Source organism: Bacteroides sp., assembly GCF_028690125.1.
Classification (GTDB): Bacteria; Bacteroidota; Bacteroidia; order Bacteroidales; family Bacteroidaceae; genus Bacteroides.
Genome location: NZ_JAQVBV010000002.1, coordinates 1 through 230,686 on the forward strand (window position 1 = coordinate 1; position 230,686 = coordinate 230,686).

The following is a 230,686-nucleotide window of genomic DNA, read 5'->3' on the forward strand; positions in this document are numbered from 1 at the left end:
TTTTTCATTCCGGTCCAAAGCCATATAACACAACGCCAACAGGCGGCAAGCATTGGGAACAAGTATATGATCATAGTTCTTCATGTCCTGTTCTAACAAGCGGATCGCTTTCTTGAACTGACCGTCCCGGTATGCTTCTTCTGCTACCAGATATGTATTTTTACCTGAGTCACTGTCCTGAGCCTGAACTACCAAAGCAACAGAGAGCAGACAAAAGAACATTATGCACAACGTTCTCATAAGTTCATCGGAATATGAAAGGTGAAACGGGTATATTGTCCCTCTTCGGATGTAAAGTGTATGCTACCATGATGTTTGTGCTCGATGATGTCCTTTACAATGGACATACCTAGTCCGGTTCCCTGACCGACGGGCTTGGTGGTAAAGAATGCCTCGAAAAGTTTTTGCTGTACTTCCCGACTCATCCCCACTCCGTTATCTTCTATGGTGAGCGTCAAGATGTTATCTTCGTGCGCAAGTTTTATCCGTATGATCGGCTGATAGCCGTCCTCCGGATGTTCCTGTGCTTTTTTCCAAACGGCATAACAGGCATTATTCATTATATTCAGTACTACCCGGCTGAAATCCTGCGGTATCAGCTTCACCGCCGACAGTCCGTCGGCATAGTCTTCATGGATGGAGATGTTGAAGTTTTTGTAGTTGGCACGCATCGCATGATAGCCCAACCATACATATTCCTTCGTAAGACGTGCGGCATCTGTGGGCACGTATTCATCCTCTTTTCCACGTGAATAAAGCAGTATTCCTTGTATGATACTGATGGCACGGTTGCCATGTTCGGCTATTTTATGCAGGTTCTCGGTCAGGTCGCACAGTATATCGCCGATTTCTTCTTTCTCCTCTTGCGGCAATTGGGTACATTCGCTGCCAAGCAGTTGTTTGAGTTCGTTCAGCAGGTTATCTGACAACTTGCTGAAGTTGATTACAAAATTCAATGGGTTCTGTATCTCATGCGCAATGCCCGCACTCAGCATTCCCAGGGACGAAAGCTTCTCTTGTAGGCGTAAGCGTTCCTGCATTTCTTCTATTTGTTTGTTCAATGTTGCCAAATCTTCCATGACTTTATCTGATTTTAAATGATAGGTAACTTGATAATGAATTCCGTATATTCGCCTTGACGTGATTCTACGGAAATGCTCCCGTCGTGTCCGGCTATGATCTCCCGGCTAAGGTACAGGCCTACTCCTGCCGCTTCACCGGTAGTTTTTGTTGTGAAGAACGGATCGAACACCTGATCCAAAATGGATTCTTCAATGCCGATTCCATTGTCTTTCAGACGGACAGTAATTATCTCTCCGTCTGTTTCCATCGCAATGCTGATTTCAGGTGAATAGACCTGCTTACCGTATTTCCGGGTTACGGCATACATACTGTTATTCAGCAGGCTCATCAGGGTTTTGCCCAATTGCTCCTCATTTCCCTGTATCCGGACAGGTATTTCGGGGAAGTGGCCTTGCAGAGATACTTGCATACGCTCGATATCTTCTTTGAAATAGGTTGCAAGCATTTCCAGCGATTTCCGGCACAGCGCGGTAAAGTCTATCTGACTCTTTGCCCGATGGCGGTCTTTCAATATTTCCTCCATTGCTTTCAATATGCGGGCAGTATTTCCTCCATGTTCTTCTATTTTACTCAGGTTGGAAGCAAGCATATCCAAAAGGTCTACAGAGTCTTCAAAGTTTGCTTCATCCATTCCGCTCTTAGAGGCATGAAGGTTCTTCCGAACTTCATCTGCCAGTCCGGCTGACAAATGGGAAAAGTTATTGATATAGTTCAGCGGATTAAGAATACGGTCAATCAGACCTTTTGTCAGTTTTCCGACAGTAGCCATTTTCTCTTGCCTGAGCAAGTCTGCCTGTGCATGACGGAGGTCGCTCAGGGCTTTTTCGAGATTGTCCGACTTCTTTTCTATTTCTTGTTTCTGCTCGATGATTTGCATTGTACGGGAAGCGACGATCTCTTCGAGCCTTTCTTTTTCTTTTACCAGTTTCCTTAATCGCCATTTGATGCACACGAAAACAAAAAAAGACAGGAGAAAGACATATAGTAAAATGCTATACCATTGAAGATAATACGGACGGAGTATAGTAAAACGATATTTCTTTGCTTCACTGCACCTTCCGAAAACATCTTTGGCACGTACCTTGAATGTATAGGAACCGTAAAACAGATTGGCATAAGTTTTCTCCGTTACGTCGCTCCATGTAGACCAGTTATCATCGTATCCTTCCAGACAATATTGATATTCCACATTTCTCAGAGTGGATAGAGCATCTGAAGAGAAACGGAATTTGATTTCCTTCGTCTGGCTGCCGAACCCGGGGGCGGAAAGATTTTGTCCGGTTTCATCCCAGCCTTCTCTCATATAATTGCCGCCAAAGTACAACGAATCACTGCCGGCACTGATTTCACGGATCAATACTTGCGGCGAATGTCTGAATGCCGCATCATCTTCTGCAAAATCGACCCGGATAACACCAAAATCGCCACCAATCCATAGTAATGAGTCCGTTTCCGCATAAATGGTACGTATGGTTTTGTTGTACAATAATGCCAAACATTCATTCAATCTTTCCGGTTTATCATTATTCTGTGATGTGTAAATGCCTGATATAGATTTTCCTTCGGTATTGGTACACCATGATATGGAATCTTTACGGTAAGTGATGTGGTTGTCTATCGGTAAGTATCCTGCCGGAGTGAAGGTGTCACTGTTATTACTTTTTAGAAAAAGGTTGCCGGACAGGTCATGAGCCGTGACCCCGGTCTGATTACTATATGTTAAGGTTACGACCTTCTCCAGATCGGCTATTTTAAGGCTGTTTTTCTTCCCGTTTCGCAACGAGAGTTTGCGGATGCAGTCTGTTTCTGATACATATAACCATCCTGCATTGTCCTGTACCAATGCCTGAGTATAGTTGCAAGTGAGTTGCCGTACCGTTTTTCCGGTTATCTCAAATACTCCTTCGCTAGTTGCAGCGTACAGTTTGCCGTCGTCGGATGGTGACAACTGCCAGCACGCTTGCCTGACGGCGGGTATACGTCTAACAATTCCTTCTTCCGCCCGGTAAAGCCCTTGCAAGGTTCCTATATACAGGTTGCCTCCATATCGTTGCATAGTGATTACCTCACCTTTCAGTCCCTCCAAGGAAGAATAATGGGTGAACTTAGAAGGTATATAAACGGAGAATAGACCGTTGTCGGTTACACCCCAAATCGCACCGTTTTCGCCTACGGCAATCCGGCTGATGCTATTACTGCACAGCCCGTTCGCTTCGGTCAGAGCATAAAGTTTACGACCATTGCCATCCAGAATAATCAGTCCGTCATTCCGGGTAGCCAATGCTTGCCATCCGGATTTCAAACGGACGGAATGATTGACTTCCACCTCTCCAATCCATTTTTCACCGGATAGAACATAGGGCTTTTTCTCCTTATTTTCGGGGGTGACATACGGGACACGCCGGATAAGGTTGTTCTTTATCTCATACATTTCCCCTTCTTGTGTACGGAAGAATATTTTTTTCTTCTCTTCAAACAGTTCCCGCACCTCACCGATCTTAATAGTTGCGGTATCCGAAACGATTGGTTTCAGCACTGTTCTGTGACGTTTGTCTGTTGTGACCTTTGCCACAAAGTTATATCCCCCCGCCCATATGGAGCCTTGGGAATCGGCAAACAGACAGGTGATACGGGAATATCCCGGTGTATAAATGATGTGCCAGGCGGAATTGTCAAAATAGAGCAATCCTTCGAAGTTCGCAAAATAAACGATACCATTCTTGTCAGTTACCACATCGAAATTGCGGTTATGTGCACCATATTCTGATGAGGTATAGTTTCTGAAGAAAGGTACTCCTTCCCTACCGCACATATCCGCTACATAGAACAGCATCAGCATTATACAGACGTTTCTTCTCATATTTCTCAGAATTATTTCAAGGTATAAGTTTCAAAGGGAATCCGGTTTCCCATATAATAAGCCCATTCCTCCGGTGTGAAGTTCCGGGATAGTCTGCCTCGAATGAAGCTCGCCATATATTCGGGAGAAACGGATAATTGATAAAGGTTGCCATTTCCGTCTCCGGCAAACAGGTGGGTTCCATCAAGGCTTAATTCCATTGCCTGTAGCCAGGAAGAGCTTTCAAGAATGGTTACCGCTTCCTGACGTTCCGTTGCCAGATTCCAAAGACGGATGGTACGGTCATAACTGCACGAATACAGTTTGTTTTTCCGGATGCTGATTGCGGAGATAGCTGACCGATGCGCTACGAGCCGCTGGATGATTTTTCCATCCGATCCGGTCAGCAATAATGTGCCGTCATCATATCCGATGGCAAGCTGTCTGTTTTCGGGGCAATATCCGAGTGCGGTTACTGCTGCATGATAAAAGTTTCCCGGTATTTCTTCCCTGTTTCGGGTAGAAGCCAACAGATGAACATCTCCATTTTTACATCCTACGAACAAACCACGGCCGGTTTGTACCATACAGGTAATATCCGGCAGTGCATAATATACCTGATTGTTATTCAGATAAGTAATCTCTCCGGTAGCAGAAAGCAGAAGTAGTTTGCCATCTTGAATAAGCATCCTGACATAACCTCTGCCTTCTGCTGTAAGAATGCTATACTGCCCGTTGGATACTTTCAATATCTTGCCGTTGTATGACAAAGCATACAGGACACCATCTGCATCGGTATAGGCTGCACGAAAGTCATATTGAGAATCAGCAAACAGGACTTTCGCATTATAAGTGCCACGTCTGTCCTTCTTCCATACCAGTATTTCACCATATTTGCTGACTGTATAAAATGTAGCTTCGCTTTTGATTGCAGACGACATAACAATTGAGGTGATCCCCCCTTTATGCTTTTGCCACACAGAAGGTTGTCCCGAAGAGAGTGACAACGCGTTGATTACAGATGACAGAAAAGTATCGCCTCGAAATCTCTCTACAAAATCCCAGGAAGCATATGCCAGCAAAGAGGCTACTTCATAATTTCCTGCTTTATATTGTGTAATGGAGAGTGAACCTAACGAACGTCCCAGTGTAAGATAGGTCAGAGTATCGGCCACTCTTTTTGCATACTCTGCCTGAAGCTGTCGTTCTTCGGCAAGAGCTTTTTGGCGGTCTGCCAGTTGATAGGCTTTCACTGCTTCTTCCTGTGCCTTGACTGCACGTTTCCATTCCTCCTCTACACGTAGTTTCATCCGGTAGTTCTCAGCAGCTTGCAATTCTGCCTCTTTTCTCTGCCGGTCTGATATTTCTTTCTGCTGGTAGGCTATTTCTTCCATCTGTTTGCTCACACTTCTCACCATTACAGCTTTTTCCTCACGCTTTCGTGCTTCTTCCAATTGCACTTCCAGTCCGGCAACTGATTGATAGTGGTCCTTTTTCTGAACTAATGTCACTGTAATCAATACACCGGTCAGGCAAAGAAGTATCCCCGGCAGCATCTTTTTTCGCACGTCACTCATGGCTTTCTGATTCGCTGATATTCTTCACTAAAACCAGTTTGTTCTTGCCTTCCTCATAACTGTACGATACCCGGTCCATCGTTTGAAGTACCAGATAAATACCCAGTCCGCCAATATCGCGGCTATCAAGGCTTTGGGTCACGTCAGGAGCTTCCTTTTCTATAGGGTTAAACGGTCTGCCACCATCGCGTATCTCAATCTTCAGTTCTTTACCGTCATCCGTCACGTCCAGCCCAATATAACCATCCACACCTGCCGGATAAGCGTAACTGGTGATGTTGGCGATAATTTCTTCGCACGCAAGGTGAATGGCATATTCTACAGAAGGATGTGCTGACACCTCTTCTGTGTGCATGATGAAATCAATAATCTCATCTGCCCTGCCGGCAACCGGTCGAAACAACGCACGACTCATATTCTCTTCTTTATTGGTTAATGCACTCCTCTACGGTGTGATAGAACTTGAAGAATTTATCGAATCCGGTCATAGCCATCACGTCACGTATCTCATCCGACACACCAACAAGATCTAAACGTCCACCTTTAGCTTTGGCCATTTTATACGTATAAAGCATGACTCGCAATCCGGCACTGGACACGTATGTACAATGGCTCAAGTCCAATGCAATATTTCTATTCTTCTCAAACAGGGTCATAATTTTCTGCTGTTCATTACTGCTGGTGACAGTGTCAAGCACCGCGCCCACTTCATAAATTTCAATTGGGTCCATATCGTATTATAGTTAGTTGAAAGTGATTAATTGGTTCGTTTGATTACAAGCAAGGTTATATCGTCCGACTGCGGTTGCTCACCGGCGTAGCAATATACGCTATCTATGATACCTCCTGCGAGTTCTTTTACCTCCGAAGTATCGGGCAAGGTTTCCAATATATGTACTAAGCCGGAGGCTTCAAATTGCTTTCCTTCGGCATTGAAAGCTTCGGTCACTCCATCCGTATAGAGCACCAACACGTCCCCGTGCTCCAGTATAAATTGTCCACTCGCATATTGGAAATCATCGAAGACTCCCATTACAAAGTTCGTTTCCATCTCTACGGTTTCCACGTGATTGTTTTGCCGTTTGATATACGGAGGGGTGTGTCCGGCATTTGTGTAGTCTATACTTCCGGTACGACAATCATAAATTCCATAAAAAGCCGTGACGAACATCGCTTCCAAGCTCTCTTTGCAGAGTAACTTGTTTACATAGTTTATACATTCTTCGGAAGATACCCCACGTAAACCGGTTGCCCGAAGTAAGGTCCGGCTCACTGCCATGAATAACGAAGCCGGTACTCCTTTTCCCGAAACATCCGCAATCACGAACCCGAAACGGTTTTCATCAATTTGGAATAGGTCATAAAAGTCGCCGCCCACATCTTTTGCAGGAGTCATGGAGGCATACAAATCCACCAATTCCGAAAGTTCCGGAAACGGTGGAAATAGATTTGGTAATATAGCACGCTGTATCTCCCCGGCAATAACCAAGTCATTCTTGATCGACTCTAACTGTGAGTGTTCTCTTTCCGATTTATGGATAAAGGCTATTTGTTCGATTGCTTTCCTGATGCTGTTGTCCAGATCTTCTAAGTCAATCGGTTTGGTCGCGAAATCGAATGCTCCTTTGTTCATGGCGGAACGAATATTGTCCATATCCCCGTAAGCCGATACCATGATGCACTTGAGTGCGGGATTCTTCAACTCGTTTATTTTGGCAAGCAGAGTAAGTCCGTCCATCTCGGGCATATTGATATCACTCAGGATAATGTCAAAATCAGGGGTTTCCAACATCTTTTGCAAAGCCTCTAGTCCGTTATGCGCAAACGTGAATTCATATTCTCCTTTACGGATTTGTCTCCTGAAATACTGTGTCAGCAAAACCTCCAGATCCAGCTCATCATCCACACTCAAAATTTTGGTAGCCATATTGTTTGTACTATTTATAAAATATTTAATTCACGGTTTTTAAATGGTACAAAACTAAGACACAATAACTTCTATTCCTATTTTTATTTTTTAAACTTAAAGATGGCTTTGCAGGACTATCGAAATACTTTTTAAGCTATTCATATCTCCTTTATTTTAAATATTATAAATTACTACCATTCTCATTTTTATCTACATATTTATAAATGTTTAATTTCAAAAGAAAGAACATATAACCATATGGTTTTTATATATATTCCATCTGAATACATTACAATTAAAACATCATCTATTAATCATTTATCTAAGTAAGTGTTTATAATTAATCTGTATCATGAGTATCTGTCATTCAAGGCGTAACGAAGAATCTCTTCTTTGTTTCAACAACTCGAAAGAAGAGATCTTCTCCCCTTCTTTACTCTCCCGTTATCGGAAAAAAACGATGTTCCGGATGACAGAGGCTCTTGTATGTTAATTAATTAGGATGTATTACTTAGGAAGAAATACTAATGAAGATGAAGCACTATCAAACCAAAGATAGTTTTCAACCAAGGATTTGTGTATTAGGTACTATCTATGTATATTTGAACCTTAAATAGTAATAAAAGACAATGAAAAAGATTTTAAAAGTTTTGACTTGGATGATAGGCTGCCTAATAGGACTGATTGTCATACTATTACTATCTATCTGGATTTACAGCGGAAACACACCGGAAGGTAAAACATTGATAGCCCAAAAGGGGGATATGAAAATCGGCGGAATAAAACAGGGATATTTTATCCGGAGTGAAAATGAACGCAATCCTGTGATTCTGTTTTTGCATGGTGGTCCGGGAAGTCCTGAGCTGCCAATGATTAAGGATACGCAACTTGAACAATATTTCACTGTTTGCTATTGGGATCAACGGGGAGCAGGTATGACTTTCAGTTCGGATACCGATCCTGCGACGATGACTATTGATCAGTTTGTGGAAGATACCCGCCAGATGACTGACTCACTTCGGAAGTGGTATGGTATGGAGAAAATATACCTGATGGGGCATTCGTGGGGTTCATATCTGGGAATAAAAACGATTGAAAAATATCCCGAACTTTATCATGCATATATCGGTATCGGACAGGTATGCAACCAATTGGAGTCGGAGCGACAAGCTTATGATTACATTGTATCCGAGGCCCGCAAAGCAGATGATAAGAAAACCATTGAGGCTTTTGAACTGTACGATAAGTATGCAGATGATTTTCCATCTAATGATTATTTGTTGAAAGTACGCACTAATTCGATGAACAAATATGGAGTGGGAATCAAGCATAAGGATATTTCTATGTTCGATATTGCCATCGATCTGCTTTATTATCGGGGTTATACTTTGGAAGATAAACTAAATTACTTACAAGGAACCATGTTTTCGCTCAACAATATGTTTCATCGAATCATAGAGGATAATCTATTTGAAACTTCAACCCGTTTTGAGATTCCGGTTTATATTCTTCAGGGAAAGTATGATTACCAGGTCTCTTATCAATTGGCTAAAGAATATTCAGATTCGATTGATGCACCCAAAAAGGATTTTTTTACTTTCGAAGAGTCAGCTCATTCGCCCAATCTGGAAGAACCGCAGCGGTTTGTCGAGATAGTTAAATCAATTGCTTATAATCACGATGCCAACTAATGCTATTGTCAGAGGATCGGTAATGTGGAACTTATGGCATGGTTGCCATAAGCTGAGTCCGGGTTGCAAACATTGTTATGTTTTTCGTGGCGATGCCAAACGGGGTATTGATAGTTCCGTAGTTACACAGACAAAGAATTTCGACCTGCCCATACGCAAGAAGCGGAACGGTGATTACAAAATTCCACCGGGAACACTGGTATATACCTGCTTCACTTCTGACTTTTTTGTCGAAGATGCAGACAAATGGCGTGCTGAGGCGTGGGAGATGATGAAACTACGAAGTGATCTTAACTTTTTAATGATTACCAAACGTATCAACCGTTTCGACCAGTGCCTGCCTAACGATTGGGGCGATGGATATGATAATGTAACGATCTGCTGTACGGTTGAGAATCAAGTATGTGCCGATTACCGTTTGCCTATATATAAAGTATCTCCCATTAAACATAAGGTCATTATCTGTGAACCACTTTTAGAGAAAATTGATTTACGGCCTTTTGATATTGGCGGATGGATCGAGCAAGTGGTGGTTGGCGGAGAATCGGGTAATGAAGCCCGTCCATGTGATTTTGACTGGGTGATGGATCTTCACAATGTATGCGTGGATAGTAATATTGCATTTTGGTTTAAGCAAACCGGGGCCAAGTTTGTGAAAGATGACAAGTTATATAGTATCAAACGCCAATTTCAGCATTCACAAGCACGTAAAGCAAATATAAACCTAGAATGGCATAAAAGTAGATAGTGATTAGTACTTATAAAACTCTAACAAAAATAAGCAATAACAACTCATTTATGGCATATTTTACATAATGTCAATACAAAAGCATAAATATCTTTTATTTTGTTATATTTTTACGCACTTTCATATCTTTACGCAGAAAAAACAAGCCTATTAATTAGCTAAAAATTAGTCAAAGTTTCCTTTTCATTAATAAAAGAACAATAGGTTTATCAACTAGCTATTGGATTTCCTCCTCTTTTCTGTATATTTGCGCCCGCATTTTCGTTTTATACAAGAAAGTTATTCAAAAATTAATAAACCGATAAAATCAATGCAGACAATAAATGCAGTAATCACAGGAGTTGGAGGATATGTGCCCGATTACATCTTAACCAATGATGAAATCTCTAAAATGGTAGATACTACTGACGAATGGATCATGGGACGCATTGGTGTAAAAGAGAGACATATTCTGAAGGAAAAAGGTCTTGGCACTTCATATATAGCTCGTAAAGCTGTAAAACAATTGCTACAACGTACCCAATCTCGCCCTGAAGATATTGATTTGGTGATTGTCGCTACTACCACTCCCGATTATCGGTTACCCTCGACCGCTTCCATCTTATGCGATAAACTGGAACTGAGAAATGCTTTTGCTTTTGATATGCAAGCTGTCTGTAGTGGCTTCCTTTACGCTTTAGAAACGGCAGCAAACTTTATCCGCTCAGGAAAATATAAAAAAGTAATCATAGTAGGAGCTGATAAAATGTCGTCGATAGTAGATTATACAGATCGTGCGACTTGTCCGATTTTTGCCGACGGCGGTGCAGCTTTCATGCTTGAACCTACAACAGAAAATTTAGGTGTTATGGACTCTGTCCTGAGAACAGATGGAAAAGGATTGCCTTTTTTGCATATAAAAGCAGGTGGGTCTGTATGCGAGTCGTCTCATTATACATTGGATAATCATATGCACTATATCTATCAGGAAGGACGTACAGTATTCAAGTATGCCGTAGCTAATATGTCGAGTGCTTGTGAAGCGATTATTGAGAGGAACGAATTAAACAAAGATGACATTGACTGGGTGATTCCTCATCAAGCAAATCAACGAATCATCAGTGCGGTAACACAACGCCTGGAGGTTCCATCCGAAAAAGTCATGGTTAATATAGAACGATACGGCAATACGAGTGCAGGCACTCTTCCTCTTTGCATCTGGGATTTTGAAGATAAACTCAAAAAAGGCGATAATCTGATTTTTACAGCATTTGGAGCAGGTTTTGCCTGGGGAGCCATTTATGTAAAATGGGGTTATGATGGTAAAAAGAATGATATCTGATTTTTGACACAAACAAATGGTCTCATTTTTCAGCCCATTCCATAATAATCGGACTTTTCACATTTACCCCCAACAAATGTGCCTTTGCCAGAATATTACGTGCTAATTGTGCTTTATACTTTTCAGGAGCATATCTAAAATAGGCTTCAGCAGCCCGAACATGAGCAGCATCATGAATAGGAAATTCTCTAAGTTCCGGTATACCAAACTCGGAAGTATCAAGTTCTTTACGTTCATTTGTTGTCAATCGGTCGGATGACATCTTCGAAAAATCGTCCATAATCAATACATCTAAATGTTATTATACAGTAATAACAAAAAAGAAGTAGTATGGTTATATGTTTTGAGAAAATTAAAGTAAATATGTAATATACAAAATAGTATATTACAATAGATATATCAACATAGAAGAAATAAACTATAGTTTATTTTTTATCAGTACCAATTTATACAATAAATAAGGATTTATTTACTTTTACTCTTTTAATATCCTGTATTAATTTCCCCGTGCTTTAGATTCGTTTTTTTTCTTACTTAGATTTTTTAAAGGTACAAACCTTTATTTGCAAGTAGAGACAGTAGGCATGAGTATGCAGTTATGATAAAAATCGATAAAAAACAGAAGGAATAGCTCAAATAAGTACTATTATTGCCCAAATACGCACCGAATTCTACAATTGAAGAGCCTACTTTTGTAGGCTGTAATCTAAATAGAAGTAGAATATACAGAAGTATATTTTTGCTATCAAGAGAACAATCATAAAATGACATAAAATGTTATTCAAACTATTGTGTCGAGAAGAATATATGGCCACGGGACAGGCGTTTGGTTGCCCTCTGCCTTTTCTCCCCCAAAGGTATAATTAGCCACTCGCCTCCCGTCCCCGGCCTTTCTAAACAGAAAATGAACTGTTTGACGCCTTCATACACTCCAATCTGAAAGGAGTTATTTTTTCAGTGAAAACAAGTAAAATATGAACTTAATTTTGACATTTAAGAAACACTTGTTACTTCTATTCCCAGGCATATGGTTCTGCGGTATTACATCTTATCCCGAAAAATCAGTTATAAAACTGAAAAAAGTTCCGGAATCCAATAATGATTGTCAGGCAATAAGTACCCTTTATAAAGTTCCTTATGATATGAAGTGGATAAACAACAAACGCTGAGAAAGGTTTCTCCTGCTAAGTCAGTGATGGGATATCCGTATGAACTACACAGTATAATTATGAAAGCAAACAACATTTTCTTGGAAAATAAATAATGGAAACAACAATATATCATCATGAATAAACGACCGTACTACCAAACTTGGATGACTATTGTCTATGACAAGTCTTTAAAAATTGTTGATATCATCAATCCACAACATTGCACGTTCTTACAAATTAATGAAGAGGATTTAATTGGTAAGTATACAAATAATTTAGAGGAAATAACTGATGATTCTAACAAAGACTCTGCAGCCATTATTGTGAAAAATGTACATAAAGCATACTATGAAAATCATAATGTTTATTTTGAATATGCTACAACACATAAAGATGGCACAGTGACATATGCAATTTGTTATGCTGAAAAAGGTCCCGATGAATTATTGTATGTTAATATTATCAGAATAGACGAGGAGAATATATTTGAGGCACGCGAAGGTTTTACCAACTATGTATGTGACGTAACGATGAACAACATCTCGGTAGGAGTTGCGATGCGACATATTGCTGAGAATGGAGAAAAAAAATATATTCTTTTCAATGATGTAGCAAAATTATTTTTTGAAAGTGAAGATGTATTACAATCGCAGTATTGGAACCAGGCAGAGGATGATGCTGCTGACGAGAAAGCGATGCAATTGCAAGAGCCACTCAAACTAGAAAAAGTAATACGGGATGAACAAGGTAATGTGTCTCGTTGGTTAGTGCTGACCAAAAAGAAGATAAGCAGTAGAGCAACAGGACATTACATCATCACTACTATCATTGATATCACAAAACGTCGCCAGAACGAGATTTTGCTTGAACAACAATTTACTTTGCTCGACTCGATGTACAAAAATATACCCATCGGCATTGTCATCTACGATAAGAATGGACGTTTGGTGTCTTTAAACCAAATGTGTATGGACATTTTCGGTATCGATGACAAGAACAGTGTCTTGGGTATTAATATCTTCGAAGAACCGAATACGCCGGATAGAATTAAAGAAAAAGTAAAAAGTGGTGAAGATACACAGTTTGAGGTAGTTTATGATTTTGAACTGGCAGATGATGTTTACTACGCCACATCCTTACGGGAGAAGAAACTCCTATCGTTCAAGGAATCTATCATACGCAACAAAGAGGGCAAAATAGATGGATATTTGCAAATCTGTGAAGATATCACCGAAAAAAAAATAAGAGAGAAATTACTGATAGAAACAGGAATCAAATTTTCTACTATCTTTAATTCAATATCTAGTGGAATAGAGATCTACGACAAAGACGGAGTACTGATTGATTGCAATGATTATGATTTAAAAATATTCGGTATAGAACATAAAGAAGACCTTATTCATAGTAATATTACCCTCGATAATAATCCTAATTTTCCTACCGAAAGTCTGGAGAGACTTAAAAATGGTGAGAATGTTTATCTGAGTATAACCTATGATTTTGATTTGGTAAGAACTACCCAATATTACCCGACCACGCGAAAAGAACGAATATTTCTGGAGATCAAAGCGGCACCAATGTTCACGGATACTCATGAGTTGATCGGATACGTGGTGGAAATGAATGATGTTACACTTGTGAAAGAACAGGAGGCGAAACTTTTCGAATCGCACCGTAATCTCATACTGGCACTAAATGCAGGGCATGTTTCCATTTGGAAATATAATATAAAGGAAAAAAACTTTGTCTCAATACTCGGCAACTCTATAGCTGGTAACGGCCTCTCTTATGAAAAAGTCAATGCTATTTTACACCCGGAAGATCGTCGGATAATGCAGAAGACTTTTGCTGATTTGATCTCAGGAAAACAAGAGAATGGAGGATTTACTCTTCGTTACTATGAGAATGGAGATTATCAGTATTATGAGAGTGAAATGAGTGTACACAAAGATATGTTTGGAAATACAGACTATATCATAGGATCACAACGGGATGTTACTGATAAGTGCTTAAAACAAAAGGAACTGCGACATGCGCATAAGAGTCTGGATATGGTGATGGAAGCAGCCAATATGCTAGCATGGGATTATGACTTGTTCACTAAAAAACATCATATTCTTTATGGAAACCGATTATTGGAAAAACATTCGGGAATAAAAGAGAATAGATCCAATTCACACCCTGAGGATTTTAAAAAATACAATGCTCTATTACAACAGATAATAGTAGGAGAAATAGAACAGGGCTCGGTGGAAATGCGTATAAAAGATGATGGAAATGATTTTTATTATACTTTTGAACACACCATTTCAGGTGTCAAAAATGCCGAAGGTGAAATAGTAGGACTAATCGGGTCGATGTATGATATTACCGAACAGCGTAGAAAAGAAGATGAATTGAGAAGAAGTCGGGAAGATTTAAATCTGGCACTCAAAGCCGGAGACGTTGCGGCCTGGACTTATGATGTCGATAAAAAGATGTTTTACACTCTTCAAGGTAATGCACTTGTAGGAAGCAGTATTACTATGGAAAAAAATCAATCATCAATTCATCCGGACGATTTAGCAATACAGAAGGAAATATTCACATCTTTGATTAATGATGAACAGCAGTATGCGGAAGCTATATTTAGGTATAAAGATATAAATATAGCAGGTGCTTACCGCTATTATGAGAGCCGTATGCTGAGTAAAAAAGAGAATGGAAGAATTGTGGCTATCACAGGCACTCAGAAAGATATAACAAACAGTTATATACATCAGCATGAACTTGAAGAACAACATAAGAAGACAAATCTTATCAACGAAATTTGTAATATTGTTCAGTGGGATTATAATCCGCATACCCATATAATAATTGCATACTCGTCTAATGCTTTATTTCCGAATCAAAATATAAACTTACAAGAAGATTTAGACAAGTTCTTAGAGTATGTGCACCCTGAAGACAAGGCAATGGCTAGAGAGTTCGTTGAAAACGTTAATAGCAAAGAACCTGACACAATCCATTTTGAAATGAGAGTATTTGTCCCTCAGGTAGAAGAATATAGATATTTGGTATATGATGGTATCGCTATAAAAGACAACGAGGAAAATATTATTAAGTATAGTGGAATTCACAGGGATGTAAGCGAGTGGCTGGACATTAATAAAAAACTTGCCGAACAGAACAACACAAATAACTTGATTTTAAATAATATTAATTCTGGTCTGGTATATATAGATGCCAATTATAAGGTAAAATGGTCAAATTTGGATGCTTTTCCCGAAATGGCTTCTAAGCTGGAAATTAATAATTATATCGCAGGTCATTATTGGGATTGTTCCTTGGAGGGAGGATACGAGAAACAGCATGAATGCATGGTTAGAGCGGCTATCAACACTAAAAAGGTTCAATACAAGGAGTTTACATACGGTGAAGAATTAATCATTGATGCCACTTCCATACCGGTTTTTAGCAATAATGGCAAAATAGCAGGTGCTTTGTTCAAAATAAACAATGTTACCGAACGCAAGAAGCTAGACCAAGAACTTAATTATACCAAAGAAGAAACCGAACGTACCAATCAGACTTTGAATGAAATAATAGATCGTATTCCGGGCGCAATTTGCATAAAAGATGTCATTGATGATTTGAGGTATGTCAAAGCCAACATGGCATTTTGTAAAATAGTAAACAAAAGTCAGGAGGAGATTATTGGAAAAACTGACTTTGAAGTTTTCGACAAAGAGATTGCAGAAATTTATCGTCAGCAAGATTTAAAACTAATCAATGGAGAAAAGATAGTCTCATATGAAAGTAAGCCTGTTATTGACGGGGTACAAGAATATTTGCACGTTACAAAATCCATCATCAAACCTACAAATAGTAAAGCATTAATTCTTTGTATAGCTATAAATACCACTAGTATATACAAGATAAATGAAGAATTACTTGCCGCTAAGGAAAAGGCTGAGGAGTCGGATAAACTTAAATCTGCATTCCTGGCAAATATGAGCCATGAAATACGTACTCCACTCAATGCCATTGTAGGTTTTTCAGGACTACTATTAGAAACTGAGGATATGGAGGAACGAGCTGAGTTCATAAAAATTATTAATTCCAATAATGACTTGCTATTGCGTCTGATAAATGATATCTTGGATTTATCGAAGCTAGAATCGAAAATGATAAAATTGAAATATGAAAGTTTTGATATCGTTTTAACATTCAACGAATTATTTGCACTATTCAAGCAGAAAATGGACAATTCGGAAGTTGAACTTTTAGGTGATAACCCATATGGTGAATGCATTGTGACCCTAGATGAGAATCGCCTTATGCAAGTTTTTACAAACTTTATCACGAACGCTCAAAAATATACGCCATCGGGATATATAAAAATGGGATATGTTTATGAAAACGGAGGCATAAAAATTTATGTGGAAGATACGGGCATCGGCATAGCCAAAGACAAATACAATAAAGTATTTAAACGTTTTGAGAAATTGGATAATTTTGCGCAAGGTACCGGATTAGGATTATCCATATGTAAAGCAATTGTAGATATTCAAAAGGGTAACATAGGATTTGAATCGGAAAAAGGAAAAGGTTCTACATTCTGGGCATGGTTTCCCACCACGGCTAAAATAATAGAAAAAGATATGTTGCCAGTTACAGACTTACATACAGCAGTTACACCTGATTGCATCTGTGAAAAAGATATTCAAACAAAAAAGTTGAATATTCTTGTGGCAGAGGATAATGATAGTAATTATATGCTTGTAGAAACAATATTAAAGCACTATAACCTTACACGGGTTTATAATGGGGCAGAGGCTATTGAACTAGCAAAAACAAATATCTATGACGTTATCATTATGGATATGAAGATGCCCGTCATGGGTGGATTGGAGGCAACACAAAAAATACGGGAATTTGATAAAAATATAATAATCATTGCAGTAACAGCAAAAGTTTTTGATGTAGATCGAAATGCGACAATTGCTGCAGGATGTAATTCTTTTATTACAAAGCCATTAAAGCGTAAAGAACTTATAGAAGCAATTAATAATTGTATCATTTTATAACATTTTCATTCGTATGATGATGTTTCAAAATTGATGACTGCTATTATGCCGTTTTATCATTATACGGACCTAACTGATATTTTCCAGATGCTAAATATAGCTAAATAAGTGTTCCATATTAAAGGCTAGATTCTGGAATATGAAGGAAAGTCTTTATTTTTGTACTGATACTTAATAAAAAATGAAAAGTAAAAAACATATTGAGAAACTATGTATACACGAACAACCTGAATGCAAGTTTTTCTCTCCTATTTTCCCTGTAGGTTTTGAAGATATTTACTTATCCAAAGCTAATACCATATTTACCCATAACACAAATGACAATTATATGTTATTCGTAATGTCTGGAAAAGTTGCATTAAGTTACTGCGAATATCATAATAAAATTTTTGAATCGGGTGATATGTTTTTCTTTCCTAAAAATATGGAATTTCGAGGTCTTGTAATGGAACCTGCACATCTGGCTCTTCTAAAATATAATAACATAAAATTTCCTTGTATGGAAGATGGTATACGAAGACTTTTAAAGAAAAAGAAAGAAGGTCACTATGAATGGGATAAAATAAGAATAAAGGATGAACTGAAACGAGCTATTGAGGAGCTAATTCATTACCGTAAATCAGGACTTTCATGCAATCATATTTATCTGATTAAAGCACAAGAAATTTATCTGATATTCAAACACTTTTACACGGATGAAGAGCGGATACCAGTATTTCTTCCATTCATTGGTCAAAATCCTATTTTTGCAGAAGCTGTAATGTCTAATTACACATTAGTAAAAACAGCCGAAGAGCTAGCAAGTCTTTTGGGATATGGTATTAAAACTTTCCGCGAGTTATTCAAAATCAATTTTGGAGAAACTCCTTATAAATGGATGCAGCAACAAATAGCTCATCAAATTAAAGGAAAGTTAATGAAAAAGGAAATTCCTTTGAAACAAATAATGTTTGAACACAAATTTTCTACCACTTCACATTTCACAACTTTCTGTAGAAAGCATTTAGGAGGAACTCCGATGGAGATACGTAACGGAGAAAAAGCAAAGGAAATTTCACTTATACAAAAAAGCAAATAAGTACAAAGGAGAATGAAATCATAAAGTGCCCAGCAAGACTTTTCTTCAAAGTAGGTTTTCGTTTATGTTCTTATTGAACTGGTTTATATTATAAAGCCAAGAGTCAAAAATGATCTTATGATCAAAATGACTACTTCAGGTATCGGTATCGAGAACCTCACTTTTCCTTTCCTGAAAACTATATGGGAGAACTTGATATAGAAAATCTGAAGCCTTTGAATTCCTTAGAAGTATCTTTGCCATCAGTCGGAGTTTTTTATGTACCGGGCGCAAGTACCTTCAAACTTCTGCCAATCTGGAAGATTTCATTAACATAGAAGAAACCAGCGATTCCACTATTAAAAGATGAGGATCTATTGCTATTTTTCCGAATTAAAAAAGCTGTTCCTTTTTTTGTTCCAACTATATGAAATGTTACTGAACATCTAGTGTACAACCCAAGTTATCAAAATATGGTAGATGGAGAATATCCCAAAAAGTAAGTTTTGGAATATCCGGTAAAAGTACATTAAGACTTAACAATAATCCCATTTCAGTCATATGGCCCTATTAAAAAACTTCTGATTCTATTTATTGTACTATCTCAAAAGTTGCATCTATCTTCATTGTAATTAATACAAAAAACATAGAAAAAAAATATCATTTAACAAATTATTATTTGAATGATTATGCCCATTGATTTTCATACTATAGTGGTGGTACATTTCATCCATATCAAATAGAATTATAGAATTTACCTTATTCATTTTCATCTTTTCGTGCACGAGAACAATCAATTTTGTGCACGTAAACGTCAAATATGTCCATTTTTGATGTAATAACGTATAAATTAAGAGTTTCGTCTTGGAAGAAAGCAGAAAAGGTCGTACTTTTGGCACGGTCTACAACTAATACCCTCTGTGGAAACACAGTAATATATCATTAAAAACAGAGAAAAAATAGAACAGAATGGAAGAAGTTTTTAAGTACATTATCGGTTTGGGAGCGGCAGTTATGATGCCGGTCATTTTCACAATTTTAGGAATATGTATTCGTATTAAATTTGCCAAAGCACTTAAAAGCGGTTTGCTGGTTGGAGTAGGTTTCGTTGGTTTATCTGTTGTTACGGCACTGCTGACCAGCAGTCTCGGCCCGGCACTCAGCAAAATGGTTGAAATTTACGGATTGGAATTAGGTATATTCGATATGGGATGGCCTTCTGCTGCGGCAGTAGCTTATAATACATCAGTTGGTGCACTTATTATTCCCGTTTGTCTGGGAGTTAATTTATTGATGCTGCTTACCAAAACAACTCGTACTGTTAATATTGATCTCTGGAACTATTGGCATTTTGCATTTATAGGTGCTATTGTGTACTTTGCTTCCGACAGTATTCTTTGGGGATTCTTTGCCGCTATCATCTGTTATATCATCACACTGGTAATGGCAGATATGACTGCTCCTGCATTTCAGAAGTTTTATGATAAGATGGACGGTATCTCTATCCCACAACCTTTCTGTCAAAGTTTTGTTCCATTCGCTATCGTAATCAACAAGTTGCTTGATATGATTCCGGGATTCGACAAATTGAATATTGACTCGGAAGGTATGAAAAAGAAATTTGGTTTGATGGGTGAACCATTATTTTTGGGTATTGTAATTGGTTGCGGTATTGGAGCTTTAGGTTGCAGTAGTTGGAAAGAAATAGTAGACAGCATTCCAAATATCTTAGGATTAGGTATCAAAATGGGTGCAGTAATGGAGTTGATTCCGCGTATCACCAGTTTATTTATTGAAGGTTTGAAACCTATTTCTGACGCTACGCGTGAATTAATTGCCAAAAAATATAAGAATGGTACGGGATTGAATATTGGTATGAGTCCGGCATTAGTTATCGGACATCCGACTACTTTAGTCGTATCTCTTCTTCTGATTCCTGTTACCATATTTCTTGCAGTGATTCTGCCCGGTAACCGTTTCTTGCCTTTAGCATCTCTGGCAGGTATGTTTTATTTATTCCCAATGATCCTGCCTATCACTAAAGGTAATGTAGTGAAATCATTCATCATCGGACTGATTGCTCTGATTGTTGGTTTGTATTTTGTAACAGAGTTAGCCGGATTCTTCACATTAGCTGCCAAAGATGTATATGCTGCTACCGGAGACCCAACAGTTAATATTCCGGAAGGTTTTGAAGGAGGAGCTTTAGACTTCGCTTCCAGTCTCTTCTGCTGGGGCATTTTCCACCTGACTTACAGTTTTAAAATCATCGGTCCGGCTATTCTCGTAATTATCGCACTCGCAATGGCAATCTATAACCGCATCCGCATGACAAAGAAAGATGCTTTAATAAACAAAAACAACTAAATTATATAATTCATTTAAATTTCGAAATATGAAAAAATTAGCAATTGCAATGATGTTGGGTATCGCAGCAATATCTGTTTCTGCCCAAGTGAATTACAAGATGCAAGTGGCTTGCAATCCGCAAGACGTGAAAACGTATGATACAAACCGCTTGCGTAGTAGCTTCCTGATGGAGAAAGTAATGGTTCCGAATGAAATAAATGTTACTTATTCCATGTATGACCGCTTTATCTTTGGTGGTGCAGTGCCTGCAACAAAAGAATTGGTGTTGGAAACAATTGACCCTTTGAAAGCTAAATATTTCCTCGAACGTCGCGAACTGGGTGTTATCAATGTAGGTGGGGAAGGTATCGTAACAGTAGACGGCAAAGAATATGCTTTGAACTTCAAAGATGCGTTATATGTTGGTAAAGGTAACCAGAAAGTTACTTTCAAGAGTAAAGATGCCAACAAACCTGCAAGATTCTATATCAACTCAGCTCCAGCACATAAAGAATATAAAACTCAGTTGATAACCATTGACGGACGAAAAGGCTCACTGAAAGCCAATTCATTCCCCGCAGGGAAAATGGAGGAAAGTAACGATCGCGTTATTAATCAGTTAATTGTCAATAATGTATTACAGGAAGGTCCTTGTCAATTGCAAATGGGCTTAACAGAACTAAAGCCGGGTAGTGTATGGAATACGATGCCTGCACATACTCATAGCCGCCGTATCGAAGCTTACTTTTATTTCAATGTGCCGGAAGGTAACTCTATCTGTCACTTCATGGGTGAACCCCAAGAAGAACGGATTGTCTGGATGCAAAATGAACAAGCCATCATGTCACCGGAATGGTCAATCCATGCAGCAGCCGGAACGAGCAACTATATGTTTATCTGGGGAATGGCTGGTGAAAACCTTGATTATGGAGATATGGATAAGATCAAATACACAGAAATGAGATAATCCATTGTATATCAAGACACCAAATATTAATTTTCCAAAAAGCTTCATTCTTTTTTCTGTTCAGAAGAGAGAATGAAGTTTTTCGAGTTTATTAGTTTTCTCCCCCAAGAAATACAACTTATATAGATTTGGTAAATAAACTGATGAAATTTCTAGTAAAGACAAAGATATTTTTATATTTTTGACCAAACTATACTTCTAATAAAAAAAACAGATAAAACACCGACCTTTGTAAACGTACTAAAAACTATTTAAATCCATTATCATGAATGCATTTCAAAAACCAAGTGAAAAGATGACAAACTACAGATGGACAATTTGTGCGATGTTATTCTTTGCCACTACAGTCAATTATCTCGACCGCCAAGTTCTTTCACTGACTTGGGACGAATTTATCAAGCCCGAATTTCATTGGGATGAATCACACTATGGCACCATTACCTCTGTATTCTCTATTGTATATGCTATCTGTATGCTTTTTGCAGGTCGGTTTGTCGATTGGCTGGGTACTAAGAAAGGATATCTTTGGGCAATTGGTGTATGGTCGGTGGGAGCCTGCTTACATGCATTGTGTGGTATCATAACCGAACATTATGTGGGCTTACACAGCGCAGCCGAACTGATGGGAGCCACAGGAGATGTCATTGTATCAATCGCCACCATTAGTATGTATTGTTTCCTCGCAGCCCGCTGTATATTAGCTATTGGTGAGGCCGGCAACTTCCCCGCAGCAATTAAAGTGACTGCTGAGTATTTCCCTAAAAAAGACCGTGCTTATGCTACTTCCATATTCAATGCCGGTGCTTCTATCGGTGCATTAGTAGCCCCACTTAGTATCCCTTTATTGGCAAAAATTTGGGGATGGGAAATGGCATTCATCGTTATCGGCGCCCTTGGATTTATTTGGATGGGATTCTGGGTATTTATGTATACAGCTCCTTCCAAAAGCAAACATGTAAACAAAGCTGAGCTTGAATATATCGAACAAGATAATGAGCAAGATGGCATCATTGCCTCAACAGGAGAGAATACTGAAAAGAAAATGGGATTTTGGCAATGCTTTACCTACAGACAAACATGGGCTTTTGTTGTTGGTAAATTCATGACTGACGGCGTATGGTGGTTCTTCCTTTTCTGGACTCCTTCTTATCTAAACACACAATTCGGAATAAAAACCTCCGAAGGGCTGGGAGTCGCTTTGATCTTTACTTTATATGCTATCACGATGTTATCCATTTATGGAGGTAAACTACCAACGATCTTCATTAACCGCACAGGTATGAATCCTTATGCTGCGCGTATGAAGGCGATGCTTATCTTTGCATTCTTCCCGTTGGTGGTATTATTAGCTCAGCCGTTAGGAACTTTTTCTCCCTGGTTCCCGGTTATTCTGATCGGTATTGGCGGTGCTGCTCATCAGTCTTGGTCAGCCAATATTTTCTCCACAGTAGGTGATATGTTCCCTAAATCTGCTATTGCAAGTATTACAGGTATCGGTGGTATGGCTGGTGGAGTCAGTTCTATGATCCTCCAGTATTGTGCCGGAATTCTGTTTGTGTTTGCAGCGGGACAAGTGGAAATGGCTGTAATCAATAAAGCAATGCTTGATAAGGATTATCAGATTACTATTGCAAAACCAAACCAAGCTGTTCTGAATGGAAAATTAGTAGCGAAAGGACATGAAGGAGCAGAAAATATTCCAGCCGGTTGGGCAATCTATAAAGGTGAAGCTATGCCTTTACAAAAAGCAGTAGAGAAGGCAGGACTCAGCCAGATCCCGATGACTATAGAAAAGCTCGAACTGCCTACTGCCGAAAAAGAAGCTGAGATGATGCTTAATAATAAGATTATCACTCAGAAAGACATTACTGTTATTCAGGAGCCAATGACCTTTTTAGGTTTTGTAGGTAAACCTGCAGGATACTTTATTATTTTCTGTATTTGTTCCGTTGCATACCTTCTCGGTTGGATCATGATGAAGATATTAGTTCCGAAATACAAACCAATTGTACTGAAATAACAATCTAATAAATTAATAGATAATAAAAACAGGAGAATGGTTCAGCATAGAACTATCCTCCTGTTTTTTTACCAATTATTCAAAAGTATAAAAAATAAAAAGCCTCTTCTCCCGAAGATAGCTTTTTAGGTTTACTTATTCTGCAAGATCATTCTGTACCCAACAAAAAACGATACATTAAGAAAATGAAGTATAGTAAACGTTAAGAAGAAAAAAAGGGAAGTCTCACGACTTCCACATTTCTTCTAACCTTAAATCTAAATCTCTATGAAAAAAACGTGTTGCAAATATAGGCGTTTGTTCAACAAATAGGTGTTAATGAATTGCATAAAGAGAGAATAAAGACTAACATCTGCAAAAATATTCCAATGGTTTAAGATCGTTCTATTAAATTTAATAAACTTTTATAAAGAGGATTACGTTTCAATAGAGCTGGAACCCCCGTTATCAGCATTTGCTTTCGGGCACGGGTTAAAGCTACATTTAGTTTTCGATCGATCAAAACACCGTCTTCTTCTGTCAGGTTTGACAAAAGCTTCAACTGGTAGGGATAGTTGATACAAAATGAATAGATAATCACATCTCTTTCACTTCCCTGAAAACGTTCTACCGTATCAATTAAAATACGGTTAAGTGCCGGGATGCCTAATGTTTCAATATATTTCTTTATCAATGCAATCTGACTTCGATAAGGAGTTATAATTCCCAGTGTACGAACTTCATCAAAATCATCTTGATGCTGATGATATATCTGAGCAACCAGACCGGTGATAATACGTGCTTCCGAATGATTGACTTTTGCGGATATTCCGGCCTTTTCCGGCAAAGAAGGATAGAAGGCAAGCCGGCAAATATCTTTGGAGTCATCAATTTGATGTGGAAGTCCAACCGGAAGCAGACGTCCTCCATAAAATGTACGATTGGCAAATAGAGCTACTTCAGGATGCATACGTCCCTGGCGACAAAGCATATCGTACGAACGATGTTCTGACGAATTACGCACATTCCGGTAAAGCCGTTCAAACAAGGAATCTTTCAGGTTAGTCAGACCTATTGCCTGTAATGTCTCATCATAAATAGCCGACTGTTCTGTATTCTGTAACACAACGGCAGGTAACTGCTTATGGTCTCCAATTAGAATAAATTTATCAATAGCATTTTTCCCATCTTCGCCTCGGGCACAAAGAATGCCCAACAACTGAGGTTCCAAGATTTGAGTAGATTCATCTATAATTGCCACTTCGAAGTGTTTCAAACGAAAAAGTTCCGGCTTACCAGATATGGAGGCAACTGTGCCGACAAAAACACGGCATTTCCGAATGCGTTCGTACACTTCCGAACGGCGAACACACGAAGATAGTTCGTTTTCAATCAAATGCATACGATAGGCTTCATCGCAAGACAGTTCACTTCCTACGCGAATAAAATCTACTTCGGGACGGATGGAACTGAGTGCTTTACAGATTTCATCCACAGCCCGATTTGTATATGAGAGTAGTAATATCTGAGTCTCTTTCTCTGCATGGAAAGTTTCTACCATCTTTTTTAGTGCACAAGAGGTTTTTCCTGTTCCCGGAGGACCGACTAAAAGAAAGTAATCTCGTGCTGCTTTTGCCTTTAATGCAACACGAGTAAAGTCATTGGTGCACTGAGAAATCAAATAGTCCAAAGATTCGTCAAACTCAGGCAATCGCTGCGACAGCAATAAGTCTCTCCGACTTTGTGTAGCAGACAAGTAAGTGTAAAGTCCTTGATACATAAAACGGAAAGTTGTATCCATCGTATCATGTTCAATGGCATAAAGACTGTCTTCGGGAAGTACGGATGTATTTTGTTGTGTAGCCCGGAGACGAACACAAATTTCATATTCAGTCAGATATTCTATATTTCCTTTGAATACCATTTTATTGGTTACATTGTCTGTATCATCTTTCCTTTCGTAGAGAATAATGGCATCCCCCTGACGAAAATTTGGCAAGAAATCTTCTTTTACCGTAGCAGACTGAGATAGGATTAAATGAGCTTTATGCTTATCCGCCGCATGATTCATTTTAATACGGAGGTCATAAATAATTTCACCTGATTCACATTTTTCCGCTAATGTTGAAAGCCACAAGGAAGCTGCCCCTGTACGCCCCTCATAATCGACATCACCTGATTTGGAAGTATAAAGCTCTTTTGTTATAAAATTATATAACGCATAGAAATAATTCTTTTCTAACGGAGAAAGAGTTTTCAGTTTCGACTGAAAATTATCGATGGAAGGACGCAAATAAGTTTCCCAAAAGCGTCCGGACAGTTTGCGTTCATTCAGGTTGGAAGAGTTTATTTCATTCAACTTTTGAGCAGTATATTCCAAGCTATTCCGTAACTGAATACCGTACTCATGGGCTACAATCCGGTTTCGCAAATCAACCGCTCTACGAACCATTGCCCAAGAAGGACGAGAAGGATAAAGAAGCGGATAACGAGTATAAAGTAAGTAGGCTCTCACTTTCCGATGATCCATTCCCATAGAGTATTGCAACACAGCCTGATATAGCAACATCTGCACTTTATTATTTTCTTTTGGCTCTACCTTGCCACGGATAGCATACTCGTCAGCTTTGCCGGATTTCATTTCAATGAAAGAAGACATATCCCGTTGCATATAGTCAAGGCGTCCTTGTAAACCAAGTGCTTCACAGATATAAGAAGGTTCTAATACAGCATCTATCTTATCCAGTTCATAACCTGCCGCATGGAAAGTATCATTTACGGTTTCTCGTATATGTTCAAAGTGAAGTTTGCAGTCATCAAAGAACTGACGTTCTTTTTCTGGATCACGTAAATCTGAACAGGCAGCCAACTCGATGGGATAACGACGGAAAGCTTTTTGCATACAAACCCGGTAATCAATCTCTTCGTCCTGAGCATGAATCCATTCATCCAAAAAAAGATTAGCTATATTTCCTAACAACAGGGGACGGGCATTCTCAATTGGTTGAAGTCGAGAAAGGAAGTAGTTTGCGGGATGATGACCATATTCGCGGAAGCATTCTGCCAACGCACTAATATCAATCAGATAATCCGGTTCGAGAACGATAAATGAAGGAGTCAGAACCCTTGCTTCATCTATGGCAACGTCTAACAAATTGATTTGTGCATGTTTCCAAAGAAGCTGGCAAGTTTCTGCAAACTCTTCGTTTATCTGAGGAATATTGTAGCGAACTAGAAATAGTTTTTCGGAGACTTCTTCCAGTGGAGTCACATACAAATACTGTTCATCGGCATATTGAAAACAAACACGCATCCGTTGTACCCGTTTACGTGCCGGAGGTGCAACCAGATAGGTAGCATCCACACGTGGTAACAATTGATAAAGTTCCTGAGGCATATCTTCTTCTGAAAGTTTACGGACCAGAAAAGATAATGTTTTTGCATCTCTCAACAACTGCTCACGGGTAGGTTCCAGACAGCGGTTCAATATCTGATTCGAAGTCAGTCGGAAGGTATGCAAACGGTTCTGTTCTGCTACAGTCAGACCGATTTTGGCAGCTACAAAGCTGATACGTGCTGACAAGTCAGTCATCTGCAAACTTTCATTCTGCATTTGCATACGACAGATTCGTTCCAGTAAATCACGCATTTGTTTATATCCTACGGCAAGCTGTTCGTCTTCCGTCTTACAAACAGCCAGAAGTAATTCGTATGACTCTCTTCCTTCCTTTTTATCCATATTGCAAAGGTAGTGGTAAAACAAGAATGCGCCAAAAGAGATAACATAATAAATATTCTCTTTTGACGCATACTATAGATAAAGGTTCTTACAGAATCTGCTTATATTTCCTGTTATGAGGTTACTTTTTTTCTTCCTGTATTTCTTCTTCAGATTCATCTCCTGATTCAACATCGTCTTCTTCCACCTTCTTTTTATCTTTTATCATCAGAATACTCATCTCATACAATAGATAGAGTGGAATAGCTACTACACTCAGCGTGAAAGGGTCACCCGTCGGAGTAATAATGGCAGACGCTATCACAATGATAACAATTGCATGACGGCGATATTTCCGCAGGAATGTTTTATCAACCAATCCCAATAATGAAAGCAACCATGTTACCAGCGGAAGTTCAAAAGCAAGTCCCATACAAAGTACCAACATCATAAAGTTGTCGATATATGAATTAAGAGACAATATATTTTCAACTTGCGCACTTAACTGATAAGTAGAAAGAAAACGAAGTGCCAATGGATAAACCATGAAATACCCCAACAGAACGCCGATGAAAAACATCACCGTTCCTAATGTCAGAGCTTTTAACACTCCTCTCCGCTCTTTGGGATAAAGGGCCGGACTAATAAAACGCCAGATCTCGAAAAAGAGATAAGGCATCGCAGTCACTACCGACATCCAAAAAGCAGTAGACATATGAATGAAAAAAGGAGCCGCCAGATTAATATTGACCATCTTTACTTCAAAATGTTGAGTAAAGAATTCATCATCCAGATTTAAGCTCTGTCCAATATGTCGTAATAGATCATAGAAAACGAAATCATTATGGGTAGGACCAAGTATTACACTATCGAATATATAGGGCATAGCAATAAAATAGCCTATCGCTAAAATGAACCAAAGCCCTATAACCCGACAAAGTACCCAGCGCAATTCTTCCAAATGATCCCAAAAGGTCATTTCCGCCATTGTACCCTTCTTTACTTAGCTGAGTCTACCGGTTTGTCGATTTCGTCTTTTGCTTTGTTCAGTTCGTCTTTTGCATCGTTCACACCGTCCTTAAAGCTTTTTACGCCTTTACCCAAACCACGCATCAATTCGGGGATTTTCTTTCCACCAAAAAGAAGAAGAATAACTAAAGCAATGATAATCCACTCGGAACCGCTAGGCAAAAAGCCTAATAATAATAAGTTTGTCATAGGTGATATTTATTAATTAATTATTGAGGTTTTATTTCTCTTTGTCTGCGCAAAGATAAGTATTTTAATGAATACTAAATGATGGATGATTGATAATTTGTGTTACGAATGGTTGCACAGGCTCATTATCTATCATTCAGTATCCATTTTCGATTGGGTTTAGTCTTGATAATATACTCGTTTTACCCGAGTCGATATACTGGTCAATACTTCATAGGGAATGGTATCCAACTTATCTGATAGCACAGTAATCGGCAGGTCGTCACCAAAAACAATAGCTTGGTCACCCTCCCGACAGTCAATGTCAGTTACATCAATCATACAGACATCCATACAGATATTGCCTACATAAGGAGCCTGTTTCCCATTCACCAGACAATAAGCATTACCACGTCCCAAATGACGGTTTAGTCCGTCCGCATAACCGATAGGCATAGCTGCAATACGCGAAGGACGCGTCAAATGCCCCATACGACTATACCCCACTGTATCTTCTTCAGGCACATCTCTGATCTGCAATATTGTTGTTTTAAGTGTACTAACGTTATGTATAATAGAATTATCTATCGGGCTAACTCCATAAAGTCCAATCCCCAAACGTACCATATCAAATTGTGCGTCCGGAAAACGTTCGATTCCTGCGGTATTACAGATATGACGAAGAATCTTATGAGAAAAAGCAGCCTGTAATTCTTGCGATCCTTTCTCAAACAGTGCAATTTGCTGCCGGGTAAAAGCATCGAATTGTGGTGAATCACTTCCCACAAAATGAGAAAAGACAGAGCGAGGGATAACTGCATTCTGATTCTTCAACCGACGTATCAATAACGGTATTTCTTCAATTTCAAACCCTAAACGATGCATCCCCGTATCGAGTTTCACATGAATTGGGAAGTTAGTGATACCCTCTTTTTCTGCTGCTTTGATAAGTGCATCCAACAAATGAAAGTTATATACTTCCGGCTCTAATTTATGATCAAACATCGTTTTAAATGCAGTAAGCTCCGGATCCATAATAATAATAGAAGAAGTAATCCCTGCTTTCCGAAGTTCGGATCCTTCATCTGCCACAGCTACCGCCAAGTAATCAACATGATGTTCCTGCAATGTTTTTGCTATTTCGTACGAACCCGCCCCATAAGCAGATGCTTTCACCATACAAACCACTTTAGTTTCCGGATGGCGAAACATGGAACGATAATAATTCAGGTTGGCTACCATTGCTCCAAGATTTACTTCAAGAATCGTTTCATGGACTTTCAATTCCAATTCTTCCGATACCAGATCGAAGTTAAAGATGCGGGAACCCTTTACCAGAATTACTTCCGAATAAAGAGCTTTGAAAATATCCGATGCTAACAATGCCTCTGTATTCGGAAAGAAATAGCATTCCGGTGTACCTTCGAAACGTGCAGCACATGAAGATATTTCAGGTCCCACTCCAATCAGTTTATTGATTTCCCGGTTCTGTATTAATTGTGCTACACGACGATAAAGTGTAGCAGTGCTTTGCCCTGTTTCGAGAATATCCGATAAGATAAGTGTTCGCTTCAATCCTTTCTTTTCCGAACGACGTACCAGGAAGTCAAGGGCTATATCCAGCGAAGCCAGATCAGAATTATAACTATCATTGATTAAAACACATCCGTTCTTTCCTTCTTTCACTTCGAGTCGCATAGCTACCGGTTCCAAACGTGCCATACGTTCCGTAATCTGGTCTGCAGGTGTCATCAAATAAAGACAAGCAGCCAGACAATTCAACGCATTTTCGATAGATGCATCGTCAATAAATGGAATACAAAAAGTATTATCCATTTCGAGATAACGATAGGAAATGACTGTATGGTCTTCTTTCTTTATAATCCGACTAATATATAAAGGTCGTTCTATATCTCTACGGCTCCAGGCTATTTCACGTGCTGTCAGCATTGACTTTGCCACACAATTACTAATAAGTTCATTGTCTCCATCGTAAATCACCACATCACAATCTTTGAAAAGAGTCAGCTTTTCCATACACTTTTCCTGCAATGAAAAAAAGTTTTCTTGATGGGCGCCGCCGATATTTGTCAGAATACCTATTGAAGGTTGTATGATCCGTTTTAATGCTCCCATCTCTCCCATTTCCGAAATGCCAGCTTCAAAAACACCTAATTCAGCTTCCTCACTCAGCTGCCACACAGATAAAGGAACTCCAATCTGAGAATTATAACTGCGCGGAGAACGTACAATGCAATGATCAGGACTCAACAATTGATGAAGCCATTCTTTCACAATTGTTTTCCCATTACTGCCAGTAATACCAATTACCGGTATTTTAAAATTCTCTCGATGTATCTCAGCTAATTTTTGAAGAGCTTTCAAAGGATTGGCAACAATCAAATAATTGACTGAAGATGACTGAGCATTATCCAGTATCCATTGCCCATTATCTATTGACTTAAAATCCTCTTCGGTAATCACAAAATTACGCACTCCCCGATCATACAAATCTGGTATATAACGGGCTCCATTATTTCGTTTCGTTGTCAAAGCAAAAAAGAGAGTTTCTTCAGGGAAGCTCAAAGAGCGGCTATCTGTCAGCAGCCAACCAATAGTAGTTTCATATTCTCCCACACGACGGGCACTGATATATTCAGCTATGGATTCAATCGTATACGGCATAGTTCTTTTTCTTTTTGGAAATCTAAGTACGGGTATTTTCCGTTAAGTCGTTCTATTTTTAACACTATTTGTCCTAAAAAGCGTTGATACGCTTCTGAACCTGGATGAAAAGGCTTATGTGCCAAATCTTGGCAGATGTCTTTTACAACTGTTATTATTTGTTTTGTTTCTATGGAAAAAAAGGTGTTCGAGAAGCATTCCCACAAGTAACGAACAGTCAATGAGGATGGATGCAACATATCATCAGCATAGAAACGGTAATCGCGCAATTCATCAAGTACTATTTCGTAGGAAGGAAAGTAGAACACAAACTTTGGAAATTGTTGTTGCAAATGGTGAATAGCCAACAATAAAGTAGCTTTGCTTAACTGGTTAGAATGCAATCCATCACGTATATGTCGGATAGGACTTACCGTAAACAGTATTTTCAAATTCGGATTCCGCGCTGTCATACTAGTAATAAGTGAAGTATATTCACTCACGATTTCATCTACCGAAAGAAGTCGGCGATTAAAATTACTCTCGGGTTGCTTATGGCAGTTTGACACAGCCTGTCCTGTTCCTTTCTGCTCATAAACGTAGGCAGTACCGAAAGTCAGAATAACCCATTCGAGTTCTTGAATAGAATGATGAGCACGTTGCAAACGAACATTTATATTCTGAAGTGTCTCTTCCTGTGTAGATGCAGAAAATGAACCGTGATGCATTGGACTATGCCAATAGTCCTTATATACATATAAATCTCCTTCCCGATATTCCTTTCCCTTTAATATTTCAACCAAAGCAGTTAAAACAGAATAAGGATTATAAAGGATGCCGAAAGGATTTACATCCACTCTGAATTTGCTTTCAGTCAATTGCAACCCCATATTCTCCGCAAAACATGATCCCATTAAGAGTATTTGTCCGGCATGAGTGATAGAAGGCAAACCTGTTGGAACTTCAACCTTCGTTTGAAAATCCATCTTATTTTTCTTTTTTAAATTCTTTATCGCAGGACAAAAGTATAATAAAGATATTATTTTACCTACGTTAGATACAACTAAATAAGAAAATGAACTAATTTGCCAATTAAACCAACAAAACAAACTTCAGGCTGAAAACCTAATTTAAATTAGTCCAGAGCATTGTCCTAAATACACTGACATTATAAGTTTTTGCTTTGAAAAGGCAGTTCAAGTGCTGTATTGATTTACTTGCCCTTTCAGGGTGCATTGTGATATATCAATTGTTCATAGGACGTTGCCCCCAACAGCACTTTCCACCACAGTCAGTGCACACATTCAGCAGGAAGCAGAATCGGTGGGCATAAGAATTTGGCGAAAAGTAGGCACTATCTGTTTTCTTTTCGTATTTTTGCACTAAATTTTCTCGAATCATGAAGAATGAACCTACATATAACTTGCTAAACTCCATCAATACCCCCGATGATCTACGACAATTGAGCGTAGAGCAACTACCGGAAGTATGTGCTGAACTGAGGCAAGACATTATAAAAGAGCTCTCTTGTAATCCGGGACACTTTGCCGCCAGCCTTGGAACTGTAGAACTTACAGTTGCCTTGCACTACATCTACAATACACCTTATGACCGTATTGTATGGGATGTAGGTCATCAGGCATACGGGCATAAGATTCTGACAGGAAGACGGGAAGACTTCTTTACCAACCGAAAACTGGGAGGCATCCGCCCTTTCCCTTCACCGGATGAAAGCGAATATGACACTTTCACTTGTGGACATGCATCGAATTCTATCTCTGCTGCCCTGGGTATGGCTGTTGCGGCATCTAAAAAGGGAGAAAAAGACCGGCATGTTGTAGCAATTATCGGTGACGGCTCTATGAGTGGCGGATTAGCCTTTGAAGGATTAAACAACACTTCTACGACTTCAAACAACTTGCTCATTATCCTGAATGATAATGATATGGCAATCGACCGCAGTGTAGGTGGGATGAAGCAATATCTGTTTAATCTGACTACTTCGAACCGCTATAATCAACTACGTTTCAAAGCTTCACGTATTTTATTCAAGCTTGGAATACTGAATGATGAACGCCGTAAGGCTCTTATCCGGTTTGGTAACAGCCTGAAATCAATGGCTGCCCAACAACAGAACATTTTTGAAGGAATGAATATCCGTTACTTCGGTCCGATTGACGGACACGATGTGACAAACCTCGCAAGAGTATTGCGTGATATTAAAGATCTGCAAGGTCCCAAAATATTACATTTGCACACCGTTAAAGGAAAAGGGTTCGCTCCGGCAGAAAAACATGCTACCGAATGGCACGCTCCTGGTAAGTTTGATCCTGTTACAGGAGAACGTTTTGTTACCAATACGGAAGGAATGCCTCCTCTCTATCAGGATGTATTCGGAAATACGTTGGTAGAACTGGCAGAAGCTAATTCTAAGATTTTCGGCGTAACTCCAGCAATGCCTTCGGGATGTTCGATGAATATACTTATGTCTAAAATGCCCGGACGGGCTTTTGATGTAGGAATTGCCGAAGGTCATGCTGTAACCTTTTCGGGGGGTATGGCAAAAGATGGCTTACAGCCATTCTGCAACATTTACTCATCGTTCATGCAACGGGCATACGATAATATTATTCACGATGTAGCTATCCAGAACCTCCCTGTTGTCTTTTGTCTTGACCGTGCCGGATTGGTTGGAGAAGATGGCCCTACACATCATGGAGCATTTGATATGGCATATTTGCGTCCAATCCCTAATCTGACGATTGCTTCCCCCATGGATGAACATGAGTTGAGGCGGTTGATGTATACAGCACAGCTACCCGATAAAGGACCGTTTGTGATACGTTATCCACGTGGACGAGGATTATTAGTCGATTGGGAATGTCCGTTTGAAGAGATTCCGGTAGGTAAAGGAAGGAAACTGAAAGATGGTGATGATCTTGCCGTAATCAGTATTGGCCCTATTGGTAATAAAGTAGCTACGGCTATTGTCCATGCAGAAGCAGAGTCTGGTAGCAATATCGCTCATTACGATCTGCGATTCCTTAAACCTTTGGATGAAGAGCTACTGCATGAGGTAGGTCGCAAATTTCGCCGGATCATCACAGTAGAAGATGGAGTGATTCAAGGGGGAATGGGAAGTGCTATTCTTGAGTTTATGTCCGATCACGAATATACACCGGCAATCAAACGTATCGGACTCCCTGATAAGTTTGTGCAGCACGGCACTGTGAGCCAACTCTACCAACTTTGCGGAATGGATGAAAACAGTATAACTAAAGAGCTATTGAATCAATGTGCTCTTCTGCCTATTTCAAGCAAAATAAAAGAACTAACGAACTAGAAATGAAGATTATTATCGCAGGGGCCGGTAATGTAGGCACCCACCTGGCTAAATTATTGTCGCGTGAGAAACAGGATATTATCCTAATGGACGATGACGAAGAGAAACTAAGTGCTATTAGTTCCAACTTCGACTTATTGACAGTCACCGCTTCTCCTTCCTCCATCTCCGGTTTAAAAGAAGTCGGAGTGAAAGAAGCTGATCTGTTCATTGCAGTCACTCCCGACGAAAGCCGAAATATGACTGCGTGTATGTTAGCCACCAATCTGGGAGCTAAAAAAACGGTTGCCCGCATCGACAATTATGAATATCTTCTACCTAAAAACAAAGAATTCTTCAAAAAACTGGGCGTTGATTCATTAATCTATCCGGAGATGTTGGCTGCCAAAGAAATCGTATCATCCATGCGTATGAGTTGGGTACGACAATGGTGGGAATTCTGTGGGGGAGCTTTATTGCTAATCGGTACCAAGATGCGCGAGAAAGCCGAGATACTGAATATCCCACTCAACCAATTGGGAGTACCGAATATTCCCTATCATGTTGTAGCGATCAAACGTGGAACAGAAACAATTATCCCACGTGGAGACGATGTAGTAAAGTTGCATGACATCGTATACTTTACTACTACCCGCAAATACATCCCTTATATTCGGAAAATAGCGGGTAAAGAAGATTTTGCCGATGTACGTAACGTTATGATTATGGGAGGAAGCCGGATTGCTGTCCGCACCGCACAATATGTACCGGATTATATGCAGGTCAAAATTATAGATAGCGATATTAGCCGTTGCAACCGTCTGACTGAAATATTGGATGACAAAACAATGATTATCAATGGCGACGGACGAGATATGGACCTGCTCGTTGAAGAAGGATTAAAAAATACGGAGGCGTTTGTTGCCCTTACCGGAAATTCAGAAACAAATATCCTTGCTTGTCTTGCAGCAAAAAGAATGGGAGTTGAAAAGACAGTAGCCGAAGTAGAAAATATTGATTATATCAGTATGGCTGAAAGTCTTGATATCGGTACGGTCATTAATAAAAAAATGATTGCTGCCAGTCATATTTACCAGATGATGTTGGACGCAGATGTATCTAACGTGAAGTGCCTGACTTTTGCTAATGCGGATGTGGCAGAATTTACGGTGCCAGAAGGAGCCAAAATCACTAAACATTTGATTAAAGATCTGGGACTACCCAAAGGTACCACTATCGGTGGTATGATACGCAACGGTGAAGGTATACTAGTAACCGGTGATACATTGATACGCCCCGGGGATCATGTCGTTGTGTTCTGTCTGAGTATGATGATTAAAAAGATTGAAAAGTTCTTTAACTAATAATATACCAATGTGGCAATATACCTTATTGGTACATTATTAATTGTATGCCAATTTAGTATATTAGCTAGCATTGGAGAATTACTTATATGATCAATTCCAAAATGATATTCCGGATTCTGGGCTTTCTACTCTTGATAGAAACAACCATGTTAATGTGTTGTGGAGGAGTTTCCTTATTCTATAACGAAAATGACCTGAGCAGTTTTCTTCTTTCATCAGCCATCACTTGCTGTGTTGGATTGCTGTTACTTGCTATCGGAAAGAACGCCGTGAAATCTCTGAACCGACGTGATGGATATGTTGTTGTCAGCATAGCATGGGTGGCTTTTTCTCTTTTCGGAATGTTGCCTTATTATATAGGAGGATATATTCCTAAAATAACAGATGCTTTCTTCGAGACCATGTCCGGATTCAGTAGCACCGGGGCTACTATTATGGACAATATAGAATCTATGCCTCACGGAATTCTTTTCTGGCGTGCCATGACCCAATGGATTGGCGGTTTGGGTATTGTATTTTTCACTATTGCAGTTCTTCCAATTTTTGGTATGGGAGGTATTCAGGTTTTTGCTGCAGAAGCTAGCGGACCAACTCACGACAAGGTTCACCCACGTATTGGTGTGACTGCTAAATGGATTTGGAGTATTTATGCGGGAATGACAGGTACATTAATTCTATTATTGGTATTTGGAGGCATGGGTATCTTTGATAGTATTTGCCATGCTTTTGCAACTACCGGAACCGGAGGGTTTTCTACCAAACAGGCTAGTATAGAACATTATCAATCACCTTATATAGAATATGTAATCTCTATCTTCATGTTTCTCTCAGGAGTTAATTTCATGTTACTTTTACTGTTGGTGAATGGTAAAATTAAGAAGTTCATTCATGATGCAGAATTGAAATGGTATTTCTTGTCCGTAGTCTTTTTTACTGCATTCATAGCTATCTGGCTTTATGAAACTAGCCCTATCAGCATCGAAGAGGCCATCCGTAAGTCATTATTCCAGGTGATTTCACTTCACACGTCTACAGGATTTGCTACGACAGACTATATGTTATGGCCTTCTATCTTATGGGGATGTCTCATCATTGTCATGGTCATAGGAGCTTGCGCAGGAAGCACTACCGGAGGTATCAAATGCATCCGTATGGTGATATTAGGTAAAATTTCCAGAAATGAGTTTAAGCATATCATACATCCCAATGCAGTACTTCCTGTACGGGTAAATAAACAACTGATCTCTCCTTCTGTACAATCAACTGTACTCGCATTTACCTTCTTATATATAGTGATTATTATTATAAGTACATTGGTCATGATGGGATTGGGAGTAGGATTCCTCGAATCATTAGGTACTGTCATTTCAAGCATTGGCAACATGGGTCCGGGTCTTGGCCTTTTCGGTCCTGCCTATTCATGGAGTGCACTTCCTGATATATCCAAATGGCTACTTGCTTTCCTGATGTTACTTGGACGATTGGAATTATTCACTGTATTATTGCTCTTTAGCTCAGATTTCTGGAAAAGGAACTAACTGTTTCCAGAAAGCTTTCAAATTTTTCAATCAATTGATCATCTTTCTACCAGATAAGAAAATGGTGCTGACTCAGGTCAGCACCATTTTCTGCGTTTTATATTACTTCTACATTTACTAATGATAAGGAGGAATATTTTATATCTTTCTTAGAACGATCTTTCTCACAACCGGTTTATTAATCTCATATATCTTAGAAACCAATACTTCCATTTCTTGTTCGCGTGCATCACGTACTGATTCATAAATCATTTTAGAATACATATCACGGCGTCCTTTCAACCACATATTCTTATCAACATTCTCGTCCATGACTTCAATAGCTTTTCTATTATTAGCGAAAAGTAATCCTTGTTGTTGGAAAAATCCGAACTGGCACCAAGCATATTCACGGAAAGTCTTTTCAAGCTCCCAACGATATTCATTAAGATGCATAATAGCCAAGGCTTGTTGATATTGAGGAGTCTTTGATTCAGCCGCCAAGTTGATACCATTCTCCAAGTCAGCAGCATCCCAGGTTCCTATTTCTTCATCATCAATCAATAATCGATATTGCCCTTTCAACCCAGTTACCTTCAGTGTTTCACTATTCATTTCTTCCATAAAAGGAACAGCTTTTACAACATCTGCCTGACTCTTCTTAGATCCCCATCCACGAGCAATTGTATCCAACGGATAAGGCAGAGACTCTGCTAAATAATCAAAACTGATATCCTTGCCAATCTTTTTTATATTAGAGATTGTACAATTCTCAGATTTAACTACTTGTTGCTTGTTAGCATTAATCTCCATATCAGCTACATTTTTACCACTGAAACCTTGTGCTTTCAAAAACAAGTAGGCCATCACCATGTGTCCATCGTTATCAGGATGAATACGATCATTTCCGCAAAGAGTGAAAGTAGAATCTTTTTGTTGCAACTGCTGGTTCAATGCAACCATTGGCGCATTCAAGTCTGTAAACTCCCAACTATTCTTCGTAGCCGACTCTTCTTGATATTCAACCATTCTTTTAATTGTCTCATTCTTTTTCTTGAAAACAGTATTATCTTTTATTTTCACTGTTTCATCATAAGGAGAAGTACCTAGCATTACAATTCGTGTATCCGGTAATTCTTTAAAGCGTTTCTCCATCTGCTGGAAGTTTTTAATACTTTCCTGATACTTCTGTTCACCGAATTCTTTGGCATTATCTCCATTATACTCATAATATCCGGAATCATTCATTCCAAAAGTCACCATCAATGCAGTAGGATTCTTACTGAAAATATCACCATCCAGACGTTTATTCATATCATAAGCTGTATCTCCTCCGATACCGCCATTGAACACACGGATGTGCATATCCGGAAAACGTGTCATGTAATACAGCCAAATAAACGAATGATAATGACCTCCATCCGTAATACTATTTCCTAAGAAAACGGCTCTCTCCCCTTCTTTAAAGGGCTTTACAGTCTGAGAAAATGCAGAAGACGCCAAACAAACAGACGCTACTGCCATCAATAAAATCTTTTTCATCTATCTTTTTACTTGTGTTTTAAAATATTCATATTCAGCCGGTTCATTTGCATTACCGATATGTATCAGTCCCGGGCGTGATACTCTATCCCAACGAACCAGATCCTGTCCCTGAAAATGTGTGTCCTGCACCGGATTCCACTCTTTTCCATTTTTACTTTGATAAAAGTTAATAAGGCATCCTTTTTCCACTGTAACTTTCAGATAAACATCTTGATCATTGCAAACGGATTCGTACAGTGTAGATTCGACATTGTCTTTAATCCTTTTCAGGAAAAGTTTATTACCTGAAACGCCCCATATGACTAGGTTTTTATCATCTCCATACATTGTTAGCCCTTTCACGCTTTTGTTAGTATTGCCCAACTTTGTTTCAAAAGAGTAATCCGGCGTTTCTGCACGCAAACATAAAACTGTCCCATGAAGATTACCTTCTTTAGGATGACCTGATAACAATAGTTTCCCATTTTTCAAGGTGACTACTGCGTCGGAATAGGGGTAATTCCAATTCCATTCAGGTTTTAGGCTCTTTCCTTTAAAAGTGTCCTCAAAGCCATCCAACTCATGTTGAACAGTACCAGGAAACGGTACAGGCTGTTTAGCTAGTGCTACATTCCCGGTTTTAAAATGTACCCACTGATCATCACCTACAAACATTTCTTGTAGAATTGGCTGCCTTCCCGCATAAAATCCTTCTCCCGCCTGATAAGCATGACATAAATAAAACATCCGCCCGTCAGGAGTTGTCACAGCAGTACCATGACCACAAGATTTATAATGACCGTTTCCACCATGCAGAATAGGATTTCCTTCATATTTCTCATAAGGTCCTTTATAATTCTTGGAACGGGCTACATATACATCGTAATCACTAGACGGTCCACAACAGCCATGGGCAGCATATACTATATAGTAATACTCCCCCTGTTTGAAATGATATTGTCCTTCCATTCCAATGTATTCATCATCGACTAACAGAGTAAATGGTTCACCTTCCAATTTCAATCCATCGGCGGATAATTTACTGCCTACTATTTCGATCGGACGTTTATCCAATCCATATGCTTTCCAACTTATGTACAACTGTCCGTTGTCATCATAGATAAAAGCATCGATAGATTCCGTACCATATTCTATAATGGGACCGTGGTCGGTAAACTCATGCAAAGGAGAATCTGAAGTAGCAACTCCGATATAAGAGATTCCGGTACTTTTCTGGCGAGCAGTGTAATAGCAATAAACCTTATTATTATGATAAAACAACTCCGGTGCCCAGAAAGAATTAACTGTCCAATCGGGCTGTTTTTTAAAGACGTGCCCTACTTGTTTCCAATTAATTAAATCCTTAGAAGTAAACATCGGATAAAAGGGAGCCCACTCCGAAGATGTCCCAGTTGCATAATAAGTATCTTTTATCCTAATAATTGAAGGGTCAGGCATATCTCCCCGAATTACCGGATTATGGAAATAATTCTCTTGGCTAACTGCACTCAGAGAACAAATCAATCCAAAAAGAAAAAAAATTAATTTATTCATTTTTATCTCCATTCTCTTTAGACGGGTCATATACAGCGACTGCAACACGTGAGTCGGCACAGCCATAATATAGATACCACTTTTCTTTATAAAATACCAGTCCTTCAATAAACACTGTACCAGCAGGATACTGACCGCTCTTTTCAAAATCTGATTCAGGAACATAGAACGGTTTATCCAAACGGTCAATCAGTTTAGTCGGATTAGCTGCATCAAACAAAGCTTGCCCTGCACAATAAGAATTGGCAGTATAAAGTGTATCACCTTCTGCACCGGACTTATTTTTTCCATTATACATTAAAAGAATTCCTTTATCAGTGATCACAGCCGGAGGTCCGCATTCGGTTAAATCACTGTCAAATTTACCTTCACGAGTAGTCATCACTTTCAGAAAGTCTCCATTTTCGTCCAACATTGGTTCCCAATTTACCAAGTCAGTAGAAGTCGCCACATTTACAAATTTTTCACCCCAATACATCCAATACTTTCCATCAATCTTTGCAATAACTTGTTTGCCATCTACCAATTTCGTCACGATAGAAGCAGATTTTGAAAATTGATCAAAAAAACGTCCATCATAAGCTTTAGCAAAAGCAGGACCGTATTTCTCCCAATTCTGCAAATCACGGGATGTTGCCACAGCCAGACGTGCTTGCTTACGATTCCATTGTGTGTAAAGCATTACATACAATCCGTCCTCCGTCATTGCGACACGCGGATCTTCACAACCTCCCGGACATTCTAATTCTTTCTGATTATCATCACCCGGGTAAAACACCGGAGCAGACATACGCTTGAAGTTCACTCCATCCTCCGAGAAAGCATATCCCAAGCGGGAAGTACGGCTACCGATACCTACAGCAGAATTATCTTCCGCCCGATAAAGAACAACCACTTTACCATCATAAATTGTAGCTGCCGGATTAAAAGTGTCACTAGCTTCCCACGCCACAGAATCCTGCCGCATCGGACAATAGAAATAGGTAGTAGTATCCGGAGAAATAACTGGATTCACTCCATCGGGACGTTGAAAATCAGCCCACGCCCAATCCGGAAATTCTTGAGAAGTTTGTTTCTTCTCGCCACATGATGAGACAAAAGCTGTCGCCATCAATATACAGGCAATATTCAAAAAGTTTCTTTTCATTATTTATACCATTTAGAATTGAATCTTAATTAAGGAAAAGAAGGAGGAAGAATCTTTGTTCCCCATTTCGTATCCGGTTTACTTGAAGTAGCATAATCAATAGTAGCTCCATTGGAAAGTTCATCCCAATCAATCCAAGTACTATCGTATGGTTTACCATTCAGTTTCATGGAATGTATGTAGATATTCTTTTCCGAACCACCTTTTATCACTATATCTCCTTTTTTCAAATGAACTTTCACCGATGAGAAAATCGGAGTACTTACAGCAAAACCTCCTACCCCCGGAATTTCGGGATATAAGCCGATACAGGCAAATACATACCACGCTCCCATTGTACCCAAGTCATCATTACCCGGCAAGCCATCTATATTACTGGAATATTGTTCGTTCAGCACCCGATTGATAACTTCTTGTGCTTTGTACGGACGACCGATCCAGTTGTACACCCAAGGAATATGAAAACTCGGTTCATTGCCGGAAGCAAACCAGGCGTCATTATATCCGGCGTCCAAACGATTGAAAAATTCATCCAAGCGTTTTTCTGCTTCTGCCTTACCACCAATAATATCTACCAAACCAGCAATATCATAAGGAACCATCCAAAAATAATTCTTGTAAGTGGATTCACGGAAGTCCTCTCCCAAAGATTTCCAGGACCCATCCGGATTACGTGATTGTAACCAACCAGTCTCAGGATTATAGAGGTTCTTCCAAGAACGGGCAAAGTGGAAATAACGCCAACTGGCAAATTCATCACCAACAGCATGTAGAGCAAATTGCCCGATAGCAAAATCTGCAGATGTATATTCTAACTGAATGGAAGCGTTATAATACCCTTTGTCCAAATACTGTTTTAATCCAGGACGAGTCTCTTCATTCTGCGACTTAGATCCCGGCTCTTCGGCTCCTTTTCTCATAATTTTGAAAAGTGGCTTCGGATCATAATTGCGGGCACCAAAGGCATAAGCATTGGCTACCAAAATAGGACTTGGATCGCCTTGCATTACACCTGTCTCAATATTTGCCATCACCCAACGGGGAAAAGATCCACCAGATTGCTCAGCAAACAATTGATGAGAAATGACAATATCAGATGTTACTTCCGGGTCCAACATTGCCAGTAATTGTATTTGCGTACGGTAAGTATCCCAATTACTAAATGAGGTATAATGTTTTGAACGGGATTTATGCACTTTGAAATCTGCTCCCATATATTCACCATTCACATCACTGCATACATTCGGATGAACCAAAGAGCGATATAGATGTGTATAAAATTGTGTAGTACGTTCCAGATTTGTACCTTCCACTTCAATCATGCCCAAATAGTGATTCCATTTAGCCTCAGCCTGTTTTTGTATCTGAGCAAAATCCCATCCGGTATTCTCCGCTTTCAGATTCTCTCGTGCATTCTCTACAGAGACATAAGATACACCGATTTTATATTGAATATTCTTCTTTTTACTTACATCAAATGTGAAATAAACCCCAGAATATTCTCCTTCGGCAAAAGTTACATTTGGCTTCAGTTCATCTCTTTTCCAAATGCCGGATTCGAAAGCATCAGTATCAAATTCTGCAACGAAATACACTTTATAGGGAGTATTAAGTCCACAAAAATTACCTCCTTCAGCATATCCTTCACATTTATTCGGAGCAGTAATGACAATGGCAGCTTGTTCTATCGGAGTAGCTGAAATACCTCCTCCGATGATGACTGTACCAAACTGTTGATCTGCCGGATATTCGTAATGTGCCATTCCGGTTCTTTCTGTTACTGTCAGCTTGGCTTTTATATTTTCTTGTACCGTTGCCTCATAATAACCAGCATGACCTTTTTCCTCCGTTACATTAATCCGATAGTTTAGTATATTATCAGGAGACATCTCCAATTTTCCTTTGACTGGAAAAGTAGGAAAGTTTCCCATATGTTCACATCCAGCACCACTTAATTGGTTAATCACAAATCCGGACTGCTTGGAAAAGTAAGACGGAGTAAACTGTACCATGCCAAAAGGATAAGTCGCTCCCGGATAAAGATATCCGGAAGCTAATCCCACCCCTTTTGTACCAATCAGTGTATTAACCTGATGGGTGTAATCAGTTGCCACAACCTGAGCCTTGGCAACCTTTCCACTCATCAAAATTAACACGAACAAAACCGCACAAAAAAACTTATATTTCATCACTTGATCTTCCTTCGTTATATGAGTTCTTATTCCTTAGATAAAGAAAATGGTGCAGCATACTTAGAAGTACATCTTTCCTTATTCGGTTGGTTGCTCATTTCAAACTTCAATACTCCGCCATCAAATATATCATCATAGCGAATATAATTCTTATCCAAATTTCTGCCATTCAAAGTAGCCGACTGTATATACAGATTCTCTTTGCTATTATTATCCGCTTCAATTACAAATTTATTTCCATTCTCCATCGTAATTGTAGCTTTCTTAAACAACGGGCTACCGATTACATATTCATCCGTACCCGGGCAAACTGCATATATACCCAGTGAGCTTAATATATACCAAGAAGACATACCGCCTTGGTCTTCATCACCCGGGTATCCTTTCTCTGTTGAATTGTACAATCTTTCAACAATCTGACGTACCCAGTATTGAGTTTTCCAAGGTTGTCCAGCATAAGTATACAAATAAGGCATATGTTGAATCGGTTGGTTACCATGAGCATATTGTCCCATATTAGCTAGTTCCATTTCTTTCATTTCATGGATCACACCACCATAAGTTCCCGGTTTGATGACATTAGGAATAGTAAATACTGAGTCTATTTTAGTCGTAAACTTCTCGTCACTTCCAAACAGGTCGATCAATCCTTGTACATCATGGAACACCGACCATGTATAGTGCCATGCATTCCCTTCGCAGAAAGGTCCGCCCCATTCCAACGGATCGAATGGTTCTTGCCACTTACCATCCACACCTTTACCACGCATAAATCCGATAGACTTGTCGAATACATTTTTATAGTTATACATTTGTCTGGAGAAAACATCTTGATAATGTTTATTTCCAACCATTTTAGCCAGCTGATAACCACAGAAATCATCATAAGCATATTCCATTGTCTGTGCACTTGATCCCATAGATTCAGGATAAGGAACGTATCCTAATTGAAAATATTCTTTCCAGAAACCACGACCGTTAGCACCTCCCCAAGGACCTTTATTCATTGCTTCATGTGCATAAGCTTCTAAAGCTTTCTCGGGATCAAAAGAACGAACTCCTTTTGCCCACGCATCAGCCAAAAGTGAGATAGAGTGATTACCCAACATACCTCCTGTTTCACCCGGAGAAGACCAGGAAGGCAACCAGCCACATTGTTCTTGAGCAGCAAGCAGCGCATTCATATAACGTCCCTGCATAGTAGGATGAAGGATATTAGTTAATGGAAATTGTGAACGGAAAGTATCCCAGAATCCATTATCCGTATACATATATCCATCATATATTTTACCATTATATGGGCTATAGTAATAAGGCTCTCCATTCTCTTTGCGTTCATAGAACTTACGAGAGAATAAATTTGCGCGGAACAAACAAGAATAGAATGTCTTCATTTGTTCATCCGTACCGCCTTCCACGACTATTCTATTCAGCAACTCATTCCATGTTTTTTGACCACGGGCTTTTGTTGCTTCCAAATTCTTATCTTTACCCAATTCCTGATTTAAAGTAACCAAAGCCTGTTCAGGGCTGATGTAAGAAGAGGCAGCTTTTGCCTGTACTTTAGATCCTTTTTTAAATTTAATATAAGCTCCATAACCTTTTCCGGCTCCTTCATTTTTTTGCGGAAATATTTCGTCCTTTTGATTTTCCCATACTCCATAATCAACAAAAGGTTGATCAAACTGAACTACAAAATAATTATGAAACGACTTAGAATCATTTACAAAACGTTGGTTATTCACCCAACCCGATATCTGTCTTTTTTCCGGATCAATCTTAATTTCACTCATGTCCGTATAGCCGTCAATCACCAGATAAGCATCACCGGTAGATGGATATGAGAAACGTAAATGTACACCACGGGTTGTAGGAGCCATTTCAGTAGTAACGCCATTATCAAACATCACTTTATAATAATGAGGCTTTGCAATCTCATTATCATGACTGAATTTTGTTGCGCGATTATCTTGATTGACTACCAATTCGCCTACCATCGGCATAAATGAATAAACAGCATAGTCACTCACCCAAGGGCTACATTGATGTGACTGGCTGAAAGCACGTATCTTATCGGAAGCATACAGATACTTAAATCCATCCCCATTTTTACCTGTTTGCGCAGACCACATATGCATACCATAAGGCATACCTGTTGTTGCATAAGTATTTCCGTAGCTCAGACCAAAATTAGAATCAGTACCTTGAAGTGTATTCACATATTGTACCAAGTCTTTTAGTTGAGCATTTGTCACTGTCGAATATAAAAAGAAGATAATTAAATAAACTAGTTTCTTCATGGTTTATTAAATGTATTAATTAAATAAATGTCTATTGCTTATTAATGTCGGTGATCCCTTTCCAGTCATCTGTGCGGAAAGGAGACATCGGGAGATCTGCTCCGTTATACATATTACATATAGGGAAATCAGCCCAAGCATAACGCACCGCAACCGGGAAAGCTACTTCCGGTGAAGATACAACAATTGTATTTCCTTCAATAACGGCATCTGCCCAGTGGAATTTATGATCCAATCCGGCGATTGTAAATCCTTTCGGTTTCTCACCATTTTTCGTTTTCAGTCCATCGTTTACATGGCTAAAGCTAATACGGATTTTATTGCCTTCAATCTTATAGTTTCTGTACATAGGTCCCGAATACGGTATTTTTTCTCCATACGTCTGTGCGCGGGCTGCTAAGGCCAGGCGACGTCCTACTTCCTGTTTGTTCTTCGGATGAATGTCAGCTTCTTCACCTATATCAATGGCTGTAGCCATACCTGTATTCGCTAAATGCAGAGTTCGAGTCTGTGCCTCTCGCAATTCTGCCCAAGTTGATTCAACCGGTTCTTTTTGTTGAGTCGTAAAACTAGCTAACTGTACCATATAGAATGGAAAGTTGTATCCCCAACGGTTTCTCCAATCAGTGATCATCAATGGCATCAACTCACGGTATTGATAAGCTTCTCCTGCATTTGATTCTCCTTGATACCAGATTGCTCCTCTGATAGCATAAGGAATGAGCGGATTAAGCATCGCATTAAACAATAAAGTAGGATAATTCGGATTCCATGACATATCAACAGGCATCGGATCAATCTCTCTCATATCAAGAGATACCTTATATTTCCAGTCGCCTGCCATCTGTATAGCTTCTGAGTCAGAAAGACGAAGCGATATACTTTCCGGACTTCCGTTAATACCACCAGTACCACCAGTATCCAGCACCCGCACTGCAATCACAGCCTTTCCCCCTTTCACCAGGGATTTCGGAATTTTATAACTCCTGCCTGCCATCCATCCTTCTGTATGTCCAACTTGTACTCCATTGAAATAAGTAAAATCATTATCATCAATAGTACCGGCATTCAATGTCAGTTCTTTTCCCGCCCAACTAGCAGGGATATCTATTGTCTTTCTAAACCACACAAGACCATTAAATCCCGGCAATCCATTTTCCTGCATCCAACCGGGGACCTTCATAGTCTTCCATGTGGTATCATCAAAATTGGGAGCTGCCCATATAGCTTCGCCATTGACACATCCTTTATCAATCTTCTCAACATTCACTTTCCAAGCCTCAACATCTGCCTCGTATTTCTTCTTACGTCCTTCTTGTGTCGCCGGTTGCCCTTCCAATGCTTTCAATCTTTTCTGCATACTTGGCATAGTAGCCAACGCCTCATTGCTCGTCCATGTTTCTATAATTGTACCGCCCCAGGAAGTATCGATCAATCCAATCGGTACATTACGGCATTTATTCAGATCACGTCCGAAAAAATATCCGGCTGCTGAAAAATTTGCTACGCTTTTTGAAGAACAAACTTGCCAGCCATTCTCCTCTGCTTCGATTTTATCGACAGGTTGAGGACTCATGGCATTTTTCACCAGTAAAAAACGAATATTAGGATAATTATTGGCATCTTGCTTTTCCTGCTCATAATTATTAACCTTACCCCAACCTTCTACCTGCATTTCCATATTAGATTGTCCCGAACAAACCCATACTTCACCAATCATCACATTAGTGAGTTTTACAGGTTTTCCATCGGAAATCGTCATTGTATAAGGTCCACCGGCCGCTGGCGTTTCTACCTTAGCCTTCCATTTACCTTGAGCATCCGCCTGTACAGTATACTTCTTCTTGTCCCAAGAAGTAGTAATTTCAACCGTTTTATTCGGTTTAGTTTCTCCCCAAACAGGTGCTTGCGTTTGCTGCTGTAACACCATATTATCAGAAAATATGGGTAATAGCTTTACCTGCGCTGATAGCGCAGCACTCCCAAATAAAAATAGTAGAGAGATTGCAAAATTTTTATTCATACTAATGACTTTTATTTATAGTAGACAATAATCCCGATTTATTATATGACGAACAAAGATACAATAACCACTAAATGTAGCTCTTAAAAATTAAAAGAGAATAATGTCTTTGTCAAAAGTATTATTCTCTTTTAATTTTTTAAGAATTCAGTTTTTAAAAGCCCAACTGAACTCCTAAGTTTATAACGCGTTGATTCATATAAGCATCACCTGCCGTATTCGTTTTGATTTCAGGGTCTTGCTGATATTTATCATAACCGGTAAATGTTAGCAAGTTATACGCATTCACATAGAAACGAATATTATCTATGAACTTAGGCAAAGCAGTTTTTGGAAGCTGATAGCCCAAATCAACAGTCTTCAAACGAATGTACCACGCATTGATCAACCAGAAATCCGAATTATAAGCAGAAGCACTGTTAATAGTACCATCCCTCATCGTCAAACGGGGAAACTCAATAGGCTCACCACTTTCATAACGTTCTTGTGTCCAACGCTTTTGATGAAGGGGTTGGAATTGGCTCTTACCGGATTCAATACCGGTTCCGTTGATAGCAAAACTATAATCAAAGGAACCTTGGAACAATACATTGAAGCTAAAGCCTTTCCAGTTTCCTCCAATGCTCCATCCCAATGTTGTTGTAGGCAAGTTCGGCTTACCAATAGCCCGTCTGTCAAAGTCATTAATCGTACCGTCACCATTCAGGTCGGCATACTTCAGGTCACCTGCTTGTACAGCGACATCAGGTTTGGCGGGTGCATCTGCAGCACCAGAATTAATCTTCTGAATATCTTCCGGAGTATAATAACCAATCCAATGATAACCGAAAGGCTGATTTATAGGTCTTCCCGTTTCTCTCAACCATTCATACTTCTGTTGAGCTTCCGCTTTGTAGTCTACCCGGTTTTTAGCATAACCGAATACGAAGTTGGTGTTAAAGTTGAATTTTCCAAAACGGTCCTGATAACCAACTTGTCCGTCGAAACCTTTGTTAGTAGTTTTTGCCACATTTTCGGGAGATAAACCGATACCCATTATATCGGGTATATCATTTCTAGTAACTAACTGATCGTAACGTTTATCTATAAACCAGTCGAAAGTGAACGAGAACTTATCAAATAAGTTCATATCTACACCGACATTAAACTTTCTCGCTTTTTCCCATGTTACATTCAAGTTACCCAGATCACCTTCTTTAATTCCACCGACACTAAAATTATTGCCCTCACCAAAAGTATATGAATCACCAGTCTTATATACCTGACGATACAGATAACGGTCGCCGGCTGCCACGTCGGAACCGACAAGACCATAAGATGCTCTGAACTTTAGCAATTGCACATTTTTCTCTAGCCAGTTTACGTTCTTAAAGAAGTCTTCTTGCGAAATCGCATAACCCACAGCCAAAGCGGGGAAAAATCCGAAATTGTTGTCCTTACCAAAACGGTCGGTTCCGTTGTATGCCATATTTAAGTCTAACAAGTACTTATTCTTATATTTATAGCCCAACTGCATGGTGTAACCTTCGAAATTATTCGGAACAGCAGCAGCTTTTTCATCAGTAGTACTCTGACGGTTGTATAAGAACATAGCGTTTACATCATGTATATCATTGAAAACACGAGCGTATTTCAAAGCAGCTTTGACACTCAAATCTTTGGTTGCTTTTTCCGTATTATTATAAACAAAATACTGTTCATAATCATATACCCCGTTCGGATTGATATTATACAAATCAGATGCCGAATCATAATGGTAAGTCGGATAACGAGTACGCATCACTGCACGGAAGTTCTCATCACTGTTGGAGTAAGCTAACTGGAAATCAGCCACAAGTCCTTTCGTCAAGAAGTCCATCTTCCATGTCGCACCATACAGAATGTTATTATCGTTACGTCGGTTACGTTTATATCCTTCATTTGCCAGGCGCGCATTCAATGTAGGCTTTCTGTCTTGCGTATCATACAAATAAGCAAATGAGCCATTGGGGTTCAGCAACGGAGCCGAATAAGGATGCATCTTGGAGAAATCATACAGTTCACCTGTTACATTCATATTATAGGGCTCATTGATATCCATGAAACGCGAAGTGACATCCAAACGCATATTAAAGTTATCGGTTACATCAAAATCGAGATTCGCACGATAATTGAAACGACGATAGGTATAATTGGGATTAACGCCATCACCGGAATTGCCACCAAAATCCTTTACCAGACCATTCTGAGTGAAGTATCCTGCAGAAACGAAATATCTCAATTTCTTAGAGCCTCCTGAAACATCGACATTGATATTTTCCTGAAACGCCATCTTCTTAAATATCTCATTATACCAGTTCACGTCCGGATGTCCATAAGGATCGGTGCGGTCTCTGAAAGCAATCATATCATCTTCCGTATAGGGAAAATCCGATAAAGTACCGTCATTTCCATGTGCTTCTCTCACTAATTGCAATGATTCGTAAGCATTGAGAAACTTAGGCGTACGAACCGGAGTCTGCATACCACTTTCCAAACGCACATTGATCTGCGGTTTACCCTCTTGACCTCTACGTGTTTTTACTACCAATACACCATTGGCACCTTTGATACCATAAATTGCCGTTGTAGAAGCATCTTTCAAAATTGAAATACTCTCAATTTCATTGACGTTGATCTGAGATAACTGTTCATAACTGTACTCCATATCATCTACCATAATCAACGGTTTATTACCATCGGCGTTCAGAGAACTGACACCGCGAATAAAGAAGTCGGAGGCATCTTTACCCGGCTGACCAGACTGCTGCTGACTAAAGAATCCCGGCAGTTTTCCTGTCAATGCATTCTGCACACTACTGGTCGGCACATTACGAATCTCACGCGCTTGTATACCACTCACCGCACCGGTCAGCGTAATACGTTTCGCTTTACCATAACCAACTACAACTACTTCGTCCAGATTTGTCTGATCGGGATCTAATTCCACTTTCAACGTTTGCTGCCCAGTCACTTTGATACTCTGTTTCTTAAAACCGATATAAGAGATTTCCAGTACTGCACCTTTATTCACATTTATTTGAAAATTACCGTTCATATCGGTAATTGTACCCGTTGTTGAACCTTGTACTTTTACGTTCACCCCCGGCAGCAACTCACCATCGTTAGAAGAGATAACTCCCTTCAAAGCAAACGACTGACCGAACGCCGACATAAAAAGGCTTATACATACTAATATCAATAATAGTCTTTTCATAATATTACCACTTCGGATTTTGAATCATGTTATCATTCTTAACTACCTCTGTATATGGGATCGGATAGAAATAACGTTTCACATCAAATGTTGTACTCAACACATTCACTTCGTTGAAAATCGTACTATTTCCCCTCACCCTAATCTCCAAACCTTTCAATGGTTCCTTAAAGATATCTTCAGCAATTCTCCATCTGCGGATATCCCAGTAACGTTGTTCCTCAAAAGCCATTTCAATACGACGTTCATTCTGAATCACTTCACGCATTTCTTTCTGTGTCATATCTTCTTTTAACCCATACAGAGATTTATCTCCGGGCTCAATCCCCGCACGTGCTCTCAGTGCAATGATAGCATCGTATACATCCTTAGAAGGAGCAGATAAATACTCATTCTCTGCCTCTGCGTAATTTAATAACATCTCCGCATAACGGAACATCACCCACAAATGTATCTTGTTACTATATTCCGACTCTCCGGTAAATTTACCCATAAACTTGCACATATAGTAACTCGTTTTAGAGTACTCGGCAGAGTTGGACGGATTATTGACTCCTCCGGTTGAAATATCAAGTGTATTATTCAGCCAAGATGATCCATGATGCAGCACTGTATAATCCAAACGCGGATCACGATTCTCGTAAGGATTGGCTTGATTAAACTGATACTTACTGCCTTTTCCGGCAAACATACCGTCTTTCATCGGGAAAGCGTCCACCAGATTTTGTGTTGGAAGAGTACGTCCTTTACCCAAGCTATTGGCTGAAAATCCTAAAGGTCCGTTATTGGTTTCAATAGATTTATTCTCACCACCCGGACGATAGAAAATGACTTCCGGATTATTCGACTTATTATAAAAACCTAAGAAAACATCACGAAAATCCTGACCATTATCTTTTGTCAAACCATAAGCTCCGTTACCATCCGGTCCGTATTCGTCGATAAACGCTTTGGCAGCTTTAGCCGCTTCGTTCCAGCGTTCGCTGTCATAGGAAGCATATCCGATCAGTTCGTTACCTTTCTCGATAGGACGCTCATTGAACAAAGGACTTGCTGCATACAACAGTACTCTGGATTTTAAAGCTAGACAGGTTTCACGAGTGGGAGTATGTGCATATTGTTCAAAATCAGGCATCGGATTAGTACGCAAATCATCTTTGATCTCATCCAATTCATCGACAATATATTTCACACATTGTTCAAATGTATTCCTTGGAATCTCCATGTCGTCACCCAATATATGTACTTCATCCCCCATTAAAGGAACACCGCCATAACGTTTCACCAATTCAAAGTAGAAATATGCTCTCAGGAAGCGAGCCTCTGCTTTCATTGTAAAATTCAATGGCTTCTTTTCTCCTTTGGAGTTTACATAGGTTAGCATAAAGGGAACCACATCAATATGGTTAATCATGATATTCGCTTTACGAATTCCGGTATAATACTCTTTCCATCGCATATCCGACTCAACACGAGTACTTGCCGTATATCGTCCCATCGCCAATTTATAAACATCCGGATCGGACACATTAATGGATATAGCATCGTCGGAAGCAGCATCCAAATAATCACTTCCCACACGATTGTGTCCGTTCTGTAATGTAGAGTAAATATTGTTCATAAACTTCACTGCATTCGTACCGAGCGAATCGGTTTTCGAGAACACAAAGTCGATTGATACCAGCTCAACAGGTTCTGGTTCATAACCATCGGTACAAGATACAGCCGCAAACAACAATCCCGCTCCGATCAGTGTTAAATATTTATTTCGTATCATAGACATCATAGTACATTAGAATTTAACATTAATACCTGTGCTGATGCAACGTTGTAATGGATAGTTGGTGAAACTAACTTCCGGATCAACCAATTCATATGCGGACTTTGTAAATAGATTCTGTCCGCTTACAAAAACCTTCACACGTGCTCCACCTAAATAGTTGCGGCAGAATGAATCGGGTAAACTATATCCCAGACTAATATTTTTCAAACGAATATAATTACCGGAGCGCAACCAGAAAGAAGAGCCCCAACCGTTACCTTGATTGTATTTATTGCCACCGGCACTTAATCTCGGGAAGGTTGCTGTTGCTGCGGTTTCAGGAGTCCAGCGGTCCAACATATTTTCATACGCCTGTCCGTAAACTTGTCCTTGAGTCTGGAAACCTTCCAGCAGATTCCAATCACCCATCAATACATCTTTATTGTACACTCCCTGCCAAAACATAGAAAATTCCAGTCCACGCCATTCAAAGCCTAAATCAATGCCAAAGTAAGAAAGCGGTTTATCGCCACCAATCACTACTTTATCGAAATCATTGATTACCTTATCACCATTCTGATCTTTATATTTGATATCACCGGGCTGGATATTTTCAAATCCTTCAATCACAGGGCTCTTTGCTATCTCCTCTTTAGAAGTAAAGAAACCTTCTGACACCAAACCGAAGATCGCTCCCACCGGTTTACCTGTAGCACGCAGATAGTCATAAGGGACTTTTTGTTCGTCTTTATACAATAGCTTACTTTGTTCACAACTCCAGTTGGCAGAAGCATAATAGTTAAAATCGCCAACGCGGTCCTGATAAGTAATCGCCAATTCACCTCCATACCAACGCGATTTACCAATATTTTCATTCGGATAAGTCTGACCAATCAATTCAATACTCTTTCCACGAGCCTGTAACAGATCAAAATATTTATCATTATAGTAGTCGGCCGTTATTCGGAGCTTGTTACTAAATAAAGCAATATCCACACCAACATTCAACTTATTGCCTTTCTCCCAAGTTTGATATGGATTTGCCAACGGACTTTTTTCCGAAAAACTACCCGAACCACTATTTAAATTTGTTCCCAAACGATAATCGTCGCCTCCTGAGGAGAAAGTCTGATAATATGTGTAATATCCGGCATTGTTCATACCATTACCCGTCTTACCGTACACACCGCGTATCTTTAATTGGTTCAGCCATTCAAAATCTTCCATGAAATTCTCTTTGCTGATATCCCATCCCAAACCGAAAGCATAAAAAGTACCCCATCTACTGCCGGGTGCATAACGGTTATAATAGCTCTGGCTAATTGCTGCCTGTGCAAAATATCTGCCTGCATAATTGTAAGAAACATCGCCTATAATGTTGGACGGATATTCGGGAAGGTCCCAGTTAGTAAGGGTATTTCGGGTATCTCCCATTACGCTGGCTGTAAAGCCATGTTCGCCGAACTGCCGTTCATAATCAACGGCAAACTGACCGTACATTTGTCGGTAGGTAGACACAGAACTAAAAGCATTCGTTTGTGTTTTCTTTTCTCCATACCGGGTATAAACATCATTACCGGTTTTATCAATGGTATAATCAAACACCTCCGAAGCCTTGGTTCGTTTAGTCGTCGAACGATTTTGAGAAGTGACACTACCCACCATACGGACAGACAAGCCTTTTACCACTTTATCGAAATCATAACGCAGATTAATTGATCCCAATACATCCCTGGCACCGTCTGTGATATAACCGGAGTTAATGGTTTGTGACAACAAGTTGTTGGTAAACGACTGGGTCCCACCCCATGATCCGTCCGGGTTTTTCACCGGATATGCATTGTTGGGGGTAGAGTAAATTGTGCTTAGGATATCTCCATAACCGTTTCCGGTTCCACCTGGCTGTGTACCTTCTTCTACACGTCCCATCAAGGTCACCTTCGCTGTAAAATCATCGGTAATATTAATGTTCACTTTGGAAGTGATCATATAGCGGTCAAAAGTTAAGTTCGTGTTATGAGCATCTCCGCCGGGATTTTTGAATAATCCGTCTTCACCCAGATAACCTACACTAACGAAATATTGGGCAAACTTGTTACCGCCCGTAGCATTCAGGTTATACGACTGAGTAGTAGAGTTGTTTCTCATTGTTTCGTCATACCAATTCACATCCGGATGTGTATAAGGACTGGAGTGGTCACGATATTTGGTAAAATCATTATAGGAATAAAAGGGATTCTTACCATCATTCAGCAATGCCTCATTCAACAAATAAGCATATTGGAAGGCAGATAACGGATTCGGTGTTTTTACTGAACTTTGCACTCCGAAGCGTCCGGTAAACGATAATTGAAATCCCTCTTTGATAGGGTCTTTAGTTGTAACTACTAACGCACCGCGAGAACTACGCATTCCCAGGAACATGGATGACAAAGCGTCTTTTTGAATAGATACAGACTCGATAGCATCCGGATCAAGAGAATACAATTCTCTTTGTACCCCATCTACCACTACTACCGGAGCATTGTGACGTGATTGAACGGTAAATTCGGTATTGTCACTATACGCTTCTTTACCCAACGTAGGGCTATTAAAATTAAAGATCGTTCCCGACGAACTAGCCTCAATTTGATTCTTACGGGCTCCACGAGTCCGAACAATATTCAATCCGGGCAAGCGTCCTTGCAACGAAGGAATAATGGTAGTACCCATCATCGAATTGACCTGATCGTTATAAACCGTAGCAGCCGATCCTAGAAAACTTGCTCTATCTTTCGTATCATACGGTCCGTTTATCACATCAGGAAATTTTATAAACTCTTCTGCCAACGTCACTTTGAAAATACGTTCCGAATTCCTAAGTTTATTTACTTTGATCTCTTTATACAAAAATCCCGGATGAGTCAGACGAAGCATATCTCCTCTTTTATACTGGAACTCGAAAGTGCCATCGACACCGGTAACGGCTTTAAAATCGGTATTCTTCATCGTGACTACGACATCTGATACCGGATTACCATATTGATCGATTACCTTACCGGTAATATTAGCCGTTCCTCCTGTTTCCTGAGCCACCCCATTCAGATGCCCCAAGCCAAGCAGCATCCACATTACCATCCATGTGAAACAGTACCGACTATTTCTTTTATTTAAAATATTACGCATATAATCTTTTTTTAAGGTTAAATTCTATTCACATTGAAGTTCGAATACGAAAGGCTCTTTGGCTCCTTCTTCCACCTCTTCTCCTTCGTTGTCTCTACTGTCATCGGACTTAGAGATGAACACGGTTCCATCTTCATTGGTGAAAATATACTCGATACGGGAAATGGTTTCACCTTCGGGAATATTAAAAAAACCGCCGGGCCAAAAAGTAACATTATATCTTGATAGTTTCACTTCTCTTTCCATCAGTGTCTTCGCGCTCTTTTCATTAACCTTATATTGGTTCCCTTCTATCGTATAGGCAGTAGCTTCTATATACACATTCCCGGCTTTAGTCAATTCATTGGAATTGACATCACCCTGGAAAGTGAATGTCACAAAATCATCTTGCAAAGCAGACAAAGGTTCAATCTGATTGTAGTGCATAGAACAGAAATCAATGGTAGCGCCCGATCCTTGTAATACTTCAAAACAATCGTCGGCATCTTTCACGTCGTAACGCTCACTATTTCCACCAAGCCCATCACTAGAATGATTGATAAAGAAACTAGGTCTGAACTTCATGTTACTCTTTCCTGAATTACATTTAATCGTAACGGTGAAATTAATCGTTCCATTCACTTTCTCATAGCCATTTGATTTGAATGCCACCCATTCCATATCGTTCAAGACATTACCCCGCACACCATATTTCTTTTTCAATGCTGCCGACCAGGTCATGCCTTTATAATTCGCCGGTTGTTCACTATCCTGCATTACCGTCATCTTGTGATCTATCTCCGGTTCATATTTATCTTCCTTATATGTCACCATTGCATTCTGACGCACGTTCCAACTTCTCGGAGCAAGAAATGCCACTATAAATGTTTCGTTACTCGCGTCTCCATCAATAGAAATTGTTCCACTAAAGGTAAAAGTGGCTACTTCACCGGCTTTTATATAAGCCACCATCTCCCCGTCTTCGTTTTGTTGCCTAACATTCACATCCTTAATCAAAAAAGAACATCCAATTACTATTAAGGAGAGTACCAGCAATGAGAATGCCTTTACTTTATGTTTTTTCAAATAATATTTCATAAGCTTTTCTTTTTAAATCATTCTTCTACTTTTTCAAAAGAATAAATATAAGAGTTGCTCGAGCATCCCGGACTGATAGTAAGGGTAATATGACGTTTTCCTTTTACAATCGGATAAGTGATCTCCGTTCTAGCTTCTCTTGTAGATCCTTCTTCCTGAAAAGTCAAGAAGAAAGGATACGTTATATCATCGGTTTTCCACGTACCATTTTTCTTTACTAAAAATGGTAAGTAGTTCTCAATAGTATATGTATTATCTTTATTCATGGTCAGACGAAACTGGCTGAAATCCATCACTTCCGTGATATCTGTGCCATTGCGCGAAACGGTCTTCAATTGCCATTTTCCATCCAACTGTTTCGGTACTTCCGTATAAGAATCGGGAGTAATTTCGTCTTTAAATGTATTGCAAGCAGTCACAAGCCCCAATAAGACGAAAAGTAAAGCCGTAATTTGTGTTTTTAATCTCATATTTCTTTCTATTTAATAAAAAAACCATTCTTATTCGTAATAAGGATTCTGCAACAAATCGGGCGATTTCACAGTTTCCTTATAAGGTATTGGATAGAAATACATCGCTTTACGGAAGATATGCTGACGAGTATTAATGATTTTTCCGGTTTTACGATCTTCATTCTTCGTGATTTCAAAACCATGCATCATTCTATTATCAGTATCTTCAGCAATCATCCAGCGCCTCACATCAAAGAAACGATGTCCTTCAAATGCTAAATCCAACCGACGTTCCAAGCGAATAGCCTCAGTCATTTCATCCGGTGTCATATTATCTTTAATTCCATACGTTCCATCCTCACCGGGCTTTATACCTGCACATTCACGTATTTTTCTCAATGCAATATAAGGACTGATCTCTTGATCTCCGAGCACGTCCTTATGATCGGGTCCATAGTATTCGTTAGCGGCCTCCGCATAATTCAACAAAATTTCAGTATAACGCATCAGTGGGCGTGCTTGTGAACCACCATAAAGCATTTGATTAGCCATTGAATTAAGATTCAAAAATTTACGTGTATAGTATCCTGTTGGAGTTCCCCGATAAATGGCATCCTGTTGTGTTCCCACATATATCTTGATTTCAGTATCTTGCAAATTACTCTTCATACTACACCCGTCATAAGAAACCGTGAACATGAAACGAGGATCACGATTACGAGAAGGATTTATAGGGTCATAATCACTACTTTCTGCAGTCGGTGTACCGTCCGCCATTGGAAACAGTTCGGCTAAATCGTGATAAATATATCCTCCAACACCATTCCCTCCTGTGCTGGGAGGAGCAAACCATACATTGGTCGCTGTACTAGATCCTTGTTTCCTTTCAAGGATTGTACCACAATAAACGCCCGTTCCTACTTTGCCATAATAGTCGGCAGGTAGCAACTGAGCGTAATAGCCCCATCCCGGATACTCCTTATCACTTTCATCTTTATTACGGATATACAGATCATATTTCTTCATTTTTATTACATCAAGAGCAGCATCTACAGCTGTTTTCCAACGTTCCTTGTCATAGCTGGGGTAACCTAGCAACTCTTTCGGATAATTAGCAGGAGCGAAATCACTACCATTAAAAAGTTTACTGGCAGCATACAAACGTACACGTGAAATCAAAGCTTTACAAGCACCTTGGGTGATACGACCGAACTTGTTTCCGCTTCTTTCAATCGGTAAGGTTTCAGCCGCCTTATTAGCTTCATTCACAATATACTCTACACAATCAGCATAAGAGTCACGTGCCTTCATCGCTTCTTCCACAGTATCATAAGCATCGTCACCAATCAAAGCTACACCTGCATAATGCCTCAACAACATCGCATAATACCAAGCACGCAAAAAACGTGCTTCTGCCTTATACTCAGTCTTGGCAGCTTCAACCATCCGGGATCCGTCTACATATTTAAAAAACACATTGACCCGACGGATATTCCGGTAAGCAATTCTCCAAACATCATCTTCGGAAACAGTAACAGGATTGACCGTTCCCGTAGCAAACATTACATCCGTCGCAAGCCCTGTATTAGCTTTGTAAGCTGCTTCATCACTACTGGTCTGCAATCCTCCGTGATTACTGTAGCGATCGTGTTTGACATCAAAGCCAATATCCACATAAATTTGATTTAGGAAATCTGCTGTATAAGTACTATCCTTAAAAACAGCCTCCCGGTCCAAGTCCGTAGTCTCAGTCTCACCTAGAAAATCATCTGAGCAAGACACTAGTAACCACGTACCTACAATAGACAAGAATAAATAAAATAAGCCTTTCATATACAATAGAAATAGCGGTTAATAAAAATATTGATAAACTCTCAAAACGGTAAAATTCATTATTATTAGTTATTTTTATAATGAAACCAGATTCCGTATATTTAGTATAAAGACGATTATAAAATTATATACCACTAAAAGATTTTATTATTTTTTATGACTATCACCTTTTTCTTATAAAAATCGCTATCAGAAAAATATTCAAGGTACTTATAATCCTTCAAAAAAGAAGGCCACCTCTTCATAGTAGAAAGAGATGACCTTCGAAACAAACTTTACCGAACGAGTAGGTTACTAACCACTATTCTTTTTCATCATATAGACTTTCCCAATTGAAAACACGATAGAAGTAAGGACGATAAAAATCAGCACTACCCGGGAAATTGAAATTATCTCCCGAAGCGTCAGCATCGGTATTGGTAGAGAATACCAATTCACCTTGTCTTGAAAGTTCCGGATGCAGATTGATCATTGACAGGTTTTTATAATACTGGTTACCTATCTTATCTACCGTATAAGGTACATTAAATAATATTTTCTGACCGGTAAATGGACCATAAGGAGTTTCTCCGCAGTAAATATAAACAATACGGCCATATGAAGTCGTTTGAGCTACCATATAATATTTGTCCCCTTTTTTAAATACCCATGGCATATTACATACATAATTATTCTCCATAATTGATGAACGTATTCTCTCTTCACTAGTCGGATATGTTTTTTGCCACACAAAATTTCCACTCAAATCCCGAATATAGTATTCCCATTCCGAAGTCAAATCATGAGTGGTAGTACGTGCAACAATAGGTCTGTTATTGTCTGTCACATATAGATAAGTATGTCCATCCTCATCCTCCCACATAGTAGAACCATAACCTACAGCATCCGTGTTAAAGTTCTCATCCCTCGCCATTTTTTCAAGATAAGTATCTGCGCCCGGTTGTCCTTCTAAACTATAAGTAACCAAGCAAGTACCAGTACGTGTCATTTTACCTTCACGATTATCTATTGCTTTCCACAACATTTGAAGTTTCTTAGTTCCGTTATCATCAAACACAGTCGCATCGGCTGCCTGATAGAAATACTTATCATCTGTCGTATTCTCTTCTGATGTGATATGTGCATATGCATGATAATAACCTTCTCCGTCAGGATTAGTGGTTTGTACATAATCAGCTAACCACTTCAGATTATCGTCTGTTTCACCAATCTTCCTTCCGGCATCAGCAGTCTGAACCATGACACTATTATGTGGAACATTACAATTACCTCTTGCTCTGGTCCCGGCATCTACTACTCCATAATAACTATCATTAAAAGTCCAGAAAACATTTCCATCCGGCAATAATGTAGTTTGTGCACCGGAACCACCATTCCACCCTAATGTACGTGTAAATAACTTATCATACTTCTTATCTTTATAGACAAACACATTTTCGTTGTGTTGGCCTACATTTGGAATCTGTTGCAATTCCCACGACGATTCGATAGTCGGCGGAGTAATAGTCACATCATCATCCGTTTTATCTTCATATGCAGTTTGCACTGCATCATAATCGTTACACGCAGCCAATGCCACTGCAACGAAAGCTGTATATAGAGCACTATATAATGTTTTTCTTCTCATAAGGCTTATTAATTATTATCTGCCACTTAATTATTAGTAATATCCAGCGGTGTCATCACCTCTTTCATTTCATACCAGTCGTTTGACTTATAATTATAACGATAGTTCAACGTAAACTCTTTTTTCATTGGATTGTAATATGAGGGCTTATCATCGATATTCAACACAGTAATACCTCCATCAACATCATACCATTTATCCAATGTCACTTTCTGGCATTTAATCTTTTCTCCGGTCGGCAATCCGTCACTACCGATAACATCTACATCTACTTCTTCCTCCGGATGCACTGTTACAGCCACTCCTTGTTTACGCAGTTCTTTTCTATCTGACGTAATTGTACTTCCGGTCAAAATACGAATACCTTGTTCTGCTATAGGAGCAACTGGCTTAGTACTATTAATTGCGTTGTATTTAGGTTGTCCTTTATCTGTTTCCAATGGTTTCCAAGTATCTTTAGCTACTTTCAAACTGGTTCCATTCATGGTATAATAAGTAGCCTTCTTGGTCGTTGCATATTCATTTTTTACAAATATTCGCAGCAACACATTTCTTCTGGAATCAGAGATCATATAATCTGAAACAGAAGCAACTCTTAACGGAAGGAAATAGTTATCCTCCGGTTCCAGCCCATTCACATCCACCCGGATCGGAAATAATGTATAAGGAGTATCCTCACTCGGAAACAATTTAACTGACCAGCCATCTACAGTATAACGTGACTCCGGTAATTCCTTTGCATATTGATCATAGGACTCTCCGTATCTTTTTTTATTATATTCTTGTAATGCGGTCGCATCTATTTCCAGTTCTACCGCTACCTCTTTCTCAACCGGAGTAGTGCCACCGGCATAAACAGAGACATATCCTACTATATCTTCACCGAAAGAAAACTCTTGTTGAAAGATGTTATCTTCTCCGCTAACAATATAAATTTCCTTTCGGTATTGTTCATCTTGATAAAATTCCTGTTCACAAGCAGTAAAGACACCAACAGTTGCTATGCTTATTGCTCCGAGAATGAATCTATTTAATCTATTTATATGTTTCATAACTTATTTCTTTTTAAATTTTACTTCTCCCAACCCGGATTCTGATCAAGAACAGAAACCTTGCTTATCTCATCTAAATGAATAGGCAATAAAATCATTTTAGATTTAAAATCACGTTGAAGTACAGATGGATGCTGAATTATAGTAGGTTGATAAAAGCCTTCCCACTCCGTTTGATCCACATTCAATCCCATCAGAGGTTCTCTTTCCAATTTATCGACAATACCCAATCGCCGAATGTCATAATAACGTTGTCCCTCCCAGAATAACTCAATCATACGTTCCCGCTGAACAATTTCATTAAACGTTTCGGTTGTTGCCAAATCGTCATCAGTTATCCCCGGCAGACCTGCACGATAACGGACCTGATTAAAATAATATTTAATAGCTTCCTTGTCACGACTGTAGGACTTTCCATCAACTTCATATGCTTGATTTAGATTATTCAAAGCCTCTGCATAAGCAAGTAGTATTTCTGCATAGCGGATAATCGGGAATGCTTTACTTGTAGTACGTGCACTGCTACCAGTCAATGCATCCATCGGATTTACATACTTCCGACAAGTATAACCGGTTACATTATAAAGAATACCATTACTAGCTGCATGAGTTTTACCGGCATTCCCTCCCTTCCAATATTGAATATTCACATTTTTTTTATTATTATCAGTTGTAGAACTCATCGACCACCATGCATTTGAATAACCAATATTTATGTAGAAGCGAGGTTCACGATTAGTATAGGATAAATAAGTACCATTACTGATTTTATAGTTGTCCGACAATATTTTATCGCCTGTTGTCACACAAGCTTTATCATACGGTCGATTAACATATGCATATTCTGCACTGGAATTTTTAATATCACGTCCATCTGCCATATAGTATTGGTCTACTATATGTTGCGGAACACTAATAGCTGAGGTTCCACCGAAATCCAAGGGAAATATATGGCTTATCGAACCGCCAACGCCACTTGAATAACTGATCCAAATAAATTCCGGATTGTTACTAATTGCCGTTTCTCCATTGAACATCTCAGAATAAGAACGATACGGATCTAATTTAAAAGCCCCAAGTCCTACGCCTTCCGGAAACTCCTTTGTTGAAACATTTGCAGGAAATGTAACCTGTCCTTTTTCATCTGCAATCGTATGTAGCTGATATCTTCCTAAATCAATGACTCTCTTAGCAGCAGCGGCAGCAATCGCCCATTTACGTTCATCATACTTTTGAGAGATATAATGTACATTATCTGTACAACGAGTAAAATCTCCAAAAAATCGATGAGCAGCATCTCCACCATTATACAATGGACTGGCAGCTTGCAATCTGACCCGAGCAACGAGGGCTAAAGCAGCACCCTGAGTGGGGATATATGGCTCCATAACAGTGAATTTTAGAGGTAAATTCGCAGCAGCTTCTTCAAACTCCTGACAAATATAATCCACACATTCGTCATACGTATTACGTGTTCTTGCATAGTAATCGGATTCCCCATTATTATTCAAGATTTCATCACCCAACAAAATCATCGGACCGTTTTGCTGCAGAATCAAATAATAAGCATAAGCACGCAAAAAACGACATTTGGAACGAAACTCCATTTTTTCGAAACTATTCATGTCAGGCACGTCTTCGATATGCGGCAAAATAGTACTCACCTTACGAATCACTTTATAACATTTAGGCCAAAGGTTGAAATCCCAACCCCAGCCTCCCAATGAACTGGCAGTAATTTCATTATTTAGAAATTTGGTTCCGGAATATTGCACTGCTCCAAACATAGTGCTCCACTCTCCACAACTTACTCCCTCGTCAGATCCTGTGATTCCCGGTGTATTTCCTGCTTCACACAACTTATCCACTTCCGGAAGTAAAGCGGCCGCCCCATTGAAATAGCGCTCAATATTGAGTTTATTAGCATAGACCGAATCTTCCTGGAAAGTATCCTCGAAATAATCATCTACATTCAAATAATTACAAGAACCGAAGAAACCGGATAGCAACAATATAACCGGTAATATAAAATATTTTTTCATGAATTGTCCTCCATTAAATTTATACATCGTATTAGAAATTCAGGTAAAGTTGAAAAGAGTAACGTGCAGGTAATGGATAAGCCTGCCCGCAAGCATTAGCCTGTTCCGGATCGAACAACTTTACAGAGTCCCATACAGCTAAGTTTTCACACATTAACTGGATATTCATGGATTGAACTCCAAGAACACGCTGTAATGCAGGTACTTTCAGAGCATAACTTAAACTCAATTCCTGCAAACGCAAATAGCGTGCATCTCCCATCCAGAATGTAGAAGGTTTCGTATTATTTTGGCTTTTACCATAGTATAAGCGTGGGAAACGGGCATTTGGATTTTCCGTAGCTGGGTCACCGGAATATTCGGCCGAAATCCAACGATTTGCCTGATTATAAGCAATATCCATTACATTTCCCTTGTCGCCTTGATTAAATGGGATATATCCATCGAATTTACTGCCATCCGATCCACCATACAAGAACTTGTTACGTCCTGTTCCTTTAAGCAATACATTTAATGTCCATTTCTTATAGTGTAATTCAGCACCGATACCATACATTAATTGTGGCACTCCTGAATATGCAAACAAAGGTACTTTATCGTCATCCGTAATTTTACCATCACCGTTTACATCTTTATATTTAATATCACCGGGACGTACCGTACCAAATTGAGCGGGGCTCATATCTACATCCTGTTGGTCTTTAAACAAACCTAAAGCCACAAATCCACGTTGCACATTATTAGCAAAACCATTATTCTCCAAATAAGCATAAGGCTTCTTTGTATCTTCCCAATTCAGGATTTTATTCTTACTCAATGTAAAATTACCACGCAAAATTACATGAAAGTCTTTGCCTATAGGCTGGTAAAATTCCAAATTACCATCACCACCCCAGCTCTTCATACGTCCCACATTACCATAAGGCATCTGAATCAAACCTACATAATCAGGTATCTGTTTACGTTCTTGGAAAATACCATCACGTGTATCTTTAAAATAATCTACTGTCAATGTAATTTTATCACTAAACAAGTGAAGGTCCATACCTACATCAAACTTCTTAGCTTTTTCCCACATCAGGTTGTCACCGCCTACTTGTTGTTCGGTCAAACTGCCTGTTCCTCCCCAAGGATTAGAAGTATCAGTCTTTTCTTCAATAAGAGTCAGATAAGGGAAGCGTCTGCTACCAATACGGTCATTACCTACTACACCATAAGATACACGAAATTTCAAAAAGTTCAACCAGCTTGCATTTTCTTGCATAAAGTGATAAGAAGTTGGTACCCAAGCCAATGCTCCTGCGGGGAAGAATCCGTACTGTTTACCCGGTTTAAAATTCTCGGAACCATTCAGACCGAAGTTCAAATCGATAAAATAAGTATCTTTTAAACCATAGGTAAAACGTCCTGAAAGACTTTGATATCGCTTAGGAATAGCTCCCATACTATTGCTTGCACCAGTTTCCGATGTGTCTTCAAGATAGTAAAATAATAAACCACCTATCCGATGATCACCAAAAGTACGATCATAATTAACACTAGCATCCATATATAACTTTCTCCATACCCATGAAGCACTATTATACTGTGCAGTCTTTGCGTCAGATATTTTTTCAAAACTCAATGTCCCGTTATAGTTACGCTCTTTAGCCGCTTCATACAATGCCGGCATTTTATAACGTGCTTCTCCAAACAAACTTTGAGTATCCCAAGACCCTTGTACCTTAGCTGTAAGTCCCTTGGTGATCATAGATAAGTCCTGTGTAATTCCTAAGGTAACTAAGTTTCTTGTATTTTGTTCTTTGGCATTACCTGTATAATTGAGCAATACATAAGGAGATATTTCATCTTTGGTTCCCACTGCCGGGTAATATCCGTTAGAATAACGCAAAGGATAACTAATCGGAGTAGTCTTTGCCTGCGAACTCCATAACCAGTCTGTAAGGCTGACGCCTCTCGAATATTCACCCATACTTGGACGGTTATTCACAGACAGATATCCGGTTGCACCGATATAAACCTTCGTTGTTTTAGTTAAATCAATATCCAGGTTCAAACGGTAATTATACGTATTATAACCGACCCCTTTATTATACTTACTATCTTTTGACGCATTATAAGCAGAAGATTCTTGCGACATACCTAAACTAGCAAAATAACGGGCTACACTACTTCCTCCCTGAGCGCTGACATAATAGGTCTGTTGAAAAGAATTAGGATTCAATATGACATCTTGCCAATCAATATTCGGATAAACATCAGGGTCTAGTCCATATTTAATAATATCCATTTCCGTCGAATTATAAATAGGTTCCATCCCTGTAGCAACAGCAGCTTCATTTGCCATTCCGGCATATTGAGTAGCATCAATATAATTAGGCAAACGTTTTAAATGAGAAATTGTAATGTTGGCACGGCCATTAATCCTCAATTTAGATTCTAAGCCTCGTTTTGTGGTTACTAAAACTACTCCATTTGCACCACGACTACCATATACTGCTGTAGCGGCTGCATCCTTCAATACCGAAAAACTTTCAACATCAGCAGCATCTATCTGACTTAAACTACCTTCCAGACCATCAATTAACACCAAAGCTCCACTATTGGCACCAAAAGTTCCGATACCACGCACCCAGAATTCGGAAATATTCTTACCGGGTTCACCACTGGATTGTACACCAATCACACCGGCAACGCGCCCTGCTAATGTATTGACTATATTTGTAGCCGGAACTTCCAATTGTGCCGGTTCTATTGTTGTAATGGCACCAGCAACACTCACCTTGCGCTGAGTACCCATACCAACAACAACGACTTCATCAATTTTCTCAGTAGCGGGTTTCAAAGTAACTTTAATATCTTCCTGTTTTTTAGTCAGACGTAGTTCACAATTCTCATATCCTAAAAACGATACGACTATCATATCATAGAGATTAACCCCCAACCGAAACTTACCATCTATGTTAGTAGTTACTCCTACTCCCGGTTTATCTTTCACATATACATTTGCTCCCGGAACAGGTTCGTTAAATTCGTCGAAGACTGTACCCGTCAATATAAAACTCTGTTCCTTCTGTGCATGAAGTTGTATCACAAATGAAAGAAGCAAAGCAAAAATTACAAATATTCGATTCATAATTATATTAAATATAAAGTTATTAAGACAGATTCTTTATTCAATAGCTAACCGACGAATCGCACGATTTTCGGCATCTCCGATATACATCACATCGTCATTGTCAATACATATACCTAATGGTTTTTTAAATTGAGCATCTTCTGCATTACCATTCACATAACCTGATTTTTGTGGCTTTCCTGCCAATGTGGATACGTAACCCGTACTCATGGTAATCTTACGAATACAATGATTCTCTGTATCAGTCAAAATAAGATTCCCTTCCGAATCTACACAAATCTGTCCGGGTTTATTAAACATAGCTTGTCCTATTGGTCCATCCAAATATCCACTTTTACCTTCCTGTCCAGCCCAACAGTTCCATTCTTTAGTACGCAAATCGTATTTATAAATACAATGTTTATCATTAACAGAGAAGTAAAATATATTATCGTCATTAGGATCAAAAACAAGGCCGTAAGAAGAACCATCTTTAGTTCCAACCAAATCTCCATTTGTAAGATTTTCCCCTTTAGCTTTATCTACATCTATCCGAACAAGGTTTCCGCCTAACATTCTTGAGTACATCTTACCATCTGGTCCCATTGAAAAGTTATTTTTGGCTGCCCAAACTCCAAAACCTTCAATATTAGGAAAGTTGGAATCGTCCCATACCACTGCATTAATAAGTGTAGTTGGTGCATAGTTTGATTTTGGATCAAATTGAAGAACTTCATGCGTGTCTCTATTAGCCCAAAACTGATATACTATTCCATCTTTTTTATTATATCCTAAAATCGGAGAATTAAACATTGCATTAATATCTTCCTTCAGACACACTAGCTTATCAGCCTCCTCATTCAGCATGAATGCCGCAAACTTGCCATTATTATCCACTAAAAAGAATACATTTTTATCTTTATCCACACAAATACATCTGTCTATATTTGCTCTAAATTGTGCTTCAGACAGTTGCACAATTCCTTTAGGGTTCTCTGTTGCACTTGTTGCTCCTCCCACTAACGTAGTTACAGTAGTTTGGATATGATAATCAAATGTCTTATTATACTGTCCAGTCTTATCTTCAACTTGCACTTTAATGTCACAGGCCGGTTCTTCTATCGTTGAAGCTCGTTTAGGAGCCAGAACCAGCATTCTATTATTTTTTACAGAAATCACAGCAGCCTCTTTATCGTTGAAAAAGACTTTTACCTTATCCTTACTATTCCCGAAATTAGATCCATTTAAAATAACTTGAGTAGCAAGTTTTCCTTCAGCCGGGTAAAAATCAGTCAACTCTATCGGTTTATTGGGATCATACCCTGAAGTTGATTCATCATCGTCTTTGCAAGACGAAAAACAACAGCCTACTGCCAAGCATACAAGCCATTGCCATTTAAAACATTTTTGTAATAAGTTTCTCATAGAATACCATTTTTAGAGTTTATAGTATGTTAATAACCACATTTTCTGTTTTAGTTATTTTATCTTTATTTGCTATTATTCTATTTGTATATATAGTATGTCGAATAGCTAGACATAAACCACTAAAGAAAATCTATTATTTTTTTATATTCTACAACATAGTTGTTGTCAATCACTTTTAATATCGGCTGAAGGATTGCCCGGACTATCTATTATCCGGAAGTTTCGGGGAATAGACATACAAGAAGCAAGGATAAGAAGTAGTTCACTTCTTGTCCTATTCATTTTTTAGGGTTATCAATCCTCCTATTTTTTCTTTATTTCTTTTGGAAGAGACTTTTCATATTGCTCCCTAAGCACCAAGAGTTCCTTGACTTTTTCGGGATATTTATCCTTTAGATTTTCGGACTCAGCAGGATTTTCTTTCAGGTTGGTGAGATATAATCCTTCGATTACTTTGTTTTTATCGTTTGGAAACACATCTATAGCATTGTTTATCAATTTCCAATCACCGTTACGGACGGCCCACTGGTTATCAAAATCAAAATGAAGCGTTTCGTGAGGCGATTGCAACATACTGCCTTTTATCAAAGGAACCAAACTTTTTCCGTCCAGTTCTAGTCCTTCCGTATCCATCTCACAGATTTCGGCTATCGTGGGGAACCAATCGATATTCATGGCAATCTGATCTCTGACTTCGCCTTGCGGGAAATGCCCGGGCCACGAAACGATGGCGGGAACACGAATTCCTCCTTCAAACAACGAAAACTTACCTCCTCGATAATCTCCGCAATAACCACCTCCACCAAAGGTACGAACTTCGGTGCTATGTCCGTTATCCGACTGAAAGATCAAAATAGTATTTTTATCCAATCCCTGAGAAGCCAGGAATGTACGAAGCTCGCCCAGATAGTCATCGAATGTAGATACAAAAGCAGCATACATCCGGCGTGGATTGGGTAACTTAGAATAGTATTCCAGCCACTTTTCACTGGGTTGCAAGGGGTAATGTGGAATATTGACAGCCCAGTACAGGAAGAAGGGACGCTCTTTATCACGATCTTTAATAAAGCCTTTCGCCTCTTTCAGGGTTTCGGCAGTGAAGAATTTGCCCGGTTCATAGATTTCCTGTTCGTTCCTCCACAGATCGTGCATATTGGGACCACCCCAGTAGTAAAAATGAGAATAACTATCGACACATCCTCCCCGAAATCCCCAGAAGTAGTCGAATCCACGGGAATTGGGAGCATATTCCTTCCATGAACCCAAATGCCACTTTCCGATACAAGCAGTTTGATATCCGTTCTTCCGCATACGTTCGGCAAGTGTTTCTTTATGGAGTGGCAGACCTGTCCATCCGGCATTACCGGTCAATCCGGCTCGTTTAGTATATTGTCCGGTGAGCAAGCTGGCACGGGAAGCAGAACTGACCGGAGCTGCATAAAATTGAGTAAACCGCACGCCATGTGCCGCCAGCGAATCGATGTTTGGTGTGCACAAATCCGGCGCACCAAAGCAATTGGCATCCAGTGTACCGTGATCATCGGTATAAATAATGATCACATTAGGTTTTGTTTGCTTAGCTTCTATCATTCCTGCCAGTAAGCAACCTCCTCCTATAAGAATGAAAGTTTTTTTCTTCATCTGTTTCCCTTGTCCCGTTAATATTCTGCTTTACGTTATCCTTTTTCAGAAAACAGGTTCCTTTTACCTTAAAAAAAACATCAAACCTATCCAAAACGTATTCCATCCATTCCTCCGGTCATCAAACAAAGACTAACAATCTGACCGAAACATGATTCTGGAAATTCAAACACCTATTCTAACCTTTTATCTTAACCTTAATAATCTATTGAACTTTATATTAAAACGAATAAGAATGAAAGTACCACTAAAAGAATGAAAGAAATAATGATATAAAGTTGAATAATAATATTTCTATCATCTGGGCTGTTAGTTCCATGTTCAAATTCTGCACAAAATCCCTCCGGGAATTATCCCCAGAAGGTATTTCATCTCCGACAAGGAGCATAGCGAGTAATATAGTAAAAGACGGGATATTAACTCAAAGAAAGAAGGTAGGGAACTTTAATGGAAGACTTGACGCAGAAGATTAATAGATAAGTTCCTCGTGCCCCTTACTTAAGTTGTTCTTCCTTAAGAGATAAGTTTCTTTTAATTGGAACAAATCTATAAACCAAACTTGCGTTTTTACAAATGAAACTTTCGTTTTTATAAATGCAAATTGCATTTGTACAAACGCAAGTTGCATTTATAGATTTCAATTAATTAAAAGGAAGTTTACTATTAGAGCAAAGGAAGTTTATCTCTAATAGAATGGAACTTAAGTATTAATACTCTGCAAGGAGAGAATGGATAGGGAACAAAGTAGCAAATAAGATTGGTTGTAGACCTTTACGGAATATCGGTGATAGGTGATAGAGGGTGATAGATAAAAAACAACCTATCACCGCATGAAAGTACCATCAACAGCGAGTTTCGGAGTATGCGGTGATAGGTGATAGAGGAAATGCGTTTTTTTATTGTGGGGAGAGTTCAAAAACAAAATCAGATTGTCCCCCGGCTACCATAATCGTTTTCTCTTTGAGAGCAACCTTCTTCTTACCTTGTCTGCACGACGTAGCATGATGGGGGATGGAAAGCGTAGCGGTAGTTCCTGCCGGAATGGTAAGTTGAAGGTTCAATTGGTTATCTTTCAGTTGCCAACTGACAGCAATAGTACCATAAGGAGATTCTTTCGTAGCTTTCGCCCAAGTCAGACCGACGGGTATTTGCGGATCAATGTATACATGACGATATCCGGGGACCGTTTCGTCTTGTCGGATTCCGACTATTGCTTGGTAGAACCAGGTTCCAATGCCATTGTAACAGTTGTGTACCCGGCTGCGCTCCCCACTCCAGTATTCCCACGTAGCGGTAGCTCCATGATCTATCATATACAGATAACCGGGATAATCGCGTTTTTTCATCATCCGGCAAAGAAAATCTACTTCCTTATTCCGGGTAGCCCATTCGGTCAGGATAGGTACTCCCACCAAGCCAACTGCAATATGTCCTTTATGTTTATCTTCGGTGATTGCCATCATGTTTTTCTTTACTTTATCATACAACGTATCGGGCACTACACCTACCAACATCGGATAGCACATATCCAACTGTGAACCTGTGGAGTAGATTCCTTCATCTGCACGATAAAAGGTCTGATGGATCAATCGGTTCAGTTTCTCTTTGCGGGCAGTGAATTCATGTGCTTCTTCTGTCCGTCCCAATGTGGAGGCGATCTTATTCATTGTGCCCAGACACTCGCTGATAAAGCAGTTGTTCACCAGATCGACAGATGATTGCGCGCCGGCATCGACCCCCATCGGCGCCAGCCAATCGCCCAGATACCAATTACGGTATTCGGTATCCGGCCAACGCTTCAATAAACCGTCTACCGTATACCGGTCCACATACTTGAACCATTCTTTCATTTGGGCATAATACTTTTCAATCAGCCGTGGGTCGTTATAATTGATATAGGTACGCCAGGGAGCTTGCACAATAAATCCACACCAATAAGGTCCGCCACCATCGGCGCCCCGATTGGGTCCTACATGAGGCAGACTTCCTCCTTCACGCATGGCGTCTCCCCAGCCCTGAAGCCAATTCACGTAAGTTGGTGCTACATCGTACATGGTTTGCAGACTCATGGTGGACGAGTTTCCGTCGCCACCGTATCCGGCACGTTCGAGATGCGGGCAATCTACCATGTATCCACTAAATGTGAGGCACTTCATCGTGTACTGAATCATATCATGAATAGCATTCAAGTCGGGGTCGGAACATTCGAAAGTAGACGTTTGCCGATAATCTCCATGAATTTGCAGAGACTTCATCGATCCGGTTTCTGGTTTCACCGGAAGATTGGAGATACGTACGTACCGATAAGAATGGTGATTGAATTTATTTCTGAAACTCTCTCCTTTCTTACCACCGGATATATAAATATCACTTTCACCCTGTGAGTCAAATTCTCCTTCTTTGGTCAGATTATCGCTGTACTCCATAGTGATTTCGTGTCCGGGAGGCAATATAGGCATTGTCATTTCAAACCATCCGGTTTGTACTTTTCCCATGTCTACGAGCCAGGTGTTTCCGTTCAGGTTTTTGATAGAAACAGGTTGCAAGACTTGAAAGACTTTGTTTGGCTCACACATTTGAGGTGAGGCAAGATGTTCCGGCACTTCGACTACTTCTACCGGAATCCACTTCATTTTATCGAGAGTTTGAGAGGACAGATCTGTCGGCAGGATACTTCCATCAACCCGTTCGCCCCCGAATTGCAACGCGCACCAGTTACCCGTATCCGAGTAACCACTCTCGCGTCCGCTCCACGAACGATCTGTTTCAGCCAATACTTCCCACTGACCGTTTCTTAGTATATCCAGTTCGGCTTTCACCAACGGTCCGTCATAGGCGGCGCCGAAAGTTGTTTTCTTATACCATCCCTGTCCAAGCCAAATCAGCAGGTCGTTTTCACCCGTTTTGAGGTAAGGGGTAACATCATAAGTGACGATGAGCGAACGTTTGCCTAATTGCGACACGGCAGGGGCAAGGACATTCTCACTTACTTTCTTTCCATTGATGTATACTTCGTGATATCCCAGTGAGTTCACATGAAGGAAGGCTGTCCCTTCCTCTTCCACCTTCACTTTCTTACGGAGTATGGGAGCGCAGACTTTACCTCCTTCCGCAGAGGAGCCGATATAGGAACCGTGAAATTGGTCTTTCGCCAGAAGTCCGACAGAAAAGCGTGCCACGGGACTCCATTCGGAAACTTGTCTTTTCCGGTCCCACACACGTACTCTCCAGTAACACAGGGACCGGGAAGTCAGGGGCGATCCTTGATAGGGTACCATTACCGAAAGGTCAGACTTGAGCTTTCCCGACTTCCACAAGTCGGCTTTATCACGAACGAGCAACAGACTGTCCGTTGCTACCTGAATCTCATAGCAGGCTTGTCCCTGCTTCCATCCATTCCCTTTCAACTTCCAACTGAAGTGAGGGGTGATGTTGTCGATTCCCAAAGGATTGACCAAATTCTCACACTTTAGTTCTTCCAATGAGAAAGAACTGTTTTTATCTTTTCCATACATCACCGCCGATACGGTGCAAAAGTAGTATATCAATGTGATGCCTAACAGATACTTTATGTTTCTCATAAAAAATAGGATAAAAGAAGTAATATCCTCAAAAATAACTTATAAATGAATACTACGCAACATTTAAAACAAGTTCTTTTAGATTTTATCTATTTTCGTTAGTTTCACCCGATGCTTGACAGGTTTATTTATTTTATAAATCCGATTTACTATCGTATTCATATAGTTATTCCATACTTCGCGTATTTCAGGATACATGGCTTTGGTGTACCATTCGTAACTAGCCCTGAGAAATGGATCTTTGGGCAAGTGTTCCCGAAGTTTGTTTGTTGCCTCCTGATTATTGGCAAACAGCAGACCTTCTTTTTTCAGGAAGGTGTATTCAGTCCATAAGTATTCTCTGAAACGCTTCTCCACTTCAAAACGTTCTTCGTTCAGATACATAATCTTCATCGCCTGTTGATATTGTGGAGTGGTCGGATATTCAGCTAAGTTTATTCCGCCGGTCAGTTGTTCAGACGAAATGTCGTCAATGAATTGTTCATCAATGGTCAATCGATAGATTCCTTTCTCCAGATGGGTAACCCGCAAACGTTCCTGATTGAATTCTTCCATAAACGGAACCAGTTGCATGGCGTCGCGTTGCGACCTTTGATTTCCCCAGCCTTGTCGTGGTATCGAATCCAAAGGATAAGGAAGCGCGTTGGCGAGATAGTCAAAGCTCAAACTACCTTCTTCTTGCTTTAGCTTTGAGATCTTGCAATTCTTATGGGTGATTACACTCGACAGCTTCGCATCAATGGCAATTTCCGCCACTTCGTTTCCTGCCTGCCCCTGAGCTTTCAGAAACAGATAAGCCATCACCATCTGACCGTCATTATCGGGATGAATTCTGTCCAACCTACAGAAACTAAATGTAGAATCTTTCTTCTGTTCTTTCAGGCTTATTTCTCTCATCGGTTGGTTGAAATCGACAAAGCCCCAACTATTCTTTTGAGCCGATACACGTTGAGCGTCGATGATCTTCAGAATAGCATTGTTTTTGTTCTGAAAAAGAAGACTGCTAAACTTGGCTGTTTCGTCATACGGCGAACCGCCTATCAGTACTTTCGTCACTTTATCTGCGGCTAATAACCGTTTTTCTATCTCCTTGTAACTAGTCAGCGATTTCTCTATCTGCCGTTCAGACAGCTCCTTTGCATTGTCTTTCCAGTAGATATCATACCCTGTATCATTCATTCCGAAAGTGAGGGTTACATAAGTCGGTTTTCTGTTGAACACGTCATTTTCGAGGCGATCTTTCATGTCCCACGCACTCTCTCCGCCAATCCCGGCATTCATAATGGTGATGGGCTTATTGGGAAAACGGGTCATGTAGTACAACCATACAAACGAATGATAATGTCCGCCATGCGTGATACTGTTCCCTACAAATACCACCCGTTCGCCTTTCCGAAAAGGGGGTATCCCCGATTGTGCCCACAGACTGCCGTAGCAAATACAAGCCAACAACAGAAAGAATACCTTACTGCTTATTTTGTGATTCATCTTAATTTATACACTTTATCACTACACCCGAAGCTTAATCATTCAATCGGGACAATAGTTTTTTAAAATTGAGTAAACGATTTCGATACAAACTCCATAACTTCGGGTAGTTCCATACGCCAGTAGCTCCAGGAATGTCCACCATCTTTCACGCGATATTCATGACCAATCTCATTCTGTTTCAGCAAAATGTGTAACAGACTATTTTCTATCGTCAGAAAGTCATCATCTCCGCAACTGATGTACCAGCGTATCCATTTAATCGTATTTAATTTGTCTTTTGAAGAGTTTAAAAGACTTTGTATATCAAACTGTTTAGAGTATTCTTCGGCTTTATCAGCAGGAATCTTAGACATATCTACCATACCTTTCATCTGCTCTACAGTCCAACGACCCGAAACTGCGCTCAAAGGGGCTGCTGCCGCAAACATTTCCGGATGGTGGAGTGTGTAAAATAAGGCTCCACCGCCTCCCATCGAAAGTCCGGATACGGCACGATAGCGTTTTTCCGGACGCGCTCTGTATGTTTTCTCTATATGGGGAATGAGTTCTTTCATAAAGAAGTCTTCATAATTGTAGCTTCCGTCCGGCAGATTAAAGTATCCTTTATGTACCGTGTCAGCATCGGGCATCACGATGATCATCGGTGTTGCTTTTCCTTCGGCTATTGCCTTATCGGCAATTCGTTGTACTTGTCCGAACTGCACCCAACCCGTATGGTTGTCTCCATGCCCGTGCAAGAGATATAATACCGGATAACTACAATCGTTCTCGTCATAACCGGCCGGTAAGTATACGGAATAATGGCGTTCCATACCTAATATCTTACTTTTCACCGTATGAGTCTCATACACTTTGCTACTTTGAGCAGATGAAGTAGTAGCTAAACTTATAAATGCTAGTGCAAATAATAAAATCTTTTTCATGGTAAGTTTACATTTATGTATTCATTGTCATTCAAACACAACTAAACTAGAAGACGATTAAAATGAATTAAACCACTAAATCAATCTTTTTATTTTTTTTCGAACACGGATAAAAGCCCATAAACATTCCTCCCCTCTTTAATTATTTATCTATAGCAACTTCTTTATTATTTCTCATTTATAGCTAGTTTATTCTCCAAAACCAACGAAAAAAGGTAATATTTGCAAATAAAAACCAGCATTCGGATAAAATATACAACTTTTTTTGTTAGTATCACTTAATATTTGTTTCTTTGTACCAAACAAACAAATAATGCTATATTTTCATGAAAAAGCTAGCTCTAATTTTTACTGCAACCATTTGTTTTCTGAGTTCATGCCAAAAAGATCTCTACGATCCTGAACAGGCAAAGCAAAATCAGAAAATGACAGACCTAGTCATTCCTGCTGATTTTAATTGGGAAATGACTCAAAATGTCACAAGTAATTTAACCTCGCGCGCGAATACCAGAGTTTCTGTATTCACTGACAGTGAATGTACCAATAAAATTGGTGAATATACAGTATATTCTGAAGCCAATGAGGTCCCAATTGTATTCAATGTGCCATCTGCTTTAAAGGAATTGTATGTACAGCCACAAGGACAATCTGCACAGGCCGTTAAGATAGAAAATGGAAGTATCAACCAAGAACTTATCCAAACAACTACAATCAGAGGAGGAAAGAATGACGATACAGAAGATATAGAAGAATACGATACTTTTGAACGTCAATGGTATACAGTTATGTTTGAGGATATGTTCCCTAAATTAGGGGATTATGATTTCAATGACTTTGTTGCCAATTATAAGTATTCTACTAAATGGTCATCCAAGAACAATCCAAAGCTGGAAAGCATCACTATAGACGTTAGAATCAATGCTATTGGTGGAAATTTACCTTACTCACCTTATCTGCGTATTGAAGGCCTTAACTCAGCTAATAACATATCATCCATTACTCCTTCAGAATATGTAGAACGCATTCGTCAAGGTACAGACAATGGAAATGGTGCTGGAAATAAAAGCATTACACTTAAGTTAAAGAACTTGGATTTTACCCCTAAACCTTACGAGTTTATTAATACTCAAACTGATCAATCTATAAAAGATCCGGAAACTATTACTATTACTATCGACTTTAAAAACGGGGGAAATAATGAGAATCAAGTAGGAGCTTTAGATTTTGATTTCTTCTTGGCAAATGACAATGGAATTGAAATCCATAAAAAAGGAAAGAAACCTGTTTTAAAAGGTAATACATATCCAACAAATATTGAAGGTGGTGAAGGAAACGACTTCTATAGCAATGAAAAAAACTATATTTGGGCTATTGAAATTCCCGGAGAAGTTCATCATGCTATCGAAAAAGCAGATTTTTTAAAAGCATATACAGGTTTTGCTAAATGGGCTGAAACGGGAGGTGTTTCAAATCCAGAATGGTATACCGGATCAGTAAATACTGATCTTATCATTGACTTATCTAATAAGTGGAACGAGTAAAAATAAAGAGGCTTTATTATATATTTAAGAAAAAGAGGGCATAATTGACATTATGCTCTCTTTTTTATGTACTTACAAAACTTAACGGTCCACAACACTCTATATACAAAACGATGCACAGTACCGTTATAATAATTATATTATATATCTAGTTTATTCTGTTCCGCTTTCCCATATTGTTTCACTAATACACTTACTCCACCTTTCAGTAATTCAGGTTGGGCTTCCACGCTGATAATTTTTTCCTCACCCGGCATCAAAGTTATATAATTGTCAGACATAATCACTGGAAGTACACGCTCCTGAGTTTCTTTATTGATCAGTCTCACACGATTGGCAAAAGCCACAGTCTTAGAATTGTTTTTCAATGCAATCTTCATCTTTCCATCAGACATAGACTTTTCTACCAACTTACATGACAGTTCAGCTTCCGGCAACGTATTCAACAACCTATAATCAAGATCATCCACTCCATTTCTCCAATAAAAGTTTTCTGATAACAAATCACCCTTCGCATCTGTCAATTCTAATTTTATGAAATGAACTGGTGTCAGCTCATCTATCTTTTTTGACTTATCACCGTATACCTCCAATTCAAACAGTGAATATCCGAATTGCGAAGCACGCTTGATACCTGCCAGTTTCACATAACGCGCAGTAACCGGTTCTAATTCTATTTTCTCCGTACCACCTTTTCCCGCTTTATTCGTATAAACCGTTTTCCACTCTTTCGCATCGTTAGAAACTTGCAAATCATACTCTTTGGCACAAGCAGCTTCCCACTTCAGAACAACATTTTCAATCTTTTCCTCTTTTCCAAGATCAATGTAAATCCACTGAGGATCATTGTATTCACTTTCCCAACGGCTTCCGGCTCCTCCGTCGGCAACCATCGAAGCATTTTTGGAAGTACCTGTCGATGAAGAAGCTACCGCATTCTTTCCAAAAGCCAGATTAGAAGGATTAAAGTTCAATGTAAAGGCTTCTGCAATATTACTGGCAGCTACATCTATCTGTTTCGTCTGTCCGTACGTTGATACTTCTTTCCCATTGAAATCGTAAATTGTAGCCTTGGCAACTGCACCTTTCAGATCTTTAGCAGTAGTATTTACGGCTTTTATACTATTGTTGGAAGCATTCCACTGAATATGCAAATGCTCACAAGCTTTCTTCGCTCCCCAATAAGCTCCCGTAGGATCATAGTAATAATCGTAAGTCTGCCATACAAACGAAGGATAGGCAGGATGACTCATCCAAATTAAAATACCTGCGGCATCATTCCACATTTTGTCATTCCATGCTTCATACATTCCTTTCATTACTTCAATATTCAGCAATTGAGCCTTTTCGCAGAACTCTTCAAGACCGGACGACTCTCCGTATTGAGTATTCACTGAATTCTTATAATTGATCGGATTAGCATTCGAAGCCTCTTTTCCGAAGAAATGTTTGTTCCAGACATTATCATCATCGTTCTTTAACTGCTCATCGGTAGGCAAAGGCCACCATGACTCTTCGGGAATAAATAACTTCACACTTTCGAACGTGGGGAAAGTGGCTGTACCTATCTCTGTACGCATACCGTAACCATGATCAATACCATACGGATATGCCGGTGTATTAAATGCCAGATTACTGCCCGAAGTTTCAAAATGATGTCTTGGAGGTTGATTTCCCCACCAACCACTTCCGGATAGACCGTCCTGATTGGAGCAGGATTTATACATTCGGTCGTTATTATCTTCTTTAGCAACCATTTCCCGCAAATAATTATCTAGTTCCGGTTTCGGACTTGTCTCATTAGCTCCGCACCAGATTGCAATGGAAGGATGATTTCTAAGACGTTTGACTTTATCAAGAGCATTCACCTTAAAGGCTTCCGGCTCCGCAACATCATTATAGGCAACGTATAACCAAAAATCATTCCATACCATGATACCATATCGGTCACAATAATCATAAAAAGCATCGTCCGTCACACATCCTGTCCACAGACGAATCATATTGTAATTCATCTCTTTATGTAGTCTGATCTTCGTCTCATACTCTTTGCCCTGACAACGAAGCAGATATTCGCTCATCCCCCAGTTTCCACCTTTTACAAAGACTTTTTGCCCATTGACAAAGAATGTCATAACAGGATATCCGACGGCATTATCAACCATCTTATACTCATACTTCTTAATACCAAACGAAATTTCTTTTTCATCCGATACTTCACCGTCTACGGAACAAGTCAGTTTGCAAGTATAAAGATTCGGTTCACCGTAACCATTCGGCCACCAAAGTTTCGGGTTATCGATGACTAACTGAGTAAATTCGTCCTTATTAATAGCAACTTTGGAAGTAGTTCCCCCCTCTATCTGAAAATCTTTAGAGAAAGAAATATTTCCCGGCTGAATAACACCCGAAACTACTACTTTCTTTGGAGAAGAAGAGGCGTTTCTCATATCTGTTGAAATAGAAATCTCTGCTTTTTCCAATGTAGGTAGTTCAGAACGTACCCAAGGATCTTCCATTACTACATCTCCGGTAATGGCGAGATACGTGTTACCCGTGATACCGGCCAAGCGTCCCGGAATATATGGAATCCAATCCCAACCTGCACCTGCCAGATAACTGGGACTACAAGCAACTCCATAAGGGTCTGTAGCTTTTCGTGTCTTTTTCTGGTCAGGATCGGTAATCAAAACTGCAATCGCATTTTTACCTGACTTCTTTATCAGATCGGTCACATCAAATTTTGAACGTATCATGTGACCACTTACATCTTTGGTAGATGTCTTTGTTCCGGATATCTTCTCCCCATTAAAATAGAAGTCTGCATAACGGTTGGTATTGTCGAAATGAAGCCATACACGTTTGCCTTTTGAATAAGAAGCCGGAAGTTCAAATTCGGTCCGATACCAGAAAGGACGGTTATAATAGGTCTCGTCTACTTTGTAAATATTATCGGAGTAGTCCGGATCAGGAACAATTCCCGCTTCAACGTAAGCAGTAAATACAGCTCCCGGAACTATACCCTTGACAGATTCGGTCATTTCATAGCCGGGCGTAGAGATCTGCTCACCGGTAGCAGTTCCCAAATCGGCCTGTGGTTTCACCTGCCAGACGATTTGAGGATTTGAACTGTTTAATGACATCGTTGAGGTTTGTGGAATACATCCCGAATGGGTAAAAACAACCACCCCCAACAATAAAAGAAGCTTAAACTTATTTATCATGTTGGTAAAAAATTTAAAATACTACTTATTATGCTAATTGTCCGTAGGTCAGATTCCCCAATTCATATTAGGTTGATCGCCCATATATAGTTCCAGAGTTCCTCCTGTTGCAATATCAGTGAAATCCAGATAACATTTATTATATTCTTTGCCGTTTAGTAGAGCTTTTTGTATATAGATATTATTTGCATTGTTATTGTGGGTGATTACCGTAAAGGTCTTTCCCTGATAATAATCAGGATCGAGACGGAATTCTACTTTACTGAAAACCGGACTTGTTATTTCCATCCGCGTATCACCCGGACAGGAAGGATGAATGCCGGAAGCCGACAAAATATACCAAGCTGACATTTGACCTACATCTTCGTTACCAACAATACCTTCTACTTTATTGGCATAAGCCTTCTCGCAAGTATAACGTGTCCACTTTTGTGTAAGCCAAGGCACATTAAGCCGATTGAAAAGAAAAGGAACAAAATGAACCGGCTCATTCGCATGATTAAAATACTTGTTCCAAAGCATATTGGACGGTGTCTTATTAAAGAAATCAGTCAGATCAGCAATTACCTTGTCTCTTCCTCCCATCAATTCGACCATTCCCTGAACATCATGCGGCACAAACCAACCTTGCTGATAGGCATTTGCCTCGATACAACCATACCATTCTTTAGTACGCGCATCTTCCGGCCATGCCACCCATGTACCGTCTGCATTACGCGGACGGAACCATCCTTTCTCTTTATCAAAGACATTATGATAAGCTTGTCCTTTTTCATGAAAACGTTTGGAATCTTCTTCTTTTCCCAAAGCTTTAGCCAATTGAGAAACACACCAGTCAGTATAAGCATATTCCAAAGTATGTGAGATACTCAATGATTCAGGAGAATAGCCTAACAAATCATTCCCAAATTTACGCGAAGTATTGACTGCATATTGATAAGCTTTTTCTGCGTCATAAGTTCGGATTCCTTTTAAATAAGCGTCAGCCAATACAGACAGTGCAGGATTTCCCAACATACAGCCGGAATATGAATTCAGAAACTCCCAACGCTCATAATATTCACGCCCGCTCTGATCTGCCATCGTTATCAATGAATTCAACTGATCACTTACCAGACGAGGGTTAATAATTGTTTGCAAAGGGAATTGACTGCGGAATACATCCCAACCGCTAAATATGGTACGCTTGGTAAACTTACCGTCACTCGTATATACCTTCTTATCTCCGCCAACATAGCGTCCGTCTACATCCGTATAGATACGGGGGTCTATCATTGTATGATACAGAGCTGTATAGAAAACGGCTTTCTCATCTTCGGTTCCACCGGATATCTTTATGCGGCTAAGTTCTTTATTCCACAAAACATCTGCTTCCCGTCGCACTTGTTCAAAATTTTTAGAAGCTATTTCCTGCTTGAAGTTATTGGCAGCACCTTCCATATCGACAAAAGAAATACCTACTTTCAATTCTACGTTTTCCCCTTCTTTAGTGGGAAATTCAGTAAAGAATCCAAGGTGCTTACCTTCCAATTCTTTTTTATCACGGATCACGGGAGATTCGGATACGCGAGTAAGATAAGGGATGCTTACCACTTCGTCGCGTTTACGTACCCAGTCATCGGGTATATCGGCACTCCAAAAGCCGTAATTGCTGATAGGCTTATCGAACCGAGCATAATAGTAAACAGTATAATCGGCATTTCCTTCGCCGTTTCCCCATCCACCACCGTCAGGCGTACACTTCATCCAACCTTGAATGGTATAATCATCTACTACTTTAATATATTGAGCAATAGATGTCCCCCCTACTCTACGCGCCAAATCAATTTGTATGCGTGATTGTTCGTTAGCAGGAAAAGTAAACCGTAAAATCCCGCAATGAGGAGTTGCACTACTCTCCGCTTTTATTTTATAATCTGTCAGTTCGACAGAATAGTATCCGGCTTTAGCTGTTTCTGTAGCTTTATTATAAGCAGAACGATAGCCTTTAATACTACCATCTTCTTTACCCGCTATTTTCTGTAATTCACCGGTTGTCGGCATCACAAGAAAATTACCCAGATCACCGCCCCAGCCAACTCCACTCATCTGTGTAAAGGCGAATCCTTCAATCGTTTTATGTTCATCACTATATCCTGATCCATTATCACCACCAGTTATTGTGTTGGGACTAACCTGAACCATCCCATAAGGAGTGGTAACACCTGGAAAAGTCTTACCTAATCCATGATAAACACCCGCAGCTCCAACACTAGTACTGGCTCCAATAAATGGATTCACATAGTCAGTAGGAGTAAAATCAGTTGTCACCTTATTTACAGACGAACATGATATCATCCATAGAAAGGAGCAAGCGACCAGAAGATTTGTAGTAATTTTACACATACACACAATTACGATTTTCTATATTTCAAATATTTAATTTATGCTCAAAAAGAAAGTCCTGATACCAAAGCGAGGCATTGAAACACTGATTTCGGATTTCCCGTTGCGTGTACTTATCTTCTTTCTTTCAATACATCTTCCATTCAAATCGACTTCTTCAACACCGGATAATGGCATAGTAAATGTGATTTTCCGAGAAGCATTATCGCCTTCCGCATTAAACAGACGCATCATTATCTTTCCATTTTGTAGGTTAGCAGCACTTAATTGATAACCGGTATCCTGTAAATCAATGAAAGTTTTCGATTCCAAATTTGCGGAAGAATGAAAAGCGGATAACAACGGCTCATTCCAACAGTCACTATTAGCAGAGATCGAGGCTTCATCCCATTTTCCGCGATGAGGAATAATGGCATAGTTGATTTTCATAGGTTGGGTAATCTTATAATCAGGTCCCCAAAGCCCCCCACCGGAATATTGCGCAGTCAATCCTAACGGGTAATCTTCTCCGTAAGAATATGAGGTGGTATGATCTGATAATAACGCCAACGCATAATCTCCTTTCTGCTCTGCCAGATCTACCCAATTAAGAATGATATTGTGCTTGATCTGGTCCCAGGAATTAAAGAAAGTGTTGTCCAACTTGCTTTCACAAACGTCAAACGGAGCATTCTTATAGACACGGGGAGAGTGAAGGTCTACCGGAAATAATACGCTTAGTTTAAACCGGTCATCACAATAAGCCCTGCGATTATCACGCCAGCTCTTTTCTTCGTACTCTCCGATACCTACGTTCTTCTTCCAATGAACGGTAAGATCAAAGTCAATCCGTTTTTGTCCACGAACAAGAGTAATGATCTGCGTAAAAGGATGTGTGGCGATTTCACCCTCTACCTGTAGTTTAGTTTCGTAATCATTATCACTCAATATAGTCATCCGGGCAGGAGCTTCCGTAGAAGAATGGAATTTACCTTCTTCATAAAAATATCCCCTCAATTCACCTAATGAATATTCTCCTTTACCTTTGGCAAACTCTTTATTCCCTTCTTTCTTATCAATCAAACTTTTAATAATTCCTCCCTTCGATAAATCAAAAATGATCTTATACATATCATTTTCAACCACATATTCCTGTCCGTCTACTTTTCTATCTCCTTTATTTCCTGAAAACATTCTTTTACCGGATTTGTTTTTCCGAACACGATAGGTGGAGTAACCGAAGGGAGGAACTTTTGCCATAAATAACAATTTTACTTCATCTCCTTCTCTTTCTAAAGAGTAACCTATTGATTTCTTTTTCCAATTACAAATTTCTAAATCCGAACCTGTATATTCACGAGGTAGTACGATACTTACCATTTCATTTCTGGGGGTACCGAGAGTGTTGTAAACTCGTATATAACCTTCGTCAGAAACAATCTTTTTATCCTGAATCTGCACCTTTTCATAACTCTGCATAGCCGCCGCTGTTATTCCGTCTGCAATTCCATTCGTACAGTCCGTCCAACGCTTAATTGCATCTGCCCATGTTCCCTTTTTGTCCAGCCCATTATAAGGTACAATCCATGAATCGTGGTGTTGAGAGAGCATCAAAGTACGCCATGCTTCATCCAAATCTGCTTGAATATAACTATACTTATTGTCCAAATGAGCCATTACGGATACTTTTTCAGCCATTACAATTTTATTCTCTGATGTACGGACTTCCCGCGCTATTCTTTGCAGCACCTGGCTCCCCCACATCAGATTCACCCGCATATCTTCTTGCGAAAAATGCCAATTGTCATCGGTTTTACCCGTGGAGATATTTTCAATATAGTCTCTCCACCTTACATATATAGAGTTATTTTTTGTATTGTCTCCGCTTCCTAGCCATGGACCATTCTTCCAACCTGCATCCTGATAGCACATACCTACCGGATGCTTGATCCCGGCATCTCTACAATCTTTTAAATAAGAGATCTCGTTACACCAGGCAGTCGTCTGCCAGGTAGAATTCTCTTCCAGTTTCTCACAGGCATATCGAGGAACGGTCAGTATGGAGGTTCCATCTTGGCCAACCCAGTTTACTAGTTCTCCACCATAAGCACTAGTATATCCTCCCCAACAAGTATTCGGACATTTTAATACTGCATACTTAAAGCCAAACTGCTTAAGTATCTGAGGCAAGCAGCTTGTGAAACAAGGTTCTTCCACCGAATAAGTAACAAAATCGACTTCCGGAAAATGCTTGTTTATCTTGTTAATACCATATTGAAACTGTCGTATTATGCTTTCTCCGGATATATTGTAGCAATAGGGTTGCGCATAAGTGGGATTGGTAAACTCCACCTGTTTACTTGTAGCTATATGTTTAAAACGAGCATATGCCTCAGGAGTCCTTACCTGCACCGTATCCCAGGTTTCAGGTTCTATCTCCAAGCCTATTCTCCATTCCGGATGACGGGATAATTGATCGACTATAAATTGCGTCTTCCATTCTACAGGATAATGACCATAAATTCCCCCATGATATCCATCCGCAAAATAAACTTGCTGTGAATGAACATAGGTACAAAACAATCCTGCTAATAATATAATATAAAACTTGTTCATGGTATTTTAATCAGGCTATGTATTTCTGCGTTCCTCTTTATCACGCATAAATTCAGATAATTTTCGCTGAGCAAGTTCTTCATCACCTTCCAAAAGTATCCAATCTAAGAGTGACACCATATTCTGATTCTTAAGAAACTCTTCTCGCAATTCTTCATTCCCATTAATCTCAGATAACATTGCTTGCTTCTCTTCAAGAGAAAGCTCATCTGTGAAATATTTAGTTAGATCCATTCCCATTCTTAATCTTCCTTTTTATCAAAGAACGATTATCACAGGAAATACCCCTAAAAACAACTAATAATTTTCCAAAAAAATTATGCGGCAAGACATATTCTCAGTTTTCCCCTTAACTTTTTCAACGCTATACTCATCTGGCACTCAACCGTATTTACCGAAATACCCAGACGTTCGGAGATTTCCCGATATTTTAATCCTTCCACACGGCTCAACATAAATATATCACGGCATCGTTTCGGCAAACTATTAACTGCCTTACGAACTAAAACTTCGGTTTCATTGCTCTCTGAAATATTGCATACATCGAAACGATCTAAAGATTGCAATTTCAAATTTAGTTCTATTTCAAAAGAAGTTTGTATATGTTCAATGTACCTCTGTTCAAAGGCTTTGTGTTTCAAGTGATCCAGACATCTGTTTCTCACAAGTCTGAAAAGATAAGCATTCATGTTTTCTATAAGATCTATTGAACCTCGTTTCTCCCACATATCAGTAAAGACATCTTGAGTTATATTTTCTGCATCTTCTTCCAAGATCACATATTCTCTTGCAAACCGAACCAGTTTAGAATAATAAGTAATATACATTTCAGAAAATTCCATATTTGTTTTTCATTTAGATTAAGCACTCAATTACCAAAAATCTTATGCTGCAAATATAGAAATGGAAAAAGCATATTTCTTATGCGTGGTAGGCTTTAAAGTAGATGATTTTACATCTTCATATTACTTAAACATTTATTAAACAGATAAATACATAAAATCATTTAAAACAGTTTGGTAAACTAGATAGAATTACTTTTAAGACAGAGAACCTAGCTTTTTGACCTCTTCTTCGAAATGATTTCCTTCAAGAATAGACATTCTCTTCACCTTGCTCTTATAATTATAAATCGTCTGGACAGAATAATGCAGAAACACAGCAATCTGTGCGACGTCTGTAATTCCCAATCTCATCAAAGCAAAAATACGCAATTCAGTGTTCAATCGTTCTTTTTCCGGTTGATATTGTTCTTCCGGTATGAGAAGAGCATTAAATTCCTCAACAAAGTTTGGATACAACTTCAAAAAGGCCTTATCAAAATTAAGATATAGTTCTTCAAGCTCTTTTTCGAAAGGACGGGAAGAAGTTTTATGTAATTCATCAATCTGTCCGGTTTTTATTTTCCGATTGACATTCTTTCTATATTCATCAAGCTTATTTATGTAAACGGCACATTGATTCATAAAGTACCCAATATACTTCTCCTTAATCAAGTTAGCCTCATCCAGATTTCTATTCAAATCGACCAACTCCTCATTCATCGCTTTAAGATTCTTTCTAGCTTTTGAAACTGCCTTCGTCTGTTTATAAGTGAAATATAGAGTGATGGCAAGAGCAACTGCAAACAAACTGACCAATAAAATATAAAAACGAAGATTTTGTTTCTGTTGTTCCAACCGATATAGATAAGTATTCTCTATAATAGGATGAATACGGGCAATCACAGTATTCTTAAAACGGGAATTATAGAAAATAGCATCATCTAAAGCTACTTTTATATAATTGTAAGCTCTATTTATATCTCCTTTATGATAAAGTTTTACCGCCAAACTTAATAATGCCTCATTCTCCTTTACAGCCAATTTTGTATCTGTTATGGCAGCTAAAATCAAATACTTCTCTTCCACATCAAGATTACCAATTAATCGGTTGGCACTTGAAAGCCCCATAGACATCATTGCATATCCATGAGTATCCGGTTTTTCTTTATCATAAATTCTGGTTAATATTGGAATGGCTTCTTTCACATGTCCGCTCTCTTGAAGTTTTATAGCCTTTTCCTTCAAATATTCATCTGATTTTTCATACAGGATACTCATTACTGTATCTCTGTATGCTTCCTTCTTTGCTATATATTCATTTGAAAACCTTTCGTCATCAGTATATTTAATCAGGTTTTCATAATACCGGATACTATTCCAGCAATACATAGCTTTCAAATAATCGGGTAGATTATTACATTGAATTGATTTATAAATATCATTCGCCTGAACAAAAAGTCCGGATAAAGAGTAAACAAAAGCTAACTGAAGCCTGCTTTCCAACCAATGCTCTTTGTCTCCAAGACTCTTAGCTATTTCTAAATTCTCCTGTATGTATTGTTCAGCAGAATCGCAAACAAACGTACCATAATGCTGAATAATTTCGGCATTCAAACGATACATATCTACTAAAGTTCCTTGCTGAGTTTTCTTTAATTTCAAATCTTTTATGACAGCCTTTTTTTTATCGGTATAAATCTGACGATCGGATATTACTTTATCTAAAACAGTCAATAATGAATCATTCTCATTACCAGCATAGAGACGAAAAAAAGGAGTTGTTAATAATATTATAAACCAAAGTGTGCATTTCATACCATATAATCTTAATATTGCAAAAAAATATATTTTCTTTGGGTATTCAATCAAAAAGAGCGTAAATCATTGCTTTTATTACATTCTTTAACTATTACTAAAAATATCTTTATATAATAAGAATATATATTTCCAGCAACCATAAGCTAGGGAAAAGTATATTTCGCCACAAGGTACGTTAAAAAAAACTTTTTTGTAACATGGAGTTTGCAAAAAGTCTGAATATTAATTCTATATTTGCGGTCATTATAAGAGAAAGATGAAACAAAGCTTAAAATATGGATTACTCTTGGTACTAGCTTTGCTAATCCACTCTGTCGCCAACGAGAAAGTGGAAAATATGTGCAAAGCGCCCTTCCCGACTTACAGTCAGGAGGAGTGTTATTTATCCCAAGAGTCACCAGTTGAAAATGCACTTGGACGACTTTTTCATCTCTATTCTATCCAATCATGCGATATGAGCCATGTAGATGTGGTGCACATTCCGGCAGATAAAAGTATTTTATTACCCATTACTTATCTCCGTGAACACCAAAAACAAGTAACCACATCTTTTTCTCATCTATCCTACATTCCAAACTATTTTTATGACCCTATAACTCATTATATATATGGTCTGAGGAAAATTGTCATTTAGCAGACTACTTTTCACTTATTCGAATTTATCGTTCAGTTTATTTCTTATCCGGTGGGAATAAGAAGTTTATTGCTTATCTTTTATATAATATTCAATCTAAACAGCTATTGAAGTTATGAATTTTACATTATTAGTTGTTGTTTTACTGACGGCGATTGCTTTTGTTGGTGTGGTTATAGCCCTTTCACGAGCTATCTCTCCCCGTTCGTATAACATACAAAAGTTCGAAGCCTATGAGTGTGGTATACCGACACGTGGTAAATCATGGATGCAATTCCGTGTAGGCTATTACTTGTTTGCCATCCTGTTCTTAATGTTCGACGTTGAAACAGCTCTCCTGTTTCCATGGGCAGTGGTCATGCACGATTTAGGTCCACAAGGACTTGTCAGTATTCTTTTCTTCTTTATTATTTTGGTTCTGGGACTTGCGTATGCCTGGAGGAAAGGAGCTTTGGAATGGAAATAACAAAAAAACCAAAAATAAAATCAATTCCTTATGAGGAGTTCATTGACAATGAATCATTGGAAAAACTGGTCCAAGAACTCAATGCAGGGGGAACAAACGTTGTTCTCGGAGTTTTGGATGACTTTATCAACTGGGGGCGCAGTAATTCACTTTGGCCGCTTACCTTTGCCACTAGTTGTTGCGGTATCGAATTTATGGCATTGGGTGCTGCTCGTTATGATATGGCCCGGTTCGGGTTTGAAGTAGCACGTGCCAGTCCGCGTCAGGCAGACATGATCATGGTTTGTGGAACAATCACTAACAAAATGGCTCCGGTATTAAAGCGTCTATATGATCAGATGCCCGATCCGAAATATGTGATTGCAGTAGGAGGCTGTGCCGTGAGTGGCGGACCTTTCAAAAAATCCTACCATGTAGTGAATGGAGTAGATAAAATTCTCCCAGTAGATGTATTTATCCCCGGATGCCCACCACGTCCCGAAGCTTTCTATTATGGAATGATGCAGCTACAACGCAAAGTGAAAATAGAGAAATTCTTTGGTGGAACAAACAGAAAAGAGAAGAAACCTGATTACATAAAAAATGAGGAATGAAAAATGGAGAATTTAGAATTAACTGCAGTTTCAAAACTGCACTGTAATTCCTCATTCTACATTCTTAATTTAAAAGATTTATGCAAGAAATACAATTTATAGAACCAGCAGCACTACACGACGAAATGCTGCGCTTGCGCAATGAGAAACAGATGGATTTCCTCGAAAGTCTCACTGGTATGGATTGGGGAACAGCAGACGAAAAAGATACACCGGAAACTCTTCGTGGTCTTGGAGTAGTCTATCATCTCGAATCGACAACAACCGGAGAGCGGATTTCTATCAAAACTGCGACCCTAAACCGGGAAAAACCAGAAATTCCTTCAGTAAGCAATATATGGAAAATAGCCGATTTTTACGAACGTGAAATATTCGACTATTACGGAATTGTCTTCATTGGACATCCTGATATGCGCCGTCTGTATTTGCGTAACGATTGGGTAGGTTACCCGATGCGCAAAGATAATGACCCGGAGAAAGATAATCCACTTCGTATGGACAATGAAGAAACTTATGATACGACGCAGGAAATAGAACTCAAGCCGGACGGAACCATCAAAAACAAGGAAATATTATTGTTTGGAGATGAAGAATACGTTGTCAATATCGGGCCTCAGCATCCTGCGACTCACGGAGTTATGCGTTTTCGCGTTTCTTTGGAGGGCGAGATTATTCGTAAAATCGATGCTAACTGTGGTTATATCCATCGTGGTATTGAAAAGATGAACGAAAGTCTTACCTATCCGCAAACATTGGCATTAACAGATCGTCTGGATTATTTGGGAGCTCATCAGAATCGTCATGCACTCTGTATGTGTATTGAGAAAGCGATGGGCATTGAAGTCAGTGACCGTGTGCAATACATCCGTACCATTATGGATGAATTGCAACGTATCGATTCTCACTTATTATTCTACTCTTGTCTTGCTATGGACTTGGGAGCATTGACTGCTTTCTTCTACGGTTTTCGTGATCGTGAAAAGATTCTCGATATTTTCGAAGAAACCACCGGAGGACGATTGATTCAGAACTATAACACCATCGGTGGTGTGCAAGCAGACCTTCACCCGAACTTTGTAAAACGAGTAAAAGAATTTATCCCTTATTTGAGGGGGATCATCCACGAATATCACGATATCTTCACGGGAAATATCATTGCACAAAGCCGTCTGAAAGGTGTCGGCATATTGAGTCGAGAGGATGCTATTTCATTTGGTTGTACCGGAGGTACAGGACGCGCTTCCGGATGGTCATGCGATGTACGTAAGCGAATACCATATGGAGTATATGATAAGGTCGATTTTAAAGAAATCATTTATACAGAAGGAGATTCATTCGCTCGTTACTTAGTACGTATGGACGAAATCATGGAAAGTCTGAACATTATTGAACAACTGATAGACAATATCCCTGAAGGACCTTATCAAGAAAAGATGAAGCCTATTATCCGTGTTCCTGAAGGTAGCTATTATGCAGCTGTAGAAGGTAGTCGCGGAGAGTTCGGTGTATTCTTGGAAAGCCATGGAGATAAGGTTCCTTACCGTCTGCATTATCGTTCCACGGGATTACCACTCGTTGCAGCTATTGACACGATATGCCGCGGAGCCAAGATTGCCGACCTCATTGCAATCGGTGGAACAATAGATTATGTAGTTCCGGATATTGATAGATGATAATAAACAAAATTCTTAATTTAAGAAATATGTTCGACTTTAGTATTGTAACAAACTGGATACACGAGCTACTCATCTCCGTCATGCCGGAGGGACTGGCTGTTTTTATAGAATGCGTAGTCATTGGCGTATGTATCATTATGATGTATGCCATTCTTGCCATCTTATTGATTTACATGGAACGTAAAGTCTGTGGTTTCTTCCAATGCCGTCTCGGTCCGAACCGAGTTGGTAAATGGGGATCAATCCAGGTACTCTGCGACGTTCTGAAAATGCTAACCAAGGAAATTTTCACCCCGAAAGATGCTGACCGCTTCCTTTATAACCTTGCTCCATTCATGGTTATTATTGCCTCGTTCCTGACTTTTGCTTGTCTTCCTTTTAATAAAGGAGCAGAAATTCTAAACTTCAACGTAGGCGCATTTTTCCTATTGGCAGCCTCTAGTATTGGAGTTGTAGGTATTTTGCTTGCAGGTTGGGGTAGTAATAACAAGTTCTCACTTATCGGAGCCATGCGAAGTGGAGCCCAAATTATCAGTTATGAACTTTCAGTAGGGATGAGTATCATGACAATGGTAGTATTAATGGGAACCATGCAATTCTCTGAGATTGTAGAAAACCAAGCCGATGGTTGGTTTATTTTTAAAGGGCATATTCCTGCCATCATCGCTTTCATCATCTACCTGATTGCAGGAAATGCAGAGTGCAACCGGGGTCCGTTCGACCTTCCCGAAGCAGAAAGTGAATTAACAGCCGGGTATCACACTGAATATTCGGGTATGCATTTCGGTTTCTTTTATTTGGCCGAATATTTGAATCTGTTTATCGTTGCCGGTGTTGCAGCCACTATCTTCCTCGGAGGTTGGATGCCTTTACACATTGCCGGTTTAGATGGATTCAACCAAGTAATGGATTATATCCCCGGTTTTATCTGGTTTTTCGGTAAAGCATTTTTTGTCGTATTCCTGTTAATGTGGATCAAATGGACATTTCCACGCTTGCGTATCGATCAGATTTTGAATCTGGAATGGAAATATCTGGTTCCCATTTCTATGGTAAACCTATTACTAATGGCATGCTGTGTGGCTTTCGGCTTTCATTTTTAAGTAATAAGACACACTTATTTGTCATTCGAAGTAATTAATGTAAAAAGAGAATTATGGAATATAAAGATCAAAAATATACGTACCTAGGAGGTCTGATGCGTGGCATCAGCACCCTAGCGACGGGTATGAAAACCAGTATCAAAGTTTACTTCCGTAAGAAAGTAACCGAACAATACCCCGAAAACAGGAAAGAACGGACAATGTTCGACCGTTTCCGCGGAACGCTCATCATGCCCCACAATGAAAACAACGAGCATCACTGTATTGCCTGCGGATTATGCCAAACAGCGTGTCCGAATGACACTATTCAGGTGGTAAGTGAAATGATTGAGACAGAAGATGGTAAAAAGAAGAAAATCTTAGCAAGATATGAATATGATCTGGGATCATGTATCTTCTGCCAACTGTGTGTGAACGCTTGTCCACACGATGCAATCACGTTTGACCAGAACTTTGAGCATGCAGTATTCGACCGTACGAAGCTCGTTCTGCAACTTAACCATAAAGGTAGTAAAGTAATAGAAAAGAAAAAAGAAGTTTAAATATGGGATCAACACTTGAAACAGTAGTATTCTACTTTTTGGCAGTATTTATTATTGCAATGTCTATCATGACAGTGACCACCCAACGTATCGTACGCTCGGCTACCTACCTGCTTTTCACACTTTTTGGTACAGCAGGTATCTATTTTCTGCTAGGCTATACATTTTTGGGATCTGTTCAGATTATGGTTTATGCCGGTGGTATTGTCGTACTTTATGTATTCTCCATTTTATTGACCAGTGGAGAAGGTGACCGTGCCGAGAAAGTCAAACGAAGCCGATTTCTGGCAGGACTCTTTACAATGATTGCCGGTGCAGCCATTATTCTGTTTATCACTTTGAAGCACAACTTCCTACAAACCGGAAATCTGGCTCCTCAAGAGATAGACATTCATGCCATTGGTTATGCTTTGCTAAGTAGCGACAAATATGGCTATATATTACCTTTCGAAGCTATCAGCGTCTTATTGTTGGCCTGTATTATCGGAGGTATCATGATTGCACGTAAGAGATAAAAAAGTATTAACTATCAAATAGTAAGTTTGAATATGATACACATGGAATATTATCTGGTAGTATCGACTATCATGATGTTTGCAGGAATTTATGGATTCTTTACTCGCCGGAACACACTGGCTATCCTGATTTCTGTCGAGTTAATGCTGAACGCTACGGATATCAACTTCGCCGTGTTCAACCGCTTTCTATTTCCGGATGGAATGGAAGGGTACTTCTTTGCTTTATTCTCTATTGCAATCTCGGCTGCGGAAACTGCTATAGCAATTGCAATCATGATTAATATTTACCGGAACCTCAGAAGCATCCAAGTCCGCAACCTGGATGACTTGAAATGGTAAGGATAGACTCAATTAATAATAATAAAATAAAGTAATTAAAATAATTTGTATGGAACTAACAATTCTAATACTCCTTCTTCCTTTTCTCTCCTTCTTATTATTAGGAATCGGAGGTAAATGGATGTCTCACCGGACAGCGGGCATCATCGGTACGCTGGTATTGGGAGCCGTAACAGTACTATCGTACGTCACAGCTTTTCAATATTTCTCCGCACCACGCTTGGAAGACGGAACGTTTGCCACTTTAATGCCTTACAATTTCACGTGGCTTCCTTTCACTGAGACTTTACACTTTGATCTGGGCATTTTGCTCGATCCTATATCTGTGATGATGCTGATCGTCATCTCAACCGTATCGCTGATGGTACATATCTACTCATTCGGCTATATGAAAGGAGAAACAGGATTCCAACGTTATTACGCTTTCCTGTCATTGTTTACTATGTCAATGTTGGGACTGGTAGTCGCAACAAATATTTTCCAGATGTATCTGTTCTGGGAATTAGTAGGTGTCAGTTCTTACTTACTTATAGGCTTCTATTACACCAAGCCAGCAGCTATCGCAGCATCCAAAAAAGCATTTATCGTAACACGATTTGCCGATTTGGGTTTCCTTATCGGTATTCTGATATACGGTTATTACGGTGGTACGTTCGGATTTACTCCTGACACGGTATCAATAATTAGCGGTGGTGCTTCGATGTTGCCTTTAGCACTAGGATTGATGTTTATCGGAGGCGCCGGAAAAAGTGCCATGTTCCCATTACACATCTGGTTACCGGATGCAATGGAAGGCCCGACCCCAGTGAGCGCATTGATCCATGCAGCAACAATGGTTGTGGCCGGTGTTTATTTGGTAGCGCGAATGTTTCCATTATTCATTGCTTATGCACCTGATACATTACATATGATTGCCTGGGTAGGAGCTTTCACTGCTTTCTATGCGGCAAGTGTGGCTTGTGTACAATCAGATATCAAACGCGTACTCGCCTTTTCTACGATCTCGCAGATTGGCTTTATGATGGTAGCATTAGGTGTTTGTACTTCAATGGACCCCCATCATGGAGGATTAGGATACATGGCTTCTATGTTCCACCTATTTACACACGCTATGTTCAAAGCACTGCTATTCTTAGGTGCGGGCAGCATTATTCATGCTGTACATTCTAATGAGATGTCTGCCATGGGGGGACTTCGTAAATATATGCCAATCACTCACTGGACTTTCCTGATCGCTTGTTTGGCTATTGCAGGTATTCCCCCTTTCTCCGGTTTCTTCTCCAAAGATGAGATTCTGGCAGCCTGTTTCCAATACAGCCCTGCTATGGGGTGGGTGATGACGGTTATTGCAGCAATGACAGCTTTCTATATGTTCCGTTTGTATTATGGCATTTTTTGGGGAAAAGAAAACAAAGAGCTTCATGCTCACCACGTTCCTCATGAAAGTCCGTTAGCCATGACCTTCCCGCTTATGTTCCTGGCGGTTGTGACTTGTGGAGCCGGATTTATTCCTTTCGGACATTTCATCAGTTCAAATGGGAAATCGTACTCAATACACCTTGATCCCTCTGTTGCCATTACCAGTGTAGTAATTGCAATCATTTCCATCGCTATTGCAACCTGGATGTATAAGAATGCAAAGCAACCAGTTGCAGATGCATTGGGAAATCGTTTCAAGACATTGCACAAAGCTGCCTATAACCGTTTCTACATCGATGATATATACCAGTTTATCACCCATAAGATCATTTTCCGCTGCATCTCTACCCCTATCGCATGGTGGGATCGTCATGTAGTAGATGGATTTTTCGATTTTCTGGAATGGGCAACTCATACAACAAGCGACGAAATACGCGGTTTACAGAGTGGTCAAGTACAGCAATATGCCTATGTGTTCTTTTGCGGAGCGCTGGTGTTAATCCTGTTACTGGTTCTCTAATTTATAATTAATAATCTATAATTCATAATTATACAAATGAATTTCTTATCAATCTTCGTACTTATTCCTCTATTGATGTTGGCCGGACTATGGGCTGCAAGAGGGATTAAAGCGATTCGGGGAGTTATGGTCATCGGAGCATCGGCACTTCTGATAGCTTCAGTTGTACTCACCTTCCTGTATCTGGGAGAACGTAATGCCGGAAACACAGAAGAGATGTTATTCCGTGCCGACACAGTCTGGTATGCCCCCCTACACATTGCTTATTCGGTAGGTGTCGATGGTATCTCAGTAGCTATGTTATTATTATCTGCTGTTATTGTATTTACCGGTACATTTGCTTCCTGGCGTTTACAACCTTTGACAAAAGAATATTTCCTTTGGTTCACTCTCTTGTCGATGGGAGTTTTCGGATTTTTCATATCCATTGACTTATTCACCATGTTCATGTTCTACGAGATTGCACTTATCCCTATGTATCTTTTAATTGGGGTATGGGGTTCCGGTCGCAAAGAGTATGCAGCCATGAAACTGACTTTGATGCTAATGGGAGGTTCAGCCTTCTTGTTGATCGGTATTCTCGGTATCTATTTCGGTTCGGGAGCAACTAGTATGAATATACTGGATATTGCGCAACTGCATAACATACCATTTGCTCAACAATGTATCTGGTTCCCTCTGACCTTCCTCGGTTTCGGAGTATTAGGAGCACTTTTTCCGTTCCATACATGGAGCCCCGACGGTCATGCATCTGCACCGACAGCAGTATCTATGTTACATGCCGGAGTTTTGATGAAATTAGGAGGTTACGGATGTTTTCGCATCGCCATATATCTAATGCCGGAAGCCGCCAATGAGCTTTCCTGGATCTTCCTGATATTAACCGGTATTTCTGTTGTATATGGCGCTTTCTCTGCTTGTGTACAAACTGACCTGAAATACATCAACGCTTATTCATCGGTATCGCACTGCGGTCTGGTACTTTTTGCAATTTTAATGCTGAACCAGACAGCAGCAACCGGAGCTGTTCTTCAAATGCTTTCTCACGGTTTGATGACAGCATTGTTCTTCGCCCTCATCGGTATGATTTACGGACGTACCCACACACGTGACGTCCGGGAACTTTCGGGACTGATGAAAGTCATGCCATTCCTTAGTGTATGTTACGTGATCGCAGGTCTTGCCAATTTAGGTTTACCGGGATTAAGCGGATTTATTGCAGAAATGACCATCTTCGTCGGCTCCTTCCAGAATCCGGATGCATTCCATCGCACTTTGACTATTATCGCTTGTTCGTCCATAGTCATCACAGCAGTTTATATCCTCCGCCTGGTTGGTAAGATTTTATATGGTACCTGTACAAACAAACACCATCTTGAACTGACAGATGCAACTTGGGACGAACGTGTTGCTGTTATCTGCTTGATTGTTTGTGTAGCCGGACTAGGTATGGCTCCTTTCTGGGTCAGCCATATGATTGGTGAAAGTGTATTACCTGTTGTTTCTCAACTAGTCCCTTAATTCATAATTCTTAATTAATAAATCAGACAAAATGGATTATTCACAATTTTTACATATGCGAGAAGAGTTGTCACTCATAGCCGTACTGCTGATTTTATTTCTGGCTGACCTCTTCATGAGTCCGGACGCACACAAAAGAGACGGCAAAGCACAGCTAAACACAATGCTTCCTGTTATATTGATGACTATTCATACAGTTATCAACTTTTTCCCAGGCACTGCTGCCGACATTTTTGGTGGTATGTACCATTATGTACCGATGCACACAGTCATCAAATCAATTCTGAATGTCGGTACATTGATTGTATTCCTGATGGCACATGAGTGGATGAAACGCGACGATACTTCTTTCAAACAAGGTGAATTCTATGTACTTATACTTTCCACCTTGTTTGGTATGTACCTCATGATCTCTGCCGGACACTTCCTGATGTTCTTTATCGGATTAGAGACAGCTTCTATCCCCATGGCTGCATTGATCGCTTTCGACAAATATCGCCATAACTCAGCAGAAGCCGGTGCTAAGTACATTCTTACAGCTCTTTTCTCTAGTGCTCTGTTATTATTTGGGTTATCCATGATCTACGGTTCTGCAGGAACTCTCTATTTCGATGATTTGCCTGCTCATATCAACGGAAATCCACTGCAAATAATGGCTTTTGTTTTCTTCTTCACAGGTATGGCATTTAAGCTATCATTAGTTCCATTCCACCTTTGGACAGCCGATGTATATGAAGGAGCACCAAGTACTGTTACTGCTTACCTGAGTGTCGTTTCAAAAGGTTCAGCTGCATTTGTGTTATTGACTATCCTGATTAAAGTATTCGCACCAATGATCAATGATTGGCAAGAAGTGTTATACTGGGTAACTATTGCAACAATAACTATTGCCAATATCTTTGCTATCCGGCAGCAAAACCTGAAACGATTGATGGCTTTCTCCAGTATCTCACAAGCTGGATATATCATGTTAGGCATAATTGGGGGTACAGCACAAGGAATGACTGCTTTGGTTTACTATGTATTAGTTTATGTTGCTGCCAACCTCGGTGTGTTTGCGGTAATTACAATTGTAGCATTACGTAGCCAAAAGTTTACATTAGAAGACTATCAAGGATTATATAAAACAAATCCAAAGATTGCTTTCCTGATGACCATGTCTCTGTTTTCTCTGGCAGGAATTCCTCCATTTGCAGGCTTCTTCTCGAAGTTCTTCATATTTATGGCGGCCTTCGATGCAGGTTTCCATCTGCTGGTATTCATTGCATTAGTTAATACAGTTATATCTTTATATTATTACTTATTAATCGTGAAGGCAATGTACATTTCTCCTTCCGAGAATCCTATTCCAACTTTCCGTAGTGACCGTTGCACCAAATTGGGATTGGCACTTTGCACTTTAGGTATCATCGGTTTAGGTATTGCAAGTATTGTATACCAGTCTATTGATAAATTATCTTTTGGAATATAATAACAAATAATCATCTTATTAAAAGGAAGGGGCTTGGTCAATAAAACCAAGCCCCTTCCTTTTAATAAGATATATATAACTTTATACCATTTCTAAATCTGCTATATAAGGATGAGTAAACCAGAAACGAGATCCTTTACCTAATTCAGAATCTACCCCAATTTGCCCGCCTAATTGCTCTACAATACTTTGGCAGATAGAAAGTCCCAGTCCTGTACCATGTACAAAAGAATCAAGTTTTACAAAACGTTCGAAGACAGCCTTCTGATGTTCTTTATCTATACCTACTCCTGTATCTTGGACATAAAATTCAAGTTCTTCTCCCTTCAACTCATAACCGACACAAATGCTTCCCTTCGAAGTAAATTTGATCGCATTATTTACAAAATTAGATATAACCTGATGTAAACGATTCCGGTCACTAGTGATATGATAATGGGGAAGTTCTGAATCAAAAATCAGTTTCACATCCCCTTTCACTTTCATTTGCATAGAAAGCACAATATCTTCGCACATCATATTTACATCCACATCACCATTGGTAAATTCAAAAGTACCAGCTTCAATCTTCGATAAGTCAAGTATATCAGAGATCAACTGTAGAAGCAAATCATTATTTTCACGTACTATTTTTATATATTCCTTTCTTTCTTCCAAATTCTCTGAATCAACCAACAAATCAGAAAAACCTACAATAGCATTCAACGGAGTACGAATTTCATGACTCATATTAGCTAGAAAAGCACTTTTGAGGCGATCCATCATTTCTGCTTTATCACGTGCTTGAATAAGCTCCTTTTCCGTCTCCTTCAATTCTGTAATATCATAATTGATGCCTATAATCTCAATTTCATTTTCTTCGGGCTTATAAGTAGTAACCACAACATTCATCCTCACCCAATTCCATTGATCCTTCGTTCCGGGACGACGAACCCGCATTTCTTCTTTAAAGTCCTTTGCATTTCCTTTTTTAACTTCCTCATAAAAGTTAAGAATAAGTTTACGATCTTCAGGATGCATCTTGCTGTAAATACCTACAACATCACTTAAAGATATTTCCTCTTCCTCACCCATATTCTTATACCACTGCTTGATAGCATATCCTTTCCGATTGATAAGGTTCAATTTGGCATACCCGACTTTAGCATAGTCAGAAATCATCAAAAAGAAATTCTCAAAATCACGGATACGTTTCATAGCATCCATACGTTCGGTATTATCAATACTAATCAAGATATATCCATTAAAATTCCCATCACTATCGTATAGTTTACTAACTTTAGTATATAAATCGATAATATTACAACGATTTGTCTGATAATATCCACCAACCTGACCGAACGAATAATTCAAACGAAACTCTACCAGATCTTCATTTCGTACTCGTTCGCGGATATCCTGAGGAACATTAGGGTTATCAAAGAAGTTTACGCCCAATGCATCCATCTTGTCATTCAGCCCAAATATCTCGACATCCTTGTTGTTCATATCAATCAAGACTCCATCTTTATCATAAATTTCTACGCCAGCCGGAATATTGACAAAGATATTTTTGAAAAGTTTTTCACTACGGTCTAATGCCCGGTTGGTTTTCACAGTTTCCGTAGAATCAAGAAATAGTCCTACTATCTCATCTTTTTCAGGAGAATAAACAATCCAGTGTGTATAAATTCCTGTTTTCGGTAAATATTCATCAAACTCTTTATGTATGTTCGATTCCTGAATATTCAATAAATCATCCAATTTCTTACTATAATCAGTATATATTTCCGAAGCCCGTAATCCCACAAACTTATCACAGGGAACTCCAAAAATCTTCGAACAGATTTCATTTGCATCTGTTATCTGGTAATCACAAGGGATATCATCCTCGTTGCGAATAATAGACAACCTCAAATATCCCATCGGCATATAAGAAAACAGATTACGTAAGAAAGATTGTTCACGGGTAATATTATCTTTTGCTTTTCGCAATTCCATGCAGATACTTACGATATTAGCTAAAGAGGCGAACCATTGATAATCTTCATTACTCCACTCCCTATAAGAATTGACAAGATCTATACCCATATATCCCCAAATATGATCACTTGCCATTAATGGAGTGGCCATTAATGAACAGATACCTTGTTTAGAGAGAATATTATACTCATCTACTGCCTCTTCAGGCAATTGCCGCAAAGAATTCAGAATAATCGGCTTAGATGATAGTATTTGTTCAGTCCACCATTTAGTTTGATTACTGGGAATAGAGTTTAGATACTCTTTTTCTGTTGATATACCTTCAGAAACGACTTCGTATGTGCAGCTATGATGATTATTCGTTTCATTATATTCAAAAATATAGACACGCCCACCACCATAAAGTTCTAATATATCTCTCAGAATCTCCATAATACAAGATTCCACTTCTTCATCCTGAAGAAAACTAAATAAAGATCGTGAAATAGAATTCTGCTGACGCACCAAATTATTAACACGTCGTAAGGTCTCTTTTTCATCTGCCTTCTCCGGTGCTTCTACCCTCTGAATTACTCCAAAAGATTTATCACCTCCATTCGTACCGGTTCCTTTCTCACGCTCAGCGAGACGTGTATGTAACCAAATTTCACCGTATTTGGAAGAAATAGGGAACGTCTGTTCATAGAAATTTTTATGAATAGATATATTCTCTTGAAACTCACGAATAACTTGTTCACGGTAATCCTCACGTATCAGTTTTTGGAAATCAATAAAAGATATAGTATCTCCTTCTAAACCTAAAAGATCACATAAAAATTCAGAACATAAATAGTGTCCTGCCACAAAATCTGCTTCCCACCATCCAATCTGGGCTAAGGAAGACATTTTACGATATCGTTTGTTGTCTGTTTGCATAAAAATATCCTTCATTAAATTAACCAGGAAGTCAGCAAATATACATATAATATCTCAAAATATATACTATTCTTAGGGAAAACAAAACCTTCATTTTTTTACTGTAAAAAAAATGGTAGAAATCACATAAATGACTTCTACCATTTCATTCAAAACTATTTTAATAGTTTAATATACTACTGGTCTTTTTAGAGTCAATGAGCTAAAGTTGGAAAAGCATAATTTGTCCAGTCAAACACAGAAATAGTGGCACCGGTAGAAGAATTATTTGACATCACATTAGCTGTACCGTTAAGTGTTTTATCATGTATTGTAAAAGTTGAAGCTAAAGTATAAGTAATAGATGATGTCATATTTCCTTCCCCTTTACTATCAGTCATATCAATCAAATCTTGCGTGCCTCCCGTTCCGGCAATCAGCGCATTCAGAATAGTAGCTTTTGCTCCACGGCGGATTTTAATCACATCCACCATACGGTCTATTTTATTCTGTGTATCCGCTGCATTGTTTACGATTGTCATATTTTCGACTGTGAAATCCGCTTGCCTAAGGTGGTCTTCACCATCACCATCAAGATTTCCATCAGCCTCAATTCCACGAGGATCATCTTCTGTACTGGTATAACGATTCTCCCAAATTCCATAGCAGTTACTCAATTTGCCACTATATCCTTGTGTAAAGTCGAACATATCATCATCCGGATTCACTGCCAAAAGATTAGTAACATTAACCGTACCACCAAAAAATTCGATAGCATCATCTGCACTTTCCAGAATATAAATATTATCAATTTTTGTTCCGTTGCCAACACCATTCAAAGTCAATCCATTATGCTCGATATTTTCAGTAGAACGTGCACCGGCATAGCAGATTTTGACATAAGTCATTGAACCGGAATTGTCGTTAGTAATGCTACCACCATACTTATAGTCATTATTAATCTCAGTTAATCCCATATCACTGCCATTTTGACTAATGCCGGAAATTGGAGCCTTACCATTAATAATCACTCCTCCCCAATAACCGGAAGTTGGCTGAGTGGCGTTTGCAGTAAAAGTAATTGGTTTTTCTTTTGTACCATTTGCATAAATTCTACCACCCTGTGCAACCAATAAATAGTTACCGAAACCTTGTTTGGCTTTAATTGTCGTTCCTGCCGGAACAGTCAAGACTCCTCCGTCTGCAACAATAAGAGAACCATCCAAATAGTATTCTTTAGCTTCCAGAGTTTCACTTCCTGTCAGTGTTCCTCGCAATGTATTACCATTGACAACAATTGAACTGGCAGGTTTATCACTATTACTTTCATCACTTCCACAAGAAGTCAATGTTAAAATCATTGCTACAACAGCAATTGACATAAAATTTAAAAATAGCCTTTTCATTTCCTTAAAAATCAAATTAGTTATTACTGATACAACTTAGAATGTGCACGACAATCCCAAGCTAATATTTATTCCTTTTTTATAATCACCCAATACAATCCTCTCTCCACCTTCATTTGCCTTACGAACTAATTTATGTGCAGGATTCAACAAATTTCGTGCTTTCAGATTAAGGGAAAGGTGCTTATTCAGTTTTGCCTGTGATACAAAATCAAGTGTAACCAAACTATTCTCCATAATATCCTGAAAGCCTTGAGTACCTATAGTATATACTTTCTCACCAATATAGTTCAGGATTAAAGTATTTACAAAACTACAGTTACCATTTGTATAATTATAAGATAAATCGAAGTTAGCAATCCACGGGGCAGCACCCTCTAATTGAGAACCTGTAGTAACGGTAGCCAAAGGCATTTTGGCATTCGTATAAATATAAGAACCGTTCAGCCCAAAAGAAAGACGATTCCCCCCATTAGCATTCGAACCTACCGGACGAGTAAAGATATTCTTACGTACTTCTATTTCCGCTCCTGCTACAGTTGCGTGGTCTGCAATATTTTCATACGAAAGATATCCACCAGCACTGGCTACCTCTATTCGTGAAATAGGATTCTTAATAAATTTATAAAAAGCAGTTAATGATATCAATTCAGTAGGTGTCGGATTAAAATCCCACTTCAAATCTATATTATAATTATCCGAAGGCTTTAGTTTTGCATTACCCTGACTACTAAAATTAACCCCGACATAGCGATAAGGCGAAATTTCTTTCGACTGTGGCAATGTATATGTCTTGCTTGCTCCCAGACGCAGGGAATTCTTCGCATTCAGATTATATTTCAGATTCAGGCTCGGCAAGAAATAATTCTTCTCAATCTTATTAGAACCTTTCGAGCCACCTTTATTTACATCATAGTCTACCTGTATGTCAATATTGTCATATTTGATTCCTACATTAGCCATCCAGAGAGAAGAAAATTGATAAGTTGCTTCGGTATATAATGAATGAATATACTTTTTCACATCATATTTATCAATATTCTTTTGTAATCCGAACATTCCATTCGAATAATTTTCCTGTGTATAGTAATCATCCAACATAATATCTGTCAGCGAAGAAAAATGACCGGGGGTATATGTCGGCATATTATATTCCGTCGATTCAAAATTATCATCTACTATTCTTCCTACATATCCTAAACGGATATTAGAAATTTCCTCTTCATTATCCTTCAGGCGATATACAAATCCTGTTTTTACATTCAGATCTCCTTCATTCAAAGAAGAGAAATAACGTTGCTGTGAATTTCCGCGAAGTAATGAATAACCATCTGCTGACTTTGTTATATTGTTGATACGTCGATCGGGTTCATTACCATTTACCAAGTTATAAGATATTCCGGCATCAAAGCTCAAATCTTTTGTCAGCCCCCAATTCGTCATCAGTTGATTGACAAGCAACCAATTATCATTTGTTTGTTGCCGACGGGTAAAGCCAATATTTCCCTGATCATCATCAAAAATAGAGTTCTTACCGTCATAATCTCCTACTGATTGTGTATTGGCATGTATCATCATAAAATTATAACTTATGTGATGTCGGTTCTGCATATCATAGTCCACATTTGCTAATGCTAATTGGCTTATATTCTCAGCATACTTTTTACCAACCATATCTTTATAAATCGTACCACTGGTAGTTGTATTACGTATGGCTTCTTCTGTGTACTGATAAACCGTTGTATGTCCAGCAGTAACAAAGAACGAAAGAGGATTTTTATCTTTTCCCATATAAAAGCGTTTTCCTCCCGATACACTATAACTCCGGTTTATCTGAAGATTTTGTTTTGAGGGGTCTAGCTTATTCTTAAAATCCCAACTATTTTCATTAACAGGTTGTTTATTGTCAGCCAATCCCATAAAATTAACACCATCCATCTTAAAGAAATCAGCTGCTACAGTTTGTGTATTTAAGCCACCGGAAACACCTATGTTTATATTCCGACTGCCAATCAGCTCTTTAGAAACGATATCAATAGTTGCTCCCCCCACATCACTACTACTAGCAGCACTAAAAACTTTATTGACCCCTACGGACTGAATAATATCCGTACCAAAAAAATCGAGAGAAATATTTTTGTATTCCGGATCTTCCGAAGGGACGGCAAAACCATTGAAAGTAGTTGAATTATAGCGGTCTCCCAAGCCCCGTACAAATACGTTTTTTACACCTTCCTGTTTGGATATCCCGGAAACTTTCGTAACTGCTCCTTCCGCATCTGCAATTCCTTTACGTGAAAGCTCCTTAACTCCGACAGATTGCACAGCAATTACTGCTTTTTGTTGTTCAAGTAATAACATATTTTCATTTTCACGGTTCTTTTTAGCTACTACTACTACGTCAGAAAGTTCTAGTGCATCCGTTTCCAATTCCAGATTCAGAATGACTAACTTTCCATTCTCAACACGTACTTTACTGCGCACTTCAGTTTTGTATCCTACATATTTTATTTCAACATCATACATACCTTCCAGAACTCCCATTCCATTCAGTTCAAAATTGCCTTCTGTATCTGTAACAGTTCCTGCATGAGTACCAACCAATCGTATGGTAGCTCCAATCAGAGGTTCTTTAGAAAGTTTATCCTTTACGGCTCCTTTAATCTTGATATTAGCAGCTAAAGCAGGAATTGCACACAATAGGCAAAACAAAGCTGCAACGGAAAGTCTAATAAGAAATAGTTTTTTCATCGAACTTTACTATACGTTTTAATTACGGCAGCAAAGGTATGGGGGTGGCATTACAGAAATAATACAAATAAAATACAATAAATTGAAATAGCTGTTTCAGGTTTGTTGCATACTTGCCAAAAAACTTGAAACAGCTATTATATTATAAATCAGCTATAAATATATATACTATATATAAATAAGAAGTTAAGGTCTTTTCAGTCTGAATTATTGATCCTTAATTGCCTCAAGTCTTCACCAGAAGGATTTTGAAAGACTCTTAAACCAAATTCAGGAATAATAGCCAGTACATGGTCGAATACATCAGCTTGCACTCCTTCATAAGGAACCCAGTCCTTAATAGCAGAGAAGAAATATAGTTCCAACGGAATTCCGGTCGAGGTTGGTTGCAGTTGGCGAACCATACAAGTCAGCTCCTGATTAATAGTAGGCAAACTTTTCAGATAGCTGACCAGATAAGCGCGAAAAACCCCCAAATTAGTTTGGCGTCGTCCATTCACTAATATAGAATTATCTATATGATGCTCCGCATTATACTCTTTCACTACTTTCTCCGTCTCGTCAATATAATCTTTCAATAACTGGATTTTCCGGCATTTTTCCAACATCTCCGGCGTACAGAAACGTACACTACTCATATCTATATTAATAGAACGCTTCACACGTCGTCCACCTGATTCACGCATTCCTTGCCAATTCTGAAAAGAATCACTAACCAACAAGTAAGGAGGAATTGTTGTGATTGTATTATCCCAGTTACGTACTTTAACAGTATTCAATGTTACTTCAATCACTGTACCATCCGCACCATATTTCGGCATAGCAATCCAGTCACCTACTTTCAGCATATTGTTAGCGGAGAGCTGAATACCTGAGACAAATCCCAGAATTGTATCTCTAAAGACTAACATCAGGATAGCAGCGGAAGCTCCCAAACCTGTCAGTAATACTGTCGGGCTTTTATCAATTAGAACACTCACAATCACAATAGCCCCAATAAAGAAAATAGTCACCTGAGCTGTCTGCAATAATCCTTTCAACGGCCGATCCTTAAATTGTTCCCGTTCACTATATACATGGTAAACAGCTGCCAGAAACACACTGATAAAACGAAGAAAGACAGCTATGATATAAATCAGGCAAATACGTCGCAAGAAATCAAGTAGTTCTGATTCGGTATGCTCGGGGAATGCTAAAGGAATCGCTAAATAAATGAATATCGGTGCTACCATACGGCTAATATGTATCATCACTTTATGGTCAAATACAACATCATCCCAGGTTGCTTTAGTTCGTTTCACCAATTTGGCCACTGCCCGCAAAATAACATGGCGACAAATTACGTTGGATAATAATGCTACACCGATAATTAACAATAATAAAATCCAATTATCTACTTTATTTGCCCAAGCAGTATCTACTCCGATAGAAACCAGACTATGATTTACCTCCTGCATCATCGCATTAGTGGTTTCTTGTATACCTTCATTTTTTGTAACCACAGTCAATGTATCTACTATCACTTTCATATATTACTCTTATCTTCTTTTGATAAATAACCCTGGATATCCTGTCTCAGCCACTCATAATGGAGCAATCTCTTATAAGCAACATTCTTTTTCAACATTATCTCCACACTGATCTGGCTGTTCTGATAACAAGTCAATTCGTTTCTGAATTGTTCATCATGTCCTGCCAGACGTTTAATTTCCTGTTCCCGCTCCCGACGTAGCACTGTGCAGACGGGAATCAATAATTTCATCACCACATTGTCCATCACATGATGTCCCTGCATATACAAATAAGTCGTCTCGGGAACTAATCCCAAATTTTTCAGTTCAGTCTGAAGTCCGTTTACATCGTTTATATTAAGAGAAAAACGTTTTTTCAGTTCAAAAAGTTTCTGATCTACTCTGCGTTGCAATGCTTCTAAACTATTCTCCGGATGTCTGAGACTAATCTCACGCAAAGAAGTACAGGTATGAAAATCGTACATTGGAAATGTATAAGTATCCTTTTCACGATAGAACCATACATTCCATAAAAAAAGCGGATAAACAATTTCGGAATACCGTTTCAGATAAGCATTGAAATCAAATATAAAACGGTCATTGAGCGTTGCTTGCACACATACCTCATGCAAACTTTCTGCAAAGCAATGGTAGTTTTCAATAGCATACGTATATGTCTGGAAAATATATTTGTTACGGTTAATTTTACGTGAAGTATTGGTTGCTCCTTGTAGCAAGAAATCATAATCGCTATCCACACACGCAATCAGACTTTTCCCTAGTTCTGATGTATTCAGAGTATTCATAAGTACCATTTTTTTCCCTTTAGCCAATGAGGTTGCCGATGGAAGCATCACTTGAAAATAATGCTCATCATCTTCAAATTCCTCTAAAAGAGTACGCCAGAAGGCAACATCGTCATAACTTTCCACATAGGCAATAATGCGGCGACGTGCTTTCTTTGAATAAAGTTTATGCGCTGCACTGAAATAGGAAGAAGTCAAAGAATCAACAAGCCTAGCAGGATGCTGAGGTTTATTTCTATCCGATCTTACTTCATCTTTCCGCAAAGAAGAGTAAGCAGAATAATACTTACGGTCTGTGTTACTTTTTACACTATTGCTATTCATATTCTATATGTGTTCTATACAGAAAAGATTAGTTCATCCCTTTTTCTTATGAAGAGGAGACATTGAGTCCGCCATCTCAGCAATGTCACTCACTTCCGTCACAGCATCCAACCAACCTTCCATAACAACAGCAGGTGAATGAGTTGTCAAAATAATCTGTACATTGGGATTCAGTTCTCGAATCATTGAAATCAGTTTCTGCTGCCACTCAATGTGCAACGAAGCTTCCGGCTCGTCCATGAAAAGTACACAGTGACTATTATCTTGCACAAGCACTGTCAGCAAGATTACCAGCATTTGTTTTTCTCCGGAAGATAATTTATAAGGAAATAGCAATTCGCTATCCTGATAAAAAGCGATATCATTCCGTTTACGATCTATTTTTTTACGGGTATAACTGAAAAGGTCATCAATCATATCCTGAAAACGACGCTTCGCAACAGATAACGTGGTTGCCCTCCGGCGTTGTTCTTCATCATCGCTGGAAAGGAGTTCAATCATTTCATTCCCTATATTGACTTGATAATCAAGATAGCGACGCTGTAACAGATAAAGTTGCCAATCCAATTCGGATTTCACATTCTTGTCTGCCATCTTTGCAGTAAAGTCACCCATTATCAGGGGACGGTCATAGCTGCGGATTACATCATAAGGGATGTATGTTGCATCAGGATTATCAAAGAATAGATGTACTCCGTTTTTTTCATCACTCTTTATCTCTCCTGAAAGCTGATCCAGATAATCTACCGAACGATTGAGAATCGTTGTTTTCCCGACACCATTGATACCGGAAAGGATATTCACATCGGGACGTAGGTCCCAGGCTATATCAAATCTCCCCCAGAGACCCTGTATCTCAATACGACGGATATAGTTGGCTTGTTGTTCCATAATATTCCACTTTAATCAAGGCAAATATAAACAAATCAAATGATAAATTGGTTACCTTTGCAGCAGTTTTCAATAAAGGTAACAATTAGACGTTATGAATAATAACAAGAATCTGCAAGGCCATCTGTTTGCACTCACGGCAAATGTTATGTGGGGATTGATGTCTCCTATCGGAAAATCGGCACTACAAGAGTTTTCGCCCATTTCAGTAACTACTTTCCGCATGGTAGGTGCGGCGGCTGCATTCTGGATTCTTTCTATCTTTTGCAAACGGGAGCATGTAAGTCATCGTGATATGCTGAAGATATTCTTTGCTTCTTTATTTGCCTTGGTGTTCAATCAGGGAGTTTTCATTTTCGGACTTTCTCTGACATCCCCCATCGACGCTTCAATTGTTACCACGACTTTACCGATTGTGACGATGATTGTAGCTGCTGTTTATTTAAAAGAGCCAATTACGAATAAGAAGGTTTTGGGTATTTTCGTAGGAGCAATGGGAGCTCTTATTCTTATTATGAGTAGCCAGGCTGCAAGTAATGAAGGCGGAAGTATTATCGGTGATTTACTCTGTCTGGTGGCACAGATAAGTTTTTCCATTTACCTTACCGTATTCAAAGGATTAAGCCAGCAATATTCAGCAGTAACGATTAATAAATGGATGTTTGTCTATGCTTCCATATGTTACATCCCCTTCTCATATTATGATATTTCCACTATCCAATGGGCTATTATTCCGACTATTGCCATCTTTCAAGTACTCTATGTGGTATTAGGCGGTAGTTTCCTGGCCTATCTCTGTATCATGACTGCTCAAAAATTACTCCGCCCAACAGTAGTCAGTATGTATAATTATATGCAACCTATTGTAGCTACTATTGCCGCCATCATTATGGGGATTGGAAGCTTCGGTTGGCAGAAAGGAATTGCAATAGCACTTGTATTCTTGGGAGTATACATCGTTACACAGAGTAAGTCAAGAGCCGATTTCGAAAAGGCAGGAAAAGAATTGTAACTTCACCATCGTGCAAAATCTATTTTCCAAAGGAAAATTTCTCTCATAAATTCATAAAAATCTCTAGATAATAAAAATCTTACCGTACATTTCTATTTAAAATAATACCGGTGAAAAGAGAGATATTATTCTCTTTTCACCGGTATTATTTTATTAATTATTTCCGTTCCGGATATTTATATTTATCCTATAATCCATTTACTACCCGGTATAAATGAGATAATCTTCGTCGTTACATAACAGCTGACGAATGTACTCACTGCAATGCAAGGTATAGCGGCAACTGTAGGAAACGCCAGTGTTTGCTTAAACACAGTTACCCAGAATCCGAGCCAGAATATGTGCATAAGATACATACCATAACTGAGTTTGGACATATCTGTTACGAGTCCTGGCGCCTTAGGAAGATTTATACATGAGAACATCAGAAAGGTACCCGCTGTCAAAATTACACAGTTGATAGTACAAAAAGCCCATCCTATTTCTATTACGGGTGTAGAATGAGTTACTCCGGGTATAGCCTGAACATAGAATGAGTAGATAGTCCATACAGCACCAACGACCATTGCAATAAGCCCTATAGTGAAACGTTTGGAACGGTCCCATGTAAGATGTACACGTATATAATGTGCTAATACAAGATATCCTAAGTAACCAGAGAAGTACCACAACATATGATATTCGTTCCAAAAACATTGTCCCCACACTTCACCGCACCACCGATTGAGATATGGCATACACGTTGATATCAGAAACAGTGCTATGAAAAAACGTTCCTCTTTGGCCGTGGCCTTACTCAACCATGGAGATATTATAGGTATGAATAGATAAAGACTTATTAAAGGATACATGAACCATAGATGTCCGGCCTGTGAGGGAAAGTTCAGAAATATTCGCGATAAATCCGTAAATGATGTTTCTCCATCTATCTGTCCCCATAACAGTGGTAGGGTGCTATATAGTATCATGAATATGAAAAATGGTGGCAGAATGCGGATACACCGCTGACGATAGAATTGCCATGAGGTCTGTCCCTCCTTCATCGGCACAAGAAGATAAGCAGAGACAATCATGAACAATGGTACTGCCATACGTGAGAAACCATCGTACACAGCCACCCACAGACGTTCAGCTTCACTTGCCAGATAAGATTGCGGTCCCGCCATATCTGTAGATCCGGCAGCACCGTAAAAGTTTTCACTGGCGTGAACAACTATGACGAGGAAACATGCAAACACGCGTACATAATCTAAAAAAACAATACGTTTCATTTTTTGAGTTTTCTAGTTGGTAATTAGTAATAGTAAAATTATTTAGTTTTGTCCTTTTTATACATTTATGACGAAAATATTTTGTGGATTTTTCCAGTTACTGCATTATTTTGAGTACAAAGATAAAGAAATATTTTATTTTTTGATAGATTTAGTTTCTTGATACAAAAATAAAACTTCCTGATTTAAAATTGTATCAATAAAGTGGGGTAAGCAAAATAATAGAAAGCTACCGAATTTTGCTATCATTCGTAATAACTTTAATTCAAACTTTTATATTCATCATTAGGAGTTATGCCTGCAACTTTCTTGAAAAGACGGCTAAGATGACGTGGATATTTAAAGCCCAGTATATATGCGATTTCACTTACTGAACGGTTACCTTCAGTGAGTGTTTTTTTTGCCCGTCCAATAATAACTAACTGGATATATTCCTGTACCGATTTTCCAGTTTCTTTGTTGATCAGATCACCAAAATAATTTGCAGATAAATCCAACTCTCCTGAGCACCAAGCCACAGAAGGTAAACCAAATTGTTGAGGTTTCTCCGAATCGAAATAGTTGTTTAACAAATTCTCAAAGCGGCTCAAAAGATCATGGTTTACAATCTCACGCCTCACAAACTGGCGGTCATAAAAACGTACGCAATGATTTAACAAAACTTCTATATTAGCTGCAATTATCTGTTTACTGTGCTTGTCGATGGCATGCTCTAATTCCTCTTTAATTTCATGAAAACAGTTGACGACTATTTGACGTTCGCGTTCTGATATATGTAAAGCTTCGTTTGACTCATATGAAAAGAATGTATATTCTTTCATATGTCTATCAAGTGATGTTCCACCAAACAAATCAGGGTGAAACATTTAAAAGTTCGTTGTAATCTTGAATCGAATTTAGTGTAATAATATCTCTCATATATTCCTTTTTTATTGTTGAATTAACTTTTTGCAAATATAAAAAAGGGTTCAATATAAACTTATAGACCCATAAAATCAGTAATATGGGTTAGCAAATCCGCAACTTGTGTTAATACATTGAATTATAATATATTGAAATCAGTAATATTGGTGTTTGAAACAGTAATTCATCTATGGTCAGAAACTTTTATATGCTCTATCTTTGCAAAACAATTTATGAATGTAGTTGGAATATTATAAAAAATAAAGCCAATGAAAAAGATAATTTTACTAATGCTTACGACTTTCCTCACATTGTCCGTATCCGCAGAAGCAGACCAAGGGATGGATAAGAAACAACCAAACATCATTGCTATCGCCTCACTAACGGGCAAAGGTGAACTTGACAAATTAAAAACGGCATTGGAAGAAGGTCTTGATATCGGAATGACTGTCAATGATATAAAAGAAGTATTGGTTCACACTTATACATATTGCGGTTTTCCACAAACCTTGCGTGGATTACAAACATTTGTTGCTATACTTGAAGAACGCAACACAAGAGGTATCGAAGATGTGCAAGGACGAGAAGCATCCTCTATAACGGACACCCGCACAAAACATGAGCGTGGGCGGGATATTCTCTCTAAAATATCTGGCGTGCCGGCTAATGCTCCCAAAGCCAACTATGCAGTACTGGCATCCGAAATAGAAGTATTCCTTAAAGAACACCTGTTTACCGATGTCTTCGAACGCGACGTACTTACTTATTCCGAGCGAGAGATTGCTACGGTATCTGTATTGGTTGCCATCGGTAGGGTTGAACCAATGATGCGTTGGCACATAAATATCTCTCTGCATATAGGGGTTACTCCCGACCAACTGCGACATCTATTTTCTATCGTAGAGAAACAGATTGGTTGTAGTGAAGCGGATGCCAGACGCATAATATTAAACGAAATACTACAAAATAACGATCTGGTCATAAAACCGGAAACACCTGTAACTAAGATGGAAAATAGCGTAAAAACACAGAAAGTAATTTTTCAGAACCGCTTCCTGATCGATCTAGTTGGCGGCCTCTATTTCCCTGTCTATTTTGATTCCTCGAAAAAATGTGCAGCTATTATCTGCGGTCACCCCTTCGGTGGTGTTAAAGAGCAGACAGCAGGTTTTCATGCCCGCAAACTGGCTGAATTAGGTTATGTTACATTGGCTTTCGATGCATCTTATTATGGAGAAAGTGGAGGCTATCCCCGTCATATCGAATCACCAGAAGTACATATAGAGGATTTCAGTACAGCAGTCGATTTTTTATCTAATCATCCCGCAGTATACACTGAGCAGATTGGTGTATTAGGTATTTGTGGTGGTGGCTATTCCGTCAGTGCAGTGCAAATTGACCACCGTATAAAAGCCGTAGCCACAATCAGTATGTATGATATAAGGCCTGCCAGACGTCAAGGAGTGGGCAATGCCACCACTTACGAACAACGAATGGCAATACTCGATCAAATAGGACTTCAGCGTACAACCGAGTTCGGTGAAGGGGCACGACGTGATATTCGAGCTCTACCGGAGAAAGTAGACACTTCCACCCCACAGTATGCGCTCGACTTGCTCGACTATTACGATAATCCCGCACGTGGCAAACATTCAAACTCTACAGCTTATTATTCTTATACAAGCCTCGGTCCGATGATGAATTTCTTGCCATTTGCACAGATTGAAACCATTTCGCCACGTCCGTTACTCTTTACTGTCGGAGAAAAAGCTGTATCTGCTTATTGCAGTAAAGATGTTTACCAAAAGGCAGCGGAACTCAAAGAACTGCTTGTTATACCAGGAGCAACGTATATCAATTTATACGACCGCCCAGAATATTCAAAGATTACGCATCCGAAACAGGATATTTTTTTCAGACAAAATCTTAAATAATGAGGAATATGAAAAGGAGAGGAATATTATTATTGCTGACAGTAGCTTCACTCGGAGCTTGCTGTAACCAAAAAACGAAAACAGTGCAAACAGCAACACCTGAAGACGAATTTGCCAAAGGCAAACTAATAGCTAATAAGCCCAACTTCACAGGCGATGCATGGCTGCCAATGTTTGTCACGGTAGGCGATTCGATGGACTACACCATCAGCAACGTGACTTTTACACCGGACGTACGAAATAGTTGGCATTCGCACCCCAGCGGTCAGGTATTATTCTGTACCTCCGTCAAAGGGTCTTATCAAGAAAAAGGGTATTCAATTCAATTACTCATGCCAGGTGACGTAGTAAAGATAGCACCGAATGTGTTTCATTGGCATGGAGCAACTCCCGATAGCGAGTTTACACATATAGCCGTAGGCACACAAATATCGAAGGGTCCCACCCTATGGTTGGATACAGTGACCGATGAAGAGTATAATAACTTTATTCAATAAATAAAAATGGAACAAAATAAGATTATTTCAGCCCCTCAAAACCGAATTTATGTGCTCGATGCATTGAGAGGATTTGCATTATTAGGAGTAATTCTCATGCATATGCTGCAACATTTTGGAGTTTTTACCGGTATGCCTGTCGCAGAACCTCAGTTTCCAATGTTGAATACAGCTATTCAATGGCTCTCGCAGCATATAATAATGGGCAAATTTATTAATATTTTCGCATTCCTTTTCGGATTAAGTTTTTTCATACAAATGGACCGTGGAGCTAGAAAAGGAATTGATTTTCGTAAACGATTTGTCTGGCGTATGGTAATTCTTTTTGCGATAGGAATCGTTGGAAATAGTTTTTTTACTGCCGATATTCTACCCATATATGCTGCTTTTGGAGTGATTATGGTATTGTTGTTCCCGCTTAAAAACTGGATATTAATTGTTATTGCTATGCTTTTTCTGATAGGTACCCCTCGTATAATCTCGACAACTTATAGCCGTATGGTAAAAACAGAGCAAACGGTTAATACTCCGCAAATACCGACATTTAATGACTCGAACAGTAACAGAGGAGTCCCTACTACGGCAGAAATGAAAAAACCTTCGTTTTTTAAATCCGCAAAAACCAATTTAACCACCGGATTTGTAAGAAAACTAAATTATCAATTTGGATTAAATGGACGTGGATACATAACGTTGGCTCTTTTTATTTTGGGCTTGGTTGTAGGACGTTTGCGTTTTTTCGAAGGAGTCGAAATAAATAAAAAACGAAACGTACTGCTTTTTACGTTTTTCTCTCTCACAGCCTTTATTCTCAGTTTAATTCCGCTGCAAGAAGTTTCTTTTAGGATGCTTATATCGGGAACGGAGTTATCTCCTGCTATGTTAGCATCTATGGCGCTTAAAGATATACAAACAGTCTTGTTTTCAGGTGCTTTAGCACTGGGATTCATAAGTTTATGCCAGGTAAAGAACATTGGAAAACATCTAAAGACTATCATCCCTTACGGGCGTATGGGATTGACAAACTATGTAACTCAAAGTATCGTAGGTGGAATTATGTTTTCGATGTGGGGATTAGGCAGTATTTTCGGCAGTTGGGGAACAACTGAAGTATTTGTTTTGGGGTTGGTAGTATATATTATGCAAGCCATATTTAGTACCTATTGGTTGAAACATTTCTTATATGGCCCGCTAGAGTGGCTCTGGCGTTCAGCTACCTATCTGAAGATACAACCTTTTAAAAAGAAACAATAATCATCAATGATACAACCTGATTTATACAAAACAATAATATGAAATACAGGATAATAGTAGCATTATCCATTCTGACAGTCCTCACAGAATGTAAGACGCAATGGAATAAACGCGATATGAGCGAATTACTTATAATTAAAGAACAAGGTAGTTTTACTGTTGGAGGTACCATAATACAAAACCCAGAAACTAATGATGCCCTTAAGTTTGATAATTTCAAGCCTCAACCGGAAGGGCAAACATTTCATGGTGACCACGATTATGTGTTCTATCAAATGCCGGATAAAGCTTAGTACCTATTGGGTAGATCAACCCCGCAGAGGAAAAGCAGGGCGAAGTTCTGTTGCTATCATGACGGAACCAATATCTGACGAACAGATGTGGCATGAAATATTCCGTATCGGTATATATCCGAATTACTTCGAAAATGTCCAATTTCCAAAGGGTAAAGTTAGTCTGGAATTTTTTTCCCGTCAAATGACTCCTAACACAAGTCCTTTTGATACAAATGTGGTAACAAGTAGCATGGCAGGACTTTTTGATAAAATAGATTCTGGGATTCTTATTACTCATTCACAAGGAGGCTTGCCGAGTTGGCTTACAGCAGTAAAGAGCTGTAACGTAAAAGCTGTTGTATCCTATGAACCGAGCACATATTTATTTTATTTCCCGAAGGGGACTTCCTGATCCTATAATCGGACGAAACTGTGTGTTAGAGAGAGTGGAAGTATCCATAACATGTAATATGTAACGGTTACTTTTTCTGATAGTGATTTCTTTGATTGATGAAACTATCAGAACAATTAGTTTCTAATATTTAATATTTTGTAATTGCATGTTTTTATTACATCAGCCGTTGTGTAAAATAAAAAGCTTGACTGTACTTCAAGAATAAAATCCAAAAACGGTACTTAAACAGCTATAAAGCTGGTTTAAATACCGTTTTTCCATTTGCAAAAATCGTTATTATATCTTTTTCCTTATTTAATTTTCCCTTCCACAACACTTTTTATACTTCTTCCCACTTCCGCAAGGACAAGGATCGTTTCTACCTGTTTTCTGTTCGGAAAACGTATCACCAAGCATACTGTCTAACATAGTCTGTAGTTCAGGAGTGATATCCATACCAGCGGCTTTAATATAGGGACCGGCAACAATACGGGGAGTTTTTTTTCCCAGTTTATCTTTCACTGATGATGCAAATATCTCTTCAGAGGAGTAACCTCTCAAAAACCAACGAGGACATTCATTGCAATAACTTGTAAATAATTCAATCGCCTTTTGCAGTTCTTTAATAGAAGAAAGTGTATTATGTATCATCGAAGTAATAATATTCATCATATTATCTTCTAATTGAGCATAATACCATAATAATAGTAGCTTAAATTCTGCCAAACTCTCTGTATATCCCAACTTATTTATCATAAATTGTTTAATTTCATCAAAGCAGGAATTAGAAATACATACGACCGGCATCGCACCCGCCAAGAAAACTTCTTCTTTGGTAAATGTTTTCAAACCTATGATATCACGATGCTCATACAGTTTATTATCCAAATCTTCAATCTCCCACAATAATGGAGAATGTATGTAAAGAACGGAGCTATATTTATCTACGATTTCAAAGGTTAAACGTCGTATCAATACCGAATTTGTCAAACTTTCGTTTATTTCATGATCCGTCACAGAATTTCGCAAATGTCCTTTCAATAGTTCCAACATTTTATTATAAGTCATAAGACCATATAAATTCAATATCCCACAAGCATGCTGCTCTACCAAAAAGCGGATTTCTTGTTCTTTCGAGGACAAATATTTAGCGATATCATATGAAATAGCTTCACGCAATTCATCACATATCATATAACGAACTTTACCCCCCTGGCTAAAGTTCCGCTCTACTACAACCAATGACATTACCTCCAATGTCGTTAGCATAAGTCCATCCAGTTCCTCTATATAAGTATCAGGCCCTGCCTTCACTAATTTTTGAAGTAAAATCAATTCATATTGGGTCAATTGAGTTAGCCAAATATTTGGGTTATTCAAAACCGCTTCAGCAAAATACGTTGCATACTCTTCTTTTCGTAGCTTAGAGGGAATAGAAATAAAGAAATTTTTCGCCATATTCTTTAAATCCTCTTTCGTGTTCATCCTTAAACTATCCACCAACTTTATTGATGAGCGAAACTGCTCCGACTTACAACCTATCATAATATCTTATTATTTTATTATCCATCAAATATAAATAAATTTTCTATATTTGTATCGATATTACTAAAAAATAAATTACCACTATTCCAGATCATAATGAAAAAATTTCTTTTTACTCTTATCTTGTCTGGCATAATTTTATCTATATATGCAAAGAACTTAAGTCTTGAGATGCAACTAAAAAAAGCTATTGAAGGAAAAAACGCAGAAATAGGGATTGCCGTCATTATTGATGGGAAAGACACAATAACTGTCAATAATCATACACATTATCCAATGATGAGTGTGTTTAAGTTTCATCAAGCATTGGCTCTGGCTGATTACATGGACAAAAAAGGGCTTTCACTGGAAACACAAATACCAATTGCTAAATCGGATTTGCAGCCGAATACTTATAGCCCACTACGAGATAAGTATCCGCAGGGAGGAATTAAAATGAGTATTGCCGACTTATTACGATACACGCTACAACAAAGTGACAACAATGCTTGCGACATTCTTTTCAACTATCAACAAGGAGGTCCAAAAGCTTTAAACGATTATATTCACTCGTTGGGAATCAAAGATTGCGCCATTGTTGCTACGGAAAATGAGATGCATCAGGATTTAGATTTGTGCTATCAAAATTGGAGTACCCCTCTCGCTGCTGCCGAATTATTGGAGATATTTCGCCGCAAAGCATTATTTGCCCCAAAATATAAAGAATTTATTTATCAAACTTTGATAGAATGTAAAACAGGGCAGGATCGTTTAGTTGCACCCTTAACAAACAAGGGAGTAATGATAGGACATAAAACAGGAACAGGAGACCGTAATGCCAAAGGGCAACAAATTGGCTGTAATGACATCGGCTTTGTACTTTTACCTAACGGACGGTCTTATAGTATAGCTGTTTTTGTGAAAGACTCAAAAGAAAGTAATCAGGCAAACAGTAAGATTATAGCAGATATTTCACATATTGTTTATGAATACATGAAGTAATAATAACCCCAAAAAACAAAAACTCAAAAAAATGAAATCAGAGAATATTGAATCACCTACTCTTCATACAGAACGTTTATTACTCCGTCCTTTTGTTGAAAACGATGCAGAACAAGTTTTCATTTGCTGCCAAAATCCGAATTTAGGAAATAATGCAGGATGGAAGCCACATGAAACGTTTGAAGAATCGAAAGAGATTCTTCAAACAGTCTTTATCGGACAAGAAAATATATGGGCAATCATACTGAAAGAAAAACAGCAGTTGATTGGCTCTATCGGAATTGTCCCCGATCCGAAACGAGAAAACCCACAGGCTCGTATGCTGGGTTATTGGCTCGACGAATTGCATTGGGGACACGGATATATGACAGAAGCAGTACAGACCGTTCTTGAATATAGTTTTACAAAAATAAAAATCAGTCTAATTACAGCAAATTGTTATCCGCATAATGAGCGTTCACAGAATGTTCTTCAAAAAAACGGTTTTATCTATGAGGGAATACTTCATCAGGCAGAACTGATATATAATGGACAAATTTATGACCACCAATGTTATTATTTACTCGCCCGATAACAAAGTATTCTTGTAAATCTGCCCGTTTTTCATTATCATAAGGATATTCTTTTCCGGATTTACCAAGAGGGTAATATCGTCCAAAGGATTACCCTCTACCAGAATCATGTCCGCCCATGCTCCTTCTTCAAGTACCCCTAATTTACCCGGATAAGGATTTCGTGCACCTGAAAGAGCTAGTAACTTTGCATTATTATGAGTAATCATTTTTAAAATTTCAAAATTACTGAACCACTTCTGTAATTTTGAAATTCCCTGATTCTCATTCACTGTATTAGCTGGATTAAACAGCAAATCCGTCCCCCAAGCAAGGTTCACCTTATATTTTTTAGCTAATTGATAAGTCTTGTCCGTACCTTGAACTACCATCTCATGTTTCGCCTGTTGCTCTTTTGTCGGATATGTATTATCTTCCAACGTAAAGGGTTGCATACTCAACCACACTTTTTTTTCTGCAATTAGCTGCATAGTCGGTTCATCAATCAAATGACCATGCTCGATACTTTTCACTCCGGCATGGATAGCACGGGAAATTGCCCTTGGTACATATACATGAACCATCACATAAGTACCGACATCTTCTGCTGCCTTTACTGCCGCATGGATTTCTTCTTCAAAATACTGGGTATCTTCCAAATGGTCGTAAAGCGAAGCTACTCCCCCACCTGTCATTAATTTAATCTGACTGGCTCCCAAACGCAGATTGTTGCGGGCAGCTACCGTAACGGCATCTACTCCATCTGCAATAATCGCAGCACCAATTTCTTCCGTATGTGTCAATCCGCAACAATCGAATGGACGAGGTTCCTCATAAACTGCTCTAAAGTCACCATGACCTCCGGTTTGTGAAATGATACAACCGCTCGGATAGATTCTTGGTCCCAAAAGTATTCCTTCATCAATCGCACGTTTCAATCCGAAAACCGGACCGCCCGCATCCCGAATGGTAGTAAATCCGCGCAACAATGTCCTTCCGGCTTCATGCCCGGCTTTAAACTGCGTATAAGCGTTGTCTGCCGTTAGCAAATCCATCATAGTATTGCATGACATATATGAATGCCAATGAGCGTCAATCAGTCCCGGCATAAGAAACTTACCTTTTCCATCTATCACCATTGCTCCTTCGGGAGAAATCGAAAATTCGGAAATTTTCTGTATATGGCTTCCTTCCACTAAAACATTTCCTTTTGTAATTTTCTCATTTATTCCATCGAAGATTAATACTCCATTAATTAATACAGAGTGATCCATAACTTTTTAATATTGATTTCAGGCAATTAAAACCTATTCATTCTAATTTTGTTCGTCTCTTTAAGGATGATTGACAAATCCAGATATTAAATATCCCTACAAAAAACTATCTTTGCAAAACCAAACAACAAATACTTTATACGGTCACACGAGTTGAACTATAATCCCCCAAAACAAAAAGAAAAGGATATGATTTCCCAACCAACTACACAAGATTATGACGAACTGATTCTGTTATGGGAAGCTTCAGTCCGCAGCACTCATCATTTCCTGACGGAAGAAGATATTCAATATTACAAGCCATTGGTGCGAAAACAATATCTACCGGTCGTAGATTTGTATATCATACGCTGCAAAGATAACCGGATAGTTGCTTTCATGGGACTTAGTGATGAATTAATTGAAATGTTGTTTGTTCACCCAGAGTCACAAGGAAATGGATATGGGAAACTGTTGATTGACTTCGCCGTAAACACAAAACAGATAACAAAGGTCGATGTAAATGAACAAAACGAAAAGGCATTGCAATTTTATCTGAACAGAGGATTTGATGTTATCGGACGTGATGCAACAGACCCTTCCGGTAAGCCTTTCCCAATTCTGCATATGGCTCGCACAACTCCATTCGCTAACCAGCTAAGTAAACGTTTTCATATAGAAGATATCCATTCCTTGATCTATCAGATCAAATATAACAACTCACGTAAAGAAGAACTTTATCAACTGATCTTTGATAAAGACAATTATATATCTTATCAGGCTCTTTGGACATGTAGCCACTTTCCCCCTTCCGAAAGAAAATGGCTGGAAGGTAAACAGGAAGAGCTTATCAATGAAGTTCTACGTTGTCCGCATTCCGGGAAACGGCGAATTCTTTTGCAACTCTTGGAAAAGCAATCTTTTAAAGACGCTTCTAGAGTAGATTTTCTGGATTTCTGCCTGAATCATATGCTTTCCAAACAAGAACCACCGGGTATACAAAGTTTATGTATCAAACTGGCCTATAAACTTTGCCAACCAATTCCGGAACTATTGAAGGAGTTTTGGATGACGATAGAAATAGCTAAAGAAGAACGAATGTCTCCTGCAATTGCCTCTGTTATACGAAACATCTCTAAAAAAATAAAGCTAAAAGATTAGACTACGAAAAGAATATTCTAAAATCTACCTTAAAAATACCCCATTGATATATCTACATGGGTCACATATATCATTGGGGTGTTTTCTAGATGATATGATACTGTTTGTTTATTGTAATTCTTTCAGCGCCTCATTTGCCAGTTTCAACCCCTTCCCTCCTACCGGTCTACGGGCTTCCACCAGTAATTCTTTTCCTCGTTTAAGGTCCCTACTACACCCGAACGCCCCGTAAGCATAAATCATGCCAGCATTATAAAGAGCATACATTCTGTAATCACCATTTTTCTGTAACATCCCGATTTCTTCAAACTCCTTAAGTGCATAATCCACATCTCGTCTTAACCCATATTTTCCTTCTGCATACAAGCAAGCCATATAAAATCTTGCAGGTAAGAAATTCGCCTCCGCTGCATTTTTCATATAAATCAACGCGTTTTTCACAACCTGATCATCCTTGGGATGCTCCAATCCAACACGTCCTGCCATATATCCGCAAACCTTCTTTTTATCACTTGTATACTCACCGATCTTATCCGCAACTCGTACAAAATGGACATAAGCACTGTCTGTTTCCTGCTGTTCCAAATAACAAAAGCCTAATAAATAATTTATATCTTCATCATTTAAGTCTGTTTTATAGTTTGATTTCAAAACCTCTATCGTTTTCTGTCTGTCAGGTTGAACCCCAATCCCTCTAAAGTACATCCAGGCTAATCTTAAACGGTCAGTTGAATAAGAATACTTCGCCTCGTTACGTTTTAATGCATATTGATAAGCAGATATACTATCTTTTTGTGTCATTGCCAACTGGGAAAGAACAGTAAAAATATCTTCGTCACTTTTCCTCAATATATGTATTTTTCCATCCACAATCTCTTTCAACATACAGTATACAGATGCAAAATTCTTTGTCTTGTTCAAGTATTCTCTAATTCCATAGATAAAACCTTGTTGTGCAGAAGCCAACCAATAGGACTTAGCCTTATCCTCATCATTCTTAAGTTTCTGACACAGTCGTCCACAAATATATGAAGCCTTTCCGTCACCTAGTTTTGAAGCCTTGTCCAATGTTGTTAAGACTTCATCTACTTCTGAGTAATCATCTTTATAAGCATATTGAGATAGAACGAGTTCCGTAATAGCCAACGGAAAATTCATCTTTACAGCTTCTTTCATCCAATAAGTATATTCTTTGTTTTCCGTATTTCTTGAATAATTCATAATAGCCCAATTATACATGGCTATGGGATTCCTTTTCTCTTTAAAAACTGTCTTGTACAATGACTTCTGAAATGAAGCATTTGCCGTTTCAATACGTTCGTCAAACCAAGGCGTATCTTTACTGGAAATAACATTTCCCCAAGCCCCCCCATCAGGATATGCTCCCAACCAATTCGCATATCCACCGCCTCCATAAATCTCATAAACTAAAAAAGACTCCCTGAAGTTTTCGGTACAGGCTGGATATTCACTGGTAAGCAGATTTACCGTAACTTTGCTTCTCTGGTATGTATATACCTTCCAAATACCCACAACAAGGAGCAGAATTAGCAGAGATGCACCCACAACCAACTTACGACGTTTCATTTGCCGGGACACTAATTCATCCACCTTACGGTTCACTTCTTCTATATGAAGTTGGTAACCTTTGCTAATGTAATCACGATAAGCCTCAATTGACCCGTTCTTCTTAGCTTTTCTAAACATGAGATTATCAAGCTGTTCCTCTTTCTGCTTTAACTCAGCCAATTTACAACTCACCTTATTGATTTCTTTGGCAAAGTCCTCTTTCATAGGATGAATAGTAGTCAAGAACTGTTCGAGCGAGCGCGTATCATTTCCAGCTACTAATTGCGGGACTTGCTCCTTTATAATCTTTTTCAGTCTCTCCTTTACAGAATCATACTTTTTCGAATCCGGAAAATCTGTCAGGAAGTGAATGTAATGGATGATATGTTCATCGTCTAAGGCATCATAAGCCCTGTTATGCAACATCTCCAATTCACTATCCACTTCAATCCTGTTTCTTTCTCTTACACTCCTCTTCAAGAACTGTCTCAATTCGTGCGGAGTAGGCTTTCCTTCCATGAGTTGTCTGAATTCCCGGTCATCCCTCAATTCTTCTAATCTGTGTACTACTTTACTTCTCCATCTACCGTTCTCATATTTGTCTAAATAACGACAGCACAAGTCTTCCACCAGATTTCCCGATATTATTTGGTTATATAGTCCCTCTTCCTCTGCATAGACACCAATCATTTGACTCAACTCATTGATGATTCTCAACCGTTGCTGATCAAAAAGATATTTCCCATCCTGTCTTTCGAAATTTTCTCTATGATTGCCTACCCCGTCTATTCCCGATCCTTGATTCAGCTTTGAAGAAACCTTATAATAAATATCTTCTAATGAAACCTGTTGTGCCAACTTTTCAAAAATTTCCCGTGGAAGTGCTCCTTCCAAAGCTTTCAAGCCGGGCTTTGACACATTCGAAATATAAACCGGATAAATGCCCAATAGACCTGCCTCATAGCGTTCTACAATATACGGCAGTTCAGTTGTCATTATATAATCATTCTTCCAGGTAAATTCTTCCGAAACCAAAAGCAAAGCGATTGACGAACCATCAATAGCCTCCTTGATGACCTTATCAAAACGCCCGACATTCAAACCTTCCCGGTCAAACCAAAACTCCACATCTTCATCAAGAGCCTTCTGCAACTGGCCGATTAAAGGAGTATGTTTGTTCGGTCCGGTCCGTTCAACAGACTTATCCACATACACCCATTCTGAATTAACATGCCTATAACTAACAAAAATCCTTACCATAGCCATCCATCATATTTATTCCACCATTTGTCATTACTCAACACTAGATTAGCAAGATCCTGATCATCCATCTTCTTCAACAATTCTTCTCCCTTTCTTTTATTGTGAGGGAATCGTTTAAAAGGTGTTCTCCACAAACCATAGTAATACAAACTTCCGAGATTATAGCAACCAAATTCAGAAGCCGGATTATCTTTATCACTAGTCATTGAAAATTCAAAGCATTCTATTGATTTCTGTACATCAAAATACTTCTCAGAAGAATAAAAAATCCCTAACTTATTAGCACACTTCCGGCATCCCATCTTCATTCCTTCATTTAAGTGCATAAGTGTTTTATTTAAATCATTTTCCGAAGCATCTATACAACAACTTATCGCGTAAAGCACCTTCTTACGGAAATCTATATCATCTTTCTTCACTCCTTTCTCAATCGCAGCATTGAATAACCTGAAAGCCTCTTTCTTGTCCGGTTCTCTTCCCCATCCGTGCAAAGTCATATATCCTGCATTATACAATCCTTCCACAGTATTCACTTGCCGCATATAACGTAACGCTTCTACTGTATCCTTCCGTGCCGTACCGACTCCCTGCAAATGCATTGTTGCTAACAATAAATGATACCAATCTTTATATCTATCCATCGAATTTGGTGTCACCCCCAAGCGAGAAAGTGTGTGAAAAGCCAACGAATCTTTTGACAAAGTACGATTTCCTGACAATAAAAGTTTAACTAATGTATAGCCATGAGACTCCTCTTTCTTATTAATTTCAAAAGCCTTATGAAAATAGTCGAGCGCATTCAAGGTATCTTTCTGTTCCAGACAAAGAAATCCTAAATTCCAACAACCCTTATGATGTCCTCCCTCGGCAGCCTTCTCATATAACTTTTCGGCTTTATCCTGTTGTTTTTTTACATAATAATAATTTCCTAAAACCAAAGCAGCTTCAGGAATATTCTTCTGCGCCAACAGTTCCAGTTGTTTCACTAACTCCATCACTTCCACACTATTGTAATCAACATATGGCAAATCCTTATATGGTTTCATAATCATACAAAACTCCGCATATGGTTCATGAAAAGTCAATGCCTTATTCATGTAAAACGCCACACTATCTTCATTATATTGATATCGTCTTGCCAACAAGTAGTAAGCCTTACCGTTTTCCTTTTGAGACAAGCTCCGGTTTATAAGTTTTAGTTCTTCGTTATTTTCCGCTTTCAAGGCATCCCTGATCCACTCATCTCCTCCCAAAGCAAGAGGTGTGTCACTCCAATAATAACGAAAAACATTACTTTCATCAACAGACATAAGATATCGGATAGTCGAATGGTTCACAATCGTGTCGATATTCAAAGTAATCTGTGGCAAAGGATCATAATATCTAGGATTAATCCAAAAACTCCTAGCTAAAAAGTACCCACCAGTACCAACAGTAAACAGAATAATAAGAATAGAGACATAATATTTTCCCACGAAATGTCCTATCCGCTTGTGAATCCCCTCTCTCGGAGTTAGCACACGAATATCTTCTTCAACCTCCATACGGAACGGACAATCAGGATTACGCTCAAGAAAAGTAATCAACCCATACGTCTCTCTTTTAACTTTCGCTAAAATCAACAGATCATTATACTCTGTTCTAAGCTCATTTATATGTTTTTCTTCAATTTGTTTAAGATCCTGTTTGATACTTTCTATGAGTTTTTTTAGTTCTTTTGAAAGGGGTTTTGAAATATCCAACGGGAATTCTTCTAATATCTCCTTTAAATTCAGTTCCGTTTCCTTTCCTTTGATTGCAGCGAGTCGGACCTCCATATACCGCAACACTTCCCGGCACAGATTATTATAACTATCACCTTCCGAATGAATTTCACCGATTTTATGAATCAGTTCACAAAGTTTTCTGTTGTCATTCTCCGGTTTGCTCTGGTAAAGATCAACAACTTTCTTCTCTAGGTCCCTAATACGTTCTTTGGCTAAAGTTACTTTATTGTCATTGTCTTTCCCGCCTTTTCGGGTGACCATTTTTATATAATTCAAATAAGCCGGAATCGTACCTTTCCGTTCCGCATCACTCCAAGCATTCTCTTTCTCTATTTCCTTTTTGATATCTTCTTTTTGTTTACTCACCTGCTCCCGATGCTTTCTATATTTCGAGTTGCTGAGATAAGATTCACAAAGTTTGAGTCGTGTCTGGTTTTCATTATCATTTATTTGTTTATACAAGTCTTCTTCCGTTTTCAGTTCAGTAAGAAAAGAATCTATCAACTCAATAATACAGATACATTCTTTTTCATAAACTGAATCTTTAAAACCAGAAAGCGGATGAGTATTGTCCGGACATATATTATACTCCCAGATCTGTCCGGGAATTCGTTTTCTTGTTACTCTGGAAATCTCGGAAACTAAAATCGGCAAAACCCAGTACTGATAATTCTCATCATTCTCAACAATAACTTGCAAAGCTTTCACGTCGGAAGGATTAAATAGATTATCAGACAGGTAAACAACAACCACATCAGTCATTTGCAGTTTAGCCACCAAAGCCCCGTCTTTATCTTGGTTCGTGGTATAATGGAAAGTAGCTACATCATCAAACCGTTTCTTGATAACGTGGACAATCGAATTTCCATCTTCCTCCGGATTCACCTTCCGATAATCATCTTCATCAAAATAAAAGAGTATATCAAACATGTTTTCAAAGAATTACTACAATAGTTTTCACTCCCCAAATGTAAAAAGATTCTAATAAACAACGAATAATTTACTATAAATTTTTAAGGATAATGCTTAGAAACATAAAACCAAATGGCGAAATCTTCAATAGCTCGTTTCATAGCAACTCAAAAAGAATACATTTGCAGAAAGAAATACTAAAGTGGCAGTAAAAGATCAGATCGATAGTATTATACAAATTATGCGAATAAATGCAGCTCATTAAGTATGTGCAACCTGCATTTATCCGCATAGTATTAAAATATCATGAAGATTAAATTTCTATTTCTTCATCATTTAATTAAAGTAATACAAGAATACTGCTATTCCTTCCAATGCTTTCTTAGGCTGGTCTTTTATCTCAATAGCAAACTTGATCTCCGCCTTTGCCACACCACGCAGATTCGTCAATGAGTGCAAAGTAGTTACCAAACGAACACTCTGACCAGACATCACCGCTTGACCAAATTTCATTTTGTCCATACCATAATTGATCATCATCTTTAGGTTATTCACTTGAATGATCTGATTCCACAAATACGGAAGCATGGATAAGGTGAGATAACCATGAGCAATGGTACTTTTATAAGGACTTTCTACCTTAGCGCGTTCTGTATCTACATGAATCCATTGATGATCCAAAGTTGCATCAGCAAAAAGGTTAATACGTTCCTGAGAAAGTTCTACATAATCGGAAACGCCGATTTGTTGTCCTACCAGTTTTTCAAATTCTTCATACGAGTTGATAATTACTTTAGCCATAGTTTTATTATTTTATGGAGATTAGATCTCAATTTTCGGCTGCAAAAATAGGAAAAATAAATGATTTGACTCTAAATAAATGACAAAAGCTCAATTCTAAAAAATAGACTTATTGTATTCGTAAGAAGCCTGTTTCAAAGCATCCGCTAATATACTATATCCTCTCCCATTCAGATGTAAATCATCAATAGTCAGTTCTGGATTTAATCTTCCGCCTGACAATAACTGATCGAACACATTCAAATAAATAATGTCCGTTGCCCTCAATTTATTCTGTATTTTTTGATTAAGCATACGAATAAAGTGGTTCACTGCCGTACTATAATCATCGTAATCGTTGCGCGGAAAAATACAAAACAGATAAGTTTTGAGGGAAGAAACAGCAAGTACGGCTCTTACATACCGTTCCACATAGTCATCTATATTTTCTTCATTCAACTCATAAATATCATTAGCACCAAACTGAATAACTACCTGACAGTGGGATGTATCCATATCAAATGATTCTACATAGGATAATCCATCTCCGGGAGCACCATAATTGAAACACTCCCATTGCGGAAAATAGATATTCAATGCCCAGAATGCCATATGACTGTTGCCCACAAAGGCAAATTTCGGTTTATTCTCCATACGATTATTCGATTCCTTTTAAACTGTCAAACAAATATAGAACAAATTCCGCAGATTTAGTTTACTTTTGTATTCGTAAAAATAGCTATGTACGAACTGATGAACCACTTTTTCAGCCAACCGATTTCTCACATTCCGTTACCGGAGAAATTCACATATCCTTTCCATTATACGCCGCATCCGTTATGTATATTGGCGGCAGAGGAAGTGAAAGCACATATTGAAACCCATAAAGAATGGGAAGAAGAATTATCTCTTGGCAAAATGTTCGGCGTATTAATCGTAGAAGATAATGAAGGAATAATTAGCTATCTGGCTGCTTTCTCCGGCAATCTGGCAGGAAAGAATCTGCATCCTTATTTTGTACCTCCCGTTTATGATCTGTTGCAACCAAAAGGTTTCTTCAAGATAGAGGAAGAACAGATTTCCAATATGAATGTACAAATTAAAGAATTGGAGTCTGATTCCACCTTTTTAAATCTAAAACAAAGGATAAAAGCCCAAACGGAACGGGCAGCAAATGCATTAGACAGTGCAAAAGCAGAGTTGAAAACAGCTAAAAAAGCACGAGAACTTAAACGCCAATCTATTCCTCCTCCTTCTGAAGAAGAGCAAGCAGTACTTACCAAAGAAAGCCAGTTTCAGAAAGCTAATTTCAAAAGGCTGGAACGGGAATTGAATAAGTTATTAGAGGAACCAAAAGCAAAAGTTGTTGCATTTGAAGCAGCAATAGAACATTTAAAGACTCAACGAAAAGAACGTTCCGCCGCTTTGCAGCAGAAGCTTTTCGAACAGTTCCGAATGCTCAATGCCAAAGGAGAAATCAAAGATCTTTGTGCAATTTTCAAAGAAACCGTACATAAAGTTCCTCCCGGCGGAGCAGGTGAATGCGCATTGCCAAAATTGCTGCAATATGCTTATTTGCATCACTTAAAGCCGTTAGCAATGGCTGAGCTTTGGTGGGGAAACTCTCCTAAGACGGAAGTACGAAATCATGGATATTATTATCCTTCCTGTAAAGGTAAATGTGAACCTATATTGAAACATATGTTGCAGGGATTGGATGTAGACGAAAATCCTCTTGCGGCTGATATATGTTCTCACACGGAATTGGAGATTATTTTTGAGGATGAATGGTTGGTGGTGGTCAATAAGCCTTCCGGAATGTTATCCGTACCGGGAAAAGTTGAAACAGCAAACTCTGTTTATCAGCATATGCGGAAAAAGTATCCGCTTGCAACTGGACCAATGATAGTTCATCGCCTGGATATGGCAACTTCAGGATTGTTACTCATTGCCAAGAGCAAAGAAGTGCACCAGCACTTACAGACACAATTCAAGAACCGGACCATTAAGAAACGATATGTTGCTTTACTCGACGGTAGAAAATCTGAAAAGTTAATAAAAAAAAACGGAAGAATCGAGCTTCCTCTTTGCCCGAATCCATTGGATCGTCCACGGCAAATGGTCAGCGAAGTATATGGTAAAAGTGCAATTACTGACTACCGGATAGTAGAAAGTTCAGAAAAATACATCCGCATTCTCTTCTATCCTCTAACCGGACGCACACACCAGTTACGAGTACACGCCGCTCATCCGGAAGGTCTGGGTTGTCCTATTATAGGAGATGAACTTTACGGAAAGAAAGCCGACAGATTATATTTGCACGCTGAATATATTGAATTTTGCCATCCTATTTCCCAGAAAAAAATATGTATGGAAAAAGAGGCTGAATTCTAAAAACATTCCTTTGAAATGAACTAAATCCTTTTTGAAATGTATATAAAGGCAATTACTAATTTTCAAAAAGAACCTGGCTATGAATATCAAGTTTCTACTTACAAAGTATTTAGCTGTATCTGCCTTAGCAATACTGCTCTTAGGATCGTGTTCCAAAAACAATATCTATATTGACGTTATCACTCCTGACGGAAAAGATAATAACGGGAACTCAGGCAGTGATGACAATGACAATGGAAATCCTGTCCAGGAAAGAAGCCTTGTTACCTTTACTGCCTCTATAGAAGGTAGAAATTTAACCCGTGCCATGTCACCTATGGGCAGGGGATTACAGAGTTGGTTGGCTGCATACAAGGCTAATACCAGAGATACAATTAATGGTGCCCCTGTGGAAGAAGGAGATTATGTTACTTCTTCACCCGGAGTATTAACCGGGATCCAAGGATATAAAATGTATTTGAGCAACAGTGTCTACAGCTTCTACGCCGTGTCCTGTAACAACGAAAATCCGGCTCCTGTTTTCACCAAAGGGATATCCGAACCATTATCCAACGGAGTAGATTATCTTTGGTGGACTGCACTGCATCAAGATGTGACGAGTTCGCAAATCAGCATTCCAATTACATTTCAGCATGCTGCGACACAAGTGGTTGTAACTATAAACGGAGGTGAGAATATTACTCTCAATAAAATAATATCTGCCACCATCACACCAACAAAGCCAGGATCTATTATGGATCTATCAACCGGAATTATCAGTTCCGGAATCGGTTTTGATAGTCCGGTTGCAATGGGAATCAATGATTTTACCATACAGTATATCATGCTTCCTTTAAAGAGTTCCGATCCTATCACTTTAACTATGGAATTACTGGTGAATGGAGAAAATATAGCCCGTACTTACACTACCTCAATAACTCCGCCTAACAGCAATTTGAAAGGAGGAAATTCTTATTTATTCAGAGCGATCGTCAATGAGAATTCTGTTTCATTTGCTAATGTCAGTGTGAAGGATTGGACTGACGTGGACGAAAGTGGCAATCCACTTTATCCAATACAAGATTAAACCTTATAGTATTTCTTTATTGAGTTACCTCTTCATAAAAAGAGAAAAAGGACGTGACTCCTGTTTATCACAGATTTGATTGACAGGAGTACTCCATCTCCTTCTCTTCGGAAGAAGCTGCCTGTGTGAAACAACTCTTTTTTAACTTGCGATAGACATAAACAAATGCCGGAATTAGAAATAAATCGGCTGCAATCCATGCTGTCGGATCGCCAAAACAAACAGCAACGAAACCAAAAGCCGGTACAGCGTAAATACTGACAAGGATACGCGCAATCATTTCCGATACACCGGAAAACATTGCAAGATTCGTATACCCCACTCCCTGAATGGTATAACGGAGGATGCAAAGCAATCCGAGTGCAGGGAAGAAACAGCAAGCAACATGAAGGAATTGTTCTGTATACTTCAGGATTTCCGTTTCCGAAGGATCTACAAATATTAAAGCAAAATATTTGGCTCCAACCATCAAGAAAATGAAAGTAAACATCGTATAAATGACCATCATCAAAGCACTTGCCCTAATTCCCAGCCAGATACGTTCCGGTTTACCGGCTCCGTAATTCTGACCGCTATAGGTTGCCATAGCAATACCAAGACTCTCGAATGTACAAATAAAGAACATCTTAATACGCATAGCTGAAGTGAAAGCTGCCACACAAGCTGTTCCTAACGCATTATTCGCACTCTGGAGCATTATACTACCGATTGCAGTAATGGAAAATTGTAATCCCATAGGTACACCGATATAAAGCAATGTCTTGGCTAGCTTGGGCTGGAATCGACGTTCTTTCGGAGAGCTTCGCAATATTTCAAACTTCCGGTACATATAAATATAGCAAAGAATTGCTGAAAATCCCTGTGAAAATACGGTAGCAATGGCAGCACCCGCCACTCCCCAATCGAGCACCAGAATACAGAACAAATCAAGAACAATATTTAAGACAGTAGACAATAACAGAAACCAGAAAGGTGTTTTACTATCGCCTAACGCACGAATAATACTTGAAAGCAAATTATAAAAGAAAGTAGCCGGAATACCGATAAATGTGACCAGTAAATAATCATATGCACCGTCAAAAATAATTTCCGGTGTACGCATTACGCGAAGAATATCAGCACAATATATACTGGTAATAATAGCAATAACCAACGACATTCCGACAGCCAGTTTTAGGCTAACGGCAACATAACTGCGCATTGTACTGTAATCACGTGCACCAAACTTTTGTGCAACAGGGATTCCAAAACCGCCACAACAACCATTGCAAAAACCCAAAATGAGAAAAACAACTGATGTACTTGCACCGACAGAAGCTAATGAATTAATTCCTAAGAATTTTCCAACTATTGCAGCATCAACAAGAGAATAGGTCTGTTGCAACAAATTGCCGAGCAATAACGGCAGAGTAAACTTTAAAATAAGCGATAATGCCGGCCCTGCCGTCATCTCTTTGGAAGTTGCCATACGTCTGTGTTCTAAAATCTGGTGCAAAGATACGGAAAATCGGACGAATAGAATTTAGTTTTCCTTGCCTCTTTCATTGATGTAAATCAAAAAAGAACAAAGCACTAAGATGTATTATCTCTTTACTAATCTTTTAGGAGAGCCATGCCAAGAACAGCCCAGACAGTAAACCTCTGTCAAATCGAAACCTTCCATAGAAACTCCTTCTTCCTTTGGAACTACTTCCCCACCCTCAAGCACATAAACCAACAATCTCTCTCCCAAATCATTCTTCAGATACATAGCAGCAATCTTACACTGCGGACACAATAGCTTTTTCATGTTGCAAAGATACAATAGTTTTCCTTCAGTTTATTATCTTTGTCTCCATATTCAAATATGAAGAAAAGAAAGATATCGCGTATTGCGCAAGAAAAAAGGACAGTAGAAATAATGATATACCTCTATTGTCGGAAAAAAGAAAAGAACGCCACACTTTGCCCGGAGTGTAAAGAACTCCTCCGGTATGCATATGCCCGTCTTGATCATTGCCCATTTGGAGAAATGAAAAATTCATGCAAGCAGTGTACTATCCATTGTTACAAACCTGCCATGCGTGAACGAATGCGCCAAGTAATGCGTTTCTCAGGTCCGAGAATGCTCTTATACGCCCCTTTGGAAGCTATCCGCCATTTATTAAGGTAAAATTAACGATTCTTCCAGAATCCCGGATAAAAAAGCAGTAATACGCTAAACAGTTCCAGACGACCGATCAGCATCAGGAAAGAAAGTGTCCATTTTGCTGCATCAGGTAACGAGTTCCATGAATAAGCGGGACCACAAGCTCCGAGACCGGGCCCTACATTACCGATACTGGAAATTACTGTACTGATAGATTCGGCAAAACCGACACCTAAAAATAAGAGCATTGTCCAACCAACCAACGTTATGATGAGATAAAATGCAAAAAAAAGCAGCACTGTAGTTACAATAGAAGGTGATACAGTCTGTTTATTCACTCGAACCGGAAGTAGAGCATTGGGATGAAGCAAATGTTTGAATTCATTTCGTATGGAACGGGCTATAATCAACAAACGCATATCCTTGAGTCCACCACTAGTAGAGCCAGTACAGCCACCCGAAAGCATGGCTATAAATAATAACAACCATGTAAATGAAGGCCATAAATTATAATCGTCAGTGGCAAATCCACAAGAAGTATGTACCGTAGCCACCTGAAAAAGAGATTTACGGAAAGCAAGTTCCCAATCATAATGGTTTTGAAACACAAGAGCCAGTGTAATGAGAAACGTTATGATGCCGACCGATCCCAAAAACCAGCGTAACTCTTCATCCTTAAAAAGCCGGGTAACTTTTCCTTTCAGACACAATAGAAACAATGAAAAGTTCATACCGGAAAGAATCATAAAGATAGCGACTACATATTCAATAAATGGAGAATTCCAATAAGAGATACTATTCTGTTTGGTGGAGTATCCTCCCGTAGCCGTTGTAGCAAACGACTGGCAGACAGCATCAAACAGACTCATTCCTCCAAATATCAAGAGAATGGTTTCAGTCACGGTCAAAATCAGATAAATGGTCCACAGCCATTTTGCCATCACATTTATTTTCGGATGCGTACGGTCATGAGTGACTCCTGTCGATTCGGCAGAAAAGAGTTGTACACCTCCGCTAGTAAAGATAGGAAGAATGGCAATGGTAAAAAAGACAATTCCTAACCCGCCAATCCATTGAGTCAGGCTTCGCCAAAAGAGCATTCCATGAGAAAGAGATTCAATATCATCGAGTATTGTCGCCCCGGTCGTTGTAAAACCAGACATAGTTTCAAAAAATGCATTGGTTATAGTGTCAATACTCCCACTGAAATAGAAAGGCAACATACCAAACACAGTAAAAAATACCCAGGAAAGAGTTACGACACAATATCCGTCTCGACGGTTCATTTTATTTTCTGCCCCTTTTCCGTAAAGTAACAATAAGCCACCCACTATTGCATTAATAATGCAGGTATATAGAAAATATTTATAATCACTTTCACCATATACAACTGAAATACCAGCACATAACAGAAACATTCCTAATTCGATGAAAAGTAATACGCCCAATACACGTCCAATCATCTTCGGATTTATCATACTATTGTTTTTATTTCCGACATACAAACTTTTATCTGAAATATATTCTTCCATAACTCATGAATTATTTTGCATATGCCCTATAGCTAAGAGTATACCAAAATGAAAGGCGAATCAGTAATCAACTATTAATCAATAAAATATTTTTTTCATAATGATAATTCCCCATTATTTCACCCTTTCATTTTGAAAAAGTTCTTTCCATAACGGAAAGATTTACCTATCTTTGTTTCAAAATATCGACCTAATATTTATCAACATGAAACGAGCTATTATCATTGGAGCTACGTCGGGCATCGGACAGGAAGTAGCAAAAGCACTTTTACTGGAAGGTTGGAAGCTGGGAATAGCAGGCAGACGCCAGTCTGCACTTGAAGCCTTGCAGCAAGTAGCACCGGAACAGGTAGAAATTCAAGAATTAGACGTTACTCAGGAAGAAGCAGTAGATAAATTGCATATACTTATTAATAAATTAGGTGGTATGGATTTTTTTCTGCTTAGTTCCGGGATAGGTTTCCAAAATATGAATCTAAATATAGAGATAGAACTGAATACAGCCCATACCAATGTGGAAGGGTTTATACGAATGGTAGATACCGCTTTTACTTATTTCAAGGAGAAGGGTGGTGGTCATCTGGGTGTTATCAGTTCTATAGCAGGAACAAAAGGACTAGGTATTGCTCCTGCATATTCAGCGACCAAACGTTTTCAAAATACGTATATCGATGCTCTCGAACAATTGGCATATTTGCAAAAACTAAATATTCATTTCACTGATATCCGTCCGGGATTCGTTGCAACGGCTTTACTAAATGACGGTAAACACTATCCAATGCTAATGAAAGCAGATAAAGTGGGACGCTACATTATACGAGCTATTAACAAAAAAAAGCGGATAGCAATTATCGACGAACGTTACCGGATTCTTGTGTTTTTCTGGCGGATGATTCCCCGTTGGATATGGAAACGGATGCCGGTAAAAACAAATAGTTAAATTAGATAATTCGTACATTAAAATTTGTTTATAATATGACAGAGAGTATATCTATAAGCAAATTATTATGTATTGCCTAGCATCATTTGTTTTAAAGTATTTTCTTCAACCAACAATATCATTCACTTCCGGATGACGTTCCAGCCATTTCACAGCATATGAACAGGTTGCTTTAGGTTTCAATCCGTTACGTAAAGCATAGTCGTAGGCTGCTTTTACTAGCGCAGCAGCAATTCCACGTCCTTCTATGGGTTGAGGAACAATTGTGTGAATGATATCAAGGCTATTGCCTAACAATCGGTATTGCACAAAAGCAGTACGACCGTCCACTTCGGTCTTAAACATTTTTTGTTCTTGCTGATGAATGATTTTGTAATCCATACTATAAGTAGGTTTTAAAGTTGTTCAATCCATTTTAAACACGTTGTATCGTAGCCCCGACTTTCGGCAGCGGTAACCAGTTTTTTCTTCACTTCTTCCGGAAGTTGAGGAGTGCGACTCAATATCCAAAGATATTTATCAGTACTACTTCCAATAAGAGCATAATTATAATTCTCTTCATCTAATTCCAGAATATAATAATCGGAATAGATTCCCGGAAAAAATGAGACTTTTAAACGCCCCGGTTGAGTCGAATCGGGAATAATTGCACGTCCGGTAGCTGTTTTACAAACGTTATATGGAGCTTTCTTTTTACAACCACGATTCTCCACACGAATCGTTCCGTTAGGACGCAATGTATAAGTTGCCGTTACATCAATAAGCCCTCGTTCGAAACGATTCTCAAAACGAGCAATTTCATACCAAAGCCCCATATAATGGGTAAGGTCAAGTTTATTGACCGTATGATGGTCTGTTCCTTCCAATAACTTTTCAACTGTCGGTACGGAAAAAGTGAATCCGGCTTCAAGTAAACGAGTAGGACGAACATACTGTCCTGTGGTTAAGAAGGAAGCCGCCTCGCCATATAGCAGACGAAAAGCTGCACGGGGAGCTGTGAAGGTTATCCAAGAATGATATGCCTTTGCCATCGCATAAGTAAATGCCGATTGCGTGATTTGCTGCGGGGAAACCAGATTAAATGTTCCTTGCAATGATTCATGATTGATAATAAAAGCCATTGCATGGCATAAATCACGAATACTAATCCACGGAAAAGGCTGGGTGCCGGGACCTATTGCAGTAGCTACTTTTGTCATTTTTAGTGGTTCTAGCATTTGTTGCATAGCTCCCCCATCAGGAGAAAGCACAATGCCAAAACGAGTTATTACCAGTCTTGTCGATGCCGGACATCGACGGGCTTCTTTTTCCCAGGCGTAACAGAGGTCTGCCAAAAAACCTTCCCCACGAACTTTGCTATATTCATCAAATACTGTTGCAGCAGTCCCCGGTTCTTCCCCATTCACCGCAGGATAATAGCCTGTAGCGGAAGCTGAAATAAACAACTTCGGTTTTGTTTTGATTGTACCCAGAATACGAATAAGATGATGAGTTGTACCAATACGGCTATCGTACAATTCTTTTTTATATTCAGGAGTCCACCGCCGGTTGATAGGAGCACCTGCCAAATTGATGATTACATCACAATGAGACAGTGCCTGAATCAGATGACCGGACATTTCCTCACGAAACATGGCTCTCCCAAGCGGAAGTACCCTATGCCCCTCCATTTCAGTCAAAAACTTAGAGAGATGTTTGCCTATATACCCGGTGGCTCCGGTCATTGCTATATTCATATTGATTCATTGTTTCTTAACTACATTAGAAAAACGTATAAAAAGCAGGAAAAGTTCTTTGAAAAAAGTAAAATGAGGCTATCTTTGCAAGAGAACATTTTTGAAATATAAAAAGAAAAGTATGATCGAAGCACCCGAAGCACGTTACTTGTGCGAGCAACTCAACTGTACTGTCAAAGAAAAACGAATCACAAATGTATTTGCCCAATTTACTCCCCATAAATTTGCCTGGTTTTCCGGAAGTCCCGAAGAATATGCAGAATGGCTGACTGGAAAGATTATGGGTCATGCTCAGCCACAGGGAGGAATGGTGGAAATCTCAATAGAGAACCGGATGCTTGTCCTTACTGATGGCGTAAATTTGCGTTATTATGCTCCCGGAGTAAAATTGCCACCCAAACATCAGCTTCTGATAGGATTTGAGGATGAAAGTTGTCTCATAGCTTCCGTGCGAATGTATGGTGGCTTGATGTGTTTCCTAAAAGGAAAATGCGACATTCCTCTTTCTGAATATTACCTGACAGCTTGTAACAAACCACAAGTGATGTCGGAGGACTTCAACAAAGATTATTTCATTAAACTCATCTCCGACGATAGTGCACAGAAGAAATCTGCCAAAGCTTTTTTAGCAACGGAACAAACAATTCCGGGACTCGGGAATGGGGTATTACAGGATATTTTATACCATGCACGCATTCACCCGAAGAAAAAAATCAGCGAACTGACAGACAAACAGAAAGAAAAGTTGTTCTATCAGGTAAAGGAGACAATGAATGACATTTACCAACAGAAGGGACGTAGTACGGAAACAGATTTGTTTGGAGAAAATGGTAAATATGTAGCATACCTGTCTAAGGATACAGCAGGCAAAATGTGTCCCCGCTGTGGAGAAACAATCGTAAAAGAGAATTATCTCGGAGGCAGCATCTATTATTGCCGGGGTTGCCAGACACTCTCGGATAACTAAATTTAAAATTAAATTTTCAACAACGAAATGAAGAAGCAGTATCGAATTAATTATATCTTAACACTTATATTGGCACTTTGCATCGGTGCAACCCTTCCCACGTTATTAGGTAGCAGCCTGGTTAGCGAACAGCATTCTGTCAAATCGGAAGTCCCTTATTGTGTCACCTCTCCCACCGTACCCGAACAGGTTTCTTTTGATGGAGAGGACATTGACCTCCGCCGTTACGACCGCCGGGAGCGAATGGACCGTGAAATGATGTCGTTCACTTATATGCACTCTACAACAATGCTATTAATTAAGCGTGCCAACCGGTATTTTCCTATTGTAGAACCTATATTGAAAGCAAACGGTATTCCTGACGATTTTAAATACCTGATGGTCATTGAAAGTAACCTGAACAATATTGCCCGCTCTCCCGCGGGTGCAGCCGGCTTATGGCAATTTATGCCTGCTACTGCAAGAGAATTCGGTCTGGAAGTAAATGACAATGTAGACGAACGTTATTATATAGAAAAAGCAACAGTAGCCGCTTGTAAATATTTCAAGCAAGCATTTGCCAAATATGGAGATTGGATAGCTGTATCCGCTGCCTATAATGCCGGACAAAGTCGCATATCTTCCGAACTTGACCAGCAACTTGCCAACCATGCAATGGATTTATGGTTAGTAGAAGAGACTTCCCGTTATATGTTCCGCTTGCTTGCCATTAAAGAAGTGCTCAGTGATCCACAGCGTTATGGATTTCTGCTAAAGAAAGAACATTTGTACCCTCCTATTCCTTATACGGAGGTAGAAGTTACTACACAGATTGATAGTCTAGATGATTACGCCAAACAGCAAGGTATTACTTATGCCCAATTGAGAGATGCAAATCCATGGCTACGGGAACATTCTTTAAAGAACAAAAGTGGAAAAAAATACGTTCTTCAAATACCGACACAAGAAGGTATGAACTATGATCCCAAAAGAACTATAGCTCATAATAAGAATTGGGTAATTGATTAATGGCGTGACAATGAAACTGAAAGAAAGAATCCATTATTTTTTGCATGACCAGAAACTGAAACATAAATTATATGTTATCATTTTCGAATCGGACACCCCTGCAGGAAAACTGTTCGATGTGATTCTTATCGGTTGTATCTTATTTAGCGTATTACTGGTTATTATTGAAAGCCTGAAAGGTCTTCCTCACTGGCTGGAAACTCCTTTTATCATTGCAGAATATCTTTTTACAGCATTCTTCACTTTCGAATATATAACGAGGATCTATTGTTCTCCCCAACCACGGAAATACATTTTCAGTTTTTTCGGAATAGTTGATTTGCTAGCTACCCTCCCTCTCTATGTCGGTCTTATTTTTCCGGGTGCGCGCTATCTACTTATTATCCGGGCATTCCGTCTGATAAGAGTATTCCGTGTTTTCAAACTGTTCAAATTCCTAAATGAAGGGGAACGTCTGCTCACGGCTCTCCGTGAAAGCAGTAATAAAATAGGGGTTTTCTTTCTGTTTGTCGTTATTCTGGTAACGTCTATCGGAACATTAATGTATATGATAGAAGGTACTCAACCTAATTCTGAGTTCAATAACATTCCGAATAGCATCTATTGGGCTATTGTCACTATGACCACTGTTGGTTATGGAGACATTACTCCGGTCACCGGACTCGGGAAATTTTTATCGGCAATTGTTATGTTAATTGGCTATACTATTATTGCTGTACCTACCGGAATCGTATCTGTTTCAATGATGAAAGAGTATAAACGACGAATGGAAAAAGAGTGCCCCAACTGCCATCGCCCGGGACATGAAGAAAACGCTGAGTTCTGCAAATACTGCGGACACAATCTGGAAAAATAAAGATATCGCAAATAAGTACTTGTTCATCATTAGAATCTATTATTTTTCAAAGTAATCATCAGTCTGTCATCTATAGTATCGCGAAGAATCTCCTCTTTTCAGTATACTCTAAAGAAGAGGTTGTTCCTCCCTACGGTCGTCTGAATGACAAAAAGAGAATATTGTATAATACAAACTAATCTAGGCTTCAGACTTCAATTCCGGACGCTTGGCGAAATGTTCAAATAAAAATACAAAGATACATCCTACGCCATAGCAGACAATATCTTTCCAATCGAAAGTTGAACCTAAAGCAATCCTAGCGGCCCGGTTAGTTACTCCCAATGTCTCTACTAATTGAAAATACTGCAATACTTCCACAAAACAAGCAAATAAAAAAACATAGAAAGGCATTCGGGGAATGCCTGTAGGCAGAAAAATCCGCACAAAACTATAGACTAACACAACGACTAACGCGTCTCCCAAATAAGGACGTATGAAACTATCGCGTACATATAGAGCGATTAATACTTCAACACAAAATATTACGATAAAACTAATGATGTAAAATATCCTTTTTTTCATGTTATCTTCAACTATCTTAGAACAATACAGTTTTTGGTTTGCGAATATACAATAAAATACCGCTTCAGCCTATTATGACAAGTGATTATTCTCACCACAATAAGAATAAATATTCATTGTAACTAGAAATTTTTCTCATAGTAATGAGAATGCTTTGAGAAAGTAATCATCTGTAAAATGCTTAGCATCGTATTAAAAATAAATAGAATTAATTCCGCCAACAGTCAATGAAATTTCATTTCGTAGGAGAAGGTGAAGAAGAGTTCTGTTTTTCTGTCAGATATTTCCAATAGCGAACTGGCATATCTTGTTTATGTTTTCGCGGATTCAGCCGTTCTTTAATGCAAATCGCTTTAAAGTAGGTTTTCCAGAGTTGCTGAAAAAGTTTTTCATCTTTATCCATCAGGCTTTCATCCAACATACCGGTGATAAGATGAGCTTCACGGCTGTTATCATCAAAAGAGATTTCGGTAACTTCTTGTAGATCATAATAAAAGCCATAACGTCGTTTCATATCATAGATAATCCATTTTTGATCGGCAAAACGATCTTTGAAGTGCTGAATAGTTAGTGGCAAAGCATTATACTGTGGTTCAAAAGCAGCAAAAAACGTCCCGTCAGCCGCTTTCTGAAAACGAACAAATTGTAACAAACGAATGCGTTCCCAATCTACTTTCTTCCAGATATGCGCCAATTGGAGTACATCGGGATCTGCAAAATTGGTTTCTATGGAACGGGGAGCGTCAATCGTCTTTCGGATATAGCGAAAAAGCAACATTCCCACTTCCGGAAGTTCCGACAACCAGCTTTGTGTCAGGCATCCCAAAGCAGAAGAAGAGACTTTTTTCTGTAAGCCATTCCATACGCGGGTAGCTTTTTCCTCATCTGTTATGACAGTATGCATCTCCTCATAAAATAAGGGCAACGGGTCACCTTCCGACAATAATAAATCGGGAAAAGTCTTGCGGAAATAAGCGTCAAAGACAGCAGTCAGCAGACCGTCGAAGGTTTTATCATAGACAAAAACAATCATGGATTTTCAAGAATTGGGAAAATACCAAAATCTAACGTCAATTGTTGTTCGTCAATTTTCTTTTTGCCCCTAGGGACTAAAAGGCTGCGTACCCGTTGAGGGGTCAATTCGTGTACTGTCTGCATAGGCAGTTCTTTGCAGGTGATGAAATATTGTGCTTTCTTCATCACAATTCCTATCTTCTTCAATTCGTAATATCCTAAACGAGAAAAACGACGGGAAGCAACTATTAATTTGGCTGATTTCACACCAATACCCGGTACACGAAGCAGCATTTCATAATCGGCTTTGTTGATGTCTACCGGGAAACGTTCGGGATGGCGTAAAGCCCATGATAATTTCGGATCTATCTCCAAATCAAGATCCGGGTAAGCATCATCCACTATTTCATCGACTTTGAACTGATAGAAACGCATCAGCCAGTCAGCCTGATACAAACGGTTTTCTCGTACCAAAGGTGGTTGTTTGAGAGCAGGAAGACGCTTATCATAGGTATTCACAGAGACATATCCCGAGTAATAGACACGTTTCATAGTAGGTCCTTTATAAAGCGACGACGAAAGAAAAAGAATGTCTTTATCCGATTCTGAGGTAGCACCCACAATCATCTGGGTACTCTGCCCGGCAGGTGCAAAACGAGGTGCATGACGAAACCTTTGACGTTCTTCTTTGCTTTCGAGCACTCCTTGCTGTATATACTTCATCGGAGCAAAAACACTTTTATGGTCTTTTTCCGGAGCTAAGAGTTTCAGATTTTCCTCTTTAGGGATTTCAACATTCACACTCAAACGGTCGGCATAAAGTCCGGCTTCATTCACCAACTCTCGGCTAGCTCCAGGAATACTTTTAAGATGAATATATCCATTAAAACGATACACTAAACGAAGATCTTTGGCTACACGTACAAGCCGTTCCATTGTATAATCCGGATTACGAACGACCCCGGAACTGAGAAACAGTCCTTCAATATAATTGCGACGATAAAACTCCATTGTCAATTCCACCAATTCAGAAACAGCTAAAGTAGCTCGTGGAAGATCATTACTACGCCGATTGATACAATAAGCACAATCATAGATGCAATAATTAGTAAGCATGATTTTGAGCAATGAAATACACCGCCCGTCCTCAGCAAAGCTATGACAAATACCCCATCCGCCGACAGTGTTGCCAAGCATGCCCGGTTTATTGGAGCGCACCGTTCCACTAGAGGCACAGGAAACATCATACTTGGCAGACTCTGCCAGTATTTTTAGTTTAGCAAGGACATTCTCATTCACAACTTACAATAGAATTAGTCACGCAAATATAAAGGAAAAAGGGCACGTCGCCAAAACGACATGCCCTTTTCTTTCTTCTGATATCTGAGTAGACTCCTATTCTTATTTTTTAGAAGCTTCCAAAGATGCTTTACGGAATTCTTTCATTGCTTTTTCGATTTCCAAAGAAGCCTTACGAGCACGAGTTCCTGCTGCTTTATTACCATTTTCAATTTGAGCATTAGCATCTTTTGAGAATTCAGCATACATAGCTGCTACCTTTTCTACCAATTCTTTCATAATCCTTTTATTTTTTCGTTAATAATGTGTGGCAAAAATACACTGTTTCCCGAAATAAACGCATAAAAACAATATTTTTTTTGAATTAATCTGCGAAAAATCCCCAAAAAAAGAGCTTTTCAGCATTTTTACCTACCTTTGCAGCTATGAAACCGCTTACAGATACCGATTATATGCATACTCTGATTGCTGAAGGGGAGCATCAGCAACAGGACTTTAAATTTGAAATATCCGATGCCCGAAAGATAGCTAAAACGCTGTCAGCTTTTTCAAATACAGACGGTGGCAGATTACTTATCGGCGTAAAGGATAATGGACGAATTGCCGGTGTACGTTCGGAAGAAGAAAAATATATGATTGAAGCAGCCGCCCAACTTTACTGTTTGCCGGAAGTGAGCTATGAAATGCAAACTTATATTGTGGAAGGTCGCCAAGTATTGGTAGTCACTATTGAAGAAAGTGCTCATAAACCGGTTTATGCCAAAGATGAAAACGGTAAACCTCTCGCCTATCTCCGTATTAAAGATGAAAATATCTTGGCAACACCAATTCATTTACGTGTCTGGCAACAAAGCGACAGTCCCCGTGGTGAATTAATTTGCTATACTGAACGGGAGCAACTCCTACTTGACCAGTTGGAACAGGGCACTTTGCTTTCTCTCAACCGATATTGTCGGCAAACGGGTATTTCCCGTCGTTCCGCCGAACATCTGCTAGCTAAATTTGTTCGTTATGACATCGTAGAACCTGTGTTCGAAAACCACAAATTCTACTTCCGTATAAAAAAATGAATGACCTCATCGCTATTTAATATTGGATATTAAACTATGGGATTTATCAACGAAATCAATGACCTACTTTGGACATACATCCTAATAATCATGCTACTAGGTTGCGCAATCTGGTTCAGCATACGCACGAAATTTGTACAGTTCCGTATGCTGCGCGAAATGATTGTACTGCTAAGTGAGTCTGCCGGAAAAGGTAAACAAAGCGAAAAACACGTATCATCTTTTCAGGCATTCGCCATTTCCATTGCCAGCCGTGTAGGAACAGGTAATCTGGCAGGAGTAGCTACTGCAATTGCTGTCGGAGGTCCCGGTGCTATTTTCTGGATGTGGGTGATTGCTTTATTGGGTGCTTCAAGTGCCTTTATCGAATCGACCTTAGCACAGTTGTACAAGATACGCGGAAAAGACTCTTTTATGGGCGGACCGGCTTACTATATGAAGAAAGGATTGAAACAACCTTGGATGGGAATGCTTTTCGCCGTACTTATCAGTATCACTTTTGGCTTTGCCTTCAACTCAGTACAGAGCAATACCATTTGTGCTGCTGCCGAACATGCATTTGGTTTTGATCATATGATATTAGGTAGTATCCTGACTGTACTGACATTAGTTATTATTTTCGGAGGTATTCACCGTATCGCCCGTGTCAGTAGTATTATTGTACCAGTTATGGCATTAGGATATATAGGACTGGCATTTATCATCGTTCTGCTCAACATTACTCATTTACCGGAAGTCATTTCACTGATCGTAAGCAATGCTTTCGGTTGGGAACAGGCTTTGGGAGGAGGGGTCGGTATAGCATTGATGCAAGGTATCAAACGTGGATTATTCAGCAATGAAGCCGGTATGGGTTCGGCACCGAATGCGGCAGCTACGGCAAACGTCTCACACCCGGTTAAACAGGGATTGATACAAACACTGGCTGTATTTACAGATACATTGTTGATTTGTACATGTACTGCGTTCATTATTTTGTTTAGCGGTGTCCCACTGGACGGCACAACTAATGGCGTACAATTAACACAACAAGCATTGACCAACGAGATAGGTGCATCCGGAAGTATTTTTGTGGCCATAGCTCTTTTCTTTTTTGCTTTCAGCAGCATACTGGGAAATTATTATTACGGAGAAGCCAATATTCGTTTTATCACCCAGAAAAAATGGGTACTCTATATTTATCGGATATTAGTAAGCGGTATGGTACTTTTCGGTGCACTTGCCACCCTTGATATGGCCTGGAGTCTGGCAGACATCACTATGGCACTGATGGCAATCTGTAACCTGATTGCGATTCTATTTCTAGGTAAATACGCTATTCGTTTACTCGCAGACTACCACGCCCAGAAGAAAGCTGGCATTTCAAGCCCTGTTTTTAAAAAAGAGAGAATGCCGGACATCGAAAAGGACTTGGAATGTTGGTGAAACCCAACTGTTTTTCTTACCTTTGCACTCAAATTAGTGAACGGCAAATTAATACAGTTTGATCCTGTGCACTTTGGACTTTATTTGTAACCTGTAATTTGTAAACATAACAATGGGCTTATTTGGTTTATTCAAAAAAAAATCCGATGAAACAAAAGTCGGCAATGTAGAAGATTTCATATCACTGACCCGGGTTTATTTCCAATCAGTAATTGCTACGAATCTCGGTATCACAAACATTCGTTTCTTACCCGATGTAGCAAACTTCAAACGTTTGTTTAAAGTGCCGACGCAAAACGGAAAACTAGGTCTTGCCGAAAAAACTGCTTCACGTAAAATGCTGATGCAAGATTACGGTCTGAGTGAAGGATTCTTCAAAGAAATTGATGCTTCCGTGAAACGTAACTGTCGCACGCAGAATGATATCCAGTCTTATTTATTTATGTATCAGGGATTCTCCAACGACCTGATGATGCTAATGGGCAACCTGATGCAATGGAAATTCCGTATGCCTTCTATTTTTAAGAAAGCACTTTACGGTATGACCAAAAAGACTGTACACGACGTATGTACCAAATTAGTATGGAAAGCTGACGATGTACATAAGACTGCCACTGCTGTCCGCCAATACAAAGAACGTCTTGGATATTCGGAAGACTGGATGACAGAATATGTGTACAATATCGTGATGCTCGCCAAGAAGGAGCCGAAACGGAAAGGAGACGACACGGAAACGAAAAAATAAATCGTCCAAAATGTTAGAAAGAAAAAAATAATCGTAAAGAATGATATGTCAGTAAAAGCGGAGTTAGTTTAACTCCGCTTTTTTGTTATCTTTATAGACTATTTTACTTCCGCAAGTGTATTTCCGAAGCTTCAGAAGGACTTTATTTACCTGTTTGTTGAATATTAATAGTCTATATCTCAACTATTAATAACCTACATCTCAGCTATTAATACTCTACATCTCAGTTATTAATAGTCTACAAACAGGCTGTAAACAGCAGAAAACAGGTTTTTCAATGCACTTTCGAAAGTTAGGCAAGGTATAATATACTGTATCAATATTAAATTTATTAATTAACCAATAAAAGAAAAATTGCTTATGAAACAAAAGAAAATGCTTACACTTACTCTTTCACAGTTACAACAAATCTATAATCAGGAGATACCGGAATTGATGCAAATATCAGCTAGGAATTCAACTATTGAGGGTTTCAAAGCTGAGTTATCGCAGTATTTGGATGCTTGCAAAATAGATGGAGAAATAGCGGAAGAGGCAAGAGAGCAAATTCGACTCTTACTACATTATGATGGACTGAATGTCTACGAACTGTCTATGGGACAGGATATGCCAGTACAGACTATTCGGCTGCTTTATCAGTTTCTGACAGAAAAATTAGAGAATGTGGAGATGCCAACGGATTTGTTTATTGAATTGTTTCAACTGTTTAAACGGCTGAAGGGAGAAATTGCTCCCGTTCCGTCACCACAACGTATTAAAAATCGAAGTGAACGCTGGGCTACAGGGTTGGATGAAGAGGTACGCGAGATACGTGCTGAAAATAAAGAACGAATGTTGCATTTACTGATTCAGAAGATAGAAAACCGGAAATCCAAGCCTTCGGTACGGTTCCATTTTGAAGAAGGAATGAGTTATGAAGAGAAATATAAGCTGGTTAGTGAATGGTGGAATGATTTCCGTTTTCATCTGTCAATGGCGATAAAAAGCCCAATTGAGTTAAATCGCTTTCTAGGGAATTCACTTTCTTCGGAAACAATGTATTTGCTTTATAAAGCCCGCAAAAAAGGAATGCCTTTCTTTGCAACACCTTATTATCTTTCACTGCTTAATATTAGCGGAGAAGGATACAATGATGACACGATTCGGAGTTACATTATTTATTCACCACGGTTAGTGCAAACCTATGGAAATATTCGGGCCTGGGAAAAGGAGGACACTGTAAAAGCTGGAAAACCGAATGCTGCCGGATGGGTAATACCCGGCCATAATATTCACCGACGTTATCCGGAAGTAGCAATTCTCATTCCTGATACGATGGGACGTGCGTGCGGGGGACTTTGTGCTTCCTGTCAGCGTATGTACGATTTCCAAAGCGAACGGTTGAACTTTGAATTTGAAAGTTTAAAACCGAAGGAAAGTTGGGAACATAAATTACGCCGGTTAATGAATTATTTTGAAGAAGATACTCAGTTGAGGGATATTCTTATTACCGGAGGAGATGCGCTGATGAGCCAGAATAAGACTTTACGGAATATACTCGAAGCGGTATATCGCATGGCGGTACGTAAACAGAAGGCAAACCTGGAACGTCCGGACGGAGAAAAATATGCAGAGTTGCAACGGGTACGATTAGGCTCTCGCCTACCGGCTTATTTGCCAATGCGTATCAATGATGAATTGATTGATATCTTACGTGAATTTAAAGAAAAAGCTTCAGCTATTGGAGTCAAGCAATTTATCATTCAGACTCACTTTCAGACTCCGCTGGAGGTTACGCCGGAAGCAAAAGAAGCAATCCGAAAAATTATTTCTGCCGGATGGATTATCACAAATCAGTTGGTATATACAGTGGCTGCTTCACGAAGAGGGCACACGGCACGTATTCGTCAGGTTCTCAATTCGTTAGGAGTGCTATGCTATTATACTTTCTCCGTAAAAGGGTTTAATGAAAACTATGCGGTATTTGCTCCAAACAGTCGTTCGATGCAGGAACAGCTGGAAGAGAAAATATATGGGCAAATGACTGCGGTACAGGCAGAAGAATTGTATGAACTGTTGGATATTAAAACGGAACAGCCAAAAGAAGATACTGCTACTCTAATCAGACGTTTTATGAAAAAACATCATTTACCTTTCCTCGCTACCGACCGTAGCGTTTTGAATTTACCTGCTATCGGCAAGAGTATGACTTTCCAGATGGTGGGACTGACTGAAGACGGGAAACGTATTCTTCGCTTCGAACACGACGCAACACGGCTCCATAGTCCGATTATCGGACAAATGGGGAAAATCTATATTGTAGAGAATAAATCGCTGGCTGCATACTTGCGGCAATTAGGCAAGATGGGAGAAGATCCGGAAGACTATGCTTCCATCTGGAGTTACACGAAAGGGGAAACCGAACCTCGTTTTAGTTTGTACGAGTATCCTGACTTCCCCTTTCACACAACAGAAAGAATGAGTAACCTGACGATCTAATCGCCTTTACCTTCTTCGTTCACACGTATTATTATATTTGCAATAATTGCGGTCAAACCTCCGGTAGTAATTCCAGAAGAGAAAATGCTTCGGATAGCTTCCGGAGCTTGTTTTAATACATCCGGCATCAACTCTACACCCAAGCCTAGAGACAGACTTACTGCTAATACCAATGTCTCCTTCCGTCCTATCTCCTGAGAAGAGATAATTCGGATACCCGCAGCAGCTACTGTGCCAAACATCAATAAAGTTGCTCCTCCCAATACAGGATCGGGCATTAAAGAGAATACAGCTCCTACAATAGGAAATAAACCTAAAAGGATAAGCATAACAGCAATATAATAGCCAACATAACGACTGGCAACCCCGGTCAATTGGATAATACCATTATTCTGTGCAAAGATGGAGTTTGGAAACGAATTGAATACACCTGCCAAAAAAGAGTTAAATCCGTCTGCCATCACACCACCGGAAACACGCTTCAGATATGAATCTCCCTCAATAGAATAACCGGAGATCATAGAGTTGGCGGTTACATCTCCCGTTGCTTCAATAGCTGTAATTAAATAAACCAGACCGATAGCAATAAAAGAAGAAACATTGAAATCAATACCATATTTAAAAGGTTGGGGAATATTAAATCCCATCAGCATTTCGGCATTTAAAGAACTCATGTTTACCTTTCCCAATGCAAATGCAAGCCCATAGCCTAGGCAGAGTCCCAATACAATAGAACTCATACGAAAATATTTGTTTTTACAGCGATTGAAAAACAAAACACTTAATAATACGATTGCAGCGATAGACAAATTCTCCCATGTGCCAAATGTTCCATTGTCCATAGCCGCATAACCTCCGCCACAAGATACAATTCCCACCTTTATCAAGCTTAGTCCAATCAACAATACAACAATACCTGATACCAGAGGAGTGATAATATTACGTAAATACTTGAACGTACGACTAACAACCATTTCAATTGGAGCTGCTGCCATACAGGAACCGAATATAAGAGGTAGTCCACCTACCATTCCGGTAGCTATAATAGGTCCGATAAAAGAAAAGCTGGTACCTTGAATACAAAGTAAACCAGCTCCGAAAGGGCCGATACGACGGCACTGTATAAAAGTGGAAACACCTGAGGCAAAGAGCGACATAGACACCAGAAAACCGGTCTTTTCAGCATCCAGTTTCAATGCACCGGCTATAATAAGAGGAGGAGTAATAATGGCCACAAAAATAGCCAATAAATGTTGCAATGCGGCAAACAGGGCTTCCTTAAAAGGAGGGCGGTCTTCCACGCCATAAATTAAATCAGTTTTCATCCGATGGTTTATTCAATAATTCATATTAGTTTTACACATTAAGATAAGCTGTTGAATTACTTTAAAAAACAGTTCAACACTTAGTTTAATGTCCATTTCAAAGCAAGAGTCGGAATTGCATAAAAGCCGTCTCTTCCTCCAAAGTTATTACTTAGTTCTACCTCGGAACCAACACTTAAATTAAAATTCTTATTCACACCTTTAATGCGATTCAGATTTACCCAAAACTGAGGTTCTGTGAGAAAGATCGTTTTTCCATAATTTGTCTCTTCACGCCACCAGTCGGCAAAGCCCGAGAATGTAAGCAGATCATGGCAGAAATTAATATACCAGGTACCTGTCAATTGGAAGTTATTGGGTGAATGATGTTTTTGGATATACTTGTACATGGCGGTCAATGTGAAGCCTTTTGAGAAAGAAGCATTATTATATGTATAGGTAGGTCCTGCCAGATAAGCATTGTTATAAGAATAGCCTTTTGCCAAACCACCATTATACTCAATATGCGCAGAAAATGGTCCTTTCCAGAATTTCAACTCACGCGCAATTTCCCAATAAGCGGAAGCAACCCCCGAAGAGACATAATCCATATCCACAAAGAAATAAGTGCTCCCCCAACTATCCGGATGAAATTTCTCGACAGTGGAAGTGAACAAAGGACGCTCTTTCAAATCTTTGTCGTACAACGACCGACCGAAATCATAATGTAACTGAATGTTTTGCGCTTTCAACTCCGGCACTGCGAAAAGAAGCATACACAGGAAGAGAGCAGAAATGATCTGTTTCATAATAAATGTGTTTTAATGAAGGTGCAAAAATAGTTAAATCAACACACATATACACATTACTATCACTGATTTTTATTCCAAGTTATTATTTCCTGTATCCCACCAAAGTCTTGACCCCGCATTATCATCTGCTCCCAGAGCTTTTACAAGAGCAAAATACTGCTCCCAATTTTCCGTCTGCAATGTACCGGGAAAGTTAAGTCTGCGTATCATAATTTCTGTATCAACACATCCATTTTTGCTATGGTTGAAGCGTACCGGAAATAAGCGGGGATATCCTGTCCGCCTCTGTTCTGCCCATGCTTCACAACCTTCGGGGAACATAGCGATCCATTTCTGAGTAATAATCTTCTCCAGTTTTGTTTCTTTATCATCCTGTGGATTCCATTGGGGTGATACTTTACAGCGAGCTTTTATATCATTATCACTATCAAAAGCATCCACAAAGTCAGAAGCCTTCCTTTCAATGGTTAAATAGTCACCCATTTGATAAATTCCATATTGCCGGAAAGAATTTTCTACTCCATTATGATAACAAGTTTCTTCATCTTCCAATGTCCATCCGCGTAAAGCAGCCTCAGCACGCAGAAACCAAACTTCCGAAGAAGTCATCAAGGGAGCATCTGTACTTTGATTCCATGACAATTTTGATAATCCGGAATAACGACTATGTGCAAAACATGTCCCTTGACGGATTCCACGAAATTTCCCTTTATTTTTCTCATCTGTACAAGGTTCAAAATAAATTTCAAGCCTGGGATCATCATAACCTTTCAGAATCGATTCCATAGCAGCCCCCATATAAGCTTCATTCCATACACGATTAATCTCTCCTAATGGGTTAGTATAGCCGGATTTAGTAGAAACTGCCACTTTCTCGGCATCTGCCTCAAAAACTCCATACACATTCTCCAAACCCTTCAGAAACTCGGAACGGGCTTTACCGGGATCAACAGCAGCAAGACGCATGGCTAGACGCATCCGTAAAGAATTGGCAAATTTAATCCACGATGTATACTTTCCGTCCATCAAAATATCAAAACGAGTAAATTCAACTGACTCCGGTTTTTCCTCTATATAATTGGTAAGGGCGCAAACAGCAGAGTCGAGTTCATTAAAAAACTCATAGTACACGTCCTTCTGCGTATCAGGCCGATAATGGCTTTGTGCATCAGCAAAGTGTTTGTAAATAATAGGACCATAATAATCAGTCACACGATGCATTACTTCCACTTTTAGTATTTTCGTAATTCCGAACAAAGCGGAATGTACATTTCTAGTTGCATTTTCCGATTGATAAATTTGAGGAAAAATATAAGAGTATGTCTGTGTCCACATAGCACTATTCCATCCATCCTGTAAATTATAATCAGAGTTATGAGAGCCACCGTTCAATGGTTTAGCATCGTGCATATATCCACAAAACATATCCGCATTCAGATTCTGTGTCAATTGGAATGGCCAGTTCTTTCCTTTTCCATAATCATAATTAAAATAAATACCTTGCTGGATGATCCCTAACCGAATTCCATAGCCATTATCATCAATAATCAAATCTTCATCTGTAATGCCGGAAAGGTCTGTATTGAAATCACGAAACTTTCCGGTACATGCAACAAATAATAGCAGCATTCCTAGCAAGCATATGTATAGGTACTTCATCGCTATCTCCTTTCTTGCTTTTAAAACTCACATTTCACAGTAAAACCCAGACTACGTGTAGTAGGCATACCAAACACTTCTATACCCTGATTGTCATTACCTGTAGATAACACTAAATCAGGATCGAATGGAGCCTTCTTATATAAAAAGCAAAGGTTACGTGCTACAAAAGATAATTGTAGATTCTTCAGGACTTTAGCTTTCTGTATCCATTGCTTTGGAAAATCATAACTTAACGAAACTTCCCGCAAGCGAAGATTGGTAGCATCATACATATAATATTCCGTTACTCCGGCACGCCCTCCTACTACATTCTTATAGAAACCTTTTACATCATCTATACGGTTTCCTTCGAGTGTTACATATCCTCTGTCACGTGCCTGAGCCGTAACCTCCGAAACGCCATAAAGATCCATTTCCGCCTGAGTCTGTGAAAGGACTTCGCCGCCATAACGCCAATCCAATAAAAAGTAAAGACTAAATCCTTTATAAGAAAAAGTATGATTCCATCCCATCATGAAGACCGGATTGGCATTTCCTACTTTTACCGTATTACCATCTCCTTCTACCTGAGGAAGCCCTTTATAATCCCCTTTTGTTTCATAAAGAATATTTCCTTCAGCATCGCGCACAAACGCTTTCCCATAAATATCACCAATAGAACCACCTTTCACGAGTTTCATTGCATAACTGGATGAGAAACTGGTAGGTCCATAAGCAAACTCCTTCAATTGTTGATGCAGTTCAAGAATTTTATTCTTATTGGAAGAAAAGTTAAGGGAGGTTTTCCAAACAAAATCTGAAGTTAATACTGGAGTAGCATCTACCGTTGCTTCCCACCCCCGGTTCTGGATATCTCCGGCATTGACATATCGATAAGCATACTTATCTCCTGCCAAAGCGGGAAGCTTGAAGAACTGGTTATGAGTATTTGTACGATAATAGGTAAAGTTGAATCCTAAACGTTGTTTTAAGAATTTCCATTCTGTACCAATTTCCGTTGATCGGGTCATTTCCGGTTCCATCTCTTCAAAAGGAGCAGCATCATTTGCTTGCATATCTCCCCCCGCCGTGAGGTGTGATACGGAATTTGTGATAAACAAAGGAATATCGTTACCTACTTTACTCAATGTTCCACGTATTTTTGCGAATGTAACCCATTCGGGCAACTTAATCCATTTATCAACCAAAAAGGAAATACCAACCGAAGGATAAAAAAATCCGGTTTTCTCGTGCCTCGTATAAGCAAGGGTAGACGACCAATCATTACGGGCAGTAAGATCCAGGAAAATTCTTTCACGATATCCCAATTGTGCTGTACCAAACAGAGATTGCAGCTGGCGTCGGGCATCTATTTTCTGATCAATACTAGCTGATCCGTTCATGATAATATTTGCAAGGTTAAACACATTGGCATACTTTAATGAAGCATTCTTAGAATCGTAGCGAGTGGAATTCACGTTTTTATCATTGATACTTCCGCCAATAGCTACATCCATTGCAAAATCATTCCACTTCTTTTTTCCCATTAGCATGATATCACCATAAAACAATGTTTCCTGATAATCCATTTCTATATATCGTCCGTTAGCTCCACATAAAGCAGGAGCAGTGGAAGCATAAAACTTCTGGCGTAACTTATCTGCGAGATAATCTACATTGCCACGTGCCTGAATTGTCATCCAGTCATTCACTTTCAAGTGAGCTGCAAGAGAGATAATGCTTCGCATACGTATATCTTTACTCTGAATACGGTTCACCACCCAATAAGGATTCTGTTCAAAGTCCTCGGTAAAAGTGTGCCAGTTTTGTGTGTTCATTTTTCGGTCTCCATCATATACTTCAAAGTGGTCTTTATAATAAGAAAGATCCTCTCCTCTGGGAAAACGATATAGCCCCACTAATGGATTCATGTAGAAACCTCCCGAAACAGGCTTATTATTGACAATCTGTCTCATAGCATTCAAATTACCGTCTAGTTTCAAACGTTTATTGAACATGACAGCAGTCTCTCGCAGATTGATATTGTGTTTTATCAATTTGTTTTTATCAATAATACCACGTCCGGTCGTATTGGCATAAGAGAAATAAGTCTGCAGTTTTTCATTTCCATAATTAACTGACACGGAAGTTATTGAAGTAACTCCAGTACGGAAAAAGTCATTCTGATTATCCGATACACTAAGATTGAAACGATCTCCCCAGCTATCTACCACATCACTTACTCCATATCGGTTTTGCATCTCAGGGAGAGTAAATGCTTTTTCAAAAGTCAAACCGGTAGAGAAATTAATATTCTTCTGTCCTTCGGAATTGCCTTTCTTTGTAGTAATAAGAATGACACCATTAGCGGCCTGACTACCATATAAAGCAGCTGCAGGAGCTCCTTTTAAGATACTAATACTTTCAATATCCTCCGGATTCAAATTGGAGATACCGTCACCACCATCACGATTTCCGGCATTTGCCGTACCACCAATGGCCGAATAGGCTTGTTCCGAACTTTCATTCAGCATTGGCACCCCATCTATCACATAAAGAGGTTGGTTATCACTGGATACAGAGCGAGTCCCTCGAATACTTACTTTGGCAGAACCTCCCACACCGGAAGAATTTTTATTGATCTGCACTCCCGCTGCCTTTCCAGCTAAAGCTGTGATCATATTCACCTCTTTCACACGGTTCAATTCTTTTCCACTTATCCTCTGTACAGCATAAGCCAAAGAAGATTCATTCTTCTCAAGTCCTAACGCAGTTATAATGATATTGTCGAGCATAAGGGCATCTTCAGAAAGAATTACTTCTAACATTTTTTTACCAGCCACGCTAATATCTGTAGTTTTGTAACCGACAAAAGAAACTTGCAGAATAGCACTATCCGGAACTGTTAAAACAAAATTTCCTTTTGCATCAGTCACTGTACCTTTCGTACCACCCTTTTCTCGTATTGTAGCACCGATAAGTGGCGTTCCATGGGGATCGACAATGCGTCCCTTCACTAGGGAATCAGTGGAGGAAACTTCTATTATCTCATTATATTCCAGTCGCTTTGAAGCATAACTTTTTTCACTAAAGAAAAAGAACAGAATTATAATAGACACACTTACAATTATTCTTATTTTCAATAACATCTTAATGAAGAATTCAAGCATTGACGGACAAAAATAACTAAATATTTTCAAAAGAATATTTTTTCACGTCCTTTTTGATATAAAAGAACAATATCATTATTTTTGTAAAAAATTAAAAGAGCAATGGAAATAGAAGTTGAAATACATCCATTAAAGCCTTTTCTCCCGTCAAACGCAAAATTGCTGATGCTGGGTAGCTTTCCGCCACAAAGAAAACGCTGGTCTATGGATTTTTATTACCCAAACCTGAACAATGATATGTGGCGTATTGTTGGATTTTTGTTCTTCAATAACAAAGATTACTTTCTGAATGAGACAAAAAAAGCATTTTGCCGTGACCGTATTATTGATTTCCTGAATGAGAAAGGAATTGCTTTGTTCGATACAGCCTCATCCATCAAACGATTGCAGGACAATGCTTCGGACAAATTTCTGGAAGTAGTGCAACCTACGGATATCGCAGCATTGCTGCGACAAATTCCTATATGTAAGGCAATAGTCACTACCGGACAGAAAGCGACCGATACTCTGCGGCAACAATTGGAAGTAGAAGAGCCGAAAGTCGGCGATTTCTCCGAATTTATCTTTGAAGGACGGGCTATGAGGTTATATCGGATGCCTTCTTCTTCACGTGCTTATCCGTTGGCACTAGATAAAAAAGCAACTGCTTACCGGATTATGTATCAGGATTTGGGAATGTTGATTTAAATAATTTAATTTCTAAAAAATATATTGAGTATGAAACCTTTATTTTTGCAATATCCAGCTTGTAGTACCTGCCAGAAAGCTAAGAAATGGCTGACGGAAAATAATATTGAGTATGTCAATCGGTTGATTGTGGAAGATAACCCCACAGTGGAAGAACTGAAAGAATGGATTCCGAAAAGTGGTTTACCTTTAAAAAAGTTTTTCAATACAAGCGGATTGGTGTATAAAGAATTGAAACTGAGCGAAAAACTCCCAAATATGAGTGAAGAGGAACAAATAGCCTTACTAGCTACTAACGGAAAGTTGGTGAAACGTCCTCTGGTAGTCACAAACAGCTCTGTTCTAGTTGGTTTCAAACCCGAAGAGTGGACAAAATTAAAATAGTTAAAAACTTATTTATACGAACGCTTGCAGATTCAAAAGTTTCTACTACCTTTGCAGCCGCAAATACGGGAGTAGCTCAGTTGGTAGAGCACCGGTCTCCAAAACCGGGTGTCGGGAGTTCGAGCCTCTCCTCCCGTGCAAGGATAAATGGCTGTAAATTATTAATTTACAGCCATTTTATTTTAGAAGTGGAACAAAAGCAGGTATCCAGCGACCGATCATTTCAGATGCAATGCCATTGCATCATTGGCATAAAGCAGAGCATAAGCATAGGGAATACGTCCATACCCTTTATCCCCAAAAGATTCTCCGAATGAATTTTTAAAAATGAGATACCCTCCACCAGGTGTTTTATCATCCATCTGATACCCGACAATCAGAATACTATGCCCGTCAAATACATTTTCACGTTCTACTACGGCCAGTTCACCATGCTCCCCAATAGCTTCACCTTGTTTAGGCCATTGAAAACCTATCGCTACCGGATGGTTAGCATCTAATTCTTTTTGCACTTGGAGTAACTGCTCTTTTGTAATGCCATTTTTAGGATTCCACTGTTTAATCCATATCTGTTTGCCTATTTTACGAGACATCGCATCTTTTTTCGCCGATTCAGAAGGCTCTACTTTTTCTGTGAAACGCGTAGCATAGGGCATATAATCGTCTGTACAGATTCCATATTTTGCCATTCCGTCTATCGCATAATTAAAGAATGAGCCATCGGCATTTACTCCCTCTATTTGGTTGGCAGACCAGTTCAGATATTCTACCGACAACGGTGTACTATCGTTCAAAACATGGGCCCGTTCAAATTCTATTAAACCGACAATGGTAAATATAGAACAAGTTCCCCTACTACCCTGATCTTTCACTGTTATTCCGTACTTTTCAAAAAGCGGACGCAAATCTTTTCCCTGTGCAAAAACATTTGAAAAGGAAAAAAACAATGCAACAACAATTAAAGCTAATGCTTTCTTTATACGTGTTATTTTAATAGTCATTTGGCAAAGGTATAATTTTAAGAATATGAAAACAAAAAAAATCATAGTTTTTCACTAGGCTTCCATCAATTACATAATATCATTCACAACAACACTGAAGCAGCTTTATCCAATTATTCGGCAACATTCCTCAAAGTACCGACTTAAATATTCAATTCCTCTTCTATAACAATGGCAACCTTATCTTATACTTTATTTCCGTTAATACGTTGATGCAACGAAGAGGCTAATTTGTCAAAATATTGCTTTGCAAACTTCGAAAGTTATGTATCCGCAGGATAAAATTGACAGATTGCCTACTGTTTTTTATCTCCCTAAGTGACGGTATATTCTTGTAATAGTGACAGTATACCTATCAGATACCGTCACTATTTTAGTAGAAGAAAAAGAATCACCGACAAGAAATTCTACTTGATTAATAATTTCAATTAACCGGCTCTATCCCCTTAGTAGCTTCTGCCAAACGAACAAATTCTCTCCTGTACCCTTTTTCATCATTGTTTAAGCCTTGTTTCGCCAAATCAATCACCTGGTCATAAGTTGCATCACCTTTGAAATCAGAATTCCGTAGTAACTGTCCGAACATGGCAACAGCTGAAGCAAATTTGAAATCGGAAGAAACGTTATTTCCTTTGGAATCAACAAAAGGAAGCTCTATCTTTTTACTAACATCTTTATCCGCAGATTTATAACGGAGTTTCACTGTTAGCAATTCATCAGAACCTGTCGATTTCACCATTTTTTTCTCTTTCTTCTGATACTTCAAATCATCCACTTTTCCTAGATAATCATTCTTTACCCCCACTGGAATCACCTCATATAAAGCAGTCACCGTATGTCCTGCTCCTATATCTCCTGCATCCTTCGCATCATTATTGAAATCTTCATCTTTCAACAAACGGCTCTCATAACCGATCAGCCTATAGGTTTGTACCAGTGAAGGGTTAAATTCAACCTGAAGTTTCACATCTTTTGCAACAGTATGTAAAGTTCCTCCAAACTCACCCACCAATACACGATTGGCTTCTTGCAAATTATCAATATAAGCATGATTTCCGTTTCCTTTTTCAGCTAGTGTTTGAATTTTGCTATCTTTATAATTACCCATTCCATAACCTAAAACTGTCAGGAATACACCACTCTTACGTTCTTTTTCTATCAATCGCTCCAAATCTTCTTCCGAAGAAACACCTACATTAAAATCGCCGTCCGAGCAAAGGATAATTCTGTTATTTCCATTGGATATAAAATTCTTCTTAGCGATATTATAGGCCAATTGGATACCTGCACCTCCGGCAGTAGAACCTCTGGCAATTAGTTCATCTATTGCTTCACGAATCTTCTGTTTATCACTTCCGGATACTGATTCCATTTTTACATCCGCAACGCCGGCATAAGTCACAATTGCAACTTTATCTTTATCACGCAAGTTATTGACCAACATTTTAAGAGATGACTTCACCAAATCCAATCGTTCTGCTCCCCACATCGAGCCGGAAACATCAATCAAAAAGACCAAATTAGATGCAGGTAAATTATCTGTTAGAATCTCTTTCGCTTTCAATCCGATTCGAACCAGACGGTGAGTTGTATTCCAAGGACAGTCACCAGCTTCTATTGTTATCTTCACCGGATCGTTCCCTGTTGGCTTCGGATATTCATAAGTGAAGTAATTCACTAATTCTTCTGTACGAACAGCATCTGCGGGTGGAAGTTCACCCCTATTAATAAAACGGCGCATATTACTATAAGAGGCAGCATCCACATCAATGGAGAAAGTAGACAGTGGTGCATCCGAAACTTCTTTGTAACCATTTTCATTGATAGATTTATATTCTTCGCTTGTCATTCCTATTATTCCTTGAACATTCCCTGCCAAAGCATTGGAAATAGACGTTTGTCTCAGGTCCTCTACTCTTACTGATGTTAAAGCGCCTGTAATAGTCATCTTCTTTTGTGCACCTACTCCAGACACTACGACTTCTTCCATTGCATCTTTAGCACATTCATGCATTACCACATTTATTTTCTCAGACTTAACAATCACCTCCACCGTCTCATAACCTATATAAGAGAAACATAAAACTTCACCTTTATATACTTTAATAGAGTAAGTTCCATTGATATTTGTAATAATCCCGCCCGTTTTTCCCTTAACGGTTATATTACAACCTATCAACGGATTATTCTTGTTATCTACAACAGTACCGGTTACTTTTATAAGTTGGGCATTTGCCTGTCCCAAAGAAATAACTGCCATTAGCAGTATAAGCATGATTGCTCTGAATTGATTTGTTTTCATAACTACAAGTATTTAATGTCATTATTAATCCACTTTTACTATAGAGATGCAGTAAGCACACAAATTCCATAAGCTGATTAAAGTTTTTTTTATTTTTCTTCTCTTCGTTGTTATTTATCATTTCAATTTCTATCTTTGACAACAAAAATAAAATCCTGATATTTAGAAAAGACATATCGAAGCTATCGGACGAAGAACTACTAACATCCTATACCAAGTCCGGGAACACAGAATATTTCGGTGAATTATACAACCGTTATATACCGCTAGTTTATGGTCTCTCTCTAAAATATCTACGAGATGAAGACAATGCACAAGAAGCAGTCATGCAACTATTTGAGGATCTAATTCCCAAAATAAGCAATTACGATATAAAAGCATTTAGACCATGGCTTTATAGAGTAGCTAAAAACCACTGCCTGCAACTATTACGAAAGGGGAACAAAGAAATTCCACTAGATTATACCATTAATATTATGGAATCTGACGAATTTCTGCATCTTTTAAGTGAAGAGGATCATCCGGAAGAGCAACTCAAAGCTTTGCACAATTGCCTGGAAAAGTTGCCCGATGAACAACGAACCAGCATTACCCGTTTCTTTTTGGAAGAAATGTCCTATGCCGACATTGCCGAACAAACCGGACTGACTCTGAGCAATGTGAAAAGCTATATCCAAAACGGAAAGCGAAATTTGAAAATCTGTATAAAGAAACAAGCCCTATGAAATTATTGGATTACATACGAGGATTACGCAAAGGAAAAGAAGCGCATCGACTGGAAAAAGAGTCGATGAAAGACCCTTTTCTTGCTGATGCCATGGATGGATACCAGCAAGTAGAGGGGAAACATGAAGAACGGATTAAGGAACTACAGACTCTTATAACGGCTCGTTCTACAAAGAAAAGAAATTCGTATGCCATCACTTGGAGTATTGCCGCTTGTCTGATTATCGGGGTCGGTATTAGCAGTTATTTCTTATTCTTAAAAAGTAATATGCCGGAAGATACATTTATAGCCAAAGAAACCATCCATACTACGGCAGCAGTTCCTGAAGTTCCAATGGGCCCGGAAACTCCGGGAGAGAAAGTAACTCATTCCCCATCCGCTACAAAAACAAAGCAGGACTCAAATCTTGTGGCTATCTCAGATAAAGCGACTAAAGAAAATAGATTTGTTAAATCAAAAGTCACTTCAACCCCCAAAAAGGTTTCTACTGAGATTACTGGTCCTATAGAAGAAGAAATTATAGAATCCACAATAGATACTACTCTTATCCAAAGTAATGAGAAAGATATAAAAAAGATTGAACTAACTGCCAATGCCAAAAATGTTATTAATGGAATGGTGACCGATGACAAAGGTCAGCCTCTTATTGGTGTCAATATAACTTATTGGGGAAAAAGAGTAGTGCCCGATGATAAAGATCAGTCTCCTTTAGTTGGCTCCATAAATACTTATGAGAAAAAAAAATACGGAACAATAACAGATATTTACGGAAGGTTCTCAATTCCCAAAGAACAATTCTTCGGTAAATTAGAAGCAAATTACATTGGATATGATCCTGTCAGTATCATTGTTAAAGATTCTATTCGACCATTATTTATTGCAATGAAAGAAAGTCCCCAATCAACATTGGACCAAGTAGTAATAGCTGGAGCCGGTGAACAAAAGAAGATGAGACTTACAGGTGCTGTAACGACTGTAAAAGTAGAAGATCTCAAAAAAACACCTCCCACCAATGCCTTGGCAGGGGCTATATCAAAAGAAGCCTTGGAAAATCTGCTAAAATCTAATTCAGATTCTGCAAAGGTTGAAAGTCCCCAATCAACATTGGACCAAGTAGTAATAGCCGGAGCCGGTGAACAAAAGAAGATGAGACTTACAGGTGCTGTAACGACTGTAAAAGTGGAAAATCTCAAACAGCCATCTTCCCCCAATACTTTGGCGGGAATTATACCAGGAATCATCACAAAAAGCTCGAAACAAGCCTCAAAGCAGATAATGCCCAAGCCTGTAACCGGAATGAAGCAGTATCAAAAATACCTGAAAAAGAATTTGATTCAGCCTACGGATAAAACTTGTAGCGAAAGTAAAGGGATTGTCATAGTAACCTTCTTTGTTAATGAAAAAGGTCGTCCCTTCCAAATTAAAATTAAGAAGGGACTTTGCGAATCCACTGATAAAGAAGCCATACGCCTGATTCAAGAAGGTCCGGATTGGACTCACGGAAATAAGCCCGTAGAGATTAAAGTAAAATTTAAATAACCGGGAATTCCATTATCTCCCGGTTCCAATCCAAGTACCTTTACGCCACAAATACTCTAATGGTCCTTGTTTATGACGTGCAAGCCACCAACGGCTAAATATAAGTTGAATGGCAAAGATACATAATGCGATCAGCAGACTTCCTGTTGCACCCGCATACTTATACATAGACAATCCAAATCCATAATAGATACAAACACCCATAATAGATTGGAAGATATAGTTTGTCAAGCTCATACGACCGTAAGGAATGAGCAAACTTTGCCAACTATATCCTTTTTCTTTCTTAAACCAAAGTAACGTAAAGATAGAAACAAGAATAATCATAAAAGTAAAATTAACATAAGATGGTACAGCTATTTTATAAGGAACCAGTACAGAAGGATTTGTTATGAGATCAGGTATAAAAGTTCTCAGGCAATACAAAGGAATAAAAGCAATAGCACCATATTTCAGCATCTTTTTCCAAAAGCACAAAGATTCTTCACTCTTGATAAAATATTTCCGGCGTCCCAGCAACATTCCAAACATAAATAAAGCGGCAGTCTGGAATAAACGGCCATTTTCAACCTGCCATATATTACTGTATAATTGCCCGTCAGAAATATTAGAACGAAGTACTTCCAGAAAACTGCCATTTGCTGTTACCACCTGTGCACGTTCAGCATAAGGGATAAAGTGACCTGTCACAGCTACATAATTGGGATCTATCAACGCATAAATAGCCCGTCCCCATTCATAAGGTTGCAAGAGCAATATAACAGCAATCCAGAAAACCGTTTTGTCTTTCAGCTTACATACCGGAATCAGGGCAAAACCAACTACCGCATATAGCAAAAGTATATCACCATTATAAAACAAAGCATGTAACTGCGCAAATAAGAACAGCAAACACAACCTCCACGCAAAACGTCCACGGAAATCAGTACCCCGTTTTTCCGCATTATGTAACTGGATATAAAAACTAAATCCGAACAATAAAGAGAAAGTAGCATACGCTTTTCCTGCAAATAAGAAAAACAACGTATCCCACATATACTTATCAATTGTCTGTAACCACACCGGTACTGCAAATTCCAGGGGCAGAAACAAATTATAATGTTCCAGATTGTGTAACAAGACAATAGCTAGAAGAGCAAACCCACGCAGAGCATCTACTACTCCAAGCCGTTCAGTAGTTTTAAGTGTTTGATTCATAATATATATTTATTCAAGATTACTTAATAACGGGGTAAAAATAATAGAAATATCTGAAATACTAAAATTTATAAACATTAAAAGAAGGCTTTCCATAAGCAAAACCAGACTACCTTCATTATATTTAGCCTTCCCTTCTCCACACTCTAAATCTGTAAGGAACCGGAATCTTGTTCTTTCCGTTCCATTCATGAGTTCACTAAATCAGTTCGTAGCTAGCCATCTGTATTGGCATATCCAGATTGTGCAAAACCTTCTCTAGTAAAATTCCTTCCCTATTATCATACTCATAACCAAAAGTAGCCCGAATGCCTTGCAAAATAAATTGTGTTGCACGGTCCAAGGCCATCGGAAGACTGTCTCCTTGCATCAAAGAACCCGTTATAACACTCGTAAAGGTATCTCCAGTGCCGGGATAGTGAGCCGGCAAATAAGGGCAGGTCACTTTCCAATAACGATTTCCATTCCTGTTATATGCATATACAGAAGTTCTATGTTCATCCTCATTCACAGGAACACTGGTTATGATAACCACCTCGGGTCCTTTATCAGACAGAAGACGAAGATATTCTTTCAATTCTTCATCGGTATTGTACGCTTTATAAGGTTTATCCAATAAATAGAAAAGTTCCGTCAGGTTGGGAGTAATCACATCCGCTTTTGTTATCAGGTGACGCATCTCTTTCACCATCTTCCCGTCAAAGTTGGTATACAGGCGACCATTATCGCCCAATACCGGGTCTGCAACAACCAAACTATCCGGTCTCCTGAAATCATTAATGAAATCGGAAACGATTTGAATCTGTCTGGGTGACCCTAAATAACCAGTATAGATGGCATCAAATTGTACTTCCAGTTTCTTCCATTCGGCAATAATTTTCGGCATTTCATCGGTCAGATCCAGAAAGGAAAAACCGGGATACTGTGTATGGTTAGACAATACCGCGGTAGGAAGCGGACAGACTTGAAAGCCCATTGAAGATAGAATGGGAATAACGACTGTTAATGAAACTCGTCCCATCCCCGAAAGGTCATGAACGGCAGCTATTTTCTTTACTTTATTTGCGTACATTATACTTATTTGCTAATTCATGTCAAAATAACTAATAATTCCCGCGCTCCATGAGCTCCCATTACCAGAGCCTGCTCAATGTCAGCCGTTTTCGACGGACCGGAAATAAATGTCCCGAACTGATACTCTTGCCCAACCAACTCCTGATAAGCATCAAACATTGTATTTACAATCTTATTCCGGTCAAGCAAAATAACCAATCTTTCAGAAATAAAATAAATGGCTTTATATTTTACCTTTTGTGGAATCCAGATGGCTCCATTTTCTGCAACTCCTATCTCTCCGGCAATCACAGCCACCTCGGTCCCATCCAACTCTTTCGGATCATCCAGGTTGTCGGGGTTGAAAGTTGCACAAGATACTTCCGGCAATACGGAAGCAATACGTGTTGCATCCGGATAAGTACGACGAATTACTTGATTTACATCCTCTCCTTCCCCTAATACAATAGCTGTACCTCCAACAGCACGACTAATTGCACAGAACTGTTCAATCATATCAGGATAAGTCAGCCGTTTCATATCTTCAATATCCGGCTTCTCATAACGAACCTTCGTATTTTTGCGAATACTGGCTAATATTTCTTCTCTGCTACTCATAGCTATTTCTTCTTTCATTGCTGTTCCTCCTTTCCCTGTACTTCATTCTTTTTCCACATTTCATTGAATGATTCTTTAGCAAACTTCGGCAGCTCACGCCCCTTACCCCAAGCATCCAAATCATTATACTTCATAAAGCGTGGTAAGCCATTCACAACAGGCGCCACCCAGAGAGCCGCATTGAATAAGGCCGGACGTTCCATCAGAAACTTCATGCCACCGGACATTATTTTCTTTCTGGTACTTGCCTTTCCCAAACCGTCCAAATCCTGACGCCACTTATAAATCTGCTCAGCCAAGTCCACCTTTACCGGACAAACATCCGAACAGGACATACACAATGAACAAGCAGAAAGATTATCGTAATATTTCTCCGGATCGTGTGCCATTCCCAGATTAATACCAATAGGCCCCGGAATAAAATAAGTATAGGAATATCCGCCACTTCGGCGGTATACGGGGCAAGTATTCATACAGGCACCACAACGTATACAGTTCAAAGTTTTAATGTGATCGGTTTTGGAGAGTAATTTACTCCGACCGTTATCCACAATAATAATATGATATTCACCACCCTCACGTGGACGACGGTAATGAGAAGTATAAGTTGTCACAGGTTGTCCGGTAGCCGAACGTGCCAGTAGACGCGTAAACACTCCCAGAGATTCCATATCCGGTACAATCTTTTCTATGCCGAAAGCAGCAATATTGAGTTTCGGATAGGAGGTTCCCATATCTGCATTTCCTTCGTTGGTACACACGACAATATCTCCTGTAGAAGCTACTGCAAAGTTAGCTCCTGTCATAGCAGCTTCTGCATTCAGGAAAAGATGTCTCAGGTTCTTACGAGCTGCATGAGTCAGATAAGTCGGATCGAAATTTCCTTTCTCCGTCCCCATCTCTTTTTCAAAAAGTTCGCCCACTTGTTCCCGTTTGATATGTATAGCGGGCATCACGATGTGGCTAGGCGCCTCATGCATCAATTGAAGAATACGTTCTCCCAAATCAGATTCAACAACATCAATTCCACGTTCCATCAAGAAAGGATTCAGCCCACACTCTTCGGCAAGCATGGACTTGCTCTTTATAAAATGATGGACATTATGCTCATTCAGTATATCGTAAACGATTGCACAATATTCATCAGCATCTTTTGCCCAATGGACAATAGCACCGTTGGCAGTAGCATTCTTTTCAAACTCCAGCAAGAGTTCTTCCAAATGGCTGTTGGAATAAAGTTTCAATTCACAAGCCTTATTGCGCAGTTCTTCCCATTCGGGAACTTCCTTACTCATTTTATCCCTTTTGACACGGACCATCCAAAGGGTTTCGTTATACCATGCTGCCATCTTGCTGTCCTGCAAGAACTTTTCTGCAGCTTTTGCATGTTGGGTACTCATGATTGCGAAGCTAAGATTTCTACTATATGAAGAATTTTTATAGGAAGATGTTCACGTTCAATGACACCTTGCATATGCATCAGACAGGAACTATCGGCTCCGACAATATATTCGGCTCCGGTAGCCATGTGGCTTTTCACTTTATCACGTCCCATACAAACAGAGACTGCCTGTTCTTCTACGGCAAACATACCGCCGAATCCACAGCATTCATCAACATGGGCAGGTTCGAAAACCTCAATACCTTCTACCATATCAAGCAGATCACGCAATTTATTGTAGTAAGGAATATTCAGTTCACTCGGAGCAGAAAGGAGCAATTCGCGTACACCGTGACAACTATTATGGATACTTACTTTATGAGGAAAACGTGCCGGTAGCTTAGAAGGTTTCAGCACGTCATGAATAAATGCACAAAGGTCATGAATCTTACCCGCACTTTGACAAATATGCCCTTCTTTCTTTAAAACTCCGGGGTGATTTTCTTTCACAAAAGCCACACAACTGGCAGAAGGACCGACAATATAATCGTACTTCTGAAACAAATCATCAAACCGTAGTGCTAACTTCACTGATTCATCCTCAAAACCAGCATTTGCCATCGGTTGTCCGCAACAAGTCTGGTCTAACGGATAATCGACATCTACTCCCAAACTTTTTAACAGCTTATACGATGCCACCCCCACATTTGGATAGATAGCATTGATATAACAAGGAATAAACAAACCTACTTTCATAATGTATATGTAAATTTTAGATGGTCCTTCGGTACATCCGTCTATCTAATTAGCGGATGTCGATAAGTTTGTGCGTTTGCAGGCTAAGTCTCCATTTGGGATGTCGCATGACGCAATCTACTGTTTCAGCAGTGTTATTACAAGAACAAGGTTGAAGGTAAAAATGTTCGGCAGGAAGTAATTCATAAATACTGATGTCCTGCCCTTCATAAACAACTTTCACTTCATCCATTTGTGTAATTCCCAATTTGACACCTTGTTTAGGAGAGCAAGTTACCCAATCGATAGATTCGGGCAACGGACGGGTCCCGTTAGTTTCTATACAGACATATTTACCGACCTCATGCAAACGGTCAATAAAATTACCATCTATCCATAACGAAGGCTCACCTCCTGTCAAGACAACCGTAACAGCAGGATATTTTTTTACTTCAGCAATGATTTCCTCATCAGTCATCATTATTCCTTCCTCATGTTGCGTATCACAAAAATCACAGCTAAGGTTGCATCCTGAAAAGCGAACAAAGATAGCGGGTGTCCCGGTGTGATAGCCTTCCCCCTGTAAACTATAAAAGATTTCGTTGATTTTTCTCATCATTTTTATCTTTCATTCATCGGTTCTTACTCCTTTTCATCTTCTAATAAATCTTTCTCGTAGATGGCAACATTCCCTTCCGACTCCTGCACTTCCACTTTATAGCATTGAGGAATCTGCTTACAAACCCAACGAGCTATATTCTCAGCCGTTGGATTAAATGGAAGGACTTCATTCAGATTTTGGTGGTCAAGTTTTTCCATAACCACTTCTTTAATTCGGGAGAAATCTACCACCATCCCTTCGGAATTCAGCCGTGCTGAGCGACAATAGACAGTGATAATCCAATTGTGACCGTGCAGATTAGCACATTTGCTGCGGTACGGGAGCACCAGCTTATGAGAAGCTGATATCTCCATGCGTTTAATTACTGTAAACATTGTTATATAAATTAAAAGTTACCTGCATCTAATGTCACCTCGATACAAGTACAAAGGTAGTATAAAAAGAGTTTTCATTGGACAAACCTCGTTGTTTTTTCATCTTTCTATTCAGCAAAATAGGCAACACCGAATGTAGAATACAAATAAATTTGCTTCTGCATCGGGTTTGCACTATCTTTGTTGCATGAAAACTCTCTGTATTGTTTTAGGAAGCATTTCTCTGGCACTCGGCATTCTCGGTATCTTTTTGCCGTTATTGCCCACTACCCCCTTTCTATTACTTACAGCTGCCCTTTATTTCAAAGGATCGTCCCGATTATATAATTGGCTACTGAATCACCAACACCTCGGACCATACATTCGAAACTTTCGCGAAAACAAAGCCATACCCCTACGTGCCAAAATCATTTCACTCACTTTGATGTGGGGAACCATGTCTTATTGTATTTTCTTCCTAATCCCACTTTTATGGGTAAAGATACTCCTCGCACTGATTGCAGTAGGAGTCACCTATCATATTCTTTCTTTCAAAACATTGAAATAATGTGAGAGTCCCTGCCGTGCATCTGCCAGTTTATCTTCCCAATGTTTTACGGAGTTCTGACCTATAATATCCGAAACATATTTCACCGATATAAATGGAATTTCTTTAGCCCGACAAACAAAGGCCTGAGCATAAGCTTCCATATCTACTACATCTCCACTTACGTGAGTTAGCTCTGTCAAAAAACTATCTCCGGTATTGCAAATACCGTCCTCGATCCAATTTTCACAAAAACCTCTTTCTTTCAACAAAGCAGATGAATCAATCTCCGACTCCAAACCGAAAGCCGTCATCTTCTGCATATCTCGGTCTATGAACTTACGACAAACAAAAATATCTCCAACCTGATGATTGACTGTTCCGGCTGTACCAAGGTTCAAAACTAAATCCGGTTCTACCTGACGAATCGCTTCCGTCAAATGAAACGCTGCCTTCACTTTACCAATGCCTGTACGAACGTAATAAGGTTCCACTTCAGGCCATTTAATCTCTACAAATTCGCCTTGAACGGCATAGGTTATTAATATTTTCAACATATATACCTCTTATTTTACATATTTCTATTCTTTAAAAAGAACCAATCACATATTAAATGGACAAAAGTACTACATTTATTGCCCTATTTGACTATCAAATATTTATTAGACGCAAAAAACACACAAGATTTAAGTGAATATGACCTTCTAAAGGATTTATTTCATTTCTAATAATGGATAGTTTATTAGATATTGAATATTTATTTTATATATTGTCTTTCTACAGCATCCTACAAACTCCGTCCTGTTTTTCATATCTTTCTAATTCATTGTTCAATATTTCTATATCATTAAACTCCCTGACAAAAGCAATAAACAAGTATCTTATTCTTTTTTATTTGGTTTTAATAAACTCTCATATCCACCAAACCCAGAACCTAACATAACTTTATATGGCTCTTGAGTTTTTTCAATAATATATACCACAGCTGTAAATGGATATTTAAGTTTATCTTCACGCCATTTTTCATAATAAAGTGTTACAGCATAATATGAATCTTCTGGTTCTACATATTTTGGAACATATATATAATTGTCATCACGAGCCCAATCTATATCTAATAATTTAAAATCACCCTGTTCAATCGCAAAAGACACATCTTTACGATACAATTGGGGGTATTTTTCTTTAAGAACCTTTTGGGAGATCTCTACTAAAATACTATCCCTTTTCCCTACAGGCATTGAAGAAAGACGGTCCTTTATCTTAATATTTTTTATAGCAGGCCAACTATACCCCAAATTACTCCCCAGCATAATTTCGACTATTTCTTGATTTTTATCAATTATGGTAGCTCTCGCTGTATATGGACTCTCAAAGTTCTCTTCCACCCATTTATCATAGTAAAGTGCCACTGTATAACGCAAATCTTCCGGTTTCAAATAGTCAGGTACACCAGGGTTAAGCATATCCTCTTGCAACCATTTCAAAAAGAAGCCTTTAAAGTCACTTTGTGTAATAATAGGATGTACATCCTCACGATACCACCCTGGAAACTTCTCTTTGAGTAGTTTCTGAGTTATCTCTACTAAAATACTATCTCTTTTTTCTTTGGACATAGAAGAGAGTCGCTCTTGTGCAACCAATGTGGTTGTACAAAATAATAAAAGCAATACAAAAAAAGCGCTCACAGTAATCGATAATCGTTGTCTAGTCAGCTCAAATCTACAATAAAAAAAGGACTTGCTTTCAGCCGAAAAGGTTCGAACTATTCTCATGTTTATTTCAACTTTAGTGTTATTAATTCATCGTTTTTAAATCAAAACATCTTTGGTAAAGATAATATTATTTATTGGATTTCAATACGATTATTGATAATATATTTTCAAACAAAATAAGAGTTTACTTAAAAAGATCACAGTTATAATTATATCAAGATCTTAAGACATACCATCATTCGGTCCCATACCTGTACCAGTAGAATAGCTAGCTCTCGTAGCTAATGAAGCTTCATTCATTTCATGTAGCTTCAATTCTTCTTTTTTGTTCCATTTTTCTAATTTTCTAATAGATATCTCTATATCTATCTGATGAGCAATAATTAGCATATACAGCCAAATCTTCTTTATCCATATTCCTATTGATTATTTCTCTAAAACAGTAAGGTATTGATCGGTATTTTCAAGAATTGATATATACCAGTATTCCATGAATCAGAACAACGTGGATAATCAAAAATAGGGGCATACGATAGTAGAAAGTATCATATAAATGATAAAATGGAATATTTTTCTAAATAAAACATGAAAACTCTCATGTTATTTTAGGATTTTGAAATATAATACCTATATTTGCTGAATAAACAATTAGGTTTATTCTGATTCTTCTTCTTTGTCTGTGTTTGATTCCTTGCTATTTCGCAGTGGATTTTTTCATTTTCAAGATTGATCTCATTATTAGTCCTTTTTGTCTGGAGAAAATCCGTTTTGAACATTGATTATTTGGTATATGAAAATTGATGAAGGCATCAATGGCAGAACATCCCAAGTAATTATATTAATTACAATTATATATGGTAAAAAAAGTAACATCAACTAAAAGAGATCGGGAAAAAGCGAAGCAAAGTAAGAGAGAAGAAAAACAAAAGAAAAAAGAAGAGCGCATTAATAATGGGAGTCGCAGCTTTGAGGAAATGCTTGCATATGTGGACGAAAATGGAGTACTCCATTCAACGCCACAGGAAAAACCCAGAGAGGAAATTGATGCCAGTGAGATTGCAGTCTCAGTTTCCAAACAGGAAGCAATAGAAGATCCACTTCCTTTTAACGGACGGATTGAACATTTTAATGAGTCCAAAGGTTATGGATTTGTGAAGGATACAAATAATGGCGAAAAATATTTTTTTCATATATCTTCAGCTCCGGCTGATATTGCAGAAGGAGATATAATAACATTTGAAATTGAACGTGGTACGCGGGGAATGAACGCCGTGCGCATCTCAATTATTAATAAAGTAAATAAATAGAAAAGAAAATGAACATTTATGTTGCAAATTTAAGCTGGGGTACAACATCCGACAGCTTGCAGGAATTATTCTCACAGTTTGGCGAAGTTACAGCAGCCAACATCATTACTGACAGAGAAACGGGGCGTTCACGCGGATTCGGTTTTGTTGATATGCCGAACGATGAAGAAGGTCAAAAGGCTATCAACGAACTGAATGAAACTGACTTTGAAGGTAAAACTATTGCAGTAAGCGTAGCACGCCCTAGAACTGAAAGACCTTCAGGTGGTCGTGGTGGTTACGGTGGTGGCAACCGCGGTGGCGGTGGTAACCGTGGCGGTGGCTATAGCGGTGGAAACCGTGGTGGTGGCGGCTATGGTGGTGGAAGATATTAATTCCCTGCTTATATAAAAGTTATCATAAAAGAAAAAGTGTGTCGAATATTTCGTCACACTTTTTTTATTTTAATCCTCCTCATACAAATGATCACATTTCTTTTTATACCGAATATAGCGTAGAGTCCATTCATGCTTTTTTCACGAACCCCTTTTCTGGAAGATGTTCATAGTAATAATTTAGAATGAGTTCGTAAAAACAGAAGCATTTACCATCTTTTTCTTAGTTGCTCCTAAGTTTCCTTACTCATGTTTATTTCATGATACACCTGGGGCGCCGTCTTTCATCTGGCCGAAAAAGTAGAAATAGAACTCCCACGGGAAAAAGTAATGAACAACCGGACAGGTACAGTAGGTACAGTAAGTTCACCCCATCAAGATCTCACACGCGCACACGTATATAATAAGGTGAAAAATAAAGAAACAAAGAGCGAAGATGAACCGGAAGAATTACTACCCGGCAGTAAGCTTCAGCAGCACTGCCCACTTTCCCCACAGCAGACTGGCTATAATTCCTGACGCGTATTATGAGCTATCGTACTAACGTCGCACAACATGACATTCTTTTACTCGGATTATTAACCGCCTTAGGCGCCAGCATGGAACGATCTATAAGACGTCCTTATGCCCAAAGACAACATCATTACCCGTTAGGATGTAACGATCACTCCGGAAAACTTTAAAGCCGTACGAGGGCTTATAACCTCTATCCCCATGCCACGCATATATTGTCCTTTCTGCCCCCTACGGAAGTCAGCCACCGAACGAATGCAGACCGCGATGCCTTTTTCGAAACTCTGGGTAACGGATTCACCCGTGCACAAATGTTGGAACAGACTGAAATAATGGAAATTAAGCTCAATACTGCTATTACCTGGCTAAAACGTTTGGTGAAGCGCGGATTACTTACCAGTGTAGATGGCAAAGGCACTTACGCGCGTACACACGCGTGCGTGTGCTAGAGAGGCCCCCAAAAAGTGTACGTATTGTACCCACACCCCTTAAAACAGCACAGCAGTTTGCAGGTGCTAAAGCAGTGCTTTAGAAGTCGTAAAGCTATGCTTTAGCTCATGTAAAGCAGTGCTTTCTAAAGCTCACCATTTCATCCACGAAGATTTATAGTCTCCTTATAAAGATTTGAAAGTATTATTTCCAACTTATAGCTCTTTTTGCAAATTACCCTCGATAATTTGTATCATATGTTTATAAGCCACACTTTGACTTACTAGTTGATTAAAAAAATTCAATGACTGACTATATGCTCCTGAGGCCTTTTCTACTTGTTTAATATCCGTATAAAGCTTACCTAAATAAAAATAGATATACGCAATCTTTGCTGTATAAGAAGTATATTTTTTATCAGAATCTCTCAAAATCTCTGTTTCCAGATCAATATAACTCCTCAGCGTATGTTCATACATCTTAATAGCAGATAATATACGCTCATTATATTTCTCTATAGTAGAATGAATTGAACCTATCGAAGTTTGTGATCCGGCTTCCATTTTTTCCGCTATTCTCTCTGCTTGATACCAATAAAATTTGCCTAATGTCAGATAGGTATCAGCCAATTCGGGTAAATAGATTTCCGGTTTTCTATCTGCTAGTCCTTTTCTTATTTCCAAAGACTCCAATAACAGAGATTCACTGTCCGTCCATCCATTCTCAGCACATAAATCACCCAAATTATATAAACATTGAGCAATACTGGGAGTATATTTCCCGGCATTTAACTCTTCAAGTTCCCGATAAACCCTTAACGCATAATAAATAAAGACACGTGCTCTGCGATGCTTACGAGTATCATTTTTATAAAAACAACCAAGATTCATCCACGCCATCGCAATATCTGCCTTATATCTTTTTCTCTTGTCTTCACATAAATTTTCGTACTTATCCCTTATCTCCTGATTCAGTTTTTCACCTTCTTCTTTTTTATCATTCTGATAATATAAAACACTCAAATTACTCTTGACAAGAAAAATGTAATGATCATAATCACTATCAGGATAATGATTGGATAACACTGTATAAAGTAAAAGAGCCTTTTGATAACTGGCTTCAGCATCTTGATATTGCCCTGATCGATTATATAAATTACCCACTAAATTAAAACTTCTGGCAATAAGAGACAAGTTTGGGGATGGTGGAAGCAAATTGATAAATTCCAGATGAAAAATTTTCAGATATTTATTTTCCGGTAAAGACAAATAAAGTTTAATAGCTTCATTATAGAAATCTAAAGATTTCTCAAAGCGATGATTCTTATCAAGAAAACGCGCATACTTATATATGAGATAGGCATTTTCTTCTTCTGAAAGACATTCTTTTGCTACCTGTATGGCACGTTCTCTTATTTTACAAGCTTCTCTGAAACGATTCGGATTGGAACGATCAATAAGACGACTTTTAGCACATAAAAGTAACTCCTCAATATTGTTTTTCATTAAATTTCGGGCATCTTCCATCACCAGTTTTGCCCGCTTGTACTTATCAAGATTATGATCCCCTTCTTTATTTATATCATCTACATTCAAAATCCGAGTCACTTCTTTATCATCACCTTGTTCCAACAGGAAAGCAACTTTTTGTAATCGTAGACTTGAAGTTTCTGCTGATAATTTGTTGAGTTGATAAACAATATTCAAAAGCAACTTATTTTGTTGTTCCAAATCCTCTTGAGCCTGATTGATTTGATTTAATAAATGCTTTTGTTTTTGCTGTTTCTCCGTCAGCCTCTGACTCAGCATCTCTATATAATCTCGCGCATCTTCCCATACATCTTTACAATCATCTTTCGGATAGCCGGGATGTTCTATATTCTCGTATTTTCTGAGTCTTACAACTTTCTCTTCAATCTTATTTTGCAATTCTATAATCTCATTATTAACTTTGGATAGAGCCTCACGACATTCTCCCTGGATTTTCTTTAGCTTGATAACTTCGCTATTGTTAGCAGAAAAAGACAGATGTTCTACATCTCCGATGCGAGTATTGCCCAACATAATACTGGACTCTCTTATCTCCATATCACTTGTACCATCCAGATATGGCAACAGCCTATTCCCTTCCTTGTTTTGAAGTGCTTTAAGTAATCTTTGTGCACTCATATTAACATCTAAGCACAATTGTGACGCATGATTATATGCTGGCGGAATATAATAATTATATCTTTTACCTATAATGGCTTTCAATTTTCCAAGCCTTCTTTCCTCCTCTTCTCCTTCATCTAAGTTTTTCTGAAAAACATAAATAGTAGGAAAACCCTGTTTTTGCTGTGTTTTCCGAGCTTCATAGAGTTCTTCAATCGTATAACGACCCGCCTTACGATGAAATAATGCAATAAACAATTGACTTGTTTTTACTTTTTCATCGTATCTATCCTGAGATGGAATTCCATTATACCCATTATCAAAATGTTCCCAGATCTCTAATTTGAATATTATTTTCCCATCATAGACATCATTCAATTTCTGAATTAATTGAGTGATTGCCTCACGATCTTGTTTTAGCTCTTCACTGGAAGCTAAAAATACTCGAACAATAAATGGAGCTGACATAAGGATTCTTTTAATTCTTTTAATTCTATGTTATTCACCATAGTATTAGGATAATGCCGAAACAGACCATAAATTGACAGGTTAGATCATACACTAGTCTCTAATATCTTACGACAACGTCCAAAAATACTATGTTTTTTCTATTGAAACAACTTATAAAAGTAAAAAATTTCAAAGAAGAAAAATCAGGAACTTGTGGATATGGTTCAAAAATAAAATGGGAACAAATGTTTTGGTCTGTTTTTATCTTAAAATGAGCGATAATTTTCCTTTTTGCTACCCTATCTTTCATACCTTTGCATGAAACTTAAACACAATAAACCATGATTCAAAACGCTACTACAGAAAATCGGTTAGTTTGGTTGGACGTTATCCGTTGCATAGCCATGATGATGGTAATCGGTGTACACTGCATCGATCCTTTTTACATTTCGCCTACCATGAGAGTGATACCGGAATACACTCATTGGGCCGCCATTTACGGTTCATTACTCCGCCCGTCCGTACCATTATTCGTTATGATGACCGGATTACTCCTGCTTCCCGTCAAACAACAGCCTTTGGGAACTTTCTACAAGAAACGTATCTATCGTGTACTCTTCCCATTTCTTATTTGGTCAGTATTATATAGTATGTTCCCATGGTTTACAGGACTTCTTGGTTTGCCGAAAGAAATAATAGGTGATTTCTTTTGCTATACACAAGGACATGAATCACAAAGTCTTATGGATTCTTTGAAAGATGTGGCAATGATTCCCTTCAACTTCAGCCACAAAGAAAATCATATGTGGTATATTTATCTGCTGATCGGAATGTATCTGTATATGCCATTCTTCTCAGGATGGATAGAAAAAGCGAGCAATAAAACCAAACAGACATTTCTGTTTATCTGGATCGTTTCTCTGTTTATACCTTACATACGTGAATATGTAGCTAATATGCTCTTCGACCGCAATGGTTATGTATTCGGCACTGACACCTGGAATGAATTCAGTATGTTATATTACTTTGCCGGATTTAACGGTTATATGTTATTGGGACATTATGTGAAACAAGGGAATAATTGGAGTGTACTAAAAACATTCCTTATTTGCGCAATCATGTTTGCTATCGGTTATTATGTGACTTATAGAGGCTTTAGTACTACTGCCGCTAATCCGAATGCTACTGAAACAGAAATGGAACTATATTTCACCTTCTGTAGTCCCAATGTACTATTAATGACGCTGGCAGTATTCCTAATATTACAAAAAGTGGTAATCAATACACCAATCGTGGTAAAAGCACTGGCTAATATGACTAAATGTGGTTTCGGTATTTACATGGTACATTATTTTGTGGTTGGTCCGTTCTTCTTGTTGATAGGTCCTTCGGCAATACCTATTCCACTGCAAGTCCCTTTGATGGCTGTCTGCATTTTCATTTGCAGTTGGGCATTCACTGCACTTATGTATAAGTTAATGCCTAAAAAGGCACATTATATTATGGGATAAACCAGAATTATATCTAATATGCAACCAATTATGAAATATATCAGAACATTGATATTCACTGCCTTTTGCGCCGTCTCCTTATCTATTGCCGGGCAGTCATCTTCTTTAAAAAGTCTTGTACCGGATACGCCTTCAAAAGCTCCGGATTACTTATGTACATGGAATTTACAAGGTTATGTAGTAAGTTATCAGGGTTCGGAAGTAACCAGAGAAGCGATGAATGAGGAATATATGTTCGGACAGGGAGCTTTTCAGAATTGGGTAGATTGCTATCCTTCTATCCGTCAAGATTTATATTTCGTGATGGATGATTCATGGGATATTCCTAAAGACGTCAATCATACTCCTAATAAATACTTAGGAACAGTAGAACTGGATTCCAGCCGTTTCCCGTCATTTCGTGGAGATGCCGCCAGTCGTTTGAAACAATTGGCAGACCGTATTAAAGAGAAAGGATGGAAAGGAGCAGGAGGATGGATCTGTGCACAAAAAGCCGAAGTCTTTTCTGACATTTCAGAGGAAGAGTATTGGACTGAACGTATCAAAACGGCCAATGCAGCTGGTTTCGATTATTGGAAAGTAGATTGGGGGGCTCATGAAAAAGATGGTGCATGGAGAGAGATGCTGACCACTATCGGTAAGAAATATGCTCCACGTTTATGTGTTGAGCATGCATTTCAGAATAATTTTATTGAGTTTAGCGACGTTTTCCGCACGTATGATGTAGAGAACGTGATTGCACAACCGGTTACCATACAACGGGTTTGCGACTTACTGCCTTACAAAGCTCAAGGAAATGCAAAAGGCATTATCAACTGTGAAGATGAGCCTTATATCGCAGCCGGATTGGGATGTGCTATCGGAGTGATGCGACATCCGTTTACAGGAAATCTACCGAACGGAACACAGGATTTTGTATTTCCCCCAACCATACGTGACATGAAGCATCGTCTGGATGAAGTTGTACGTGGAGTAAGATGGCATCGTATAGCAGAACCGTTCGGAGTGGGAAAAGAATCGTTTGCAGTAGATAGCGTGAAATTAAATGACTATTGGGTATTGCAAGATCGGGAGACATGGAATACCAGTAGACCGATCGGTACAAAGCTAACAGCTGATGCACCTGCCAGGGTCAGTAGAGGGATGGCTTTACCGGAAGTATCAGATTTGGGTGAAGACAGACCATTTATACTTGCTTCCCGTTACCCGAATGGTGCAGTGGCTATTGCCAGCGTAGGCCGCGCATTAGGACATGAATATGTATCAAAAGAAGTTTCAGTTAAAATAGCTGTTGAGGAAGTCAATTCACCCATTGGTGTTTTCGGCTACTTTAAAGATCTTACAATCGTTTTTCCTTCTTCTGTAAAACTAAAAAAGCATCGTATTTATGCACAGGATTTGGCAGGAGATATACCGGTAAATATTACCAAACAGATTTCAATAAAAGGGAATTGCCTGACAATACCAAGTGAAGTGATACGAAATGTGGGATTGATGAATGCTTCGAAAGGAGATTGTTCTGATCCGGGATTAGTGCTAAAAATTATGTAATACTTTAGTAAAAGCAAACCATCATTCATTATATATTTAGGGAGCTATACCAAAAGCCTATCATCACTATTTTTAGATGTATATAACGCAGTTTTTTTTACTATTCAATCATAGTAAATGCTTTCAAATCCGTATTATCCGCGTCATCCGCGTCTAAAAAATCATATATCAAAATTTGATTAACTCCCGACAATCTACTATTAAATCACACAAATCACATCCGACATACCATCTTAAGAAGCAAGTATAAACAATGACCCCTGTTAGGAAACTTGTCTGAAACGTCTGCGTGCCAGCAGAGATAAAGCAAGTACCACAACCAGTCCTACCCCCCAGATCCATAATCCTCCTCCACTGCCTTCTGTCTTGCCATAAGAATGCAAACCGCTTAAATAGTAATTCACTCCGAACCAAGTCATTATGACAGAAAGAATGGAAACTACAGAAAGCAAATTAAAGCACCAATCAGTTTTTCCTTTTAAAAGGGGGATAAAACGGATATGAAGAACCAGTGCATAAACAACAATGGAAATCAACGCCCAAGTCTCTTTCGGGTCCCATCCCCAATATCTTCCCCAAGAGACATTAGCCCAAACAGCCCCTAAAAAAGTCCCTGCCGTCATAAAGAACAAGCCGAGAATCATGGCTATCTCATTGATGATTGTCAGTTCACGGATACGGAATAAAAGTCTTACACGATTGGCAGTAGAAAGAATACTCATCAAGATTAAATTAAATAGTCCCGTCAAAGCACAAAGTGCAAAAAACACATAGCCAACCATGATAATAGCTACATGAGACATCAGCCAATACGATTGAAGTACCGGAACTAAAGGAGTGATCTCCGGATTCAGATGATTGAGTCCCGCTACAAAAAGCATAATTCCCCCCAATAGTCCTGATAATGCAGGAAGAATACGGAACCGACGGGCAAAAAGTAATCCACACCCAACCAGCATCCAGGAAGTACACACCATAGATTCATAAGCATTTGCCCAAGGTGCATGACCACTAATATACCAACGTAATAATACTCCTACCGTATGTGCCAGAAAAGCAACTATCAAAAGAATAGTCAGAACACTGCCTATCTTTTTACCCCATTTAAAATTCGTAATCATTTCTCCACAGGCAATGAACAGTAGTATTCCGCCTAAAATGAGATAAGCCAGACGACACCAGAAAAACAGGTCTAACTGATTATAAAGAAGCTCTGCTTTTATTTTCTGATTATCAATGACAGGTACTTTGCTTTTCGCCTGTTGAAAAACATCCATCATACTTACAATCCGGTCCGCTTCTTTCCAGTCATTGGAATGGACTCCATTAGCCAGCTCATAAAGATACCAATCTATTATTTTCGAAACAAACATGGAGTCTTTTCCCTGAAATACATTCAAGCTATCTCCTGCTGAATACCATTTTCCCCGCGTATCATTCTCGTCCGGGAAAAGAGGCAATAATTGATGCTGCATAATCCGGTATACGATATTCACCGATTCATCCAGCTTCAATAAGTCCGAATCCAAGCGTTTCCGTTCAGCAGCCGGTTTTAGATAGATTGCATTTACCTCATCTGACAGCATATAATTACCGCTTGCATCAAATACATCTTGCCATGCTACATATTTTCCCTCTCTTTTAAAGCGTTTTAAGATCTCCTTATTATCAACCTTGATAAAGGGCACTTTCCCCCACTCTTCGGGAAAAGCCAATAGATTCAGGAAGAACTGGTCTGAAGTCACGCCATTCAGTTTTTCTGCCCCGTAAAGTTTCCGTAGAATAGCAGATGTATAACTATTGACCGGCTCTAAACGTCCATTGGGATTGAGTACCACTAATTGACCGAATTTCCCGGCATGTTGCAAAGAAACACAAGGTTGTTGTGCCCGTAGTGTCTGTACTCCAAATACACCGGATAAACCAAGAAAGAGAAAGAAATAAACAGGTATATTTTTTTTCATTCCACTCAATTCTTTACGTAAACGGCCGAAACGTGACTTCTTACTGAACAGTGTAAGCACAAAGCCGACAAACAATAAAAAATATCCTGTATACGTCAATTGCATACCTGGAAAATCATAACTCACAGATAAAACAGTCCCCTGTTCATCCGCGTCAAATGAAGACTGGAATAACCGGTAACCATCCACTTCAATCACTTTATTCATACGGATAGTGGATTCAAAAGAAGGCTTGTTTTCCTGTTTTATCACCAGATCACTCTCATAAGACATCGGACTGTGAGACCCCGGATAACGTTCCAATCTAAAATCATTCAGCGTAACAGAAAAAGGCAGGGAGGAAGTTTCCGTCCCTGCCCCGTCATCTCTCATCATGTAATTCACCGTTCCCCCTTCGCGAATATGCATAATCCCCGTTATGCCTACATAATGAGAGGCAGCTGCCCCCAACCACATAAAAAGAAAAGCCCCATGAAAAATCAAACTTCCTTTACTGATTCTCTTGAAATAGTTTCCCGGAAGAAACATACACAACAAATTGATAGCCTGCAATAGCTGCAACATGATAAACCAGGGAGCATAATAAAAGTATTCCCTGGTAATCGCCGGACCATAGGAATTTTCTACAAAAGTGGCTATTGCCAATATCACTGCATAAAGTCCTGCCAACACATACATTAAAACAGGCGAAGCTATCAGTCGAATCAGTTTCATTAGTTTTCTATTATAAATAAGCAATACCTTCAATTTCCACCAATAGCTCTTCCCTACATACATCTGCATACAGATAAGCAATGGGTACTTCGGGACAATGTTTATCCAAATCTTTTTTTACTTCCTGTACATCAGTCTCATTTTTCAGATAAACACGCAGAAGCCTCAATTTGCCGGAATGACCGGATAGTTTTTCTTTTCCTTCTTCCAAACCCATCAAATGCTGAATGTTCTCAAGTGTAATTTCTGTCTGCGACAATACATTTCCCTCTACGATACTTTCTTCGCCACGGATAGCAGCTGTTCCGGAAATATAAACCATCTCCTGACAATGATCGGTCAGTAACTTTCCCCTCTCAAATTTGGGAGTTCCTTTCTCTGTATCCATCCGATGACTTATCAATACTTCGTCCGAATAAACATGAGCCGCTCTCTGCCAATCGTTGTCCAAAGGCACAATATCAATATTCCCTCTGACAGCATTGAAATCTATCAATATGCCACCATACTGCATACCGATACCTGTCGCCGCCGGATATCCGTATTGCCATTCCGAAGAAGCGTAAAACCGCGAACGCACATCATTAAAGTCCTGATAACACTGATTACCATGAAGCAGATCAGTGATACGTTCCAGATAGTTCCATTGGCGGACAATATCTCCGAATTCCATTCCTTCCGCATTCAGAATAGACTCCATCTTTCGGAAAGCCTGTTCCGATTGTTCACGAACCGGAAGATTTAAGTCATCCGCACAAAGTCCTCCAGCTACAATTTCCTTATAATCTGTTGCACTTATACGTAGATAACGCCCCCACAAAGTTTCCCGTTCTTCTATCAATACCTTCGCATCAGCAGTTTGCTCCAGCGAATGTACCTCCAGGATTAATTCTCCGTACAAAGGCCTCTGCGCGACAAGCGAAATTAACGGACGGGGAGCAATGAAGTGATTATCTACCCATTGCTCAAGAAAAGTCCGCTGAACCTGATATTCCTGATTGTCCGAACAGTTCGTGAAGAAAACAAGACGAATTGCCCCTTCCTTACGGACAGCCAACAGAAGTAATTCTTCGGCCATCTGTTTCCAGGGTCTTTTTTCCGCTATATATAGTTCACATTTTATTCGATGATATATCATACGCTAAATACGGTTCTATTAATCAATTAGTTAATGATAGGAAGCTACACCTTCCGGCTTATCTGTACTAAATACGGAAGACATCGTCTGTAAGCCCGGATGATTTTCTAAAGAATAAAGCACATTTTTTTGGCGGTCCACCAACAACATATGTACTTTATCTTCCGGATTTACATGACCGGTCCAGTTAGTTATCAAGAAACGTCCGTCGGAAAAGTATTGAAAGCCTCCCAGAAATTTAAGCGGCTCACCGGGAAGATCTGCATTTGATATTTCCCAGATCGTTTTTCCTTCCTGAGTTACTTCTATCAATCGAGGATTCCGGTCCTTATCCGCTACAGCGATCAAGGTATGCCCATTAGGCAGACGAGTCAATGAATGAGGTCCGCCGGGAACAGACAATTCCCATACTACTTTACCGTTGGTATCATATTCCTTCACGCACTGGTCACCATAATGTGCTACCAGAAAATGACCATTGTCCAAACGACGGGCATTACGCATAAAAGCAAATCCACCATCCTTCACTCCTTTCGGCAAGATACAGACTTCTTTTACAATTTTTCCTTTTGGAGAAATTTCCAACATTCTTCCTGTAGAACATTCTCCGACAAAGGTATTCCCGTTCTTCAACCGTTGGCAAGCAAAAACCGGACTTTGTGATTGATAATGAAATACAGTATCGTTCTGCCGAGTCACCTCAAGTACTCCGTGTCCGGTGGTAAAGAGGATATTGCCATTCGGCAATACCCATAAATCATTTGAATCCGTCGCTTTATGTTTCCAGACGATCTGTTCATTCTCCATCACAAATACAATGCCTTGTGAATAATCGGCTCCGACAAATGTCTTTGTTTGTGAGAACAAAGATAATGAAAACAAAGAGATAGCTATTGCAATTGTATATATTCTGATCATAATTTATAATGTTACAAAGATAATATGTATTCTTCCAATTCTTCCAGCTCCTTCTCGGTTACAGGCTTCTTTGGTCCGTGAACTTTCAACATATCCTTCATTGAATAACAACGTCCGTCATAAAGATAAGGAGCTGTACGCCAGCATTCATTCAATGCAGGAACGTCCATCTTCAATCCTTTGTCGGGTCCGGTAGTCCATCCTACCTGATATTGTTTCAGGTCGGTATAATATTCTCCCGAGTGACAAGCGGCACAGTTCTCTTCAAAAATCTTTTTTCCTTGCTTTGCCTTCTTAGAAAGTTTTCCATTTTCGAGATAAGGACTGGGCAACGGTTTCAGTGATTTCAGATATTCATCGATAGCTTCATAAACCTCGTCTTCACTCTCTCCAAACAAAATATATTTCACCCCTGAGCGTACAGCTGTTTCAGCATCTTTACGGATACCGGTCACCATACAAGGAGGAGTCTGATGTGAAAGCAACAATGTCTTTGTATTCTTCGGATTTCCCATGCCATCGTTCAGCAAATCCCAATTGAGTCCGTCGATACGAGCATCGTTCGGATGACAGGTAGCACAGCTTTGCCAATTCTGGAAGCTAAGCGTTGCGTCATGGAAATACATATCACCTTTACCTACTTTCGTAAATGCCAATGGTGCACCCAGAACCTGTGTCTTTACATTTTTACCGTTCAAATCCATAGATACCAATTCCGAAGTGTAATAATTGGCTGTATAAATTTTATCTCCGGTAGCTACCACCGAACGGGGACCTTTTCCCTGAGTCGGAATAAAGTCGCGGATTCCATATAAGAATCCCGCATCGTTCGGTATGTTTCCCCATGATTTCATAGAAGGAGTAACCAGTTCACCTTGCTTTGCCTTCGCAATACGCTCATGCATCGCAATCCGGTCAATACGAACCAATTCCTGACTACCGGAAGCTGCAACTATAATCTGCTTGTTATCCGGCGTAACCGTAACTGTCCAAGGATTCGCTGCTCCCTTCTGTGGAGTATCCAATAAAACGGAAGTCAGTAACTTCTTCTCCTTCAGATCAATTATAGATAGCGTATTGGTCGCCATCCAACCTCTATCCAATTGATTGGTTGGCAACTGATAACGAGCGATTAAATGCGTAACATATGCATACGCACGATTCTTATCTACAGCTATCGACTTGACATCCGTAGAGCCGTTCGGCAACATAATACGACCTTCAACTTTCTTTGAAAGGACATCCACGATATCCAATTGTGCAGCAATTGGGTAAGCAGTAGAAGGCATTTCAGGCATATTATTTCCAACCAGCAGACAAGAATCGCCGGCAAAAGAAACCATTGCTACCGGTTCACGTCCGATAGCCAGTTTGTTCACCACTTTACGATTAGACAGATTCACTTCCCAAAGTTCATTGTTGAACCGCTGGGTGATCCAAAGAGAATTTGTCAACGGATTGTACAATATATCCGAAGGAGTAGCTCCGCTCTTTGTATTGGAAAGTATAGAAAGTTTCTTTCCGTCCAGTTCATACATCATACCCGAATTTCCGTCACAGACAACCCAAAGTTTACCGGACGGATCTTGCGTCATAGCATTCACCGGAGAAGAGAAAGTTACTTTTTGTTCGATGTCCTGACCATCAGGTGAAATCTTCATCAGCTCGTTTCCTGCCCTGTTCGTCACGAACAGGGATTTTCCGTTATCAGCCAGAAACAGATGATCCGGCGAGACTGTAGTAGCAGATTCTTTCCCACTAGTACAGAGAAGTATAGTAGCAACGATACTAACAGGTATCAATATCTTTTTCATTTTTTCTGTTGTTTAGTTTGAAGAGATTGAATGTACTGACGAATGTTTTCACGATCTTCCTCACGGGCAGCCTTTCGTTTATTATCGTAACGATCATAAAACTCACGATCTTTATCTGACCAGTTATTTGCTTCACGATAATCTCCGATTTGAGGAACGAGCAAATCAATCCAAAGAGAGACTTTACGTATTTCCTGTGGAGTCAGCTTTGTACCGCCATGTCCATTTTCCAGACGCTTAATCAGATTACTCTTATTGGACCCGGCAAAATAGGGTGGTAACAAGGTCGGTTCGGACAACGAACTGATCCAATTTACTTCCGGATGATGCGCATCCCCTCTCCATGCTCTGTCAGGTCCATCCGGACGGGCATGAGTCAGACTCAGATAAGAATCTGTATATTTCCTCTTACTCTGATGATCTACCACTTTCAATTCTCCTTTCAGACTCATCGGTTGTTTCACCCCATCATGGCAGGATATACAGTGTCTGTCCCAAATAGGCTGAATTTCTTTAAGATAACTGAAATTACGTTCACCCATTTCATCTTCCGGGTCCAACGCTTTCACACCCTTGTTCATAGCCATAGAAACAGCATGACTCGCAACAGGAACCGTATTCTTATGCTCATGGCATCCCACACAACTTTGTGTTTCATTTGGTTGAAGTGTGGACCAGCTACGCATGGTTTGCACCACACGACCGTTCTTATCCAATGCCTGGAAGTACAAAGGTCTGCGTGCAGGAACTTTAAAGAAGGCAGAACCGTCCGGATATACATCGGTTACTCCCAATACTCTCTTCACGTCCCAAGCGGCATTTCCCACTCCGGTAGGAGTACTAGCCAAAGCACCTCCACCTTTATCAGATCCGTTTACCTCACCTACACCCGCTGCACGAAATTGAATCTCTACGACACGCAACTGTTTGATAGTTCCGGGTTCTACCCCCTTCAAACCATTACCTTCATAGATATTCTGCATATAATATACTCCGTCATTCTTTGTATAGTCTACCATAGAAGAACGGCGGAAAGGACGTTTACGGGGAGCAACCAATATCGGCTGATTACAAGAGATTTCAGGATCGGCAACAAGCAATTCACGTTCTCCGTCCACATTCATCCAATAGATACCGAACATCATCGGATGTCCGACATGATATCCCAACGGAGTATAAGAAATCAAAAACTCATTCTCATCCAACGGAAAAGGGTGTTGGAACTGATCGGTAAACTGCCCGTAGCTGTCAATACGTTCTGCTTCCGGCTTGCGAATGGGAGCGACAAACATTACTCCTTCATTCTCATCACGACCGGCTTCGGGATCAATGATACCCAACTTACCATGTTGCGGATTATGGTGTCCCATAAAAGTAGCCATCACCTTCCGAGTACCGGGAATTTGACGGGTATGTGCCACCGTTGTAGGGAACCAACTGTTCACTCCATAATACTCTGCCTGTCCTGTTCCGTCCGGATTCATCTGGAACAAAGGTTGTGTCCAGACTTGTCCTCTGTCATTGTAATCCCAACGGGTATAAACCACACGACCGTCGTCAAGCAAAGTAGGAGTAACTGTATGTACCTGGTCAAAACCAACCTGGCGCATATAACGACCTTCCCGATTGCAAAGATACAAATTACTAACCTCCGTAAACCAGCAGTCTACAGCACTTCCGCTACGGGTAGAGTTAAAAAGAATATTCTCATCGGGCAAATAGATCCCTTCAAGATCAGCGTGTCCTTTTCCGGAAGTCAATTGTTTTACTTCACGTGACTTTAAATCCATCTCATATAAATGGAAATCATCATCTTTAGCAGACTTCTTCCAGGAAAACAGCAGATGCTGACCGTCAAAATGGAGATTCGGATCACGGTATACGCCATCCTCATTTGATAATAAATTCTCTTCTTCCGCCCAGATACCATTCATTTTAATTTTCGATAATGAACCTCCTGCAAAATAATTACATTCGGCACGAGCATCTGAAAGTCCTTCCGTATAAGCAAAGAAAGAAGGACGCAACGTTCTGTATTTCGTAAAAACAATCTCCGGTTGATTAGCTGTGAAAGAAGCCAAACGAGTTGCACGTCTTCTTTCGCAAGCCTTCAAATAAGCTTGAAAAGCACTCTCCACACTTTCCGGAGTCTCATTGACAGCAATCCCAACATTCAGTTTTTGTAAGCGTTCAGAAAGTTGCCGGCCGAAAGTTCCTCTAAACCAATTAACATCTTTTCCGTCCTGCAACCACCAATCATAATAAACCGGATAATTCTTCATCAACAACTGATGAGTTTCTTTTATTTTATCTTCAAGTTTTTCTTTATGATTGTCTTTTTTCCTTATCGCCTGAACTTCCGCAAACCCCTTCTGAATTTCCGTGATGAATCCTTTGGCATCAGCAGGCTGAAAAGAAGTGTCTTTCGTCTGCCAGGCGACGATGGAGAATAGCGTACAAGAAACTATCCCCCACTTTAACAACTTTATTAATTTTGATTTTATCATTCTAATTTCTTATTTACCTTATATCCTTTTGAAATAGAAATTACAAACTTTGTTTAAGCTTTTTATAAGTTTCCACAATCAAGATACCGCTTGAAGTTCCAATACGGGTAGCACCTGCCTGAATCAATGCCAAAGCCGAATCCAGATCACGAATACCGCCTGCTGCTTTTACACCGATAACAGGACCAACCACACGACGCATCAACTCCACATCATGTACATTAGCTCCTGCCGTACCAAATCCGGTAGACGTTTTTACAAAGTCCACACCGGCTTCCTTAGCTATACGGCAAACAGTTTCTTTCTCTTCATCTGTCAGGTAACATGTTTCAAGAATAACTTTGCAGATAACACCTGCCGGCTTACAGATTGAAACCATATCTTCAATCTCTTTCTTGACAATTTCTGTTTGTCCTTTCTGCAAAGCACGAACGTTGATCACTGTATCAATTTCAGTAGCACCTTTTGCAATAGCATCACGAGTTTCAAAGGCTTTGCACTCTACCGTGTTCTGCCCCAGAGGAAAGCCGATAGCTGCTCCTACACGTACTCCCGAACCTTCCAGCAATTTTACGCAAGTTTCTACTTCCGCAGGGTTGATAGCTACCATCGCAAACTTATATTGACGAGCTTCTGCACAAAGTTTTTCAATGTTCTCTGCATTTCCGAAAGGTTTCAGGAAAGTATGGTCTATCATTCCTGCAAGTTGTTCTACTGATAAATTCGCAATCACTTCGTTTATATTCTTATTTTCCATTATTTCTAGTTTTTAATATGTTACAAAAAATTATTATTTAAAAAGTTAATACACATTTCAAGACTTCACCTCGTTTTACAGCGGCAAATGCTTCTTCAATTTCTTCTATCTTGAAACGATGCGTGATAAAATCATTAGCTGAAAGTTTTCCTTCTTTAATCCACTGCGCCAAAGTAGTCATAGCGGCTTTCTCTTCCGAACGTGTAGGCCATTGGTGCATATGAAGATCAAAGTTATAAGGGGCTTTCGACAAATCCAACGTAGGATTCTTTGTCATTACACCATATACGCAGACATCTCCACCCATTTTCACTAACGGCAATACGGAATTAACCACTACATCCAGTCCAACAGCATCAATAACAGCATCGTAAGAACGACCGGCAGCAGCAATAAACTCCGGAGCAGCAATTTCGGCAGGTGTATATCCATTGTCTGCACCCATTTGACGGGCTACTTCCAATTTAGCAGGAAGCATATCGACAATGTCGATTTGACCAAGACCGAAAAGTTTGCCTAATTTTACGAAGCTCAGTCCTACGGGACCGGAACCAACTACCATAACTTTCTTTCCCGGAGTCAGGTTGAAATCTTTGAAAGCTCCCAGAACTTCACGCCACGTACAAGAGATAACGGCTTCTTCGGGTTGTACATATTGAGGTACTGCATTCTGAATTTCAAAACTGTCCCAACATCCTTGTTCGGGTGTAGCCAATCCCTCTTCTTTCAGGACTTCGAAGTCATTCACTACGACATATTCACTGAAACCGCCCCAGCCGCTATTAATGTTTTGTGCACCAAAATCTGAAATCAATCCTCCGATTGCACGGTCACCAACCTTAAAGTTACGTACCTTTTCACCTACAGCTACTATAATTCCGGCATTCTCATGTCCCAAAGCCAAGGGATAAGTGTCTACTCCGGGAAACTTACCGGCAATCAATTTACTATCAGTTGCATTGCATAAAGCGACCATCTCTGTTCTTACCAAAGCTTGATAAGCGTTAATTACAGGCGTTTCCACCTGTCGTATTTCTATTTTGCCGGGAGCCGGCACAATTACTGTTTTCATCGAATTCTTTTTCTTTTATATCAATTATAATTCGGTTTTTGCAATCTCAGTGTACATATCACATAAAGCATAATAAGCTTTATCAAAGACCGGCATCCAATCATTGTACTTCTTCACATTTTCCGGAATTGGCTGAACCGTCTGTTCAATACGGACGAAGCGGTCAATTACAGAGAAATCTTTAAAGACACCTGCGCCGATACCTGCCAAAATAGCTGCTCCCATTGAGGTTGCCTCTTCCAGATAGTTGGGCACACGAATCTCAGCTTGGTAAATATCCGCCATCATCTGACGCCAAACGGGATTTTGAGCACATCCGCCAATAACCGTTACCTGATCAATAGGCACGTGCTTACGGAAGATATTGACAATAAATCCGAGGTTCAGAGTGATTCCTTCCATGACGGCACGCAACATATCTCCATGCTTATGACCCAATGTCAAACCAATAAATGCACCTTTAGCATCTACGTTCCAACGAGGAGTACGTTCGCCTAACATATAAGGCAAGAACAAAAGTTTGTTGGCACCTATCGGAGAAGAAATTATTTGCTCGTCAATCAGCTCGAATACACTACGTCCCGTTTGTGCAGCCAACGCTTGTTCATTACGGCAGAGTTCGTTGATCATCCAGTTGTAAGAAGAGCCTGCTGCTTGCATGGTTCCTGACGGATGTAACATTCCCGGTACTACGTGTGCCCAGTTCATGGTGCGACGTTGTTCGTCTACAATTGGCTTTTCTACCGTCAGTGCTACCCACGAGGAAGAACCCAGATAGTTGTAGGCACTGCCCGGTGCCACACAGCCAACACCTACTCCGGCGCAGCTACCGTCTCCACCACCACATATCACAGGAGTACCTACCAGTAACCCTGTTTCTTTGGCTGCTTCAGTAGTAATTTCACCGATAACGTCAATAGACGAACGAACTTCCGGGAAAAGAGAAAGGTCGAGTTGTGCCGCTTCAATGATCTCTTCACTCCATTGCCAACGGTTCAGGTCGTAAGCATTCGTACCCGAAGCATCCGAAGGATCGGTAGCAATAACACCACACAAACGATAGTTTATATAGTCTTTCGCATTTAAAATCTTAGCTGTCTGCGCAAAAATTTCCGGTTCGTTGCGTTTTACCCACATCAGTTTTTCGATAGAATACGAAGCACTGATGCGATGTCCCGTGATCTCATAAAAATGAAGTGGATCGATGCTTTCGGAAAGCATGGTTTCTTCTTCCTGAGAGCGTTGGTCACAATAGAGCATATGCGGACGAAGCGGATTGCCGTTTTTATCCACACAAAGACATCCCATCATTTGTCCGCTAAGTGCTACTCCTGCAATATCATTAGGGGATACAAGTTCTAAGAGTGCTTGTGTAGTATCCACAATGGCTTTCCACCAATGGTGTGGATTCTGTTCCGCTCTATTGCCGGCAGTATAATCCGTAGGGTAAGCGGCTGTACGTGAAGCAATCAATAAGCCCGATTCATCGAACAAAGTCGCTTTGTTTCCACTTGTACCCAAGTCATGTGCTAATATATACATATTTATATGTTTCTTTTTTAATGAATAGAATTAGAGTGCCGCATTGGTATATCCGGTAAGTCCAACGAAGATTCCTCCGGCAATACCACCCAAAATAATTACTATCCAACGCGGAAAGGCCTCTTTCAGCAATCCCGCACGTGTACCTTTCGGTGCACAAAGCACGTCGGACAGGATGAATCCCATTGCAATCGCCCATCCCATGTCTACCCAGGGAGCGTTGCCGCGATTACCTTGATGAATCATGCTGAATTGCATAGGTAAGCCGTTGGCATCATTCAGCAAACCGGTAGAGAAGCCGAATCCGGGTAATTTATGATTGACCAGCCAGAAAGTACCGATGATAACAGCAGCTGCCATAAATCCGCCTATCGGACCAAAGTCTTTCACGAGTTTAGGCCAGCTCATCAATACGGTAAACGTAACAGCAAAAGCACCGAAAATAGAGGTGATGATTCCGGCATGATACATACCGAACCATTCATTATAAGTTTGTAACCATTCGCTCATTGTTCTATCCTCCTTAATTTATTTTTCGGGCACAATCGCACGAACGGATTTTCCATACTACTATTCCTGCCAAGGCACCTCCGATGAGACAACAGATCAATGTAGGCACTGCATAAAGAAAATTGGCAATGTCTCCTTGAAAACGGACAATTCCCCAAGCAATTCCGGCAGAGCCGATACACCATCCCTGATCCAACCAGATTTTCCCCGGAGGATTCAGGATGGCTCCATTATAATGGTTCATATACCACATGATGCCGATAATCAGCGTTGCCGCCAGCCATCCGCCCATCATACCATATGTTTTCCAGAGCTCCGGCCAGATGCCGAATGCAAATCCACCACAAATAGCGGACCCGGCAAAGGTCGATAAATATTGTTTCATACTATTAATTACGCGTTTTTTGGTTTGTGGCTACTCTATAATTATTCTTCTAATGATAGTTTAGCCAGTGTAAAAGGCTTGTCGTGTTTTGTATTCACTTTGTCCGGACCAGTCACAAGATCAAAGCAAGATACAATGACTTGACCGTTCCACACGATCGGTTCACCCGGTTGATCGAGCTCTCCTTTACTACCGTCACTATCGGGACTTTGGGCCATACGTTGTATTTTTCCGGTCTTATCAACACGGGCAACAGCATTTGCAGAGAAGTCTGCAACCCAGATGTTTCCTTTGTCGTCAATACACATACCGTCCGTTGTCCGCAACTGTGTAGTATCTTGCGCCCATACATCGTTACTAAGAACTTTTCCTTCGGCATCCATTTTAATACGGTGAATAGCACCGTCGCCGAAGTTTCCTACAAACAAATCTCCCGCTTCATCAAAAACAATTCCATCCAAGCCGTATTGTACTTCAGGATTCTTGGTAACAACAGCTGTGATAAGATTTTTGTCTTCGTTTGTATTGGTCACTACAATGTCACGGTCGTTCATATCAAAACAATATACGCCGCTGACAAGTAAACCGGAAGGGTCTTTAATCTGTGACAGAGAACTTTGAGTAACATACAGTTTTCCATTACGAATGCGGATACCGTTAGGATGTTCCAAGCCGGATGCTACCGTAATTGTTTCCTTCAGCTGATCATTCTCAAATTTCAAACGAAGAATACGTCCTTTGTTTTTGGCTTTCTCAGCTCCGCTCCAACCTTGGTTATCACTAATAAACAAGTCTCCCTCTTCATTAAAAGCAAGACCCATCGGAGATGCCCATCCGGTTTCTTCCAACACAGGTACGTCCAGCCATTTTGAGATGTTGCCGTCTTTAGTAATACGCATGAGACAAGCAGGCTGGGTAATATCAGCAAAGTTAGGACACGCCAAGATTAAATCTCCATTAGGAGCAATAGCCATCCCATCCGGTGTGGGACAATAATCCGGCAGTTTCATAAATAGCTCACTCTCCTGAGGAAGGCTTTCTGCCACTTTGTTATTTTTCGGAGAAGTACACTGAATGCAGGTCGTTCCAATTAACGAAGCCGCGACAAAAGAGAATAAATGATTCTTTTTCATGGTTAGTAAATACAAATGTTTATGTTTAAAATTTGGTCTGTTAGTTCGTTTGCAAACATACCGCAATTTATCGATGAAATGGGAAAACTATTATTCAATAAAGGAAAATATTGATTCAAAAGCACATAAAATCGGATTAAATATGATATAAAAGGTTAATTTGTTCCCTGAAAAGCAACATTCCTATTTTCTAATTAATTTATCAACGGGAACCTAAAACTTATTGCAAATTCAATCATTATTGGAACGATCAAAAAGTTTAGTGCCACTAAAAATGTGAGGTCTATTTAATGCTTACATGAATAAATTAGGCTACCATACTTAGCATCTTGCTTTACGATTGTTATTTCGTCCCACATCTGTTTCCGTTTCTTTCCAAAGTTATTGAACGAAACGGAAACAGATGCGGGACGAAAAGATAATAACTGTGGTACGAATAAGAATAATTATAAAAATTAATTAAGGTATACATTATAAAAAACTAAAGTATGCGTGGTACTTTCTGTAGGAGAGGAAACCATTCATCTCCCCCATTCTACATTACTTCAAGCTATTTTTAGGCTAAAAAGAACATTTTCTCCTAAAAAGTTTTTGTAATATCAGAGTTAATCGTATTTTTGTGTACAATTTTGGTGTAGTGATGACAGAAGAAGATAAAAAGTTATTGAGTACCTTTGAAACGCAGCTACGGCATTTGATTTTCTTACATGATAAAATCAAACGTGAAAATGCCGAGTTGAAAAGACTTCTTGAGAACGAAAAGCTGAAGAACGAGAAGGTGCAAGCTCAATATGATGAATTGGAAATCAACTACACAAACCTAAAAACAGCTACGGCAATCAGCCTTAACGGCAGCGACGTAAAGGAGACGAAGCTGCGATTGTCAAAATTAGTGCGTGAAGTCGATAAATGCATCGCTTTATTAAATGAGTAAAGAAGGAGATGTATGAACGATAAGATAAAAATAAACCTGCAAATAGCAGATTCAAATTACCCGCTCACAATCAACCGAGAGGAAGAGGAAATGGTAAGAGAAGCGGCTAAACAGGTAAACATCAGGCTTAATGCGTACCGGAACTATTATAAGAATCTTGAACCGGAAAAGATTATTGCCATGGTGGCATATCAGTTCTCGTTAGAGAAACTGCAATTAATGCAACGTAACGATACCAGTCCGTTTACGGAAAAGGTAAAAGAGTTAAATGAACTGTTGGAGAATTATTTCAAAGAGGAATAAGATATCTCCGGTCGTTCGCTGATAAGAGAAAATAACCACGCACTGCACAATATCCGAACATTCTTATGTTCTGGTATTTGGGGGTGCATTTTTTATTTATATACTTAAATTATAATGTAGAATGATAGCAATAATATCAACAGCAATTGCTTGCCTCATCGTAGGAGGAGTTCTGTCGTATGTACTGTTCAGATACGGACTGAAATCCAAATACGATAATGTCCTGAAAGAAGCAGAGGCAGAAGCGGAAGTGATAAAGAAAAACAAATTGCTGGAAGTGAAGGAGAAATTCCTGAACAAGAAAGCAGATCTGGAAAAAGAAGTGGCACTACGTAACCAGAAGATCCAACAGGCTGAAAATAAGCTAAAACAGCGTGAAATGGTGCTTGGACAGCGTCAGGAAGAGATTCAGCGCAAGAAAATGGAAGCGGAAGCTGTAAAAGAGAATCTGGAGACACAACTTGTCATTGTAGATAAGAAAAAAGAAGAACTGGATAAGTTGCAACACCAGGAAATTGAAAAATTGGAAACTATTTCCGGGTTATCTGCCGAAGAAGCTAAAGAACGCTTGGTAGAGTCATTGAAGGAGGAAGCTAAGACTCAGGCACAGTCGTACATCAACGACATTATGGATGATGCCAAACTGACTGCCAGCAAGGAAGCGAAACGCATCGTAATCCAGTCTATCCAACGGGTAGCTACGGAAACTGCTATTGAAAACTCAGTTACTGTATTCCATATTGAATCGGACGAAATTAAGGGACGTATTATTGGTCGTGAAGGACGTAATATCCGTGCACTGGAAGCTGCTACAGGTGTTGAAATTGTAGTAGACGATACTCCGGAAGCAATTGTACTTTCAGCCTTTGACCCGGTTCGCCGCGAAGTTGCCCGCTTGGCTCTGCATCAGCTTGTGACGGACGGACGTATCCATCCGGCTCGTATCGAGGAAGTAGTTACCAAAGTGCGTAAACAAGTAGAAGAAGAAATCATAGAAACCGGTAAGCGTACAACAATCGACCTTGGTATTCATGGTTTGCATCCTGAACTGATCCGTATCATCGGTAAGATGAAATACCGCTCTTCTTACGGGCAGAACCTGTTGCAGCATGCTCGTGAAACAGCTAATCTTTGTGCCGTTATGGCATCGGAACTGGGGCTGAATCCGAAGAAAGCAAAACGTGCCGGACTGTTGCACGATATTGGTAAAGTGCCTGATGAAGAACCGGAATTGCCACACGCATTGCTGGGTATGAAACTGGCTGAGAAGTATAAAGAGAAACCGGATATTTGCAACGCAATCGGTGCTCACCATGATGAAACTGAAATGACCAGCTTATTAGCTCCTATCGTACAGGTATGTGATGCTATCTCCGGTGCTCGTCCGGGTGCCCGTCGTGAAATCGTAGAAGCATATATCAAACGTTTGAATGATCTGGAACAATTAGCAATGTCTTATACAGGTGTAACGAAGACTTACGCTATTCAAGCAGGACGTGAACTTCGCGTAATCGTTGGTGCTGATAAGATCGACGATAAGCAAACGGAAAGTTTATCCGGTGAAATCGCTAAGAAGATCCAGGATGAAATGACTTATCCGGGACAGGTGAAGATCACTGTCATTCGTGAAACGCGTGCGGTAAGCTTCGCTAAATAAAGACTCAAAAGAGAACTCTCATAAAAGGGCTGTGCCAAATAGGCACTAACTATTAGACGCGTATGACGCGGATAAACGCAATATTTATTATTTAAATCCGCGTTATCCGTGTCATCCGCGTCTAAAAATATACTTATAACAGGTTCTATTAATAAAAAACACAGCCCCTTCTCATCATCTAATCCTAAATTTATTAATACGACCTATGGAAAAATACCAATTTGAAGTTTGCGCCAACTCAACAGAAAGCTGCCTGGCGGCACAAGCAGGGGGAGCTAACCGGGTAGAGCTATGTGCCGGTATCCCCGAAGGAGGAACAACTCCTTCTTATGGAGAAATCTCAGTTGCACGTGAATTACTGACAACTACCCGTCTAAACGTTATTATCCGCCCTCGTGGAGGAGATTTCCTTTATTCGCCCATTGAAATCAAAACAATGCTGATAGATATAGAAATGGCTCGCAAGATAGGGGCAGACGGAGTGGTATTCGGATGTTTGACAACCGATGGAGAAATTGATATTCCGGCAATGCAGCAATTGATGAAGGTTTCCAAAGGATTGTCCGTTACTTTTCACCGTGCCTTCGATGTATGCTGTAATCCTCAGAAAGCCTTGGGACAAATAATAGAATTAGGTTGCAATCGTATCCTGACTTCAGGACAACAACCCACAGCCGAACTCGGTATTCCATTCCTTAAAGAATTACAAATACAGGCTGCCGGAAAAATTACATTACTTGCGGGGTGTGGAGTAAATGAGAAAAATATTTCCCGGATTGCTCAAGAAACCGGAATTAAAGAGTTTCACTTCTCAGCACGTGAGAATATCCAGAGTGGCATGAAATATAAAAATGAATCCGTATTTATGGGCGGCACTGTACATATCGACGAATATGAACGAAATGTGACAACCGCCCGAAGAGTTACGGATACGATTCAAGCTTTATACGATCTTCCTATAAATAAGGAATAATTGTTATATAAATACCGGTAATGATAGCCGAAGTTATTACTCCTGAGATATTAGCACCCAAAGCATCTCCCAGGATAAATGACTCCGGATTATCTTTGCTTACAATCTTCTGCGCTACTTTTGCTGTGGTAGGCACACAGCTGACGGCGGCAATACCGATCACGGGATTATAGTTTCCTCGCTTAATGAAGTACATAATGTAACCACCCAATATACCTCCGATACCGGAAAAGAGCAATGCTACCACTCCTAATAGGAGTAACTTCAATATCTTCGGATCAAGCAATAAGTGCGCGTCACAAAGCACACCTAACAATAAACCTAACATAAAAGTGGAACCATAAAGCAACGGACCACTGACAAAATCATAAATATGCTTCATGCCTGACTCACGTACAGCAACACCCAAGAACAATGAGAAAAACAATGGAGAGGCAACCGGAAACAAGAAACAAAGAACAGCGCAAAGCACAGCCGAGAATGCCAGTTTTACTTTTGCATCATAGTTTTTGGGAGCTTTCTTTGCTACCATCTTAATAGCCCGGAAACGTTTTGGCACCAATAGTTTCACCAGATATGGATAACCGCCATACGTCAATCCTAAATAAAGATAGGCGACCACCGTAATCGGAACAAACAAATGTTTTGCTAATGCCAATGAGGTAAACAATACCATCGGGCCGTCGGCTCCTCCTACCATAGCTACAGATGCACTCTCTTTCAATGTCAGTCCGAGAGCAGAAGCTATAGGCAATGTAAGGAATGTCCCCAATTCCGCACACAAGGCAAGAAAGATGCTGGCAAAAGGTTTCTGGAGCAAAAAGCCTACATCCAGAAGTGTTCCGATACCCATAAAGACGAAACAGGCTATCAGTCCGTTGCTGAACGTCAAAGTATACACAGGTTGCAGAAAGTCTATCTGCATGGTATTCATCAATTCATCCGTATCTGAAAGCATCGGGTCAAGAAAGAGGTTACCTAAGGTTCCATCCGGCATAATCAATGTTCCGCAATTAATGGCTACCATTCCCAATCCCATCGGAATCATTACCATAGGTTCGAGAACCCCTTTCCAACCTAAATAAATAAGCATTAAACCGAGAAGCACGAGAAAAATTCTGGCACATGAGAGTAACCAGCCACTTTCTATCATTGTACCTACCCCTTGAAACAGGGTGGCAAAATCTATATTTTCCATAAATACGAGTCTTTTATTATTATTTGTTAGTAGTAGATTTCTTGGTATTCTTTTTATTGACATGAGCACGTTCTTCTTCTTGAAGATACAAATCGTGAGTGTCTCGCGGATAATAATAATCCATCAGGTTCTCTTCGGATGCTCCCGGACTTACACCATGATAATAACCCGAATAACCGGTGAAATTCCGATTGATTCCCCGGCTAAAATCCTCACGGGTATCTCCCATAAAGTTTTCTTCCTCAACAGAAGGTAGTTGCCTGATAAGTCTTTCCACCTTTTGACGATGTTGTTGCCATCGACGTAAACGAAGTAGTTCCAACCGGTGGGAACTATAAAAATCAAATGAATCGGCAGCATAAGCAATCAGCTTGATTACTGCCGCAACAAAAAATCCGATGAGAAAAGTTAATCCCATCATAGCTAATGTAGATAATAATAAACTAGTCATAGTAACATATAAAAACAGGTTATACAAATCATTCGCACAAATAGACTCTGTCTGAAAAGGATAAAATTTATCCAGACTGACTAACAATATTGCACAGATTCCCCCAAAAAGGGAACTTTAAGAAGTAAAGTGGCTAAATTATGATATGAGACAAGGTATAAATATAATACTTCGTAGTATATTTCAGATAATTAGTATCAGAAACAAGAATCTTCGATTGATTTTCCGACAAGCGGGAGTCTTGCGAACTCAACAATTGAACAATAGTCGGAATATCATTAAACTTCAACGTTTTAACGGGTGTCACACTTCTCGGAACAGAAATAGCGGTCAGAATTCCTAAAGAGTGGCTATCTGCTTCGGCTGAAGATAATGCCATAGAAGAAGCCTGGTCATCACCCAATAAGAATAAAGAAAAATTCGAGGAAGAAGAAACAGTCAAAGAGGTACACAAATCAGAGATTCCGGTTAGTTCCCGGAACCCCTGCAAATCTTCTCTATTGGAAAACTGGAAAAGACCAATAAAAAGAAGTGCAAACGATAGTATGCAAAACACATTCTTCATCATAACACTCGTACAAACCTAGTAATTATTTTTTAGATAAATGTGCTATCCGAAGAGAATTAACGATTATTGCACTCTATCCTATCGCTATATCTATTAAAGTCCTCTATAATCCGTGAATCACCTTCATCAACTGGTCGCCCAATCCTATTGTATAACCTTGTGAGACAAAAACTACCCGGTTGAATGTATCGGCAATGATAAACATTGGAAGAATGGTCTGATTAGATAATTTCATAGACTCGGCAATCTGTTTCTGGATACTGTTATCTATGTCGATACCATATATAATGGTAGACGGTAATCCTTGGAATTCCGAAGGACGATATTTATTATACTGCTCCTCGGAAGGGAAAAGAAGCACCATTTTCCTACCCCATTTTTCGAATTCACTACCTAATGCAGCAATGTCTCTCAAAGCATGATTGGTTGGCTCCTGCCCTACTCCCAACACACCCACAACAAAATATCCACGCCCGCAAGCCTGTAAAAGACTTTGTGATGTAATATCAGTAAACTTTTCCTGAACGGTTCCACAACTTTCACTGGTTAAGTTGTCTTTATTTTCGTTTCCTAACGGACAAAATAGTGATTCTGAATTAAAGTTTCCAATTACCTGAACCTGATCTTTGCTTTCGCGCATCACTAAATCTACTGTAGCAGTTTTTTCCGGTTCTACATTGAAAAAGCTGATCTCGGAAAGTACAGCTCCACTAGCCATCCGTGTTCCCGACACAAGCATATAGTAACCGGCATCCAACCATATACCTTTTTTCAGAAGATTCGACCATGTGGCTCCTCCCCCCATGTCTGCATCTCCCTCATCATAATTCAAGAGTTGGAAAGTTCCGTCTTTATATTTAGAAAGGGTAAAATGGGAATAATATTTAGGATCGGATAAGGAAGGAATAGGATTATAGGCAGCAATCAACCTTCCGGTAGAAGCCTGTACAGGTGTGCTAGCATTGAAATTTACATCGAATGTGCGTCCTTCCTTTAAATTTATTTCCCTGCCATTTTCCATAAAAGGATTCATATCAACATACTGTACTTTTCCGGTCACTTCATCAATCCATGCAGGAATACCCAACGTACGTGCCATTGCAACAAAGAAAATATCACGTGATTTTTCATCTGCCACCCGCGCATTCCATACTCCGACCGGAGAAATAGGAATACGTTGTGAATTCAAATCATTATCTATTTTAATTTCCTTCTTACACCATTCTACCAAACGAGCGGGATCTTTCAAGAAAGTTTCCGCATCCGATGGAGGAATTGCATTACGCAAAAAATGACGGAAAGGAGTCAGCATTTCATTCGCCACACGCGGATTGGTAAGTTCTGCACTCGCACCTCTGCCAAATTTTCGGGGATCAGGAGCATTCTGATAATGATCTTTCAATACCTCAAGAGAAACATCCCTCCAATCTTTAGCCGAAAGTACTTGCAACAATTCCAATGCAAGATATTGTCTCTCTTCAGCAGCAGCCGTTTTCATAAAATCAATCAATGTCTGATAGTTTCCGCGTGAGGCAACCAAGATCTTAGCCATCTTATCGACGTCGCATTCATTGAACTTGAAAGGAGCAAGCGCATCTTTTGCACGCCCTTCTGTCATCATTGTCGCCACATAGGCATTACGAATTGAATCTTCCTTTGCCAAGCGCAGGTCATTTTCCACACGCTGTTCCGGAGTCACTTCCGGAAGATTGGCTCCTTCTGCAGGAGGAACAATATCCAAATCAAGTGTATATATATCGCCTTCTTTCTTATCTAATGCAAACGTCAGAGTTGCTTCTTTCCCGAATGATAATTTGCTATATCCGAATTGCCCATCTTTAGAACCCCATACCAACATATCTCCTTTACCCGCTGTTAATGATGCTTTGCCGTCAGAATCGGTATATTTTGTAGCAACGGTATAGAACTCTGCATAATTGTAAACTTTAAAGTCTACCTTAGCCCCCGAAACAGGTTTTCCACTCTTATCAGTCACAATTACCACTGCCTTTGCAGCCGGGGCATAATTATCAATTACATTAATTTCAGTATAATTGGGTGTTTCAAGCATAATCTCTTCCGGTCCGTTATAACGTCCAAAAACTTTAGTATGCATCAGCATTCCACGGCTGGCAGGCGCATTGAACCAACCAAGATTGAGCACCGGCTCCGGTTCACAAGCCCCGAAGAAGTACCATTTGCCATCTGCCCAAGCTTCTACCCAGGCATGGTTATCATCCGTATGTGCCCAACGGGGAGTGTACACCTGCCGTGCAGGAATACCGACGGCACGAAGCGCAGCTACTGTAAAGGTCGATTCTTCACCACAACGTCCATAAGCTGTCTTCACGGAAGCTAGCGGAGAGCTGGTACGGGCATCACTCGGACGATACACAACTTTTTCATGGCACCAATGATTTACTTCGAGAATTGCATCCTTCATAGAAAGGTTCTTCACCCGATCTTTCAATTCCCCATAAAACACTTCCCGGGAATTATCGAGATTCTCATTGTTCACTCGGACAGGAAGTACAAAATGACGGTATATTTCATCAGGAACTGCTTTTCCCCAAGGCATCTCCTGACGGGTTCGGTCCGACAAACGATAATTTTGCAAATAATAATCTCCCGAATAATCGGTCACGTCCCCAATCGGCATATAAGCATACAAAAACATAAGTGCTTCCCGTTCAGGTTCCGTTAATTCTTCATTTGAAAATACAGCAAATAAATCTCCGTTGGGGAGAGCTTGTTGTTTCTTCTCAAAGTCTTGAATGACCTGATTCCGATAGGCTTCCTCTTTCAGGAAGTGGGATTCACTACAAGATAACATTACGACCGATAATATCGGCATAAACAAAAGGCGAATCTGTGTTTTCATACTTATATATTCCATTAAATAAAGGAGGATACTACCTACAAAGGTACAAGATTTTTTTTTAAGTGATTACAGGTTATTCAGTTTATACGTAACAGATTTGTAATATCTCCGCATTTAGGCTCTTTATAAGAAGAAAAACCAGAAGAAAAAGGAAAATTTTATGTTCTACAGCATATAATTCAAAAACTTTTCGTATCTTTGCAGCGTTAATAAAGAAAACAAGATGTAAAATCGCTCTTCAAAACGTGCAGAGCAAAAAAAAGAGGAAACAAATTATGAAAAAGAATGCAAATGAAAAAGTAATGATGTTACAGTACCGTATTAAACGCTATCAAGCAATGGGAAACGGTGCAATGTGCCAAGCCTTGAATGGTAAACTTCAAAAACTGCTTAACCAGCAGCCTGCCATGTAAATAAACACACACTATATTATACAATGTTAAGAACGGAAAAGCCTGATTGGTTTTTCCGTTCTTTTTTATAATGCATTATTGAAACATTGGGAAGAAATATGAAAAGACGAACAGTCTTTGAAATAATGTACTACGTACCAACAATAACTTCTACTAAATCCGTTATTTTATTTGTTGAATCACAAACTTATAATTTCCTGTCACCTTTTTCTCGTCTGTTTTTAATGTAATACGATAAATCTCTTTTCCCCATACGTTAGAAAGACGGGGATCATCTAATTTGATTGTTTCCAGTTCAGCTTTAAATTGAGAAGGGAAATCCAATGCTACTTTCTCTCCCTTGACTTCAATATAGACTTTACCTGCTGAAGGGAAAGTAACTTTTCCCCATGTAAGAAAGTTAATTTGATTTGGAGCAAGTACTTCACTTAGTGCATAATTATCAGTAATGGTCAGCTTACACCCATCCAACGTAAAAGAACGTATCCAACTTTTGACTTTCGCTGCTGCCGGATATGCTCCCGCAATATCTGTAGAAAAAGTATGTTTCTTTTCGTTGCAAGTAGTATTCATTGCTTTATATTGCTGACCAAATTTTTGCGAAATGCCATTAATCATCGGCAGATTATGATAATCACTTTGCATGGTCCAGATAGTATAGCGGTCACTGCTGAATGTTTTCTTCGTATATGTACCTACACCTGCATCAATAAATACAGGAATCGTATTCACAAATAAGGAGAATGTACCCACATCGTTATGATTATGACTTTCGTTATTAAAACCTCCTTTACTTGCCAGAAACAGACCGTTCTTATTTTTGATGTAGCAGAATTCAGTTTCAGGATACCAAGTTACATCCGGTATATCGCGTTTCGGCGTTACTTGTGCCAAATCATTACAACAAAGTAATGATTGAAGAGAACGGAAAGCATCATTTCTTATGGTTGCATAAAGCTTATTGCCATTCAACAGGTAAGCGGAAAAAGACATCATTTCATTACTATTTACAGCTTTACCATATCGATAGATTAATAAAGGATCTCCTCCCCCCTGCGCTGAAGCATCCGCAAAGTTCACTACCCATCCATTGCCAACATAGGAACGGGACATATATTCACCCATACGTCGGACCATAGGCTCGGCAAACAATGATATTTTACCTCCGGTACCTTCGGAAAGAATTTGTAAGTAATCATATAGTTTACCCGCTGCATGACCCCAATAAGAGGTTCCTTCTTCACAGGCACCATCAGATTTCACAAAGTTGATAAATTTATCAACAGACTGCATGGTACGATACACTGCTTTAGTTAAACGATCTTTATCATTCTCCATTAAAAGGAAACATTGCAATACATTAGAGTTACACCAAGGGTTCCAATTATTAATGATTTGTCCCGGTTTCCAATTAAATGCCATCCACCATAAATTATCATTATTCATATAGGGATCTAAAATACGTTCTTTAATCGCAGTACGCATTTGCAAAGAAACTACAGGATTAATTTTGTCGAAAGATTTATTAAAGAAAAAATGTATCCATGCCATTAAAGCACCATAACCACCTGAACCTAGGTCAATTACCTGCTCACGAAAATCTGGTAACGAGCGCTTACTACTTTGGTAAGGCAGATGAGCAGACAAAACCCATGAGTTCATTTCACAACTCATATATGCTCCATTAAGCAGTTGATCTATGAAACGTCCTTTTCCTTCGGCAAGTTCAGCAAGCATTAGAGTATTTAGTGCCTGTGCATTGGCTCCATAAGGATTTTCCATTACCTTACGGTCTCCTGTACGTTCATACTCTAAGTATGCAGTGGCAGGAATTAGTTGCCACTTATAGTTGAGAAGTTTTTCTCCGGCCTCAATCAGACGTTGTTTGTTAGGTCCCATCAGTAAGTCCCATGCGGCACGATCCGTATAAGCAGGGTAAGGCACCCATGCTTGTCCCATTAACAGTACATTTTTCAATGTAGTTTCATCCGCTGCTTTTTGTAGCATATTGCGTTCAGTATAGGCATTTGCTTTAAAAGAAATACTTCCAAAGGATGCCAGTAATAGAACACAAAGTAAATGTTTCATTGGTTTCATGGTATTTTAGTCATTTAAGTAGCACAAAGATAACACATCTAACTGAAAATGAGGAAAGAAAATCATCCAATCCTAAAAAGAAAAAAGTACAAAGAGTAAATAAAAAGTCTATCTTATAAAAATACAAGGTCTATCCTATAAACGTAGAAGATCCGTTCTTTCCCAACAGAGAATGCGTTACAAGTAAAAAATACTCCTAATATGAAAAAACAGAGGCTTCGTTTTAGTCCCAATCACTAAATTCAAAACTCAACTGTTCCCAAACTCCATGTTGTTCATCCGCTTCTTCTTTTGGATTGGAAACAGAAAGTCCGATAAGCCGGATAGGATGCTGCTCATATTCTACACTCTTCAACAATTCTTTGGCAAGCGGAAGGATACGGTCTAAAGTCGTCAGCTCCTGTAATTGAGTGATGCTACGGGTAATCTGGCTAAAATCGTGGAATTTGATTTTTAATGTTAAAGTATTCCCTTTGAAGTCTTTCCGTTGAAGACGTTCCAGCAGTTCGACTGCTACATGATAGAGCTCAATGATAACAGAAGAATGTGCAGAAATGTCTCTTTCTAAGGTGCGTTCGCAGCCTATGGATTTCCGGATATGAATTGCTTCGACAGGACGTTCATCAATTCCACGCGCACATTCATAATAAAGCGCACCAGCCTTTCCGAAATGAGCCTTCAGCATCTCTAACGAGTATTTTCGAAGTTGTAATCCATTACTGATTCCAAGCATATGCATTTTCTTTGCGGTAACAGGACCCACTCCCCAAAAAGATTCGATAGGGAGACAAGCAATAAAGTCAAGTGCTTGTTCCGGGTGGATTGTGCAGAGTCCATCCGGTTTGCGATAATCGGAAGCTATTTTAGCCAGAAACTTATTGTAAGATACTCCCGCAGATGCGACCAAATTCAACTGTTCCCGGATACGAAGCTTGATTTCCTTTGCAATATCAACCGCTAAAGAAATATTCTTTTTATTCTCCGTTACATCCAGAAAAGCCTCATCCAAAGAAAGAGGTTCAATAATGTCCGTGTAGTCATGAAAGATTTCATGAATCTGGCGGGAAACTGATTTATAAACATCCATTCTACCGGAAACAAAAATGAGTTGCGGACAGAGACGTTTTGCTTTCTGTGAGGACATTGCAGAACGAACGCCATAACGGCGTGCTTCATAACTAGCAGCAGCCACAACTCCCCGTTCCTGAGCATGTCCGACAGCTAAAGGTTTTCCACGAAGTTCCGGATGATCACGCTGCTCTACAGAAGCGTAAAAGGCGTCCATATCAATATGTATAATCTTGCGCAAAGACATTCTATATTCAGTAATGTGAGCAAACTTACTACAAATTTCCGAATAAATAAAATGCTGATTATTCAGTTAAAGATACTTCAAACAAATATGATCCGGAACCAATTGCCCATTTAGTTTTAACGTCTGTCGTTTCAATCAACATAATGTCCTTTTGCCGGGTGATCGGTTTGCCATATTCTTTTATCCTATTCACATCAATGGTAGGTAAATATATAACTGCCTTACTATTAACCGGGATATTTACTTGTAAAGTGTATGCCTTATCGATTTTCTTCCATTCACAATCAATCCGTCCGTAAGGAGACTCATAGGAGGTTTTAGCTTCTTTTACATCTCCGACAATTTGGGGGTCTATCAATACTGTCTTGTAAGCGATAGAATTTTCATCCTGACGAATTCCACCCAATCCGCCAAAGAGCCATTCCATTAAATGGCCCAACATTAGATGATTATTCGACACATTCTCATATGCCTGCCATGATTCGGTCAAAGCGGTAGCACCATGAGCCAATTGCCAGCCATAACCCGGAACATCATACTTGCTGTTCATTTTGAAAATCAAATCAGAGTTTCCACTATTCTCTAAGGCACGTAATACATAACGATAGCCTACATCACCTGCCGTCAAAGCATTGCCACGTCCTACAATGTCTTTGATAAGATTATCAAGGACTCTTGCCTTATTTCCCGGCGTTACTAAATCCATATATAGGCTTATAGCACCGGCTGTCTGGCTGTTTCTATCATAAGTCCCTTCTTCAGGGTGAAAGAAGGTAGTATTATATGCCTTTTTAATATTCTCAGCCAGAGTTTCAAAAGATTTCTCATCGGCTTCTTTTCCCAGCAATTTCGCCATTTCTTTCAACATCATTGTGTTGTAGTAATAAATAGCAGTCGCTGTTACTCCATTAGAGGTTAATTGTGCGTAACCGGGACTTTTGGGTCCAATATCGAACCAGTCACCCAGTCCATAAGCTATGATATGATTATTGGCACGTGTACCCAAATATTCCAGATATTTTTTCATAGCCGGATAATGTTCGATAATCAAACGCTTATCTCCATACCATTGATATATATACCAAGGACAAATAATGAAAGAACAACCCCATTCGGGAGTGTCTTCAAAACCATCGGCAAAGTGTACGTATTCGGGAGCGATGGTTGGTATGGCTCCGTTTTCTAATTGAGAGGCTGCCATATCATCCATTATTTTAGCGTAAAGTGATGCCAGATTATATCGGTATTGCATAGAATATTGCATCAGATGATCCTGTTCCAGCCAACCCAACTTCTCACGATGAGGACAATCCGTCAATACACTCGCCATATTGCTGCGTATCGCCCAATCTATCAGATTATAAATTTGATTGAACATCGGCTTCGAACAAGAAAATGAACCTGTTTCGGAAGCTACATTACAAGTATGTAGTCCTTCAAGCTCCACGATCTCAGGCAAATGATCCGGATTTTCTTTTCCTGCAGGAACCGCTCCTTCAATTTGTACATATCGGAATCCATAATAACTAAATTGTGGTTGCCAGCTCTCCATTTCACCCGTTCCATTAGTGACATATTTATAATAAAATGGTGCTCCCGTAGCCTGCTGATTCACAGTTTTATCAGCATTCTGTAACTCAGCAGGACGGAAAATGACAGCTTGTCCTTTATTTCCTTTTATTTTAGCACGAATAATACCTGAGAAATTTTGTCCTAAATCGTATATCCAGTTTCCCTTCTCATTTTTATAGCAAGTAACAACCGGTACGTTTTCCCGTACGACTAAGTGTGTCCCCATCTGACTTCGTAGCTTTATATTTTGTTCTACTTCTATCGCTTTCTGCCAATGACTATCGTCAAACGACGGGTCATCTTTCCAACCCTTTTGCTCTAAAGTAGCATCATAATCTTCTCCCCCATAAATACTGGAATAAGTAATGGGACTAACTGCTGTATGCCATGTTTTATCACTGACCAAATACTCTGTGGAGCCATCAGCATAACGAATACAAAGTTTCAGTTTCATCTTCGGGGCACCAAAAGAGCCTAATAACTTGTAATACCGTTCACGAGGGATATTATAAAATCCATTTCCTAGCATCAAGCCGAGTACATTATCTCCATTCTTCAGATCATCCGTAATATCAAACGTTACATACAGAGCTTCTTTATCATATTTTGTCCATCCCGGATCCAAAAAATGATCACCTACTTTCTTTCCATTCAAGAAGAAATCGAAATGTCCCAACCCGGTAACATAGACTAACGCCTGTTTTATTTTTTTAGAAACCGGAAATACTTTTCTGAACTGAGGCAATTGATACATTCCCACCTTCTCATCTTTCAGTTCTTTTTCGACCAAAGGAGCGTGTATAGCAGGGACCACAATTTTCTCATCTTTTTCCAAAGCAATCCATTTCGCTTTTCCCCATTCTTTATCTTGCATCAGTCCTGTTACAAAAGTAGCCGGTTCACTCCATCCTGAACATTCATCTTTCCCATTCCAAGAACGCACTTTCCAATAATAAGTTGTTGCGGAAGCCAGCTGCTTCCCTGCAAAAGGAATTAATATTGAACAATCTGAATTGATTTTCCCGCTATTCCATATATTAGCCTGATCTTCGTTTAATAGTTCTTCCGAGTCCGCAACCAGTATTTGATATGCAGATTGCCAAGCACTGCGCTGTGTACTCTGCAATTTCCAACTAAAACAAGGTGTCTCTGTGTCAATACCCATCGGATCTTTCAATTGCTCACAAGTTAAACTATATATCTGATAGGATGTATTTGCCAATATAGCCAAACTACTTAATGTAGTAACAAATAAGATTAACAGTCGCCTCATATTTCTGTTTAAACCTGCTTTTTATTAGTTTATACTAAAGAATAATTATTTAAAATCGCAAGAAATGCAGCGACAATTAAAATAATTCTCACTGTGATACGTAACCAGAGTCGTTTAATTTTAACATAACCAAGCAACAAGCATAATCCCAAGATTACAAAAGAGAGACTAAACTTATCTTTCTTTATAATTAGCGCCCAAAGACTCGCAAGGGTCAGCATAATTACAATAATGATTTGAACTATTCTAATTATTTTTAAATATGTATCAGGGTCGTCTGTGTTTCCCATATCCTTAGATTTATATTTTGTAACAATTATGATTAAATAATTTTTTCAATGAATATACCTTCCATACATTATGGGAAAAAAGATGAAAGGTACTTCAAAAGTGCCGTAAGTTATAAATAATCGATCAAATGAACAAGAATATTCAAAAATAATCCAGCTTTTATATTCAACTATATTCTTAATAATATTATATTTGTAAAACATCACTAAAAATGATGTAACTTTATTACTGGAAATCTATTACAAACCCAGAATTTACTATTATGAGAAAACTACTAATCTGCATTTTAATCCTTTGTAGCGTTACTACATATGCTCAAAATGGAATTACTTTTGAAGTTGAAAAACTTTCAAAACCTGAGAAACCACTTAAGACTGTATCTTATGAGGATATCTATCCAAGTCTCATACTATCTGATACCGGACTAAGCCCTGATGACCTGAAGAAAAAAAATATAAATGTACCCTATAATATTCTTGCAAAAAGCAAAGCTCCCGACCAACTGGTAAATTATGACTACAACTCTTTCTTCTACGGTATGTATGAGGCTTATGCGGATCACAGACCATTTATTTTATCTCCTGACATGATTTGGCTATTAATTAGTCAAGGATTTACAAAACATGTAAAAGCCAATCAAGAGTCTATGAGAAAGTTCTTCGTCGATTTCAAAGGAAAAATATCTTTAATTGTTGAATCAGGCAAGCCGCTGAGCGATCCAACTATTGCATGGGGAGAAATTCTCCCTAAATTTACCGATCAGATCAGACAGCATACCGGAGATGAGTTAGTCGAATTACTATCTTGCAATTTTTCAACAACCACATCCGTAGAGAAGATTGCTTCCGAAATAACCATCATGGAAACAGTAAAACCTTACTTCGAATTTATCGTCATATATGTAGGTTGCGGAATCCCGGAAATAACTCTTGAAGGAACACCGGAAGACTGGGAAAAGGTTTTAGATAAAGCCATGAAATTAAAAAAATACAATCTTAAATGGTGGATTTCCGAACTGGAACCTCTTCTGCAAGAATTTGTAAAAGCATCAAAAGGAGACATTAATAAAAATTTTTGGCGCAGTATGTTTAAATATCATTCACAAGAGAAATACGGAGCTCCTAATATCATCGACGGATGGATAGTCAAGTTTTTCCCTTATGACAATAAAGATAAAAGGAATAACCTGAAACAACTGGAGGGTGGTAAAAATCTACCTAATGAAATTGTGAAAGTCGATATCAAGTTCGTAGAACCATACAATGATTCTATTATAGAAACACAATTAGAACTTTGGTCTGGTTTTATTGGTCTGGAACAAAATACGGATAATTTTGCTCTAAGACCTCAAATAGGTTGGATGGTCAGAAAGAAAGATATTAATGATAGCGGGCTAAAAGATAAATTAAGAATTGAAGCCCAAAAGGATGGTTTTGGGTTTGGTAACGGCATTTCACTCAGAGTTAAAGAGTTTCCTTCTATTTTATTAAAGTTCGAGAATATCAAAAACTTACAATTGAAATTCACTGATAAAATTGATATACCGGACGAATTATCAAAGGTGAAAATTGGAAAATTAGATTTATCTGGAACGATTACGCAAGAAGGAATAGAACGAATAAAACAACTATTCCCTACTAGCATAATCAGAATAAATGACGCGATGGTACAGGGTGAATTGGGCTCTTCTTTTAAGTCTAATTAATCGGAGGCTGTCTGAAAAGTGATTGTATGTTATCATTATGCTCTGTTATCCTACTTATTGAAGGATTTACTCTTAAATGTATTAATGAAGAGATTCTTCACTACGTTATGAATAACAGAATGATAGGGCTTACAGACTTTTCGGACAGTCCTAATACAAGCAACGACATATTTGTTTAAATCTCAGGAAGGAAAATTAAAGACCTTCTGTCTTTAATAAAAAACATTGAGATAGTTGAATTCAATCTTTGAAAAGATCAGGCGAAAAGACAAGTAAAAAACACTGCCAACACGGATTTATACATGGTCGTTAGTTTTAAAACCTGTCTCAACTAATTTAAAGTAATAAGGTGTTGCAGAAGAATTACTTCGGCAACACCTTATTATTAAATAATCAGCTTAAAAGTGGAGCTGGAGGGAATCGAACCCTCGTCCAAACGAGGAAATCATAAGCTTTCTACATGCTTATCTTTGCCTAATTTTTCGTGTTGAAACAGAACCAAAGCCATCAATTCCAACCTTATCCTCTAAAGTTTCATCAAAAGCACGAGGCGGCTTTCAACTATCCCCGATGTGACTGCACCACTGAACCGGAATGCTTCGGAGCAACAGCTTCCGAGTGATGTCTCGTCCTGGTACCTAGTACCTGGATTAAGCTAATCTACTATAATTCGATTAAGCAGCAAGAGCGTAATTATTTTCGCCAGATAAAATTTTGATAACTGATATTTGAGTGGAAATTACCGACCCACTGCATGCTTACATACCATTTCTGCCCGCTGTCAAATCCAGTCAACCCCAGAATTCATTCGTACAGAATAGCGATTGTTTAGAACGCTTTCCAAGGGTACAAAGATAGAAAATGTTTTCGAATTTACGATAAGGTATTAGCAATTATTATATTCGCTAGGCTTTCATGAACTCCTACCAGGACTATTTTATCACATACTTGACACAGGATATGAGCAACCAACGCTGAATAAATTATGAAAAAGTATAGGTTAAATCTTCTTATACGATTATCGAAATGAAACAGAGAAACAGCTAATAACGTTATTGATAATAAATTAACGGTCTCTTGGAAAAACAACATAAAAGATTACGTTATCTTTGTCTCGCAAAACGATATCAAAATAGTTCGGTAGAAATAACCGAATTGGCATCGTAGAAGTGAAGTCGTTACCCGAAGTAAAGAAATAATAACCATAAAATTATACCTGTTTATGTTCAAAACACTTGCTACTATTTGTGCAATCGGTATGGCTGCCACAAGTTGCACACCCCAAAAAATGACCCGGCAGGAAAATTCGGAAGATTTGAATCACGAACTGACTATGGTCGTAGGCACTTATACTACCGGAGATAGTAAAAGCAAAGGTATTTATAGTTTTCGCTTCAATGAAGATGACGGAACAACTACTCCACTTAGTGAAGTAGCAATTGAAAATCCTTCCTATCTTACTCCATCGCCTGACGGTAAATTTATTTATGCAGTGAGCGAGTTCAATGATGAACGGGCTGCCGTAAATGCACTGGCTTTTGATAAGGAAATAGGAACTTTTCGTCTCCTAAACACACAAAAGACGAAAGGCGGAGATCCTTGTTACCTCATTACCAATGGAAAGAATGTGGTAACAGCAAACTACAGTGGTGGAAGTGTTTCAGTTTTCCCTATCAGCAAAGACGGCTCTCTGCTTCCTACATCTGATGTTATTCAGTTTCAAGGTTCAGGAATAGATAAAGAACGTCAGGAAAAGCCTCATCTACATTGTGTACACATTACTCCGGACGGGAAGTATCTGTTTGCTGATGATTTAGGAACTGACCAGATACATAAATTCATTATCCATTCAAATGCTGGCTCAGAAAATAAAGAAACTTTCTTGAAAGAAGGTGATCCGATTTCTTTTCAAGTACCTGCCGGTTCCGGTCCTCGCCATCTGACTTTCTCACCGAACGGAAAGTACGCATACCTTATTAACGAACTTGCAGGTACAGTCATCGCTTTTCAATATACTGACGGGATACTAAAAGAGACACAGGTAATTGTTGCAGATACGGTTGGAGCGAAGGGAAGTGCAGATATTCATATTAGTCCCGATGGGAAATTCCTATATGCCAGCAATCGCTTGAAAGCAGACGGAATTGCTATTTTCAGGATTTGTCCGAATGATGGAACATTAACAAAAGTGGGTTATCAACTAACAGGTATTCATCCTCGGAATTTTATTATTACCCCTAATGGAAAGTTTCTGTTAGTTGCTTGCAGAGACAGCAATGCCATTCAAGTATACGAAAGGAATCCTGAAACAGGATTGATCAAAAATAGATATAAAGATATCAAAATAGATCGACCGGTTTGCCTGAAATTTATTCCATAAACTATAAAAGTATAAAGTTGTCGTCAGATTTAGTACATAGATAGCTACAACTATAGAAAAAGACTCGTTTTTTCTACAGGATGTGATATTTCTTATTTATTGTTCTGAGCAATACGGTCATTGTCTTGGTTTGGCTTTACAACAATTCCGTTTCCCTTTTTTATGCATTTGATACATCCTTTTCGTAATGTACCATCTTTAAGATTAAAAATTATATTCGGATTGAAATGTTGTCCATTGACACGGGTTTCAAAATGTAGATGTTCAGTGGTTGCCCGTCCGGTACGCCCCGTCAAACCGACTGGTTGTCCTGCCTTTACTTTATCTCCGCTTTGAACCAGATTCTTGAAATTATGACTGTAGATGGTTTCCAGTCCGTTAGCATGACGTACTACCACAACATTTCCATAAGCACTATAAGGTTTCGACATACGCACCACTCCATTGAAAGCACAACGAATTGTATCTTTGGCACACGTCTTGATATCCGCACCCGAATGCCCTTTACGAGCACCATAAGCGGAAATCACTTTACCGCCCGCCAAGGGAAAAACATAGTCTTTTTCCGTCAAAGAATCCAAATGTAGATAAATACTTTGGTTTTGTGAAAAAAGCCCCGGTGTGGCTACTCGGATATGATTCAGTTCCATAGAAGAGAAAGACGACTTATCCTGTGCCTTCACTGAAATAGAAAATAAGATTGCGATTAATAATAAGGTGGTGTTTTTCATTGTTATATTGCTTTTTATTCAAAATAGAAAATCTTTCCTCCTACCGATTCTGTGTATTTCTGCAACAAAGACTGAATCATTTCGGCAGCTTCTCCCAGCCCTTCTTTACCATTATAACCATTGACAATGGCAAGAATATGAGTAGTACCGATATCCATTTTAGTACGTTCATTGTCACTGGTAGGCGTACCGATGCCACCAACTGCATCGCGGTAAACGGGTAATCCGTCGATATTCAAAACGCCTCTTCCAATACCTTCAAAAGGTTCATTAACTTTACCAATTCCCAGTTCAAGCTGCTCTCCCTGTATTTTGTCCGCATCAAATCCACCTATAGAATGACCTGTACGAAGTGACACTAAATTAATGAGATCTACCAATGTATCAATCTGATATAAAGGAATGCCACGCATTAAACGCCGACGTAAAGCTTCTGCAGAGGGGCGATAACGTCCGGGATCTTTTCCACAATGCTTATACGCCTCACGAGTAGCAGCAATCACAGGTTGGAGTTTAATATCATCCATCTGTGTAGTAGTTGTCAATTGCTCAGTAAATTTACTAATTTCTGTCCAAAGCCCCTCGTTGTATGTAGAATTCTTCACCTCTGCATATACAGCAGCTCCGGCAAATACAGGACAAGCCTGTTTTATTTCCTGAGATACTTTTATTTCAAACATAGTACATACTTTTCAAGACAGAACTCAATCATTGATCATAATCCCCGACAGCATACGTCCGGAATCAATACCCAATCTGCGTGCCGAGAAAAATTCTTCGGGATTCTTATAAGTACAGATACCGGCTACCTCTATTTGAGTCGCAGGAACACCAGAGTCGAGCAATTGAATCCGATTTGCTTCCCACAAGTCAATATGGTGCTTTCCCGTTTCTTCCTTCCAGAGAGAAATGCGGGACATATCAAAACCTTCTGTACAAAAAGCATCGTACACATCCTCTCCCACTTCAAACGATTCAAGCGAGATACTGGGACCAATACAAGCAATCATATCTTCTCCTTTAGTTCCGAACTTTTCATTCATGTGGCTTAATACATCCTGAACGATATGTTTCACGGTTCCTTTCCACCCGGCATGAACGGCAGCTACAACACGAAGCCTTTTATCATAAAGCAATACCGGCACACAATCGGCTGTTGAGACACAGATACAACAACCCGGTTTAGCAGTTATTAATGCATCAATACCATTCAAAACTCTCCATTTCATCTCCAAAGGTAGATTAAAATAGTAATCATCGATCACCAAGCTAGCAGTATCGTGAACCTGTTGCGGAATGATTAAGTCTTTCACCGGATGCTTTATGTTTTGCAACAAAAGCAATTGATTCAACCGAACATTTTTCGACTCATCCGCTGTATAAGGTGAACAATTAAATCCTTCGTAGCTTCCTTTGCTACAACCTTTTTGACGTGTTGTCACAAAATGAGAAATGTTGGGATAAGAGTCCAACAGCTCGTACCCCAACATTCTTTTATCTTTTGTAATTGAAATCATTTTTCTTCCCAATCTTCTTGTTCGTATTCATAATCTAAATCGTCTTCATCCTCTTCTGACTCCTCCTCATATTCATAGTTGAAGTCTTCATCCTCACCCATGTCTTTGAGTTCCTGTTGCAGTTTAGTTACATCTTTCGGACGATGAACAATTACTTCAATCTTATTGCTCTCCTTATTCAGTTCCTCCCATAGAATATCCTTTAATACGGAAATCCCTAAGCCGGAAATAGAAGATATAAATACATGAGGAATGCCTTCGGGTAACGTCGGCTCTATCTCATCCATCAACTCTTGATCGAGCATATCACTCTTAGTAATAGCAAGTACCCGTTGTTTGTCGAGCATTTCAGGATTGAAAGTACCCAATTCGTTCAGCAAAACTTCATATTCTTTGCGAATATCATCGCTATCCGCAGGAACCATAAACAAAAGCAATGAGTTACGTTCGATATGACGCAGGAAACGCAATCCTAATCCTTTACCCTGACTTGCCCCTTCGATAATTCCCGGTATATCCGCCATAACAAATGATTTTCCGTCACGGTAGGAAACAATACCCAGATTAGGTTCGAGTGTAGTAAACGGATAATCAGCAATCTTCGGTTTCGCTGCAGAAATTGCAGAAAGAAGCGTAGACTTTCCCGCATTCGGAAATCCGACTAAACCAACATCTGCAAGGAGTTTCAACTCCATGATAACAGTCATTTCCTGCATCGGTTCACCCGGCTGCGCAAAGCGTGGAGCCTGACGGGTAGCTGTCTTGAAATGAGAGTTACCCTGACCGCCTCTTCCTCCTTTCAGGAGTATTACTTCTTGTCCGTCTTCGGTCACATCACAAATATATTCCCCCGTTTCGGCATTATAAACTACCGTTCCACAGGGTACTTCAATTACTTTATCCGCACCGTCTTTTCCGAAGCTACGGTTCTTACTTCCCGATTCACCATGACCAGCCATTGCATGACGGTCAAACTTCAAATGAAGCAATGTCCAATAGTTACGGTTACCGCGCAAGATGATATGACCTCCTCTTCCGCCATCGCCCCCGTCGGGACCTCCGTTAGGACAATATTTCTCGCGCCTCATGTGCGTAGAGCCTCTTCCACCCTTTCCGGAGCGACAGTATATCTTTACGTAATCAACAAAATTCGATTCAGCCATATTTTTTCTATTCTTTTTAATTAAATGCTATCCACTGCTTTGCAGATATCAGCAAAAATACCATCCATAGTACCCAGACCATTGATGTGCTGATATTTCTTTTCTCCTTTATACCAATCAATCAGGGGAGCTGTCTGTGAGTGATAAACAGTCAGACGTTTCTTAATTGTTTCTTCATTATCGTCAGCACGACCGGAATCTTTGCCACGTTTGATCAGACGAGTCATCAATTCATCTTCCGGAACTTCCAGATCTAACATAACAGAAACATCCTGTCCTCTTTCCACCAACATATTCTTTAATGCTTCTGCCTGTGCAATTGTTCTTGGAAAACCATCGAAAATCACACCTTTGCTATCTTTAAAACTATCAAACACACTTGCCAGAATATCAATCATCAATTCGTCAGGAATCAATTGCCCCTGATCGATATAGCCTTTAGCAGTTTTGCCCAGTTCCGTGCCATTCTTAATTTCTGCACGCAATACATCTCCTGTTGAGATGTGGTTAATTTTATACTTCTCTACAATACGTTCACTCTGTGTCCCTTTTCCAGAACCCGGAGCACCGAAAATTACAATGTTCAACATCTTTTCTACCTAAAATTTAATTTGTATTTGATTTTAATCTATCACAGTATAAATGTCGGGATAGTTACGCCCGAATCCGTCATAATCCAATCCATAGCCCACAATAAAGTCATTAGGTATTTCCATCGCTACATATTCAATATTCAGGTCTACTTTCAGTTTGTCCGGCTTTACTAGCAAAGAAGCGATATGAATAGCTTCGGGATTACGTGTCCCCAATGTTTCCAGCAACCGTAGCATAGTCAATCCGGTATCTACAATATCTTCCACGATAACGACTGTGCGTCCGGCGATGTCCTCATTCAGCCCTATCACCTCTTTTATCGTTCCGGTAGAGGTTACTCCCTGATAAGAAGCCAGCTTGACAAACGAAATTTCACAAGGGATCGTAATATGTTTCAGCAAGTCGGCAGTAAACATAAACGAACCGTTCAACACACTAAGGAAAAGCGGATTCTTACCAGCCAAATCACGATTGATTTCGTTCGCTACCCGAATCACTTCTTTCTGAATATCCTGTTCTTTAATAGAAACAGTGAATTGTTTATCTTTTATCTGAATGGTATTCATAACCAGTTGTTTTAAAAAAGTTGTCGCAAAAATACGATTTTTTATTCTACCCCGTGCATCATCTTCTGTAATTTCTTAGAAAGAAGGAACAGAATCAGGGAAGCAACACCCGACATTACGACGAATACCATAAAGAAATCGTACATGGTAACAATCTGAAAGCCAAGGATTGACTTTACTTTTCCAGGTTCCGGATAAAGTCCGCTCAGCATACCTGCAAACTTATTGGCAGTAGCCATAGAAAGATACCAGATGCCCATCATCAAGGAAGCAAAACGCAATGGACTTAGCTTATTGACCATAGAAAGTCCAATAGGAGATAAAGCAATTTCTCCCATTGTATGAATAAAGTAAAGACCTGTCAGCCAAATCATACTCACTCTTACTCCGGGTACGACATCTTTCATACCGAAGCAAATAAAAAGATACCCCAATGAAAGAAGCAATAAACCGATAGCTTGTTTAGCAGGAGAAGACGGTTCCATTTTATGTTTATTCAGGAAACTCCATACACCCGGCATAATATAGGCGAGAACTACAACAAACAAAGGGTTAAAAGACTGAAACCAGGAAGCAGGCATTTCCCATCCCAAAATATCACGATTGGTTTGTTCGGCTGCAAAAAGCGTCAGAGAAGCACCGGCCTGTTCATAAGCCGCCCAAAAGAAAATAACAAAGAAAGCTACAATATAGATAACAAAAATACGACTGCGCTCTATCTTAGTGAGCGATCCATCCAAAAGAATAAGGACCGGGAACACAATGCAAGCCGTAAAAATGCCGACACTTACCCAATCTCCACTAAAAACATAACTGAAAAAGAGTAATAAAGTTATGGTAAGCAGAGTAATAATTATACCATTACGCCACTTAGTCTTCGAATCCATTTTTGGATATGAGATATGGTCGGCTTTATCTTCTTTCTTTTCACGTTTCGCATCAGGGATGATACCGATAGGTTCACCGGAAGAATTGAATAGGTATTTATTCTTTTGAGTTTCAAAAAGAACTACAGTAAATAGAGTCATAATACCGGATGCCAGAAACCCCCATTTGAAGTCCTGCGGATTTCCGGTATCCCCCAAATAACCACAAATCAGTGGAGCAGCAAAGGAACCGACATTCACTCCCATATAAAAAATAGTATAAGCAGTATCGAGACGTTTGTCACCCGGCTCATAAAGTTGTCCGACCAAAGAAGTAACAGTAGGCTTAAAACAACCATTTCCCAGAATAAGGAAACCGAGTCCGCCATACATTAACCAGTGTGCCAGTTCTGTGTTATCTAATGAGGAAGCACTCATAAACATCAGGAACTGTCCGACTGCCATCATTATCGCTCCCCAGAATACCGAACGGCGGATACCCCAGTATTTATCTGCAATATAACCACCTATCAGAGGAGTCAGATAAACTAACCCGGTATAGCTGCCATAAATAGATGCAGCAGCTTCTTTATCGAACATTAAAGCTTGCGTCAGGAAAAGAATAAAGATAGCACGCATACCATAATAACTGAAACGTTCTGCCGTGCTCGTTGCAAAAATCAGATAAAGACCTTTCGGATGCCCTTTCAATGCACTCATGAAATTATATATTTAGTAGTTTACGGGGTGCAAAGGTACAAAAAAAGATTAAAAGCCTTGAAGAAAGAAAATTCTTATGAAATAGAAAAATACAAAATAGAATGCAATAAATCTCATTTATCCACCCTATTCAGCTTTCAACAAAGTAAATAAATGAGTGGATATTCTCCTTAAATACAGGTTAGCCGTCATTTAACCAAAAGAAAATTCAACATTCTCGATACTGGCAAAAAGCATTCCTTCTTTTTTTCTAAGAAAGATTTTGTTTTCTCTAGCCAACCAACCGATAGCAATAGCTACATCTTCGAACGTCAAACCCAATTCATGACACAAATTAAACATAGATAGTTCACCCTTTTCATTTAAAATACGCCATACTTTCCCGGCATTAAAGCCAATTTTAGTTTTTTCCATAATGCAAGCTTTTAGAAGATTAAACAATTTATATTTATAACCTTATCGTTGTGAGCAAAAGAAATAATGTGATGTACATTATGGTATCACAAAGATAACATTTTCTATAAAATAAGCAAATAATCAGCACACTAACTTTCTATACCGCACCTCTTTTCTTACAAGTTGCCTTCTCCGATACTAAAAACAAACCAAAAGAATAAAATGATTCAATTCTTTTTTATAAGTTTGTACGTCGAAAACTAAAAGAACATAAGAATGAAAATATTTCCAAGTAGCAGTATTAAAAAATTGGATGCTTATACCATTGAGAACGAACCGATTGCTTCAATAGATTTAATGGAACGCGCTGCAAATGCACTTACCAAAGCCATTACGAAAAGATGGGATTCAGAGACTCCTGTTACAGTTTTTGCAGGTCCGGGAAACAATGGTGGCGACGCACTTGCCGTAGCCCGTATGATGGCTGAAAAAGGATATGAAGTAGAAATATTTCTGTTTAATACCAAAGGAGAACTTTCTGCCGACTGCCAGACGAACAAAGAACTGGTGGAAATGATGGAAGAAGTGAAGTTTCATGAAATCAGTACGCAATTTGTACCTCCGACTTTGACTCCACAACATCTGGTAATCGACGGTTTGTTCGGTTCCGGACTTAACAAGCCTCTCAGTGGAGGATTTGCCGCTGTCGTGAAATATATCAATTCTTCACCTGCAATTATTGTATCTATCGACATTCCTTCGGGACTAATGTGCGAAGAAAATACATTCAATGTCACAGCACACATTATCCGCGCTGACGTTACTTTGAGTCTGCAACTCCCGAAACTGGCTTTTCTCTTTGCCGAAAATGCCGAGTTTGTGGGCGAATGGGACATTCTGAATATTCAATTAAGCCAGGAAGGTATCGAAGAAACAGAAACAAACTATGAGATGTTGGAAGCGGAAGAAATTCGTTCTCTCATCAAACCACGGCAACAATATGCTCACAAAGGGAATTTCGGACATGCTCTCCTGATAGCAGGTTCCAAAGGAATGGCAGGAGCATCTGTACTGGCAGCTCGTGCCTGCCTCCGCTCAGGAGTGGGATTGCTGACTTTGCACGTACCATTCTGCAATAATAATATCCTGCAAACATCCATCCCTGAAGCAATTGTAGAGACCGACGCTAATGAAACTTGTTTTACCGTGCCAACCGATACGGATGATTACCAGGCTGTAGGTATAGGTCCGGGAATTGGAAAAAGTGACGAAACGGAAGCCGCTTTACTGGCACAATTGGAACATTGCCAAACACCAGTAGTGCTGGATGCAGACGCACTTAATATTTTAGCTAATCACCGTCACACACTCACGCATCTCCCTAAAGGTTCTATCCTGACTCCACATCCCAAGGAATTAGAACGTCTGGTAGGCAAATGTCAGGATTCCTATGAACGGCTCATGAAAGCCTGTGAACTAGCACACACCGCCAAAGTACATATTATATTAAAAGGAGCTTACTCTGCCATCATTACCCCCGATGGTAAATGCTACTTTAACCCGACCGGGAATCCGGGTATGGCAACCGGAGGTAGTGGTGATGTGCTCACTGGTGTAGTTTTAGCATTACTTGCCCAAGGCTATACAGCAGAAGAAGCGGCAAAAATTGGTACTTATATACACGGTCTGGCAGGAGATTTCGCACAAAAGAAACAAGGAATGATTGGACTTATAGCAAGTGATATCGTATCTTGTCTTACCACCGCTTGGCGATTGGTAAGCGAATAAAAGTTAAGAACTTACAGATTTATAAATAACTTCATTAACTTTGTTTTCAGAATCAGTTAAAAAGAACCGAATATGAAAAAATTAATAATAGCAACCGGGCTATTGATGGCAACTACCGCTTACGCACAGACTGAAGTACTGACAGGCGTTACACGGGGGAAAGACTATGGAGTAGTGTATACTCTCCCCAAAACACAGATTGAACTTGAAATAAAAGCAAATAAAGTAAAATATACTCCGGGCGAATTCAGTAAATATGCCAACCGCTATTTACAATTGAATAATGTTTCTACAGAACCTGAAGAATATTGGGAACTATCGAGTGTGAAAGTTACTCCGGTAGGCATACCCAACGGTGATGCCACTTATTTTGTCAAACTGAAGGACAAAACTGTAGCTCCCCTGATGGAATTGACGGAAAATGGAATTGTGAAATCAATCAACGTCCCTTACACTAAAAGTAATACTCCTAAGACGCCGGTCACAGTTCCTACTATACCTAATAAAGCTAATCCTCGTGATTTTCTCACGGAAGAGATCCTGATTGCCAGCTCCACCGCTAAAATGGCGGAATTGGTAGCCAAAGAAATTTATAATATCCGTGAAAGCAAAAATGCTTTATTGAGAGGACAAGCTGATAATATGCCCTCGGATGGTGCCCAACTAAAAATCATGCTCGACAACCTAAATGCACAGGAGGAGGCAATGGCTGAGATGTTTTCGGGTACTCGTAACAAGGAAGAAAAGACATTCACTATCCGCCTGACACCAGATAAAGAATTAGCAAATGAAGTAGCTTTCCGTTTCTCTAAGAAACTCGGCGTAGTAGGCAATAACGACCTAGCGGGAATTCCTTACTATATTAATCTGAAGGATCTCAAAACGGTTAAGATGCCTCAAGATGACGGAAAGAAGAAAAAGGAATTGGATGGAATCGCATACAATGTGCCGGGACAAGCATTGGTAACCTTGACTGATGGAAAAAAGAAACTTTACGAAGGGGAAATTCCCATTACCCAGTTTGGTATTATTGAGTATCTAGCTCCGGTTCTTTTCAATAAGAACTCAACAATCAAAGTGTATTTCGATCCAAATACCGGTGGCCTGCTCAAAGTAGAAAGAGAAGAAAACAAATAACCCTTTAAATAATCAAACTATGGTTGGAGAAGGATTTGCATTTGATATGATACGTCGAATGAAGCTAAACAGAGAAACGTCTCGTATAAGGCGAGAGCGTGCCAGTGAAAGAACCCAGCGTATGCTATCTGCTGAAAACCATTATCATCTGCCGGATACTACTCCGGAAGAAATGGAAAAGATTATCTGCCAATCAAAAGAAAAAAAAGAGAAAGATGAAAGTTACTTTAAATGGGGAAGTTTCATCATTTTTGGAGTGTTGATTATGCTCGCCCTAATTGCTTGGGGTATCTTTCTTATTTATAATTAATTTGATAAATCCGTCTTTCTGTAGCTGAGAAAGATAAATAGATACACGTGACTCGTAGCCCGCTTCGTGACGAAAGTGGTCTGCGAGTTTTTCTATAATCTCCTGAACCGTTCGCTTATTATCTATTAACTCCCAAACGGCTGTACCGTGTTCTTCCAGACGTACATGAATCTTCTTTGTCATTCCTTTAGGAACCAGATAGCGGTTCACCCACGAACGTTTAAAACGGGGGAAGGAGAGAATAATTTCCTCTCCTTCCCTCACCGCTAAAATATGTTCACTACGACAGGGAATAACCTCCAACAGGTTTATTTTCTTTTTCTCCGCCATTACTTTATCTTTTTATTGTCTGTATCTTTATCTAATGTGATTTCGAATTAATGTCATCAGACAACTGATATCAGAATCTTTTAATACCGAATATATATAGCTTACTTCTTAATATTAGCTTCTTCCAAGCCGTAACCCTTCTTTCTGTTCTCTGCTTTCAACATCAAAGCAACAATTAAGGCCAGAACACCAAAGAGTGCAAAAATAGTCATTGGCAACGTATAATCATAAGTCTGCGCACCATCTACTATCGGACCTTTACAATAGGAGTTCAGTACCCATCCGATCAACAAAGGTACACCCATCAATCCCCAATTCTGTACCCAGAAAATCAAAGCATAAGCTGTACCCAACTGCTTCTCCGGAATAATCTTTGGAACGGATGGCCACATAGCTGAAGGGACCAAAGAGAATGCAAATCCTAATACAATCATAATCACAGTAGCAAACCACCATACATTCAGTATAGGAAGAGCAAACATTGTATGCACAAAAATCAACATAATAGAACCAATTATCATCAATGTAGCTCCCTTACCGATACGGTCGTATAAAGAACCGAATAAAGGAGTAAGTATAATTGCTCCGATCGGCAACAATCCGGGAATGGTTCCTGCGAGTTTCGGATCTACATGGTATTTCTGTACCATCAAATCAGCAGCATACTTGATAAACGGGAATACTGCCGAATAAAATAATACACACAATAAAGCAATCAACCAGAAACCTTTGTTGGTTATGATATATACAATATCTTTTATACGGAACGGTTCTTCCGGTTCCAAACCTTCTGCATCCAGAGAGGTATCCAGCTTCCGATCATAGAACGTATATATAAAAAAAGCAATAGTACCTACACAAAGCATAACCAAACAAAACAAAACAGGAGCAGGAATATTAGTATGGAAGGTTCCACTCTCATCGGTTGTACCAAAATAATCAGCTAAAGGGACAGTAAGTACCATTGCTAAAGTCGTACCAATACGTGCCGTAGCCATTTCAAGTCCCATGGCAAGAGCCATTTCTTTACCTTTAAACCATTTTACTATAATCTTGGAAACCGTAATACCTGCAATCTCTACTCCTACACCAAAGACAGCATAACCGATTGCAGCAAGAGTCACCTGTGTCTTGAATCCGAAAAGCACTGATCCTTCAGGAAAGGTAGTCGAAATAGCGTAATATTTCAATCCGCAACCCAAAACCATCAACAGACATGCTCCCATTCCCGTGAAACGGACACCCATCTTATCAAGAATGATACCACCAAAAATCAGCATCAATAAAAATACGTTGAACCAGCCATAGGCACTCGTAAAGAAACCGTAATCTAAACTATCCCATAACAGCTCTTTTTCCAACATAGGTTTCAATGGTGACATGACGTCAGTTAAGAAGTAGCCGCACAACATAGTAAAAGCGACTAAAGCAAGAACACTCCAGCGCAAGGTTGCGGAGTCATTCAATTTTCGTTTCAATTGTTCTGTCATTGTTATATTTCAAAAAGTATTAATAATCAGATTACGGGGAACAAAGGTAGTTAAATATCGTTAGCATTCCTCACAAAAAGATTGTTTTTACTGGAAAAAGTTAAGCGCAAAATCCATGAATTACCCGGATATCTATTCAATCCGTGCACTTCACGCATTCTGCGCTTAAAGATAGAAAATGCAGCATCATTCTGCTGTATCCTCAAAATAGGTTTAACCGAATATCACAGAACCCGCCGAATATTATTCTGCTGCCGGAGCAGGAGTTTCAGGAGTTGCCGGTGTTTCTGTTGCAGGTGCAGATTCTGAAGGAACAGCATCTGTTTTAGGAGCAGCAGTACCGGTAGGCATATTATACGGGTTAGTTTGTTGTTCTTTCTGCGCTTGTTCCATTACTGCATCTTGCGCTTTAGATTTATCAGAAGGAACGACATAAGCAGTCGCAATGCTCATTACAACCATAAAAGCAGCTAAACCCCAAGTTGCCTTTTCCAGAAAGTCAGTAGTCTTGCGCACGCCCATAATAGCGTTTGATGAAGAAAATCCGGAAGCAAGTCCGCCTCCTTTTGAGTTCTGAATCAGCACAATGAAGCACATCAACACGGCTGCAATAACCATTAAGATAATGAATAATAAGTACATTTTTGAGTTATTTTGAATTAGCGTTAATAATCAATTTCTCCAAAAATCTGATTTGGTCTGCAAAGTAAGCATTTTTTTTTGGATATTTCAAACTTAATTTTTTAATTATTTCGAGTGCTTTTGAATATCGCTGCTGTTTAACATAGATTTTCGCCAATGTCTCCGTAAAACAGCTATCATCCTCTTCTTCACTGTCAAGAGTCTCTTCGGAAAGGATAACAGATACTACACCTTCTTCCTTCAAAGGATTCTTCACGCACATTACGGGTTCATTTTCACTCTTCTCAATAAAGTTGTCAATAAGTTCATATCCTTTTAGTTTGGGAGTTTCTTCGGCCGATTTATCTGTGACGGCTGTATCATCCAAGAGGTACGACGTATAATCCACTGAATAATCAAAGCTTGTCTGGTTGGTAACTTCCTCCGGAGCTGTTGCAAGGAAGGCATCGATCAAACTCAAAGTTCGATCTACAGAAGGTTCTTCCTTCAACATCTCGGTCAAAGCTGTACTTTTATCCTTGAATTGAATTGTGAACCGTTCGCCTTCAATCAGATGAAACAGTTTACGACGGTCGGCAATATAAAGAACTGCCTTTCGCAGTTCTGCGCCGAAATTGATATCATGGAGAATATATAAATTCTTTAGATATAACAAACGGAGTGACTGAAAATATGGATAGCGTGCAAGCATATTGCGTAGTTCGTACAACGTATCCCTATTCAGCGTCTCAGGATGCTGAATCCATTGTTCAAGATTACCAGAAGTCATTAAAATTACCAGTTTGCTACAGTTGCATTAAATATTTGGTCAGTTATCTCTTTCGTCATTTCAGCAATCAAACCATCCTGTACTGCTGTCAGCAATTGAGTGGAATCATAAGTACGGAAAGCCGAGAATTGTTGTTCGAAGTCCTCAGCGTGATTGGTGTTATTGACAAAACGAACATTCACTGTAATGGTCAGTTTCGTTTCCGAAGAATAACCATCGGCAGATACTGCCTGATTATACTGATTATAGCCTATGATTTCTCCGTCGATCTGCAAGTCTGCATTCTGATTCGGTTTCACCAACTGCAAACGCGTCTGACGTATAAATATATCTTTCAAGTCCTCATTGAATCTGGTAGCCAAAGGGGCATATACATATTCTGACTTAATCGGAAAATCAGCAATCGAAATGGTTTTCACCTTATCGTAATTGATTGAGGAACCATTAAACTTATAGGAAACTGAACACGCGATGACTACTATCGGCAAAACGAATAGTACCGCAACACGTGGTATTCTCTTAATCCAATTCATATTCTTTTATTTTTCTATAAAGGGTACGCTCAGATATATTCAAATCCTTTGCAGCGCTCTTCCGCTTTCCATGATGCTTCTCGAGAGCTTTGCGTATCATTTCTTTTTCCACTTCATCCAATGACAGCGTTTCTTCAACATACTCTTCCGTGTCCTGAATATCATCATCTTCATCTTTACAAACAGAGGTCTGCATCGGATGAATGATTGCAGGAACAGAAGGCTGATGTGCTGTCACTACAGGAGTAGAAACAACCTGACCTACTTGTCCTACCTGTCCTGCCCGTTCCGCCATCATATTATGTACCATCTTCTTCAGTTCTGCTACCTCCTGACGCATATCAAAGAGAACAGAGTAAAGTATCTCCCGCTCACTTTCAAAGCTTTTACTCTCGCGTGTACCCAATAATGCCGGAAGGCGTTGTATATTTTGCTGGGGAAGATACGTGTGTAAGATGGTTGCTGTAATTTCTCGGTTAGTTTCAATAATCGAAATCTGCTCAGTGATATTCTTCAACTGGCGTACATTTCCCGGCCAGGGATATGCAAGCAATACCTGTTTGGCATCTTCCATCAGTTGAATAGCGGGCATACGGTATTTTTCAGCAAAATCGGCTGCAAACTTACGAAACAGTAACAGTACATCATCACCTCGTTCACGCAAAGGAGGTACCTGAATAGGTACTGTATTCAACCGATAATACAAATCTTCCCGGAAACGGCCTTCAGCAATTGCCTGCGTCAGGTTTACATTAGTAGCTGCCACAATACGTACATCTGTTTTCTGTACTTTCGATGAACCTACCTTGATAAACTCTCCACTCTCTAGAACACGAAGCAAACGAGCTTGTGTAGGCAACGGCAACTCTCCTACTTCATCCAAAAAGATTGTTCCACCGTCAGCTTCGCCAAAATATCCTTTCCGCTCACCAATCGCTCCTGTAAAAGCTCCCTTCTCGTGTCCAAACAACTCAGAATCAATAGTCCCCTCTGGTATAGCCCCACAATTGACAGCAATATACTGACCATGCTTCCGACGGCTATACTGATGAATAATTTGTGGAAAGCTTTCTTTTCCCACACCACTTTCTCCGGTAATCAGTACAGACAAATCGGTAGGTGCTACCTGTATGGCAATATCAATGGCGCGTGACAACGTTTCGGTATTACCAATAATACCGAAACGTTGTTTCACTTGTTGTATCTCCGCTTTTGTCATTAATTCCTTAATCTTCGTCTACTGTATCCAGTTTTAGTTTATCACTATCATCCCGTTTCTCATAATACTGCTTCCGCAACGGATTTACACGCGCTGCTTTTTCACGTTGGCGATTCCGGAATACATCAATTGCTACATAGATAGCCTGGCGGAAAGAATCTTCACTTGCCAAGCCTTTACCTGCAATATCATAAGCTGTTCCATGGGCCGGAGAAGTACGTACTATCGGCAGACCTGCCGTATAGTTCACACCATCTTCCATTGCCAAAGCCTTGAATGGAGCTAATCCCTGATCGTGATACATCGCCAGAATTCCGTCAAAGTGACTATAATTGCCAGATCCCATAAAGCCATCTGCTGCATATGGACCATAACATAAGATTCCTTT

174 protein-coding genes, 1 tRNA gene, 1 other RNA gene and 5 pseudogenes (1 of these 181 cut by a window edge) are annotated in these 230,686 nt (G+C 39.3%); 66 read left to right on the forward strand and 115 right to left on the reverse strand.

The genetic code is table 11. The annotated features are described in order from the left end of the window. The 7 genes from PHO71_RS01670 to PHO71_RS01700 all read right to left on the reverse strand — a co-directional run. A partial coding sequence (locus PHO71_RS01670) for a tol-pal system YbgF family protein (RefSeq protein ID WP_300197977.1) occupies positions 1 to 240 on the reverse strand: 240 nt, incomplete at its 3' end. Beyond that, positions 237 to 1,079 carry a sensor histidine kinase gene (locus tag PHO71_RS01675; protein ID WP_300197979.1) on the reverse strand — a complete coding sequence of 281 codons (843 nt, stop codon included), beginning with the start codon at positions 1,077 to 1,079 and terminating at the stop codon, positions 237 to 239. The genes PHO71_RS01675 and PHO71_RS01670, both read right to left, overlap by 4 nt. Before the next feature lie 14 nt (positions 1,080 to 1,093). Next, positions 1,094 to 3,943, reverse strand: a complete 2,850-nt coding sequence (locus PHO71_RS01680; RefSeq protein WP_300197981.1) for an ATP-binding protein — start codon at positions 3,941 to 3,943, stop codon at positions 1,094 to 1,096. 11 nt (positions 3,944 to 3,954) lie between these two features. Beyond that, positions 3,955 to 5,499: a hypothetical protein gene (locus PHO71_RS01685; RefSeq protein ID WP_300197983.1), complete on the reverse strand. Its 1,545-nt coding sequence runs from the start codon at positions 5,497 to 5,499 to the stop codon at positions 3,955 to 3,957. Then, positions 5,492 to 5,914: an ATP-binding protein gene (locus PHO71_RS01690; protein WP_300197985.1), complete on the reverse strand. Its 423-nt coding sequence runs from the start codon at positions 5,912 to 5,914 to the stop codon at positions 5,492 to 5,494. The genes PHO71_RS01685 and PHO71_RS01690 overlap by 8 nt, the downstream gene beginning before the upstream one ends. Positions 5,915 to 5,924: 10 nt before the next feature. After that, entirely contained in the window at positions 5,925 to 6,230 is a 306-nt protein-coding gene (locus tag PHO71_RS01695; protein WP_300197987.1) for an STAS domain-containing protein, read from the reverse strand. Between the two features lie 26 nt (positions 6,231 to 6,256). Next, positions 6,257 to 7,426 carry a SpoIIE family protein phosphatase gene (locus PHO71_RS01700; protein ID WP_300197989.1) on the reverse strand — a complete coding sequence of 390 codons (1,170 nt, stop codon included), beginning with the start codon at positions 7,424 to 7,426 and terminating at the stop codon, positions 6,257 to 6,259. 611 nt (positions 7,427 to 8,037) lie between these two features. Between PHO71_RS01700 and PHO71_RS01705 the strand changes: the two genes are divergently transcribed. From PHO71_RS01705 to PHO71_RS01715, 3 genes are all read left to right on the forward strand, one after another. Continuing rightward, positions 8,038 to 9,099 (forward strand): alpha/beta hydrolase, encoded by a 1,062-nt coding sequence (locus tag PHO71_RS01705; RefSeq protein ID WP_300197991.1) that lies wholly within the window; start codon positions 8,038 to 8,040, stop codon positions 9,097 to 9,099. Then, positions 9,089 to 9,847, forward strand: a complete 759-nt coding sequence (locus tag PHO71_RS01710) for a DUF5131 family protein (RefSeq protein WP_300197993.1) — start codon at positions 9,089 to 9,091, stop codon at positions 9,845 to 9,847. Before PHO71_RS01705 ends, PHO71_RS01710 begins: the two co-directional genes overlap by 11 nt. Positions 9,848 to 10,157: 310 nt before the next feature. After that, positions 10,158 to 11,168 (forward strand): beta-ketoacyl-ACP synthase III, encoded by a 1,011-nt coding sequence (locus PHO71_RS01715; RefSeq protein WP_300197995.1) that lies wholly within the window; start codon positions 10,158 to 10,160, stop codon positions 11,166 to 11,168. A 22-nt stretch (positions 11,169 to 11,190) separates the two neighbouring features. Here PHO71_RS01715 and PHO71_RS01720 read toward each other — a convergent pair whose 3' ends face one another. Next, positions 11,191 to 11,448, reverse strand: a complete 258-nt coding sequence (locus tag PHO71_RS01720) for a hypothetical protein (RefSeq protein ID WP_300197998.1) — start codon at positions 11,446 to 11,448, stop codon at positions 11,191 to 11,193. A 1,005-nt stretch (positions 11,449 to 12,453) separates the two neighbouring features. Here PHO71_RS01720 and PHO71_RS01725 point away from each other — a divergent pair. The 5 genes and pseudogenes from PHO71_RS01725 to PHO71_RS01745 all read left to right on the forward strand — a co-directional run. Beyond that, positions 12,454 to 17,388, forward strand: a complete 4,935-nt coding sequence (locus tag PHO71_RS01725; RefSeq protein ID WP_300198001.1) for a PAS domain S-box protein — start codon at positions 12,454 to 12,456, stop codon at positions 17,386 to 17,388. A gap of 181 nt (positions 17,389 to 17,569) precedes the next feature. Further along, entirely contained in the window at positions 17,570 to 18,466 is an 897-nt protein-coding gene (locus tag PHO71_RS01730) for a helix-turn-helix domain-containing protein (RefSeq protein ID WP_300198004.1), read from the forward strand. 948 nt (positions 18,467 to 19,414) lie between these two features. Beyond that, complete coding sequence (locus tag PHO71_RS01735; RefSeq protein ID WP_300198006.1) at positions 19,415 to 20,812, forward strand: PTS transporter subunit IIC; 1,398 nt, start codon at positions 19,415 to 19,417, stop codon at positions 20,810 to 20,812. Positions 20,813 to 20,840: 28 nt separating this feature from the next. Next, positions 20,841 to 21,761 carry a 5-dehydro-4-deoxy-D-glucuronate isomerase gene (gene kduI, locus PHO71_RS01740; RefSeq protein WP_300198008.1) on the forward strand — a complete coding sequence of 307 codons (921 nt, stop codon included), beginning with the start codon at positions 20,841 to 20,843 and terminating at the stop codon, positions 21,759 to 21,761. Between the two features lie 265 nt (positions 21,762 to 22,026). Continuing rightward, positions 22,027 to 23,331: pseudogene (locus PHO71_RS01745) on the forward strand (MFS transporter); the annotation flags it as partial. Between the two features lie 823 nt (positions 23,332 to 24,154). Here PHO71_RS01745 and PHO71_RS01750 read toward each other — a convergent pair. From PHO71_RS01750 to PHO71_RS01770, 5 genes are all read right to left on the reverse strand, one after another. Further along, positions 24,155 to 27,499: a DEAD/DEAH box helicase gene (locus tag PHO71_RS01750; RefSeq protein ID WP_300198014.1), complete on the reverse strand. Its 3,345-nt coding sequence runs from the start codon at positions 27,497 to 27,499 to the stop codon at positions 24,155 to 24,157. Positions 27,500 to 27,620: 121 nt separating this feature from the next. After that, a complete protein-coding gene (tatC, locus tag PHO71_RS01755) occupies positions 27,621 to 28,466 on the reverse strand; it encodes a twin-arginine translocase subunit TatC (protein WP_300198017.1) in 846 nt (281 codons plus the stop codon). An 11-nt stretch (positions 28,467 to 28,477) separates the two neighbouring features. Further along, the gene (locus tag PHO71_RS01760; protein ID WP_300198019.1) at positions 28,478 to 28,696 is read right to left on the reverse strand and encodes a twin-arginine translocase TatA/TatE family subunit; all 219 of its coding nucleotides are present in this window, start codon (positions 28,694 to 28,696) and stop codon (positions 28,478 to 28,480) included. A 159-nt stretch (positions 28,697 to 28,855) separates the two neighbouring features. Beyond that, positions 28,856 to 31,360, reverse strand: coding sequence for a bifunctional UDP-N-acetylmuramoyl-tripeptide:D-alanyl-D-alanine ligase/alanine racemase (locus PHO71_RS01765; protein ID WP_300198022.1), 2,505 nt, complete (start codon positions 31,358 to 31,360; stop codon positions 28,856 to 28,858). Next, positions 31,336 to 32,325, reverse strand: coding sequence for a GSCFA domain-containing protein (locus tag PHO71_RS01770; protein ID WP_300198025.1), 990 nt, complete (start codon positions 32,323 to 32,325; stop codon positions 31,336 to 31,338). Before PHO71_RS01770 ends, PHO71_RS01765 begins: the two co-directional genes overlap by 25 nt. A gap of 413 nt (positions 32,326 to 32,738) precedes the next feature. Between PHO71_RS01770 and dxs the strand changes: the two genes are divergently transcribed. From dxs to PHO71_RS01785, 3 genes are all read left to right on the forward strand, one after another. Continuing rightward, the gene (gene dxs, locus PHO71_RS01775) at positions 32,739 to 34,682 is read left to right on the forward strand and encodes a 1-deoxy-D-xylulose-5-phosphate synthase (protein WP_300198028.1); all 1,944 of its coding nucleotides are present in this window, start codon (positions 32,739 to 32,741) and stop codon (positions 34,680 to 34,682) included. Between the two features lie 2 nt (positions 34,683 to 34,684). Continuing rightward, positions 34,685 to 36,025 carry a Trk system potassium transporter TrkA gene (gene trkA, locus PHO71_RS01780; RefSeq protein WP_300198031.1) on the forward strand — a complete coding sequence of 447 codons (1,341 nt, stop codon included), beginning with the start codon at positions 34,685 to 34,687 and terminating at the stop codon, positions 36,023 to 36,025. Positions 36,026 to 36,114: 89 nt separating this feature from the next. Continuing rightward, positions 36,115 to 37,566: a TrkH family potassium uptake protein gene (locus PHO71_RS01785; RefSeq protein ID WP_300198034.1), complete on the forward strand. Its 1,452-nt coding sequence runs from the start codon at positions 36,115 to 36,117 to the stop codon at positions 37,564 to 37,566. A gap of 138 nt (positions 37,567 to 37,704) precedes the next feature. Here PHO71_RS01785 and PHO71_RS01790 read toward each other — a convergent pair whose 3' ends face one another. The 21 genes from PHO71_RS01790 to PHO71_RS01890 form a co-directional block, all read right to left on the reverse strand. Continuing rightward, complete coding sequence (locus tag PHO71_RS01790) at positions 37,705 to 39,087, reverse strand: SGNH/GDSL hydrolase family protein (protein ID WP_300198036.1); 1,383 nt, start codon at positions 39,085 to 39,087, stop codon at positions 37,705 to 37,707. Then, positions 39,088 to 40,623 carry a family 43 glycosylhydrolase gene (locus PHO71_RS01795; RefSeq protein WP_300198039.1) on the reverse strand — a complete coding sequence of 512 codons (1,536 nt, stop codon included), beginning with the start codon at positions 40,621 to 40,623 and terminating at the stop codon, positions 39,088 to 39,090. Next, positions 40,616 to 41,770, reverse strand: coding sequence for a glycoside hydrolase family 130 protein (locus PHO71_RS01800; RefSeq protein ID WP_300198043.1), 1,155 nt, complete (start codon positions 41,768 to 41,770; stop codon positions 40,616 to 40,618). The genes PHO71_RS01795 and PHO71_RS01800 overlap by 8 nt, the downstream gene beginning before the upstream one ends. A 29-nt stretch (positions 41,771 to 41,799) precedes the next feature. Next, positions 41,800 to 43,959, reverse strand: coding sequence for a GH92 family glycosyl hydrolase (locus PHO71_RS01805; protein WP_300198045.1), 2,160 nt, complete (start codon positions 43,957 to 43,959; stop codon positions 41,800 to 41,802). Between the two features lie 29 nt (positions 43,960 to 43,988). After that, positions 43,989 to 46,262, reverse strand: a complete 2,274-nt coding sequence (locus PHO71_RS01810) for a GH92 family glycosyl hydrolase (RefSeq protein ID WP_300198048.1) — start codon at positions 46,260 to 46,262, stop codon at positions 43,989 to 43,991. 31 nt (positions 46,263 to 46,293) lie between these two features. Continuing rightward, positions 46,294 to 48,285 (reverse strand): sialate O-acetylesterase, encoded by a 1,992-nt coding sequence (locus PHO71_RS01815; protein ID WP_300198051.1) that lies wholly within the window; start codon positions 48,283 to 48,285, stop codon positions 46,294 to 46,296. Between the two features lie 154 nt (positions 48,286 to 48,439). Next, positions 48,440 to 51,520, reverse strand: a complete 3,081-nt coding sequence (locus PHO71_RS01820) for a TonB-dependent receptor (protein ID WP_300198054.1) — start codon at positions 51,518 to 51,520, stop codon at positions 48,440 to 48,442. Between the two features lie 4 nt (positions 51,521 to 51,524). Continuing rightward, positions 51,525 to 53,306, reverse strand: a complete 1,782-nt coding sequence (locus tag PHO71_RS01825) for a RagB/SusD family nutrient uptake outer membrane protein (protein WP_300198057.1) — start codon at positions 53,304 to 53,306, stop codon at positions 51,525 to 51,527. Positions 53,307 to 53,312: 6 nt separating this feature from the next. Continuing rightward, positions 53,313 to 56,447, reverse strand: a complete 3,135-nt coding sequence (locus PHO71_RS01830; protein WP_300198060.1) for a SusC/RagA family TonB-linked outer membrane protein — start codon at positions 56,445 to 56,447, stop codon at positions 53,313 to 53,315. A gap of 24 nt (positions 56,448 to 56,471) precedes the next feature. Next, positions 56,472 to 57,524, reverse strand: coding sequence for a DUF4961 domain-containing protein (locus PHO71_RS01835; protein ID WP_300198063.1), 1,053 nt, complete (start codon positions 57,522 to 57,524; stop codon positions 56,472 to 56,474). A 17-nt stretch (positions 57,525 to 57,541) separates the two neighbouring features. Next, positions 57,542 to 57,994, reverse strand: a complete 453-nt coding sequence (locus tag PHO71_RS01840) for a DUF5004 domain-containing protein (protein ID WP_300198065.1) — start codon at positions 57,992 to 57,994, stop codon at positions 57,542 to 57,544. A gap of 30 nt (positions 57,995 to 58,024) precedes the next feature. Further along, positions 58,025 to 59,809: a RagB/SusD family nutrient uptake outer membrane protein gene (locus PHO71_RS01845; protein ID WP_300198068.1), complete on the reverse strand. Its 1,785-nt coding sequence runs from the start codon at positions 59,807 to 59,809 to the stop codon at positions 58,025 to 58,027. Positions 59,810 to 60,110: 301 nt separating this feature from the next. Further along, positions 60,111 to 61,436 (reverse strand): DUF5005 domain-containing protein, encoded by a 1,326-nt coding sequence (locus tag PHO71_RS01850; protein WP_300198070.1) that lies wholly within the window; start codon positions 61,434 to 61,436, stop codon positions 60,111 to 60,113. Positions 61,437 to 61,462: 26 nt separating this feature from the next. After that, positions 61,463 to 62,488: a DUF4361 domain-containing protein gene (locus tag PHO71_RS01855; protein WP_300198073.1), complete on the reverse strand. Its 1,026-nt coding sequence runs from the start codon at positions 62,486 to 62,488 to the stop codon at positions 61,463 to 61,465. Positions 62,489 to 62,508: 20 nt separating this feature from the next. Beyond that, positions 62,509 to 64,530 (reverse strand): RagB/SusD family nutrient uptake outer membrane protein, encoded by a 2,022-nt coding sequence (locus PHO71_RS01860; protein ID WP_300198076.1) that lies wholly within the window; start codon positions 64,528 to 64,530, stop codon positions 62,509 to 62,511. A 31-nt stretch (positions 64,531 to 64,561) separates the two neighbouring features. Further along, positions 64,562 to 67,666, reverse strand: coding sequence for a TonB-dependent receptor (locus tag PHO71_RS01865; RefSeq protein ID WP_300198079.1), 3,105 nt, complete (start codon positions 67,664 to 67,666; stop codon positions 64,562 to 64,564). A 36-nt stretch (positions 67,667 to 67,702) separates the two neighbouring features. Next, a complete protein-coding gene (locus tag PHO71_RS01870; protein ID WP_300198082.1) occupies positions 67,703 to 69,073 on the reverse strand; it encodes an IPT/TIG domain-containing protein in 1,371 nt (456 codons plus the stop codon). Between the two features lie 306 nt (positions 69,074 to 69,379). Beyond that, positions 69,380 to 70,717: a sulfatase-like hydrolase/transferase gene (locus PHO71_RS01875; RefSeq protein WP_300198086.1), complete on the reverse strand. Its 1,338-nt coding sequence runs from the start codon at positions 70,715 to 70,717 to the stop codon at positions 69,380 to 69,382. Between the two features lie 896 nt (positions 70,718 to 71,613). Next, on the reverse strand, positions 71,614 to 74,298 hold the full coding sequence (locus PHO71_RS01880) for a family 78 glycoside hydrolase catalytic domain (RefSeq protein ID WP_300198089.1): 2,685 nt from the start codon (positions 74,296 to 74,298) through the stop codon (positions 71,614 to 71,616). Positions 74,299 to 74,376: 78 nt separating this feature from the next. Continuing rightward, entirely contained in the window at positions 74,377 to 75,786 is a 1,410-nt protein-coding gene (locus tag PHO71_RS01885; protein ID WP_300198092.1) for an SGNH/GDSL hydrolase family protein, read from the reverse strand. A 62-nt stretch (positions 75,787 to 75,848) separates the two neighbouring features. Then, positions 75,849 to 76,712 (reverse strand): alpha/beta hydrolase-fold protein, encoded by an 864-nt coding sequence (locus PHO71_RS01890; protein ID WP_300198095.1) that lies wholly within the window; start codon positions 76,710 to 76,712, stop codon positions 75,849 to 75,851. 326 nt (positions 76,713 to 77,038) lie between these two features. Between PHO71_RS01890 and PHO71_RS01895 the strand changes: the two genes are divergently transcribed. Then, entirely contained in the window at positions 77,039 to 78,253 is a 1,215-nt protein-coding gene (locus tag PHO71_RS01895) for an LruC domain-containing protein (protein ID WP_300198098.1), read from the forward strand. Positions 78,254 to 78,393: 140 nt separating this feature from the next. Here PHO71_RS01895 and PHO71_RS01900 read toward each other — a convergent pair whose 3' ends face one another. From PHO71_RS01900 to PHO71_RS01925, 6 genes are all read right to left on the reverse strand, one after another. After that, a complete protein-coding gene (locus tag PHO71_RS01900) occupies positions 78,394 to 81,477 on the reverse strand; it encodes a discoidin domain-containing protein (RefSeq protein WP_300198101.1) in 3,084 nt (1,027 codons plus the stop codon). Between the two features lie 48 nt (positions 81,478 to 81,525). Further along, positions 81,526 to 83,862 carry a GH92 family glycosyl hydrolase gene (locus tag PHO71_RS01905; RefSeq protein ID WP_300198104.1) on the reverse strand — a complete coding sequence of 779 codons (2,337 nt, stop codon included), beginning with the start codon at positions 83,860 to 83,862 and terminating at the stop codon, positions 81,526 to 81,528. Between the two features lie 33 nt (positions 83,863 to 83,895). Then, positions 83,896 to 86,457, reverse strand: coding sequence for a glycoside hydrolase family 38 C-terminal domain-containing protein (locus tag PHO71_RS01910; protein ID WP_300198107.1), 2,562 nt, complete (start codon positions 86,455 to 86,457; stop codon positions 83,896 to 83,898). 15 nt (positions 86,458 to 86,472) lie between these two features. Continuing rightward, the gene (locus PHO71_RS01915) at positions 86,473 to 86,697 is read right to left on the reverse strand and encodes an anti-sigma factor (RefSeq protein ID WP_300198109.1); all 225 of its coding nucleotides are present in this window, start codon (positions 86,695 to 86,697) and stop codon (positions 86,473 to 86,475) included. 77 nt (positions 86,698 to 86,774) lie between these two features. Continuing rightward, positions 86,775 to 87,299, reverse strand: a complete 525-nt coding sequence (locus tag PHO71_RS01920; RefSeq protein ID WP_300198112.1) for an RNA polymerase sigma-70 factor — start codon at positions 87,297 to 87,299, stop codon at positions 86,775 to 86,777. 198 nt (positions 87,300 to 87,497) lie between these two features. Continuing rightward, on the reverse strand, positions 87,498 to 89,096 hold the full coding sequence (locus tag PHO71_RS01925; RefSeq protein WP_300198115.1) for a DUF6377 domain-containing protein: 1,599 nt from the start codon (positions 89,094 to 89,096) through the stop codon (positions 87,498 to 87,500). 259 nt (positions 89,097 to 89,355) lie between these two features. On the opposite strand from PHO71_RS01925, the gene PHO71_RS01930 reads away from it, so the two are divergent. From PHO71_RS01930 to PHO71_RS01980, 11 genes are all read left to right on the forward strand, one after another. Beyond that, complete coding sequence (locus tag PHO71_RS01930; protein WP_300198118.1) at positions 89,356 to 89,733, forward strand: hypothetical protein; 378 nt, start codon at positions 89,356 to 89,358, stop codon at positions 89,731 to 89,733. A gap of 115 nt (positions 89,734 to 89,848) precedes the next feature. Further along, positions 89,849 to 90,199 carry an NADH-quinone oxidoreductase subunit A gene (locus tag PHO71_RS01935; protein ID WP_300198121.1) on the forward strand — a complete coding sequence of 117 codons (351 nt, stop codon included), beginning with the start codon at positions 89,849 to 89,851 and terminating at the stop codon, positions 90,197 to 90,199. Next, a complete protein-coding gene (locus PHO71_RS01940) occupies positions 90,190 to 90,792 on the forward strand; it encodes an NADH-quinone oxidoreductase subunit B (RefSeq protein ID WP_300198124.1) in 603 nt (200 codons plus the stop codon). Before PHO71_RS01935 ends, PHO71_RS01940 begins: the two co-directional genes overlap by 10 nt. 80 nt (positions 90,793 to 90,872) lie before the next feature. Beyond that, positions 90,873 to 92,465: an NADH-quinone oxidoreductase subunit D gene (locus tag PHO71_RS01945; protein WP_300198127.1), complete on the forward strand. Its 1,593-nt coding sequence runs from the start codon at positions 90,873 to 90,875 to the stop codon at positions 92,463 to 92,465. Between the two features lie 29 nt (positions 92,466 to 92,494). Beyond that, positions 92,495 to 93,571: an NADH-quinone oxidoreductase subunit NuoH gene (gene nuoH / locus PHO71_RS01950; protein WP_300198130.1), complete on the forward strand. Its 1,077-nt coding sequence runs from the start codon at positions 92,495 to 92,497 to the stop codon at positions 93,569 to 93,571. A gap of 53 nt (positions 93,572 to 93,624) precedes the next feature. Then, the gene (locus PHO71_RS01955; protein WP_300198134.1) at positions 93,625 to 94,113 is read left to right on the forward strand and encodes a 4Fe-4S dicluster domain-containing protein; all 489 of its coding nucleotides are present in this window, start codon (positions 93,625 to 93,627) and stop codon (positions 94,111 to 94,113) included. Positions 94,114 to 94,115: 2 nt separating this feature from the next. Then, positions 94,116 to 94,628, forward strand: a complete 513-nt coding sequence (locus PHO71_RS01960) for an NADH-quinone oxidoreductase subunit J (protein WP_300198137.1) — start codon at positions 94,116 to 94,118, stop codon at positions 94,626 to 94,628. Between the two features lie 33 nt (positions 94,629 to 94,661). Beyond that, positions 94,662 to 94,970, forward strand: coding sequence for an NADH-quinone oxidoreductase subunit NuoK (gene nuoK, locus PHO71_RS01965; RefSeq protein ID WP_300198140.1), 309 nt, complete (start codon positions 94,662 to 94,664; stop codon positions 94,968 to 94,970). Positions 94,971 to 95,019: 49 nt separating this feature from the next. Further along, a complete protein-coding gene (nuoL, locus tag PHO71_RS01970; protein ID WP_300198143.1) occupies positions 95,020 to 96,909 on the forward strand; it encodes an NADH-quinone oxidoreductase subunit L in 1,890 nt (629 codons plus the stop codon). 36 nt (positions 96,910 to 96,945) lie between these two features. Further along, positions 96,946 to 98,430, forward strand: a complete 1,485-nt coding sequence (locus PHO71_RS01975) for a NuoM family protein (protein ID WP_300198145.1) — start codon at positions 96,946 to 96,948, stop codon at positions 98,428 to 98,430. Positions 98,431 to 98,461: 31 nt separating this feature from the next. Beyond that, complete coding sequence (locus PHO71_RS01980) at positions 98,462 to 99,901, forward strand: NADH-quinone oxidoreductase subunit N (RefSeq protein ID WP_300198147.1); 1,440 nt, start codon at positions 98,462 to 98,464, stop codon at positions 99,899 to 99,901. Positions 99,902 to 99,982: 81 nt separating this feature from the next. On the opposite strand, the gene PHO71_RS01985 is transcribed toward PHO71_RS01980, so the two are convergent. The 6 genes from PHO71_RS01985 to PHO71_RS02010 all read right to left on the reverse strand — a co-directional run bounded on the left by PHO71_RS01985 (position 99,983) and on the right by PHO71_RS02010 (position 110,446). After that, positions 99,983 to 102,778: an ATP-binding protein gene (locus PHO71_RS01985; RefSeq protein WP_300198150.1), complete on the reverse strand. Its 2,796-nt coding sequence runs from the start codon at positions 102,776 to 102,778 to the stop codon at positions 99,983 to 99,985. 194 nt (positions 102,779 to 102,972) lie between these two features. After that, positions 102,973 to 104,163, reverse strand: coding sequence for a hypothetical protein (locus PHO71_RS01990; protein ID WP_300198153.1), 1,191 nt, complete (start codon positions 104,161 to 104,163; stop codon positions 102,973 to 102,975). Positions 104,164 to 104,199: 36 nt separating this feature from the next. Then, on the reverse strand, positions 104,200 to 106,914 hold the full coding sequence (locus PHO71_RS01995) for a TonB-dependent receptor (RefSeq protein ID WP_300198155.1): 2,715 nt from the start codon (positions 106,912 to 106,914) through the stop codon (positions 104,200 to 104,202). Positions 106,915 to 107,111: 197 nt separating this feature from the next. After that, positions 107,112 to 108,443 (reverse strand): mechanosensitive ion channel domain-containing protein, encoded by a 1,332-nt coding sequence (locus PHO71_RS02000; RefSeq protein WP_300198159.1) that lies wholly within the window; start codon positions 108,441 to 108,443, stop codon positions 107,112 to 107,114. Then, positions 108,440 to 109,555, reverse strand: coding sequence for a DUF4435 domain-containing protein (locus PHO71_RS02005; RefSeq protein ID WP_300198162.1), 1,116 nt, complete (start codon positions 109,553 to 109,555; stop codon positions 108,440 to 108,442). The genes PHO71_RS02000 and PHO71_RS02005 overlap by 4 nt, the downstream gene beginning before the upstream one ends. Before the next feature lie 33 nt (positions 109,556 to 109,588). Further along, entirely contained in the window at positions 109,589 to 110,446 is an 858-nt protein-coding gene (locus PHO71_RS02010) for an AAA family ATPase (RefSeq protein WP_300198165.1), read from the reverse strand. A gap of 94 nt (positions 110,447 to 110,540) precedes the next feature. Here PHO71_RS02010 and PHO71_RS02015 point away from each other — a divergent pair, with 94 nt between their 5' ends. Beyond that, positions 110,541 to 111,458 carry a DMT family transporter gene (locus PHO71_RS02015; RefSeq protein WP_300198168.1) on the forward strand — a complete coding sequence of 306 codons (918 nt, stop codon included), beginning with the start codon at positions 110,541 to 110,543 and terminating at the stop codon, positions 111,456 to 111,458. Between the two features lie 182 nt (positions 111,459 to 111,640). Here the strand turns inward: PHO71_RS02015 and PHO71_RS02020 are convergent, their stop codons facing one another. Next, positions 111,641 to 112,729 (reverse strand): acyltransferase, encoded by a 1,089-nt coding sequence (locus PHO71_RS02020; protein ID WP_300198171.1) that lies wholly within the window; start codon positions 112,727 to 112,729, stop codon positions 111,641 to 111,643. A 260-nt stretch (positions 112,730 to 112,989) separates the two neighbouring features. Continuing rightward, positions 112,990 to 113,595, reverse strand: a pseudogene (locus PHO71_RS02025) (helix-turn-helix domain-containing protein); the annotation flags it as partial. Between the two features lie 306 nt (positions 113,596 to 113,901). Here PHO71_RS02025 and PHO71_RS02030 point away from each other — a divergent pair. Genes PHO71_RS02030 through PHO71_RS02050 form a run of 5 tightly spaced genes read left to right on the forward strand, consistent with a single transcriptional unit; the run spans position 113,902 to position 118,004 of the window. Further along, the gene (locus PHO71_RS02030; RefSeq protein WP_300198174.1) at positions 113,902 to 115,566 is read left to right on the forward strand and encodes a carboxymuconolactone decarboxylase family protein; all 1,665 of its coding nucleotides are present in this window, start codon (positions 113,902 to 113,904) and stop codon (positions 115,564 to 115,566) included. A gap of 8 nt (positions 115,567 to 115,574) precedes the next feature. Beyond that, on the forward strand, positions 115,575 to 116,063 hold the full coding sequence (locus PHO71_RS02035) for a cupin domain-containing protein (protein WP_300198177.1): 489 nt from the start codon (positions 115,575 to 115,577) through the stop codon (positions 116,061 to 116,063). A gap of 6 nt (positions 116,064 to 116,069) precedes the next feature. Further along, positions 116,070 to 117,317 (forward strand): DUF418 domain-containing protein, encoded by a 1,248-nt coding sequence (locus PHO71_RS02040; RefSeq protein ID WP_300198180.1) that lies wholly within the window; start codon positions 116,070 to 116,072, stop codon positions 117,315 to 117,317. 38 nt (positions 117,318 to 117,355) lie between these two features. Then, a complete protein-coding gene (locus tag PHO71_RS02045) occupies positions 117,356 to 117,610 on the forward strand; it encodes a hypothetical protein (protein ID WP_300198183.1) in 255 nt (84 codons plus the stop codon). Beyond that, positions 117,564 to 118,004 carry a hypothetical protein gene (locus tag PHO71_RS02050; RefSeq protein WP_300198186.1) on the forward strand — a complete coding sequence of 147 codons (441 nt, stop codon included), beginning with the start codon at positions 117,564 to 117,566 and terminating at the stop codon, positions 118,002 to 118,004. The genes PHO71_RS02045 and PHO71_RS02050 overlap by 47 nt, the downstream gene beginning before the upstream one ends. A 297-nt stretch (positions 118,005 to 118,301) precedes the next feature. Here the strand turns inward: PHO71_RS02050 and PHO71_RS02055 are convergent, their stop codons facing one another. After that, positions 118,302 to 119,444: an SEC-C metal-binding domain-containing protein gene (locus PHO71_RS02055; RefSeq protein ID WP_300198189.1), complete on the reverse strand. Its 1,143-nt coding sequence runs from the start codon at positions 119,442 to 119,444 to the stop codon at positions 118,302 to 118,304. Positions 119,445 to 119,627: 183 nt separating this feature from the next. Here PHO71_RS02055 and bla point away from each other — a divergent pair, with 183 nt between their 5' ends. Continuing rightward, entirely contained in the window at positions 119,628 to 120,512 is an 885-nt protein-coding gene (gene bla, locus PHO71_RS02060; RefSeq protein ID WP_300198192.1) for a class A beta-lactamase, subclass A2, read from the forward strand. A 25-nt stretch (positions 120,513 to 120,537) separates the two neighbouring features. After that, positions 120,538 to 121,074, forward strand: a pseudogene (locus PHO71_RS02065) (GNAT family N-acetyltransferase); the annotation flags it as partial. Here the strand turns inward: PHO71_RS02065 and PHO71_RS02070 are convergent. Then, a complete protein-coding gene (locus PHO71_RS02070; RefSeq protein WP_300198198.1) occupies positions 121,072 to 122,337 on the reverse strand; it encodes an amidohydrolase family protein in 1,266 nt (421 codons plus the stop codon). The pseudogene PHO71_RS02065 and the gene PHO71_RS02070 sit on opposite strands and share 3 nt — an antisense overlap. Positions 122,338 to 122,526: 189 nt before the next feature. On the opposite strand from PHO71_RS02070, the pseudogene PHO71_RS02075 reads away from it, so the two are divergent. Together PHO71_RS02075 and PHO71_RS02080 are read left to right on the forward strand one after the other, a co-directional pair. Next, positions 122,527 to 122,892: pseudogene (locus PHO71_RS02075) on the forward strand (GNAT family N-acetyltransferase); the annotation flags it as partial. A gap of 51 nt (positions 122,893 to 122,943) precedes the next feature. Next, positions 122,944 to 123,477, forward strand: coding sequence for a hypothetical protein (locus PHO71_RS02080; RefSeq protein ID WP_300198642.1), 534 nt, complete (start codon positions 122,944 to 122,946; stop codon positions 123,475 to 123,477). Between the two features lie 108 nt (positions 123,478 to 123,585). Here PHO71_RS02080 and PHO71_RS02085 read toward each other — a convergent pair whose 3' ends face one another. From PHO71_RS02085 to PHO71_RS02100, 4 genes are all read right to left on the reverse strand, one after another. Continuing rightward, entirely contained in the window at positions 123,586 to 126,306 is a 2,721-nt protein-coding gene (locus PHO71_RS02085; RefSeq protein ID WP_300198200.1) for a hypothetical protein, read from the reverse strand. Beyond that, entirely contained in the window at positions 126,300 to 129,005 is a 2,706-nt protein-coding gene (locus tag PHO71_RS02090; protein WP_300198203.1) for a hypothetical protein, read from the reverse strand. The genes PHO71_RS02085 and PHO71_RS02090 overlap by 7 nt, the downstream gene beginning before the upstream one ends. Before the next feature lie 318 nt (positions 129,006 to 129,323). Beyond that, the gene (locus PHO71_RS02095; protein WP_300198206.1) at positions 129,324 to 129,788 is read right to left on the reverse strand and encodes a MaoC family dehydratase; all 465 of its coding nucleotides are present in this window, start codon (positions 129,786 to 129,788) and stop codon (positions 129,324 to 129,326) included. 96 nt (positions 129,789 to 129,884) lie between these two features. Then, positions 129,885 to 130,421, reverse strand: coding sequence for a GDSL-type esterase/lipase family protein (locus PHO71_RS02100; protein WP_300198209.1), 537 nt, complete (start codon positions 130,419 to 130,421; stop codon positions 129,885 to 129,887). A 99-nt stretch (positions 130,422 to 130,520) separates the two neighbouring features. On the opposite strand from PHO71_RS02100, the gene PHO71_RS02105 reads away from it, so the two are divergent. Both PHO71_RS02105 and PHO71_RS02110 read left to right on the forward strand, forming a co-directional pair. Further along, complete coding sequence (locus PHO71_RS02105; protein WP_300198645.1) at positions 130,521 to 132,161, forward strand: pseudouridine synthase; 1,641 nt, start codon at positions 130,521 to 130,523, stop codon at positions 132,159 to 132,161. A 79-nt stretch (positions 132,162 to 132,240) separates the two neighbouring features. Further along, complete coding sequence (locus tag PHO71_RS02110; protein ID WP_300198212.1) at positions 132,241 to 133,227, forward strand: fimbrillin family protein; 987 nt, start codon at positions 132,241 to 132,243, stop codon at positions 133,225 to 133,227. Between the two features lie 67 nt (positions 133,228 to 133,294). Here PHO71_RS02110 and PHO71_RS02115 read toward each other — a convergent pair whose 3' ends face one another. Both PHO71_RS02115 and PHO71_RS02120 read right to left on the reverse strand, forming a co-directional pair. Further along, positions 133,295 to 134,695, reverse strand: coding sequence for an MATE family efflux transporter (locus tag PHO71_RS02115; RefSeq protein WP_300198215.1), 1,401 nt, complete (start codon positions 134,693 to 134,695; stop codon positions 133,295 to 133,297). Positions 134,696 to 134,809: 114 nt separating this feature from the next. Beyond that, entirely contained in the window at positions 134,810 to 135,016 is a 207-nt protein-coding gene (locus PHO71_RS02120; RefSeq protein WP_300198218.1) for a hypothetical protein, read from the reverse strand. A 57-nt stretch (positions 135,017 to 135,073) separates the two neighbouring features. On the opposite strand from PHO71_RS02120, the gene PHO71_RS02125 reads away from it, so the two are divergent. Beyond that, positions 135,074 to 135,379, forward strand: a complete 306-nt coding sequence (locus tag PHO71_RS02125; RefSeq protein ID WP_300198221.1) for a nitrous oxide-stimulated promoter family protein — start codon at positions 135,074 to 135,076, stop codon at positions 135,377 to 135,379. Positions 135,380 to 135,381: 2 nt separating this feature from the next. Here the strand turns inward: PHO71_RS02125 and PHO71_RS02130 are convergent, their stop codons facing one another. Further along, positions 135,382 to 136,887: a TrkH family potassium uptake protein gene (locus PHO71_RS02130; protein ID WP_300198224.1), complete on the reverse strand. Its 1,506-nt coding sequence runs from the start codon at positions 136,885 to 136,887 to the stop codon at positions 135,382 to 135,384. Between the two features lie 205 nt (positions 136,888 to 137,092). Here PHO71_RS02130 and PHO71_RS02135 point away from each other — a divergent pair, with 205 nt between their 5' ends. After that, a complete protein-coding gene (locus tag PHO71_RS02135) occupies positions 137,093 to 137,827 on the forward strand; it encodes an SDR family NAD(P)-dependent oxidoreductase (RefSeq protein ID WP_300198227.1) in 735 nt (244 codons plus the stop codon). 105 nt (positions 137,828 to 137,932) lie between these two features. Here the strand turns inward: PHO71_RS02135 and PHO71_RS02140 are convergent, their stop codons facing one another. Next, a complete protein-coding gene (locus PHO71_RS02140) occupies positions 137,933 to 138,208 on the reverse strand; it encodes a GNAT family N-acetyltransferase (protein ID WP_300198230.1) in 276 nt (91 codons plus the stop codon). A gap of 14 nt (positions 138,209 to 138,222) precedes the next feature. Beyond that, positions 138,223 to 139,563, reverse strand: a complete 1,341-nt coding sequence (locus PHO71_RS02145; RefSeq protein WP_300198233.1) for a TIGR01777 family oxidoreductase — start codon at positions 139,561 to 139,563, stop codon at positions 138,223 to 138,225. Positions 139,564 to 139,684: 121 nt separating this feature from the next. Here PHO71_RS02145 and PHO71_RS02150 point away from each other — a divergent pair, with 121 nt between their 5' ends. The 3 genes from PHO71_RS02150 to PHO71_RS02160 are packed head-to-tail and all read left to right on the forward strand — an operon-like array spanning position 139,685 to position 142,394. Then, a complete protein-coding gene (locus tag PHO71_RS02150) occupies positions 139,685 to 140,530 on the forward strand; it encodes an endonuclease VIII (RefSeq protein ID WP_300198236.1) in 846 nt (281 codons plus the stop codon). Positions 140,531 to 140,557: 27 nt separating this feature from the next. Beyond that, complete coding sequence (locus tag PHO71_RS02155; protein WP_300198239.1) at positions 140,558 to 141,538, forward strand: lytic transglycosylase domain-containing protein; 981 nt, start codon at positions 140,558 to 140,560, stop codon at positions 141,536 to 141,538. Positions 141,539 to 141,548: 10 nt separating this feature from the next. Then, positions 141,549 to 142,394, forward strand: a complete 846-nt coding sequence (locus tag PHO71_RS02160; RefSeq protein ID WP_300198242.1) for an ion transporter — start codon at positions 141,549 to 141,551, stop codon at positions 142,392 to 142,394. Between the two features lie 180 nt (positions 142,395 to 142,574). Here the strand turns inward: PHO71_RS02160 and PHO71_RS02165 are convergent, their stop codons facing one another. From PHO71_RS02165 to PHO71_RS02180, 4 genes are all read right to left on the reverse strand, one after another. Then, complete coding sequence (locus PHO71_RS02165) at positions 142,575 to 142,958, reverse strand: DUF2809 domain-containing protein (protein WP_300198245.1); 384 nt, start codon at positions 142,956 to 142,958, stop codon at positions 142,575 to 142,577. Between the two features lie 235 nt (positions 142,959 to 143,193). Beyond that, positions 143,194 to 143,991, reverse strand: coding sequence for a TIGR03915 family putative DNA repair protein (locus tag PHO71_RS02170; RefSeq protein ID WP_300198247.1), 798 nt, complete (start codon positions 143,989 to 143,991; stop codon positions 143,194 to 143,196). Beyond that, the gene (locus PHO71_RS02175; RefSeq protein ID WP_300198250.1) at positions 143,988 to 145,271 is read right to left on the reverse strand and encodes a putative DNA modification/repair radical SAM protein; all 1,284 of its coding nucleotides are present in this window, start codon (positions 145,269 to 145,271) and stop codon (positions 143,988 to 143,990) included. Before PHO71_RS02175 ends, PHO71_RS02170 begins: the two co-directional genes overlap by 4 nt. A gap of 102 nt (positions 145,272 to 145,373) precedes the next feature. Beyond that, positions 145,374 to 145,550, reverse strand: a complete 177-nt coding sequence (locus PHO71_RS02180; protein WP_300198253.1) for a histone H1 — start codon at positions 145,548 to 145,550, stop codon at positions 145,374 to 145,376. A 146-nt stretch (positions 145,551 to 145,696) separates the two neighbouring features. Here PHO71_RS02180 and PHO71_RS02185 point away from each other — a divergent pair, with 146 nt between their 5' ends. The 4 genes from PHO71_RS02185 (at position 145,697) to PHO71_RS02200 (ending at position 150,989) form a co-directional block, all read left to right on the forward strand. Next, positions 145,697 to 146,341, forward strand: coding sequence for a helix-turn-helix domain-containing protein (locus PHO71_RS02185; protein WP_300198256.1), 645 nt, complete (start codon positions 145,697 to 145,699; stop codon positions 146,339 to 146,341). 36 nt (positions 146,342 to 146,377) lie between these two features. Further along, positions 146,378 to 147,766 (forward strand): sodium:alanine symporter family protein, encoded by a 1,389-nt coding sequence (locus PHO71_RS02190; RefSeq protein ID WP_300198258.1) that lies wholly within the window; start codon positions 146,378 to 146,380, stop codon positions 147,764 to 147,766. Between the two features lie 112 nt (positions 147,767 to 147,878). Continuing rightward, entirely contained in the window at positions 147,879 to 148,511 is a 633-nt protein-coding gene (locus tag PHO71_RS02195) for a hypothetical protein (RefSeq protein WP_300198260.1), read from the forward strand. A gap of 360 nt (positions 148,512 to 148,871) precedes the next feature. Further along, positions 148,872 to 150,989: a KamA family protein gene (locus PHO71_RS02200; RefSeq protein ID WP_300198263.1), complete on the forward strand. Its 2,118-nt coding sequence runs from the start codon at positions 148,872 to 148,874 to the stop codon at positions 150,987 to 150,989. Here PHO71_RS02200 and PHO71_RS02205 read toward each other — a convergent pair. The 4 genes from PHO71_RS02205 to PHO71_RS02220 all read right to left on the reverse strand — a co-directional run bounded on the left by PHO71_RS02205 (position 150,986) and on the right by PHO71_RS02220 (position 157,916). Further along, the gene (locus PHO71_RS02205; protein ID WP_300198265.1) at positions 150,986 to 152,314 is read right to left on the reverse strand and encodes a nucleobase:cation symporter-2 family protein; all 1,329 of its coding nucleotides are present in this window, start codon (positions 152,312 to 152,314) and stop codon (positions 150,986 to 150,988) included. The genes PHO71_RS02200 and PHO71_RS02205 overlap by 4 nt on opposite strands. Positions 152,315 to 152,394: 80 nt before the next feature. Then, positions 152,395 to 153,102 carry a DUF5020 family protein gene (locus PHO71_RS02210; protein ID WP_300198267.1) on the reverse strand — a complete coding sequence of 236 codons (708 nt, stop codon included), beginning with the start codon at positions 153,100 to 153,102 and terminating at the stop codon, positions 152,395 to 152,397. Between the two features lie 72 nt (positions 153,103 to 153,174). Then, positions 153,175 to 154,770 carry a SusD/RagB family nutrient-binding outer membrane lipoprotein gene (locus tag PHO71_RS02215; protein WP_300198647.1) on the reverse strand — a complete coding sequence of 532 codons (1,596 nt, stop codon included), beginning with the start codon at positions 154,768 to 154,770 and terminating at the stop codon, positions 153,175 to 153,177. Between the two features lie 14 nt (positions 154,771 to 154,784). Further along, complete coding sequence (locus PHO71_RS02220; protein ID WP_300198650.1) at positions 154,785 to 157,916, reverse strand: SusC/RagA family TonB-linked outer membrane protein; 3,132 nt, start codon at positions 157,914 to 157,916, stop codon at positions 154,785 to 154,787. Positions 157,917 to 158,018: 102 nt separating this feature from the next. Between PHO71_RS02220 and PHO71_RS02225 the strand changes: the two genes are divergently transcribed. The 3 genes from PHO71_RS02225 to PHO71_RS02235 all read left to right on the forward strand — a co-directional run bounded on the left by PHO71_RS02225 (position 158,019) and on the right by PHO71_RS02235 (position 159,125). After that, the gene (locus PHO71_RS02225; protein ID WP_300198268.1) at positions 158,019 to 158,603 is read left to right on the forward strand and encodes a uracil-DNA glycosylase family protein; all 585 of its coding nucleotides are present in this window, start codon (positions 158,019 to 158,021) and stop codon (positions 158,601 to 158,603) included. 30 nt (positions 158,604 to 158,633) lie between these two features. Beyond that, complete coding sequence (locus PHO71_RS02230) at positions 158,634 to 158,987, forward strand: arsenate reductase family protein (RefSeq protein WP_300198270.1); 354 nt, start codon at positions 158,634 to 158,636, stop codon at positions 158,985 to 158,987. Between the two features lie 65 nt (positions 158,988 to 159,052). Further along, positions 159,053 to 159,125 (forward strand) — tRNA-Trp (locus PHO71_RS02235). Between the two features lie 80 nt (positions 159,126 to 159,205). On the opposite strand, the gene PHO71_RS02240 is transcribed toward PHO71_RS02235, so the two are convergent. Together PHO71_RS02240 and PHO71_RS02245 are read right to left on the reverse strand one after the other, a co-directional pair. Next, complete coding sequence (locus tag PHO71_RS02240; protein WP_300198272.1) at positions 159,206 to 159,988, reverse strand: C1 family peptidase; 783 nt, start codon at positions 159,986 to 159,988, stop codon at positions 159,206 to 159,208. A 424-nt stretch (positions 159,989 to 160,412) separates the two neighbouring features. Continuing rightward, positions 160,413 to 162,290, reverse strand: a complete 1,878-nt coding sequence (locus PHO71_RS02245; RefSeq protein ID WP_300198274.1) for a von Willebrand factor type A domain-containing protein — start codon at positions 162,288 to 162,290, stop codon at positions 160,413 to 160,415. 152 nt (positions 162,291 to 162,442) lie between these two features. On the opposite strand from PHO71_RS02245, the gene PHO71_RS02250 reads away from it, so the two are divergent. Together PHO71_RS02250 and PHO71_RS02255 are read left to right on the forward strand one after the other, a co-directional pair. Further along, positions 162,443 to 163,015 carry a sigma-70 family RNA polymerase sigma factor gene (locus PHO71_RS02250; protein WP_300198653.1) on the forward strand — a complete coding sequence of 191 codons (573 nt, stop codon included), beginning with the start codon at positions 162,443 to 162,445 and terminating at the stop codon, positions 163,013 to 163,015. Then, on the forward strand, positions 163,012 to 164,556 hold the full coding sequence (locus tag PHO71_RS02255; protein ID WP_300198275.1) for a hypothetical protein: 1,545 nt from the start codon (positions 163,012 to 163,014) through the stop codon (positions 164,554 to 164,556). The genes PHO71_RS02250 and PHO71_RS02255 overlap by 4 nt, the downstream gene beginning before the upstream one ends. A gap of 12 nt (positions 164,557 to 164,568) precedes the next feature. Here PHO71_RS02255 and PHO71_RS02260 read toward each other — a convergent pair whose 3' ends face one another. The 7 genes from PHO71_RS02260 to PHO71_RS02290 all read right to left on the reverse strand — a co-directional run bounded on the left by PHO71_RS02260 (position 164,569) and on the right by PHO71_RS02290 (position 170,536). Further along, the gene (locus tag PHO71_RS02260) at positions 164,569 to 165,753 is read right to left on the reverse strand and encodes a DUF418 domain-containing protein (protein WP_300198276.1); all 1,185 of its coding nucleotides are present in this window, start codon (positions 165,751 to 165,753) and stop codon (positions 164,569 to 164,571) included. Between the two features lie 199 nt (positions 165,754 to 165,952). Beyond that, entirely contained in the window at positions 165,953 to 166,825 is an 873-nt protein-coding gene (locus PHO71_RS02265; RefSeq protein ID WP_300198278.1) for a pyridoxamine kinase, read from the reverse strand. A gap of 17 nt (positions 166,826 to 166,842) precedes the next feature. After that, positions 166,843 to 167,424 carry an LUD domain-containing protein gene (locus PHO71_RS02270; RefSeq protein ID WP_300198655.1) on the reverse strand — a complete coding sequence of 194 codons (582 nt, stop codon included), beginning with the start codon at positions 167,422 to 167,424 and terminating at the stop codon, positions 166,843 to 166,845. A gap of 14 nt (positions 167,425 to 167,438) precedes the next feature. Next, positions 167,439 to 168,824: a lactate utilization protein B gene (locus tag PHO71_RS02275; RefSeq protein ID WP_300198280.1), complete on the reverse strand. Its 1,386-nt coding sequence runs from the start codon at positions 168,822 to 168,824 to the stop codon at positions 167,439 to 167,441. Continuing rightward, positions 168,821 to 169,561 carry a (Fe-S)-binding protein gene (locus PHO71_RS02280; protein WP_300198281.1) on the reverse strand — a complete coding sequence of 247 codons (741 nt, stop codon included), beginning with the start codon at positions 169,559 to 169,561 and terminating at the stop codon, positions 168,821 to 168,823. The genes PHO71_RS02275 and PHO71_RS02280 overlap by 4 nt, the downstream gene beginning before the upstream one ends. Positions 169,562 to 169,610: 49 nt before the next feature. Continuing rightward, the gene (locus PHO71_RS02285) at positions 169,611 to 170,156 is read right to left on the reverse strand and encodes a radical SAM protein (protein ID WP_300198658.1); all 546 of its coding nucleotides are present in this window, start codon (positions 170,154 to 170,156) and stop codon (positions 169,611 to 169,613) included. 26 nt (positions 170,157 to 170,182) lie between these two features. Continuing rightward, a complete protein-coding gene (locus tag PHO71_RS02290; RefSeq protein ID WP_300198283.1) occupies positions 170,183 to 170,536 on the reverse strand; it encodes a 6-carboxytetrahydropterin synthase in 354 nt (117 codons plus the stop codon). A gap of 187 nt (positions 170,537 to 170,723) precedes the next feature. Between PHO71_RS02290 and PHO71_RS02295 the strand changes: the two genes are divergently transcribed. Then, the gene (locus PHO71_RS02295) at positions 170,724 to 171,083 is read left to right on the forward strand and encodes a YbaN family protein (RefSeq protein ID WP_300198285.1); all 360 of its coding nucleotides are present in this window, start codon (positions 170,724 to 170,726) and stop codon (positions 171,081 to 171,083) included. Here PHO71_RS02295 and PHO71_RS02300 read toward each other — a convergent pair. The 3 genes from PHO71_RS02300 to PHO71_RS02310 form a co-directional block, all read right to left on the reverse strand. Further along, positions 171,053 to 171,619 carry a nucleosidase gene (locus PHO71_RS02300; protein ID WP_300198286.1) on the reverse strand — a complete coding sequence of 189 codons (567 nt, stop codon included), beginning with the start codon at positions 171,617 to 171,619 and terminating at the stop codon, positions 171,053 to 171,055. The genes PHO71_RS02295 and PHO71_RS02300 overlap by 31 nt on opposite strands. Positions 171,620 to 171,943: 324 nt before the next feature. Then, positions 171,944 to 172,837 carry a hypothetical protein gene (locus PHO71_RS02305; RefSeq protein ID WP_300198288.1) on the reverse strand — a complete coding sequence of 298 codons (894 nt, stop codon included), beginning with the start codon at positions 172,835 to 172,837 and terminating at the stop codon, positions 171,944 to 171,946. 162 nt (positions 172,838 to 172,999) lie between these two features. Next, positions 173,000 to 173,167, reverse strand: a complete 168-nt coding sequence (locus PHO71_RS02310) for a hypothetical protein (RefSeq protein ID WP_300198291.1) — start codon at positions 173,165 to 173,167, stop codon at positions 173,000 to 173,002. A gap of 464 nt (positions 173,168 to 173,631) precedes the next feature. Between PHO71_RS02310 and PHO71_RS02315 the strand changes: the two genes are divergently transcribed. The 4 genes and pseudogenes from PHO71_RS02315 to PHO71_RS02330 all read left to right on the forward strand — a co-directional run. Continuing rightward, a complete protein-coding gene (locus tag PHO71_RS02315) occupies positions 173,632 to 174,084 on the forward strand; it encodes a cold-shock protein (RefSeq protein WP_300198293.1) in 453 nt (150 codons plus the stop codon). Positions 174,085 to 174,092: 8 nt separating this feature from the next. Next, complete coding sequence (locus PHO71_RS02320) at positions 174,093 to 174,458, forward strand: RNA-binding protein (RefSeq protein ID WP_300198296.1); 366 nt, start codon at positions 174,093 to 174,095, stop codon at positions 174,456 to 174,458. Between the two features lie 330 nt (positions 174,459 to 174,788). Continuing rightward, the gene (locus PHO71_RS02325) at positions 174,789 to 174,977 is read left to right on the forward strand and encodes a hypothetical protein (protein WP_300198299.1); all 189 of its coding nucleotides are present in this window, start codon (positions 174,789 to 174,791) and stop codon (positions 174,975 to 174,977) included. Between the two features lie 111 nt (positions 174,978 to 175,088). Further along, a pseudogene (locus PHO71_RS02330) lies at positions 175,089 to 175,420 on the forward strand (DNA primase); the annotation flags it as partial. Positions 175,421 to 175,615: 195 nt separating this feature from the next. Here PHO71_RS02330 and PHO71_RS02335 read toward each other — a convergent pair. Beyond that, positions 175,616 to 178,018 (reverse strand): hypothetical protein, encoded by a 2,403-nt coding sequence (locus tag PHO71_RS02335; protein WP_300198301.1) that lies wholly within the window; start codon positions 178,016 to 178,018, stop codon positions 175,616 to 175,618. 323 nt (positions 178,019 to 178,341) lie between these two features. Between PHO71_RS02335 and PHO71_RS02340 the strand changes: the two genes are divergently transcribed. After that, positions 178,342 to 179,511: an acyltransferase gene (locus PHO71_RS02340; protein ID WP_300198304.1), complete on the forward strand. Its 1,170-nt coding sequence runs from the start codon at positions 178,342 to 178,344 to the stop codon at positions 179,509 to 179,511. A 30-nt stretch (positions 179,512 to 179,541) separates the two neighbouring features. Continuing rightward, positions 179,542 to 181,062: a hypothetical protein gene (locus PHO71_RS02345; RefSeq protein ID WP_300198307.1), complete on the forward strand. Its 1,521-nt coding sequence runs from the start codon at positions 179,542 to 179,544 to the stop codon at positions 181,060 to 181,062. A gap of 263 nt (positions 181,063 to 181,325) precedes the next feature. Here the strand turns inward: PHO71_RS02345 and ccsA are convergent, their stop codons facing one another. From ccsA to PHO71_RS02400, 11 genes are read right to left on the reverse strand one after another with little or no spacing between them, the layout of a single operon-like run. Beyond that, positions 181,326 to 183,740, reverse strand: a complete 2,415-nt coding sequence (ccsA, locus tag PHO71_RS02350) for a cytochrome c biogenesis protein CcsA (protein ID WP_300198309.1) — start codon at positions 183,738 to 183,740, stop codon at positions 181,326 to 181,328. A 10-nt stretch (positions 183,741 to 183,750) separates the two neighbouring features. Continuing rightward, complete coding sequence (locus tag PHO71_RS02355) at positions 183,751 to 184,878, reverse strand: PTS cellobiose transporter subunit IIC (protein WP_367279874.1); 1,128 nt, start codon at positions 184,876 to 184,878, stop codon at positions 183,751 to 183,753. Between the two features lie 30 nt (positions 184,879 to 184,908). Further along, positions 184,909 to 185,796 (reverse strand): hypothetical protein, encoded by an 888-nt coding sequence (locus PHO71_RS02360; protein WP_300198315.1) that lies wholly within the window; start codon positions 185,794 to 185,796, stop codon positions 184,909 to 184,911. Positions 185,797 to 185,807: 11 nt separating this feature from the next. Beyond that, complete coding sequence (locus PHO71_RS02365; protein WP_300198317.1) at positions 185,808 to 187,610, reverse strand: cell surface protein; 1,803 nt, start codon at positions 187,608 to 187,610, stop codon at positions 185,808 to 185,810. Then, complete coding sequence (locus PHO71_RS02370; protein WP_300198320.1) at positions 187,607 to 190,117, reverse strand: hypothetical protein; 2,511 nt, start codon at positions 190,115 to 190,117, stop codon at positions 187,607 to 187,609. Before PHO71_RS02370 ends, PHO71_RS02365 begins: the two co-directional genes overlap by 4 nt. Positions 190,118 to 190,157: 40 nt before the next feature. Next, the gene (gene deoC / locus PHO71_RS02375) at positions 190,158 to 190,874 is read right to left on the reverse strand and encodes a deoxyribose-phosphate aldolase (protein ID WP_300198323.1); all 717 of its coding nucleotides are present in this window, start codon (positions 190,872 to 190,874) and stop codon (positions 190,158 to 190,160) included. Between the two features lie 37 nt (positions 190,875 to 190,911). Continuing rightward, positions 190,912 to 191,946 carry a zinc-binding dehydrogenase gene (locus tag PHO71_RS02380; protein ID WP_300198326.1) on the reverse strand — a complete coding sequence of 345 codons (1,035 nt, stop codon included), beginning with the start codon at positions 191,944 to 191,946 and terminating at the stop codon, positions 190,912 to 190,914. Between the two features lie 24 nt (positions 191,947 to 191,970). Next, entirely contained in the window at positions 191,971 to 193,488 is a 1,518-nt protein-coding gene (gene xylB / locus PHO71_RS02385; RefSeq protein ID WP_300198328.1) for a xylulokinase, read from the reverse strand. A gap of 30 nt (positions 193,489 to 193,518) precedes the next feature. Continuing rightward, positions 193,519 to 193,998, reverse strand: a complete 480-nt coding sequence (locus PHO71_RS02390; RefSeq protein WP_300198331.1) for a hypothetical protein — start codon at positions 193,996 to 193,998, stop codon at positions 193,519 to 193,521. A 13-nt stretch (positions 193,999 to 194,011) separates the two neighbouring features. Further along, the gene (locus PHO71_RS02395; RefSeq protein ID WP_300198334.1) at positions 194,012 to 194,383 is read right to left on the reverse strand and encodes an electron transporter RnfD; all 372 of its coding nucleotides are present in this window, start codon (positions 194,381 to 194,383) and stop codon (positions 194,012 to 194,014) included. 41 nt (positions 194,384 to 194,424) lie between these two features. After that, the gene (locus PHO71_RS02400) at positions 194,425 to 195,516 is read right to left on the reverse strand and encodes an SMP-30/gluconolactonase/LRE family protein (RefSeq protein ID WP_300198336.1); all 1,092 of its coding nucleotides are present in this window, start codon (positions 195,514 to 195,516) and stop codon (positions 194,425 to 194,427) included. Between the two features lie 640 nt (positions 195,517 to 196,156). Between PHO71_RS02400 and PHO71_RS02405 the strand changes: the two genes are divergently transcribed. The 4 genes from PHO71_RS02405 (at position 196,157) to PHO71_RS02420 (ending at position 199,383) form a co-directional block, all read left to right on the forward strand. Then, positions 196,157 to 196,450 (forward strand): hypothetical protein, encoded by a 294-nt coding sequence (locus tag PHO71_RS02405; RefSeq protein WP_300198338.1) that lies wholly within the window; start codon positions 196,157 to 196,159, stop codon positions 196,448 to 196,450. 12 nt (positions 196,451 to 196,462) lie between these two features. Further along, entirely contained in the window at positions 196,463 to 196,753 is a 291-nt protein-coding gene (locus PHO71_RS02410; protein WP_300198341.1) for a cell division protein ZapA, read from the forward strand. A 121-nt stretch (positions 196,754 to 196,874) separates the two neighbouring features. Further along, on the forward strand, positions 196,875 to 198,410 hold the full coding sequence (rny, locus tag PHO71_RS02415) for a ribonuclease Y (RefSeq protein ID WP_300198343.1): 1,536 nt from the start codon (positions 196,875 to 196,877) through the stop codon (positions 198,408 to 198,410). A gap of 205 nt (positions 198,411 to 198,615) precedes the next feature. Then, complete coding sequence (locus tag PHO71_RS02420; protein ID WP_300198346.1) at positions 198,616 to 199,383, forward strand: copper homeostasis protein CutC; 768 nt, start codon at positions 198,616 to 198,618, stop codon at positions 199,381 to 199,383. Here the strand turns inward: PHO71_RS02420 and PHO71_RS02425 are convergent. The 4 genes from PHO71_RS02425 to PHO71_RS02440 form a co-directional block, all read right to left on the reverse strand. Next, the gene (locus PHO71_RS02425; protein ID WP_300198349.1) at positions 199,367 to 200,581 is read right to left on the reverse strand and encodes a sodium ion-translocating decarboxylase subunit beta; all 1,215 of its coding nucleotides are present in this window, start codon (positions 200,579 to 200,581) and stop codon (positions 199,367 to 199,369) included. The two genes, PHO71_RS02420 and PHO71_RS02425, sit on opposite strands and share 17 nt — an antisense overlap. A gap of 19 nt (positions 200,582 to 200,600) precedes the next feature. Beyond that, positions 200,601 to 201,032: a LapA family protein gene (locus tag PHO71_RS02430; protein WP_300198352.1), complete on the reverse strand. Its 432-nt coding sequence runs from the start codon at positions 201,030 to 201,032 to the stop codon at positions 200,601 to 200,603. Positions 201,033 to 201,165: 133 nt separating this feature from the next. After that, positions 201,166 to 201,600, reverse strand: a complete 435-nt coding sequence (locus PHO71_RS02435; protein ID WP_300198355.1) for a hypothetical protein — start codon at positions 201,598 to 201,600, stop codon at positions 201,166 to 201,168. Positions 201,601 to 201,703: 103 nt separating this feature from the next. Then, on the reverse strand, positions 201,704 to 204,481 hold the full coding sequence (locus PHO71_RS02440; protein ID WP_300198358.1) for a transglutaminase domain-containing protein: 2,778 nt from the start codon (positions 204,479 to 204,481) through the stop codon (positions 201,704 to 201,706). A 275-nt stretch (positions 204,482 to 204,756) separates the two neighbouring features. On the opposite strand from PHO71_RS02440, the gene PHO71_RS02445 reads away from it, so the two are divergent. Then, complete coding sequence (locus tag PHO71_RS02445) at positions 204,757 to 204,894, forward strand: hypothetical protein (protein ID WP_200832901.1); 138 nt, start codon at positions 204,757 to 204,759, stop codon at positions 204,892 to 204,894. A gap of 162 nt (positions 204,895 to 205,056) precedes the next feature. Here the strand turns inward: PHO71_RS02445 and PHO71_RS02450 are convergent, their stop codons facing one another. From PHO71_RS02450 to PHO71_RS02465, 4 genes are all read right to left on the reverse strand, one after another. Continuing rightward, complete coding sequence (locus PHO71_RS02450; protein WP_300198363.1) at positions 205,057 to 206,991, reverse strand: heparinase II/III family protein; 1,935 nt, start codon at positions 206,989 to 206,991, stop codon at positions 205,057 to 205,059. Positions 206,992 to 207,214: 223 nt separating this feature from the next. After that, positions 207,215 to 208,306: a DNA polymerase IV gene (gene dinB, locus PHO71_RS02455; RefSeq protein WP_300198366.1), complete on the reverse strand. Its 1,092-nt coding sequence runs from the start codon at positions 208,304 to 208,306 to the stop codon at positions 207,215 to 207,217. A 58-nt stretch (positions 208,307 to 208,364) separates the two neighbouring features. Continuing rightward, the gene (locus tag PHO71_RS02460; protein ID WP_300198369.1) at positions 208,365 to 211,151 is read right to left on the reverse strand and encodes a glycoside hydrolase family 78 protein; all 2,787 of its coding nucleotides are present in this window, start codon (positions 211,149 to 211,151) and stop codon (positions 208,365 to 208,367) included. Positions 211,152 to 211,180: 29 nt separating this feature from the next. Beyond that, on the reverse strand, positions 211,181 to 211,441 hold the full coding sequence (locus PHO71_RS02465) for a hypothetical protein (RefSeq protein ID WP_300198372.1): 261 nt from the start codon (positions 211,439 to 211,441) through the stop codon (positions 211,181 to 211,183). A 263-nt stretch (positions 211,442 to 211,704) separates the two neighbouring features. Here PHO71_RS02465 and PHO71_RS02470 point away from each other — a divergent pair, with 263 nt between their 5' ends. Then, a complete protein-coding gene (locus PHO71_RS02470; RefSeq protein WP_300198375.1) occupies positions 211,705 to 213,147 on the forward strand; it encodes a DUF4419 domain-containing protein in 1,443 nt (480 codons plus the stop codon). A 402-nt stretch (positions 213,148 to 213,549) separates the two neighbouring features. On the opposite strand, the gene ssrA is transcribed toward PHO71_RS02470, so the two are convergent. Next, positions 213,550 to 213,946, reverse strand: a transfer-messenger RNA (tmRNA) gene (gene ssrA / locus PHO71_RS02475). Positions 213,947 to 214,369: 423 nt separating this feature from the next. Here ssrA and PHO71_RS02480 point away from each other — a divergent pair. Next, positions 214,370 to 215,527: a lactonase family protein gene (locus PHO71_RS02480; RefSeq protein WP_300198377.1), complete on the forward strand. Its 1,158-nt coding sequence runs from the start codon at positions 214,370 to 214,372 to the stop codon at positions 215,525 to 215,527. A gap of 92 nt (positions 215,528 to 215,619) precedes the next feature. Here the strand turns inward: PHO71_RS02480 and PHO71_RS02485 are convergent, their stop codons facing one another. The 8 genes from PHO71_RS02485 to PHO71_RS02520 all read right to left on the reverse strand — a co-directional run bounded on the left by PHO71_RS02485 (position 215,620) and on the right by PHO71_RS02520 (position 222,101). Continuing rightward, the gene (locus PHO71_RS02485; RefSeq protein ID WP_300198380.1) at positions 215,620 to 216,258 is read right to left on the reverse strand and encodes a M23 family metallopeptidase; all 639 of its coding nucleotides are present in this window, start codon (positions 216,256 to 216,258) and stop codon (positions 215,620 to 215,622) included. Between the two features lie 14 nt (positions 216,259 to 216,272). Continuing rightward, positions 216,273 to 216,938 carry a B3/4 domain-containing protein gene (locus PHO71_RS02490; RefSeq protein ID WP_300198383.1) on the reverse strand — a complete coding sequence of 222 codons (666 nt, stop codon included), beginning with the start codon at positions 216,936 to 216,938 and terminating at the stop codon, positions 216,273 to 216,275. 24 nt (positions 216,939 to 216,962) lie between these two features. After that, complete coding sequence (gene pgeF / locus PHO71_RS02495) at positions 216,963 to 217,775, reverse strand: peptidoglycan editing factor PgeF (protein WP_300198386.1); 813 nt, start codon at positions 217,773 to 217,775, stop codon at positions 216,963 to 216,965. Continuing rightward, positions 217,772 to 218,938 (reverse strand): GTPase ObgE, encoded by a 1,167-nt coding sequence (gene obgE, locus PHO71_RS02500; protein WP_300198389.1) that lies wholly within the window; start codon positions 218,936 to 218,938, stop codon positions 217,772 to 217,774. Before obgE ends, pgeF begins: the two co-directional genes overlap by 4 nt. Positions 218,939 to 218,958: 20 nt before the next feature. After that, positions 218,959 to 219,528 (reverse strand): adenylate kinase, encoded by a 570-nt coding sequence (locus PHO71_RS02505; RefSeq protein WP_300198392.1) that lies wholly within the window; start codon positions 219,526 to 219,528, stop codon positions 218,959 to 218,961. Positions 219,529 to 219,561: 33 nt separating this feature from the next. Beyond that, positions 219,562 to 220,098, reverse strand: a complete 537-nt coding sequence (gene hpt / locus PHO71_RS02510) for a hypoxanthine phosphoribosyltransferase (RefSeq protein WP_300198394.1) — start codon at positions 220,096 to 220,098, stop codon at positions 219,562 to 219,564. A 41-nt stretch (positions 220,099 to 220,139) separates the two neighbouring features. Further along, positions 220,140 to 221,684, reverse strand: a complete 1,545-nt coding sequence (locus tag PHO71_RS02515) for a peptide MFS transporter (RefSeq protein ID WP_300198397.1) — start codon at positions 221,682 to 221,684, stop codon at positions 220,140 to 220,142. 192 nt (positions 221,685 to 221,876) lie between these two features. Continuing rightward, positions 221,877 to 222,101 (reverse strand): winged helix-turn-helix domain-containing protein, encoded by a 225-nt coding sequence (locus PHO71_RS02520; protein WP_300198661.1) that lies wholly within the window; start codon positions 222,099 to 222,101, stop codon positions 221,877 to 221,879. 255 nt (positions 222,102 to 222,356) lie between these two features. On the opposite strand from PHO71_RS02520, the gene PHO71_RS02525 reads away from it, so the two are divergent. The 3 genes from PHO71_RS02525 (at position 222,357) to PHO71_RS02535 (ending at position 225,315) form a co-directional block, all read left to right on the forward strand. Next, positions 222,357 to 223,868: an NAD(P)H-hydrate dehydratase gene (locus PHO71_RS02525; RefSeq protein ID WP_300198399.1), complete on the forward strand. Its 1,512-nt coding sequence runs from the start codon at positions 222,357 to 222,359 to the stop codon at positions 223,866 to 223,868. 72 nt (positions 223,869 to 223,940) lie between these two features. Continuing rightward, positions 223,941 to 225,005 (forward strand): DUF4831 family protein, encoded by a 1,065-nt coding sequence (locus tag PHO71_RS02530; RefSeq protein WP_300198402.1) that lies wholly within the window; start codon positions 223,941 to 223,943, stop codon positions 225,003 to 225,005. A 19-nt stretch (positions 225,006 to 225,024) separates the two neighbouring features. After that, on the forward strand, positions 225,025 to 225,315 hold the full coding sequence (locus tag PHO71_RS02535) for a hypothetical protein (protein WP_300198405.1): 291 nt from the start codon (positions 225,025 to 225,027) through the stop codon (positions 225,313 to 225,315). Here PHO71_RS02535 and PHO71_RS02540 read toward each other — a convergent pair. From PHO71_RS02540 to pdxA, 7 genes are all read right to left on the reverse strand, one after another. Then, positions 225,280 to 225,645 (reverse strand): PqqD family protein, encoded by a 366-nt coding sequence (locus PHO71_RS02540; protein WP_300198408.1) that lies wholly within the window; start codon positions 225,643 to 225,645, stop codon positions 225,280 to 225,282. The two genes, PHO71_RS02535 and PHO71_RS02540, sit on opposite strands and share 36 nt — an antisense overlap. Before the next feature lie 101 nt (positions 225,646 to 225,746). Continuing rightward, the gene (locus tag PHO71_RS02545; RefSeq protein WP_300198411.1) at positions 225,747 to 227,135 is read right to left on the reverse strand and encodes an MFS transporter; all 1,389 of its coding nucleotides are present in this window, start codon (positions 227,133 to 227,135) and stop codon (positions 225,747 to 225,749) included. Positions 227,136 to 227,378: 243 nt separating this feature from the next. Further along, complete coding sequence (secG, locus tag PHO71_RS02550; RefSeq protein ID WP_300198413.1) at positions 227,379 to 227,777, reverse strand: preprotein translocase subunit SecG; 399 nt, start codon at positions 227,775 to 227,777, stop codon at positions 227,379 to 227,381. A 7-nt stretch (positions 227,778 to 227,784) separates the two neighbouring features. Beyond that, on the reverse strand, positions 227,785 to 228,546 hold the full coding sequence (locus tag PHO71_RS02555; protein WP_300198416.1) for a tetratricopeptide repeat protein: 762 nt from the start codon (positions 228,544 to 228,546) through the stop codon (positions 227,785 to 227,787). A gap of 5 nt (positions 228,547 to 228,551) precedes the next feature. Further along, positions 228,552 to 229,079 carry an LptE family protein gene (gene lptE, locus PHO71_RS02560; protein WP_300198418.1) on the reverse strand — a complete coding sequence of 176 codons (528 nt, stop codon included), beginning with the start codon at positions 229,077 to 229,079 and terminating at the stop codon, positions 228,552 to 228,554. Further along, positions 229,066 to 230,298 carry a sigma-54-dependent Fis family transcriptional regulator gene (locus tag PHO71_RS02565; protein WP_300198421.1) on the reverse strand — a complete coding sequence of 411 codons (1,233 nt, stop codon included), beginning with the start codon at positions 230,296 to 230,298 and terminating at the stop codon, positions 229,066 to 229,068. The genes lptE and PHO71_RS02565 overlap by 14 nt, the downstream gene beginning before the upstream one ends. Before the next feature lie 7 nt (positions 230,299 to 230,305). Further along, a protein-coding gene (pdxA, locus tag PHO71_RS02570; RefSeq protein ID WP_300198424.1) for a 4-hydroxythreonine-4-phosphate dehydrogenase PdxA crosses the window boundary here: on the reverse strand, positions 230,306 to 230,686 show its 3' end. Its footprint extends 714 nt past the window's final position; only the last 381 of its 1,095 coding nucleotides appear in the window; its start codon lies beyond the right edge, outside the window; the stop codon is at positions 230,306 to 230,308.

What these genes read in the sequence shown, in the direction of transcription:
- PHO71_RS01675 (WP_300197979.1), bottom strand. Translation starts at nt 1,079, where the DNA reads ATGGAAGATTTGGCAACATTGAACAAACAAATAGAAGAAATGCAGGAA.
- PHO71_RS01680 (WP_300197981.1), bottom strand. Translation starts at nt 3,943, where the DNA reads ATGAGAAGAAACGTCTGTATAATGCTGATGCTGTTCTATGTAGCGGAT.
- PHO71_RS01685 (WP_300197983.1), bottom strand. Translation starts at nt 5,499, where the DNA reads ATGAGTGACGTGCGAAAAAAGATGCTGCCGGGGATACTTCTTTGCCTG.
- PHO71_RS01690 (WP_300197985.1), bottom strand. Translation starts at nt 5,914, where the DNA reads ATGAGTCGTGCGTTGTTTCGACCGGTTGCCGGCAGGGCAGATGAGATT.
- PHO71_RS01695 (WP_300197987.1), bottom strand. Translation starts at nt 6,230, where the DNA reads ATGGACCCAATTGAAATTTATGAAGTGGGCGCGGTGCTTGACACTGTC.
- PHO71_RS01700 (WP_300197989.1), bottom strand. Translation starts at nt 7,426, where the DNA reads ATGGCTACCAAAATTTTGAGTGTGGATGATGAGCTGGATCTGGAGGTT.
- PHO71_RS01705 (WP_300197991.1), top strand. Translation starts at nt 8,038, where the DNA reads ATGAAAAAGATTTTAAAAGTTTTGACTTGGATGATAGGCTGCCTAATA.
- PHO71_RS01710 (WP_300197993.1), top strand. Translation starts at nt 9,089, where the DNA reads ATGCCAACTAATGCTATTGTCAGAGGATCGGTAATGTGGAACTTATGG.
- PHO71_RS01715 (WP_300197995.1), top strand. Translation starts at nt 10,158, where the DNA reads ATGCAGACAATAAATGCAGTAATCACAGGAGTTGGAGGATATGTGCCC.
- PHO71_RS01720 (WP_300197998.1), bottom strand. Translation starts at nt 11,448, where the DNA reads ATGGACGATTTTTCGAAGATGTCATCCGACCGATTGACAACAAATGAA.
- PHO71_RS01725 (WP_300198001.1), top strand. Translation starts at nt 12,454, where the DNA reads ATGAATAAACGACCGTACTACCAAACTTGGATGACTATTGTCTATGAC.
- PHO71_RS01730 (WP_300198004.1), top strand. Translation starts at nt 17,570, where the DNA reads ATGAAAAGTAAAAAACATATTGAGAAACTATGTATACACGAACAACCT.
- PHO71_RS01735 (WP_300198006.1), top strand. Translation starts at nt 19,415, where the DNA reads ATGGAAGAAGTTTTTAAGTACATTATCGGTTTGGGAGCGGCAGTTATG.
- kduI (WP_300198008.1), top strand. Translation starts at nt 20,841, where the DNA reads ATGAAAAAATTAGCAATTGCAATGATGTTGGGTATCGCAGCAATATCT.
- PHO71_RS01750 (WP_300198014.1), bottom strand. Translation starts at nt 27,499, where the DNA reads ATGGATAAAAAGGAAGGAAGAGAGTCATACGAATTACTTCTGGCTGTT.
- tatC (WP_300198017.1), bottom strand. Translation starts at nt 28,466, where the DNA reads ATGGCGGAAATGACCTTTTGGGATCATTTGGAAGAATTGCGCTGGGTA.
- PHO71_RS01760 (WP_300198019.1), bottom strand. Translation starts at nt 28,696, where the DNA reads ATGACAAACTTATTATTATTAGGCTTTTTGCCTAGCGGTTCCGAGTGG.
- PHO71_RS01765 (WP_300198022.1), bottom strand. Translation starts at nt 31,360, where the DNA reads ATGCCGTATACGATTGAATCCATAGCTGAATATATCAGTGCCCGTCGT.
- PHO71_RS01770 (WP_300198025.1), bottom strand. Translation starts at nt 32,325, where the DNA reads ATGGATTTTCAAACGAAGGTTGAAGTTCCAACAGGTTTGCCTTCTATC.
- dxs (WP_300198028.1), top strand. Translation starts at nt 32,739, where the DNA reads ATGAAGAATGAACCTACATATAACTTGCTAAACTCCATCAATACCCCC.
- trkA (WP_300198031.1), top strand. Translation starts at nt 34,685, where the DNA reads ATGAAGATTATTATCGCAGGGGCCGGTAATGTAGGCACCCACCTGGCT.
- PHO71_RS01785 (WP_300198034.1), top strand. Translation starts at nt 36,115, where the DNA reads ATGATCAATTCCAAAATGATATTCCGGATTCTGGGCTTTCTACTCTTG.
- PHO71_RS01790 (WP_300198036.1), bottom strand. Translation starts at nt 39,087, where the DNA reads ATGAAAAAGATTTTATTGATGGCAGTAGCGTCTGTTTGTTTGGCGTCT.
- PHO71_RS01795 (WP_300198039.1), bottom strand. Translation starts at nt 40,623, where the DNA reads ATGAATAAATTAATTTTTTTTCTTTTTGGATTGATTTGTTCTCTGAGT.
- PHO71_RS01800 (WP_300198043.1), bottom strand. Translation starts at nt 41,770, where the DNA reads ATGAAAAGAAACTTTTTGAATATTGCCTGTATATTGATGGCGACAGCT.
- PHO71_RS01805 (WP_300198045.1), bottom strand. Translation starts at nt 43,959, where the DNA reads ATGAAATATAAGTTTTTTTGTGCGGTTTTGTTCGTGTTAATTTTGATG.
- PHO71_RS01810 (WP_300198048.1), bottom strand. Translation starts at nt 46,262, where the DNA reads ATGAAGAAACTAGTTTATTTAATTATCTTCTTTTTATATTCGACAGTG.
- PHO71_RS01815 (WP_300198051.1), bottom strand. Translation starts at nt 48,285, where the DNA reads ATGAATAAAAATTTTGCAATCTCTCTACTATTTTTATTTGGGAGTGCT.
- PHO71_RS01820 (WP_300198054.1), bottom strand. Translation starts at nt 51,520, where the DNA reads ATGAAAAGACTATTATTGATATTAGTATGTATAAGCCTTTTTATGTCG.
- PHO71_RS01825 (WP_300198057.1), bottom strand. Translation starts at nt 53,306, where the DNA reads ATGATGTCTATGATACGAAATAAATATTTAACACTGATCGGAGCGGGA.
- PHO71_RS01830 (WP_300198060.1), bottom strand. Translation starts at nt 56,447, where the DNA reads ATGCGTAATATTTTAAATAAAAGAAATAGTCGGTACTGTTTCACATGG.
- PHO71_RS01835 (WP_300198063.1), bottom strand. Translation starts at nt 57,524, where the DNA reads ATGAAATATTATTTGAAAAAACATAAAGTAAAGGCATTCTCATTGCTG.
- PHO71_RS01840 (WP_300198065.1), bottom strand. Translation starts at nt 57,994, where the DNA reads ATGAGATTAAAAACACAAATTACGGCTTTACTTTTCGTCTTATTGGGG.
- PHO71_RS01845 (WP_300198068.1), bottom strand. Translation starts at nt 59,809, where the DNA reads ATGAAAGGCTTATTTTATTTATTCTTGTCTATTGTAGGTACGTGGTTA.
- PHO71_RS01850 (WP_300198070.1), bottom strand. Translation starts at nt 61,436, where the DNA reads ATGAGAAGAAAAACATTATATAGTGCTCTATATACAGCTTTCGTTGCA.
- PHO71_RS01855 (WP_300198073.1), bottom strand. Translation starts at nt 62,488, where the DNA reads ATGAAACATATAAATAGATTAAATAGATTCATTCTCGGAGCAATAAGC.
- PHO71_RS01860 (WP_300198076.1), bottom strand. Translation starts at nt 64,530, where the DNA reads ATGAAAAAATATTTTATATTACCGGTTATATTGTTGCTATCCGGTTTC.
- PHO71_RS01865 (WP_300198079.1), bottom strand. Translation starts at nt 67,666, where the DNA reads ATGAATCGAATATTTGTAATTTTTGCTTTGCTTCTTTCATTTGTGATA.
- PHO71_RS01870 (WP_300198082.1), bottom strand. Translation starts at nt 69,073, where the DNA reads ATGAGAAACTTATTACAAAAATGTTTTAAATGGCAATGGCTTGTATGC.
- PHO71_RS01875 (WP_300198086.1), bottom strand. Translation starts at nt 70,717, where the DNA reads ATGAAGAAAAAAACTTTCATTCTTATAGGAGGAGGTTGCTTACTGGCA.
- PHO71_RS01880 (WP_300198089.1), bottom strand. Translation starts at nt 74,298, where the DNA reads ATGAGAAACATAAAGTATCTGTTAGGCATCACATTGATATACTACTTT.
- PHO71_RS01885 (WP_300198092.1), bottom strand. Translation starts at nt 75,786, where the DNA reads ATGAATCACAAAATAAGCAGTAAGGTATTCTTTCTGTTGTTGGCTTGT.
- PHO71_RS01890 (WP_300198095.1), bottom strand. Translation starts at nt 76,712, where the DNA reads ATGAAAAAGATTTTATTATTTGCACTAGCATTTATAAGTTTAGCTACT.
- PHO71_RS01895 (WP_300198098.1), top strand. Translation starts at nt 77,039, where the DNA reads ATGAAAAAGCTAGCTCTAATTTTTACTGCAACCATTTGTTTTCTGAGT.
- PHO71_RS01900 (WP_300198101.1), bottom strand. Translation starts at nt 81,477, where the DNA reads ATGATAAATAAGTTTAAGCTTCTTTTATTGTTGGGGGTGGTTGTTTTT.
- PHO71_RS01905 (WP_300198104.1), bottom strand. Translation starts at nt 83,862, where the DNA reads ATGTGTAAAATTACTACAAATCTTCTGGTCGCTTGCTCCTTTCTATGG.
- PHO71_RS01910 (WP_300198107.1), bottom strand. Translation starts at nt 86,457, where the DNA reads ATGAACAAGTTTTATATTATATTATTAGCAGGATTGTTTTGTACCTAT.
- PHO71_RS01915 (WP_300198109.1), bottom strand. Translation starts at nt 86,697, where the DNA reads ATGGGAATGGATCTAACTAAATATTTCACAGATGAGCTTTCTCTTGAA.
- PHO71_RS01920 (WP_300198112.1), bottom strand. Translation starts at nt 87,299, where the DNA reads ATGGAATTTTCTGAAATGTATATTACTTATTATTCTAAACTGGTTCGG.
- PHO71_RS01925 (WP_300198115.1), bottom strand. Translation starts at nt 89,096, where the DNA reads ATGAAATGCACACTTTGGTTTATAATATTATTAACAACTCCTTTTTTT.
- PHO71_RS01930 (WP_300198118.1), top strand. Translation starts at nt 89,356, where the DNA reads ATGAAACAAAGCTTAAAATATGGATTACTCTTGGTACTAGCTTTGCTA.
- PHO71_RS01935 (WP_300198121.1), top strand. Translation starts at nt 89,849, where the DNA reads ATGAATTTTACATTATTAGTTGTTGTTTTACTGACGGCGATTGCTTTT.
- PHO71_RS01940 (WP_300198124.1), top strand. Translation starts at nt 90,190, where the DNA reads ATGGAAATAACAAAAAAACCAAAAATAAAATCAATTCCTTATGAGGAG.
- PHO71_RS01945 (WP_300198127.1), top strand. Translation starts at nt 90,873, where the DNA reads ATGCAAGAAATACAATTTATAGAACCAGCAGCACTACACGACGAAATG.
- nuoH (WP_300198130.1), top strand. Translation starts at nt 92,495, where the DNA reads ATGTTCGACTTTAGTATTGTAACAAACTGGATACACGAGCTACTCATC.
- PHO71_RS01955 (WP_300198134.1), top strand. Translation starts at nt 93,625, where the DNA reads ATGGAATATAAAGATCAAAAATATACGTACCTAGGAGGTCTGATGCGT.
- PHO71_RS01960 (WP_300198137.1), top strand. Translation starts at nt 94,116, where the DNA reads ATGGGATCAACACTTGAAACAGTAGTATTCTACTTTTTGGCAGTATTT.
- nuoK (WP_300198140.1), top strand. Translation starts at nt 94,662, where the DNA reads ATGATACACATGGAATATTATCTGGTAGTATCGACTATCATGATGTTT.
- nuoL (WP_300198143.1), top strand. Translation starts at nt 95,020, where the DNA reads ATGGAACTAACAATTCTAATACTCCTTCTTCCTTTTCTCTCCTTCTTA.
- PHO71_RS01975 (WP_300198145.1), top strand. Translation starts at nt 96,946, where the DNA reads ATGAATTTCTTATCAATCTTCGTACTTATTCCTCTATTGATGTTGGCC.
- PHO71_RS01980 (WP_300198147.1), top strand. Translation starts at nt 98,462, where the DNA reads ATGGATTATTCACAATTTTTACATATGCGAGAAGAGTTGTCACTCATA.
- PHO71_RS01985 (WP_300198150.1), bottom strand. Translation starts at nt 102,778, where the DNA reads ATGCAAACAGACAACAAACGATATCGTAAAATGTCTTCCTTAGCCCAG.
- PHO71_RS01990 (WP_300198153.1), bottom strand. Translation starts at nt 104,163, where the DNA reads ATGAAAAGGCTATTTTTAAATTTTATGTCAATTGCTGTTGTAGCAATG.
- PHO71_RS01995 (WP_300198155.1), bottom strand. Translation starts at nt 106,914, where the DNA reads ATGAAAAAACTATTTCTTATTAGACTTTCCGTTGCAGCTTTGTTTTGC.
- PHO71_RS02000 (WP_300198159.1), bottom strand. Translation starts at nt 108,443, where the DNA reads ATGAAAGTGATAGTAGATACATTGACTGTGGTTACAAAAAATGAAGGT.
- PHO71_RS02005 (WP_300198162.1), bottom strand. Translation starts at nt 109,555, where the DNA reads ATGAATAGCAATAGTGTAAAAAGTAACACAGACCGTAAGTATTATTCT.
- PHO71_RS02010 (WP_300198165.1), bottom strand. Translation starts at nt 110,446, where the DNA reads ATGGAACAACAAGCCAACTATATCCGTCGTATTGAGATACAGGGTCTC.
- PHO71_RS02015 (WP_300198168.1), top strand. Translation starts at nt 110,541, where the DNA reads ATGAATAATAACAAGAATCTGCAAGGCCATCTGTTTGCACTCACGGCA.
- PHO71_RS02020 (WP_300198171.1), bottom strand. Translation starts at nt 112,729, where the DNA reads ATGAAACGTATTGTTTTTTTAGATTATGTACGCGTGTTTGCATGTTTC.
- PHO71_RS02030 (WP_300198174.1), top strand. Translation starts at nt 113,902, where the DNA reads ATGAAAAAGATAATTTTACTAATGCTTACGACTTTCCTCACATTGTCC.
- PHO71_RS02035 (WP_300198177.1), top strand. Translation starts at nt 115,575, where the DNA reads ATGAAAAGGAGAGGAATATTATTATTGCTGACAGTAGCTTCACTCGGA.
- PHO71_RS02040 (WP_300198180.1), top strand. Translation starts at nt 116,070, where the DNA reads ATGGAACAAAATAAGATTATTTCAGCCCCTCAAAACCGAATTTATGTG.
- PHO71_RS02045 (WP_300198183.1), top strand. Translation starts at nt 117,356, where the DNA reads ATGAAATACAGGATAATAGTAGCATTATCCATTCTGACAGTCCTCACA.
- PHO71_RS02050 (WP_300198186.1), top strand. Translation starts at nt 117,564, where the DNA reads ATGGTGACCACGATTATGTGTTCTATCAAATGCCGGATAAAGCTTAGT.
- PHO71_RS02055 (WP_300198189.1), bottom strand. Translation starts at nt 119,444, where the DNA reads ATGGCGAAAAATTTCTTTATTTCTATTCCCTCTAAGCTACGAAAAGAA.
- bla (WP_300198192.1), top strand. Translation starts at nt 119,628, where the DNA reads ATGAAAAAATTTCTTTTTACTCTTATCTTGTCTGGCATAATTTTATCT.
- PHO71_RS02070 (WP_300198198.1), bottom strand. Translation starts at nt 122,337, where the DNA reads ATGGATCACTCTGTATTAATTAATGGAGTATTAATCTTCGATGGAATA.
- PHO71_RS02080 (WP_300198642.1), top strand. Translation starts at nt 122,944, where the DNA reads ATGGCTCGCACAACTCCATTCGCTAACCAGCTAAGTAAACGTTTTCAT.
- PHO71_RS02085 (WP_300198200.1), bottom strand. Translation starts at nt 126,306, where the DNA reads ATGGTAAGGATTTTTGTTAGTTATAGGCATGTTAATTCAGAATGGGTG.
- PHO71_RS02090 (WP_300198203.1), bottom strand. Translation starts at nt 129,005, where the DNA reads ATGTTTGATATACTCTTTTATTTTGATGAAGATGATTATCGGAAGGTG.
- PHO71_RS02095 (WP_300198206.1), bottom strand. Translation starts at nt 129,788, where the DNA reads ATGGCTAAAGTAATTATCAACTCGTATGAAGAATTTGAAAAACTGGTA.
- PHO71_RS02100 (WP_300198209.1), bottom strand. Translation starts at nt 130,421, where the DNA reads ATGGAGAATAAACCGAAATTTGCCTTTGTGGGCAACAGTCATATGGCA.
- PHO71_RS02105 (WP_300198645.1), top strand. Translation starts at nt 130,521, where the DNA reads ATGAACCACTTTTTCAGCCAACCGATTTCTCACATTCCGTTACCGGAG.
- PHO71_RS02110 (WP_300198212.1), top strand. Translation starts at nt 132,241, where the DNA reads ATGAATATCAAGTTTCTACTTACAAAGTATTTAGCTGTATCTGCCTTA.
- PHO71_RS02115 (WP_300198215.1), bottom strand. Translation starts at nt 134,695, where the DNA reads ATGGCAACTTCCAAAGAGATGACGGCAGGGCCGGCATTATCGCTTATT.
- PHO71_RS02120 (WP_300198218.1), bottom strand. Translation starts at nt 135,016, where the DNA reads ATGAAAAAGCTATTGTGTCCGCAGTGTAAGATTGCTGCTATGTATCTG.
- PHO71_RS02125 (WP_300198221.1), top strand. Translation starts at nt 135,074, where the DNA reads ATGAAGAAAAGAAAGATATCGCGTATTGCGCAAGAAAAAAGGACAGTA.
- PHO71_RS02130 (WP_300198224.1), bottom strand. Translation starts at nt 136,887, where the DNA reads ATGGAAGAATATATTTCAGATAAAAGTTTGTATGTCGGAAATAAAAAC.
- PHO71_RS02135 (WP_300198227.1), top strand. Translation starts at nt 137,093, where the DNA reads ATGAAACGAGCTATTATCATTGGAGCTACGTCGGGCATCGGACAGGAA.
- PHO71_RS02140 (WP_300198230.1), bottom strand. Translation starts at nt 138,208, where the DNA reads ATGGATTACAAAATCATTCATCAGCAAGAACAAAAAATGTTTAAGACC.
- PHO71_RS02145 (WP_300198233.1), bottom strand. Translation starts at nt 139,563, where the DNA reads ATGAATATAGCAATGACCGGAGCCACCGGGTATATAGGCAAACATCTC.
- PHO71_RS02150 (WP_300198236.1), top strand. Translation starts at nt 139,685, where the DNA reads ATGATCGAAGCACCCGAAGCACGTTACTTGTGCGAGCAACTCAACTGT.
- PHO71_RS02155 (WP_300198239.1), top strand. Translation starts at nt 140,558, where the DNA reads ATGAAGAAGCAGTATCGAATTAATTATATCTTAACACTTATATTGGCA.
- PHO71_RS02160 (WP_300198242.1), top strand. Translation starts at nt 141,549, where the DNA reads ATGAAACTGAAAGAAAGAATCCATTATTTTTTGCATGACCAGAAACTG.
- PHO71_RS02165 (WP_300198245.1), bottom strand. Translation starts at nt 142,958, where the DNA reads ATGAAAAAAAGGATATTTTACATCATTAGTTTTATCGTAATATTTTGT.
- PHO71_RS02170 (WP_300198247.1), bottom strand. Translation starts at nt 143,991, where the DNA reads ATGATTGTTTTTGTCTATGATAAAACCTTCGACGGTCTGCTGACTGCT.
- PHO71_RS02180 (WP_300198253.1), bottom strand. Translation starts at nt 145,550, where the DNA reads ATGAAAGAATTGGTAGAAAAGGTAGCAGCTATGTATGCTGAATTCTCA.
- PHO71_RS02185 (WP_300198256.1), top strand. Translation starts at nt 145,697, where the DNA reads ATGAAACCGCTTACAGATACCGATTATATGCATACTCTGATTGCTGAA.
- PHO71_RS02190 (WP_300198258.1), top strand. Translation starts at nt 146,378, where the DNA reads ATGGGATTTATCAACGAAATCAATGACCTACTTTGGACATACATCCTA.
- PHO71_RS02195 (WP_300198260.1), top strand. Translation starts at nt 147,879, where the DNA reads ATGGGCTTATTTGGTTTATTCAAAAAAAAATCCGATGAAACAAAAGTC.
- PHO71_RS02200 (WP_300198263.1), top strand. Translation starts at nt 148,872, where the DNA reads ATGAAACAAAAGAAAATGCTTACACTTACTCTTTCACAGTTACAACAA.
- PHO71_RS02205 (WP_300198265.1), bottom strand. Translation starts at nt 152,314, where the DNA reads ATGAAAACTGATTTAATTTATGGCGTGGAAGACCGCCCTCCTTTTAAG.
- PHO71_RS02210 (WP_300198267.1), bottom strand. Translation starts at nt 153,102, where the DNA reads ATGAAACAGATCATTTCTGCTCTCTTCCTGTGTATGCTTCTTTTCGCA.
- PHO71_RS02220 (WP_300198650.1), bottom strand. Translation starts at nt 157,916, where the DNA reads ATGCTTGAATTCTTCATTAAGATGTTATTGAAAATAAGAATAATTGTA.
- PHO71_RS02225 (WP_300198268.1), top strand. Translation starts at nt 158,019, where the DNA reads ATGGAAATAGAAGTTGAAATACATCCATTAAAGCCTTTTCTCCCGTCA.
- PHO71_RS02230 (WP_300198270.1), top strand. Translation starts at nt 158,634, where the DNA reads ATGAAACCTTTATTTTTGCAATATCCAGCTTGTAGTACCTGCCAGAAA.
- PHO71_RS02240 (WP_300198272.1), bottom strand. Translation starts at nt 159,988, where the DNA reads ATGACTATTAAAATAACACGTATAAAGAAAGCATTAGCTTTAATTGTT.
- PHO71_RS02245 (WP_300198274.1), bottom strand. Translation starts at nt 162,290, where the DNA reads ATGAAAACAAATCAATTCAGAGCAATCATGCTTATACTGCTAATGGCA.
- PHO71_RS02255 (WP_300198275.1), top strand. Translation starts at nt 163,012, where the DNA reads ATGAAATTATTGGATTACATACGAGGATTACGCAAAGGAAAAGAAGCG.
- PHO71_RS02260 (WP_300198276.1), bottom strand. Translation starts at nt 165,753, where the DNA reads ATGAATCAAACACTTAAAACTACTGAACGGCTTGGAGTAGTAGATGCT.
- PHO71_RS02265 (WP_300198278.1), bottom strand. Translation starts at nt 166,825, where the DNA reads ATGTACGCAAATAAAGTAAAGAAAATAGCTGCCGTTCATGACCTTTCG.
- PHO71_RS02270 (WP_300198655.1), bottom strand. Translation starts at nt 167,424, where the DNA reads ATGAGTAGCAGAGAAGAAATATTAGCCAGTATTCGCAAAAATACGAAG.
- PHO71_RS02275 (WP_300198280.1), bottom strand. Translation starts at nt 168,824, where the DNA reads ATGAGTACCCAACATGCAAAAGCTGCAGAAAAGTTCTTGCAGGACAGC.
- PHO71_RS02280 (WP_300198281.1), bottom strand. Translation starts at nt 169,561, where the DNA reads ATGAAAGTAGGTTTGTTTATTCCTTGTTATATCAATGCTATCTATCCA.
- PHO71_RS02285 (WP_300198658.1), bottom strand. Translation starts at nt 170,156, where the DNA reads ATGAGAAAAATCAACGAAATCTTTTATAGTTTACAGGGGGAAGGCTAT.
- PHO71_RS02290 (WP_300198283.1), bottom strand. Translation starts at nt 170,536, where the DNA reads ATGTTTACAGTAATTAAACGCATGGAGATATCAGCTTCTCATAAGCTG.
- PHO71_RS02295 (WP_300198285.1), top strand. Translation starts at nt 170,724, where the DNA reads ATGAAAACTCTCTGTATTGTTTTAGGAAGCATTTCTCTGGCACTCGGC.
- PHO71_RS02300 (WP_300198286.1), bottom strand. Translation starts at nt 171,619, where the DNA reads ATGTTGAAAATATTAATAACCTATGCCGTTCAAGGCGAATTTGTAGAG.
- PHO71_RS02305 (WP_300198288.1), bottom strand. Translation starts at nt 172,837, where the DNA reads ATGAGAATAGTTCGAACCTTTTCGGCTGAAAGCAAGTCCTTTTTTTAT.
- PHO71_RS02310 (WP_300198291.1), bottom strand. Translation starts at nt 173,167, where the DNA reads ATGCTAATTATTGCTCATCAGATAGATATAGAGATATCTATTAGAAAA.
- PHO71_RS02315 (WP_300198293.1), top strand. Translation starts at nt 173,632, where the DNA reads ATGGTAAAAAAAGTAACATCAACTAAAAGAGATCGGGAAAAAGCGAAG.
- PHO71_RS02320 (WP_300198296.1), top strand. Translation starts at nt 174,093, where the DNA reads ATGAACATTTATGTTGCAAATTTAAGCTGGGGTACAACATCCGACAGC.
- PHO71_RS02325 (WP_300198299.1), top strand. Translation starts at nt 174,789, where the DNA reads ATGAACAACCGGACAGGTACAGTAGGTACAGTAAGTTCACCCCATCAA.
- PHO71_RS02335 (WP_300198301.1), bottom strand. Translation starts at nt 178,018, where the DNA reads ATGTCAGCTCCATTTATTGTTCGAGTATTTTTAGCTTCCAGTGAAGAG.
- PHO71_RS02340 (WP_300198304.1), top strand. Translation starts at nt 178,342, where the DNA reads ATGATTCAAAACGCTACTACAGAAAATCGGTTAGTTTGGTTGGACGTT.
- PHO71_RS02345 (WP_300198307.1), top strand. Translation starts at nt 179,542, where the DNA reads ATGAAATATATCAGAACATTGATATTCACTGCCTTTTGCGCCGTCTCC.
- ccsA (WP_300198309.1), bottom strand. Translation starts at nt 183,740, where the DNA reads ATGAAACTGATTCGACTGATAGCTTCGCCTGTTTTAATGTATGTGTTG.
- PHO71_RS02355 (WP_367279874.1), bottom strand. Translation starts at nt 184,878, where the DNA reads ATGATATATCATCGAATAAAATGTGAACTATATATAGCGGAAAAAAGA.
- PHO71_RS02360 (WP_300198315.1), bottom strand. Translation starts at nt 185,796, where the DNA reads ATGATCAGAATATATACAATTGCAATAGCTATCTCTTTGTTTTCATTA.
- PHO71_RS02365 (WP_300198317.1), bottom strand. Translation starts at nt 187,610, where the DNA reads ATGAAAAAGATATTGATACCTGTTAGTATCGTTGCTACTATACTTCTC.
- PHO71_RS02370 (WP_300198320.1), bottom strand. Translation starts at nt 190,117, where the DNA reads ATGATAAAATCAAAATTAATAAAGTTGTTAAAGTGGGGGATAGTTTCT.
- deoC (WP_300198323.1), bottom strand. Translation starts at nt 190,874, where the DNA reads ATGGAAAATAAGAATATAAACGAAGTGATTGCGAATTTATCAGTAGAA.
- PHO71_RS02380 (WP_300198326.1), bottom strand. Translation starts at nt 191,946, where the DNA reads ATGAAAACAGTAATTGTGCCGGCTCCCGGCAAAATAGAAATACGACAG.
- xylB (WP_300198328.1), bottom strand. Translation starts at nt 193,488, where the DNA reads ATGTATATATTAGCACATGACTTGGGTACAAGTGGAAACAAAGCGACT.
- PHO71_RS02390 (WP_300198331.1), bottom strand. Translation starts at nt 193,998, where the DNA reads ATGAGCGAATGGTTACAAACTTATAATGAATGGTTCGGTATGTATCAT.
- PHO71_RS02395 (WP_300198334.1), bottom strand. Translation starts at nt 194,383, where the DNA reads ATGAAACAATATTTATCGACCTTTGCCGGGTCCGCTATTTGTGGTGGA.
- PHO71_RS02400 (WP_300198336.1), bottom strand. Translation starts at nt 195,516, where the DNA reads ATGAAAAAGAATCATTTATTCTCTTTTGTCGCGGCTTCGTTAATTGGA.
- PHO71_RS02405 (WP_300198338.1), top strand. Translation starts at nt 196,157, where the DNA reads ATGACAGAAGAAGATAAAAAGTTATTGAGTACCTTTGAAACGCAGCTA.
- PHO71_RS02410 (WP_300198341.1), top strand. Translation starts at nt 196,463, where the DNA reads ATGAACGATAAGATAAAAATAAACCTGCAAATAGCAGATTCAAATTAC.
- rny (WP_300198343.1), top strand. Translation starts at nt 196,875, where the DNA reads ATGATAGCAATAATATCAACAGCAATTGCTTGCCTCATCGTAGGAGGA.
- PHO71_RS02420 (WP_300198346.1), top strand. Translation starts at nt 198,616, where the DNA reads ATGGAAAAATACCAATTTGAAGTTTGCGCCAACTCAACAGAAAGCTGC.
- PHO71_RS02425 (WP_300198349.1), bottom strand. Translation starts at nt 200,581, where the DNA reads ATGGAAAATATAGATTTTGCCACCCTGTTTCAAGGGGTAGGTACAATG.
- PHO71_RS02430 (WP_300198352.1), bottom strand. Translation starts at nt 201,032, where the DNA reads ATGACTAGTTTATTATTATCTACATTAGCTATGATGGGATTAACTTTT.
- PHO71_RS02435 (WP_300198355.1), bottom strand. Translation starts at nt 201,600, where the DNA reads ATGATGAAGAATGTGTTTTGCATACTATCGTTTGCACTTCTTTTTATT.
- PHO71_RS02440 (WP_300198358.1), bottom strand. Translation starts at nt 204,481, where the DNA reads ATGAAAACACAGATTCGCCTTTTGTTTATGCCGATATTATCGGTCGTA.
- PHO71_RS02445 (WP_200832901.1), top strand. Translation starts at nt 204,757, where the DNA reads ATGAAAAAGAATGCAAATGAAAAAGTAATGATGTTACAGTACCGTATT.
- PHO71_RS02450 (WP_300198363.1), bottom strand. Translation starts at nt 206,991, where the DNA reads ATGAAACCAATGAAACATTTACTTTGTGTTCTATTACTGGCATCCTTT.
- dinB (WP_300198366.1), bottom strand. Translation starts at nt 208,306, where the DNA reads ATGTCTTTGCGCAAGATTATACATATTGATATGGACGCCTTTTACGCT.
- PHO71_RS02460 (WP_300198369.1), bottom strand. Translation starts at nt 211,151, where the DNA reads ATGAGGCGACTGTTAATCTTATTTGTTACTACATTAAGTAGTTTGGCT.
- PHO71_RS02465 (WP_300198372.1), bottom strand. Translation starts at nt 211,441, where the DNA reads ATGGGAAACACAGACGACCCTGATACATATTTAAAAATAATTAGAATA.
- PHO71_RS02470 (WP_300198375.1), top strand. Translation starts at nt 211,705, where the DNA reads ATGAGAAAACTACTAATCTGCATTTTAATCCTTTGTAGCGTTACTACA.
- PHO71_RS02480 (WP_300198377.1), top strand. Translation starts at nt 214,370, where the DNA reads ATGTTCAAAACACTTGCTACTATTTGTGCAATCGGTATGGCTGCCACA.
- PHO71_RS02485 (WP_300198380.1), bottom strand. Translation starts at nt 216,258, where the DNA reads ATGAAAAACACCACCTTATTATTAATCGCAATCTTATTTTCTATTTCA.
- PHO71_RS02490 (WP_300198383.1), bottom strand. Translation starts at nt 216,938, where the DNA reads ATGTTTGAAATAAAAGTATCTCAGGAAATAAAACAGGCTTGTCCTGTA.
- pgeF (WP_300198386.1), bottom strand. Translation starts at nt 217,775, where the DNA reads ATGATTTCAATTACAAAAGATAAAAGAATGTTGGGGTACGAGCTGTTG.
- obgE (WP_300198389.1), bottom strand. Translation starts at nt 218,938, where the DNA reads ATGGCTGAATCGAATTTTGTTGATTACGTAAAGATATACTGTCGCTCC.
- PHO71_RS02505 (WP_300198392.1), bottom strand. Translation starts at nt 219,528, where the DNA reads ATGTTGAACATTGTAATTTTCGGTGCTCCGGGTTCTGGAAAAGGGACA.
- hpt (WP_300198394.1), bottom strand. Translation starts at nt 220,098, where the DNA reads ATGAATACCATTCAGATAAAAGATAAACAATTCACTGTTTCTATTAAA.
- PHO71_RS02515 (WP_300198397.1), bottom strand. Translation starts at nt 221,684, where the DNA reads ATGAGTGCATTGAAAGGGCATCCGAAAGGTCTTTATCTGATTTTTGCA.
- PHO71_RS02525 (WP_300198399.1), top strand. Translation starts at nt 222,357, where the DNA reads ATGAAAATATTTCCAAGTAGCAGTATTAAAAAATTGGATGCTTATACC.
- PHO71_RS02530 (WP_300198402.1), top strand. Translation starts at nt 223,941, where the DNA reads ATGAAAAAATTAATAATAGCAACCGGGCTATTGATGGCAACTACCGCT.
- PHO71_RS02535 (WP_300198405.1), top strand. Translation starts at nt 225,025, where the DNA reads ATGGTTGGAGAAGGATTTGCATTTGATATGATACGTCGAATGAAGCTA.
- PHO71_RS02540 (WP_300198408.1), bottom strand. Translation starts at nt 225,645, where the DNA reads ATGGCGGAGAAAAAGAAAATAAACCTGTTGGAGGTTATTCCCTGTCGT.
- PHO71_RS02545 (WP_300198411.1), bottom strand. Translation starts at nt 227,135, where the DNA reads ATGACAGAACAATTGAAACGAAAATTGAATGACTCCGCAACCTTGCGC.
- secG (WP_300198413.1), bottom strand. Translation starts at nt 227,777, where the DNA reads ATGTACTTATTATTCATTATCTTAATGGTTATTGCAGCCGTGTTGATG.
- PHO71_RS02555 (WP_300198416.1), bottom strand. Translation starts at nt 228,546, where the DNA reads ATGACTTCTGGTAATCTTGAACAATGGATTCAGCATCCTGAGACGCTG.
- lptE (WP_300198418.1), bottom strand. Translation starts at nt 229,079, where the DNA reads ATGAATTGGATTAAGAGAATACCACGTGTTGCGGTACTATTCGTTTTG.
- PHO71_RS02565 (WP_300198421.1), bottom strand. Translation starts at nt 230,298, where the DNA reads ATGACAAAAGCGGAGATACAACAAGTGAAACAACGTTTCGGTATTATT.